Origin of the sequence: Edaphosphingomonas fennica, assembly GCF_003034225.1 — a bacterium.
In the GTDB taxonomy this organism is placed as follows: domain Bacteria; phylum Pseudomonadota; class Alphaproteobacteria; order Sphingomonadales; family Sphingomonadaceae; genus Sphingomonas_E; species Sphingomonas_E fennica.
On record NZ_PHHF01000018.1, the window covers coordinates 1 to 219,741 of the forward strand.

Below are 219,741 nucleotides of genomic sequence, written 5' to 3' on the forward strand. Positions count from 1 at the left end.
CAGGCCGGACATATGAAAGCAACCGATCAAACCCGTCGCGACACAATGCCCTTGCCAAGGGGGCGTCCACATATGAATCAGGCGATAATGCGTCACGGCCCTTTTGCCGCGCCCGTCGCCCACGATCGCCATCTTCTTGCGGTTGGTGGCGGATCGGGCGATCGGCCCGTCCACCGTGCCCGACGTCGGATGGGGCAGGCCGGCGACGATCGCGCGGTAACGGCGATCGATGCTGTGCGCGGCGAACTGCCTGGCCAGCCCCTCATGGGCGAGATCGGTCTTGGCCGCCACCATCAGGCCCGACGTGTCCTTGTCGATCCGGTGGACGATTCCCGGCCGCGCCACGCCGCCAATGCCGGAAAGGCTGCCGCCGCAATGGTGGAGCAGGGCGTTGACGAGCGTGCCGTCCAGATTGCCGGCGGCGGGATGGACGACCAGCCCGGCCGGCTTGTCCACCACGATCAGATGCTCGTCCTCATAGGCGATATCGAGGGGAATATCCTGCGCCTCGTTCTCCAGTGCCACCGGCGGCGGCACGGAGACGTCGTAGGCGCTGCCCGGCGCCACCTTGGTCGCGGGATCGTTCGCCGGCGCGCCATCGGCGCGGCGGACACGCCCGTCGGCGATCAGGCCCTTCAGCCTTTCGCGGGAAAATTCGGGGAGCGCGGCCGCCAGGGCCTTGTCCAGCCGCCATCCCCCGGCTTCCGCCGGCACGATCGCGCGCAATGTCGACACCCCCGCATCCATCGCTTAGCGATGTGGCGATGAAGATCGCGATTGCAAGGCGCCTGCTCGCCCAAATTATCGATCATGCGGCGGCGGACCCGGAAAAGGAGGTGTGCGGCCTGCTGTTCGGCGATGGGACGGAGATAGCGGCCGCCCGCCCTGCGGCGAACGTCCATCCCGATCCGGCTTCCTTCTTCGAGGTCGATCCCGTGGCGCTGTTCGCCGCGCTCCGAGGGGAACGGGCAGGGGGCAAGCGGCTGATCGGCCATTATCATTCGCATCCGCGCGGCCCCGCATTTCCTTCGGTTGAGGATGCCGCCGCCGCCGATCCTTCGGCCGATCGCCTGTGGCTGATCGTCGCCGGGGGCGAGGCCGCCTGTTTCCGCGCGCATCGCGGCGGCGAAATCCACGATTGTTTTGATCGCGTTACGCTATCGGTCCATGACTGATCCGATGCCGGGGCGCGGCCAGACGTGGCTTGCCCGCTTGCGTTCGCTGGCGTCAGCCTCCAAAACGGCCTCCTCATTCGGGGACCATCCTTTTCATGACGAATGCTGTCGATTTTTCGAGCCTGCTCTGTTCCCGCCTGTGCCATGACTTGCTGAGCCCGGTCGGCGCGCTGAACAACGGCATCGAGCTGCTGGCCGACGAGACCGACCCCGAGATGCGCGCCCGCTGCATCGAGCTGCTGGCCGAAAGCGCCCGCGCGTCCGCCAACAAGCTGAAATTCTTCCGCCTCGCTTTCGGCGCCGCCGGCGGCTTCGCCGATCAGGTCGACACGCGCGAGGCGCGGGCCGCGATCGAGGGGCTGTTCGGCCAGGACGGCAAGATTTTGCTGGGCTGGATGGTGGCCGAACCGTCGCTGAACAAGACGGCGATCAAGATCCTGCTGAACCTTGCGCTGATCGCGGGCGACGCGCTGGTGCGCGGCGGCCGGCTGGACGTGGGCGCCGAAGGATCGGAAATCGTGATCCGCGCCGAAGGCCCGCGCCTGGTGCTGGATTCCGAGCTGCGCGATGCGCTGCTGGGCTGGACCAGCGAGGATGCGCTGAGCCCGCGCGCGGCGGCCGCCTGGCTTGTCCACCAGCTTGCCAAGGATGTCGGCGGATCGGTGCAGGTTTCCGAGCCGGAGGAAGGCGTGCTGATGTTCGGGGCGACGCTGCCCCGGCCCTGACCGGCGGGGTGCCGGCCCCGGCCGAAAACGGCCGCAGGGTAAACCCCTTTTTCACCAGTGGCATGGCAGATGGCTGCTTCCGGATTTCGGACGGAAGGGCTCGATGGACGATCTGCTGCAGGAATTCCTGGCCGAAACGCGCGAGATGCTGGCGGCGATATCGGGCGAGATCATCGCCTGGGAGACCGAGCCCGGCGATCGCGCGCGGCTCGATTCGATCTTCCGATTCGTCCACACGGTGAAGGGAAGCTGCGGCTTCCTCGATCTTCCCCGCCTCGAACGGCTGAGCCATGCCGCCGAGGAGGCGCTCGCCTCGGTGCGCGGCGGCGAGCGCCAGGCGGACGTGCCGCTGGTGAACGCCGTGCTGGCGATCATCGACCGCATCGGCGAGCTGACCGACGCGATCGAGGCGGGCGAGAGCCTGCCCGAAGAGGACGACCGCCGGCTGCTCGCGGCGCTGGCGCCCACATTCTCGGCAAGCGGCGCGGCCGAAGCCGCCAGGGCCAGCCAGGCCGCGCCCAGCGTCGCGCAGCCCGGCTCCGGCGCGCCGATCCGCACGGTTTCGCGCAGCATCCGCCTGCCGATCGACCTGCTGGACAGGATGATGGGCGGCGTTTCCGACATGGTGCTCGCCCGTAACGAGCTGGCCCGCAAGCTGCGCGATTCGATGGCGGACGGCGCGGTCGAGGCCGCGTTCGAGCGGCTTTCGCTTTGCGTGGCGGAAATGCGCGACGCGATCACCCGCACGCGCATGCAGCGCATCGACCATATCTTCTCGGCCCTGCCGCGCATGGTCCGCGATCTTTCGGCGGAGCTTGGCAAGGCGGTGGCGCTGGAGATCGACGGCGGCGATGTCGAACTGGATCGCGAGATGATCGAGATGATCCGCGATCCGCTTACCCACATCATCCGCAACGCGATCGACCATGGCATAGAGCCGCCCGAGGATCGGCGCATCGCCGGCAAGCCCGCCGCCGGCCGCCTTTCGGTTTCGGCGCGGCAGGCCGGCAATCAGATATTGATCGAGGTGATGGACGATGGCCGCGGCATCGACGGCGACCGCCTTGTCGCCAGGGCGATCGCGGCGGGCGTGCTGGCGCCGGAACGCGCCGAATCGCTGAACTGGGCGCAGAAGCTGGCGCTGGTGTTCGAACCCGGCCTTTCCACCGCCAACGCGGTCAGCGCGATTTCCGGGCGCGGCGTGGGCATGGATGTGGTGCGGTCCAATGTCGAGCGGATCGGCGGGCTGGTCGATATCGAAAGCCGCCCTTCGCAGGGCCTGCGGCTCACGCTTCGGGTGCCGCTCACCCTCACCATCATCCCTGCGCTCACCGTCAGCGCCGCCGGCCAGACCTTCGCCATCCCGCGTTCCGCGATCGAGGAAATCGTTCGCGCGTCCGGCGACGGCGTCCGGCTGGAGCCGATGGGCGGCGTGCATATCGCCGCCATTCGCGGACGGCGGATGCCGGTGGTGCCGCTGGGCGCGCTGACCCGTGGGCCGGGCCGTCCGGCCGCGTCGCCCACGCTGGTGGTGCTGCGGCCGGCCGGCGGCGCGCTTTTCGCGCTATCCGTCGATGCGGTGCACGATCATGAGGAACTGGTGGTGAAGCCGGCCGCGCCCGCGGTGATGGCGACCGGCATCTATGCGGGCACGACGCTGCCCGATAACGGCCGGCCGATGCTGCTGCTCGATCCCGCCGGCATCGCCGTCGTCTCCGGCGTCGCCAGCCAGCCGATCGCGCAGAGCGAGCCGGAGGCCGCGGCCGAGGAGGAGACGCCCCTGGTCCAGACCCTGCTGTTCCACGACAGCGACGGCGTGGAGCGCGCCATCCGCCTTTCGGTGGTGGAACGGATCGAGGAAGTGCCTGCCAGCGCGGCGCGCTTCAGCGCCGGCCGCCTGCGCATCGCCCATAACGACCAGCTTCTGCCGCTGCTCGGCCACGCCGATCCGGCGGAACGGACGCGGCTGCGCGTGCTGCGGATCAGCGATGGGGAGACCCAGCTCGCTTACATGATCGACGAGGTGATCGATATCGTTGCCCTGCCGCCGCTGGCCGACAGCGCGCTCCGGCCCGGCCCGGTGGCGGGCGTGGTGATGGTGGACGGCCGGCAGGTCGAACTGCTCGATCCGCACTGGCTGCTGGCCGATGCCGCCGGCGGGCTTCCGGCCCCGGCCGCGCGGCCGACCTGCCTGCTCGTGGCCGCCGAGGATCGCTGGACCACGGAAATCTTGCGCCCCCTCGTCGAGGCGGCCGGCTATCGCGTCGTCGTCGGGCGCGGTCCGGCCGATATGCGTCCCGACATCATCATCGACAGCGGCGGGGGCGGGGAGCCGACCGGCGGGGAGGCCAGCGGCGGCGTTCCGGTCGTGCGGCTGCGCGCGGCGCCGGCGCCGGCAAACGGCAATGACGACAGCATCTACCGCTACGACCGCGTCGGCCTGCTCGCCGCGCTGGATGGCGTCGCGGCGGTGAGGAGATAGGGCATGGAGGCGCTTCACCTGATCGTCGGCATTGCCGGCCAGCGCGTGGCGCTGGCGGCAAGGCATGTCGAATCGGTGGTCGAAATCGATTCGGTCACGCCGGTGCCGCTCGTCGTCCCGCACATCGCGGGGCTCGCGGCGCTGCGCAGCCGCGTGCTCACCATCGTCGATACGCTCGCCGCGCTCGACCTTGGCCGGATGGATCTGGATGACGTCATGCAGGCGGTGATCGTCACTATCGACGGCCATCTCTACGGCCTGCTCGTGGAGGAGGTGGAGGACGTGATCTCGCTCGCCGATGCGCCGTCGCCGGTATGCGCGGTGCTGGAGCCGGGCTGGTCGCGTGTCGCCTCCGGCATGGTCGAGATCGACGGCGATGCCCTGCTGCTGATCGATCCCGCCGCCCTGGTGGCGGGGCCGGGGGCGATGGCGGCCTGAAGGAAAGGCGTTAACCCGCCGCTTACCGAAGCGGGATAGGTCGGTTGGGCCATTTCTGGCGCGAGGACGGGAAAACTGATGAAGACATGTCTGGTGGTCGATGACTCGAAGGTCATCCGCAAGGTTGCGCGCCACATCCTCGAAACGCTGGAATTCAACGTCGCCGAAGCGGGCGACGGCCGCGAGGCGCTGGCTTACTGCCAGGAAACGCCCCCGGACGTGGTGCTGCTCGATTGGAACATGCCGGTGATGAGCGGGATGGAATTTCTCCGCGCGCTGGGCACGAGCGGCGTGGCCCGGCGGCCGAAGATCGTGTTCTGCACCACGGAAAACGGCGTCGGCCATATCCGCGCCGCGATCGAGGCGGGGGCCGACGAATATGTGATGAAGCCGTTCGATCGCGAGACGCTGGAAAGCAAGCTCCAGATCGTCGGCCTCGCCTGATCGGCGCCGGCCGTGCTCGCGCACCTGCCATCCAGCAACGGCACGCCAATATCGCCGGGGGACCGGCGGATAAGGCTGATGATCGTCGACGATTCGATCGTCGCGCGCACCGTCATCTCCCGCATCCTCGAAGGGCATGAGGCCTTCGACGTGGTGGCGACGGCGGGCCATGCCGGCGAGGCGCTGGCGCTGCTCGATCAGGTGCGGGTGGATATCATTCTGCTCGATGTCGAAATGCCGGGGATGGACGGGCTGACGGCGCTGCCCGATCTGCTCGCCCGCAGCCACGGCGCGCGCGTGCTGATCGTCTCCTCGGCGGCGGCGGACGGGGCGGCCGCCACCATCCGCGCCCTCACGCTCGGCGCGGCGGATACGCTGCTGAAGCCGGGGGCGGGCAATTTCGCGGGCCGCTTCGCCGCCACCCTGATCGAACGCCTCCTCCGCATCGGCCATGCCCGGCCCGATCCGTTCGGGGCCGTGCCGGCCATGGCTGAGCCGGCGGAGCCGCGGATCGCGGCGGAAACGGCGCCCGGCAACGCGCCCATCGCCTGCCTTGCCATCGGCGCCTCCACCGGCGGGCTCCACGCGCTTGCGGACTTCTTCCAGGAGCTTCCGGCCGATTTCTCCGCGCCGATCCTCATCACCCAGCATCTGCCGCCGGTATTCATGCCCTATTTCGCCTCCCAGCTGACGGAGATGGCGGGGCGCCGCGCGCAGGTGGCCAGGGACGGCATGAAGCTGCGGTCCGGCGAACTGCTGGTGGCGCCGGGCGACGGGCATCTCGGCCTCGTCCGCATCGGCTCCAACGTCCAGGTGTGGATCGATCGCAATCCCGCGCCCAGCGGCTGCCTGCCCTCGGTCGACCCGATGTTCGCCGCGATCGCCGCGATCTACGGATCGGCGGCCGTGGCGGTCGTGCTGACCGGGATGGGCCGCGACGGATTGATCGGCGCGCACAATGTCGCGTCTGCCGGCGGCGAGGTGCTGGCGCAGGATTCGCGCACCTCGGTCGTCTGGGGCATGCCGGGCGCCGTCGCGCGTGCCGGGCTGGCCGCCGCCGTGCTTCCGCCCGCCGCCATCGCGCGGCGGGTCGCCCAGCGCAGCGGCGCCGCGCGATGGAACTGAGCCCCGTCGCCCGGCGCGCCTTCGCCGGCCTGCTCAAGGCACGCACCGGCCAGGAACTTTCCGCCAGCCGCCACTGGCGGATCGAGACGGCGCTGAAGCCGCTGCTCAAGGACCGGGAATTCCCCTCGCTCGATTCGCTGGCGGCGGGCCTCGCCAATCCCGCCGATCGCAATCTGGCCGAAGCCGTGGTGGAAGCCCTGCTCAACCACGAAACCTTCTTCTTCCGCGATCAGGCGGCCTTCACCCAGTTGATGGCCGGCCCGATCGATGCGCTTGCGGCGGCACGCGCGGCGCGGCGGCGGCTCAGCATCTGGTGCGCGGGCTGCTCCAGCGGGCAGGAAGCCTATTCGCTGGCCATGGCCTTTGCCGAACAGGGCGATCGCTGGAACGGCTGGACGATCGACATATTCGGCACCGATATCTCCGCCGGCGTGATCGGCCGCGCATCGGAAGGCTCATTCACCCAGTTCGAAATCCAGCGCGGCCTGCCGATCCGGCAGATGATGCGCTGGTTCGCGCCCGAAGGGGAGAATTGGCGGGCGACGCCGGAACTACGCCGGATGGTGCGCTTCGACCGGCACAATCTGCTCGATGCGCCGCCGGTGGCGAATGTCGATCTCATCCTCTGCCGCAACGTGCTGCTCTATTTCGGGGCGGAGGAGCGGGTGCGCGTGTTCGACGGCCTCGCCGCCGCGATCGCATCCGATGGCTTCCTGATGCTGGGGGCGGGGGAGACGGTGCTGGGCAGCACCATCCGTTTCGATCCGGATTTCGTCCATCGCGGGCTTTATCGCCCGGTGGCGTGATCCATGGCCCGATCGGCGCATGGCAAGGATTCCAAGCGCGGCGAAACCGGCCTAGTGGCAGAGCCATGACGATCGAGAAGACGGCCCGGCTTTCTCCGCGCGACCTGCTGGTGGCGCTGCTCATCAACGTCACCTGGGGACTCAACATCATCGCCGTGAAGATGGCGGTGACGGCCACGGCGCCCTTTACGGCCGGCGCGCTCCGCCAGCTCATCGTGCTGCTGCTCTGCCTTCCCTTCTTCCGCTGGGTGCCGGGGCGGATGGTGCCGCTCGCCTGGCTCGCGGCGCTCAACGGCGCGATCTACCTGATCTTCGTCAATGTCGCGCTGGAGGCAGCCGACAATGTCAGCGCGCTGGCCATCGCCGGCCAGCTCGGCGTGCCTTTCTCCCTGCTGCTGGGTATCGCCTTTCTCGGCGAAAGGATCGCGCTACCCCGCATGTTCGGCATCCTCTTGGCTTTCGGGGGCGTGGTGGTGCTGGTGTTCGATCCGGGCGTGTTCCGCGAGCTGCCCGGCCTCGTGCTGATGGCGACGGGCACCTTCACCTGGTCGGTCGGCGCGCTGCTCCAGCGCAAGCTTGCGGACGTGCCGGCGCTCACCATCTATGCGTGGATCGGGCTGGGCGGCGTGGTGGGCCTGTTGCCGATCGCGCTCTGGGCGGAGCCGGGGGCGATGGCGGCGCTGCCCGACCTGCCGTTGCGCAGCCTCGGCTGGCTGGTCTTTTCCGCCGTCGGCTCCACCCTGATCGGGCAGGGCGGCATGGCCTGGCTGCTCCAGCGCCACCCGATCTCCACCGTGCTGCCGCTTACGCTCGCCGCGCCGGTGATCGCGGTCTGCGCTTCTTCCTATTTCTTCGGCACGGTGCTGACGGCGCCGATGATCGCGGGGGGATTGCTCACCCTCACCGGGGTCGTCATCATTACGCTGCGCAGCGCGCGTGCCGGCCCGGCCCCACGGCCGGCGGATATCAGCAAGGCCCCCTGATGGACGAGATTATCGATTGCCCGTCGCCCAACCATGACGCGCGGGCGCTGCCCGTATCGATCCTGGTGCTGCACTATACCGGCATGGTCGACGCGGCATCGGCGATCGACTGGCTGACGCGCCCCGAATCCAAGGTGTCCTCGCATTATGTGGTCACGGAGGACGGGCAGGTGCTGCGGCTGGTGGATGAAGGCCGCCGCGCCTGGCATGCCGGCCGATCGCACTGGCGGGGCATCACCGACGTGAACTCGGCCAGCATCGGGATCGAGATCGTCAACCCCGGCCATGAATATGGCTACCGACCTTTCCCGGCGGAACAGATGGCGGCGCTGCTGCCGCTGGTCGCCGATATCGTCGGCCGGCATGGCATCCAGCGGCCCAATGTCGTCGGCCATTCGGATATCGCGCCCACCCGCAAGCTCGATCCCGGCGAGCTGTTCGACTGGGAACTGCTCGCCCGCCACCGCCTCGCGCTGCCCCGCCCGCGCGAAGGGCTGGCCGATCCGCACTGGACGCCGGGCGGCTTCCTGCTCGCGCTGGAACGGTTCGGCTATGACGTCAGCGACGGGCCGGCGGCGGTGCGGGCCTTCCAGCGGCGCTTCCGCCCCGAGCTGATCGACGGCATCGCCGATGGCGAGACCCGGGCGATCCTGCTCTCGCTGCTGCTGGATCGCGAGCGCGGCCGCGAATAGGCGTTACTTCGCGGCCTTTTCCACCGTCTTGCCGACGGACTGCACGTCGCGGCCCATGCCTTCCACGGTGTTGCAGGCGGCGAGGCCCAGGCAGGCCAGCAGGATCAGCGCGCGCGTCGTCGTCTTCGACAAGGAAGGTCTCCATATTCGGTCGTGCGGCTTCTTATACCGGCGGCGGCCGGCCGGACAATCTTGCTCTTGGGCCGGTTCCTGCTATCGGTCGCGGCGCCAGAGGGCCGGGCGGCCGCCGGTCTCCGTTCGCGGAGGCGGGAGGAAAGTCCGGGCTCCAAGAAGCAGCGGTGCCGGGTAACGCCCGGCGGCCCCGGCGAAGGTCGGGGTCAGGGAAAGTGCCACAGAAAGCATACCGCCCGGCTGGCCCATCCGTGGGCTCCGGGTAAGGGCGAAAGGGTGCGGTAAGAGCGCACCGCGAGCCGGGCAACCGGAACGGCATGGCAAACCCCACCGGGAGCAAGACCGAATAGGGACGGCATATGGGCTCGCTTCGCCCCGTCGTCCGGGTTGGTTGCTTGAGGCCGCGGGCAACCGCGGTCCTAGAGGAATGGTCGCCCATCCGGCTTCGGCCGGTGGACAGAACCCGGCTTACAGGCTCTCTGGCGATTTCCTGCACTTCGGCCATGGATCGTTCACGCGGCCCGCACTAAATGGAGCGGATGGCGCGTTCCTCCCGATCCTATGACTGGGGCTTTCCCCGCTGGCGTGGCTATGGCAGCGAACGCGGCGCCTCGACCGTGCGCATGTGCGATCGCGAGGGCTGCGACCAGCCCGGCGACAGGCCCGCGCCCAAATCCCCCAACAGCCCGGAGCGCTGGTATTTCTGCGAGCAGCACGCCGCCGAATACAACCGTAACTGGAACTATTTCGAAGGGCTGAACGCGGAGGAGGCGGCCGAGCGCGAGGCGCGCGAGCGGCGCGAGGCATCGGGCTATGCCGATTCGAAGCATTATGGCTGGGGCGGCCCTGGCGACGGCACCCGATCGCGCGACGAGATGCGCGCGCTTGCCGTGCTGGAGCTGGAATCGGATGCCGATTTCGATGAGATCAAGGCCGCCTGGCGCCGGCTGGCCAAGGCCAATCATCCCGATGTGAAGCCCAACGACGCCGCCGCCGCCGCCCGCTTCCAATCGATCCAGGCCGCGTTCGAGGTGCTGCGCAAGGCAGAGGAACGGCGGACGGCGGCATGAGGCCAGGCCTGTGAAAACGCACGTCCGCTCGGATTGGCGGGGCGCGATCCTCGTCTGCCGGAAATGCGGCAAGAAGGCTGGCGGCGGTTTCGGCCCCAAGGGCAAGACCAGCCTCGCCAAGGCGCTGCGCAAGGAAATGCACGGCGGCAAGGGCCGCAAGGCCCGGCTGGGCGTGGTCGAGGTCGGCTGCCTGGGCGTCTGCCCGAAACATGCCGTGACGGTGGTGGATGCCAGCCGCCCCGGCGAATGGCTGATCGTTCCCGCCGGCACGCCGGTTGAGGAGGTGGCCGCCCGGCTGGACGCCGCCACTCCCACTGCCGCCCGGCCGGGATCGGCGGCCGCGGATGGCGCGCGTCAGCCCCCGGCCTGAAGCGACAGGCGGGCGGTCGCCCGAAGTTCGGCCCGCGCCTGCCGGATGATCTGCCATCCTCCGCTGATGCCGAGCCCGGCGAGGACGGCGGCGACGATCAGGTCCGGCCACGCCGTGCCCGTCCCGAACACGCCGAAGGCAGCGGCCACGACGGCGATATTGCCAATCGCATCGTTGCGCGAACATATCCAGACGGAGCGGCGGTTGGCGTCGCCGTCGCGGTGCCGCCACAGCAGGACGGCGCAGACGAGGTTGGCGACGAGGGCGAGGATGCCGATGATGCCCATCGCCTCGGCCCCGGGCAGGGTGCCCGCCAGCGCCATCCACGCCGTGCTGCCCAGCACCCAGAGGCCGAGCAGGAGCAGCGAGGCGCCCTTGAGCAGCGCCGCCCGCGCTCGCCACCCGATCGCCATGCCGGCAACGCCCAGGCTGATCGCGTAATTGGCGCTGTCGCCCAGGAAATCGAGCGCGTCGGCCTTGAGCGAGGCCGAGTGCGCGACGAGGCCGACGCCGATCTCCACCAGGAACATGCCGGCATTGATCGCGAGCGCGATCCAGAGCACCCGCCGCCAGGATTGATCCTGCTTCGGCGACGGCGCCTCGCATCCGCCGCAACATCCGCCCGCCATATGCCACCTCGCTTCCATCGATGTGACGGCCTACATGCACCCTGTAGCAGCTACAGGGTCAAGAGGGTGGATCATGCTGACGATCGGCGAGCTGGGCAGGGCGACCGAGACCGGGGTCGAGACCATCCGCTATTATGAGCGGATCGGATTGCTGCCCCGGCCATCGCGGACCGGCGGCAATTATCGCGCTTATGGAGAGGCTGATCTGGGCCGCCTTTCGTTCATCCGCCGGGCGCGTGCCCTGGGCTTCCCGCTCGATCGGGTGCGCGCCCTGCTGTCGCTGTCGGACGATCGCGGCCGCGACTGCGCGACCATCGACCTGCTGGCGCGGGAACATCTGGCCGAGGTGGAGCGCAAGATCGCGGATCTGGCGGCGCTTCGGCGCGAGCTGGCGGCGATGATCGATTCCTGCGGTGGCGGCACGGTGGCGCAGTGCCGGATCGTCGAGGCGCTGGGGCCGGCCCGGCGCGATTGAGCGCAGGGCGCCCGGCGCCGCCGCCCACGAGCCTCAGTCCACCCAGTCCAGCCCGATTTCCTTGTAAAGGCCGCGATCCTCCTCCCAATCGGGCTTCACCTTGACGTGGAGGAAGAGGTGGACCTTGCGGCCCAGCAGCTCGGCCAGCTCCGCGCGGGCGCGGCTGCCGATTTCCTTGAGGCGGGCGCCGCGCTTGCCCAGCACGATCGCGCGCTGGGTATCGCGGGCGACGAGGATCTGCTGGTGGATCGCGACCGACCCGTCCTTGCGCTCCTCATATTTCTCGGTCTCGACCGCGCTGTCATAGGGCAGCTCGGCATGGAGCTGGAGGTAGAGCTGCTCGCGCGTCACCTCGGCCGCCAGCATGCGATCGGTGGCGTCGGAAACCTGATCCTCCGGGAAATGCCACGGCCCTTCGGGCATGCGCGCGGCGAGCGTGGCCTTGAGATCGGCGATGCCGTCCCCCGTCGCCGCGCTGACCATGAAGATCGCCTCGGGATCGAGCGCCTGCTGGAGCTGGACGGCCAGTTCCAGCAGCTTCTCCTTGGGCGTCACGTCCACCTTGTTGAGGATGACGATCCGGGGTTCGCGCCGGTCCTTCAGCGTTTCGACCAGCGTTTCGATCTTCGCCTTCATGCCGGCCTTGGCATCGATGACGAGCGCGATCAGATCGGCATCGGTGGCGCCGCCCCAGGCGGCCGCGACCATCGCTCGATCGAGCCGGCGGCGGGGATCGAAGATGCCGGGGGTGTCGACGAGGAGGATCTGGCTCGATCCCTCGATCGCAATACCCATCAGCCGCACCCGCGTCGTCTGCGCCTTGGGGCTGACGATCGCGACCTTCTGGCCGACCAGCGCGTTCACCAGCGTGGACTTGCCCGCATTGGGCGCGCCGACGACGGCGACGAGGCCGCAACGTTCGGCGCCGGGCTGTTCGGGGGCGCCGGCTTCGGCGTGCGGGGCGGTCATGACAATTTCTCCAGAAGGGCCTTGGCGGCGGCGGTTTCGGCTTCCTGCTTGGACGCCCCTTCGGCGCTGGCCTGCGCATCGGCGCGGCCGGGAAGTTCGACCGTCACGGTGAAGCGGGGGGCGTGGTGCGGGCCGGAACGCCCGGCCAGCGTGTAGACGGGCGGACGGCAGCGATGGGCGGCCGCCCATTCCTGCAGCGCGGACTTGGGGTGGCGCGGCGCGGCGCGCTGGCCATCGACGAAGGGCGCCCAGGCGCGGCGGACGAAGGCGGTGGCGGCATCGTGCCCGGCTTCCAGATAGAGCGCGCCGATCAGCGCCTCCACCGCATCGCCCACCACATTGTCGCTGCCGGTGGCGCCATCGTCGCGCGCCTGCTTGCCGAGGCGCAGCCAACTGGGCACGTCGAGCGCGCGGCCGACCTCGGCGCAGGTTTCGCGGCTGACGAGCGCGTTGATCCGGCGGGATAGGGCGCCTTCGGGTTCGTCGGGGAAACGTTCGTAGAGCCATGCGGCGGCGATCAGGCCGAGGACGCGATCGCCGAGGAATTCCAGACGCTCATAGCTGGCGCCGCTGTGGCTGCCATGGGTCAGCGCGCGCTGGAACAGGGCGACGTCGCGCGGGGCATGGCCCAGCGTGCGGGTGATCCATTCGGGGAAGGCATCGGCGTTCATCCCGGCCCACTAGCCGATCCCGACGCGCGCGTCATGTGCGGGATCGACAGGCGGCCGGCGCGGCGGCATGGAAGGGCCATGGGCGACGTCATCAACCTCCGCCAGGCGCGCAAGGCCAGGGCACGTGCCGACAAGCAGGCCGAAGCCGCGCGCAACCGCGCCCATTTCGGCCGCACCAAGGGCCAGAAGGCCATGGAGGCTGCCGAGCGGGCGCGGATGGAGGCCGTGCTGGAAGGCGCGCGGCGCGGCGGCGTGGCCGACGGGGACGAGGGCGATCCGCCGAAAGGATAGGATTGCGGCTCGCCATTCGGGCAGGGGCTCTACCGCCGGATTTCCTTCACCGGATCGCTGGGCTTGGGCGGGATCGGGTCCGTGGGCGAGGGCACTGGCGGGTCGGACGGGAATTCGCCCGGCGTTTCGGGAATGGGCGGCTGGCTGGCCATAGCGCGTCTCCATGACGGCAATGTTGGGGTCAGCCGTAAGAACGCGCGGAAGGGGCTGGTTTCTCCCGCGATCCGCCCCGGAAGCGGGGCGACCCGGCCATGAATATCTGCGGCCGATGAAGGGAAGCTATAAACGAAACGCCCGGATTGCCGAAGCAACCCGGGCGCCCGTGACGAATTCTCCCGTCAACCCCCTTGAAGACCTGGGGTCCACACGCAACATCCGTCCCCTAAAACGGCGCTGCGGGACACCTCATGCCCTCCCCGAACCACGGCCATTGCCTGCAATTCGTGAAGCGAGTCCTAAGCCCTGCCCGCGTTCCTGTCACCGGGGCAGAAGGGGCAGGCGCACGAAAGGCGGGGGGCTGTGTTCTATCCGCAACAGCGCAATCCCGCCGCCATGCCGTCGCGATCTGCGTGGCCGGGCCGCCGATGATCGCCCGCCGGCCCGGTTTTGGCCGGGAAATCGCCCGATTTTCTCCATCGCCGCTATTTCCGGCGGGAGGATGTTTCCATCCGGCCCGAAATCGCTCTAGAGCAGAGGCCGCTTTTTCGGATCAGGAAACCCATGCGCCTTTCCCGCCATTTCATCCCCGTCATGAAGGAATCCCCCGCCGACGCGCAGATCATCAGCCACAAGCTGATGCTGCGGGCCGGCCTGATTCGGCAGACCGCTGCCGGCATCTATGCCTGGCTGCCGCTCGGCTATCGCGTGCTGCGCAAGATCGAGCAGATCGTGCGCGAGGAGCAGGACCGGGCGGGCGCGATCGAGCTTCTGATGCCGACCATCCAGTCCGCCGACCTGTGGCGCCAGTCCGGCCGCTATGACGATTACGGGCTGGAGATGCTGCGCATCAAGGACCGGCATGAGCGGGACATGCTCTATGGCCCCACGGCGGAGGAGGTGATCACCGCCATCTTCCGCGATTCCGCCAAAAGCTATCGTGATCTGCCGCGCACGCTCTACAACATCCAGTGGAAGTTCCGCGACGAGGTGCGCCCTCGCTTCGGCGTGATGCGCGGCCGCGAATTCCTGATGAAGGACGCCTACAGCTTCGACATGGACGAGGCCGGCGCGCGCCACAGCTACAACCGGATGTTCGTGGCCTACCTCAACACCTATGCCCGCATGGGCCTGCGCGCGATCCCGATGCAGGCCGATACCGGCCCGATCGGCGGCGACCTTAGCCACGAATTCATCGTGCTGGCGCCGACCGGCGAGAGCGAGGTGTTCTACCACAGCAACTGGGAAAAGCCGGCCGAGCTTTCCTCGGTCGATTTCGACGATGTGGAAGGGCTGCAGGCGATCGTTTCCGGCTACACCGCCGATTATGCCGCGACCGACGAGAAGCGCGACGAGGCGCGCGAGGCGGCGATCGGCGGCGATCTGCGCCAGTCGCGCGGCGTGGAGGTGGGCCACATCTTCTATTTCGGCACCAAATATTCGGCGCCGATGGGCCTGAAGGTGCAGGGGCCGGACGGCGGCGAGGTCGTGCCGCACATGGGCAGCTACGGCATCGGCGTATCCCGGCTGATGGGCGCGATCATCGAGGCGAGCCACGACGACAACGGCATCATCTGGCCGGAGGCGGTGGCCCCCTACAAGGTGGGCATCATCAACATGCGCGCCGACGACGCCAGGTGCACGGCGGCGGCGGACGACCTCTATGCCAGGCTGAACGCGGCCGGTGTGGAAGCGCTCTACGACGACCGCGACGAGCGCGGCGGCGCCAAGTTCGCGACGATGGACCTGATCGGCCTGCCCTGGCAGGTGGTGATCGGCCCCAAGGGGCTGGAACGCGGCGTCGTCGAGCTGAAGAACCGCAAGTCGGGCGAGAAGGTGGAGCTTTCCATCGAGGATGCGCTGGCGAGGCTGGCTGGGTGATCCTTTCCCGCTTCGAGCGCACCATCGCCAAGCGCTACCTCTGGCCCGGCAAGGGCGAGGGGTTCATCTTCCTCGTCGCCGCGATCAGCCTGTTCGCCGTGACGCTGGGGGTGTGGGCGCTGATCACCGTGATGAGCGTGATGAACGGCTTTCGCGCCGAGCTGTTCGACAAGGTGGTGGGGCTGAACGGCCATGCCGTCGTCCAGGGCTATGGCGGGCGGCTGCCGGACTGGCAGGCGATCGTGCGCGAGGCGCAGGCCACCCCCGGCGTGACCAGCGCCACGCCGCTGATCGAGCAGCCGCTGATGGCGAGCTATGACGGGCGGGTCGAAGGCGTGCTGGTGCGCGGCATGCGCGTGGAGGACATCCGCGCCAATCCCACGCTGAAGGGCCATGTGGTGGCCGGCGCCATGGACGCGCTGGTGCCGGGATCGGAGAATGTGGCCATCGGATCGCGGCTGGCCGAGGCGCTGGGCGCGGAGGTGGGCGGGCAGATCAGCCTGATCAGCCCCCAGGGGCAGACGACGCCTTTCGGCACCGTGCCGCGGATCGTGAGCTATCGCGTGGCGGCGATCTTCGAGGTCGGCGTCTATGATTATGACAAGGCGTTCGTGCTGCTGCCGATGGAGGATGCCCAGACCCTGCTGATGCTGGGGGACGCCGTGGGCATGGTGGAGATCGAAACCGCCGATCCCGACAAGGTGGGCGCGATCCTGGCGCCGCTGGCCGCCAAGGTGGGCCGGCAGGGCGTCGTCACCGACTGGCGGCAGATGAACGCATCCCTGTTCGAGGCGCTGGCCGTGGAGCGGGTGGCGATGTTCGTGATCCTGGCCTTCATCGTGCTGGTGGCGGCGTTCAACATCCTGTCGTCCCTCATCATGCTGGTGCGCGCCAAGACGCGCGACATCGCGATCATGCGGACGATGGGGGCGACCAGCCGGTCCATCCTCAAGATATTCATCGCCATCGGCCTTTCGATCAGCATCGCCGGGATCGTGGTGGGGATCGTGTTCGCCGTCGTCACCGCGCTGTTCCGCCAGCAGGTGGTGAATTTCGTGCAGGCGGTGACGGGGCAGAATCTGTGGGACCCCTCCATCCGTTTCCTGACGGAGCTGCCCTACAAGGCCAATCCGTTCGAGATCACGGCGATCATCGGCCTGACCCTGGGCCTGAGCTTTCTGGCGACGCTGATCCCGGCCTGGCGGGCGGCCAAGACCGATCCGGTACAGGTGCTGCGTTATGAGTGAGGTGCTGCGGACCACGGGGCTCAAGCGCAGCTTCCGCCAGGCCGAGGTGGAGATCCACGTGTTGCGCGGCGTCGACCTGCATGTGGACGCGGGCGAGATCGTGGCGCTGCTCGGCCCGTCGGGATCGGGCAAGTCCACCCTGCTGCAGGCGGTGGGGCTGCTGGAAGGCGGGTTCGAGGGATCGATCCGCATCCAGGGGCAGGAGGCATCGCGGCTGGACAATGACGGGCGGACCCGGCTGCGCCGCGAGGCGCTTGGCTTCGTCTATCAGTTCCACCATCTGCTGCCCGATTTCTCGGCGATCGAGAATGTCGAGCTGCCGCAGCTGATCCACGGGGCGACCCCGCTGGAGGCCAATGCGCGGGCACGGGTGCTGCTGGACGCGCTGGGGCTGGCGCACCGGCTGGATCACCGGCCGAGCAAGCTTTCCGGCGGCGAACAGCAGCGCGTGGCGGTGGCCCGCGCGCTCGCCAACCGGCCGGCGCTGGTGCTGGCGGACGAGCCGACCGGCAATCTGGACGAGGCGACCGCCGATGTGGTGCTGGCGGAGTTCCTGCGGCTGGTGCGTGGCGAGGGATCGGCCGCGCTGGTCGCCACCCATAACGAACGGCTGGCGGCCCGGATGGATCGCGTGGTGCGGCTGCACGAGGGCGTGCTGGAGTAGAGGACCTCCGTCATCCTGGCGGAAGCCAGGATCCATTGACGCTACATTCGATCGCGAGCGTAACGATAATGGATGCTGACCTTCGTCAGCATGACGGCAAGATTTTGAGGCGTCAGGGTACCAGCGCGATCCGGCCTTCGACCTTGCCGGCGCGCAGTTCGTCCAGCACGGCGTTCACGTCGTCCAGCGGGCGGGCGGTGACATGGGCCTTCACCTGGCCGCGCACGGCGAAGTCGATCGCCTCGGCCAGATCGCGCCGGGTGCCGACGATCGACCCGCGCACCGTGATGCGTTTCAGCACGACATCGAAGATCGGCGTGGGGAAATCGCCCGGCGGCAGGCCGACGAGGCTGACCGTGCCCTTGCGCCGCGCGCAGGCGATGGCCTGGCCGAAGGCGGCGGGGGACACCGCTGTCACCAGCACGCCCTGCGCCCCGCCGGAGGTGGCCTTGTGGACCTGATCCGCCAGATCGTTGGCGCGGGCATCGAAGGCGAGATCGGCGCCGACCTGCTTCGCCAGCGCCAGCTTGTCCGCCGCGACATCCAGCGCGACGACGTGCAGCCCCATCGCCTTGGCATATTGGATGGCGACATGGCCGAGGCCGCCGATGCCGGAGATCACCACCCATTCGCCGGGCCGCGCCTCGGTTTCCTTGAGGCCCTTATAGACGGTGACGCCGGCGCAGAGGATCGGCGCCATCGCCACGAAATCCGTATCCTTCGGCAGATGGCCGACGAAGGGCGCGCTGGCGACGACATATTCGGCGAAGCCGCCGTTCACGCTGTATCCGGTATTGTGCTGGCGCTCGCACAGCGTTTCCCACCCGGTTTCGCACAATTCGCACGCGCGGCAGGCATCGTGCAGCCAGGGCACGCCCACGGCATCGCCTTCCTTCACATCCGTGACGCCGGCGCCGACGGCGGCGACATAGCCGACGCCTTCGTGGCCGGGGATCAGCGGCAGGGTGGGCTTGGCCGGCCAATCGCCGTCGATGGCGTGGAGATCGGTGTGGCAGACGCCGCTGGCTACGACCTTCACCAAGACCTCGCCGGGGCCGGGGGTGGGGACGTCGACCTCCTCGATGCGGAGCGGTTGCTTGAATGCGTGGGCGACGGCGGCCTTCATCTTCATGGGCATACTCCGTGGCGGTGCGCGGCCGATCGGGCCGGGTGCGAAACTAGCATCTTCTGCCCGGACGACACAGCCCCCGGTGCATGATGCCGGCTGAACGCGGCGATGCGGGAAAGGATGCAGCCGATTGACGGGACGGGGCCGGTGGGGCAGGCGCCGCCCGGTGAGCGATACCGATCGATATGATGTGCTGATCCTGGGCGCCGGCGCCGCGGGCATGATGTGCGCGGCCGTGGCCGGGCAGAGGGGCCGGCGCGTGCTGCTGATCGACCGGGCGGACGAGCCGGGCAAGAAGATCCTGATTTCGGGCGGTGGGCGGTGCAACTTCACCAACATCCACACCGCGCCCGACCGTTATCTTTCCGCCAATCCCCATTTCGCCCGATCCGCGCTGGGGCGATATGCCCCTGACGACTTCATCGCGCTGGTCGATCGCCATGGCATCGCCTGGCATGAAAAGACGCTGGGCCAGCTTTTCTGCGACGGCTCCGCCCGGCAGGTCGTGGCGATGCTGGAGGCGGAATGCCGCGTGGGCGGCGTGGAGACGGCGCTGGGCGAGGCGATCGGCAGCGTCGGCCATGGCGACGGGCTGTTCCGCGTAGAGCTGGCGCGGCGGACGGTGCGGGCGCCGGCACTGGTGATCGCGACCGGCGGGCCTTCCATCCCGAAGATGGGGGCGACGGGCTTTGCCTATGATCTTGCCCGCCAGTTCGGCCTCAAGGTGGTGGAGCCGCGCCCGGCGCTGGTGCCGCTGACGCTGGGCGGCGAGGAGGCGTTGTTCCGGGGCCTTTCCGGCGTGGCGGCCGATGTGGTCGCGCGGTGCGGCAAGGCGGCGTTCCGCGAGGCGGCGCTGTTCACCCATAAGGGGCTTTCTGGCCCGGCCATATTGCAGATTTCCTCTTACTGGCGGCACGGCCAGCCGATCACGATCGATTTCCTGCCCGATCAGGCGGCGCGCTGGCTGGTCGAGGCCAAGCGCGCGCGGCCCAAGGCGGCGTTGCGCACGGTGCTGGCGGCCCTTCTGCCCGATCGGCTGGCGGAGACGCTGGCCGATCGGCTGGGACTGCCCGGCGAACTGGGCGGCATGACCGACCGGGCGCTGGAGGAGGCCGGTCGCAGGCTTTCGGCCTGGGCCTTCCATCCCAACGGCACCGAGGGTTTCGCCAAGGCGGAGGTGACGATCGGCGGCATCGATACCGCCGGCCTCTCCTCCAAGACCATGGAGGCGCGGCGCGTGCCGGGCCTTTATGCCATCGGCGAGGCGGTGGACGTGACCGGCTGGCTTGGCGGATATAATTTCCAATGGGCCTGGGCGAGCGGCTGGGCGGCGGCGCAGGCGCTGTAGCGGCGGCCGAACCGGCATTGCCCCGGCCGCGCCGATCCTGAAATCATGATGCGGGCGCCCCGGCGGGATTGAACGAATCCGTCCGCCGGGAATTGTTCTGCACGAAAGCCCTTGCCAACCCCGCTTTTGCTGCCATCTGCAAGCCTATGCCCTTTTCCCGATTGCCCGCGCTTCTTGGCGAAGCGCTCACCGAACGCGGCTATGCCGCGCCCACGCCCGTCCAGGCCGCCGTGCTGGAAGAGGGCGCGGACCATCGCGACCTGATCGTTTCCGCGCAGACCGGATCGGGCAAGACCGTTGCGTTCGGCCTGGCGATCGCCGCCCAGTTGCTGGACGATCAGGGGCGGATGGGGCCGGCCGGCGCGCCGATCGCGCTGGCCATCGCGCCGACGCGCGAGCTGGCGCTGCAGGTGAGTCGCGAGCTGATGTGGCTTTACGGCAAGGCCGGCGCGCGGATCGTTTCCTGCGTGGGCGGCATGGACCCATCGCGCGAGCGGCGGAACCTGAGCCATGGCGCGCATATCGTGGTCGGCACGCCCGGCCGCCTGCGCGATCATCTGGAGCGCGGGGCGCTCGACCTGTCGGGCCTGGGCGTCGTCGTGCTCGACGAGGCGGACGAGATGCTCGACATGGGCTTCCGCGAGGATCTGGAGGAGATACTCGACGCGACGCCCGAGGGCCGGCGGACCCTGCTGTTTTCCGCGACCATGCCCAAGCCGATCGTGATGCTGGCCAAGCGCTACCAGAAGGATGCGCTGCGCATTTCGACCATGACTGAGGATCGCGGTCATGGCGACATCACCTATCAGGCGGTGACGGTGGCGCCTTCGGACATCGAGGCCGCGGTGGTGAACCTGCTGCGCCTGCACGAGCCGGATACGGCGATCCTGTTCTGCGCGACGCGCGATGCGGTGCGCCACCTCCACGCCAATCTGGTGGAGCGCGGTTTCCAGGCGGTGGCGCTTTCGGGCGAGCATAGCCAGAGCGAGCGCAACCACGCCCTGCAGGCGCTGCGCGATCGCCGGGCGCGGGTGTGCGTGGCGACCGACGTGGCCGCGCGCGGCATCGACCTGCCTTCGCTTTCGCTGGTGGTGCATGTGGAGCTGCCGCGCGACCATGAGGCGCTGCAGCACCGTTCGGGCCGCACCGGCCGCGCCGGCAAGAAGGGCACGGCCGTGCTGATCGTGCCCTATCAGCGGCGCCGGCGGGTGGAATCCATGCTGCGCGGCGCGCGCATCCAAGCGGAATGGGTGCCGGTGCCGACCGCGGACGACATCCGTGCCGCCGATCGCGAGCGGCTGCTTGCCACGCTTTCCGCACCCGTCGAGATCGACGAGGAGGATCGCGCGCTGGGCCAGCGGCTGATGGCGGAACTGAGCGCGGAGGATATCGCCGCGATGCTGGTGCGCAGCCATCGCGCGAAGCTGCCCGCGCCGGAGGATCTGGTGGATCAGGGGCCGAAACCGCGCGAACGGCCGGAAGGGCCGCGCCCCGGCTTCGAGGATACGGTGTGGTTCCACATGAATGTGGGCCGGCGGCACAATGCCGATCCGCGCTGGCTGCTGCCCTTGCTCTGCCGGCGGGGGCACATCACCAAGCAGGATGTGGGCGCGATCCGCATCGCCGCCGACGAGACGATGTTCGAGATACCCCGCCATGTCGCGGCACGCTTCGCATCGGCGCTGAAGCGCACCGCCGGGGCCGACCCGGAAGGCGACGGCGGCATATTGATCGAGCCGATGCACGGCAATCCGCGCGAGACGCAGCGCCAGAACCGGCGCAGCGGGCCGCCGCCTGGCCGGCATCAGGCCCGGCCCACGCCCAGGCCCGGAGGCCCCCGGCGCGGGCGATAGGCCATGGCCACGCCCCTTCGGATATTGGTGGATGCCGATGCCTGCCCGGTGAAGGAGGAGATCTACAAGGTCGCCTTCCGCCGGGAGGTGCCGGTGACGATCGTCAGCAACAGCCACCTGCGCGTGCCGGCGCATCCGCTGGTCGAGCGGGTGGTGGTGGGCGCGGGCTTCGACGAGGCCGATGACTGGATCGCCGAGCGTGCGGGGCCGGGCGCGGTGGTGGTGACGGCGGACATATTGCTGGCCGATCGCTGCCTGAAGGCCGGCGCCGAGGTGATCGCGCCCAACGGCAAGCCCTTCACCGTCAATTCGATCGGCACCGCCATCGCGGCCCGCGCGATCATGGCCGATCTGCGGGCCGGCGCGGTGGGCGACGGGATCGGCGGGCCGCCGCCTTTCTCCAAGACCGATCGATCGCGCTTCCTGTCCGCGCTGGATGAGGCGCTGGTGCGGCTGGCAAGGGCTGGATGAAAACAAGGCCGCCAACCGGATGGGTTGGCGGCCTTTCGTTCGTCCGGTGGCGTGTCCGTTCAGGCGGCCGCCTTTTCCCGTTCCCGCATTTCCTGGTTGAGCATTTCCGCCAGCAGGAAGGCCAGTTCGATCGACTGGCCGGCATTGAGGCGCGGATCGCAATGCGTGTGATAGCGATCGGCCAGGCTCTGCTCGGTCACGTCCACGGCGCCGCCGGTGCATTCGGTGACGTTCTGGCCGGTCATCTCCGCATGGATGCCGCCGCCATGGGTGCCCTCGGCGCGGTGCACGGCGAAGAAGCCGCGAACCTCCGCCAGGATGCGTTCGAACGGCCGTGTCTTGTAGCCGTTGGCAGCCTTTACGACATTGCCGTGCATCGGATCGCACGACCAGACGACCGGCCGGCCTTCGCGCTTCACCGCCCGGACGAGCGACGGCAGATGCTTTTCGATCTTGTCGTGGCCGTAGCGGGTGATGAGCGTGATGCGGCCCGGCGTGCGGGCGGGATCGAGCGTGTCGAGCAGGCGCAGCAGCGCGTCCGGCTCCAGGCTCGGCCCGCATTTCAGGCCGATCGGGTTGCCGATGCCGCGCAGATATTCGACATGCGCCGATCCTTCGAAGCGGGTGCGATCGCCGATCCACAGCATGTGGGCCGACGTGTCATACCAGTCGCCCGTCAGCGAATCGCGGCGGGTGAAGGCCTGTTCGTAGGGCAGCAGCAGCGCTTCGTGGCTGGTGTAGAAATTGGTGCCGTTGAGCTGCGGCACCGTCTGCGGGTTGATGCCGCAGGCGGCCATGAAATCGAGCGCGTCGCCGATCCGTTCCGCCACCGCCTGATATTGCGCGGCCCACGGGCTGCGGCCCATGAAATCCAGCGTCCAGGCGTGGACCTGATGGAGGTTGGCATAGCCGCCCTGCGCGAAGGCGCGCAGCAGGTTGAGCGTGGCCGCCGCCTGGTTGTAGGCGCGGATCATGCGATCGGGATCGGGTTCGCGCGAGGCGGCATCGAAGGCGATGTCGTTGACGATATCGCCGCGATAGCTGGGCAGCGATACGCCGTTCACTTCCTCCATATTGGCCGACCGCGGCTTGGCGAACTGGCCGGCCATGCGGCCCACCTTCACCACCGGCAGCTTGGAGGCATAAGTGAGCACCACCGCCATCTGCAGGATGACGCGGAAGGTATCGCGGATATTGTTCGGATGGAATTCGGCGAAGCTTTCGGCGCAATCCCCGCCCTGGAGCAGAAATGCCTTGCCGTCCGCCACCTGCGCCAGATCCGCCGTAAGCGCGCGCGCCTCGCCGGCAAAGACCAGCGGGGGATAGTGCGCAAGCTCGGCAGTCGCGCGGTCGAGCGCGGCCTTGTCGGCATATTCGGGGAGCTGGCGGGCCTCATATTGCGTCCAGCTGTCGGGCGTCCAGTTCGTCGCCATGTTCGTCATCCTTTCGCGATCCCCTTGGGGGAGCGGCGCCCGGAAGGCAAGCGGGCTGGCCTTGGCGGCGGAGAAGCTAGGCTTGGGACGCAGGCGGCGAACGGCCGGATGCCGGCTGCGACGCGCGGGGGCGGAATGTGGCGGCCCAATCCTCGATCGCGTCCAATATGCGTTCGGCGGCGTCGCCCCGGCCATAGGGATAGGCCGGAACCGCCATGGCGGCATAAGCGGCCGGATTGTCGAGCAGGCGGGTCGCGGCCGCGACGATCCGGTCGGGATCGGTGCCGACGAGCGCGATGTTGCCGGTGGCGAGCGCTTCCGGCCGCTCGCTATTGTCCCTCAGCACCAGCAGGGGGACGCCCAGCGCGGGGGCCTCTTCCTGCAAGCCGCCGGAATCGCTCAGGATCAGGTGGGCGCCGTCCATCATCCGCACCATCGTGGGATAATCGAGCGGATCGAGAAGCTCGATATTGGCGATGCCCGCCAGCGCCTCCCTTATGCCGGCCCGGACGGAAGGATTGGGATGGAGCGGCAGCACGATCCGCACGTCCGGCCGGCGGGCAAGGCGGCGGAGCGCCTCGCAGATCCCCGCAATGCCCGCGCCGATATTCTCGCGCCGGTGGCAGGTGACGAGGACCAGCCGGCGGCCGCCATCATGCAGGCGATGCCCGGCGGCCATCCCGCGCATCCACAACAGGGCATCGATGCCGGTATTGCCGGTGACGTGGATGCGGCCCGTGACGGCGGGCTCCGCTTCCAGATTGGCGCGGGCGGTGGCGGTGGGCGCGAACAGCAGGGTGGAGACGGCGTCGATCTCCACGCGGTTGCGTTCCTCCGGAAACGGCAAGGCGAGGTCGTGGCTGCGCAGCCCCGCCTCGACATGGCCGACGGCCATGCCCAGCCGGTGGGCGGCGAGCGCGGAGCCCCAGGCGCTGGTGGTGTCCCCCTGGACGAGAATCATGTCCGGCCGCAACTCATCGGCCAGGGCGGGCAGGGCGGCGGCGATGCGCTGTTCGAGCGCCTCGATCGTCTGGCCGGTTTCGCCGAGGGCGAGGTTGCGATCCACCGTCAGGCCGAAGGCGGCCGCCATGTCGTCGAACAGTTCGCGATGCTGGCCCGTCGCGACCAGCCGGTGATCGATCGCGGGCCGCGCGGCGGCGGCACGGGCGATGGGAGCGATCTTGATCGCCTCCGGCCGCGTGCCGACGACGGACAGCAGCCGGATCAGGGGGCGCCTATTCCGAGCTGGCGGGCGCCCTCGTCGATCCTGGCGAGCGTGGGCGCATCCCCGGCGAAAGCGGCGCGGGCATCCTTGAGCGCCCCGGCGGCGGCCTTCCTGTCGCCCAGCACCGTGTAGCTGCGGATCAGCCGCAGCCAGCCATCGGCATTCTTCGGATCGGCCTTCAGCTTGGCGGCGAGGCTGTCGACCATGCCGCGCACCATCGCATCCTGCTGGCCAGGCGGCAGCGCCGAGGCGGCGGCGATGTCTTCCCGCGTCGGGCCGGGGATCGCATCGGTCGCGGCCGAGCCGGGCGGGACGGCGGGTGCCGGCATGCGTCCGGCGAGGTCGATATTGTTCTGCGCGGCCGTCTGCTCGATCGTCTGGCGGACATTGCCCTCCCACGGGGCGCCGGCGGGCGTATCCTTGAGAAGGGCGATCCAGTCGTCGATCGCGCCCCTGTGATCGCCGGCCAGATCCTTCTTCACCCCCAGGAAATAACGGGCGCGCGGGTTTGCCGGATCGATCGAAACCGCCTTGCGGAAGGCGGCGTCCGCTTCCGGCGTGATCGCGGCGGGCTGGCCGGATGGAAGGGCGAGCACGATCGCCTCGCCCAGCGCGGACCATCCTTCCGCATTGGCGGGATCGAGCGCGGTCGCCCTGCGATAGGCCTTCACCGCATCGGCGAAGCGGCCGGTGCCGTAATAGGACCAGCCGAGCATCCGCCAGCCTTCGGCATCATCGGGCGTGTCGGCGAGCTTCTTTTCCAGCCGCGCGATCATCGTGCCGACATCGGCCTGCTGGGAAAGGGGCTGATCGGCCGGGGCGGACGCGACCGCCGCGTCACCCGTCGCGCCGCCCTTCGAGAATTGAAGGCCCACGGCGACGAGCGCGATCGCGGCCGCCCCAGCCAGCGCGATTCGCGCGAACGGCAGGCCGTTCTGGTGCCGATCGACCGTGATCGTCCGTCCGGCCTTTGCGCCGTCGGGCTGCCCTTCCTCCGCCACGTCTTCCTGTATCCCCCCGATTGCTTTCGCTTTCCAGTCTAGCGCCGGATCGGCGGATTGGTAGAGTGGATGAAACGCGACCGGCAGGCGACGCTCCGGGGAGGAGCGCCGATCGGAACGGATGCGTCGCGATCGCGGGGGAGGCGATGGGGGATAATCGGATGCGCGCGCAGGCGCGGGCCTTGGCCGCGATCCTCTGGGTTGCGATCACCAGCGTGACGGCGCTGTTGCTGCTGCCCGATGCCGTCGCCGGCCTGCCGGAGGCGTGGGGCGCCGATCTGGGTATGTCGGCCAGCATCCGGTTCGGCGTATCGGCGGCGATGATCCTGGCCGGCGTGCTGGGGGTGGTGCTGTTCCGGCCGGGCTTGCGGCTGGGCGGCGGGCGGATTGCCCTGCTCGCATTGCCGGTCGCGCTCGTCCTGATCCTCGTCCTGCTGGCGATCGCGCTGGCGGCAGGGGTGGCGATCCGCAACCCCGTGGCCGCGGTGCCCGCATCGCTGATGGGCATCGGGCTTGCGGCCATTCTGGCGCAGGTGATCGGCGAGGAGCTGCTGCTGCGCGGGCTGCTGCAGCCCATCCTGGTCGATGCGTGGGGCAAAGGGCCGGGCGTGCTGGCGAGTGCGGGCCTGTTTACCCTGATTCATGTCGCTGGCGGCTGGGATGACCCGGTATCTCTCTTGAACATCACGCTGGCGGGCATATGGTTCGGCCTGCTCGCGCTCCGCACGGGCGGGCTGCTGGCGCCGATCCTGGCGCATTTCGGCTATAATTGGGGGGAGGAGGCGCTGATCGGCGCCTATCCGAACCCCGGCGTCGGCGATTTCGGGGCGGTGTTCGACTTCGATCTCGCCGGCCCCGCCATCCTGGGGGGATCAGTGGACGGTTTCAATGCGAGCCTGGTGCTGAGCGTGCTGCTGGCGCTGGCGGTGCTGCCGCTTGCGTGGCCGCGGCGCGGGGAAGGCGCCGGGGAATGAGCGGCATCTATCTTGCCTATTCGCTGGCCGATGGCGATCGCGCGGCGAAGATCGCGGAAGGCCTGCGCGCCGCCGGCTACAGCCTGTGGTGGGACAGGGACATCCAGCCCGGCCAGGATCGCAAGGCGGCGATCGCCGGGGCGATGGCGGATGCGCGGCTGTGCCTGATTTGCTGGTCCCGCACGTCCGTGGACGACGATACCGGCGCCGACGTGATCGACGAGGCGGAGGCCGCGAAGGAGCGCGGCGCCTATCTGGGCCTGCTGCTGGACAAGGTGGAGCTGCCCTTCGGTTTCGGCGGGCACGAGCCCGTCGATGTCGCGCCGTTTCGCGGCACGGCCGGCGAAGTGGGGGCCGTGGTCGCGGCGGCGCGCGATTTCATGGCGAGCGGGCAGGCGGCGCCGGTGGCGCTGCCCGAACCGCCGCCCCCGCCGGGCAGGCCGATCAATAAGGCATGGGTCGCGGGCGCCATCGGCGCGCTGGTTTTGGCCGGGGCGATCGGCTTCTTCCTGCTCCGTTCCGCCGCGCCGAGCCTTGCGCAGAAGGTGGAGCCGCATCTGGCCCGGATCGATTGCGCCTGGCTGCATGTCGATCCCATCCAGTCCGGCGCGGACGGCCATATCGGCCTGATCGGCGTGGCGGGCGATCCGGCGGCGGCGCGGCAGATGGTGCTGGATGTCGCCGGGGCCGAAAACCTCACGGTGCGATCGGTATCGATCGACAAGGTGGCCACCATCGACCCGCGCGAATGCCCGGCCATCGATGAGCCGCGCCGGCTGCGTAAGTTGCCGGGCGGACGGCTGCGGGTGACGGGCGATCCCTTCTTCCTCGATCCCGCGACGGGGCAATCGCTCGCCCGTGTCGCCATATCGCTGGCTGCCAAGGACAAGTCGGTGGCGCTGTTCGGCGTCGAGCCATCGGGCGTCGTGACCTGGGCCCTGCCCGATGCGAAGGCGATCGATGCGCTCAAGGATGCGGATGTCGGGCTGGTGAAGGCCGGCAACGGCAAGTGGGAGTTCAACATCTATCCCGATCATCTCGGCTGGACCGGCCTGTTCGTGGTGGTGGGCGATCGGCCGCTGGCCAAGGCGATGCCGCAGGGCACGGTGCAGCCGTCGGCGGAGTTCGCGCGGACGCTGCGCGCCGCCACCGCGAGCGGGGAATGGGACGCGGACATGATATGGTTCCGCATCGACAGCCGATAGGTCGCGGAAAAAGCGGCGATCAGCGTGATGCGGATCACTGATCGCCCGGCCGAACCGGCGGATAGAGGATGGTAAGGGGCAGCGATGCCCGGAAACGGGAAGCGGGATGGACGCCCGCCCTTGTGAGGAATGCGAACGATGAAATTGCTTTTCGGCCCGGTGATGCTGGGCGCACTGCTCGCCACCACGCACCCGGCGATGGCGCAGGCCGACCCGGAAGCGGCGCGGCTGCTGTGCGACCTGACGGGCGATTGCGCGGACGGTGATGCCGGCGCCGCGACGGCACAGGAACCGGCGCGCGGCGAGCCGCGGGGCGGGGCTTCGCGCGGGTTCAGCTTCCGTCGCGCGCCGGCGCCGGGGGCCACGCCGCAGGCAGCCCAGGCGGCAGCCGCGCCCGCGCCCAGGACGGTGGCGCCCGCGCAACCGGGGGCGGCCAATCTGGGCGTTTCCTTCCTGCCCAATTCCGCCGAGCTGACCGATGCGGCCAAGGCGCGGCTGGCCCGTTATGCGGCCGTGCTGAACGGGCCGAAGCTCAATGGACGGCGGCTGCGGATCGAAGGGCATACCGATGCCTCGGGATCGGCGGCGGCCAATCGCGATCTTTCCCGCCGCCGGGCGCAGGCGGTGGCGGATTTCCTTGCCGGAGCCGGGGTTTCCGCGGGCCGGCTGGAGGTTGCGGGCTTCGGATCGTCCCGCCCGCTGCCGGGCGTGGCGCCGACCGCGCCGGAAAATCGCCGGGTGATGGCGGTGCTTCTATAGGGACGCGTTTTGCGGGTGGCCTGCGATCGCGACAATTCTGCGGTTGCTCCACCTAATGTTAAGGTGACAAAGGAAAAAGCGTTGGGTGTCGCCTGAAAGGTGATGCACAGGCCGGCTGGTGGGAGCCGGATCGCGGGGGGCTGGGGGAAAAGTGGCGGACGCCTATCGCATTGCGATCATCGGCTCGGGGCCGGCCGGGCTCAGCGCGGCCGCGCGGGCGGCGGCGCTCGGCATTTCCCACATCCTTCTGGAAAAGACGGACCACCTTTCCGATACGATCTTCAAATATCAGAAGGGCAAGCACGTCATGGCGACGCCGAGCCAGCTCGTGCTGCGTTCGGACATGGACTTCGATGCCGGCAAGCGCGAGGCGGTGCTGGGCGCATGGGACCGGCAGGCCGCCGAGCAGGGCGTGAACGTCCGCCTCAATGCCGAGGTGAAGGCGATCGCCGGCGGCAAGGGGGATTTCAGCCTCACCCTTGGCGGGGGCGAGGTGATCCGGGCCGAGGCGGTGATCCTGGCGATCGGCACGCAGGGCAACCCCAATCTGCTGCGCATCCCCGGCGGCGATCTGCCGCATGTGCAATATCAGCTCGACGATCCGGGCGCCTATGTGGACGAGCATATCACCGTGATCGGTGCGGGCGACGCCGGGATCGAGAATGCGGTGGGCCTGGCGCAGGACCCGGCCCAGCGCAACCATGTGACCATCCTCAACCGATCGGCCGATTTCAGCCGGGCCAAGGATGCCAACGTCAAGGGCCTGTTCGCGATGCGCGACGGCGGCCGGCTGGCGGTGATGACCGATACCACGCCCAGCAAGGTGGAGCCGGGCTGGCTGACGCTGGACACGCGCGATGGCGAGGCGCGCATCCGCTGCGACCGGATCATCGCCCGGATGGGATCGGCGCCGCCGCGCAAGTTCATCGAAAGCTGCGGCGTCGAATTCACCAGCGAGGATCGCGAGGCCTTTCCCCGGCTGACGGCGACGTTCGAAAGCGTTTCCGCGCCCGGCATCTACGTGATCGGCGCGCTGGCGGGCTATCCGCTGATCAAGCACTGCATGAACCAGGGCTATGACGTCGTCGAGATCATCAACGGCAACAGCAGCCTGAAGCCGGCCGACGAACCGATCCTGGAAGCCAAGTTCAAGCGTCTGCCGCGCCGCCGCACGGTGGACCAGTGGCTGGAATATCTGCGCGCCAACGTGGAGATACTGAACGATCTTTCGCCGCTGCAGATGCGGGAGTTCATGCTGGATTCCGAGGTGCGGGCCTATCGCATCGGCGAGACGGTGTTCGAGAAGGACGATCCCGGTTCCTCGCTGTTCGGCATCGCATCGGGATCGGTGGACGTGGCCGGGCGGGTGCGGATCGGGCGGGGATCGATCTTCGGCGAGGTGGGGCTGATTTCCGGTCGCCGGCGCGGCGCCACCATCCGCGCGGCGGAGGATTCGATCCTGGTCGAGGTATCGCGCACCGCCGCGCTGAAGCTGATGGCGTCCAACCCGGCCGCCCGGCGCGTGGTGACGCGCATCTCGACCGAGCGGCAGTTGCTCCAGATGTTCGGATCGGGCCTGACGCCGGAGGACCTGGCCGAGGTGACGGCCACCGCCAGGGTGGAATCGGTGAGCGCGGGCAAGGCGATCATCACCGAGGGCGAGGACGGCTGCGACATCTTCGTCATCCGCGTGGGATCGATGGTGGTCGAGAAGTCGATCGGCGGCAAGCCGGTGTTCCTCTCCTACCTGCCGGCCGGTTCCTATGTCGGCGAGATGGCGGTGATCGATGGCGCGCCGCGCACGGCGACGGTGCGCGCGGCGATCAAGTCCGAGGTGATCCGGCTGGACGGCGCGGCGTTCCGCCGCCTGCTCGACCGCAAGCCCGACCTGCTGGAAAAGGCGAAGCGGGACATGGCCCAGCGCCAGGACCTGAATGCCTTCGTCGAGGCGCGGAAGGACAGCTTCTCCTCCGTGGTCGACATGTATTCCTCGGTCGCGAACTTCCTGGTCGAACAGGGCGTGGGCGAGGCGACCGACGTGCTGCTGATCGACGAGAATCTCTGCGTCGGCTGCGACAATTGCGAGAAGGCCTGCGCAGACAGCCATGACGGCCTGTCGCGGCTGGACCGTGAGGCGGGGCGGACCTTCGCCCACCTGCACGTGCCGACTTCCTGCCGGCATTGCGAGCATCCGCACTGCATGGCCGATTGCCCGCCCAACGCCATCCATCGCGGGCCGGACGGCGAGGTGTTCATAAACGATACCTGCATCGGCTGCGGCAATTGCCAGCGCAACTGCCCCTATGGCGTGATCCGCATGGACAAGGTGCCGCCGAAGAAGCCGGGCCTGCTGAGCTGGTTCCTGTTCGGCAAGGGGCCGGGGCCGGGCGAGCCCAGCCACGAATGGTCCGCCACCCATGCCGATCCGGCGATCGAGAAGCCCAAGAAGGCGATCAAGTGCGACATGTGCTCGGGGATCGAGGGCGGCCCCGCCTGCGTGCGCGCCTGCCCCACCGGCGCCGCCATCCGCGTGGCGCCCGAGGCTTTCCTGACCGTGGCCCGGCTGGATCGGGGAGAGGGCTGAGGTGGCGACGAGGGGGGCGAGGCCGCTCGACGCGGGCGGCGCGGCGCAGCATGAAGGCTTCCTGCGCTATCGCGGCTATCGCTGGCTGAAGCTGGCGCTGGCGATATCGCTGGCGGCGATCCTGATCTACGCCTTCCACGATGCGCGGTCCCGGCCCAATGGCGGATCATGGTATGGCTATACGCTGGGCACGATCGGCGCGGGGCTGATCCTGTGGCTGACCCTGCTGGGCGTGCGCAAGCGGGCGATGACCCGGGGGCGCTGGTCGCTGAAGGCGTGGACTTCGGCGCATGTGTATCTCGGCCTTTCGCTGGTGGTGATCGGCACGCTGCACACGGGCTTCCAGTTCGGGTGGAATGTCCACACGCTGGCCTATGCGCTGATGATGATCGTCATCATCTCGGGGATTTACGGCATCGCCGTCTATTCCACCCTGCCGCGCGTGCTGAGCGCCAACCGGGGCGAGACGACGCAGGCGCAGATGCTGGACAATCTCCGCCAGCTCGACCGGCAACTGCATGAGGCGGCCCAGCCGCTGGGCCAGCGCCATGCCGAGATCGTCCGCATGTCGCTGGACGACGATCCTTTCGGCGGCGGGCTGATCGCGCGGCTGACCGGCCGTTATCCGAAATGCGGGACGCGCGCGGCGCAGGAAGCGATCCGGATCGAGACCGGCCCGCGGCCGGCGATCGGCGACGATGCGCTGGAACGGATCGACGTGCTGCTGGAGCGGAAGGAAGCGGCGCTCGCGCGCATCCGCCAGCACCTGAAGCTGAAGGCCCTGCTGGAGATATGGCTCTACGTGCACGTGCCGCTGACCTTCGCGCTGATCGCGGCGCTGTTCGCCCACATCTTCTCCGTTTTCTTCTACTGGTAGGCGCGGCGGCATGACCTTCATCGTCCGCCAGATCGCGCGCACGGCCGACGGCCGCGAGATCGTCCGCCCGCAGACCTTCGCCGCCGGGCCGATCGGCATCGGCCGCGAGGCGGACAGCGACATCCACCTGCCCGACCTCGCCGTGACGCTGCGCCACGCCGAGATCCGCGAGGCCGGCCCCGGCCGGATCGAGATCGCCGCCACGTCCGGCCTGCCGGTGGACGTGAACGGCCGATCGACCATGCGCGAGACGATCGACGTGGCGCGCGGCGCGAATATCCGCATCGGCAGCCACATGCTGACCGTGGCGGCGGGCGAGAGCGACGAGCGCGGCGCGACGATCATCTCGGTCGAGCGGGTCGGCGCGCTTTCCGAGGCATCGGAAGCGCGGGACGAGCAGCGCGCCTTCTCACTGGCCGGCGTGGCGCCGGGCCGGCGCGCGACCGCCTGGGCGCTGGCGATCGCGGTGCTGGCGCTGTTCCTCGCCTGGCCCTTATGGTCCTTCTTCACCAACCACCAGCCGGCCGATGGCGCGCGCCGGGAGGTGGCCTTCCATGCCGACCAGATGTGGTCTTCGGGCAGGCTGAGCCTCGCCCACGCCAATCTGGAGAATGACTGCAAGGCCTGCCATGTGAAGCCGGGCGAGGCGGTGCGCGACGAAGCCTGCGCCGCCTGCCATGGCGGCGTGCACGGCCATGCCGATCCGCTGCGGCTGGCGGTGGCCAAGCCGCAGCCGGGGGCCGGCGCCAAGGCCCAGCGCGCCGTGGCCGGCATGTTCGGCATCCCGGAGGGCCGCTGCGTCGCCTGCCATGTCGAGCATGAGGGCGCGAAGACGATGCCGGTGACGGAGCAACGCTTCTGCAGTGACTGCCATGGCGGCATGGACCAACGGCTGACCGACACCAAGGTGCTGAACGCATCCGATTTCGGCCGCGACCATCCCCAGTTCCGCCCGGCGGTGGCGACCAATCCGGGCGACCGGCCGATCGTGCAGCGGCTTTCGCTGGATGCGCGGCCGCTGGAGGATAATGGCCTGAAATTCCCCCACGACATCCACCTTGCCGCCAATGGCGGCGTTGCGGCGATGGCGCGGACGATGAAGGTGGAGCAGGGCTTCGGCGACAGCCTGGTTTGCGCCGACTGCCATGTGCCCGATTCCACGGGCGCCCGCTTCCAGCCGGTGTCGATGGAGAAGGATTGCCAGATGTGCCACAGCCTGGCCTTCGATCGGGTGGGCGATACCGTCCGCACGCTGCGCCATGGCGATCCCCGGCAGGTGGTGGCCGATCTGCGCGCTTTCTATCGGTCGACCGGGCCGGTGGCGCCGATCAACCTCGACGGGATGGCGCGGCGCCGGCCGGGCGAGGCGATGATGCTGCGGACCAGCGCGGCCTTCAACCAGGCGGCGGCGCTGCGGCCGGCGCGCGCGGACCAGGCGATCCGGGCGGCCTTTTCTGAAGGCGGCGCCTGTTTCGATTGCCATGCGGTGACCCCGCCGACATCGCTTGCGGCGGCCGATTGGGGCGTGGTGCCCGTGCGCCTGCCGCAGCGTTATATGGCGAAGGGCTGGTTCGACCATAAGAGCCATGCCGGCGAGAGCTGCGAGAGCTGCCACGCGGCGCGGAAATCCGCCACGGCGGCGGACGTGCTGCTGCCGGGCATCGCCACCTGCCGGGCCTGCCATGGCGGCGAGGATGCGGCCAAGGCGGTGCCTTCGTCCTGCGCCATGTGCCACGATTATCACATGGACGGGCAGGCGCCGGCGATGGTGCGCAGTATGCGCGGGCGCGAGGCCGGCGCCCGGCCGTGGCGCGGGCCGCAGGCGGCCGGCGGAAGCTGAGGGGGAGCAAGCGGCCGCGTGCGGGCTGTGCCGCCGATCACAGCGGCCGGGTAGGGACATTGGCAGGCTGGCGGGGCTCGCGCTTGACGGGGTGGGGAAAGCGGGCGTCAAGTCCGCCGCGGGCGAGGAACGGGGGAAAGGTGCTGCGCAACCGATGTTGATCGCCCAGATTACCGACATGCATCTGGGCTTCGACCCGGACAATCCGGCGGAGTTCAACCGCAAGCGGCTGGACCGGGTGATCCATCTGCTGGCCCATATGGATCGGCGGCCCGATCTGGTGCTGGCGACGGGTGATCTGGTGGATCGCGGCGACGTGGCCTCTTACCGCCGGCTGCGCGAGGCGCTGGAGGCGCTGCCCGTGCCCGCCTGGCCGTGCCTGGGCAATCATGACGACCGCGCCAATTTCCGCGCCGTCTTTCCCGAAATCCCGGTGGCGGACGGCTTCGTTCAATATGCCATCGACGCCGGGCCGCTGCGCTTGCTGGTGCTGGATACGCTGGAGGAAGGCCGCCACGGCGGCGCCTTCTGCGAGACGCGGGCGCGCTGGCTGGCCGATCGCGTGGCCGAGGCGCCGGACCGGCCGACGATGATCGTGCTTCATCATCCGCCGATCGATACCGGCATCGCCTGGATGACGACGGACCCGGAGGAGGCCTGGATCGGCCGGCTGGATGCGGCGATGGCGGGGCATCGCAACATCGTCGCCATGGTGGGCGGCCATATCCACCGGCCGATGGTGGCGGGCTGGCGCGGCCGGCCGATGATCGTGTGCCCGTCCACCGCGCCGCAGGTGGCGCTGACGCTGGCGCCGATGGACCCGGCGCTGCCCGACGATCGGCCGATGATCGTGGCGGGCGCCCCCGGCTTCGCGCTGCATCAGTGGACGGGCGAAACGCTGGTGACGCATTTCGACGCGGCCGAGGACCATGCCGTGCTGGCGCGCTTCGACGAGCGGATGCAGCCGCTGGTGACGGCGCTGATCGGGGAACGCGGTGCGGGGTAGAGCGTTACGGCTCCGATATGGAGCCCTGGATGTGAAGCCCTGTTCCCTCCCGATCGCGGCCGCGTCGCTGCTGGCCCTGTGCTGGCCGGCGGCGGCTTCGGCCGAGCCTTATTACGGCCTGTGGCGCAACCCCAAGGATAGCGTGCGCGTGCGCACCCACCCGTGCGGGGCGCGGCTGTGCGGCACCGTCGAATGGGCGAACGACAAGGCCAAGGCGGATGCGCGCGAGGGCGGCACCGAAAATCTGGTGGGAACCGAGCTGTTCCGCGATTTCCGCCCCGGCAAGAACGATATCTGGCGCGGCAAGGTGTTCGTGCCGGACATGAACAAGACTTTCTCGGGCACGTTGACCGTCACCGACGGCGGCGGCACCCTGCGCGCCAGGGGATGCCTGTTCGCGGGCGTCGGCTGCAAATCGCAATATTGGACGCGGATCGACGAAGCGGCGCCACGCTGAGCCGGCAGCCGGGAAGGCATCGGAAGGATGATCGTGCTGCTGCTGAAGCTGCTGGGGCTGGCCCTCCTTCTGCTGCTGGCCGCCGGCCTTGTCATCCGCCTGCTCAACCCCTTGCCGCCGCTGGAGCCGCGCGCGCCGTCCCGTGCCTTTGGCGATACCGCCGATACGCCGCTGGGGCGCGGCGCGGCGGCGGCGCGGGAAGGGCGAGGGGAGCTTTCGGGCATCCATGTGCTGGACGACGGGCGCGATGCCTTTGCCGCGCGCATGCTGCTGGCGCGGGCGGCGGTGCGCAGCCTGGATGTGCAATATTATATCTGGCACGCCGACCTTTCCGGCACGCTGATGCTGGAGGAGATGCGCGCCGCCGCCGATCGCGGCGTGCGGGTGCGGATGCTGCTGGACGATAACGGCATCAGCGGGATGGATGCGGGGCTGGCCGCGCTGGACGGCCACCCCGGTATCGAGATCCGGCTGTTCAATCCCTTCGTGCTGCGCCGGCCGAAGATGCTGGGTTATCTGGCCGATTTCCCGCGATTGAACCGGCGGATGCACAATAAGAGCTTCACCGCCGACAATCAGGCGACGATCATCGGCGGCCGCAATATCGGCGACGAATATTTCGGCGCCCGCGACGAGGGGCTGTTCGCCGATCTCGACGTGCTGGCGATCGGGCCGGTGGTGGAGGCGGTGTCGCGCGATTTCGACCGTTATTGGGCCAGCGCATCGGCCTATCCGGCGGCGCGCATCCTGCCCGCGGTCGGGCGCGAACAGGCGGAGACGATCGCGGAGGTGGCCGCCAGGGCCGCGCGGGAGCCTGCCGCGCGCGATTATATGCGCGCGGTGGAAGCGCTGCCGATCATAAACGCCTTCATCCGCAAGGACCTTCCCTTACGCTGGGCCGAGGTGCGGATGGTGAGCGACGATCCCGCCAAGGGCGTGGGCCGCGCCGCGCCGGAGGGGCTGCTGGGCGCGTCGCTGCGCGGGATATTGGGCCACCCGAAGCGGGAGGTGGACCTGGTATCCGGCTATTTCGTGCCGACGGCTGCGGGCGTGGACGCCTTCGCCGCGCTCCGCGCGGGGGGCGTGAAGGTGAATATCCTGACCAACGCCTTCGAGGCGACCGACGTGTGGCTCGTCCATGCCGGCTATGCCGGGCGGCGGCGTGCGCTGCTGGAGGCCGGCGTGCGCCTGTTCGAGATGCGCGGCCCGCCCGCGGGCGGCGACCGGCGCCGGCGAAAGCTGATCGGGACGGGATCGGGCGCGGGCTCCACGCTGGGATCGGGCGGCGGATCGGGCGGATCGGGGCAGGTGCTGCGATCGAGCGCGTCGACGCTGCACGCCAAGACTTTCGCCGTGGATCGCGAGCGGACCTTCATCGGATCGTTCAACTTCGATCCGCGATCGATCCACCTCAATACGGAGCTGGGCTTCGTGATCGAAAGCCCGGAGCTGGCGGGCGAGATGCAGGCGGCCTTCGCCGGCGACATCCCCGAGCGCGCCTATGAGGTGGTGCTGGAGCCGGGCGGCCGGCTGGCCTGGCTGGAACGGCGCGACGGCGGCATCGTGACCCACCGCACCGAGCCCGGCACGCGCGCCTGGCAGCGCGGCGGCATCCGCCTGCTTTCGCTGCTGCCGATCGAATGGCTGCTATGATGCGCCCGGCGACGCCGCGGGAACGGCGCCGCCGGGGCGGAGGCGATCAGGCGATGCGGGCGCGGACGATGCGTTCCAGCACGGTCAGCGGCATCGCGCCAAGCAGCAGCACATCGTGGAACGCCTTGATATCGAAGGCGTCGCCCTGCTTGGCCTTCGCCTCGTCCCGCAGGCGCGTCCATACGGTGTGGCCGATCTTGTAGCTGCACGCCTGGCCGGGCCAGACGGTATAGCGATCGATCTCGCCCTGGCTGCGGCCGCGGGCGATGCCGGTGGTGGCGATGAAATAATCGGTCGCCTGCTCGCGGCTCCAGCGCTTGGCGTGCATCCCCGAATCCACCACGAGGCGGGTGGCGCGGAAGAGGAGCGACTGGAGATAGCCGACGCGGCCCAGCGGATCGCCCTCGAACATGCCCATCTCGTCGGCGAGCTGCTCCGAATAGAGCGCCCAGCCTTCGCTGTAGCCGCTGAAGAAGCTGCGGCGGCGGATCAGCGGGATCTCGGTGGATTCGAGCGCGAGGCTGACCTGCAGGTGATGGCCCGGCACCGCCTCGTGATGGGTGAGGGTGGCCAGGCCGAATTTCGGCCGGTCGAACGTATCGCGCAGGTTGATGAAGTAGATCGCCGGGCGCGAGCCATCGAGCGAGGCGTTCTGATAATAACCGCCCGGCGCGCCCGCCTGGATGTGCGGCGGCACGCGGCGGACCTCGACCGGGGCCTTGGGCAGCGTGGCGAACGCTTCGGGCAGGCGGGCATACATCGCCTTGATCTGGCTGTTGAGCTGATCGAGCAGCGCGGCGCGGCCCTCGTCGGTATTGGCGTAGAGCTGGTCCGGCCGCTGGTTGAGCGCGACCATGCGTTCGCCGACCGTGCCCTGCGTCATCCCCTGCGATTTCAGGATGCCGTCGATCTCGGACGAGATCTGGGCGACCTGCTCCTGCCCGAGGCGATGGATCTCGTCGCCGCTCAGGGGCACCGTGGTCGCGGCCTCGGCGGCGGCGGCATAATAAGCCTCGCCATCGGGGAGCCGCCAGACGCCGGCGTCGTGGGTCGCCTTGGCGCGCAGGTCCGTGACGAGCTGCCGCTGGCGATCGAGCGCGGGGAACACCTCGTTCTGGACGATCTTCTCGGCGCGGGCCGCGTGATCGCCGGAGATGTTGGCAGCCTTCAGCTTCGCGGCGAAGGAGGCGACCAGCACCGTCTGCGCCGCCGGCTGATCGCGAAGCGCGGCGAGCTGCTTCAGCGTGGTATCGAGGATGTAATCGGGCGCGAAGACGCCCTTGGCGGCATCGGCGCGCTGTTGTTCCAGGCTGTCGTCCAGCGCCTTGGGGAAGGCCGACAGGCGGGCGAGGTAGGAATCCGCATCGGCAAGGTCCGCCACGCGATGCTGCGAATCCAGGAAATCGGGAACGTCGCGATAGGGGCCGGTGAGCTGGCTGATCGTGTAGGGCGCGAAGCGGCCGGCCGACTGGCCGTAGCGGAAGCGATCGGTAGCGGCGATATCGCGGCTGAGCTGATATTCGACGACGTCATAGTCGATCCGCGCGGCGGCGCCGAGCTTCGCGGGATCGATCTTGCGGAGCGCTGCGAGATCGTTGCGGCGGTGCGCGGCCTGCCGTTCGCGCGCGGCGGCGGATTCGTCGTCCAGCCGGGAACGGAGCGCGGCGCGATCGCCCTTGTCGAGGCCGAGGCGGGTCGCCTGCTCGGGGCTGTCGTCGATCCGGGTGTAGAACATCTTGTCCAGCAGCGAACGGAGCTGGGCATCGGCGGGGCCGGCGGCGGACTGTCGCGCGCCGGCCGCATTGCCCTGGGCATTGGCCATCGCGGGCAGCGTGGTTGAAAGCGCGAGCACCCCCGCATTGGTCATGAACGAACGGCGATCCAAGATGATCTCTCCTCAACAGGCTGTCCCCATTGGCTAATCGGCCCGTCGCGGCCTGTCCATGCCCGGAAGCGCACCGGAAGGCGGCGGAACCCGCACTGTTCATTCGGCGTTGCCGATGGCGCGTGGTATATCAGAGCCGAGCCGTTCGACGCGGGCGGGCTCGGAGACGGGAGAGCGTAATAGGCGGCATCTTGGGAGGAGTTCATGACCAAGCATTTTTCCCCGACCGAACTGGAATCCGTCGGTTATCGCCTGCTTTATCGTGCCAATGAAGTGAACCACTGCCCGGGCTGCGGGAAGATGCACTGGTTCGTGGGCCGCAGGACGGCGGAATGCGCCTTCTGCGGAACCGCCCTGCCGTTGCTGAACAGCATGCTGCCGGACCTGATGGACCCCGCCTGAAATCCATATGGAAAACCCCGCGCCGGAGGGCCGGCGCGGGGTGGATTTCCGGCGAGGATCGGATCGGCCGACCCAGGCCGCATCAATCGAAGATGCGGCCCCAGGCGCGCTTCGCGCGGGTCTTCCAGTGGCCGCGATGATAGGCGTCCGACGCGAGCAGCGGCATCACCGAGCCGGCCTCGGCGAAGACCATCTGCTCGAGCGCGGTATCGACCTTGCCCCAGCTCGCCGCTTCCTTCAGCGTCGAGGAAGAGCAGGCGCCGTCGCGCACGTCCGCCACGGTGATCTGCACGGCATATTTGTGCATCTCCACATCCTCGTGGCCGAGGATCTCGGCGCAGACCACGGTATCCTGGATGAAGTTCTTCGGCACGCCGCCGCCGATCATCAGCAGGCCGGTGGTGCCCGCCTTGATCTTGATATCCGTCAGCTCGCGGAAATCGGCGATGGCATCCAGCACCATGTAGGGCTTGCCCTCCTTGGCGCGCTCCACCTGGTGCTTGACGAGGCCGAAGCCCGCCGAGCTGTCGACGAAGGCCGGGCAGAAGATCGGCACGTCATGCTCGTAGGCGAGCTTGACGAGGCTGTTCTCCTTCTTGCCGTGCTCGGCCAGATACTTGCCCATCTCGCGGATGAAGGCGCGCGAGGAATAGGCCTTCGGCTCCAGCGAATCCGCGATCTTGCCGATCGTGTGGTCGCAATCCTGAAGCTGCTCCTCGTCGATATAGGTGTCGTAGATGCGGTCGATGTAGAGCGAACGCAGCGTGTTGTCGTCCGGCACCTCGAGCGCCTGATAATGCTTGTGGCCGAGGCCCTCGAAGAAATCCATGTCGACGATCGACGCGCCGGTCGCGACCACGCCGTCCACCATGTTGGAACGGACCAGCTCCGCATAGAGGTCCATGCAGCCGCCGGCCGAGGTGGAGCCCGCGATCACCAGGAAGATCGAGCAATCCGGATCGGCGAGCATCTGATTGTAGATGCCGGTCGCCCGCGCCAGATCGCGGCTGGTGAAGCTCATCTTGCCCATCGCATCGACGATGGGACGCGCGTCGAAGCTCTTGATGTCGATATGCTCGACGACGGTGGAGAGCAGATCCGCCTTGCGCGTATCGTTGGTGGGGGCGTCGTTCATGGTTGTTCCTCGAAATGCAAACTGGCCGTCATCCCGGCAAAGGCTGGGATCCCGGGAAGCGAGCGAACCCGTGCTTCGCGAGATGCCAGCCTTCGCCGGCATGACGGCAAATAGAAGGATGTCGTCTTACAGCGTGATGACGTTGGACGGAACCGCGGGTTCCGTTTCGGTGCGATAGAGGCTGGCCATGGGCTCATCCTCGACGATCACCGATTCCCCGGCGGTGAAGCCGTTGAAGCCGGTGCGCATCGCGCAGCCATAGGCGCCCAGCATGCCGATCTCGATATAATCGCCGGCGGCGATATCGGCGGGCAGCATGAACGGGCCGGCCATATGGTCCAGATCGTCGCAGGTGGGGCCATAGAAGCTGAACGCCATGTCCTTCGCGTCCGATCCGCTTTCGCGGACCAGTTCGGTCGGGAAGCGCCAGCCGACATGCGCCGCATCGAACAGGGCGCCATAGGCGCCGTCGTTGATGTAGAGTTCCTCGCCCCGGCGCTTTTCGACGCGGACCAGCAGGCTCGCATATTCGGCGCACAGCGCGCGGCCCGGCTCGCACCACAATTCGGCCGAATAGCTGACGGGCAGGCTTTCGAACGCTTCGTGGATCGCCGCGAAATAGGCTTCCAGCGACGGCGGCTCCATGCCCGGATAGACGGACGGGAAGCCCCCGCCGACATCGACCACGTCCACCGTGACGCCGGCCTCGACGATCGCGGCGCGCACCAGCTCCATCGCCTGGGTATAGGCGGCGGGCGTCATCGCCTGGCTGCCGACGTGGAAGCACACGCCCAGCGTATCGGCGACCTGGCGGGCGGCCAGCAGCACGGGGGCCGCATCGCGCGCATCGACGCCGAACTTCGACGCGAGGCTGAGCTTGGAATGATCCGACGAGACCCTGAGCCGCACGCAGAGCGTGAGGTCGCGGGCGCTGTTGGTGGCGCGGACGATCTTGGCCAGCTCCTCCTCGGTATCGAGCGAGAAGGTGCGCACGCCATGGACGTGATACGCCTCGGCGATCGCTTCCTCGGCCTTGACCGGGTGCATGAAGCAGAGCGTGGCTTCCGGCACGATGCCCGCGACCAGCCGCACCTCGGCGATCGAGGCGACATCGAAATGCGTGACGCCGCTTTCCCACAGGAGCGCGATCAGCTCGGGCGAGGGATTGGCCTTCACCGCATACATCGGCCGGCCCGGAAACTTCTCTACGAAGAATCGGGCGGCCCGGCGGGCGGCATGCGGACGAAGGAGCGTGACCGGCTGGACCGGGCGCAGCTTCGCGACGACGGCACCGGTGGTGCCGGTAGGGGCGGTCGCTAGCCCCAGCGCGCTATGGTGCTTGTGCAACTCAAGGGACCTCCAGGGGTAGTGTTGGCAAGAAGGCTGCCTTGCGGTGGAAGTCCCATGGGGCAGCGGACGCGCTACATAGGATCGGGGGTCCCCCCTGTAAAGTTGGATTCCGGGGGTGGGGGAGACGCAGCCGGGATTTGCGGCCGGAAGGGGCCGGATTTCGGGCGATCCGGGCGGCTGGAGGGCGAAAAATAAATATGGCCGCGGAGGTTGGACGGCGGTTCGGACGCGGAACGAATCGATTCGAATCCGGCCTTCTTCTAAACTGTGCGCCGGCAAGCTAAGGCGATCGATATGCAGTCGATTCTCGAAGGCGTGGCCGGCATCGCCCCGGCAATCGCGATGCTTGCCGTCTTCGCCCTGGTGGCGGGCGGCCTCTATCTGATGCGCAAGCGCCACAGCCGGGGCAAAGGCGCGCTGATGCTGGTCGCGGCCGCCGTGCTGCTGGCCAATGTGATGCTCTGGACCTTGCCGGTCTGAACGCGTCCGCGTCGACCGGCCTTATTTCGTGAGCACCACGATTGCCCCGGCCCGCATGTTGGGGCGGAAGGCGAGATCCACGATCCGTCTGGCGAATCTGAGGCCCTTCTTGCTCCACAGGGACGGCGGGGGCTTGCCGTAGAAGATCTCGTTCAATTCGTGCGGCATGGGCATCACCCGGAAGCCGGAAAATCCGACCTCCAGCCCCCGGCGGATGATCAGGCTGGGTGGCATATCCCGCTCGTTCACGCCATAGAGCCGCATCGCTTCAATCGAGATCGGGTTCGCGGCATGGCCTTCGCCGGGCTCGTGGGTGATGAGCGTGCCGCCAGGCTTTAATGCCCGGTAGGCGGAACGGATCGCACCCAATTCGTCATCGGCATGATGGAGGGAATCGAAGAAGATCGCATGGTCGAACGCCGCTTCGAAGCCCAATTCTTCATAATCCCCGCAAACGAAGCGAAGTTGCGCGTCGGAAAGGCCGTGGAGGGCTCTGTTCTCGTTGGCGAGGGCGATCATGTCCTCGCTTATGTCCTGGCCCGTGACCCGATAGCCGCGCCGGGCGAGGAACTGGCTTGTCCAGCCGCCGCCGCAGCCTAGATCGAGCACGCCGGCTGGCGGCTGGCGCATGAGCGACATGATCAGCCCGATCGAGACCAGGTTGATGCCGCAAAGCGGATCGGAAAAAGGCTTGCCGAGCGAGTGGACCCGCCCGGCTTCACCGATCTTCTCCAAATAGGAGCGTTCGCCGTCCTTTGACATCGCCGGTCGATCTTCAGCGATCGGTGGCGAGGCGCATGTCCAGATAATCGTCCACCGACTTCATCAGCTCGGGCATCTCGTGCTCGAAGAAGTGGTTGGCGCCGGGGATCACGTCGTGATGGATGGTGATGTGGCGCTGGGTGCGGAGCTTGTCGACCAGCTTCTGCACCGCGCTGGGCGTCACTACCTCATCCGAATCGCCCTGGATGATGATGCCCGAGGAGGGGCAGGGGGCGAGGAAGGTGAAATCATACATGTTCGCCGGCGGGGCGATCGAAATGAAGCCCTTGATCTCCGGCCGGCGCATCAGGAGCTGCATGCCGATCCACGCGCCGAAGCTGAAGCCGGCGATCCAGGTGGTCTGCGCCTCGGGGTGGATGGACTGCACCCAATCGAGCGCGGAGGCGGCGTCCGAAAGCTCGCCGATGCCGTTGTCGAACGTGCCCTGCGACTTGCCGACGCCGCGGAAGTTGAAGCGCAGGGTGGCGAAGCCGCGCTTCACGAACGTCTGGTAGAGCGACTGGACGATGCGGTTGTTCATCGTGCCGCCGCCCTGCGGGTGGGGATGGAGGATCAGCGCCACCGGTGCGCGGGGGCGCGGCCCCGGATTGAAACGGCCTTCGAGACGACCTTCGGGTCCGGGAAAGATGACTTCGGGCATCGGCACCTGCTGACACAATAGGGATCGCGCGCAAGGGTGGATGCGCGCGGAGTTGCAGGCCTATATAGAGGGCGGACTATCGCGCGCAATCTTGTCGGAGCACGAATGCCCCTCGCCCGCATCTATCTCGACCATGCCGCGACCACGCCGCTGCTGCCCCAGGCGCGCGACGCGATGGCCGACGGGCTGGCCCGCTGGGCGAACCCGTCCTCCCCCCATGCCGAGGGACGGGCGGCGCGGGCGGCGCTGGAGGATGCGCGGGCCCGGATCGCCGCCGCGCTGGGCTGGGACGGCGAGCTGATCTTCACCAGCGGGGCGAGCGAGGCGCTGGCGATCGCGCTGCTCCGCGCCAAGGCGGCGGATGTCGCGGTTTCCGCCGTCGAGCATGATGCGGTGCGGCGCGTGGCGGCGGAGCCGGTGGTGCCGGTGGGCGGCGACGGCATCGTGCAGGCATTGCCGGACGCGCCGGGCGCGCTGTTCGCCATCCAGCACGCCAATAACGAGACCGGCATCCTGCAGCCCGAGGACCGCGTGGCCGGGATGGTGCGCGTGCAGGGCGGCCTGTGGCTGGCCGATTGCGCGCAGACGGCGGGGAAGCTGCCCCTGCCGGCGGGCGCGGACTTCATCGCGGTTTCCGCGCATAAGCTGGGCGGGCCGCCGGGGATCGGCGCGCTGCTGGTGCGCGATCTCGCCACGCTGGACGCGCCGGGCGGGCAGGAGAAGGGCTATCGCCCCGGCACCGAGAACCTGCCGGCGGCGCTGGGCTTTGTCGCCGCGCTGGAGGCGCGGCGCGAATGGCTGGGCCGGGCGGCGGAGCTGCGCGAGCATCTGGAGAAGGCGCTGACGGCGGCGGGCGGCGTGGTGGTGGGGGCGGGGAGCCCGCGCATCCCCACGATCGGCGCCTATCGCATGCCCGGCGTGCCGGCGGCCTCGCAACTGATCCGCTTCGACCTTGCCGGCATCGCGGTTTCGGCGGGGAGCGCCTGTTCTTCGGGCAGCGTGAAGCCCAGCCATGTGCTGATGGCGATGGGCTGGCCCGAGGAGGAGGCGCGCGAGGTGATCCGCGTCAGCTTCGGCCCTTCGACCACGCGGGCCGAGATATATGAGTTCATCCGTGTCTGGACGGCGATGGCGGCGGACGCGGGCAAGCGCGCGGCATGAGCCCCATCTATCTGGACTATCAGGCGACCACGCCGCTGGCGCCCGAGGCGCGCGCGGCGATGCTGCGCTGGCTGGACGGACGGGCGGCCAATCCCCATTCGCCCCACCGCGCGGGCCGCGAGGCGGCGGCGGCGGTGGAGGCGGCGCGGGCGCAGGTGGCGGCGCCGTTCCGTGGCGGGCAACTGATCTTCACCGGCGGGGCGACCGAGGCGGTGAACATGGCGCTCCGTGGTGCCATGGGGAGGGCCGACAGCGGGCGCCACCGGCTGGTGACGATCGCGACCGAGCATGCCTGCGTGCTCGATACCGCGGCCGCGCTGACGCGCGAGGGATATGAGGCAATCGTCCTGCCGGTGGATCGCGAGGGGATGGTGGACCTCGATGCGGTGGCCGGCGCGATCGACGATAGCTGCGCGCTGGTTTCCGTGATGCACGTGAATAACGAGATCGGCGTGATCCAGCCGATCGCGGCGCTCGTTGAGATGGCGCGGCGCGCGGGTGCGCTGGTGCATGTCGATGCCGCGCAGGGTTATGGCAAGCTGCCGATCCCGGAGGGGGCGGACTTCGTTTCGATTTCCGCGCACAAGATTTACGGGCCGATCGGCATCGGCGCGCTGTGGATGGCGGAAGGGCGAACGCTGCCGGCGCTGCTCCACGGTGGTGGGCAGGAAGGCGGCATAAGATCGGGCACGGTCAGCCCGGCGCTGGCGGCGGGCTTCGGCGCGGCGTCGGCGACTGCCTTCGGGCGGATGGAGGAGGACCGCATCCATGCCGAGGCGCTGGCGCGGCGATTGCGCGCGGGGCTGGAAGACTGGACGCTGAACGGCGCGGAAAGCCCGCGCTGGCCGGGCAATGCCAATCTCCGCCGCGACGGGCTGGATGCGGCGCGGCTGATATCGGAACTGCGCGGGATCGCCTTTTCGGCGGGATCGGCCTGCGCCAGCGGATCGGGCCGGCCCAGCCATGTGCTGAAGGCGATCGGGCTCAGCGATGCGCAGGCGCGGTCGAGCATCCGGCTGGGTTTCGGCCGATATACGACGGAGGATGAGATCGACAAGGCGGTGGCGCTGATCCGCGAGGCGGCGGAACGGCAGATGGAGTGGGCGGCATGACGACGGTGCGGTTCGTCTCCGCCGACGGCAGCCATATCGACGAGGTGGAGGCGCCGGCGGGCGCGCGGCTGCTGGATGTGGCGCAGGCCAACGGCCAGCCGCTGGAAGGAACCTGCGAAGGGCAGATGGCCTGTTCCACCTGCCATGTCATCGTCGATCGGGAGGATTTCCCGAAGCTCGATGAAGCCACCGAGATGGAGGAGGACCTGCTGGACCTGGCGGCGAGCGTGACCCGATGGTCCCGCCTGGCGTGCCAGGTCTATCTGCCGGAGGGGCTGGAGAGCCTGACGGTGCGGATACCCGGAGAATCCCGCAACATGCAGGGGCGCTGAGCCTTGGGCGGCGCCGGCGGATCGTTCCGCGCGCTGGCCTCGGCCGGGCTGATCGCGGCGCTGGCGGGCTGCACCGGCGCGCCGCCGTTGCGGACCATGGCGTGCAGTGCGGTCAGCGCCCCGGACATCGCGGTTTCGGCCGATGGCAAGACCGCCTCCACCCGCCTCAGCGTGCTGACCTACAATATCGAGGGGCTGGACTGGCCGGCGCGGTCGGGCCGGCCGGTGCAACTGCGCCAGATCGGCGAGCGGCTGGCGGCGATGCGCGCGGCGGGAACCGCGCCGGACGTGGTGCTGGTGCAAGAGATGTTCAGCCGCGCCGCCAAGAAGGCGGTGCGCGACAGCGGCTATCCGGCGATCGCGCCGGGGCCGAGCCGGCTGACCAGGGCGCCGAAGATCAAGCAGGAACCGCTGCCCGGCAAATCCAAGTGGAAGCATGGCGAGGTGGGCCTGCGGCTGAAGGGCAGCGGGCTGGCGATCGCATCCGCCTATCCGCTGATCGAGACGCAGGTGCGCGCCTATAGCCGCAAGGCGTGCGCGGGCTTCGATTGCCTGTCCAACAAGGGGATCATGATGGGGCGGATCGCTATCCCCGGCGTTCCGGGCGCGATCGACATTTATGGCACGCACATGAATTCGCGCGGGGCATCCAAGGCGCCGGCGGTGCGCAACCTGGCCGCGCACAAGCGGCAGTCGCAGGAAGCGGCCGAATTCCTTGCGGAAACGAACGACGATGCCAATCCGCTGATCTTCGGCGGCGATTTCAACATGCGCCATTCGATCGATCGCTTCGCCGCCTTCAGCCATTATCAGCCGCTGGAGCTGGTCCACCGCATCTGCGCGGACCCGAAATCGGGCTGCGACGTGCGGATGAGCTGGGACGGCGACGAGCCGTGGATGGACACGCAGGACCTGCAATTCTTCTGGCCCGGCGATGCGGTGTCGATCCGGCCGATCCGGGTGGAGGCGATGTTCGATGGCGGCCCGAGCGGGCCGGTGCTATCCGACCATGACGGTTTCATGGTGACTTATGAGCTGAGCTGGCCGGCGGATTCCACCCGCCCATCCGCCTGCACAGGAGCCGGCGGAGGGCGGAGTGACGGATAAGGGGACGGGTGCCAAGGGCGATCGGCCGCTGGGCCTGGCGTTGAAACGGGGCCTGCGCGGCCTGTGCCCGGCCTGCGGCGGGGCGCGGCTGTTCCGCCGTTTCCTGAAGCCGGTGGAGGCCTGCCCCGCCTGCGGCGAGCGCTGGGCCGAGCGGCGCGCCGACGATTTTCCCGCCTATCTGGCGATATTGGTGACGGGCCACCTGCTGCTGCCGGTGATCGTGGAAGTGAACATCCAGTTCGATGTCGGCACGCTCACCCAGATGATCGGCTGGCCGCTGGTCGCCGCCGGCATGGCGCTGGCGATGATCCAGCCGCTGAAGGGCGCGGTGCTGGGCCTGCTCTGGGCGCGATAGGAAGCCGGGGGCCGATCAGTCCGTGAAGCGGGGCGCCCGCTTCTGGAGGTTGGCCATGACGGCCTCCATCTGATTGGGCGATCCGAGCAGGCGGAGCTGCTCGTCGCTTTCGGCCTGGAGGATGGCGGCGGCGTCGCCATCGGCGGCGAGGTTGAAGAGGCGCTTGGCGCCGCGCACGGCATCCGGGTTGCGGCCGGCGATTTCCGCCGCCAGCGCCAGCGCGTCTTCCAGCGGCGTATCGGTGGTGCGGGTGAGGAAGCCGAGCGCCTGCGCCTCGACCCCGTCGAATTCCCGCGCGGTATAGGTCAGTTCCCGCAGCACGTCGTCGCGCGCCAGCGTGCGCCACAGCGCGATGCCGGCCATGTCGGGCACCAGCCCCCACCAGCCTTCGCGAATGGCGAAGCGCGCCTGCGGATGGCCGAGGCGGATGTCCGCGCCCGACATGATCTGGAAGCCGCCGCCCAGCGCCACCCCATGCACCGCCGCAATCACCGGGAAGGGCAAGGCGCGCCAGCCCCAGGCCACCTGCTGCACGACATTGGCCGGGCCATGGGATCGCGGCCCGAGCTGGAACGGCAATTCGCCGCCCGCCATCGAGGCCATGTCCAGCCCCGCGCAGAAACCCCGGCCTTCGCCGGACAGCACGGCCGCGCGGACATCGGTGCGGCGGCCGAGATGGTCGATCGCCTCCACCAGCGCATCGAACATCGCCGGATCGATGGCGTTCATCTTCTCGGCCCGGGCCAGCCGGACATCGGCGACATGGTTTTCGACCGTAAGGGTAACGCGATCCTTGAAGTTCATCTGTAGCCTTCCCGTGTTGCCGACCGTTCTGTGCGCCGCCAGGGCCGCGCTTCCAAGCGGAATCCGCTTCGCGTTGTTGCCCGACTCCGCACGCTTGCCCTATCCCCATCGCCCATGAAGAAACTCACCGCCGCGAGCCTCGCCGCGCTCGCCTTCGCCACGGCCGCCGCGCCCGCCGCCGCCCGCCCGCTCACCGCGCTCGACATGGTCGGGCTTTCGCGCGTTTCCGATCCGGTCGTATCGCCCGACGGGCGCTGGGCCGTGTGGCAGCAGCGCGAGACGGACCTCGCCGCCAACAAGGGCCGGACGGACCTGTGGCGGATCGACCTGAAGGCGAAGGGCGCGAAGCCCGAGAAGCTCGTCGCCGATCCCGCCGTGAACGAAAGCGCGCCCGCCTTCGCCGCCGATGGATCGCTGTGGTTCCTGTCCGACAAGTCGGGCGACGGCCAGGCGTGGCGCCTGCCGGTGGGCGCCGCCGCCCCGGTGCAGGTGACGAACATCCGCGAGGGGATTGCCGGCTTCCTGCTGGCGCCGACCGGAGACAAGCTGCTGGTGTGGGCGGACCGGTTGCCCGGCGCGCCTTCGGCCGAGCCGGCGATGGTGAAGAAGGATGCGAACGCCGGGTCCGGCCGCGCCTATGACCGGCTTTTCGTCCGCCATTGGGATATGTGGGCGGATGGCACGCGATCGCAGATCTTCGTGCTGCCGGTGGCGGACGGCAAGGCCGAGGGGCAGGGCCGCTCGCTGATGGGCGGGCTGATCGGCGACACGCCGTCCAAGCCGCAGGGCGGGGCCGAGGAGATCGCCTGGGCACCCGACGGCAAGACCGTCTATTTCGCGCTGCGCGAGGCGGGGCGGATCGAATCGCTTTCCACCAATCTCGATATCTTCGCGGTGCCGGCGGACGGATCGACCGGGCCGGTGAACCTGACCGCCGACAATAAGGGCACGGACAACCTGCCGGCGGTGTCGCCGGACGGGAAGTGGCTGGCCTGGGCGGCGATGGCGCGCGCCGGCTATGAGGCGGATCGCATGGTGATCCACCTGCGGGAGATCGCGACCGGCAAGGTGACGGTGCTGACCGACGGCTGGGATCGTTCGGTGGAATCGATCCAGTGGGCGCCCAATTCGGATAGCCTGATCGTCACCGCGCACGATCATTTCGACCGGCCGATCTTCCAGGTGGATCGCGCCACCGGCAAGATCCGCCGGCTGACCGGTGACGGTTCGGCGGGCGGCATCGCCACCAACGGCAACGGGCTGGTCTATACCTTCGACAGCCTGACCGCGCCGGCCGACCTGTTCGCGCTGGACGAATATGGCAAGCCGACGCGGCTGACGCAGGTGAACGCCGCCAAGCTCGCCGGCGTCGACATGCCGGAAGCCACCCGCTTCAGCTTCGCCGGCGCCAATGGCGATACCGTCTGGGGCTATGCGGTGAAGCCGGCAGGGCTGGGCAAGGGCGCGAAGGTGCCGGTGGCCTTCGTCGTCCATGGCGGCCCGCAATCGACTATGGGCAACGGCTGGTCCTATCGCTGGAACCCGGCGGTGATGGCGTCCGCCGGCTTCGGCGCGGTGATGATCGATTTCCACGGCAGCATCGGCTACGGCCAGGCCTTCACCGATGCGATCAACAAGGATTGGGGCGGCAAGCCGCTGGAGGACCTGCAGAAGGGCCTTGCCGCCGCGACCGCGAAGTTCGGCTGGCTGGATGGGACCAGGGCCTGCGCGCTCGGCGGCTCCTATGGCGGCTATATGATGAACTGGATCGCCGGCAACTGGCCGGACCGGTTCAACTGCCTCGTCACCCATGCCGGCGTGTTCGATGCCCGCGCCATGGCCTATGAGACCGAGGAATTGTGGTTCGACGAATGGGAGCATGGCGGCCCCTATTTCGAGCACCCGGAAGAGTTCGAGAAATGGAACCCGGTGAACCATGTGACGGCGTGGAAGACGCCGATGCTGGTGATCCATGGCGAAAAGGATTTCCGCATCCCTTACACGCAGGGGCTGGCGGCCTTCACCGCGCTCCAGCGGCGCGAGATCCCGTCGCGGCTGGTGGTGTTCCCGGATGAGAACCACTGGGTGCTGAAGCCCAAGAACAGCCTGCAATGGTATGCCGAAACGCTCGGCTGGATGAAGCGGTGGACGGGCAAGGCCGAATAGGTTGCGGCCGGCCGGTGGGGCCCCTATCGTCCCGCCGGCCCGGACGGAGATGGCGAGACGGCGACCCGTGAATCTGCAAAGCCATCCCAATGCGTTCTGCGAGCAGCGGCCGGAAACGGACGCCGCCCTCGGCCGGATTCTCCCGTTCGAAGGGGATGAACCCATGGCTCGCATCCGGGGGGCAGGCCGTGCAGCGCGCCGCGATGCGGAGGGCCGGATCGTCGACGGGCTGGAGCAATCATGACGGAACTCAACGCCAACCCGTTCCGAAGCATGTCCACCGTTGGCGTCGTGGCCACCAACAGCGCCGGCTATGTCCGCCAGATGATCGGCAATCTGGAACGGGGCCGGATTTCCGTGCCCCTGACGCGCGCGGACGACGATTATCGGCTTCAACAGACGTTCACCACCGATATCGCCGAACCGGAAAGCGGCGCGGGCTGGATCGATATGCCCTTTCGTTCCCGCGGGGGCGACGAGCCGGCACAGATTTCCTTTACATCCGGAACGCAGGGCACGCCCAAGGCGGTGTTGCTGAGCCACGGAAATCTCCACGACGTCGTGGTCCGCGTGACCGAGGCGATGGCGATCGACGAGGGAATCCGCGAATATATCGGCATTCCCGTCTATCACTCCTTCGGCTACGCCCGCTGCCGCATCGTCCTCAATGCTGGCGGGCGCGCCTTCATCCCCGAACATGGCTTCGATCTTCAGGAGATCCAGCGGATGCTGCGGGCGGGCGAGATCAACGCGATCTCGGCCGTTCCCACCCTGTGGCGCATCTTCCTGGCGGCGCGCGACCGGTTCGGCGCCGAGCTGGAGCGCGTGCGCTGGGTGGAGATCGGCAGCCAATATATGTCGGGGGAAGAAAAGGCCGCCCTTCGCGCGGCTTTGCCCAATGCCCGGATCGTCCAGCATTACGGCCTGACCGAAGCTTCGCGCACGACGCTCCAGAGCATCGACCGCGAGCCTTTGGAGACGCTGGATTCGGTGGGCGAGGCGCGCGGCGGCGTGGAGATCCGCATCAATGCGCGCGGCCGCATCGAGACCAGGGGGCCGCACGTCGCCCTCGGCATATTGGACGGCGGCAAATGGCAAGCGATCGGCCGGGACGAATGGCTGGAAACGTCCGACATGGGCCGGATCGAGGACGGGCGCCTCTATTTTCTGGGCCGCGGCGATGACGTGATCAACATCGCCGGCATCAAGCTTTCGCCCGATCTGCTCGAAAGCGCGGTGCGCCTGTCGCTGGAGGAGCAGCAGCTCGATTCCGGCGATTTCGCGCTGCTGCGGCGGGCCGATCCCCTGCGCGGGGATGGCATTGGCCTGGTCGTGACGCCCGCGACGTCGATGGTGCGCGACCAGCTTGTCGAGGCGATCGCCAGCCACGCCCAGGCGCTGGGCGTCAATGCGCGCGGCGCCATCACGGTTCATGAGGTCGAAAGCCTGCCGCGCACCGACACCGGAAAGATTCAGCGCACGATGCTGGCGACCCTGCTGAACGGCAAGCCCGCCGCCCATCCCGGCAAAGCCCTGCGCGTGGACGAGCGGGCCGAGCCCGAAAGCTTCGCGCGCCTGCTGGAGACGTGCCTGGGCCGGCCTGTCGATCCGGCGCAGAGCTTTGCCGGGATGGGCGGCGATTCTCTCGGCCATTTGCAGGTCGCGCTTGCGCTCGAGCGTGCGCTCGATGGCGCGCCGGCGGGCTGGGAATGGCTGCCGCTGGGCGATCTGATCGCGCAGGTGGATGCGGCCGGCGATTTCGCCACCCTCATGGCCCAGGGGGAAGGGGGGGCGCCGCCGCTGCCCGATGGCAGCCGCAACATGAACCCGCCGGGCATTTCCTTCTGGTCTCTGGTCGCCGAGGATTATCGCGCCAACGGAAGCAAGCTGTCGAGCCAGGGCTTCCTCATGCTGTTCATCCACCGCTTCGGCAACTGGCGCATGGGCGTGCGGCTGAAGCCGCTGCGCATGCCGCTGACGGTGGCCTACCGTTTCCTCAACAAGCTGGCCCAGATCCTGTTCGGGATGAAGCTGGATTACACGGTCAAGGTCGGGCGCCGCGTCAGGCTCGAACATTTCGGGGGAATGATCCTGGGCGCGCGCGCGATCGGGAATGACGTGGTCATCCGGCAGAACACGACATTCGGCATCCGTTCGATGGAGGATCTGAACGCCAAGCCGATCATCGGCGATGGCGTCGACATCGGCGCCGGGGCGGTCATCGTCGGCAACATCACGATCGGCGAACATTCGGTGATCGGCGCCAATTCCGTCATATTCACCAATATTCCGCCTTACTCCATCGCCATGGGCGTCCCGGCGAAGGTGGTCGGCCAAGCCCGGCGGCCGGCCTAACCCTTATATTCGATCAACTGCGAGGCCGCGCCGGACAGGCGGCGGCGGTGATAGAGCAGGACGCCGGACAGTTCGGCGAACTTGCCGGCGACGATCAGCGCCGCCCAGCGCAAGGCGAAGCCCGGTGGGTCCCCGGCCACCCGCGCGCGGCCGGCGAGGCGAAGGATCTGGAGCGGATAGGCCAGGGCGAGCACCGCCGCGACCGCGAAGCCGGTTGGGGTGCCGAAGATTCCCGCCAGCAGCGCGAGCAGGATCGCCGCTGGCAGCAGCCCGGCCCAGGCGAGGATGCTGCGCACCTGCCGTGCCCATAGCGGATCGGGCGCCCCCCGCCCGCGCCACGCCAGCTCCGCATAGGCATGGCCGCTGCGGCTGGCCCGTCGCCAATATTGCCCGAAGCGGTGCATGGCGGCGTCGTGCAGGGTCATTTCCGCGTCGATGCGGCGGATGCGGTGGCCGGCGGCGCGCAGGCGGGCGCAGAGGTCCGGCTCCTCGCCCGCGATCAGGGTGGGATCATAGCCGCCAGCCGCGATCAGCGGGGGGGCGCGGAACAAGGCATCGCCGCCACAGGCCAGCGCTTCGCCCACCGGCACATTCCATTCACGGTCGCACATGCGGTTGTAGATGCTGGCTTCGGGAAAGCGCTCCCGCCGCCGGCCGAAGACCACGGCAAGGCCCGGCTCCGCATCCATCGCCGCCAGCGCGGCGGGCAGCCAGCCGGGATCGAGCGTGCAATCCCCATCGATCATCTGGACATAGTCCGGCGCTTGGCCGCCTGCCGTTTCGACCAGCGCCTCCAGCCCGGCATTGCGGGCGCGGGCGGCGGTGAAGGGGGTGCCCATGTCCAGCTCCACCACCCGCACGCCCATCGACCGGGCAAAGGCGACGCTGCCGTCGCTGGAGCCGGAATCGACATAGACGGCCGGTGCGCCGGGCGGCAGCGAGCGGAGGCAGGCCTTCAACCTTTCCCCTTCGTTGCGGCCGATGGCGACGATGCCGACGCGGCCGTCCACCGTCATCGCGCGGTTTCCATCCAGGCGGGCGGCTGATCGGGCGGGTCGTTCCAGCGGGCGACGGTGGGCCGGCGATCGCCGGGGCGCGGGGCCAGGCTGAGACGGAGATGATCGGTGGCCTCCGGCGCCGCGGCGGGCTGGCCGCGGGTCAGCCGCAATGCCTCGCGCAGCTTCCATAATGCCCGGCCCGCCATCCAGGCGAGCGTGGCCGCGACCAAAGTGGCGGTGCCTCCGGTCCGCACGAAATAGCGCCGCCGCGAATTGAACCAGTAAGCCGGTCGGCGCGCGACATTGGCCACGTTCACGCCGGTGGCGGCCCCGCCGACATGGAAGACGCGGCTTTGCGGTTCATGCGCGACGCCCCAGCCGGCGGCGCGCAGGCGGCGCATCAGCTCGACCTCCTCGAAATAGAGGAAGAAGCCGTCGTCGAACAGGCCGACCTCGCGCAGCGCTTCGGCGCGCAGCATCACGCTGGCGCCCGTCACCCAATCGGGATCGCCGGCATCCTCCACCAATGTCGGCCGGATGCCGAAGGCGCGGCCTAGCGCGGGAGTGGCGCTGCCGCGCAGGAATTCGCGGCCGATCGAGGGGAAGCGGAAGGCGCTGCCCACCGTGGCGCCGTCCGGCCGGAAAAGCTGGCTGCCGACCGCCGCGTGGCGGGGATGGGCGGCAAGCCATTGCGCGAGCAGGGCGACGGCGCCGGGGGCGATCTCCGTATCGGGGTTGAGCAGGTGGATATAATCCGGCGGATCGTCCTGCTGGAGCAGGCGGAGCATCGCCTGGTTGTTGGCCCAGCCGAAGCCGCCGTTGATCGGCAGCGGCAGCAGCCTGGCCCAGCCCTGAAAACGGGGATCGGCAAGCCCGGCCGCCAGCTTTTCCGCCGATCCGTCCCCCGATCCGCCATCGGCCACCACCACTTCCAGGCCCGGCAGCGCCACGCGCTCCGCGGCCAGCGTCTCCACGCAGCGCAGCGCGAGATCGGGGGTGCGGTAATTGACGATGACGATGGCGACATGCGGGGCGACACGGGCGGCGGCGTGCGGCGGACGTTCAGCTTCTGACATATTTCCCCAACCCGAGAATCGGCGAGAGTTTCCGCCGCCCGGCAAATTCATACAAGCCCAAGGGGCCGAGCAGGCCGACAATCGTGCCGATCGCCAGCAGCCATGCCGGATCGAGGGCGAGGCCCATCTTCTGCACCGCCATCCTGAACCCCGCCGTGAAGAAGGTATGGGCGACATATATCGCCATCGATGCCTGGCCCAGGCGGACCAGCCAGGGCATCCGGCCGCGCAGGATGATGGCGAGCGTGGTCGTCATCGCGATCCCGGCGCCCGCGCCAATATAGAAGAGGATGGTGTGATCGGTGCCGCCGAGCGCCACGACCGTCTGCAGCAGGCGCGTGGCGGCGAAGATCAATGCGCCGCCCAGAAGAATGGTCGCAAGCGTGGGCGTGTCGAGATATTCGCCCCGCATCGCCGGCCACCGGCCCACCGCGATGCCCATGAGGAAGAAGGGGAAGAGCTGGGCGGTCTGCAGGATCATGTTGCCCGAGCCGAAATATGCGTGCGCGGCGATGCCCATGCCGGCGATCACCGTCAGCAGGCGGAACCGGCCCCAGCCCGCCGCCACGACCAGGCAGCAGAGGAACAGGGCATAGAGGAACCAGAATTGCGCCACGGGCCGCACGCCGATGCCGGCAAGATCGTGGAGATCGAGCGGCCTGTTGGCGCTGCCCGTGGCCATCACGGTGAGGACGTGCAGCGTCGACCAGAGCAGATAGGGCCAGGCGATGGCCTTCAGCTTTTCCGTCAGGAAAGCCGGGCGGCCCGCCGCCAGCGCCTGTTCGACATGCAGGCCGGCCAGGAGGAAGAATAAGGGCATGTGAAAGGCATAGATGGCGCCATCGAAATCCCGCACCGCCGGATCAAGCGGCATCATGCCCGCTTCCACGAAGCCGCGTTCGGCATGCGCGAGCACCACGAGGAAGATGCCGATGCCCCTTGTGGCATCGATCCAGGATATACGCCGGCCGCGTTCCACCTCCGCCGGCAGCGCGATCGCCGCGCTGGCCAGCGCCTGTCCCTCTCCCATAACGGCTCCCCCCGTTTGAGATCGAATGGTCCGTTATGGATAGATGTAAAATCGTTACGGAGGAAAGCGATTCGATTCGGATCCGGATCAATCCCGCACGCGCGCGGCACGGCCCTGGATCGCGCGCCACCAGCCTTCATTGGCGAGATACCATTGCAGCGTCGCCTGGAAATGCTCCGCAAAGCCGTGGGCGGCGGCATAGCCCAGCTCGCGCCGGGCCTTGCCCTCGTCGATGGCGTAGCGGCGGTCATGGCCGGGCCGGTCGGTGACGTGGGTCTTGAGCGTGGCGGTCGGCCGGTCCTTCGCGGGCGGCGCATCAGGGAAGCGGCGGGCGAGATCGGGATCGGCGGCGAAGGCGGCGTCCACCGCCGCGCACAGCGTATCGATCACCTGCAGGTTCGCCAGTTCCTGCCCGCCGCCGATGCAATAGGTTTCGCCCGCGCGCCCGCGTTCCAGCGCAAGCTCGATCCCGCGCACATGATCGCCGACATAAAGCCAGTCGCGCACCTGCATGCCATCGCCGTAGATCGGCAGGTTGCGGCCGCTGAGCGCATTCAGGATGAACAGCGGGATCAGCTTTTCGGGAAACTGGTAGGGGCCGTAATTGTTCGAGCAGTTGGTGGTGACGACATCCAGCCCGAAGCTGTGATGATAAGCGCGGACGAGGTGGTCCGACGCCGCCTTGCTGGCGGAATAGGGCGAATTGGGCGCATAGGCCGTGGTTTCACGGAAGGGCGGGTCCTGCGGCCCCAGCGTGCCGAACACCTCGTCGGTGGAGATATGGTGGAAGCGGTGGGGGGTGCCGCTGCCCTTGTCCAGCCAGGCCGCGCGGGCGGCCTCCAGCAGCACCAGCGTGCCGCGGACATTGGTATCGACGAAGGCGGCCGGCCCCGAAAGCGATCGATCGACATGGCTTTCGGCCGCGAAATGGACGATGCGATCGATCGCATGATCGGCCATCAGCCGGTTCACCAGCGCCTCGTCGCGAATATCGCCTTCGACGAAGACGATATCCTCCACGCCGTCCAGGCTGGGGCGGTTGCCGGCATAAGTGAGCGCGTCGAGCACGACGACGCCGTCATCCGGCCGGCTGGCGCGCCAGTGGCGGACGAAGTTCGCGCCGATGAAACCGGCGCCGCCGGTGATGAGCAGGTTGGCCATTTCAGTTCCTTCGGGCGGCGATCGCGGCGCGCAGCTCCTCGCGCCAATGGCGCGCGATGCCGGTGATGCCCCAGGCCGCGCTCTTGTCGAGCAGCGAGAAAGCGGGGCGGGCCGCGGGGGTGGGATAATCGACGGTGGCGATGGGCCGGACGGCGGCGGCGCGGACGGGGAGGCCGGCGGCGATCGCCTCTTCCCGGATGGCGACGGCGAAATCATACCAGCTCGCGACGCCGGCGTCCGTCCAGTGGAGGACGCCGCGCGCGTCCACCATGGCGAGCGCCCACAGGGCATGCGCCAGCGAGGCGGCGTGGGTGGGGGTGCCGACCTGGTCGGCAACGACGGCAAGCTCGTCCCGCTCGGCCATCAGCCGCAGCATGGTTTCCAGGAAGTTGCGGCCATGCGCGGCATAGACCCAGGCGGTGCGGACCACCAGCACATCGGCATGTTCGGCCAGCGCCGCCGCCTCGCCGGCCAGCTTGGTGGCGCCATATACGGAAAGCGGCGCGGTGGAATCCGCCGGGCGATAGGGGCGGGAGGCGGTGCCGTCGAACACGAAATCGGTGGAGACATGGACCAGCCGGGCGCCGACCGAACCCGCCGCGCGGGCGAGATAGCCGGGGCCATCGGCGTTGATGCGGCGGACGGCATCCCGTTCCGTTTCCGCCTTGTCCACGGCGGTATAGGCGGCGGCGTTGACGATCAGCGCCGGGCGGAGGCGATGCACGGCATCCTCGACGGCGGCTTCATCGCCGATATCGAGCGCCGCCCGATCCAGCCCGATCGCCTCCACGCGGGGCGGGGCGGACGCCAGCAGCGCGCGGCCGAGCTGGCCGGCGGCGCCTGTGACCAGCACCCTCATGCGTAGGTGGGGGCGTCCGCCAGCGGCAGGCCGGCGGCATCCTTGGCGGAAAGGGCGGGTTCCATCTCCAGCGGCCAGGCGATGCCGATCGCCGGATCGTTCCACAGCAGGCTATGCTCGTCGGCCGGATCGTAGAAGGTCGTGACCTTATACTGGAACTCCGTCCTGTCCTCGAGCGCCAGGAAGCCGTGGGCGAAGCCGGGCGGTATCCAGAACAAGCGGGGCTCATCCTCCGACAGCGGCACCGCCTGCCAGCGGCCGAAGGTGGGGGAGGATCGGCGCAGATCGACCACCACGTCATAAGCCCGGCCGCGCGTGACGCGGACCAGCTTGCCCTGCGGATTCTTGAACTGATAATGCAGGCCGCGCAGCACGCCCGCGGCCGAGCGGCTGTGATTGTCCTGCACGAAGCTTTCGCTGAAGCCGGCATCGGCGAACCGGCGCTGGTTCCAGCTTTCCAGGAAGAAACCGCGATCGTCGCCGAAGCGATCGAGATCGAACAGCTTGAGCCCCGGCAGATCGAGATCGGTGACGATCATCAGGCACCTTCCTCCAGCAGGCGGAGCAGGTAGCGGCCGTAGCCGCTCTTTTCGAGGGGGCGGGCGATGGCGCGGAGGGCATCGTCGTCGATGAAGCCCTGGCGCCAGGCGATTTCCTCGGGACAGCTGATCTTGAGGCCCTGCCGTTCCTCGACGATCCGCACATAGTTGGCGGCGTCGAGCAGCGCGCCGTGGGTGCCGGTATCGAGCCAGGCGAAGCCACGGCCCAATTGGGTGACGTGGAGCTTGCCGGCTTCAAGATAGAGGCGGTTGAGATCGGTGATCTCCAGCTCGCCACGGGCGGAGGGGCGGAGCGTCGCGGCCAGCGCGGGCGCATCGGCATCGTAGAAATAAAGGCCCGTGACCGCCTGGTTGGACCTGGGCTGGACCGGCTTTTCTTCGATCGTTTCCGCCCGGCCCGTGGCATCGAAGGAAACCACGCCATAGGCCGTGGGATCGCTGACGCTGGTGGAAAAGACGGTGGCGCCTTCCGTTCGCGCATCCGCCGCGCGGAGCAGTTCGGGAAAGCCATGGCCGTAGAACAGGTTATCGCCCAGCACGAGGGCCGACGGCGCATCCCCCACGAAATCCGCGCCGATATGATAGGCCTGGGCCAGCCCTTCCGGCTTCGGCTGGACGGCATATCGGATGGCGAGGCCCCATTGGCCGCCATCGCCCAGCAGGTTGCGGAAGCCCGCCGCCTGATCGGGCGCCGTGATGACCAATATCTCGCGGATGCCGGCGAGCATCAGCACCGTCAGCGGATAATAGATCATCGGCTTGTCATAGACGGGCATCAGCTGCTTGCTGACCGAATGGGTCAGCGGGTGCAGCCTGGTGCCCGATCCTCCTGCGAGGATGATGCCGCGCCGGCCGGTTTCCGCCATGATGTTCCTAGCTGTAATATTCGGCGTACTTCTGGCTCTGGCCGTAGCCATAGCCATAATCGTCGCCCATCAGGCCCCCCTGGTAGCGATTGAGCACCGTGCCCAGGCACGGCGCGGGCGAAAGCAGGGCGAAGGTGTCGCGCACCTGCTTGCGGGTCGTCACCCCTTCCTCGACCACGAGGATGTAGGCATCGATCTTCTGCGCGATGATGACCGCATCGTCATTGGCGAACACGGGCGGCAGATCGCACAGGCACATGCTGTTGTCCGGCAGGCGGCGCATGTCCTCGATCAGCCGGTCCATCGGCGCGCCGGCAAGAAGCTCCGCCGAATGATGCTGGTTTTCGAAGCTGGGGAACAGGCTGAGCCGTTCGCCCGCGACATCGCGCGCGACCGAGGTGAGATCCGGGATGCGGCCGTCGAGATAGTCGGTCACGCCCACTTCGCCTTCCAGCCCGAAATATTCGGCCAGCGAGGAACGACGAAGGTCGAAATCGAACAGATAGGTATGCATCTCCGGCGTGCGGGCCATCGCGGCCGCCAGATTGCAGGCGATGAACGATTTGCCCACGCGCGGGGTGGCCGATGTGATGCCGATCACCCGCCAGTTGCGGCTGCGCGCCAGCTTCAGCACCTGCGAACGCAGCAGGTTGAACGGGCGGGAGCGCTGATCCCGGCTGTTGAAGCCGTAGATATGCTTGTCCAGCAGCCCTTCGATCGGCGTTTCCACCGTCGCCGTGCCCGGCGGCGGGATCACCGACGGAAGCAGCTGGCTGGCCTGGCCTTCGATGCTTTCAACACTCAAGACTGCACTTCCTTCGATTGAGCATCCGCATCCGAAAGGGCGGCATCATGCCGTCTTGGCCGGCTTCTTGCGACGCCAGAACAGATAGCGATGCCATCTGGGCTCGCTGTCGCGGAAGGTGGGCACGACGACAAGCGGCGCCACGCCCAGCAGGTTCTGGAGCGCGGCGACGCCACGGATCGGCCTCAGCAGCAATTCCCACAGCATCGCCAGCACCAGCCCCAGCGCGGCGCCCCCGGCGATTCCGCCGAGGATCAGCATCGGCCGGTTGGGGGAGCTGGGCTTGTCTGGCACCACGGGCGGATCGATCACCGTCAGCCGCTCGCCGCGCTGCTCGCTTTCCATCTTGGCCGATGCCTGGGCGGCCATGAGGTTGGCCGAGACGCGATCATAATTGGCGCGCAGGCCATCGGCCCGGGCCTGGAGCTGGGCGATCTGCTCCATCACCAGCGGGGCCGCCGACTGGGCGGCGATCGCGGCGCTGGAACGGGACTGCTCGGCCCCGCGCGCGGCCTGGAGCTGCGCGATGGTGGCGTTGTTGGCGGCGATCTGCGCGCCGACCGAGGAGCCGCGCATGTTCGTCGCCACCCTCGCGGTCGCCGCCTGGCGCGCTTCGCGCAGGCGTTGCTCGGCAAGCTTCACGTCGGGATGGTTATCCGAATAGACCGCTTTGGCGTTATCCAGCTGCTGGGTGGCGGCGACCACCGCCGGATCAAAATCGACCGAAGCCTGCGTGCGCGCCTGCGCCTGCAACTGGGCGTTCTCGCGCTGGAGCTGGGCGATCTGCGTATCGTAGGACCCGCTGCTCATCACCGGCCCGCCGGCGTTGGAGAGCGCCATGCCGTTGCGGGCCTTGATCTCCTCGATCTGCTTTTCGAGGCCCTGGAGCTGCCCCTGGATGCTGGCCGCCTGATCCTGAAGGAAGGTGACGGTGCCGGCGGCAGCCGCGGCGGAGCCCGCGGAATCGAGCTTCAGCAGCCGTTCGACGAAATCCTGCGCGACCAGCTGGGCGCGCACCGGATCGGAATAGTTGAACGCCAGCGAGAAGGCGATCGTCGACGAGCCCCGGTTGGAGGAACGCTCGATATCCGCGTTCACCGGGGCGATGAACGTCGATGCCCGCATCTTGTCGATGATTTCCGACAAGGGCTGCGAACGCCGTTCGGCGGGGTAGAGATTGTTGTTCTGGATAAGCTCGATCAGGTCGGGCCGGCTGAGGATCTGCTGGCGGATCTTGGCGATGCGCTGATCGATCAGGCTGGTGAGCGGCGATCCCACCAGATTCTGCGGCAGTTCCTGCGATTCGACCAGCAGCATCGCGCTGGAGCGATAGGTGGCCGGCATGAAGATGGCGGCGGCAAGGCCCGCGACCGTGCCCGCCAGCAGCGGCGCCAGCACGAACCAGCGGCGCTGCCAGAGAATGGTGGGCAGATGGCCGAGGAGGTTTTCCGAAACCTCTTCCGCGTCCTGCCCCGGCAGATTGGCGTTCATCGACGATCACCCAACGTATAAGCCAGCCCCAGCCTGCCCGAAATATCCGCGGGAGGCGAGACCGTTGAACGATATATGTCGCGATAGCCCACATAGGCCGTGACCCGGAGGCGTTCGTTGAGGCTGCGCGAATATAAGGTCGATACCGTCAGATAATCGCGCGATCCCGAGGTGGGCAGCGCCGCGTTGCCGTTGCGCGAATAGGATATCCGGCTGGACAGCGAGCTGCGTTCGCTGAGCTTGTAGCTGTGGGTCAGATGGCCCTCGGTCTCGTTGCGCACCCCGCCGAAGCCCGTGGCCGTGGTGCTGCGCGAGCCGCCGATGCAGAGATTGCCCCTCGATCCTTCGCGGCAGACCTCGATATTGCCGGTGAAGGCGGTGCTGTTGTCGTTCCCGGTCAGCAGCTTGCGCTGCGTGAAGGAGACGCCGGCCCCGGCGGCCAGCGTCCAGCCGCCGCCGAAGCGCCGCGAATAAGTGAGCTGCGGGCTGATGATCCGCGAATCCCGGCCGGCGGCTTCATAATCCACCTCGGTATAGGTGACCGACGCGCCCAGCGACGAGGTTTCCGAGATGGCGTGGCTGTAGCCCAGCGTGCCGCCATAGGAGACATAATCCTGCCCGACCTCGATCGGCAGGCGGCTATTGTCCGGATAGTCGCTCTTGGTGGCGCGGAAATCGGCGGACCAGCTGTCGCGGGCGTTGGGCCGGTAGGTGAGGCCGGCCGATCCGTTGAGCATGTGGCGGCGCTGGCGTGCGCCGATCAGGCCGATATCGGGATTTTCGGGCAGTTCCGGATCGACGAGGTCGCCATCCGGATCGTCCGCGCCGACGATCGAGCTGTCGAAGGAGAGCAGGGCGCGCGCATCGATCTTCTCGCTCAGCTGGCGGGTGGCCCGGACCGAGCCGCCATAGGCGTTGGAATCGTTGTAGCGGCGGAAATATTCGGTGCGGCGGTAATAGGTCGTGATGTCGGTGCGCCCCCGCGCGCCGGTGATCGCCAGGCTGGGGCGGATCGCGCCTTCCACGAAGCCGCTATCCTTATCCCCGACATCGTTGAGGAAAGGATTGCTGGCATAGCCGGCGGAGGCCGAGACATCGACCTTACCGGTGATTTCCGCGCGCGCGGCCGCAAGCGGCACGGTTACCGCCAGGCCGGCGGCGGCGATGTGGATGGCGGCTGGACGACGGCGACGCGAACCCTTCAGGCTCATGGGACGATCACCGTATCGCCGCTCTGAAGCTGGGGCAGGCCATCGGCGGCCAGATCGGCGCTGCTGGGCGATCCGCGCAGCGCGCCCGACAGGCGCACCTTCATCGGCACGAGATGGTCGCCCTGCTTGCGCAGGATGGTGACGTTGGAGACATCGGCGAACTCGGTCGGCCCGCCGGCAATGCCGATCGCCTCGAGCACGTTGATATATTTGCCCGGCGTGAAGCTGCCCGGCGACCGGACCTTGCCGATCACCGACACCTGCATGCCGGAGGGCGAGCGCACGGAGACCGTGACCTGCGGCACCTGGCCGCGATACTGCGCCTCCAGCCCCTTGGAGATCACCTGTTCCAGATCGGTCGGCAACTTGTTGAGCGCGTCGATTCGGCCGACGAGCGGGAAGCTGAACGTGCCGTCCGGCAGCACGCGGATGGTGCGCTGCAATCGCTCCTCGCCCCAGACATAGACTTCAAGCTCGTCGCCCGGATTGATGCGATAGGCCTTGAGCTGCTGGGCGGGCGGGGCGGCCGCCGGCTTGTCCTGGGCGACGGCGGGCGCGGCCACCGGAACGACAAGAAGGGCGGCGGCCAATATGTTTTCGCGCAATTTCATGGTCTCGATGTCCCATCCCCGCTGGACTTCGTGAAGCAAGCCCATATCGCATGACGGTTTCGCACCGCCACATAAAAAAGAAAAGGCCGGCACGTTCGCGAGCCCCCAAGACGCGACGAGCCGGATCGATCCGCTTTGTTATCCCGGCCGAAGGTTCGACAACGCGGCCGGCGCCATCTTCTCCGATCGACGGCCGAAAGATGCACGGTAACGCTGAAAGTTCCATTAACGAAACATTCCGCAATGCGCGTTATCCCGGAAGCGGGCGCCTGCGCGCCGGGATCGCCGCTGGCCGATCCGCGCGGGCATCTGTCGCCCCGGCGTGGCCGGGAAGGGATGAATTCACGGAATGGGCGTTTGTAAGGGAAGCATTTGTTAGGTTATTGGGGAAGTGCGCGCGTAGATGCGGATGTTGATCGGAACAACTCGATCGATCATCCGATTTTTCGCGCGGACGGGCAGATCGTCCATCTGCAACACAGCGAAGAGGCCGGCCGGATGCCCGACAGACCTGCGATGGACAGCCTGCGGCCGGAAGGCCGCGCGACCTTCCTCATGTTGCCCCTGGACAGCGCGCGATACGCGTCCGTCATCTGAGCGCAGCATGGGACGGTCGCCGGGATCTATGACGACGTGGCGCCTTGCCGGCGCGCTTGCCCTGGCGCTGGCGCTGGGCGGGTGCGGATCGCCTGGGGAAAGGGCCGCCGCCGCCGCCGCGCGGGCGGACCAGCTTTTCCAGGCGGGCGATACGTGGAGCGCCGTCACCACGATCCGCGAGGCGCTGGCCCTGCGCGACGATGTCGCCAGCTACTGGCTGCTGCTGGCGCGGATCGAGATGGCGCGGCGCAATTATGCCGGCGCCTATGCCGCCTATGTCCGTTCGCTGGAGCTGGAGCATGGCAATCAGGAGGCGCTGCACGCCGCCGCGGAACTGGCCTTCGCGGGCGGGGACACGGTTGCGGCGGACAAATATGCCGACCAGCTTCTCGCGCTGAACGCGCAGAACGGCCGCGCCTTGCTGGTGAAGGCATCGGTGGCGCTGAAGCAGGGGCGACTGGACGATGCCGATGGCTTCATTAGCCAGGTGCAGGCGCTTTCCCCCGACGATCAGGGCGCGCAGCTGCTGCGCGCGCGGCTGCTTTCGGTCCGCAACCAGAATGAGGAGGCGGTGGCCATCCTCGACAAGCTGGCGGCGCGCAACGGTGACAATGCTCCGACATTGGTCGCGCTGCTCGAAATCTATCGCCGCACCGGGGATAGTGCGAATATCGAGGCGGTGCTGGCGCGCATGGCGAAGCTGACCCCGGACAATGTCGATGCCCAGATCGATTATGCCCGGCAGCTTTATCGGAACGGCAAGAATGCGGAAGCCTTCGCCGTCCTCGATCGGGTCCAGCAGACCAAGCCGGCCGATGCCCTGCTGCAGGCGCGCGTCGCCGACCTGTGGCTGGACGCGGGCGGCGACGCCGTGCCCGCCGAGGCCGTCGCGCGCATAGCGGCCAACGGCACCCCGGCGATGAAGGTCGCGCTGGCGCGTTATCTCCAGGCCCGTGGGCGGGCGGCGGAGGCGGAGCGCATCCTGCGCCCGCTGGCGGCCGACGACCGGATAACGCAGGCGAATGCCGAGGCGCACGCCATCTATGCCATGACCCGCGAGGCGATGGGGCAGAGGGAAGATGCGCTGCGGCGGGCGAATGCGGTGCTGGCGTTCGACGCGACCAATTCGCATGCCCTGCTGCTGCGCGCCCGCATCCGCATGGCCGGCAAGGACCTGGACGGTGCGCTGGCCGATGCCCGGCTGCTCCAGCGCGACAATCCCGATCTGGCGAGCACGCCGATCGTGCTGGCCGAAATCTACGGCCTGCGGCAGCAGGACGGCCTCGCCACCGGCACGTTCGAACGCGCGCTGCAGGATTTCCCCGGCAATGTCGATGTGCTGGCGGCCTATGTGAACTATCTGATCTCGTCCAACCGCAGATCGCAGGCGATGCAGGTGGCGGAGACCTTTACGGGGCGCAATCCCGATCTGGTGCCGGGATGGAAGATCCGGGCGGATCTGTGCGCGGGCGCCCACGATGCCGATTGCATCCGCACCGTCGCCGCCGCGCTTTCGAAGCTGAAGGGCGGCGATGCGGTGATGCGGGGGCTGCCCGCCGATCCGGCCCGCGAGAGCGCCGGCGGCGAACCCGCCCGGAGGCGCGCCGCATGACGCCGCCGACCGGCCAGATCGCCGTGCCGCGCGGCGGGGACGTTCCCGCGACGCCGAAGGTGCGCTTCACCTCCAACGTCATCGCATCGATGGCGGTGGTGACGGACTTCATCTGCCTTTTGCTGGCGGTGCCGATCAGCCTGTTCGTCTACGACCTGCTGGTGGGCGACCTGTTCGATGCGTCGATCCACAGCACGGCGGCGATCATCGCGGCGGTGAACTTCTTCCTGATCCGCCTTTCGCGCGATGCCTATAGCAGCCCGATGGCGCGCGGCGGCGAGGCGCATCAGGGCGGCGTGCTGGATTATATGATCGCGTCGATCCTGGTGGTCGCGACGATCTGGCAGCTCGGCATGCTCGACATGTTCTCGCGCGGGGTGATCCTGGCCTACATCGCCAGCGTGCTGATGCTGCTCTACCTCGGCACGTTCGTGCTGCGTGGCGCGATCGCATTGCTGGTGCGGGCCGGCTATATCGGCCAGCGCATCGTGATCTACGGCGCGGACGAGGATGTATCGCAGCGCGCGCTGACCCTGCTGGACGTGGAGCGGCTGCCCTATCTCTCCATCGTCGGGGTGGCGGACGGCCGCAAGACGCGGCTGGGCGAGGGGGCGATGCGCGTGCCTTTCCTGGGCGGGCTGGATGCCGTGGTCGACCTTGCCCGGCGCGGGGAGGTGGATCAGGTGCTGATCGCGCTCCCCAAGATCACCCAGGAACGGCTGGACGAGATATTGGCCGACCTGGCCGAGGTGGCGATCGACATCTGCCTGATCCCACGGGAATCGGTGGAGCTGACCACCCAATATGAGATGAAGTTCATCGGCACCGTGCCGATCCTGGCGCTGTGGCAGCGGCCGATCCGCGACTGGCACGGCATATTGAAGGCGGCCGAGGACCGGGGGCTGGCGCTGATCGGCATCGCCCTGCTTTCGCCCCTGCTGATCGGGACGGCGCTGGCGATCCGCCTGACGAGCCCCGGGCCGATATTGTTCAAGCAGCGGCGCTTCGGCTTCAACAATGTCGAGATCGAGGTGCTGAAGTTCCGGTCCATGTATGTCGACCGGGGCGATGCGACGGGCGCGGCCCGCACCACGCGCAACGACGATCGCGTGACATCGGTGGGGCGCATCATCCGCCGGCTGAGCATCGACGAGCTGCCGCAGCTTTTCAACGTGCTGCGCGGCGACATGTCGATCGTCGGGCCGCGGCCGCACGCCACCCACATGAAGGTGGGCGACGCTTATTATTTCGATGCGGTGAAGGGCTATGCCGCGCGCCACCGGGTGAAGCCGGGGATCACCGGCCTGGCCCAGGTGCGTGGCCTGCGCGGCGAGATCGATACGATCGAGCGGGCGCGCCAGCGCGTGGAATATGACCGTTATTATATCGACAACTGGTCGCTGGCGCTGGATTTCCGCATCATCCTCGAAACCGTGTTCAAGGTGATCTGGGACAAGGATGCCTACTGATCCCGCCGCGGTGCAGCGCTATCTGGACGTGGATTTCGACCGGCGGGGCATGGAGGAACTGGTCTCCGCGCTGGCGGATCGGCCGGCGGACGCGCCCTTTGCCTATGTCGTCACCCCCAATGTCGATCATGTGATCCGCCTGCACGGCGAAGGGCGGGACGAGCGGCTGGCGGAAGCCTATGCCCACGCGCTGGCGCGGCCGTGCGACAGCCGCATCCTCGCGCGGCTGGCGGCGCTGGAGGGCATTCGCCTGGCCGTGGCGCCCGGCAGCGATCTGACCGCGCGGCTGCTGGCGACGGTGCGGCCGGGCGATCGCATCGCCATCATCGGCGGCGATGGCGAGACGGCGGGGCAGGTGGCGCCGCTGGTGCCCGGCGCCGAGATCGTCCAGCATGTGCCGCCGATGGGCCTGCGCACCAACAAGGCGGCGCTTGCGGAGGCCGCCGCTTTCGTGGCGGCCGCGAAGGCGCGTTTCGTCTTCCTGGCCGTCGGCTGCCCGCAGCAGGAATATCTGGCGCTGGAGATCGCCCGGCGCGGCGATGCGACGGGGCTGGGCCTGTGCATCGGCGCGTCGATCGATTTCCTGACGGGCCGTGCCCGCCGCGCGCCGCGCTGGATGCAGCGGGCGGGGCTGGAATGGAGCTATCGCCTGCTTTCCGAGCCGCGCCGGCTGTGGCGCCGCTATCTGGTGGAAGGGCCGCGCATCTTCCGCATCGCCTGGCGCGCGCGGCGGGGCTGACGGAAGGCCGCCCGGCAGAGCCGGATAAGGGGATGGGAAGGCGCGGTGCGGACGGAGCCGGGCTCCATCCGCACCGCGCCCGGCGCGATCAGTTGGCGGCCGGGGCAGGCGCCGGGGCCGCTTCCGGTGCCGGGAGGGCCGGCGCCGCGGCGCCCTCGGCCCCCGGCGCGGCAGCCGGAGCACCGGGCGCGGCCGTGCCCTTGGCGCCCGTCTTGGCCGGCGGCTCGTAGCCGGGCTGATATTGGATCTTCGCGGCGTCACGCGCCTGCTTTAGCGTCTTGGTGCTGATTTCGGCGAGGTCGCGGCGGCGAATCGCCTCGGTCGCGGCGGGACGGGCGACTTCGGACGGCGTCGGCGTAGCCTGCTGGCCGGTGATGACGCTGGCATAGACCTTGCCGTTCATCGGGATGATGAAGGGCTCGCCGGCCGGCAGCTTCAGGATCTGGGCCATCACCGCCGGCGGCGTCGTGGCCGAATCGAGCACGGCCGTGCCGCGGCGATACTTGATGCCCAGCGAATCGAGCGACTGCGCGACGGCATCGAGCGTCTTGTCCTTCTGGAGGACGGAAAGGCGCTGGGGGTTCGCCGGCAGATCGAACTGGATCTGGTTGAGGGAGTAGCGTTCGCGCTGCGCGAACATCTGCGGATTTTCCGCGATGAACTTGTCGATGGTCGGGCCATCGGGAATCTTCACGCTGGCGGCGGCCTTCTTGCCGAGCAGGCCGACCAGCAGGTTTTCATCCAGGCGGCGGCGCTGGGTGAGATATTCGGGATCCTTGTCCAGCCCCTGTTCCTTGGCGCGCTGGACCAGGAGCTTGCGATCGATGACGCGCTGGAGGACTTCCTTCATCAGCACTTTCTTGTCGACCGAATCGGGAATATTCTGGCCGGCAAGTTCCGCGTTCAATTCCTGCAGAGACACTTCCTCGCCATTGACGACAGCGACGACCTGGCCTTCCGCTTTCTTTTCGCAGGCGCTGAGCGTCAGCATCATCATTGCCGCCGCACTTGCGAGGATCATCGATTTGGTCTTCACATCATTCTCCCATGCGCCACCAGACCGCCATATCGTTCCTTCCCGCAAATAGCGGAGCCGGGCCGATTGGGGCTGGACTGCTTCGATCTATACAGGCATTCCATCAACAAAAGGGGAAGCTTTTTGGAAACTGTCTTCGACTGGATCACGGTAGCTATATTCGCCGGCCTGATTGTTCTGTTCATGCAGCGATCGACCGGAGATGAACCGCCGCGGGATTCGATATGGCAATATCTAGGCCCGTCGGTGGGCTGCGCGGTAGCCAATTATCTTGGCAACGAGGGCTATCAGCTGGCCGCCGTCGCCGTGATTGCCGCGACCCTGGGTTACATCCTGTTCGTGCTGCGCCCCTTCAACTTCTGGCCCAAGCCCTGAACCTCCATCCGGGGCGGGAGAGAGGCGGGTTGTCCCCGCTATATCCCGCCCGGCGGCCGCCCCACGCGCACCGGGTGGGCGTGGGGCTTCACGTCCGTCCGATAAGGGCCTGGCGGGCCTTGGCGGGCAGGACGGGAAGCAGCTGATTGGTGAAATCGTCCAGCATCGTGAGCGCGGCGGAACTGTCCTGCGCAATCGTCGATATGCGGACGAGCACGCCGTCGGGAATCCGGCCCTGGAGATTCTCGTCGATCACGGCGCGGCGCTGCCCCAGCCAGCCCGTGGGGAAGCTGGGGCCGACGCGCGTCCAGTAGATGAGCTGTTCGATGCGCGAGCGCCCTTCCGCCACGATGAAGCGCGTGGGCAGGGTGAATTGTGGGCCGACCCGGACGGGGTGCTCCACCGATTCGGTCAGCGCATAGCCGCTGGCCGGATAGCAGACCTCCGGCCGGTGGACCTGGATCATGCCGTCCTGCCGCCCGCTATAGGCGACGAGCAGCATCACGCCGGTGCCGTCCGGCGCCGTATAGACGCGGGTGACGAGCTGGTCGTAGATGCGCTCGCTCAGCTGGTCGCGCGGCGGCAATACGAGGCCCGAGCTGGTCTCGTAGGTCCAGCGGCCGATGCGGTTGGGGATCAGGCTGTCGAGCTTGGTCTTGCCCAGCAGCGACGGGACGGGCTTCGGCTGGCGGGCATAGCATAGCGCCGCCGTGCCCAGCATCACCCCGCCGAGCAGCAGGTTGCGCCGGGAAAGGCCCGAGCCGGGGGCCGCGCGCTCGTCATCGGTGTCGCGCATCGTCGTCATTGCTCGTTCGATCCCGCGATGGCGAGGCGGCGGCGGAGCGGCGAGGCCAGCGCGTCCACCGCGAAGATGCCCAGCACCGATATGGCGAACATCGTGACGCCCGCGAAATTATGGACGAAGCCCTGCGCCATCGCTTCCCCGAAATGATAGGTGATCAGCACCAGGATCAGCACGCGCACGAAATTGGCGAGGATCGCCACGGGCACGATCGCCAGCATTAGCAGCGCCGCATAGCGCCAGTTCGCATTGTGGCGGATGTAGATGTAGAACAGCCCGATCGCGGACAGGCTGATGAGCGAGTTGAGACCCGCGCAGGCGGCCGCGACGAGAAGCTGATACTGGCCGATCTGGATCGTGACGCCCGAGCCCGCGATCGGATAGCCGAGGAAGTAGAGCAGCTCGATCGCCGCCCGCGATATCCATATCTTCAGGGGCTGCGTGACCATCGCCACCACGGTATCGGGCGGCGGAAAGACGAACAGCATGTAGAGCAGCGGGAACCAGAGCAGCCGCATCACCGCGCCGCCGGCCGACATGTAGAGGATGGAGAGCAGCGCGCCATACATGGCGAAGCCCTCGATCTCGACGATGTTGGTGATGCGCGCGAAGATGTAGAGCAGCAGCGTGGGCAGCAGCATCGCCACGCCCAGCCAGGGCGAGCCCGGCCGCGCGATGGCGCAGGCGGCGCGCCACTGGCGCAGGATCAGCCACAGGCCGGTGGCGAGCACGATGGGGCCATGGGCGCCCTGTTCGGTCGACCAGCTGTCGCGCGCGACCGACGCCATCGTCGGCAGGGCGATGGCGGCCATGCCCAGCCACAGCGGCCAATCCTTGCGGACGTGCGCAGCGAGCCATGCCCCGAACGAGGGTGCTCCTGGCGCCGGCTTCTTGCTGGTCTCGGCTATGTCGGCGTGAGCGTTCAGGCGGAAATCCTCCGGGCTCCGATATCCAACAAAAGCTGCTGTCCGTCCAGACGGCAATCGACGGGATCGCGGAATCGACCGACAAAGATGCCGATTCGCAGGCTTGTGTTAAATTTTGTAAATAAATCCGACAGCGATTCGATTGTTGGGATCGCGGGTTGCGCAGAAATCTTTAGTTTATGTCCATATTCGGGACATTTGCGGCTGGAACGGCTGCTCCTATGTTTCCATTTGTTACGAGGGAGCGTTATCACGCCCTGATTCGTGGTTAATCTCTCGCCGCGTCTTGGGTTTTAGCCAAAATTGCCCTAACGAACCCTTAAGCGTACGGGTGGGTGCGCGGGGAGGGTTCGTAAAGTGCTGCAATCCATGGTCGCGTCGAAGGCCGCCAAGCTCATGGCGGCCTGTGTATGTCCCGTCGTCGGTTCGGCGGCGCTAACCTTATCCGTTCCGCAGGTGCGCAACGCGGTGCACAAGGCCACCGCGCCCCGGCAATATGCCCTGCCGAAGACCCGCGTGCGCCAGCCCGCGGCGGAAATGGCGGCGGCAAGCCCGGCTGCGATCGCGCCGTGCCCCACGGCGGTGCCGGTGGTGCTCTCGTCGCTCGATCTGCCGATTCCGCAGGCCGACGTGGAAACGCCGATCAGCCTCGCGTCCTTCGATCCGAAGACCTTCAATCCGCCGCGTTCGATCCTGCCGCCGCCGGTGCGGCCGGGCGGGGGCATCTTCCCGGGCGGCCCGACGACGCCGGAAGGCCCCGGTCCGGGCCCCGGCACCGATCCGGAAACGCCGCTGCTGCCCGATGCCAATATCTGGGTCCAGATGATCCTGGGCTTCGGCCTGATCGGCGGGGCGATCCGCTTCAGCCGCCGGCAGCGCTGGGATAAGCAGGCTTCGGCGAAGGTGGACCTCAGCGTCCGTTTCGCGCCGATCGCGCCCGAATCAGAACGGCCGTTCGCCTAGCACGTTGCCGCCCTCGCTATAGCGGCAGACCAGGAAATCATCGTATCGGCCGCGCACCACCGCGCAGCCGACATCGGTGGAGCTGCGCCACATCACCTGGGTGTAATGGGCGATATCCTCCAGCCGCGCGGTGCGGCTGTTGTCGGGGAAGATGCCTGCCTTGAAGAAGCGCTTTTCCGACACCCACAGCCCGACCATGTTTTCCGGCGTGTAATAGCCGCGCGTTCCCGCCCACAGATTCTCCCCCTGCGGATCGGGATCGCTCGGATTGTCGGGCGAGTGCTTGAGGTAGCCGAGGCGCGACAGATAGCGGCCCCACGCCGCCGCATCCCGCGCCAGCCCTTCGTTCCACGTAAGCGGCTGGATGCCCAGCGAGGCGCGTTCGCGATTATGGGCGGCGAGCAGGCGGGAATCGAGGTTGGAGGCGAAATCGGTGCCGCCCTGCAGGAGCGGGCTGGACAGGGCAAGCGCGGCGATCGCGCCCGCGCGCCACATCTTCCGTATTTCGCCGGCGATTCCGCCCATGGCTCCTGTCCCGAACAACTGATGGCAAAAGCATGCGATGGAAATGATTGTTCCCTGGTTGGCGGAAATGGTTAACGATTTGGTTAACATTCGCGGCGGGCTTCGCGGTTAACCATGTTTCTGCTAGGCCTGCCTGGCACCGCATCGCGGGGGACGCCTTTTGGACATGCTTTCCCGAGCCAGCAGCCTGTTGCCATGGAAACGGCGGAGTGCCGTTCCGACGGCCCTTCCCGCCGGGCAGCGGGTCTGCGCGATCGGCGATATCCATGGCTGCCTCGACATGTTCGGCCACCTGCTGGAGCGGATCGACGAGGATCTGGCGATGCGCGGCGGCGGCGCGACCGAGGTGGTGATCCTGGGCGATTTCATCGATCGCGGGCCGGACAGCGCTGCGCTGGTCGAGCTGCTGCGCGCCTTCGACGCCGATTCGGGCGTCACGGTGCTGATGGGCAATCACGAGGCGATGGCCGTGGACGCACTGCGCGGGGGCGATGAGGCCATGGCCCTGTGGCTGGGCAATGGCGGCGGTGAGACGCTGGAAAGCTGGGGCGTGCCGCCGGCGGTGCTCGATGCGGGCGACGTGGAGGCGATTGCCGCCGCCGCGCGGGATATCGTGCCCCAAGATGCGATCGCCTGGCTGGAGGCGCTGCCGCACTACAAGATCGTCGGCGACTATCTGTTCGTGCATGCGGGCGTGCGCCCCGGCGTCCCGATCGCGGACCAGGACCCGCGCGACCTGCTATGGATCCGCGACGAGTTCCTCGACAGCAAGGCCGACCACGGCCATTTCGTGATCCACGGCCATAGCGCGACCGAGCAGGTGCAGGAACGCCGCAACCGCATCGGCATCGATACCGGCGCCTACTGGACGGGCCGGCTGACCGCGCTCTGTCTGGAGGGCACGGATCGCTGGCTGATTTCGACCTGAGGGGAAGCCTTCAGGCCGTCGCCAGATCGGCCAGGTGGCGCTGCCAGCGCAGGGCATCGGCCACGATGACGTCCAGATCGTCGCGCTTCGGCCGCCAGGGCAGGCGGGCGAGGATGGCGGCATTGTCCGCGACCAGCGCGTCGGGATCGCCCGGCCGGCGGGGCAGCATGCGGCGTTCGATCGGGCGGTTGGTGGCGCGATCCACGGCATCCAGCACTTCCAGCACCGAATAGCCCCGGCCATAGCCGCAATTGAGCGTGAAGCTTTCCGTGGGCGCGGCGATCAAGGCTTCCAGCGCGTGGACATGGGCGTCGGCCAGGTCGCTGACATGGATATAGTCGCGCACGCCGGTGCCGTCCGGCGTGGCATAATCGGTGCCGAACACCGCGACATGATCGCGCTGGCCGGTGACGGCTTCGGCTGCGACCTTGATGAGATGGGTGGCGCCCGTGGTCGACTGGCCCGAACGGCCGCCGGGATCGGCGCCCGCCACGTTGAAATAGCGCAGCGCGCCATAGTTCATGGGGTGCGCGGCGGCGACGTCCGCCAGCATCCGTTCCGTCATCAGCTTGGACGCGCCGTAGGGATTGATCGGCGCCTTGGGGGCGTCCTCCCGGATCGGGATGCTTTCGGGGATGCCGTAGGTGGCGGCGGTGGAGGAGAAGATGAAGTGGCGCACCCCGCCCGCGACCGCGCTTTCCAGCAGCGATCGCGTGGCGGCGGTGTTGTTGCGATAATATTTGAGCGGATCGGCGACCGATTCCGGCACCACCACCGATCCGGCGAAATGGAGGATCGCGCCCACGCCATGATCGGCGACGATGCGGCCGACGAGCGCCATATCCTCGATCGCGCCTTCGACGAAGGCGGCGCGGGGATCGACCGCCCAGCGGAAGCCGGTGACGAGATTGTCCAGCACCACCACGCGCCAGCCCGCATCCGCGAGCGCCAGCACGGCGTGGCTGCCGATATAGCCGGCCCCGCCCGTCACCATCACCACCGGTCGATCATTTCCGTTCATGCGCACCGCCTGCCATCTGCCTGAAGGGCTTATGCCCAACCATTCGGAAAAGCGTTAGCGCCTGTTTCATCATGCGGAAACGGCTGCGCGGCGGCACGAACAGGCGTATACGGACGAGGCGTGATGAAGTTTCTACCGTTCCGATCGCGAAAAGCGCCTCGCCAGGAGGACAGGCCGGCGCCGCGCGGTGCCGCCGATGCGCGCTGCTATGCGATCGGCGACGTGCATGGCTGCCTGGACCAGCTTGCCGAGCTGCTGGGGCTGATCGCGCGCGACAATGCGCTGCGCGGCCCGGCGGCCAAGGCCTATCTGGTGATGCTGGGCGACCTGATCGATCGCGGCCCCGATTCGCGCGGGGTCGTCGATCTGGTGCGGTCGGTGCCGCTGACCGGCATGACCGTGGTTTCGCTGCTGGGCAATCACGAGGAACTGTTCCTGCGCATCCTGGACGGCGAAAGCGGGCTGATGCCGCGCTGGCTGCAATATGGCGGCCTGGAATGCGCGCTGAGCTACGGCGTCGAGCGGGAGGCGCTGCTGGCGGCGGCCGGCGATGACGAGGCGATGGCCGCGCTGCTGCGCGCCAGCGTGCCGGAAGAGCATATCGCTTTCCTGAAGAGCTGCGGCGACGGCTTCCGCTTCGGCGATTATCTGTTCGTCCATGCCGGGATACGGCCCGGCGTGGCGATCGATGCGCAGGATGTCGCGGACCTCCGCTGGATACGCGAGCAGTTCCTCGATTCGGATGCGGATCATGGCGTGGTGGTGGTCCACGGGCACACGATCAGCGACGAGCCGGACGAGCAGGCCAACCGCATCGGCATCGATACCGGCGCCTATGCCACCGGCCGGCTGACCGCGATCGCCATCGAGGGCGAGGATCGCTGGTATCTTTCGGCGGAAGGCGAGCCGAGCTGGTTCGGCTGAGACGATCCGGGCGCCCGCCTGGATGAGGCGGGCGCCCGGATGCCGGTTACCGGCCCTGGAGCCCGCGCCCGATCAGGCTGCGCGCGCGGCCGTAGAGGAAATAGACCACCAGGCCGAAACCGTTCCACAGGAAGAACCAGACCTGCGTCTGGGTCGGCAGGCTGAGGAACAGATAGAGGCAGCCGATGATCGCACCCGCGCCCACCAGCGTGGCGGCGGGCGTGCGGAACGGCCGGCGGGCGTCGGGGGCGCGGCGGCGCATCACCAGCATGCAGACCGACACGGCGATGAAGGCGACGAGCGTGCCCGAATTGGCCAGCGCGGCGATCTTGTCGAGCGGCACGAAGCCCGCGATCACCGATACGAAGGCGGCGGTGATCAGGGTGATGCGCACCGGCGCGCCGCGTTTCGACAGATGGGCGAGCGGCTTCGGCAGGAAGCCGTCCCGCGCCATCACCAGGAAGATGCGGCTCTGGCCGAAGAGGAAGGCCAGCAGCACCGTGGGAAGCGCGATCACCGCCGCGGCGGCGACGACGGTCGCCACCTTGCCCTGGCCGATCTCGCGCAGGATCAGCGCCAGCGGCTCCGGGCTGTCGGCGAAGCGGGTGAAGGGCAGCGCGCCCACGGCGGCGGCGGCGACCAGAACATAGATCAGCGTGCAGGCCAGCATCGATCCGATGATGCCGATCGGCAGGTCGCGTTCGGGCTTCTTCGTTTCTTCCGCCGCCGTGGAAATCGCATCGAAGCCGTAGAAGGCGAAGAAGATGATCGCGGCGGCCGCCATCACCCCGCGCTCGACGCCGTCCGGGCTCACCCCCTTGGCGAAGCCGAAGGGCATGAAGGGGTGGAGGTTGGCGGTATCGAAATAGGGCAGCGCCACCGCGACGAACAGGGTGAGCGTCGCGATCTTCACCAGCACGAGGATGGCGTTGAGCGTCGCGCTTTCCCGCGTGCCGACGATCAGCAGCCCGGCGACCACGGCGATGATGAAGATCGCCGGCAGGTTGACGATGCCGCCCAGTTCCGGCCCCTGCATCAGCGCCATCGGGAAGCCGGTGGAGGCGTGGAGCAGCGGCGCGGCATAGCCCGACCAGCCGACCGCGACGGTGGATACGACCAGCGAATATTCGAGGATGAGGCTCCACCCCACCACCCAGGCGATGATTTCGCCGAGCACCGTGTAGCTGTAGGAATAGGCGCTGCCGGCGGCCGGCATCATCGTCGCCATTTCGGCATAGGCCAGCGCCGCGCAGGCGCAGATCGCGCCGGCGATGGCGAAGGACAGCAGCACGGCCGGGCCCGCGCGATCGGCACCCACGCCGATCAGGGTGAGGATGCCCGTGCCGACGATAGCACCCACGCCCAGCGCGACGAGGTGCGGCCAGGACAGGGTCGGCGCCAGCCGTTCCCCGGAGGGATCTGCGGCCTCCTCCAGCGGTTTGCGGCGGTCGAACAGGCCCATAATGCGATACCCCCTTGAATCTTGTCTTCTATTCTTGTTGCGCGGACCCTGTGCCTGCTGGGACGCAAAGGTCAAGCGCTTGCCGCGTGGGAACCGTCTGCCTGCTGCCGGCGCTATACAGCCATGTTCCGGCGGAGGCCCGGCCCCGCCCAGCCAATTTGAGGATGAAGGTGCAATGAGTGTCGCGTTCCGTCGTGATTCGGACGAGGAGCATAAGGAGCCCCGGCCCGAATTGCCGATCCCGGTGGGGCCCAATCTGGTGACGCCGCGCGGCCTCGCCCTGATCGAGGCCAAGGCGGCCGAGCGGGAGGCGGCGCTGGCCGATCTCGTGGCGGCAGGCGGAGGGGAGGAGGCGATCGAGGCGATCCGCCGGGAACTGCGCTACTGGCATGTCCGCCGCGCGACCGCGCAGGTTACGGCGCCGCCCGCCGATCCCGAGGAAGCGGGATTCGGTTCGCGCGTCACCTACAAGCAGGCGGGCGAGACGCGGACCGTGGATATCGTGGGCGATGACGAGGCCGATCCCGCCGCCGGCCGCATCGCCTTCACCGCGCCGCTCGCCCGCGCGCTGATCGGCGCGGGCGTGGGCGACAAGGTGGATTTCGCCGGCCGGCCCGAGGCGCTGAAGCTGGTCGCGGTCGCCCCTATACCGGAAGACTGACGCCGGCCGGCGCGGCGCGCATCCGGGCGATATAGCCCCGGATCTCGCGCCGCACCTCCGGCGCGAAGAGGTAGAGGGCGACGACGTTGGGCGCCGCCATCAGGAAGAAGGCGCTGTCTACCAGGTTGATGACGCGGCTGATATCCAGCACCGCGCCCACCGGCAGCGCCACGCAATAGAGGATGCGATAGCTGACGGTGGCGAAGCGCGACGGTCCGAACAGATAGGCCCAGGCCTGCCCGCCATAATAGCCCCAGGCGATCAGCGTGGCATAAGCGAACAGCACCACCGCGACGGCCAGCACATAGGGAAACCAGGAAAAGACGCCGGCAAAGGCGGCGGACGCCATGGCGATATCGTTGAAGCCGTCGTCCCACACGCCCGACACCACGATCATCAGCGCGGTGAGCGAGCACATGATGACGGTATCGAACAGCGGTTCCAGCAGGGCGACCATGCCTTCGGACGCGGGTTCCTTCGTGCGGGCGGCGGCGTGCGCCATCACCGCCGAACCCACGCCCGCCTCGCACGAATAGACCGCGCGCCGCATGCCGACGACGAAGGTGCCGACCGCGCCGCCCGCCACCGCCCGGCCGGTGAAGGCATCGGAGACGATGGTGGCGAAGGCGGCGGGAATATCCATCCAGTGATAGAGGACGACGGCGAGCGCCGCCGCCATGTAGAGGATGCTCATCCCCGGCACGAGTAGCACCGTGACCCGGCCCAGCCAGCGCGCGCCGCCCACCACCACCAGCGAGACGGCGAGCGCCATGCCGATGCCATAGGCCAACGAGAAATCGGCGCCGGCGACCGCGCTGACCTGCGCATAGCTCTGGTTCACCTGCACCAGCGGGATCGCCCCGCCCAGCGCGAACACGGCATAAAGGCCACCCAGGATCAGGCCGATCTTCGGCCAGCCGCGCGCGCCCAGGCCGTTCTTCAGCACATACATCGGCCCGCCGCGCATCGTGCCGCGGGCATCGACCTCGCGATATTTGAGGCCCAGCGTCACCTCCGCCGCCTTCAGCGCCATGGCGAAGATGCCGATCACGAACTGCCAGAAGGCGGCGCCCGGCCCGCCGATGGCGATGGCGATGGCGACGCCGGCGATATTGCCCAGGCCCAGCGTGCCGGACAGCGCCGTGGAAAGGGCGGCGAACTGGCTCATCTCGCCGGGATGGTCGGGATCGGCATAATGGCCGCGCATCGCCTTCCAGCCCAGCCTGATGCCGCTGATCTGCGGCACGCCCAGCCAGAAGGTGAAGAACAGCATCGGGATCGCCAGCCAGAGCACGATGGCTTCGATCTGCGTGCCGAAGAAGGGGATTTTCCAGAAGACGATGGCAGCCAGCGCATCGATGGCGCGGGACAGGGTTTCGATCAAGGCTCGCTCCGGCCGGGGGTTCGGACTATCCTTGCGCCATAGACGCGAAGGCAACCCCAGCGACAGGCAGGAACAAGACGGGGCATGGCAAGGAAATATTTCGGCACGGACGGGATCCGCGGGCGCACCAACGAGGCGCCGATGACGGCGGCGACCGCGATGAAGGTGGGGCAGGCGGCCGGTGCGCACTTCATGCGCGGCGACCACCGGCATCGCGTGGTGATCGGCAAGGATACCCGGCTTTCCGGCTATATGATGGAATCCGCGCTGGTGGCGGGCTTCACCAGCGTGGGCATGGATGTGGTGCTGGTGGGGCCGATGCCCACGCCGGCGGTGGCGATGCTCACCCGATCGATGCGGGCCGACATCGGCGTGATGATCTCCGCCAGCCACAACCCCTTTTACGACAACGGCATCAAGTTGTTCGGGCCAGACGGCTACAAGCTTTCCGACGCGGACGAAGATGCCATCGAGGCGCTGCTGGATGCCGAACCGCTGCTGGTGGCATCCGATGCGATCGGCCGGGCAAGGCGGGTGGAGGATGCGCGCGGGCGTTACATCCACGCCGCCAAATCGACCTTCCCGGACAAGCTGACGCTGGATGGGCTGCGCATCGTGATCGACTGCGCCAACGGCGCCGCCTATCAGGTCGCGCCAGCCGCCCTGTGGGAATTGGGAGCGGAGGTGATCCCGCTCGGCGTTTCGCCCGATGGCATCAACATCAACGACAAATGCGGATCGACCGACCCGGCGGCGCTGGTCGCCAAGGTGGTGGAAACGCGCGCGGATATCGGCATCGCGCTGGACGGCGACGCCGATCGGCTGATCGTGGTGGACGACAAGGGCAATGTCGTCGACGGGGATCAGCTGATGGCGCTGATCGGCGTATCGTGGGCGCGCAAGGGGCTGTTGCGGGGCGGCGGGATCGTCGCCACGGTGATGTCCAACCTCGGGCTGGAACGCTTCCTGGGCGGGCATGGCCTCGCGCTGCATCGCGCGGCGGTGGGGGATCGCTACGTGCTGGAGGCGATGCGATCGCAGGGCTTCAACGTCGGCGGCGAGCAATCCGGGCACATCATTCTTTCCGATCACGCCACCACCGGCGACGGGCTGGTGGCGGCGCTGCAGGTGCTGGCGGAGCTGGTGGAATCGGGCCGGCCGGCGCATGAGCTGCTGCGCCAGTTCGATCCCCTGCCGCAGTTGCTGAAGAATGTCCGCTTCAAGGGCGGCGCGCCGCTGGAGCAGGATGGCGTGAAGCAGGCGATCGCCGCCGCCGAGGCGCGGCTGAACGGCACCGGGCGCATCCTTATCCGCAAATCCGGCACCGAACCGCTGATCCGGGTGATGGCGGAGGGCGAGGACGAGGCGCTCGTCGCCGAGGTGGTGGACAGCATTTGCGAGGCTGTTAAGGCCGCCGCGTGACCATCGCCCGCATCCTCATCATCGCCGGTTCCGATTCCGGGGGCGGCGCCGGCATCCAGGCGGATATCCGCACCGTGACCATGCTGGGCGGCCATCCGATGACGGCCATCGCCGCGATCACCGCCCAGAATACGCTGGGGGTGACGGCCGTGCATCCCGTGCCGGCCGATATGGTGATCGCGCAGATCGATGCCGTGGCCGCCGATATCGGCGTGGACGCGGTGAAGATCGGCATGATCGGATCGGCGGCGACGGCCGATGCGGTGGCGGAACGGCTCGCCGCGATGGGCGAGGTGCCGATCGTGTTCGATCCGGTGATGGTGGCATCCAGCGGATCGGTGCTGGCCGATGCCGATACCGTGGCCGCCTTCGGCCGGCTGATGCGGATCGCGACGGTGGTGACGCCCAATGCGCCGGAGCTGGCGGCGCTGACCGGCCTGCCGGTGGCGGATTTCGCCCAGGCCGGGCGGGCGGGCCTCAAGCTGTTCGAAACTTTCGGCTGCGCGGTGCTGGCGAAGGGCGGGCATCTGCCGCCGATGATCCGCAATGGCCGGCCGATGCTGGGGGACATATTGATCCACGACGGCGCGGCCGTGGAATATTGGAACGACCGGATCGAAACCCGCAACAGCCACGGCACGGGCTGCACGCTGGCAAGCGGCATCGCCACCAGCCTGGGGCAGGGGATGGCGCTGCAGCTCGCCGTCGATCGCGCGCGGGATTATCTGCGCGCGGCGCTGGCGGCGGCGCCGGGCCTGGGCGCCGGGCACGGCCCGATGGGGCATGCGCTGGGCGGCGTGCCCTTCGATGCGATGACGGGGCTGGCGTGAAGACGGAGCGTCTCATTGCCGCCGGGCCGAGCTTCGAGCTGGAGCGCGAGCATCCCGGCCCCGTGGTGGGCGTGGACGAAGCCGGGCGCGGGCCGCTGGCCGGGCCGGTGGTGGCCGCCGCCGTGGTGCTGGACCATGGCCGCGTGCCCAAGGGCATCGACGATTCCAAGAAGCTTTCGGAGAAGGTGCGCGCGCGTATCTGCGAGGAACTGCGCGCGGTGGCGCTGGTCGGCGTCGGCATCGCCACGGTCGAGGAGATCGACGAGATCAACATCCTGTGGGCCTCGATGCTGGCGATGGAGCGTGCCGTCGCCGCATTGGGCGTGGCGCCGGGCATGGTGCTGGTGGACGGCAATCGCTGCCCGCGCTGGACGCATCCCTCGCGCCCCGTGATCGGCGGCGACGCCCTGTGCCTTTCGATCGCGGCGGCATCGATCATCGCCAAGCAGGAACGCGATCGGATGATGATCGAATATGATCGCCTGCATCCCGGCTATGGCTGGGCATCCAACAAGGGCTATGGATCGCGCGCGCATATGGACGCGCTCGTCCGGCTCGGCCCCACGCCGCTCCACCGCCGCAGCTTCGCGCCCGTCGCCCAGCAGGTGCTGGCGCTGTAGTTTCCGGGTAGTTCCCGGCCGGATCGGCCGTATTCGGGCGCCCCGCAAAAAAATTCGCGGGGGTGAGTCTTCAAGGGCACACCACAATGGATTGAGTCGGTGGTTAACGGCCGACTCAACATAAGGTGGCAGACTCCTTTCGTTCCGCCATGATAAGATCGCGTCCGAGCTAGCCGGTCCAAGGCCCTGATCTTGACCGCGGAGTCCGGCTGACTCATCCCGCTGCTTCAAGGAACAGGGGATTTTATCGATGGCGGTTGTGCAACGCATTCAGCGGAAGGGGACGGCTGTCGCCTCGGTCAAGCGGCCGAAGCTGACGATGCTGCCGTTCGAAACGATCATCCAGGGCGACTGCATCGAGGCGATGAAGGGCCTGCCCGATCGTTCGATCGACATGATCTTCGCCGATCCGCCCTACAACCTCCAGCTCGGCGGCGATCTGCACCGGCCCGACGGCAGCCAGGTGGATGCCGTGGACGACGATTGGGACAAGTTCGACAGCCTCGCCACCTATGATGCCTTCACCAAGGCCTGGCTGCGCGAGGCGCGGCGCGTGCTGAAGGATGACGGCACCATCTGGGTGATCGGCAGCTATCACAACATTTTCCGCGTCGGCGCCGCGCTTCAGGATGAGGGCTTCTGGATCCTGAACGACATCGTCTGGCGCAAGGCGAACCCGATGCCCAACTTCAAGGGCACGCGCTTCACCAATGCGCATGAGACGATGATCTGGTGCTCCAAGAGCGAGAAGGCGCGCTACACCTTCAATTATCGCACGATGAAGGCGTTGAACGACGACCTGCAGATGCGGTCCGACTGGTCGCTGCCGATCTGTTCCGGCGGCGAGCGGCTGAAGGACGATGACGGCCACAAGGCCCATCCCACCCAGAAGCCGGAGGCGCTGCTCTATCGCGTGATGCTGGCCTGCACCGAGCCGGGCGATATCGTGCTCGATCCCTTCTTCGGCACCGGCACCACCGGCGCCGTCGCCCGCCGCCTGAAGCGCCGCTGGATCGGCATCGAGCGCGAGACAAAATATGTGAAGGTCGCCCGCCAGCGCATCGATTCCACGTTGCCGCTGGACGAAAGCGCGATGATGCTGATCCCCGAGAAGAAGGCGCAGCCGCGCGTCGCCTTCGGCCTGCTGGTGGAGTTGGGCCTGATCGAGCCGGGCACGATGCTGACGGACGCCAAGCGCCGCTGGAAGGCGGAGGTGAAGGCCGATGGCACGCTGGCGCTGGTGGAAGGCACGGGCGCGGGATCGATCCACAAGCTGGGCGCCACGGTGCAGGGCGCGCCTTCGTGCAACGGCTGGAGCTTCTGGCATTATGAGGAAGCCGGCAAGCTGGTCGAGATTGATGCGCTGCGCCAGCGGCACCTGGCGGCGACCGGGGAGTGATATCCCCCACCCGCGCCTGAAAAGCCGACGATCCCGCTGACATGGCCGATATCCCGCCTTCCGCCCGCCTCTATTTCCGTCCGACGGGGTTCGTCGGCGCGCCGTTCGATCGCGACGGGCAGGCGCTGCGGCTGGCGGGCGGGATGACATGGTTTTCCGCCTTCGACGTGATCGCGGTGGATGGCGGACGCCGGGTGGCCGACCGGCTGGTGCCGGTGGAGCGGATCGATCCCTTCATCGACGGGCTTTCCCCCGCACAGGCGGAGGCCGCGCGCGCGACGATCGCCCGGATCGTCGCGCCCCGTGCCCCGCTGAAGCTGGGCGAGCGCGTCGTGCGGCTGGACCAGCCGCAGGTGATGGCGATCCTGAACGTCACGCCGGACAGCTTCTCCGATGGCGGGCGGCATGAAGGCGACGCCGCGCGTGCGGCCGATCTGGGCGTCGCGCTGGCGGCGGAAGGGGCGGCGATCATCGACGTGGGCGGGGAATCGACCCGGCCGGGTGCCGCGACGGTGTGGGAAGGGGACGAGATCGCCCGGACCGCGCCGGTGATCGAGCGGCTGGCGCGCGCCGGCACCGCCATCTCGATCGACACGCGCAAGGCGGCGGTGATGGAAGCCGCGATCGCCGCCGGCGCGCATATCGTGAACGATGTGTCCGCATTGCTGTGGGACGGGCGCGCGGCCGAAGTTGCGGCGCGCGCCGGCTGCCCCGTGGTGCTGATGCACCATCGCGGCGATCCGCAGACGATGCAGGACGATCCCCGTTACGGCGACGTGCTGATCGAGGTCTATGACTGGCTGGAGGATCGGATCGCGGCGGCCGAGGCGGCCGGCATCCGGCGCGATGCGATCATCGTCGATCCGGGCATCGGCTTCGGCAAGACGGTGCGCCACAATCTGGCGATCATGAACGGCCTCGCGCTGTTCCACGGGCTTGGCTGCCCGGTGCTGCTGGGCGCCAGCCGCAAGCGGCTGATCGGCGCGCTGGCGGACGAGGCCCCGGCGGACCGCAGGCTGGGCGGATCGATCGCGCTGGCGCTGGCCGGGGCCAATGCCGGCGTGCAGCTGATCCGGGTGCACGACGTGTTCGAAACGGTGCAGGCGCTGAAGATATGGCGCGGCATGCGCGACGAGGCGCTGAGCCCGCTATAACCAGCAAAGGAAAGGCGAGGAGAGGCACGTCCACGCCCCTCCTCGCGAACCGGTCAGGCCAGCTTGAGCATGTTTTCCCGGCGGCGGCGCATCACGCCGCCCACCATGCCGAAGCCGCCGATCATCATCGCCCAGGTTGCGGGTTCGGGCACGGCGGCAACAGCCGCATCGCCGAGCCGGATATTATCGAACTGGGCGGCGGCGCTCTGGTTGCGGAAGGTGAACCTGGTGATGTCGCCAAGCCCTTCGAAGATCGCGGTGTGGGCCACGATCGGCGAATTGCGGTTGTGATCGAAGGTGAAATAGCGGGTGACGACCGTCTCGTCCGCATCCGCCAGCGTGAACTTGAACTCATAGGTGGAAGAGGCGGTGAAGACCGGGCCGGTTTCCACCTTGGTCTTGCCGAAATCCATCGACACGAACTGGAAGGCGCCGCCATCCTCGCGCGCGACGGTGAAGGTAGTCGCGGCCCCGCTGGCCTTCACGACCGAGGTGCCGCTGCCATCGATGCTGAGCGCGGGATCGACGGCGTTGATGCAATTGCCCGAGATGCTGTTGCAGAAATTGCCGGTGAGGACGAAACCGTCCTCATGATAGGCGCCGCCGCCGTAGCTGGTGGCGAGATTGTCGAAATCGATGACGGCCGAGGCGTGGGCCGAGGCGGCGGCGGATGTGGCCGCGAGCATGACGGCCACGGACGAGACGAGCTTGCGCATTTGCTGACCCCTGTTTGCTGATCGGTTGCGGCGGCGCCCGATGGCGGCGCGCATCCCATCAGGTGGCGGCCGAACAAGTCAGATCGATTACCTTGATGTTCAAAGCGGGTTACGCCGCCATGACGTTCCGGAATGGGACAGGGGCGGTCGATCAGGCGGCGTGGTCGATGCCGAGCTCGCCGAGCTTGCGGTAAAGGGTCGAGCGGCCGATGCCGAGGCGGCGGGCCACTTCCGTCATCCGGCCGTGATAATGGCCGATCGCGAGCCGGATGATATCCGCCTCGATCGCTTCCAGCGTGCGCATATGGCCGTTGGGTTCGAACAAGGTGACGCCGGCGGCGTTGGCGAGCGGCGGCGCGCTCCGGGACGCGGGGGCGGTGGCCTCGTGCGCGATCTGCGGGAAATCGGCGGGGGTTAGGGCGTGCCCCTCGCACAGCACGGCTGCGCGGAACAGCGCGTTCTGGAGCTGGCGGACATTGCCGGGCCAGCCATAGCCGGCCAGCAGGCGCAGCGCCTCGTCGGTGATGCCCAGCCCGCGCAGGCCGGGCTGGCGGGCGATGCGGGAGAGCAGGTGGCGGGTGAGGGCGGGGATATCGCCCGGCCGGTCGCGCAGCGGTGGTATGGTGAGCTGGACGACGTTCAGGCGGTAATAGAGATCCTCGCGGAAGCGGCCGGCGGCCACTTCGTCGGCGAGCGTGCGGTTGGTGGCGGCGATGACGCGCACATCCACCTGGCGGGGTGCGCGGGCGCCGATCGGCTGGATCTCGCCGGTCTGGAGGACGCGGAGCAGCTTCACCTGCGCATCGAACGGCAGCTCGCCCACCTCGTCGAGGAAAAGCGTGCCGCCATCGGCATCCTGAAACTTGCCGATATGCCGGTCGAACGCGCCGGTGAAGGCGCCGCGTTCGTGGCCGAACAGCTCGGATTCGACGAGATTGGCGGAAATCGCCCCGCAATTGATGGCGATGAGCGGGCGGCGTTCGCGCGGGCTGGCGGCGTGGATGGCGTGGGCGATGACTTCCTTGCCGACGCCGCTTTCGCCTTCGATCAGCACGGGCACGCGGGCGCGGGCGGCCTTAGCGGCGATGGCGAGCGCGGCGCGGAATTCGGGCGCGGAGCCGACGATCTCGTCGAAGGCGAGCCTTTCGCCGATCTTCTCGGCCATCGGGCGAAGCTCGCCCACGCGGCCGGCCAGGGCGGCGTCGAGCGCCGCGAGCAGGCGATCGGCCGCGATCGGCTTCACCAGGAAATCGGTGGCGCCGGCCCGCATCGCCGTGACGGCGGCGGCAACCGAGGTCCGCGCGGTGATCATCACCAGCGGCAGATCGGGATGATGCCGGCGGATCGCGGCGATGATCCCTTCTCCATCCGTTTCGGGCGCCCAGCAATCGAACAGGACGAGATCGATCGGCTGCGCGGCGAGCGCGATCGCCTGGAGCGCGGCCTTGCCGTCCGGCGCCGTGATCGTTCGCCAGCCGGCGCGTGACGCCATGGCGGCGATCAGCCGGCTCTGCGCCGGCTCATCGTCGATCAGCAGCAACGTGCGGGTCGCATCCCGGCCCATCGATTCTCCCCAAGGCTTGCGCCACGGCGCGAGGCCCGGATAGCGGCTTGGGGTAAAGCTAGGATTAAGCACGGCTAAGAGTTTGCTGGCCCGATTGCCGCCTTCCGCACTTGAGGCGCCGGGCATGTGCCGTTATTGCGCGCTCGGTTCACGCACCCTGTGGGGGAAAATAAAATGGCGGAAACGAACGGCGCTTCGAACGACCTGAAGGCGCATGAGGGGACTTACGAGGGTTTTCTTTCCCTGATGAAGATCGGCACGATCGCTTGTGTCGTGGCGGCTGCGCTTGTCGTCTATCTGATCGCAAACTGAGCGGTGGCGGGCGTCAGAATCGCGGTCCTTGGGGAGACCGCAGCGGGGGAACCCCGCGTCGCCGCCACGCCGGAAACGGTGAAAAAGTTCGCGGGCCTGGGCGCCACGCTGGCCGTTGAGGCCGGCGCGGGGGCAGGGGCTGCGATCGCGGATGCGGATTATGCGGCTGCCGGCGCCACGATCGGCGACCGGGCGAGCGTGCTGAAGGATGCGGATATCCTGCTGGGCGTGCAGGGGCCGGACCCCGCTTCGCTGGCGGGTGCCAAGCCCGGCGCGTGGCTGGTGGCGGGCCTCAATCCCTTCGGCGAGCGCGCACGGGTGGATGCCTATGCCGCCGCCGGGATCGAGGCGCTGGCGATGGAATTCATGCCGCGCATCACGCGCGCGCAATCCATGGATATCCTGTCGTCCCAGTCCAACCTCGCCGGCTACAAGGCGGTGGTGGACGCGGCCTCCATCTATGGCCGCGCCTTTCCGATGATGATGACGGCGGCGGGCACGGTTTCGGCCGCACGCGCCTTCATCATGGGCGTCGGCGTGGCGGGCCTGCAGGCGATCGCGACCGCGCGCCGGCTAGGTGCGCAGGTTTCGGCCACCGACGTGCGCTCGGCGACGAAGGAGCAGATCCAGTCGCTGGGCGCCAAGCCGATCTTCGTGGAGAATGTCTCCGGCATCGAAGGCGAAGGTTCCGGCGGCTATGCGACCGAGATGTCCGAGGAATATAAGAAGGCGCAGGCCGATCTCGTTTCCAGCCATCTCGCCAAGCAGGATATCGTGATCACCACCGCGCTGATCCCGGGGCGGCCGGCGCCGCGCCTGATTTCGGACGCGCAGATCGCGACGATGCGGCCGGGCAGCGTGATCGTCGACCTTGCCGTCGAACAGGGCGGCAATGTCGAGGGCGCGGTCGCGGGCGAGATCGTCGAGAAGCATGGCGTGAAGATCGTCGGCTTCCGCAACGTGCCGGGCCGGCTGGCGTCCGACGCATCGGCGCTGTTCGCGCGGAACCTCTACAACTTCCTGTCCGCCTTCTGGGACAAGGAGAAGGGCGGCCCGGTGCTGCCCGATGAGGACGAGATCACCCAGGCGATCCGGCTGACCAAGGACGGCAAGGTCGTGAACCAGCGGCTGCTGGGCTGAAGATCCCATGTCGCCCCGGCGCGAGCCGGGGTCTCGCCAAAGCGGGTGCGCCCCGCCTGCATGAGCTGCCGGCCCCGGCCGGCAGGACGACAACGGGGCGAAGGGGATAGTCAATGGACTTCATATCGATCCTGTCGATCTTCGTGCTGGCCTGCTTCGTCGGCTATTATGTCGTCTGGTCGGTGACGCCGGCGCTGCACACGCCGCTGATGGCGGTCACCAACGCGATTTCCTCCGTCATCATCGTCGGCGCGCTGATCGCGGCGGCGGCCACGGAGGCGCCGGGCGCCAAATGGCTCGGGCTGATCGCGGTGGCGCTGGCCAGCGTCAACATCTTCGGGGGCTTCGCCGTCACCGAACGGATGCTGGCGATGTACAAGAAGAAGGAAAAGAAGGGCTGAGCCCGCAAGGCTCAGGCCCGGACATCATCGTCGCCCCGCTGAGGCGGGGATCGGGATGCCTGCGGGCATCACATCCGTCGGCGAACGGGCAATCCATGCCCGGACGCGCGGGAATGACGGGTCGGGGGACTAGAGGATGACTTACGAAACCGCCGCCACCAGCGTGGCGCACGCCGCGGCCGAACATATCGCCGTGCCCGGCTGGGCCGCGCTCGCCTATCTCGTTTCGGGCGTGCTCTTCATCCTGGCGCTGCGCGGGCTTTCCAGCCCGACCAGCTCGCGCCGGGGCAATCGTTTCGGCATGATCGGCATGCTGATCGCCATCGCGACCACGCTGATCCTGCACGGCACCGGCCTGGTCGAGATCGCCATCGCCATCGCCATCGGCGGCGGGATCGGCTTCGTCGTCGCCCGGCGGATCGCGATGACGGCGATGCCGCAGCTCGTCGCCGCCTTCCACTCGCTCGTCGGCCTGGCCGCCGTGCTGGTGGCCGCGGCCGCCTATCTGAACCCGGCCGCCTTCGGCATCGTCGATGTGGCGACCGGCGAGATCCTGCGCGTCAGCCGGATCGAGATGGGGCTGGGCATCGCCATCGGCGCCATCACCTTCTCCGGATCGGTGATCGCCTTCCTCAAGCTCAACGGCAATATGAGCGGCAAGCCGATCATGCTGCCGGGCCGCCATGTCATCAACCTCGGCACGCTGGCGGCGATCCTCGGCCTGGTAGCCTATTTCCTCACCGATCAGAGCCCGTGGGTGTTCTGGACGGTGACGGGGCTGTCCTTCGTGATCGGCTTCCTGCTCATCATCCCGATCGGCGGCGCGGACATGCCGGTCGTCGTCTCGATGCTGAACAGCTATTCGGGCTGGGCGGCCGCCGCTATGGGCTTCACCCTCCACAATACGGCGATGATCGTCACCGGCGCGCTGGTCGGCAGCTCGGGCGCGATCCTGAGCTACATCATGTGCAAGGCGATGAACCGCAGCTTCATCTCCGTGATCGCGGGCGGCTTCGGCGCGGAAGCCGCATCCTCGGGCGGGGGCGAGAAGGTCGATCGGCCGTGGAAGCGCGGATCGGCCGAAGACGCCGCCTTCCTGATGAAGCAGGCCGAGCAGGTCATCATCGTGCCCGGCTACGGCATGGCCGTCGCCCAGGCGCAGCATGCGCTGCGCGAAATGGCGGACCAGCTGAAGGCCGAGGGCGTGAAGGTGAAATATGCCATCCACCCCGTCGCCGGCCGCATGCCCGGCCATATGAACGTGCTGCTGGCCGAAGCGAACGTGCCCTATGACGAGGTGTTCGAGCTGGAGGACATCAACAGCGAGTTCGCGCAGACCGACGTGGCCTTCGTGATCGGCGCCAACGACGTCACCAATCCGGCGGCCAAGACGGACAAGTCCTCGCCCATCTACGGCATGCCCGTGCTGGACGTGGAGAAGGCCAAGACCGTGCTGTTCGTGAAGCGGTCGATGGGCGGTGTGGGCTATGCCGGCGTCGACAACGACGTCTTCTACATGGACAACACCATGATGCTGCTGGCCGATGCCAAGAAGATGGTCGAGGATATCGTGAAGGCGATGGCCCACTGATTTCGGATGGTGGGGCCGGCTTCTCCGAAGCGGCCTCGCTGTTGAATTATCGGGCCTGATGCGGAAGGTTCCGGCCATGGGGGATGATCCGAATCAGGATTGGCCGGTGTCGGCCGATGGCGGCCCGGCCTCGGTCTTCGTCTGCGGGGCCGATGCGCTGGCCCGGGCGGAGATCGCCGAGGTGGCCCGCGCGATCGGCCTGCCGGCGGAAGCCGTGGGGCTGGATGCGGACGGCATTGCCCGGTTCGGCCGGGCGGGGCCGGGCGATATCCTGGTCGCCGAGCTGGGCGGCTGTCCGGCCGGGCTGTTCGACGACGCCTTGAGCGCGCTGCGCCGGCGGGCGGATCGCGGGCTTCCCGTGATCGTGGCGGTGCCGCTCGACCGGATCGATGCCGTGATGGGGGAATTCGGGGGCGGGGATGTCCCGATTCTCTGCCAGCCGACGCCCGGCGATATTGCCGCGGCGCTGGTGGGCGCGCGCGGGCGCCCGTTCCCGGCCGTTGCCGAAGGGAAGGCGGACGAACTTTATCCGCAGCTCCAGAATCTTGCCGAGCAGATGGCGCAGGTCGCCCGTGCGCTGGCGCAGCTTTCGCAGGGAGGCCAGCCGGGCGCGGACGGGGTCTCGGCCCATGCCCTGGCTTTCCGGGCGGCGCCCCGGACGGAGCCCGATGTCGATGCCGCTTATGTCCGCGCCATCATTCGCGGCCGGCGGCTGCGCGACAATTATTTCCCGGCCGAGCTGTTCGCCGATCCGGCGTGGGACATGCTGCTCGATCTGATGGCGGCCCGGCTGGAAGGCAGCGATGTCGCCGTTTCCAGCCTGTGCATCGCCGCCGCCGTTCCGCCGACGACAGCGCTGCGCTGGATCAAGACGCTGACCGATTCGGGCCTGTTCGTGCGGATCGCCGATCCCCATGACGGGCGCCGCGTGTTCATCACGCTTTCGGATGCGGCGGCGGCGGGGATGCTTAATTATCTTGCGGCGGCGCGGCGGATTGCGAGCCCCGTGGCATAGAAGCTGTGATCGGCGTTCATGATCTTGAGCTGTTCGCCGAACACTTCGGCGAGTTTGGAATGGGCGAGGCGCAGTTCGGGGCATTCCGCCTCGCGCGCCCGCGCGATTTCCTCCCGATAGCGACGCCGCACATATTCCCTTTCGTACCGCATTCCGACCTTATCCCGAGGTGAGGCCGCACCCCGGTGGCGGGGAACGACCAAAGCAGATCGCCCCCACGGCTGGCGCGCCTATTGCACTGCAGGATGGCCTTGCGAATTACGTAATGTCCCTTATGGGAGGGGCCATGGCAGGCATGCTTCGGCATGGCTCCCGATATATCGGCGGGCGGTTAGCTCAGCGGTAGAGCGCCTCGTTTACACCGAGGATGTCGGGGGTTCGAAACCCTCACCGCCCACCATTTCCTTGATTGTCAGCCGATAAGCGGCGTCACGGTGCAGGCCCGTAATCCGGCCGTGCGGGTTCGGGTTGCCTGCTTGCGGAATCTGCGGTGCGGGATTTGCGGGCGGGGCCGGTCCCGGCTCAGTCCTCGAACTCCTCCGGCACCGGGTCCTTGCCCGATATCCGCTTCGCCAGCGCCTCGGCCTCGGGCAGGGTGAAGCTGCCGGTCAGGGTCAGCGTGCCGGTGGTGATCGGCTCGGCGACGGTCGGGCTCGCGATGGTCCTGCCGTCCAGCGTCACCGCCAGCGGCTTGCCGATATTGGCGGCGCTCAGCTTCTCCAGCCTTGGCGCGGCCTTGGGATCGAAGGTCAGCAGGATGCTGGTCGATCCGTCGATCTCCGGCATCGCGCGGGCATCGAGGATTTCCGCCTGCTGGAAGGGCGCGCCGCCGATCGCGAAGCCCGTGGCGTTGGCGGCGGCCAGCAGCAGGCCGCCCAGCAGGATCGCCAGCCTCTTCATCCTTCCGCTCCATAGCGTTCGGCCGTCGCGCGGATGAGGGCGATCATATTGGGTATCCCCTGGGTGCGGTTGGAACTGAGCTGGTTCTTGAGATCGAAGGGCGCCAGCGCATCGGCGATGTCGGTGGCGACGATTTCGGCCGGAGTCCTGTCCTGCACCGTCAGCAGCACCAGCGCGATGATGCCCTTGGTGATCGCCGCGTTGGAATCGGCCAGGAAGTGGAGCCGGCCATCGTCGCGGCGGGTGGGATAGACCCATACCGAGGCCGAACAGCCCCGTACCAGCGTCGCATCGGTCTTGAGGGGATCGGGCATCGGCTCCAGCGCGCGGCCCAGATCGATCAGCAGGCGATAGCGGTCGTCGGCATCGAGGAATTCATATTCCTCCAGCGTTTCGGCAAGCGTGGTCGGCGCGGTCATGGCGCGCCGCTACCACAAGCGGGCGGCTGCCGGAAGCGGATGCGGCCGGCATCACAGATCGACGCCGGCGGCGATCGCTTCCAGCTTGCGGACACGTTCCTTCAGATCGGCAAGCTCGATCCGCGAGGCGGGCGAGGGGGCGGAGGCGTGGGCCTGTTCCTCGCGGCGATTGTCGATTTCCAGCCGCCGCAGGTCGAGCCAGCCGCGCCAGCCCTTGAGCGCCGCCTGGGTGAGGATGAGGAGGCCGGCAAGGCCGGTGAAGGCGATGGCGAGCCAGAAGGTGGGTTCGGTCATGACCGTCATTCCCTGGTCAGTCGCGGTGGCGCAGCGCCTCGATCTCGCGATCGAGGGTGACGCCCCGGTTGTTTTCGGTTGCGATGCGCTCGAGCACGGCGACGCGTTCCTTCAGCGCCTTCAGCTCGTCGCGCAGGCGATCCGCATCGGGATCGCGGATCGGCAGCTCGTTGCCGTGGCGATCCCGCCGGATGCCGTATTTGGCGCGCATGATGCCGGCGATCGATACGATCAGCACGATCGCCACCACCATCGAGAAAGGATTGTCGAACATTGGATGAAGCCTCCCTCGGCTCGAAAGTCAGTTGGCGGGGCCGCGCAGCCCCTCGATCTCGCGATCGAGGCGGTAGCTGGCGTCGGTGACGATGCGTTCGACGGTGGCGAGCCGGTCCTTCACCGATCCCAGCTCGGCGCGCAGCTGCGCATTCTCGCTGGAAAGCAGCCGCAGCCGTTCCACCATCTCCTCGTCCTTCTTGGGATAGACCGCCTGGCCCCAGGCGCCGTCGAGCGGATAGCCGTTCTTGATGCGGAGCCAGGTGGTCAGCACCCATCCGCCGACACCGAAGGCCACGGCGAACATCGCCAACGGCGCCATGTGCTGGATGAATACGATATGTTCGGGGTCCATTTCAGCTTTCCCTCATTCTCCGCGCGACGGGGCATCGATCTTTCGACGAACCGCGCATTATGTTCGATCAATGGACGGAACGGCGGTCAGCGCAGGCTGTCTATCTCGTCGCCCAGCCGGACGGCCTTGTCCGTGACGATGCGTTCCAGCACCGCGATCCGCTCCTCCAGCCGGCTGATCTGGCCTTTCAACTGGCCGTTCTCGCTGGCGAGAAGCTCGATCTTGCGATCGGTGCCGGGGCCGTCCGTCTTGTGGACGATGCCGCCGAACTCACCTTCCACCGGATAGCCGTGCCTTGCCCGGATCCAGGTGCCGATCAGCCAGCCCGCGTAGCAGAGCGCGATGATGGCGATGACGGAGACGGGTGATCCCCAGGTCATGATGCTCTCCCTTGATGCCGGGCCTCAGCCCCGCCGAACCTCAGCGCAGGCTTTCGATCTCGTCGGCCAGGCGGCGGTTCTGGCTGGTGATGTGGATCTCCACATCGGCCAGGCGGCGGTCGATGTCGCGGAAGCGGCTGCGCACGTCGCGCACCGAGGTGGAAGGCTTGGCGCGCACGCCCTGCCAGAATTTCGCTTCCTCGGGATCGTCATAGAATTCGCGCGGCTTGTCGCTGGCGACCCAGCCGATCACGAGGTAGACGAGCGGCGCGATCGGCCCCATCGCGAAGATGGTGAGCAACACCATGCCGATGCGGACCAGCGTGGCATCGATCCCGGTATAGTCGGCGATGCCGGAGCATACGCCCATCAGCTTGCCGTTGCGCTTGTCGAGATAGAATTTGGTGCGGCGAGCGGACATTGTTCTTCCCTCCTTGAGGCTGCCTGTCAGCGATGTTCGCCGCGGCGCCAGTTTTCGATGCGCTCGGGCTCGTCGGCCCGGCGATATTCGGGGTTCTCGCTCCGGTCGGAAATCTGGCCGGGGCGGAAATCCGGGTTGTCGGCCGCGATGATCCGTTCGATCGAGCGAAGCCGGTCATCCAGCCTGCGGGCGGTGTCGTGCAACTCGTCGAGGAGGTTCTCATCCTCGACCGTGAGGCTGCTGGAGCGCTTCCATTGGGTCACATAATGGAAGATCAGCCAGGGCAGCCCGATGAAGAGCATGCCGACGATGATGATGGGGAGAAATACATCTTCCATCGCATCAGCCCTCCTGCTTGCCGGCGGCCCTTGCCTTCAGCGCGGCGAGTTCCGCCTCCACCTTCTCGGACGAGCGCAGCTCGGCGATTTCTTCCTCCAGGCTCTTCACCGCACCCATGCCGGCGGCATCCGCGCGGCCTTCGGCCCAGTCGACCCGGCGTTCGAGCATGTCGAAGCGGCTGAACGCCTCGTCGATCTTCGGGCCGGCATAGATTTCGCGCATCCGCAGGCGGTTGTTGGCGCTTTCCATGCGGGCGACGATCGAATTCTGGCGCGCGCGCGCCTCGCGCAGCTTGGCCTGCAGCTTGGCGATGTCGGCTTCCGAGGCCTTCAGGCTCTCGTCCAGGACGCCGATCTCCGCGGCAAGCTGCTCGGCGAGGTCGGCGGCCTTCTGCTTTTCGACCAGCGCAGCCTTGGCCAGGTCCTCGCGGCCCTTGGAAAGGGCGAGCTCGGCCTTTTCCACCCAGCCGGACTGGACATTCTCCAGCTTGGCGATCTGGCGGCGCATCTCCTTCTGGTCGGCGATGCTGCGGGCGGCCGAGGCGCGGACCTCGACCAGCGTCTCCTCCATCTCGAGGATGATCATGCGGATCATCTTCGCCGGGTCTTCCGCCTTGTCGAGCAGGTCGGTGACGTTGGCGGCGATGATGTCCCTGGTGCGGGAGAAGATTCCCATCTTGCGATACTCCTTCACGAAACCCGTTTGTTGCGGCCGGGGCGGTTTAAGGGAAGCCGCCCCGGCCGGTCACGCCGCTCAGGCCTTGGGCAGGGCGGCGATATCGAAATACTGGGCCGAGGGGGGCTGGCAGTCCGCCTCGACCGCGATCACCATGCGGCCATCGGCCGCGCGGGCCGGGCCGACCGCGCCGACGATGCAGGCGGCGGAAAGGACGAGCGCACCGATCGACGAAACCGCGATGCGCTGGAAGTCGATGGCGTCGAAGCGGAACATGATAACCTCCCTTGGTTCAGCATGTGGTGCGATGCACCGTAGACGCTTCGATCATTGCAGGGGGCGTGCCAACTCGCGGGATCGGCGGAAATCAGCCATTCTTGATGGATTGGCGGGAATATTCGCTAGGATAGATATTGCCAATGGTTGGCAAAATACGCCAAAGATGGGCGGCGGATGGCGATGGGCGCCAGGCCGGCTACGGATGGCAACATGGAACGCGACAATCAGTTCATCGGCCAGTCGGGCGCCTTCCTCGATTCGGTGGAGCGCGCCAGCCGGGCGGCGGGCCTCAACCGCCCGGTTCTGGTGATCGGCGAGCGCGGCACCGGCAAGGAGCTGGTCGCCGAGCGCCTCCACCGCCTGAGCCCGCGATGGAGCGGCCCGCTGGTCACGCTCAACTGCGCGGCGCTGCCCGAAACCCTGATCGAGGCCGAGCTGTTCGGCCACGAGGCCGGCGCCTTCACCGGCGCGACCAAGGCGCGCCAGGGGCGGTTCGAGGAAGCGGACGGCGGAACCCTGTTCCTGGACGAGCTGGCGACGCTTTCGGCCGGCGCGCAGGAACGGCTGCTGCGCGCGGTCGAATATGGCGAGGTGACGCGCATCGGCTCCAGCCGGCCGATCCGGGTCGACGTCCGCATCGTTGCCGCCACCAACGAGCATCTTCCCGATCTCGTCGCCGCCGGCCGCTTCCGCGCCGACCTGCTCGACCGCCTGAGCTTCGAGGTGGTGACGCTGCCGCCGCTGCGCGTGCGCGAGGGCGATGTCGTGGTGCTGGCGGATCATTTCGGCCGGCGCATGGCGGCGGAGCTCGATTGGCCGCACTGGCCGGGCTTCGGCGAGGCGGCGATGGAGGTGCTGCAGACCCACGACTGGCCGGGCAACATCCGCGAGCTGCGCAACGTCGTCGAGCGCGCCGTCTATCGCTGGGACGATCCCGAACGGCCGGTGGATGCCATCCAGTTCGATCCGTTCGATTCCCCCTGGCGCCCCAAGGGCGAGGGCGCGCGCCGCCAGGGCGAGGCGGTGGCAGCCGCGCCCGCCACGGCCGGGCAGGGGGCTCCCGCCGCTCCGCCGGCGACGCCTGCCGCATTGTCGCTGGAATGCGATGATTTCCGCGCGGCCTGCGATGCGCATGAAAAGGCGCTGCTCGAGGCCGCCCTGCGCCGCTGCCGCTACAACCAGCGGGCGACGGCCGCCGCGCTCAAGCTCAGCTACGATCAGCTTCGCCACGCGCTGCGCCGCCACAACATGCTCGACAAGGCGTCCGCTTGATGGGATTCAGGGGCTGATTTCAGCGGATATCGGGGGCGGGCGGCTATGGCGATCGGTGAGCGTCTGGTGCGGGAAATCGGCCCGATCCGCGTGATCAACCTGCCCCGCCGCACCGATCGCCGGGCGGAGGTCCAGGCCGAGCTGGCCGGCCTGGGGCTGGCGCTGGGGCCGGCCACGGCCAACGTTCCCGCCGCGATCTTCCCCGCCGTCCGCCCGGATGATGCCGCGGGCTTCCCCACCATCGGCACGCGCGGCTGTTTCCTCAGCCATCTGGGCGTCCTACGCCAGGCGCTGGCCGAGGATGCGGAATCCGTGCTGATCCTGGAGGATGACGTGACCTTCCCGCGCGATGCGGTGGCGCGGCTGCCGGCGGTGCTCGATGCGCTGGCGGCGGCGGACTGGACGATCTTCTACGGCGGCTATCGCATGCCCGCCGCGCCGGATGCCGCCGCTACCGGCATCGCCGCCATCCCGCCCGCAACGGCCGTGGTGACGGCGCATTGCATCGCCTTCCGCCGCCCGGCGATCAAGCTGCTGGTCCCCTATCTGGAAGCGATGCTGGCCCGCCCGCCCGGCAGCCCGGAAGGCGGGCCGATGCATGTGGACGGCGCCTATAGCTGGTTCCGCGCCGCCCACCCCCAGTTCAGGACGATCGCGACCGTGCCGGAGATCGCGCATCAGCGCGCCTCGCGCACCGACATTCACGATCTAAAGCTCTACGATCGGCTGCCGATCGTCCGCGATGTGGTGCAGGGGCTGCGCCGGTTGCGGCGGGGGTGAGCCGGGCCGGGGGAAAGCCGTGCCGCGCCGGGCGGATACCCCCATATTCTCCGATGGTTTCGAGAAGCAAAAATTGGTCCCAATCGGCTTCCCGTTGGTTTAGGTCGCCAGCATCAACGCCCGAGAAAGAGGATTCGCGTCATGGCATTCATCCTTCCCCCGCTGCCGTACGACAAGGGCGCGCTCGCCCCGCACATGTCGGCCGAGACGTTCGATTATCACCATGGCAAGCACCACCAGGCCTATGTCGACAAGGTCAACGGCTGGATCGATGAGAAGGGGCTGGCCGGCCTGTCGCTGATCGACGTGACGAAGAAGGCCAAGGATACCGGCGACAAGGGCCTGTTCAACAACGCCGCGCAGGTGTGGAACCACAGCTTCTTCTGGCAGGGCCTGGCGCCCGCCGGATCGACCAAGCCGTCCGCCAAGCTGCAGGGCCTGATCGACGCGGGCTTCGGATCGACCGACGCGCTGATCGAAAAGCTCGCGGCCGAGGCCGTCGGCCACTTCGCCAGCGGCTGGGCGTGGCTGCTGCTGCAGGGCGACAAGCTGGTCGTCACCTCCTACCACGATGCCGATACGCCGATCGTCCACGATGCCGGCGCGCCGCTGCTCACCCTCGATGTGTGGGAACATGCCTATTACATCGATTATCGCAACGCCCGGCCGAAGTTCGCCGATACGGTGCTGAAGAACATCGTGAACTGGGATTTCGTCTCCCAGAATCTCGACGGGCAGGGCGCCTCGCGCGCCGATCAGCAGCAATAAGAAATCGTCCGGGAATGGGCTTTCGCCCATTCGGCGGCGCCGGCTCGCTCCCCCGCCCGGCCACCCATAGATACTGCCGTTGGGTGGCCGGGCGGGGGAGCGGGCCGGTGCCGAACCAAAATGCGCTCTTCCGCGCATTTTCAAATGATTTCAGAGCTTCTGCCTGAACCCATTATAAGCAGGCGATAAATCGCGCGTTCACTCTCCCCGGCCCAGCTTTCGTCCGGGCAAGAGGAGAGTGAACATGCGTATATGGGTGATGATGCTGGCGGCCGCGATCCCGGCCGCCGTGGCGATGGCTCCGGCCTCCGCCGAAGCGCGCGGCTGGAACGATCGCCGCGAGGCGCGTGCCGATTACCGGCGCGACGTGCGCGAGGCCGAACGGGATTACCGCCGCGATCTCCGCCGGGCGGACAGCCGCCGCGACGTGATCGAGGCCCGGCGCGACTATCGCCGCAACCTGGCCGAAGCCCGCCACGATTATTATCGAGACCTCAACCGCGATCGCTATCGCGGCGGCCATGGCTATCGATCCGGCTATCGTTGGTAGGACGCTGAAAAGGGCCGGCGGTTGTGGCTGCCGGCCCTTATGCGTCGCCGCGCAAGCTTGAGCGGTCCGTCAATTCGCACGGGCCTGCTGCGGGCGCCTCCTATTCAGAGGCCTGGCCGATGCTTGTGGGAGCGCGGCAGCAGGATCGTCGCGAGGCCCAGAAGCGGCAGGTAGGCGCAGAACTTATACACCCAGACGATGCCGTGGATGTCCGCGAGCTGGCCAAGCCCTGCCGCCCCGATCCCGCTGATCCCGAACATCAGGCCGAACATCAGCCCAGACACCAGCCCGACGCGGCCCGGGACGAGTTCCTGAGCATATACGACGAGCGCGGCGAACGCCGACGACATGATCAGGCCGATCGAGATGGCAAAGAGCGTCGTCCAGAAAAGATTGGCGTGCGGCAGGACCATCGCGAAGGGCGCCACGCCAAGGAAGGATGCCCAGATGACGGCTTTCCGGCCGATGCGATCGCCGACCGGCCCGCCGGCGAAGGTCCCGACCGCGACCGCGGCGAGGAAGCAGAACAGATAGAATTGGGATTCGCGCGCCGTCAGGCCGAACCGTTCGATGAGGTAGAAGGTGAAATAGTTGGTGAAGGCGCCGATGTAGATGAATTTCGCGAACATCAGGATGCCGATCGCGGCGAGCGCGCGGACGATTTCGGCGCGGCTGTGCGGCGAGGCATGGGATGCGGCAGGCGCGCCGGTCTGCGCGGCGCTGTGCCGCACCCTCCACCGCGTGACGCCGAAGAGCACCCAGATCGCCGCGATGGCGACGAAGGCGAGCCAGCCGACCGCGGTCTGCCCGAACGGCAGGATGATCGCCGACGCGACGATGGGGCCGAGGGCCGAGCCCGTGTTCCCGCCGACCTGGAAGGCCGACTGGGCCGTTCCGAAGCGGCCGCCCGACGCCATCCTGGCGACGCGCGATGCCTCCGGGTGGAAGGTCGCCGATCCGATGCCGATGACGGCGGAGGCGAGGATCAGGGCCGGATAACTGTCGGCCATCGCCAGTCCGCCGACGCCCACCAGCGTGACGATCATGCCGAGCGGCAGCAGATAGGGCAGGGGACGCTTGTCGGTATAGAGGCCGATCCACGGCTGGAGCAGCGAGGCCGTGACCTGATACACAAGCGCGATCCACCCGATCTGGCCGAAGCTCAGCCGATATTTGTCCTTGAGCAGCGGGTATATGGCCGGAAGCACCGCCTGGATCAGGTCGTTCAGGAGATGGGCGAAAGCGACGGCGCCGACGATCTGCACCACGAGCTTCGGCCCATCCTGACGCGGCATGGCGGGAGGGGGGATGTTGGGGGATGCGGTCAGGCTGGCGGTATCGGTCACGATCAGGTCTTTCGCTTTTCGGGAGGCGCCTCTCTAGCAACGGCATTTCTTTCCCGCTTGGTTGCATGAGCCAATCTTTTTTGCGAGTGGGACATCATGCACTTTCGTCCCGACGAGAATGATCAGGTGGATCGCCCCGTCATCGCGATCGGCCACGACTATCCGGATTCGTTCGAGCTGGCGGAGCATCGCCACCGCCGCAGCCAGTTTCTCTATGCGGCGACCGGCGTGATGGCGGTCAGCACGCCTTCGGGGGCATGGGTGGCGCCGCCCGAGCGGGCGGTCTGGATTCCCGGCGGCACGCCGCATTCGGTCCGCATGGTGGGCGCGGTGCAGACCCGCAGCGTTCTCGTCGAGCGCGGGGAGTGCGCCGCGCGGGGAACCGAATGTCAGGTCGTCGGCGTATCGCCGCTGCTCCGCCAGCTGCTGGGTGCCGCCGCCCATGTGCCGCCTGAATATGACGTCGCCGGCCGCGATGGGCTGGTCATGCGTCTCCTCATGGCGGAAATCGATCGTGCGCCGCTGATCCCGCTGGCGGTTCCCTTTCCGTCGCATCCCGCGCTCGCAAGGCGATGCCATGCCTTCCTCGAGCGGCCGAATGCCGCCGCGACGATCGACGAATGGGCGGATGCCATGGGGATCAACCGCCGCAGCTTCACGCGGCTCTTCCGGCGCGAGACGGGGATGAGCTTCGCCGAATGGCGCCAGCAGGCCTGCCTGTCGGCCGCGCTTCCGAAACTGGCGGCGGGAGAGCCGGTGACGTCGATCGCCTATGATCTCGGCTATGACGGCCCCGGCAATTTTTCGACAATGTTCAAGCGCATGCTCGGAGTTCCGCCGAGCCGCTACCGCCTGTCCTGATATATTCGACGCCGAGGCGCGGCATCCGGAGGGAGGCGCCGCGCCGATAAATCATCCCTGCGGGGGCACGGGCGGCGCCTCGGTCTCCACCGACAGGCCGTTCTTCATCAGCATGGGCAGCTGGGCGATACCGAACAGGATCGAGACCACCGTCACGCCCCAGGTCTTGATCGTCAGCCACTGATCGAAATCGAACTGCCAGCGCAGCAGCTCGTTCGCCACCGCCATCGCCAGGAAGAACCAGGCCCAGTTGCGCGAAAGCTTGCGCCAGCCCACGTCGCTCAGGCCGTCATAGGCGGCTTCCAGCACATATTTCAGCATCGGCTTGCCCATCAGCAGCCCGCCGAACAGCAGGCCCGCCAGCAGCAGATAGATGATCGTCGGCTTGATCTGGATGAACTTGGGATCGTGGAGGTAGATGGTGAGCCCGCCGAAGCCGACCACCAGGATCGCCGTAAGCCACAGCATCGGCGAGACATGGCCGAGCTTGATCTTGGAGATGAGCAGCGACGCCACGATCGCGACCATGAACACGGCGGTGCCGATGAACACGCCATAGACCTTGTAGGCGAGGAAGAAGATCAGCAGTGGGCCGAAATCCAGCAGCAGGCCGAGGCCGCCGGCATTCTTCCTTTTTCCCGCCTTGTCGTTTGACGTCTTGTCGTTCGGCGTTGCCGTCACGTCGGTCATTCCTTCACACCGGCAATCGCCCGCGCGACTTCGATCGCATCGAACGGCCTCAGGTCATCCATCCCCTCGCCCACGCCGATGGCATGGACGGGAAGCCCGTATTTCTCCGCCGCCGCCACCAGCACGCCGCCGCGCGCGGTGCCGTCCAGCTTGGTCATCACGAGGCCGGTCACGCCGGCCGTGTCGCGGAACACCTCGATCTGGTTCAGCGCATTCTGCCCCGTGGTGGCATCCAGCACGAGCACAACGTCGTGCGGCGCCTCCGGGTTCAGCCGGCCCAGCACCCGCCTGATCTTGGAAAGCTCGTCCATCAGGCCGGCCTTGTTCTGCAGGCGGCCCGCCGTATCGACGATCAGCACGTCGATGCCCGTCGCCGTGCCCTGCTTCACCCCTTCATAGACCAGGCTGGCCGCATCGCCGCCCTCCTTGCCGGAAATGATCGGCACGCCCACGCGATCGGCCCAGACCTGCAATTGCCCGATGGCGGCGGCGCGGAAGGTATCGCCCGCCACCAGCATCACCGAATAATCCTGTTCCTTCAGATAATGGGCGAGCTTGGCGATCGTCGTGGTCTTGCCCGATCCGTTGACGCCGATCACCAGGATCACCTGCGGGCGGGGGAAGGCCTCGATCTCCAGCGGCCTGGCCACGGGCGCCAGGATCTTCGCCACCTCCTGCGCGACGATCTCGCGCACCTCCTCCTCGGTCAGGCCCTTGTCGTAGCGGGCATCGCCCAGCCGTTCGCGCACGCGGGCAGCGGTCGCGGGGCCGAGGTCGGATGCGATCAACGCTTCCTCGATCTCGTCCAGCGTCGCCTTGTCGAGCTGCGCCTTGGTGAACAGGCCGGTCAGGTTCTCGCCCAACCGGTCGGATGTGCGGCGGAAGCCGCCCAATATCTTCTGGTGCCAGGGTGTGTCGGTCATGCGGGTTCCGCGATCAGCGTGTCATGCTCGCGCGCGAGGGCGCGGACGGGAAGGATGGCGCCGGGCTCGGCCGGGTTGGCGAGCTTCATGCGCGCGAAATTCTCGGCATGGCCGGTCCGGCCGTCGCGCTCCACCAGCAGGCGCTGCCGCGTGCCGACCAGGCCTTGCAGCCACCCCGCGCGCCGCCGGTCGGCCGCCTCGCGCAGCCGGGCCGCCCGCGTGCGGATCGTGGCGCGGTCGATCTGGGGCATGCGCGCGGCGGGCGTCCCCTCGCGCGGGGAGAAGGGGAAGATGTGGCCGAACACCACGTCGCAATCGTCGATCATCGCCAGCGTGTTGGCGGCCATCGCCTCGTCCTCGGTAGGGAAGCCGGCGATCAGGTCCGCGCCGATCGCGATTTCCGGCCGCTTCGCCTTCAGCCGGTCGATGATGGCGATCGCCTGCGCGCGGCTGTGGCGGCGCTTCATCCGCTTCAGGATCATGTCGTCGCCGGCCTGGAGCGAAAGGTGGAGGTGCGGCATGATCCGCGCCTCGCCGGTCAGCAGGTCGAACAGGCGGTCGTCGATCTCCACCGAATCGAGCGAGGAGAGCCGCAGCCGCTCGAGCGCGGGCACATGGGCGAGGATGCGCTCGACAAGCATGCCCAGGGTCGGTGCGCCGGGCAGGTCGGGGCCGTAGCTGGTGAGGTCGACGCCGGTCAGCACCACCTCGCGATGGCCGGCATCGACCAGTGCCTTCACCCTGTCTATCACCAGCCCGGCGGGCAGGGATCGGCTGTTTCCGCGGCCAAAGGGAATGATGCAGAAGGTGCAGCGATGGTCGCAGCCATTCTGCACCTCGACGAAGGCGCGGGCGTGCTCGGCGAAGGCGGCGGCCATGTGCGGGGCGGTCTGCCGCACGGCGAAGATGTCGGAGACGATCGTGTCACCGCCGGCGGCCGATGGCGCGAAACTCGCGGGGTTCAGCTTGTCCGCATTGCCGACCACGCGGGCGACTTCCGGCATGGCGGCGAAGCTCGCGGGATCGATCTGGGCGGCGCAGCCGGTAACGATGATCCGCGCCTCGGGCCGGGCACGGCTGGCGCGGCGGATGGCCTTGCGGGTCTCGCGCACCGCCTCCGCCGTCACCGCGCAGCTATTGACGATCACCACATCCTCGCCGTCGCCGGCCAGCGCGCGCATCGCCTCGCTCTCGGCGATGTTCAGCCGGCAGCCGAGGGTGATGAGCTCCGGTCCGCTCAAAGGCTGGCCTCGCCGGTGAAGACGTGGGTGGCCGGCCCGCTCATCAGCAGATGGCCGTCCCCGCTTTCGGCCAGCCGCAGGCTGCCGCCCGGCAGGTCGAGCCGTGCGGACGGGGCCAGCAGATCGAGCAGCCGCCCGGCCGCGAAGGTGGCGCAGGCCCCGGTGCCGCAGGCGCGCGTCAGCCCGGCGCCGCGTTCCCATGTCCGCATCACGAGATGATCGGGCGCGAGGACGTGGGCGATGTTGACGTTGATCCGTTCGGGAAAGACGAGATCATATTCGATGTCCGGCCCCAGCGTCTCCAGCGGCACGGCATGCACGTCCGGCACGAAGAACACGACATGCGGGTTGCCGACATTGACGGCGACGGGATTGGCCAGTTCCCCCCAGGCCAGTGGCAGGGCGCGGGTGTCCATGGCATAAGCGAGCGGGATCGCGTTCCAGTCGAAGCTGGGCTTGCCCATGTCCACGGTCGCGCCATCGCCTTCCAGCGCGGCGTGAAGGATGCCGGCGGCGGTGCGGATCGAAACGTCGCGGCCCACCAGCACGGGCACGCAGCGGGTGGCGTTGCCGCAGGCGGCCACTTCCGACCCGTCGGCGTTCCAGATGCGCATCGAGACATCGGTATCGCTGCCGGGGCCGATCAGGATGATCTGATCGCAGCCGATGCCGGTATGGCGATCGGCGATGGCGCGGGCGCGATCCGCATCGATGGCGACGGGATCGGTGCGCGCATCGACGACGACAAAATCATTGCCGAGGCCATGCATCTTGTGGAAGCGAAGGGACATGGCGCGCGATCTAGGGCCGCAGGCGGCGGAAGTCCATAAAGAGGCGATCTGGGAGCAGGCGGATGCCGTGCTCGCCTTCTGGCTGGCGGATACGCCGCCGGACAAGCGTTTCGCCAGAGATGACGCGCTGGATGCAGAGATTGCCGGCCGGTTCGGCGCGCTGATCGATGCGGTGGCGGCCTGCCATGGCGCGGGCTGGCGCGCCCATCCGCGCACGCTGCTGGCGGCGGTGATCCTGCTGGATCAGTTTTCGCGCAACATAAGGCGGGGGAGGGCGGATGCCTTCGCCAACGATCCGCTGGCCCGCGCGCTGACCGGCGAGGCGATCGCCAAGGGCTGGGACAAGGCGATGTCGGACGACGAGCGCCATTTCCTCTATATGCCGCTGATGCATTGCGAGCGGCTGGACGATCAGCTGCGCGGCCTGCCGCTGTTCGACCGGCTGGGCGATAATACCGCCGATTTCGCCCGCCGCCATTGCGCGCAGATCGCCCGCTTCGGCCGTTTTCCCGGCCGCAACGCCGCGCTGGGGCGGACATCGACGCCGGAGGAGGTGGAACTGCTTCGCCAGCCGGGGGCGGGGTTCTGAAGCGGGTTCCGCAGGGTTTGCGAAGCTAACGGATTTCGGATGGCGTGCCGGGCTGCGCCGATCGGTGTCGAGCCCACCGCTCCGTGCCCACCCCGGCCCCTCCCCTGGCGGGGAGGGGAGGGTGGCCCCGCGCCTTCGTGCGTGGGCCTTCGTGCGTGGTCAGTCCCGCGTCAGGAAGGCCATCACGACATTTTCGAATTCGGCCTTGCGCTCGATCATCGCCCAATGGCCGCAATTCGGGAAGACATGCAGTTCGGCGTTGGGGATCAGGCGCATCGGCACGAGCGCGCCGTCCAGCGGGTTCACCCGGTCGTCGCGGCCCCAGGCGATCAGCGTCGGCGCCTTGATCTTCGGCAGATAGGCGAAGCCCTGCGCCGCATCCGGGCCGCGGTTGAAGGCCGCGATCGCCTCCAGCGCCTGGCGGGTATACATCTTCTTGCTGGTTTCCATCGTCACCGGATCGGTGGCCGATTTCCAGCGCATCTCCATCAGTTCCTCGGTCAGGATCGACTTGTCGAACACCATCGATTCCAGCCACTGCACCAGCCGTTCGCGCGAGGGCTGCTCCACGAAGTCCACGAGCCGGGTCAGCCCTTCCGCGGGGAAGGTGCTGAGGATCCATACGCCGATGCCGCCGATGGTGACGAAGCGCCGCACGCGATCGGGATAGGCGGCGGCGAACTGCCCGCCGACGATCCCGCCATAGCTGTTGCCGAGGATATGGGCTTTCTCGATTCCCATGCCGTCGAGGAAGCGGCGCACCGCATCCACCGCCGCCGGCACCGGCAGGCCATCCACCGGCGCGCTCTTGCCGTAGCCCGGCAGGTCGAGGATGATGGTGCGGAAACGTTCGGCGAAGAAGGGCAGGTTGCGGCCGAAATTGGCCCAGCCTGTCACGCCCGGCCCCGAACCGTGGAGCAGCAGCAGCACCTCGCCCGAACCCGCTTCATGATAATGGAGCGCGCCGCCCGCATCGTCCAATATCCGGCTGGTTTCGTCAAAGCTCATTGCCGACATGCGCATCCTCCGATCATTGTTGGGGCGCATCTCGCACAAGAATGGGCTTATCGGCAAGCGTTCGCGTTGGGTTTTGCCTTGGGGTTGGCGGCGCGGCGGGGGTGCTCGCATCGGTGTTCGGGGAGGGAGATGACGACGCTTTCCGGGCGCAAGCTGCGCCCATGTTCCGCCGTCAGCCGCCGACCTGCACCAGCGGCAGATCCGCGCGCTCGCCCTCGGCCGGTAGCGGGATAAAGGTGTCGGTGATCCACAGCAGCTTGCCGGCGCCGTCCTCGATCCGGCCGTGCACGGCGATGCGATGGCCCGGCAGGATGCGGGCGGGATCATATTGCACCTCATAGGGCAGCGGCACCTGCCGGCCTTCGGTGGGCAGCCGCGCCTCCGCGATCAGCGTGGACGGAGCATCGGCGAGGGAGACGTCCTCGATGCGGACGACCAGCACGGCATCGGGCGGCAGCGCTATGCGCTGGCGATAGACGGCGATCCCTTCCAGCAGCACCAGCCTGCTCGGCTCCACCCTGGCGCCCGCGTGGCCGGGCGCGGTGTTGAACGGAACCGTCATCTGGCACGCCCCGGCGGCGAGCGGCAACGCCGCCACCAGCAGGAGGGACCGGACAGGCAGGGCGGATTTCATCCCTCTCTCCTCGAAAACGCGCCAAGTTACGGCGATCATGCCCGTTTTGCGGATGGCCGTCACGCTTCTGTTGCGCATGCCCGCGTGTTATAATCGGCTATTACACCATCGGAGGCCGTGGGGATGCTTCTCGATACCATATTCGCGGGCGTGATCGCCTCGGTCGCGGCCGGTGCGGCGGTGCAGCCGCCCGTGGCGTCGGTGCCGTCCGTCGTCAGCTCGGCGCCTGCCCTGGATTCGCAGGAGGTGCAGACGCTGGTGACGGCGCTCGATACCGCAGAGCGGATGACGGTGGGCGTCTATATCAACGGCAGTGGGCCCTATCATTTCGCGGTCGATACCGGTTCCGATCGCACCGTGGTGGCGCGCAGCCTGTCCGACCGGCTCGATTTGCCCAAGGGCGCCGGCGCCCTGATGCACAGCATGGGCGGCGAGAACCGGATCGGCACGGCGAAGATATCCACCCTCCAGGTCGGCGAACTGGAAGTGAAGGGGGTAACGGCGCCGGTGCTGGCCGATCAGCATCTCGGCGTGTCGGGCCTGCTGGGCGTCGACGGCCTCGTCAACCAACGGGTGGAGATGGATTTCATCGCCGGCAACATGAAGATCTACCCCTCGCGCGTGGTGCGGGAGGAGCCGGCGGACCCCGACACGATCGTCGTCAAGGCGCGGCGCAAATATGGCCAGCTGATCCTGGTCGATGCCGATATCGACGGGGAGAAGGTGAGCGTCATCCTCGATTCCGGCGCGCAGGTTTCGATCGGCAACAATGCGCTGCGCCGGAAGCTGGCGAGCAAGGGCAAGCAGGGTTCGGTGCAGGTGGTGACTTTGGTGGATGTCGCCGGCCGTTCGCTGCAGGCGGAGATGGGCCAGCTGCCCAAGATGCGGATCGGCGGCCTGCGCGTGGAGAATCTCTCGATCGCCTGGACGGAGGCCCATCCCTTCAAGATGTTCGGCCTGTCCAACAAGCCGGCGATGCTGCTGGGGATGGACCTGCTTCGTTCGTTCGAGCGGGTGTCGGTGGATTTCGGCAACAAGCGCGTGCGTTTCCTGCCGCGCGAAATGGGCAGGCGGGGCCTTGCCAGCCGCGAAACGGCGGGCGCCGCCGCACCGGCGCTTTAGCGGGACGGCTTGGCGGGGCGGCCGCGCGACCGGCTCAGAGCCGGGGCAGGGTGACGCCGCGCTGGCCCATATATTTGCCGGCGCGGTCGGCATAGCTCGTCTCGCACGGCTCGTTGCCCTGCAGGAACAGGAACTGGCACGCGCCTTCATTGGCATAGACCTTGGCGGGCAGCGGCGTGGTGTTGGAAAATTCCAGCGTCACATGGCCTTCCCAGCCGGGTTCCAGCGGCGTCACGTTCACGATGATGCCGCAGCGGGCATAGGTCGACTTGCCGAGGCAGATCACCAGCACGTCGCGCGGCACGCGGAAATATTCCACGGTGCGGGCCAGCGCGAAGCTGTTGGGCGGGATGATGCAGCAGTCCGTCTTGCGATCGACGAAGCTGTTGGCGGCGAAATCCTTGGGGTCCACCGTCGCCGAATCGACGTTGGTGAAGATCTTGAACTCGTCCGCCACGCGCGCGTCATAGCCGTAGGAGGACAGGCCGTAGCTGATGCAGCCGTCGCGCCGCTGCGCCTCGACGAAGGGTTCGATCATCCCGTCCGCCAGCGCGCGCTCGCGGATCCACTTGTCGGACATGATGGACATCAGCTCAATCCCAGATCGTCGGGCCCGAAGGCGAAGGGCAGGAGTTCGGACAGGAGGTGGCGCTCCACCGCGCCGCCATCGCCCGAAGCGCAATGGATCACGATGTCGCGGCCGCCCAGCTGCGCGGCCTCGTTCAATATCTGGCGGCAGCGGCCGCAGGGGCGCACCGGATCGGCCCCTGCGAGCCCGCCGGGCGTGATCCGCCCGCCGACGATGCCGATCGCCACCACGTCGCGCAGCCGCCCGGCGACGTTGGCGGCCGCCAGCGCCACCGTTTCCGCGCAGAGCGAGAGGCCATAGCTGGCATTTTCGAAATTGGTGCCGGGGATGATCGCGCCATCCTCCAGCAGCAGCGCCGCGCCCACGCCGAAGCGCGAATAAGGCGCGTGCGCGTTGCGGGCCGCCTCGCGCGCGGCATCGATCAGCACGGCGCCGGCGACGTCGCCCAGGTCCACTTCAGCCACGTTTCGTCCTCAACCCCGGATATGCAGCACGCAGATCAGCGTGAACAGGCGCCGCGCCGTATCGAAATCCACGTCGATCTTCCCCCGCAAACGTTCCATCAGCAGATCCGCCGCCTCGTTGTGGATGCCGCGCCGCGCCATGTCCACCGTCTCGATCTGCTGGGGCGTGGCCTGGCGGATCGCCTGGTAATAACTGTCGCAGATCGCGAAATAATCCTTGATGGGCCGGCGGAACCGCGCAAGCCCCAGGATCAGCGTTTCCAGGAGCTGGCCGTCCGCGCTCGAAATGTCGATCGCCAGCCGCCCTTCCTCCACCCGCAGGCGAATGCGGTAGGGGCCGGCATAGCCTTGCGGATAATCCCGCTGGGGATGGAAATGATTGCCCTCCAGCAGATCGAAGATCGCGATCCGCCGTTCCTGCTCGACATCGGCATTGCGCCAGATGATCGTCTTGTCGTCGAGATCGACGGCGATGATGCGCGGATCGGCCATAGGTGTCCCGCCCGCTGTTATCCGAGCGGCCGGCGAATCGCAAAGGGCGGAGGAGGGGAGGCGGGCCTCCCCGCCCCTCAGCTCCGCACGTGGACGGTGACGTCCGCGCTCGATCCCGCCACCAGCGGGCGATCGGGGGTGCAGTCCAGCTTCAGCCGCACGGGCACGCGCTGGGTGACCTTCACCCAATTGCCAGTGGCATTCTGGGCCGGCAGCATCGAGAATTGCGATCCCGTGCCCGATCCGATGCTGGCGACATGGGCGGCGCACGCCTTGCCGTCCATCGCGTCGAAGGCGATCTCCGCCTTCTGGCCGACGCGGACATGGGCGAGCTGGGTTTCCTTGAAATTGGCGTCCACCCAGTAATTGCCGCCCGCCACCAGCGTCGCGCTGGTCAGCGACGCGATCGCCATCGAGCCGGGCTGTAGCTTGTCCACCTGCACGATCACGCCGTCGGCCGGCGCGCGGATCTCGGTGCGGGCGAGGTCCAGCGCGGCCTTGTCGCGCGCGGCGATGGCGGCGGCGATCTGCGGATGCAGGCCGGCGCCGGCGGTGCCCAGCTTGGCGCGGGCGGCATTGGCGTCGGCGGACGCCACCGCGCGCTTCGCCTCGGCCGATGCCAGCGCCGCGCGTGCCGCGTCATAGGCGGCGCGGGTGGTGAAGCCCTTGTCCAGCAGGTCCTTCTGCCGCGCGAAATTCTCCTGGGCGAGCTGCACGTCCGATGCCATCGCCCCGATATCCGCCTCTTTGGAAACGAAGGTGCTCGACATCTCGTTCACCTGGATGCGGGCATTGCCCACGTCCGCCTCCGCCTGGGCCAGCGCGATGCGATAGGGTTCGGGATCGATGCGGAACAGCAGGTCGCCTTTCTTCACCCGCTGATTCTCGCGCACCGCTACCTCGACGATCCGGCCGCCCACCTCCGGCGATATGCTGATGATGTCGGCGCCCACCTGGGCGTTGTCGGTCGAAACGCTCCGCCCGCTCGTCGCCCACAGCCAGCCGCCGCCGGCCAGGATCACGGCCGGAACGGAAAGCATCAGCGGCCACCGCCAGCGCGACCGGGCCTTGCCCGCCACCTCGGCCGCGCCGTCCGCCTTGATCGATGTCATGTCGTTCATGCTACCTGCTTTCGCGCGTCGCCGGGGCGCCCGTCTTTCTCGCGCAGCGCCTCGCGGAGCCGTTCCAGGCTGTCAACCAGCTGGTTTCGCTCATCCTTCGTCAATGTGGCCAGAACCTCGCCTTCCACTTCCTTGCCCAGCGCCTCCAGCCGATCGACGATGGCATGGGCGGCGGGCAGCAGATGGAGCCGCCATACCCGCCGGTCGCGCGGATCGGCGCGGCGTTCGACCAGCCCGGCCTCGGCCAGCCGGTCGACCATGCGGCAGAGCGTGATCCGCTCCACCTCCAGCCGGTCGGCCAGTTCGGCCTGGTTCAGCCCTTCGTTGCGGGAGATGTGGAACAAGGCGCGCCATTGCTGGCGCGTCACCCCCAGCCCGCGCGCCCGCGCGTCGAAGCGGTAGCGGAAGGCGCGCGCCGTATCGTGCAGCAGCAATCCGATGCTTTCCGGGACATTGGCCGGCATGTCGGGGCTATTCGTAGTCATGCTTATATTATCCTGCCATGCCATAGGCATTGCAAGGTTGAGGTTCGTCTGCATTTCGCGGGAGGGACTCGCCTTTCCGATTGTCGCGGCGGCCCGCATCGGCGATGATGCGCGCCATGGCCGAACCTGTCCGATTGATGCCCGCGGCTTCCGCGGATGCCGCCGAATTGCCGCGCAACGTGGAGGCGGAAGCCGCCCTCCTCGGCGCGCTGATGATCGATAACCGCCTGTGCGAGGACGTGCAGGTCCGCCTGCGTTCGGATCATTTCTTCGAACCCGTCCATGGCCGCGTCTATGATGCGATCCTCAAGCTGGTCGATCGCAACATGGTCGCCAACCCCGTCACGCTCCGTCCGATGTTCGAAGGGGACGAGGCGATGCGCGAGCTGGGCGGCCCCGGCTATCTCGCGCAATTGACCGGCAGCGGCGCCGCGCTGATCGGCGCGCGCGATTTCGCGACCCAGATCTACGATCTCGCGCTGCTGCGCGAACTGATCGGCGTCGGCCGCAACATGGTGGAAAACGCGCTCGACACCAGCGAGTCGGTCGATCCCAAGAGCCAGATCGAGGCGGCAGAGGTCGCGCTCTACCGCGTGGCGGAGGAAGGCGGCGAGCAGGGCAGCGTCAAGAGCTTCGGCCAGGCCACCAAGCTGGCGGTCGAAAATGCCGAGCGCGCGCTCAATTCGGGCGGCCATGTCTCCGGCATCACCACCGGCCTCGATAGCGTGAACAGCCGGATCGGCGGCCTCCACCGTTCGGACCTCATCATCCTCGCCGGCCGCCCCGGCATGGGCAAGACCTCGCTCGCCACCAACATCGCCTTCAGCGCCGCGATACGCCGCGTGCGCGACCGGGAGGACGGCATTCCCGATGCCAGGTCGGTGGGCGCCGGCGTCGCCTTCTTCAGCCTCGAAATGTCGGCGGACCAGCTCGCCACCCGTATCCTGTCCGAACAGGCGGAGATCAGCTCGCAGAAGCTGCGCATGGGCGACATCAGCCACCAGGATTTCCGCAACCTCGCCCGCGCGGCGGCGGAGCTGGAGAATCTGCCGCTCTATATCGACGACACGCCCGGTCTCACCATCGCGGCGCTGCGCACCCGCGCCCGCCGGCTGAAGCGCCAGCGCGGCATCGACCTGATCGTGGTCGACTATCTCCAGCTCCTCCAGGGCTCCGGCAATTCGCGCGACGGCAACCGCGTGCAGGAAATTTCGGAAATCAGCCGCGGCCTCAAGCAGCTCGCCAAGGAACTGCACGTTCCGGTGATCGCGCTCTCCCAGCTCAGCCGCGCGGTCGAAAGCCGCGAGAACAAGCGGCCGCAGCTTTCGGACCTGCGCGAATCCGGATCGATCGAGCAGGACGCCGATATCGTCTGGTTCGTCTATCGCGAGGAATATTACATCAATTTCGAGAAACCGAAGGAAGCGTCGGTTGATGCCGGCGACGATGCCGGCGCGGTTTCCGCCTTCGATACCTGGCAGAAGCGGATGGCCGATGCCCACGGCCTGGCCGAGCTTGTCATCGCCAAGAACCGCCACGGCGCCACCGCGACCGTGACGCTGAAGTTCGAGAGCAAGTTCACCAAGTTCAGCGACCTGGCCGACGATCGCCTGCGCCCGGAACGGTAGGGGCGGAGACGCTCCGTTCTCTTTCTTCGTCATGCCAGCGCAGGCTGGCATCTCATGAGGTTGCCGCTAGATTCCGATCATGGAGCGCGGCGGCTGGACCTATATCATGACCAACAAGCCGCGCGGCGTGCTGTATATCGGTGTAACCGCGCATCTGGCGGCACGAGTGGCGCAGCATCGCGAAGGCCTGGGATCGGCCTTTTGCCGGCGCTACAATCTGCAGAGGCTCGTGCTTGTCGAGCCGCATTCCTCGATCGAGGAAGCGATCGCGCGTGAGAAGGCGCTCAAGGCATGGAAGCGTGCCTGGAAGGTGGCGCTTATCGAGATGGTCAATCCATGCTGGCACGATCTGGCGGATGACATCGGACTTGCATCCTGAGACCCCAGCTTGCGCTGGGGTGACGGAAAGGACGCACGCCAACTTCGGCCCGCAAAGCTTTGAAACAGAAACCGGCGCGGATGGCCTCTACAGGGTGTCCATCCCGTCAACCATGTTTCCAAGGACCGATGGCCAGTCTTCCCGATCCCACGCCCCCGATCGAAACCCCCGCGCGGCTCCGGCCGCTGCCGTTGCTGATCTTCTCGTCGCGCTGGCTGCAGCTTCCGCTCTATGTCGGGCTGATCGTCGCGCAATGCGTCTATGTCTTCCTGTTCCTCAAGGAGTTGTGGCACCTCGTCACCCACGCCGCCGATTTCGGGGAGCAGCAGATCATGCTCGTCGTGCTCGGCCTGATCGACGTGGTGATGATATCCAACCTGCTGGTGATGGTGATCGTCGGCGGTTATGAAACCTTCGTCTCGCGGCTGCGGCTGGAACGGCACCCGGACAACCCCGAATGGCTGAGCCACGTCAATTCGGGCGTGCTGAAGGTCAAGCTCGCTATGGCGATCATCGGCATCTCCTCCATCCATCTGCTGCGGACCTTCATCGAGGCGAGCGCCATTGGCATGCCCGGCGCGCGCGTCACGGAGACGGGCGTGATGTGGCAGGCGATCATCCACATGGCCTTCATCCTCTCCGCGCTGGGCATCGCCTGGGTCGATCGGATGACGCAGACGCGGCACTGAGGCGGGCGGGGGAGGGCGCCGCCGCCTTCCCCGCACCAAGACGCTGCGACACAAGGAGATTATCGCCGCGGAAGGATTTTGTTTCAGACCCGATATGAAGAGGATTCCGTGCGCCCGTTGATGCGGGACGGCGCCGCGCCCATATATATAACAGATAAGTGACCAAGGAATCACGCGGGCGGCCTCGACCTTTCCGCCCCGCATCGGAGTTTGCATGACCGAAATCCTCCCCGTCCTGCCGCTGCGCGACATCGTCGTGTTCCCGCAGATGATCGTTCCGCTCTTCGTGGGGCGCGACAAATCGGTGGCCGCGCTGGAAAGCGCGATGGCGGCGGACAAGGCGATCTTCCTGGTCGCCCAGCTCGATCCGTCCGAGGATGATCCCGATCGCGACGCGCTCTATGATATCGGCGTCGTCGCCACCGTTCTCCAGCTCCTGAAGCTGCCCGACGGCACCGTGCGCGTGCTGGTGGAGGGACGCCAGCGCGCGGCGCTCGCCACGCTCGATGCCGACGGCGATCATCTGACCGCCTCGGTGGACCTGATCGACGATCAGCCGGCCGAGGGTGACGAGATCGCGGCGCTGATGCGCTCGGTGGTCGAGCAGTTCGAAAATTACGCGAAGCTCAACAAGAAGATGCCGGCCGAAACCGCCGTCCAGCTCAGCCAGATCGAGGATCCGGCGCGGCTGGCCGATGCGGTGTCGTCCAACATCAACATCAAGGTCGCCGACAAGCAGACCCTGCTCGTCGAGCTCGATCCCGCCAAGCGGCTCGAAATGGCCTTCGCCTTCATGGAAGGCGAGCTGGGCGTCCTCCAGGTGGAAAAGAAGATCCGCAGCCGCGTGAAGCGGCAGATGGAGAAGACCCAGCGCGAATATTATCTGAACGAGCAGCTCAAGGCGATCCAGCGCGAGCTGGGCAATGCCGAGGAAGGCGAGGGCGGCGACGAGCTGGCCGAGCTGGCGCAGAAGATCACCAAGCTCAAGCTTTCGAAGGAGGCCCGCGCAAAGGCGAATGCGGAGCTGAAGAAGCTGCGCACCATGGCGCCGATGTCGGCCGAAGCGACCGTCGTCCGCAATTATCTGGACGTGCTGCTCGGCCTGCCCTGGGGTAAGAAGTCGAAGCTCAAGAAGGATATCGCCGTCGCCCAGGCCGTGCTCGATGCCGATCATTACGGGCTGGAGAAGGTGAAGGAGCGGATCGTCGAATATCTCGCGGTCCAGGCGCGCACCAACAAGCTGAAGGGGCCGATCCTGTGCCTCGTCGGCCCGCCCGGCGTGGGCAAGACCTCGCTCGGCCGCTCGATCGCCAAGGCGACGGGGCGCGAATTCGTGCGCCAGTCGCTGGGCGGTGTGCGCGACGAGGCCGAGATCCGCGGCCATCGCCGCACCTATATCGGCTCGCTGCCGGGCAAGGTCGTCACCAACCTCAAGAAGGCGGGCACGTCCAACCCGCTCTTCCTGCTCGACGAGATCGACAAGCTCGGCCAGGATTTCCGGGGCGATCCCGCGTCCGCGCTGCTGGAGGTGCTCGACCCGGAACAGAACAGCAAGTTCCAGGATCATTATCTGGAGGTCGATGTCGACCTGTCGGACGTGATGTTCGTCACCACCGCCAACTCGCTGAACCTGCCGCAGCCGCTGCTCGACCGCATGGAGATCATCCGGCTCGAAGGCTATACCGAGGACGAGAAGGTCGAGATCGCGAAGGCGCACCTGATCGCCAAGCAGATCGAGGCGCATGGGCTGAAGGCCGGTGAGTTCATCCTCACCGACGCCGGCCTGCGCGACCTGATCCGCTATTATACCCGCGAAGCCGGCGTCCGCACGCTGGAGCGGGAGATCGCGAAGCTCGCCCGCAAGGCGCTGCGCCGCATCCTCGAAGGCAAGGCCGAAACGGTCGAGATCACGCCCGAAAATCTTTCCGAGTTCGCCGGCGTCCGCAAGTTCCGCTTCGGCGTGGGCGAGGAGGAGGACCAGATCGGCGCCGTCACCGGCCTCGCCTGGACGGAAGTCGGTGGCGAGCTGCTGACGATCGAGGCCGTCACCGTGCCGGGCAAGGGCGCCATCGCCACCACCGGCAAGCTGGGCGACGTGATGAAGGAATCGGTGCAGGCCGCCTTCTCCTTCGTGAAGGCCCGCGCGCCGGCTTATGGCATCAAGCCCAGCCTGTTCGGCCGCAAGGACGTGCATATCCACCTGCCCGAGGGCGCGGTGCCCAAGGACGGCCCTTCCGCCGGCATCGGCATCGTCACCGCGATCGTCTCCACGCTCACCGGCATTCCGGTACGGCGCGAGGTGGCGATGACGGGCGAAGTCACGCTGCGCGGCCGGGTGCTGCCGATCGGCGGCCTCAAGGAAAAGCTGCTGGCGGCGCTGCGCGGCGGTATCACCCACGTGATGATCCCGCAGGAGAATGAGAAGGATCTGGCGGAAATCCCCGCCAATATCCGCGAAGGGCTGAAGATCACGCCGGTCAAGCATGTCGATGAGGTGCTGGCCCTGGCGCTGGCCCAGCCGGTTTCGCCGATCGACTGGACGGAAGCGGACGATCTGGCCGCGCCGCCCGTGCCGCATCTTGCCGGCGAGGCCGGGGCTGCGATTCACCACTGATTCGCCAAGGCGAACGAGGGGCGGCGATCCGGTTTTTACCGGGTCGCCGCCTTTCTTTTTTCGCTCCGGCACCGAATCGAGCCGCGCCAAATCGGCCCGAACCTCGAAAAACCCGCTATTTAGGCGCGCTTTCCTTTTGACACGCCTATCGGCGCTGTTCTTAGATGCGCGCCCGGCCTTGGCCGCGACTCAAATAATCGCACCTTATTCAAGGGGGTTCCTCGGGCATGAACAAGCAAGAACTGATCGCGTCGGTCGCCGAGGCGACAGGCCTCAGCAAGAACGACGCTTCGAAGGCCGTGGAAGGGGTTTTCGATACGATCAGCGGCGCGCTCAAGAAGGGGGATGAGGTTCGCCTCGTCGGCTTCGGCACCTTCTCGGTCTCCAAGCGCAAGGCATCCACCGGCCGCAACCCGCGCACCGGCGAGCCGATGAAGATCAAGGCTTCCAGCCAGCCGAAGTTCAAGGCGGGCAAGGGCCTGAAGGACGCGGTCAACTAAGGATCGGGGCCGGCCCGGTGGGGATCGGGCCGGCCGCTTCTCCGCGATCGCGCGCGATGTCGCGATGATCTGGGGATATCTCGCCGATGGGGCTGGACAAGTCCGCGGCGACCGCCTAAGCGCCTCCCCGCAACGCCGATCGCCAGCCCCGCTGGCCCCGATGATCGGCCCCAAGCGAAGCGTGGGCGCGTAGCTCAGCGGTAGAGCACACCCTTCACACGGGTGGGGTCACAGGTTCAATCCCTGTCGCGCCCACCACGCTTCTTTCCTCCTTCCAGCGATGTTTTCCGGCCGGCGCCCGAGCCAGCCTTTCCGGGCCGCGAGAATTTCCATTCCTTGCGGTGTGGCCCCCCCACGCCCTATCTCGGGCGCGAGATATTGAGATTCACGAGCAAAGGCGATCCATGACCGCGACCCATTCCACCCGCATGCTCATCCTCGGTTCGGGGCCGGCTGGCCTTTCGGCGGCGATCTATGCCGCACGCGCCGGGATGGCGCCGATCGTGCTGCAGGGCATCCAGCCGGGCGGCCAGCTGACCATCACCACCGATGTGGAGAATTATCCGGGCTTCGCGGACGTCATCCAGGGCCCGTGGCTGATGGAGCAGATGCAGCGCCAGGCCGAGCATGTCGGCGCGCGGATGATGTGGGACACGATCGTCGAGGTCGATTTCTCGAAGCGCCCCTTCCGCCTCATCGGCGACAGCGGCACCGTCTATGAAGGCGATACGGTGGTGATCGCCACCGGCGCCCAGGCGCGCTGGCTGGGCCTGCCCAGCGAGCTGAAGCTGCAGGGCAAGGGCGTTTCCGCCTGCGCCACCTGCGACGGCTTCTTCTATCGCGGCAAGAAGGTCGCGGTGATCGGCGGCGGCAACACCGCGGTCGAGGAAGCGATCTACATGACCAACCACAGCCCGGACGTGACGCTGATCCACCGCCGCGATTCGCTGCGCGCGGAAAAGATTCTCCAGGACCGCCTTTTCGCCCATCCGCGCATCAAGGTGCTGTGGAACAAGGAAGTCGCGGAGTTCGTGGGCGGCGGCGATCCCGAGGGCCTCGTCGCGCTCTCGCTGCGCGATACGGTGACGGGTGAGGTTAGCAGCCTCGATGTCGACGGCGGCTTCGTCGCGATCGGCCATTCGCCGGCCACCGATCTCTTCCGCGGCCATATCGCGCTCGACAGCGACGGCTATATCGCGGTGGAGCCGGGCAGCACGCGGACCAGCGTGGCCGGGGTGTTCGCCTGCGGCGACGTGATGGACAAGGTCTATCGCCAGGCGGTGACGGCGGCGGGCACGGGCTGCATGGCGGCGCTGGATGCGGAACGCTTCCTGGCCCATGCCGATTTCGAGGCGAAGGCCACGGTCGCGGCCTGAGGATATGGGGGGAGGCGGCCTCAGGCCGCCTTCGCCACCTTGGCCTTGGCGAAGGCCACCAGCGCGCCGAAGCTTTCCAGCAGCTCGCCGTCCACCTCGTCATCGTCGATGATGATGCCCAGCCGGTCCTCCAGCTCCGTCAGCAGGCCGGCCACCGCCATCGAATCGAGTTCCGGCATGGCGCCGAACAGCGGCGTTCCGGGTTCGAGCGCGGCCGTGCGCGCATCGCCCAGCCCGAGCAGGTCGCCCAGCACGCCGCGAACCGCCGTTTCGACATCGATCCCATCGCCGACCATCTAATCCCTCGTCTTCTGGCGAACCCGAACGGCGGTCGCCTAGCCGCTTCGCACGCGCGGGACAAGCATCGGCCGGGTTTCCACCGGGCCGTGGGCGCGCTATCGCCTCCGGCCCAGCATCAGCGCGAAGGAGCATGAGGGGTGCCCGCGACCGATCCCAATCCCGATCCCCGCCCGCTCGATCATCTGCCGCTGATGGGCGCGGCCGATGCGCTGGCGCTGGTCGATCGGGCTGGCGCGCTGGATTATACGGGGCTCGATCGCGCGGTGGGCGCGCTGGCCCGCGCGCTGGCCGATCGCGGCCTCGCCCCCGGCGCGCGCGTCGCCTCATGGCTGGCCAAGACGCGGCTGGCGAGCCTGCTGCCGCTGGCCTGCGCGCGGGCCGGCTTCGTCCACGTTCCCGTCAACCCGCTGCTGAAGCGCGCCCAGCTTGCCCACATCCTCGCCGATAGCGGGGCCGCGCTACTGATCGCCGGCCCCAGCCGCGTCGCGACGCTGGAGGCGGGGGACCGCCCCGCCGATTGCGCGCTGCTGATCGAGGACGAGGCCGGCGCCGCCACGCTCGCCGCCCAGTCCGGCCTGCCGCCGTCCTCGGCCGATCCGGCCGGTCTGGCCGCCATCCTCTATACCTCCGGCTCCACCGGCCGGCCCAAGGGGGTGATGCTGAGCCACGCCAATCTCTGGCTGGGTGCCGTTTCCGTCGCGCATTATCTGCGGCTTAGGCCGGATGACCGCACGCTCGCCGTGCTGCCCTTCAGCTTCGATTACGGCCAGAACCAGCTGCTTTCCACCTGGGCGGCGGGGGGCTGCGTCCACCCGCTCGATTACCTCACCGCGCGCGACGTGATCCGCGCGGTGGAACGCCACGCCATCACCACGCTGGCCGGCGTGCCGCCCTTGTGGGTGCAGCTTGCCGAGGCGGACTGGCCGGCCGAAACCGCCGCCCGCCTGCGCCGCCTGACCAATTCGGGCGGCCGCCTGCCGGTGCCGCTGATCCGCCGTCTGCGCGCGCTCTTCCCCAATGCTGATCTCTATTCGATGTATGGGCTGACGGAGGCGTTCCGTTCCACCTATCTCGATCCCGCCCTGGTCGATGCCCACCCGGAATCGATCGGCCGCGCCATTCCCTTCGCCGAGGTGATGGTGGTCCGCGCCGACGGCAGCCCCACCGAAGCCGGCGAGCCGGGCGAGCTGGTCCATGCCGGCCCGCTGGTGGCGCAAGGCTATTGGCGCGATGAGGAGCGGACCGCGCACCGCTTCCGCCCCGCGCCCTCCCATTCGCGCCATGGCGGCACCGCCGTCTGGTCCGGCGATACGGTGGCGGTGGACGGGGAGGGGCTGCTCCACTTCGTCGGCCGCGATGACGAGATGATCAAGACGTCCGGCAACCGCGTCAGCCCGACGGAGGTGGAGGAAGCCGCCATCGCCACCGGGCTTGCGGCGGAAGCCGTCGCCATCGGCGTGGCGGACGATCGGCTGGGCGAGGCGATCCTCCTCGTCCTCAGGGGCGATCCCGCGCAGGAGGCGGCGCTGCGCGATGCGCTGAAGCGCGATCTCCCCAATTTCATGCAGCCGCGCGCGATCGTCTGGCGGGCGGATCTTCCCCGCAACGCCAATGGCAAGGTCGATCGCGCCGGCCTGAAGGCGGAGCTTGCGGCATGAAGCCGATGGGAACCATCCCGGTCGATTACCGGGCGATCGGCGGCGAGCTTGCCGTGGGCGGCCATCCCGTCTCCGCGCTGGTCGCCGAGGCCGGGGATACGCCGCTCTTCGTCTATGACCGCGCGATCATGGCCGCGCGCGTTGCCGCGCTTCGGGCCGCGCTGCCCGCTGAGGTCGCGATCCATTATGCGATGAAGGCCAATCCGCACCCGGATGTCGTCGCCGCCTTCGTGGGGCTGGTGGACGGCCTCGACGTCGCTTCGGCGGGCGAGATGGGCGTCGCGCTCGCCAGCGGCATGGCTGCCGATCACGTCTCCTTTGCCGGCCCCGGCAAGCGCGATCGGGAACTCGAGGCCGCGATCGCCGCCGGCGTCACCCTGAACCTGGAATCCGCTGCCGAAGGCTGGCGCGCCATCGCCATTGCCGGGCGGCTCGGCATCCGGCCCAGGCTCGCCGTGCGGGTGAACCCCGATTTCGAGATCAAGGGATCGGGCATGCGCATGGGCGGCGGTGCGCGGCCCTTCGGCGTGGACGAGGCGGAGGCGGCCGCGCTCTGCCGCGATATGATCGCCGCCGGGGCGGACTGGCGCGGCTTCCACATCTTTGCCGGATCGCAGGCGCTGGATGCCGCCGCGATCATCGAGGCGCAGGCCGCCACGCTCGCGCTCGCCGCAAGGCTGGCAGGGGAGGTCGGCGCGCTACCGCCGCTCGTCAATCTCGGCGGCGGTTTCGGCATTCCCTATTTCCCCACGGAAAAGCCGCTCGATATCGCCGCCATCGGTGCGGCGCTGGGCGAAAGGCTGGCCGATCGCCCGGCGGCGCTTGCCCAAAGCGCGTTCGCGATCGAGCTTGGCCGCTGGCTGGTGGGAGAGGCGGGCGTCTACCTGACCCGCATCGTCGACCGGAAGATCAGCCATGGCGAGGTCTTCCTCGTCACCGATGGCGGGCTGCATCACCAGCTCGCGGCGTCGGGCAATTTCGGCACGGTCGTCCGCCGCAACTATCCGGTGGCCATCGCCAGCCGCTTTACGGAGGAAGCGGCCGAGGTGGCGAGCATCGTCGGCTGCCTCTGCACCCCGCTGGATCGGCTTGCCGAAAAGGTGCTGCTGCCCCGCGCGGAGGTGGGCGATATCGTCGCCGTGTTCATGGCCGGCGCCTACGGGGCCACTGCCAGCCCCTCGGCCTTCCTGGGCCACCCGCCGGCCATTGAAATGATGGTCGGCTAGGGCGGCATCCGCTGGATTGAGCGAAGGCGCGTCAGGAAAGGGGCGGCCCGGCCGCGCGCTTCACGCCACCCACTGGCCGGCGAGCGCAAGGGGAACGCGCTTCACATTGCCCTTGATGACCTTGCTGCCGAAGGATTTGGTGATGATGGCGGCGGCATCGCCATTCGCCAGCACGACCCTGGTGCCGCCGGAAAGCAGGCTTTCGATGGCGGTAACGCGCGCATGGTGGCGGTCGCACATGGCTTGGACTTCCGCCGGGGAGGCGTTGAGATTGATGGCGCGCGACATGATGTTCTCCTGCGCGACTGGCGCGCGTGCCGGAATAGGCCCGCTTGCGGTAGCAGGTGCGCGGCCGGGTGTCGCCTTAATACGGGCCATGCAGTCTGCGGCCTTCGCCTATTCCTGATATTTCGCCTCGATGAAGAACAGGCCGTCCGGCGGCGCGTTCAGGCCGAGCGCGTTGCGGTCACGGGCTTCCAGCGCGTCGCTCAGATCGTCGGCGGTCCATTTGCCCCGGCCCACCAGCATCAGGCAGCCGACCATCGATCGCACCTGATGATGGAGGAAGGATCGGGCGGCGGCGTCGATCTCGATATCGTCGCCATATCGGGAAACGTTCAGCCGATCCAAGGTCTTGACCGGGCTGTCCGACTGGCAGTGCACCGATCGGAAGGTGGTGAAATCGTGCCGGCCGACCAGCCGTTGCGCGGCGGCGTGCATCGCCTCCGCGTCCAGCGGCACCGCCACATGCCAGGCGCGGCCCGCATCCAGCGCCAGCGGCGCGCGGCGGTTGACGATGCGGTAGGAATAGCGCCGGCCGATGCAGGAAAAGCGCGCATGCCAATCGTCCGCCACCGTTTCGGCCGCCAGGATCGCGATCGGATTGGGGCGGAGATGGGCGTTCAGCGCCTCCATCAGGCGGAAGGGCTGGAAGGGGCGGCCGATATCGACATGGGCAGCCATCGCCTCCGCATGCACGCCGGCGTCGGTGCGGCCGGCGGCGTGGACGCCCGTAACCTCGCCGGTGATGCGCTCCACCGCCTCCTCGATCGCCTGCTGCACGCTCGGCCCGTGCGACTGGCGCTGCCAGCCCATGAAGGGGCGGCCGTCAAATTCCACCGTCAGGCGAAACCGCGTCATGCCAGCACCGTGCCGGCCGGGATGGCAAAGCCGCGCAGCAGTTCCGCCGCCGCCATCGCTCCGCGCCCGGCGCGCTGCACCTGCGTGGGGCGGATCGCGCCACCGCCACAGGCGATCAGCAGCGTATCGTCCAGCACGGTGCCGGGCGTGCCCGCGCGATCGATGGTTTCGGCGGCCAGCACGCGGATGCGCTCGCCCTGATGCTCGAAGAAGGCGCCGGGCGCCGGGTTGAAGGCGCGCACCTGCCGTTCGATCGCGGCGGCATCCTGCGCGAAATCGATCCGTGCTTCGGCTTTGTCGATCTTGGCTGCGTAGGTCACCCCCTCTTCAGGCTGCGGGACGGGCGGGTAACGGCCGATATCGGCGAGCACCGCCACCATCAGCGCCGCGCCCTTTTCCGCCAGTTCCGCCGTCAGGCCGCCGCCGGTCTTGCCGTTTACCTCCGTCTCCACGGTCGCCAGCATCGGCCCGGTATCGAGCCCGCGTTCCATCTGCATGATCGTCACGCCGGTCCGCGCATCCCCGGCCAGGATCGCGCGGTGGATCGGCGCGGCACCCCGCCAGCGCGGCAGCAGCGAGGCATGCACGTTGAGGCAGCCCAGCTTCGGCGCGGCGAGGATGGCCTGCGGCAGGATCAGCCCATAGGCCGCGACCACGGCGGCATCGAGGTCCAGCGCCGCGAAGGCCGCCTGCTCCTCCTCGCCTTTCAGGCTGGCGGGGTGGCGCACCGCGATCCCCATCTTCTCCGCTCGCCTGTGCACGGGGGAGGGGGACAGGGCCTTGCCCCGGCCCGCACGGCGCGGCGGCTGGCAATAGACGGCGGCGATGTCGTGCCCGGCGGCGGCCAGCGCGTCCAGCGTCGGCACGGCAAAGTCGGGGGTTCCCATGAAGGCGATACGCATGGCTCCGCGCTTTGGGCATAGCGGGCCGCCAAGGCAAGTTTCCATGATGGAGGGCGTTGCGAAGTTCGGGGTGACGCGGCGATCCGAATTCCCTATCTGTTCCGCATGGCATCTCCCGAAATCGAGGCATTGACGCAGGCTTTGGCGCGGTTGCCGGGCCTTGGGCCGCGGTCCGCGCGCCGTGCCGTCCTCCACCTCATCAAGAAGCGCGAGGTGACGCTCGCCCCGTTGCTGCGCGCGCTGGAGCAGGTGAACGATCGGCTGGCGACCTGCGGCACATGCGGCAATGTCGACACCACCGATCCTTGCGCCATCTGCGCGGACCCGCGCCGCGATGCGCGCCTGCTCTGCGTGGTGGAGGAGGTGGCGGACCTGTGGGCGCTGGAACGCTCGCGCCTCTTCCCCGGCCGCTTCCACGTGCTCGGCGGCCGGCTTTCGGCGCTGGAGGGCGTGCGGCCGGAGGATCTCGCCATCGATCGCCTCGTCAGCCGCATCGCCGCCGGCGGGGTGGACGAGGTGGTGCTGGCGATGAACGCCACGCTGGAAGGCCAGACGACCGCGCATTATATCGCGGATCGGTTGGAAAATTATCCCATCCGCCTCACCCAGTTGGCCCATGGCCTGCCGGTGGGGGGCGAGCTGGACTATCTCGACGAAGGCACGCTTGCCCAGGCGTTGCGCGCCCGGCGCCCGGTGGGTTGAGGTGAGGGATATCCCGCCTCCGGCACCAGCCGCCCTTGAAAGCGGCGCCGATTCTCACTAGCTGGCCTCCATGGCCATTCTTCCGATCCTGGAGGCGCCCGATCCGCGCCTGCGCACCATTTCCACGCCCGTCGAAACGGTGGACGATGATCTGCGCGCGCTGATCGCGGACATGTTCGAGACGATGTATGACGCCCCCGGCATCGGCCTGGCGGCGATCCAGGTAGGCGTGCCCAAGCGCGTGCTGGTGATCGACCTGCAGGAGGAACAGGATGCGGAAGGCAAGCCGATCCGCAATCCGCGCGTCTTCATCAATCCCGAGCTGTTCGATCCTTCGGAGGAACATTCGGTCTATCAGGAAGGGTGCCTGTCGGTGCCCGATCAATATGCCGATGTCGAGCGTCCGGCCGTGATCCACGCCCGCTGGCTGGACGAGAAGGGCGAACGCCACGAGGAGCGGCTGGAAGGCCTGCTCGCCACCTGCCTCCAGCACGAGATGGACCATCTGGAGGGCATCCTGTTCATCGACCACCTCTCGCGCCTGAAGCGGGAAATGGTGATGAAGAAGCTGGAAAAGGCCCGCCGCGCCCGCCGCGCGGCCTGATCTTCCCGCCTATCCGCCAGGCCTAATGCACCGTCGGCAGCGCCCGGCGGCAATCGTCCGCGCATTCGCGGCACATTTCCGCGCAGCGCCAGCAATGCGGATGGTCATGCCGCTCGCATTCCGCCGCGCACACGTCGCACGCCGCGATGCAGCTTTCCAGCATCGCCTGCACGATCAGGATGCTGCGCCCCGTCTGTCGCACGGCGACCTTTGCAGTCGTCTCGCAGATGTCGGCGCAGTCCAGGCAGGTGCGGATGCACTGGCGCATGTCCATCGCCTCGGCCGTGCAGGCATCCGCGCAGGACGTGCAGATCACCGCGCAGAACATCGCATGGCGCACGGCGACGGCCAATGGCTCGTTGACTTCGGTCACGTCGGGATGGGCGGCGATCATCTTCGAGATGGACATGGGCATGCCACTCCTGGCCTGAAACTGGCCGAACGACCGGCATCGCCCGTCGTTCCGCAGCGGGGCCTTGCAAAATGCGGGCGGGGCGGGCAGGGTTCGCTATCTGTTCCAATGAAAGGCCGTGATGGAAGCTCTGCTGATCGCCGCGATCCCGATGATGCTCGCGCTGGGGCTCGGCGTCGGCTGGGTGCTGCGCGGATCGGCGCTGGCCGATCTTAGGCGCGAGCGTGATTCCCTTGCCCAGCGCGCCGCCGCCGCAGAATCCGCGCGCGCCGTGGCCGAGGCGCGGGGCGAGGAGCTGCCGCCGCTCCGCCAGATGCTGGATGCCGTGCGCGAGGAGCGGGACGCCGCCCAGCGCGGCCTGGCCGCCGCCGCCAAGGAGGCGGAGCGGGTCGCCAGCCTCGAACGGGCGCTGGCGGACGAACGCACCCGCGCGGCCGAGCTTGCCGCCGCCAACGCCGCTTATGTGCGCGGCGAAAGCGAACGCCAGCGCGCGCATGAGGAGCAGGTCGCCCAGCTCAAGGAGATGGAGGCCAAGCTGGAGGCGCGCTTCGGCGATCTCGCCGGCAAGGCGCTGGATGCCGCGCAGGCCAATTTCCTGAAGCGCGCCGAGGAACGCTTCGCCCAGGCCGGGCAGGAGGGCGAGGCCAAGCTCAAGCTGCTGCTCACCCCCGTGGAATCCACCCTCAAGCGCTATGACGAGAAGCTGGAGAAGATCGAGAAGGATCGCGTCGGCAGCTATGGCGAGCTGCGCGAGGCGGTCGCCCAGCTCGCCCAGGGCAATGATGTGGTCCGGCGCGAGACCGCGCGGCTCACCAATGTGCTGCGCTCCAGCCCCAAGGCGCGGGGGCGCTGGGGCGAGGAGCAGCTCCGCAACATATTGGAAGCGGCCCAGCTTTCCGAGAATGTCGATTTCACGCTGCAATCCTCCGTCACCGATGGCGAAAAGCAGCTCCGCCCCGATTGCGTCATCAACCTGCCGGGCGGGCGCTGCATCGTCGTCGACGTCAAATGCCCGCTCGTTCATTTCGAGCAGGCGTTCGACGAGGAGGATGAGGAGCGGCGCGCGGCCCTGCTGCTCCAGCATGCGGCGGCGATGAAGAGCTATGCCGCCGATCTCGGCCGCAAGGGCTATTGGCGGCAGTTCGATCTCTCGCCCGATTTCGTCATCATGTTCATCCCCGGCGAGCATTTCCTCTCGGCCGCCGCCGAACGCGCGCCGGACCTGATCGAAACCGCCTTCCGCAACGGCGTGATCGTGGCGTCGACCATCAACATGCTGGCATTGGCCAAGGTGATGGCGGGCATGTGGAGGCAGGAGCATCTGGCCGAACAGGCGAAGGACATCGCCGAAGCCGGCAAGGAGCTTTACAAGCGGCTCGCCACCATGGGCGCGCATGTCGCCAAGCTCGGGCGCAACCTCTCCCAGGCCACGGGCGCCTACAATGATTTCGTCGGCAGCCTCGAAGGCCAGGTGATGACGCAGGCGCGCCGGTTCGAGGCGCTGAAGGTCGATACGTCGGGCAAGTCGATCGATCTGCTGCCGGTCGTCGAAACCGGCGTGCGCCCGCTGCGCAAGCTTTCGGCCGGCGAGGGCGATGTGCCGGAGGCGGCGGAGTAGGGCCGGGTTGCTGGTTCGCCTTCACTGACGGGTTCTGGGCCGGGGCTGCGTTCGATATCCCGCTTATTGCCCTCGTTTCCGCTATCCCCCCGCTTCCGGCTCGCCCGTTTTCGGGGCCGGGCAGAGACACCGTTCTAGCCAGCCATCCCATGTCGACGTGGCTTCCCCGCCCCCGTCATTCCCGCGAAGGCGGGAACCCATTGTGTCGGGTGTTGGCGGGCCCATCGGGTCCGGCTGCCGATCATGGATTGGCTGCGTTGGCTGCGCGGCCTTCAGCCTAGCGCCCACCGCAGGTGAACCCCGGACCGGGTTTGGGGCGACGGGGTTTGGGGCAGGTGGCATGCCTGCATCCCGCCGCTGCCCCGAATGTCGTTCCCGCCATGTGGCTGGAAAGAGCCGGTACCTAGCCCTCCCGCGCCCTCTCGCGCACCATCAGCACGTCGCAGGGCATGGATTCCAGGAGATCGGATGCCCGGCTGCCAAGGGCGGCGTGGACGATCGGGCTGCGGCCGTGGGTGCCGAGGACCAGAAGGTCGATGGGCTGGGCGCGCAGGCGCGCGAGGATGACGGATGCGAGCGGGCCGACCTCGAGCTGCGTGTGCAGGCGGGGCCGGGCGGCGGCAAGCTCCGGCGAGGAAACGAAATCGCCCAGTTCGCGCTCCGCCTCGGCATGGGCCTCGGCGCGCACCTCATCGGGGTTGAGGCGGGATTCATAGGCGCCGCGATAGGCGTGGACCAGGTTCAGCCGGGCGTGGGGGAAGATTTCGGCCGCCACCCGCGTCGCCTCCAGCGCGCAGGCCGAGAAATCGGTGGCGATCAATATGTCGCGATAGGCGTGGGCCGCGCGGCGCTTCACCACCAGCACCGGCACATGCGCATGGCGGACGAGATAGTCCACCGCCGTGCCCAGGAAGAAATCGGTGATGTTGTTATAGCGGGCTGCGCCCACCACGATCAGGTCGCTGCCCTCGCGGTCCGCCGCCTCGGCGATCAGCGAGGGGGCCGATCCTCGCTCGATCAGCAGATGGATGGGAACCCCGGCATCGGGCAGGTCCTCCAGGATCGTCGCGCGCAGCTCGTCCATGCCCGCGGGACCGCGCGGCGCGGCGCCGGGTTCCAGCACATGGACCAGCGTGATCGATCCGCCCAATTCCCTTGCCAGTGATGCGGCGCGGTCGAACGGACGGTCGCTGCGGGCGCTGAGGTCGGTCGCGAGGAGGATGTTGGGATGATCGTGCAAGCGAATTCTCCCTGTCGTGCCGGGCCCATAGCCGGCGGCGGCATCCTAGCGCGACGGGGGGCGGGGGCCAACCTCGCGGGTGGCGGGCGTTTCGCTCAGCCGATATGCCGGCGCTGGTTCAGCACCTCATAGGCCATCACCGCGGTCGCGACGGCGGCGTTCAGGCTGTCCGCCTTGCCCAGCATCGGCATCTTCACCAGCAGATCGCACTCCGCCGCATAATCGGCGGGCAGGCCCTGCGCCTCGTTGCCGACGAGCAGGAAGGTGGGCGCAGCATAGCGCGGCGCCTGATAGTCGATATCCGTATCCAGGCTCATGCCGACGAGTTCGCCCGGCCCGCTCCGCAGCCATTGCAGGAATTCGGGCCAGCGGGCCTGGGCGATGCGCTGGGTGAAGAGCGCCCCCATCGATGCACGCACCGCCTCGACCGAGAAGGGATCGACGCAATCGTCGACCAGGATCAGCCCGCCCGCGCCCACGGCGTCGCCCGTGCGCAGGATCGTGCCGAGATTGCCGGGATCGCGCATCGATTGGGCGACGATCCAGATGCTGGCCGCCGTCCGGTCGATCCGGTCGAGCGCGGTGTCGAACTCGTCATAGACGCCGATCACCGTCTGCGGATTATCCTTGCCGGATAGCTTGTGCAGGATGTCGCGATCGGTCTCGATCGCCTCGCCGCCCTTGGCCTCCACCACTCGCACCAGCTCGCGGACCAGCCGGTGATCGGCCGAATCGGCGGCGTAGAAGATGTAGCGCGGGATATGCCCGGTCTCGCGCGCTTCGGTCAGGATGCGCAGGCCTTCCGCCAGGAACATGCGTTCCTCGCGGCGATGGCGCTTCTCGCGCAGGCCGCGGATGCGCTTCACGAGCGGATTGGAAAAGGCGGTGATCTGTCGGGGCATGGCGTGTCGTTTGTCGTCCGGGCCTGTGGCTTTTGTCCGCTTTCCCCGCAGGGGAAGGGATCAGTCCTCGCCGAACTTCGCTTCCACCAGCTCGCACAGCGCGGCCAGCGCGCGTTCGGCATCCTTGCCGGCGGCGGTGATGACGATGCTGTCGCCCATCGCGGCGCCCAGCATCATCAGCCCCATGATCGAGGTGCCGGCCACGCGCGATCCGTCCTTCTCCACCTCGATCGTCGCGGCCTGGCCGCTGGCGAGGGTGACGAACTTGGCGCTGGCGCGGGCGTGCAGCCCCCGCTTGTTGGTGATCTGGACGGCGCGTTGGAGCAGCGCTTCGCCGTTCATGCGGCCTCGCCCAAAACTTCGGACGCGACGGAGATATATTTGCGTCCCGCCTCGCGCGCGGCGGCGACGGCGGCCTTCACCTTCATCATCTTGCGGGCTCCCTCCAGGCGGATCAGCATCGGCAGGTTGATGCCGGCGATCACCTCGATCCGCCCCGGCTCCATCAGCGATATGGCCAGGTTGGACGGCGTGCCGCCGAACAGATCGGTGAGGAGGATGACGCCCGAGCCGCGGTCGACCCGCTTGACGGCACCGGCAATGTCCGCGCGGCGGACCTCCATGTCGTCGTCGGGACCGATGCAGATCGCCTCGATCGCATCCTGCGGCCCCACCACATGCTCCATCGCGACGATGAATTCGGCGGCAAGCCGACCATGCGTCACAAGCACCAATCCAATCATTCAGCCACCCGAACCATGTTTTGCCGAGCCATTATTTGGCTTCCCCTCCATCGAGTCGTGCGGCGCTGTAGCGAGGTCACGATGGGCCACATTCGGAGAAAATCCCGCGGCGCGCAACCGTGCCGCGACCCGCTCGGCGACATGGACCGAGCGATGTCTCCCCCCGGTACAGCCGAAAGCGACCGTGACATAGGATTTTCCTTCCGCCGAATAACGCGGCAGCAGCAGCAGCAGCAGGTCCTCGATCCGGGATATCGCGGGCTCGTAGGCGGGATCTTCGGCGATATGATCGCCCACCGCCGCGTCGACGCCGGTTAGCGGGCGCAATTGCGGGTCCCAGTGGGGATTGCGCAGGAAGCGCATGTCGAACACCAGGTCCGCATCGCGCGGGATGCCGCGGGAAAAGCCGAAGGACATCACCGCGAGCGTGGGCTTGGCCGGCTCGTCCTGGCCGAAGCGCTGGCGCAGCTCGCGCTGCAGCGCGTTGCTGTTGCGGTCGGTGGTGTCGATCAGATGATCGGCCGATCGGCGGAGGTCAGCCAGCAACTCGCGCTCGCGCACGATGCCGTCGGCGGCCGGCCGGTCCTGGGCCAGCGGGTGGCGGCGGCGGGTCTCGGAATAACGCCGCTGCAATTCGGCGCCGCCGCAGTCCAGGAACAATATCTCGATGTCGTGGCCATGCTCCTCGCGAAGCTGGCCGATGCGCCGTGCGATCGCGGCGGCATCGAAGCCGCGCGTCCGGCTGTCGATCCCCAGCGCCAGCGGCCGTCCCTGATCGTCCGATCCCTTGGGCAGCGGCGTGCCGAGCAGCCGTTCGAGCAGCGAGAGCGGGAGGTTGTCCACCACCTCCCAGCCCATATCCTCGAACGTGTCCAGCGCGGTGGACTTGCCCGCGCCGGACATGCCGGTGACCAGCAATATGCGCCGTGGGCGGCTGGTTGTGGTCATGATCGGGCCGGCAGGCCGAAGCGGGCGAGCGCCAGTTCCAGCTTGATCGGCGCCGATGCCTCAAGCGCCGCCAACGCGATCACCGGCACCCGCAGTCCCGCCACCGGGCGGGTCGCCGGCTGGTCGTCCGGCATGCGCTCGACCAGTTCGTCCAGCAGCGCCATCAGCGCCACCGGCGCGCTTTCGATCGCCTCCATCGGCACGATGCCGATGCCGCGCACCTCGATCCGGCCGGATATGTTGGGCGGCGCGCTGGCCACCAGCCCGTCGCCGGCGCGGCGCACGACGGTATAGTCGTCGCTCACCAGCTTCGCGCCCCGGTCGATCAGCCGCAGCGCGAGATCGGATTTGCCCGATCCCGATCGGCCGTGCAGCAGCACCGCCCGGCCGCCGATCGCAACGCAGGAGGCGTGGAGGGTTTCGGAGGAAAGGGGCGGCACGCTCATCGTTCGGCCACCGGCAGGCGGATGATGAAGCGGGCGCCGGTCGGCGCATCGTCGCGGTCTTTTACCATGATCGTCCCATTATGCGCCTCGACGATCGCCTTTGCGATGGCAAGGCCGAGGCCGCTATGTTGGCCAAAGGCCTCACCTTCGGGCCGAATGCTGTGGAAACGCTTAAAGATCGCCTCGCGCACGTCGGGCGCGACGCCGGGGCCTTCATCGTCGACGCGCAGCACCACCTCGTCCCCGTCGCGCGTGGCGGCGATTTTCACGAGGCCGCCGGGGGGCGAGAAGCTGATGGCATTGTCCACCAGATTTTCGATCAGCCGGGTCAGCCGCGATCCGTCGCCCAGCACCACGGCGGTGCCGGCATGGGGGCGGGCGAAGGCCAGCCGCACGTCCGCATCGATGCCGCGCTTCTCTCGCTGGGCGATCAGGCCCTCGATCATCTGCCCCAGATCTATCGTCTCGAAGCGCGCGCGCGAAAGCTCGGCATCGAGGCGGGAGGCGTCGGCGATGTCGGTTATCAGCCGGTCGAGCCGGTGGACGTCATCGCGCACCACGTCGAGAAGCTGGTCCTGAAGCGCGGGGTCCTTCACCTTTTCCAGCGTCTCCACGGCGGATCGCAGCGATGCTAGCGGGTTCTTCAGTTCGTGCGTCACATCGGCGGCGAAGGCTTCGGTCGCGTCGATCCGCTGGCGGAGCGCCAGGCTCATGTCCGAAAGCGCGCGGGCCAAAAGGCCGATCTCGTCGCGGCGGGAGGGGAGGCGCGGCACCTGCACCTCGCGCGCGCGGCCCAGCCGCACGCGATGCGCCGCGCGCGCCAGCCGGCGCAGCGGCCGCACGATGGTGCGCGCCAGGAACAGCGACAGCAGCACGGAAAGCGTGATGACCATCGCCAGCACGATGCCCAGCCGCAGCCGTTCGGCCCGGACGATGCGGACGATGTCGCGTGCGTTGGTGGTGGCGAGCAGGGTCATCCCCGTATCCGGCATGGCGACCGCCGCCGATATCACCGGCGTCCGGTCCGGCGCGCGGCGCAGCCGGGTTTCGGGAATGCCTTCCTTTTTCGCCGCCAGCGCTTCCGGCCAGGCGGAAAGCGTGTCGCGCGCGGGTTCGTTGAAGCGTTCGGGCCTGTCCGCGCCGACGACGATGTCGATGGCCCGGTCCAGCGCGCGCGCCGCCTTGCGCTGCCAGGCTTCCTCGTCGGGATCGCGCAGCACATAAGTGGGCGGGCCGACGAGCCAGCTGTCGAGCACCCGTGCGCCGCCGGCATCATAGACGCGCAATCGCAGGTCGCTCGCCTGCTCCAGCTGCTCGAGCAGGACGTGCTGCCGATCAGGCTGGGCGGCATCCAGCGCCTCGGCGATCAGCCGCGCCTGCACCGCCACCTCGTCCAGCCGCGCGTCGATCAGCTGCGACCGATAGCTGTCCAGATAGAAGAAGCCGCCCGCCAGCATCGCCAGCGCGAAGATGTTCACCGCCAGGATGCGGGTGGTGAGCGACCAGCGGGCCGACCACATCAGCGCGAGCTCGCGCTCCTCACTCCTCCGCAAAGCGATACCCCACGCCATAAAGGGTCTCGATCGCCTTGAAATCGGGATCGACCTGGCGGAACTTCCGGCGGAGGCGCTTGATGTGGCTGTCGATGGTGCGGTCGTCGACATAGACGTCGTCCTGATAGGCCGCATCCATCAGCTGGTCGCGCGATTTCACGAAGCCGGGCCTTTGGGCCAGCGCCTCCAGGATCAGGAATTCCGTCACGGTCAAGGTCACGTCCTTACCTGCCCACTGCACGCGATGGCGCGCCGGGTCCATGGACAGGCGCCCGCGCACGATCCGCTCGGCCGGCGTTTCCGCCGTCTCCTCCTGCTCCGGCTGGGCGCGGGCATCGGTGCGGCGCAGGATGGCGCGGATGCGGGCGATCAGCAGCCGCTGGGAGAAAGGCTTGGTGATATAATCGTCCGCCCCCATGGCGAGGCCCAGCGCCTCGTCCAGCTCGTCATCCTTGCTCGTCAGGAAGATGGCGGGGACCGCGCTTTTCTCGCGCAGGCGGCGCAGCAGCTCCATCCCGTCCAGCTTGGGCATCTTGATGTCCAGCACGGCCAGGTCGGGCGGATTGTCGATCAGCGCCTTCAGCGCCGCCTCGCCATCGGAATAGACGCGGACGGTGAACCCTTCGGACTGGAGCGCGATCGAAACCGAGGTCAGGATGTTGCGATCGTCGTCAACGAGCGCGATCGTAGCCGTCATCGACCCTTAACCCCACTATCTGCACGGCCCGTCCGATCATGTTCGAGCCGGCCGGATCCGGCTGGAGGGCCGGAAAATGCGGGCAGCGAAGGATCGTAACGGTTCCGCCTGAGCGAAACCCGCTCTAGCCCAAGCCATTGTCCCCGGCAACAAAGCTGCAACGCGGTTCAGGCATCACCCATTCGGCACTTTGACCCGGAATGTCTTGTCCTATATGCGCGCCGGGGACAGGGGGCGCATGCCTCCGAGACAGAAATTGTCCTGTGAAGGAGATATTACGTGTCCAGCCCGATTCCCGCCCACGACCTTGCCGCCCAGGGCATCAAAGTCGATGCGGCCCTTCACTGGAACCTGCCGACCGCGCCGCTGGTCGAGGAAGCGGTCCGTCGGGGCGAGGGCGTGCTCGCCAAGGACGGCCCGCTGGTGGTGAAGACCGGCAAGCACACCGGCCGTTCCGCCAACGACAAGTTCATCGTCCGCGATGCCGAAACCGAAAACACGGTGTGGTGGGGCAAGACGAACAAGGGCATGACGCCCGAGCATTTCGCCGCGCTGAAGGAGGATTTCCTCAAGCATCTCGGCACCAAGGAAACGCTGTTCGTCCAGGACCTCTATGGCGGATCGCAGCCGGAATATCGCGTGAACGTGCGCGTTATCAACGAATTGGCCTGGCATAACCTGTTCATCAAGACGCTGCTGGTGCGCCCCGGCGCGGAGGAGCTGCCGGGCTTCGTCCCCGAATATACCATCATCGATCTGCCCAGCTTCCGCGCCGATCCCGAACGGCACGGCGTGCGCTCGGAAACGGTCATCGCGGTCAACCTCACCGAAAAGCTGATCCTGATCGGCGGCACCGCTTATGCCGGCGAGATGAAGAAATCGGTGTTCGGCATCCTCAACTACAAGCTGCCGGTCGAAGGCGTCATGCCGATGCACTGTTCGGCCAATATCGGTCCCAAGGGAGACACGGCGGTATTCTTCGGCTTGTCCGGTACGGGCAAGACCACCTTGTCCGCCGATGCCAGCCGCACGCTGATCGGCGATGACGAGCATGGCTGGTCGGACACGGCGGTCTTCAACTTCGAAGGCGGCTGCTACGCCAAGATGATCCGCCTCTCGCCGGAAGCCGAGCCGGAGATCTACGCCACCACCAAGCGTTTCGGCACGGTGCTGGAAAATGTCGTAATCGACATGGACACGCGCGAGATCGACCTGGACGACGACAGCCTGGCCGAGAACAGCCGCGGCTCCTATCCGATCGATTTCATCCCGAACGCGTCGGAAAAGAATCTCGGCCCCGTGCCGAAGAACATCATCTTCCTGACGGCCGATGCCTATGGCGTGTTGCCGCCGATCGCGAAGCTGACGCCGGATCAGGCCATGTATCACTTCCTGTCGGGCTACACCGCGCGCGTCGCCGGCACGGAAATCGGCGTCACCGAGCCGACGGCAACCTTCTCCACCTGCTTCGGCGCGCCGTTCATGCCGCGCCATCCCTCGGTCTACGGCAATCTGCTGAAGGAACGCATCGCCAAGGGCGGGGTGGATTGCTGGCTGGTCAATACCGGCTGGACGGGCGGCTCCTACGGCGTCGGCCACCGCATGCCGATCAAGGCGACCCGCGCGCTGCTGAACGCCGCGCTGGACGGTTCGCTGAACGCGGCCACGTTCGAGATCGATCCGAACTTCGGCTTCCAGGTGCCGCAGGCGGTGCCGGGTGTCGATTCCGCGATCCTCAATCCGCGCGAAACCTGGGCCGATAAGGCCGCCTATGACGCCACCGCGCGCAAGCTGGTCGATCAGTTCATCGAGAACTTCTCCCAGTTCGCGGATCATGTGGACGAAGGCGTGCGGCAGGCGGCGCCCAAGGCCGCCTGAACCTGTTTCGGGGCCTCGCCCCCGGAAAGATTAGGAGAGCGGGGGCGCGTCTGGCGACGGACGCGCCCCTTTTTCTTGGCCGGGATATCCCGGAAGGGAGATCAGGTGCTGGGGCCGTTCATGATGGCGGCATAGCGGGCGCGGGCCGGCGGATAGCCACCATCCGCCGCCTGCTTCAGAAGCTTCAGGCCCTTGCGGTATGACGGCCGGGCAGCACGCCCTTCGATATGCATCAGAGCGCGGCGATAGGCGGCCTCGGGCAGACCGGGCTCGCCGGGGCCGATGGTATGGGGCATGACCCGGCCGGGCTGGCCGCCGACGCCGGGCACATAGATCCAGAGTGTGCCCGGCTTGGGCGTGGCGGCGATCTTGTAGAGATCCTCGGCCCGTTCGGGATCGCGGGCGATGCCGTCGCCGGCTTCCAGGCGGCGGGCCAGTTCCGTCATCATCCGGCGATCGCCGGTGGCTGCCCAGCAGCGAACCTGCTCGGTCGTCATCCGGCCGCGAATGGTGGCAAGGATCAGGTGCATGTCGCCGGCGGCGTCGCGGATCAGCGCGGTTACGCGTTCCACCTGCGCGGGCGCGCAGGCAGGTTTTGCGGCCGCGGGCAGGGGCGCAAGCCACAGCGCGGCGGCCAGCGCCGCGCGCCGGCGGTGCTTCATAATGGCCCCACGATCAGCGTATTGCCCTGCGCGCCGACGACGCGCACCGTCGTCCCGCTCGGCGCCTCCGGGCCGGAGGCGTTCCATACGCCGTCGCCCACGCGCACCCGTCCGTGGCCCTCGCCGATCGGTTCCACCACCGTCACGATCTCGCCGATCAGGCGGGCGGTGCGATCGTTGAGCATCGGATCGGGCGACTCGGCCGGATAGACCTTCATGTAGCGCCGGCCGGCATAGACCGCCGCCAGCGCGGCGATGGCGAAGACCAGCGCCTGCAACGGCACCGAAAGCGCGAAGAAGAAGGCGATCGCGCCGGTGATGGCCGCGGCCGCCGCCAGCCAGATCAGGAAGAAGCCGGGCAGCACGATTTCCGCGATCGCCAGCACGATCGCGGCGATCAGCCACAGCCAGTGGGGATCGAGATCGAACGGCATCGCCGTCACCCCTGCTGCTCGAACGGGCCGGGCCGGCGCGGGGCGGCCGGCCGGGATGGGGCGGGCGGCGGTCCATCCCGGCCCGATCCGTCCTTGCCCAGCGCTTCCCTGGCCAGTTCGCCGATACCGCCCAGCGTGCCGATCAGCTGGGTCGCCTCGACCGGGAACAGGATCGTCTTGGCATTGGGCGATGTCGCGAATTGCTGCACGGCATCGACATATTTCTGCGCGACGAAATAGTTGATCGCCTGCACATTGCCTTCGGCGATGGCATCGGAAACCAGGCGGGTCGCCTTGGCCTCCGCCTCGGCGGAACGCTCGCGCGCCTCGGCATCGCGGAACGCCGCCTCGCGCCGGCCCTCGGCCTGCAGGATCTGGCCCTGCTTCTCGCCTTCGGCGCGCAGGATCTCGGACGCGCGCATGCCTTCGGCTTCCAGGATCGACGCGCGTTTCTCGCGTTCGGCCTTCATCTGCCGTGCCATGGAATTCACGATGTCCTGCGGCGGCCGGATGTCCTTCACCTCGACGCGGGTGATCTTCACGCCCCAGGCGGTGGTGGCGTGATCGACCACGTTCAGCAGCCGGGCGTTGATCTCGTCGCGCTTGGACAGCGTCTCGTCCAGGTCCATCGATCCCATTACCGTGCGCAGGTTGGTGGTGGTGAGCTGGAGCAACGCGAAGTTGAGGTCGGAAACCTCATAGGCCGCCTTGGCCGCGTCCAGCACCTGGAAGAACACCACGCCGTCCACCGAGACCATGGCATTGTCGCGGGTGATGATCTCCTGCCCCGGAATGTCGACAACCTGCTCCATCATGTTGATCTTGCGGCCGACGCGGTAGAAGAAGGGGATGTAGAAATTGAAGCCCGGCTGCGCCACGGCGACGAACTTGCCGAAATATTCGATGGTATACTGATAGCCCTGGCGCACCACCGTCACGCCGGCCGCGACGAACATGATCGCGAGTATCAGCAGAACCAGTGCCAGCGTGCCCATCGGCCAAATCCCTCCATGCCCTTGTCGTTTGCGGGAGTGTGCATCGGCGGGGGCCGCCATCCAAATGGAATCGTCAGGATGGAATCGGCCGTGGCGTCTTGTGCTGCGCGCCCGATGCTGTCATTGCGCGCCATGGGCCGTTTACCCTTGGCGATTCCGCCGCTCCTGTTTCTAGCCGCCATTCCCTTGCAACCGCTCGGCGCGCGTCCGGCGGCCGAGGCGGACGTAGAAGCGCGGCTGCGCGGCCATATCGAAACGCTTGCCGCCGATGCGATGGAAGGCCGCAAGCCCGGCACGCCGGGGGGCGACCTCGCGGCCGGCTATATCGCCAGCCAGTTCGCGGGGCTTGGCCTCGTTCCCGGCGGCGGCGATGGCGGCTTCTACCAGCCTGTGAAGCTGGTGGAGCGGCGATCGGGCACGATCGCGGCCGATTGGCGGATCGCCGGCACCGTTGTTTCGATCGCGCCCACGGAAATGGCGCTGCGCGGCGGGGACGGCGCCGTCCGCACCGCCGCGCTGCCGATCGTCTTCGGCGGCTATGGCGTGGAGGATGCCAGGGCCGGCCTCCATCCTTTCGAAGGCGTGGACGTAAAAGGTGCCGCCGTCCTCATCCTCTCCGGCCAGCCGGAAGGCGTGGCCCATGCGCCCGGCTATGCGGCCCGGCGCGAGGCGCTGCTGAAGGCCGGGGCCGCCGCCGTGCTCCGCATCGAGACGGACGAGCAGGGCTGGCCGCAGCTTCGCGACACGCTGAACGAACCACGCAACGAGCTTGCGGATGATGCGCCGGCGCCGATCACGGGCGCGCTTTCGCCGGCAGCGTGGCAGCGTATCGCCGAGGCGGCCGGGCTTTCGGCCCTGACGCCGGCCGATATGGTGAAGCGCGATTTCCGCGCCCGCCGGATCGACGGCACCGCCGCCTTCTCGATCGACAATGTCAGCCGGCCCTATACCAGCTGGAACATCGTCGGCCGGCTGCCCGGCAACGATCCCGCGGCCGGCGCGCTCCTCTATCTCGCCCATTGGGACCATCTCGGCCTCTGCCGGCCCGAAGGCGTGCCCGATCGGATCTGCAACGGCACGGTGGACAATGCCAGCGGCGTCGCGATGATGCTGGAGGTGGCGCGCGGCCTGATCCAGTCCGGCAAGCGGCCGGTTCGCGATATCTGGTTCGTCGCGACGACGGCGGAGGAAATGGGCCTGCTCGGCGCCCATGCGCTGGCCAAGGCGCCGCCCGTAGATGCCGCGAAGATCGCCGCCGTCCTCAATTTCGATACGGTCGCCATCGCCCCGCGCGGGGCGCCGGTGGCGATGCTCGGCCGTGGCCAGCCCGCGCTCGACGCCGCCGTCGACGCGGTTTCGCGCCGCATGGGCCGGCGGATCAACCCGTCCGATGCCGCCAACGCGCTTGCACAGCGTCAGGACGGCTGGGCCTTCGCCCAGCAGGGCATTCCCGCCGCGATGGTGGGCGGATCGCTCAACATGGACTTGCTCCAGGCCTATCTGGGCCAGGAATATCACAAGCCGGGCGACGATCTTTCCCAGCCTCTGCCGCTCGATGGCGTCGCGCAGGATGTGGAATTGCACGTCGCCCTCGGCCTGATGCTCGCCGATCCCAAACGCTATCGACCGCCGCCCCGGTAGAAATTTCGCTCCGCCATCCCCATAAACCTGCCTCGACCACCTGGATCTTGCCCCATGGAAATCAGCCTCGGCCTCACCTTCGACGACGTTCTCCTCATCCCCGGCGCTTCGGAAGTGCTGCCCAGCCAGGCCGATACGCGCACGATGGTGACGCGGGAGATCGGGCTCAACATCCCGATCCTCTCCTCCGCCATGGATACCGTGACGGAAGCGGACATGGCGATCGTCATGGCCCAGCTCGGCGGGCTCGGTGTGCTCCACCGCAACCTGACGGTCGAGGAACAGGCCGCCGCCGTCCGCCAGGTGAAGCGCTTCGAAAGCGGCATGGTGGTGAACCCCATCACCATCACCCCCGATGCCACGCTCGGCGACGCGCAGGCGCTGATGGCGCGGCACAAGATTTCGGGCATCCCGGTCGTCGAGGCGTCGGGCAAGCTCGTCGGCATCCTCACCAACCGTGACGTCCGCTTCGCTGAAAAGCCGGGCCAGCCGGTGGCCGAGCTGATGACCAGCCAGAACCTCGCCACCGTCCGCCCCGGCGTCAACCAGGAGGAGGCGCGCCGCCTGCTCCACCAGCGCCGCATCGAAAAGCTGCTGGTGGTGGACGACAATTATCGCTGCATCGGCCTGATCACCGTGAAGGACATCGAGAAGGCCGTCACCTACCCGGATGCCACCAAGGACGCGAACGGCCGCCTGCGCGTCGCCGCAGCCACCACGGTGGGCGATAAGGGCTTCGAGCGGACCGAGGCGCTGGTCGATGCCGAATGCGACCTGATCGTCATCGATACCGCCCACGGCCACAATGCCGATGTCGCCCGCGCGGTGGAGCGGGTGAAGCGCCTGTCCAACTCCGTCCAGGTCGTTGCCGGCAACGTCGCGACGGCGGAGGCGACCCGCGCCCTGATCGATGCGGGCGCGGACGGCATCAAGGTCGGCATCGGGCCGGGCTCGATCTGCACCACCCGCGTCGTCGCCGGCGTCGGCGTGCCACAGCTCACCGCCGTCATGGAATCGGCGGAAGAGGCGATGAAGGCCGGCGTGCCGGTGATCGCCGATGGCGGCCTGCGCACCTCGGGCGATCTCGCCAAGGCGCTGGCGGCCGGCGCGTCGACCGTGATGGTCGGGTCGCTGCTGGCAGGCACCGAGGAAGCGCCCGGCGAAACCTTCATCTACCAGGGCCGCGCCTATAAGAGCTATCGCGGCATGGGTTCGGTGGGCGCGATGGCGCGCGGATCGGCCGACCGCTATTTCCAGCAGGACATCAAGGACCAGATGAAGCTGGTGCCGGAAGGGATCGAAGGGCAGGTGCCCTTCAAGGGGCCGGCCAAGGATATCATCCACCAGCTCGTCGGCGGCGTGAAGGCGGCGATGGGCTATACCGGCGCGCCCTCCATCCCAGAATTGCAGAAGCGCGCGCGCTTCGTGCGCATCACCAATGCCGGCCTGCGCGAAAGCCACGTCCATGACGTGACGATCACGCGCGAGGCGCCCAATTATCCGACGCGCTGAGCGGCGGGCATGAAAGGCAAAGCCCGGCCGGTGCGGAACCGGCCGGGCTTCCTCGTTTCAGTCGCGGTGCGGCGGCCTCGTTTCAGTCGCGGTGCGGCGGCTTCAGGCGAAGCTGACCGAGACGCTGGCGCGGCGACGGCGGATGGCGCCGCCCACCATGCCGAAGCCGGTGATCATCATCGCCCAGGTCGCCGGTTCGGGAACGGCCGGCAGATGTTCGTTGAAGCCGGTCACGAGGCCCTGGTTCCAGTCATAGGGATAGGCCGAGAAGCGGCTGTTGGTGAGGCCGCTATTCTTGTCGGTATCGAGGAAGAGCCGGCCGCTGCCGAGATCGAACGAACGGATCGTCAGCAGCAGGTTGCCCTGGGTGGGATCATAATCGAACGCCTGCGACAGATCGATGTCGAGCCGGCCATCGGCCAGCACCGGCAGCGCGCCGTCGAACACCTGGATGAAGGACGCGTCTAGCCACGCGCCGGCGCTGGTATCGAACGTGTCGATCGCGGCGGACGTGGTGGACAGGTAGATCTGGAAGCTCCCGGTGCGCGGGGTGCCGCCCGGCGTCTGCGAATTGTAGAAGCTGAGCTGGCTGATGTTGATCCCCGAACCGAAGCTCGAGGCATTATAGACCTGCTGGTAATAATAGCCGAAGCCCGGATCGCCGAACGGAATCCCGTTGCTCGAATCGGCGCTACCGATCACCACGGCCTGCGCTGGCGAAAGCGCCGCTGCGGCGCAGAACGCGGCCGCGGCCGCCTGGAACAGAAATTTGCTCACCCCAATGCTCCTCTTGAACGAGTGTTCGCTCAATGCCTTATGAAGATATCGGGCAGGCGGTTGGCAGCGCCGGCCACGGGACCGTGGCTATGGGGCGTTTGCGACATGCCGGTGACAATGATTAATGAAAATTAAGACAGTTCAGTGAATTAAGGGCGGATTGTCGCAGAATGACACAATGAAGGGCCACAACCGATGACGCCTGCCGGCCGCGCGCAGGCGGCGATCGACCTGCTCGACGAGATCATTGCCGCCGCCGCACGGGGCGGGGCGGCTGCTGACACGCTGATCGCGCGCTATTTCAAGGCGCGCCGCTATGCCGGGTCGAAGGACAGGCGGGCGGTGCGCGACCTCGTCTATCGCGCGATCCGCCGCGCGGGCGAGGTGCCGGCAAGCGGCCGCGCGGCGCTGATCGGCCTCGCCGTCGACGATCCCGCGCTCGCCGCCGCCTTCGACGGATCGGCCGTGGGCCCCGCCCCGATCGCGGCCGGGGAGGCGGCGGCGCCCGGCGGCATCGCGCCTGCCTGGCTGATGGAGCGGCTCGGCCGCTCGCTGGACGAGGCCCAGCTTTCGGCGCTGCTCGATCGCGCGCCGCTCGATATCCGCGTCAATGCGCTCAAGGCGAGCCGGGCGGAGGTTCAGGCGCTGATTCCGGGCGCCGAGCCCACGCCCCATGCGGCGATGGGCCTGCGCCTGCCGGAAGGCACGCAGGTGGAGGCGCTGCCCGCCTTCGCCCAGGGCCTGTTCGAGGTGCAGGACGAAGGCAGCCAGATCGTCACCGCCGCAGCCGATGCCCGGCCGGGGATGACGGTGGTGGATCTCTGCGCCGGCGCCGGGGGAAAGACGCTGGCGCTCGCCGCCGCCATGGAGAATCGGGGCCGGCTGATCGCCTGCGATGCCGATCGCGCGCGCCTGTCCCGCCTCGCCCCGCGCGCCGAACGTGCCGGCGTCGGTCCGGTCGAGACTCGGCTGCTGGACGGCGGGCGGGAGGCGGATGCACTGGCCGCCCTGCGCGATGCCGTGGACGTCGTGCTGGTGGATGCGCCCTGTTCCGGCACCGGCACCTGGCGCCGCAACCCGGAGGCGCGCTGGCGGCTCACGCCTGAACGGCTCGACCGGCTGGTGGCGTTGCAGGCACGGCTGATCCGGGTGGCCGCCGCGCTTGTCCGGCCGGGCGGATATCTGGTCTATATCGTTTGTTCTCTGGTGGATGAGGAAGGGGCCGGGCAGGTGGCGGCATTCCTGGCGGATCATGCCGGATGGTCGGCGGCGGAACCGCTGCCCGTTCAGACTGGGCTCATCGCCGGCAGCCCATATGGGGCCGGATTGCGGCTGACACCGGCGACAGACGGGACGGACGGCTTTTTCGTCGCTAGACTGCACCGGCCATGGTAGAAGCCCGCCAAGAGACCCTCACGGAGTTGTTCATGCGTTTGTCTCCGATCGCCCTTGTCATCTCCCTGGCCTTCGCCACGGTTTCCAGCGTCGGCTACGGCCAGAAGCCGGACGATCAGATCAATCCCCGCTCGCTGGCGCTGATGCAGCAGGGCGAAGCCGCGCGTCGCGCGGGCAATCTTGTCGCCGCCAACGATTATCTCGAAACCGCGCTCGCGGTCGATCCGCGCAACCGCGCCGCCTTCGTGGCGCTGGGCCGTGTCGCCCAGGCGCAGGAACTGCCGGGCAAGGCGATCCGCTTCTATCGCGAGGCGCTGGCGCTGGAACCCAATGATCTCGCCGCGCTGACCGCGCAGGGCGAGGCATTGGTGCAGAAGGGCGCGGTCGATCGCGCCAAGGCCAACCTCGCGCGCATCCGCACGCTGTGCAAGGCGGAATGCGGCCAGGCGACCGAGCTTGCCGCCGCCATCGCCAAGGGCCCGCCGCCCGCCGTCGTCACCGCCCAGGCGGGAACCACGGTCGCGCCCAAGAGCCAGGAACCGGCGGCCAAGCAGTAAGAAGCAGGGGAGGGGGCGTTCGGCCCCCTTCTTCTTTTCGGACCTGTCCTCTCTTTCGGGACAGGGCATCCGCGAGCTGGCGTTATCGCCCCATGATGCGGGCGATCGCCACGAATTCATCGACCGACAGGGTTTCCGCCCGCCGCTGCGGATCGATACCGATCCGGTCCAGCGCGTCCAGCGCGCCGGGAACGCCCTTCAGGCTCTGGCGCAGCATCTTGCGGCGCTGGCCGAAGGCGGCGGCCGTGATCCGTTCCAGGTTGGCGAGCTTCACGCCCTCCGGCTGGGCGGCCGGCACGATATGGACGACGGCGGACATCACCTTGGGCGGCGGCACGAAGGCGGATCTATGGACGGTGAAGGCCAGCCGCGCGGTCGCGCGCCACTGCGCCAGCACCGCCAGCCGCCCATAAGCGGAGGTGCCGGGCGCCGCGACGATGCGTTCGGCGACTTCCTTCTGGAACATCAGGGTCAGCGATCGCCACCAGGGTGGCCACGCCTCGCTGCCCAGCCAGTTCACCAGCAGGGCGGTGCCGACATTATAGGGCAGGTTGGCGACGATATGGGCGCCCCGGCCGGCCTCGGCTTCGGCATCCACCTCCAGCGCGTCGCCGGAAATTACCCGCAGCCGGCCGCCCGATGCCTCGTCCAGTTCCGCAAGCGCCGGCAGGCAGCGGCGATCGCGCTCCACCGCAACCACATTCGCCCCGGCGCCCAGCAGCGCGCGGGTCAGGCCGCCGGGGCCGGGGCCGACCTCGAACACGGTCTCGCTCTCCAGCGATCCCGGCACGCGGGCGATGCGATCGAGCAGCTGGCCGTCGAACAGGAAGTTCTGGCCCAGCGCCTTGGATGCGGAAAGCCCGTGGCGCGCGATCACGTCGCGCAGCGGCGGCAGCGCCTTCAGGCCGTCCATCCTCGCGTCGTCCACCGTCACGCCATGCAGCGGAAGCCGGCGGCCTCGCCGGCCATGCGGATCGCGGAGATCATCGCGCCGGGGTTGGCCTTGTCGCGGCCGGCAATCTCGAAGGCGGTGCCGTGATCGGGTGCGGTGCGCACGATCGGCAGGCCCAGTGTCATGTTGACGCCTTCGTCGAAATGCAGCGTCTTCAGGGGGATCAGGGCCTGATCGTGATAGAGGCAGATCGCCGCGTCATATTGCGCGCGGGCGCGGGCATGGAACATCGTGTCGGCCGCCAGCGGCCCCATCACGTCCACGCCTTCGCTGCGCAATATCTCGATCGCGGGGATGATGAAGTCGATCTCCTCGCGGCCCAGCGCGCCGCCCTCGCCGGCATGGGGGTTGAAGCCGGCGATCACCAGGCGGGGCTTCTCGATGCCGAAATTGCGGATCAGCCCCCGCTCGGTGGCCCTGGCCTTGGCCACGATCAGGTCGATGCTCAGCAATGCCTGCACTTCGGCCAACGGCACATGCGTCGTCACCGGCACGGTGCGCAGGCTGGGGCCGGCGAGCATCATAACCGCATTGGCGCCGGAAATGCCGCAGCGTTCGGCCACGAACTCGGTCTGGCCGGGATGGACGAAGCCGATCGAATAAAGCTGGGCCTTGGAAACGGGCCCCGTCACCAGCGCGCCGGCCGCGCCCGATCGGGTGAGGCCCACCGCCAGCTCCAGCGAATCGAGCGAGCAGCGCGCGCCGGCCATATTGGGTTCGCCGGGAATGATCTCGCCGGCATCCTCCATCTGGATCAGCGGCAGCGCGTGCGCGAAGGTGCGCAGCGCCTCGTCGGGCGATCCGATGCGCTGGAGGGGGCCATCCCATACCGCGACGATCGAGCGGGCGTCGCCCACCGCGAAGAAGGGCGGCACGCAGGCGTCGTGGCGCGCCTCCCAGGCCTTGGCGACGATTTCGGGGCCGATCCCGGCGGGATCGCCAAGCGCGACCGCCAGAGGCGGGATCGGGGGCGAATCAGCGATAATCGACAACCGCGTCTCGCCTGAGGTCGCGCAGATAGCGGCGGGCGCGGCGGTTGACGCGCTCTTCCTCCATCTGGGCAAGGATCTGGTCGAAGGACGGGCCGGAACCGACCTGGCTTTCGTCGCGGCCGCACAGCACCAGCACGCGCACGCCATCGCCCAGCGATCCGAAGGGCGCGGTGGCCTGGCCGATCTGCAGGTCGATCATCATCTTCTGCAGCGGGGCCGGCAGATCGCGGATGCGGACCTGATCGTTGTCGATAACTTCCGCGCCGATATCCTTGGCCACCTTCTCCACCGTGCCGCAGCCGGTGATATGCTTCATCGCCGTGGCGAACTGCTCCACCTTGGGCGTCGCTTCGGCCTGCGTCATCCCCTTGGGGAAGCTGATCGATACCTGCTTGAGCGCCAGCTGCGCATCGGCGGGATCGGCCATCAGCACCTGGCGCTTGTCCACCAGCGCGATGATCGAATAGCCGCCGGGAACGGGCACGGGATCGCTGATCTGGCCGCGCTCCAGCGAGGCCGCGGCGGCCGCCAGCGAATCCGGCAGCTGTTCGCCGCGCACCCAGCCAAGGTCGCCGCCCACGGCCGCCGTCGATGCTTCGGAGAATTGCCGTGCATAAGCGACGAAGGATGCGCCCTGGCGGATCTGGTTCACGATCCGATGGGCGTTCTGCACCACCTCGTCATTGCTGTCGGGCGTGGCGGACAGGAAGATTTCGGCGATATGCAGCTCTGTCGCGCCCTTGGAGGCGTTGAGCCGCTGGATCACCGCGTTCACTTCTTCCTCGCCGACATTGACGAAGGGCTCGACGCGGCGGCCCAGCAGGCGGCGCCAGGCAAGCTCGCCCTCGATCTGGCGGCGGAGCGACGCGGCGGAGGCGCCCTGTTCGCGCAGATAGGCGGCGAACTGATCGGGCGTGCGCTTGAAGTTGCCGGCCACGCGGGCGAAGGTCTGGTCGATCTCGGCCGACGTGATCGTGATCTCGTTGGCCTTGGCCTCCTGGATCTGCAGCGTCTCGTCGATCAGGTTGCGCAGCACCTGCAGCTTCAGCCGCTCGCGCTCATCGTCGCTCACCTTGCCGCCATTGGCCGCCACCACAAGCGCCAGCCGCTGATCCACGTCCGTGTCGGTGATGATCGTGCCGTTGACGATCGCGGTCGCCTTGCGGACCGATGGATCGGACGGGCCGAAGATGGTCAGGTCCTTCGGCAGGTTGAGCGCGGAAGCCGGGGCCGCGGCATCATCTTCCACCGTTTGCGCCGGCAGCGCCGACATCGACAGGCCTGCAAGAACCGCGGCGGCAACGCCCAATCCGGGCCGGAAACGCAGCAACGCCTTGCGATTGTTCCTGAACTGCGCCTTCACTCTCACCCCATCGAATACTGGTATCGGAAAACAGGTCGCTTCAAACGCATATTTTGCGCAGCGGCGGCTGAACGCAGGCTTAGCGGCCCAAATTCTTCAGCGCTACCCGCAACAGGAAGGTATTGCCGCGGCGGGCATCGCCGGTGGCGTCATAGTCGCGCCGCCACGTCACGCCAAGCTCAATGCACTCGTCGTCGTAAAGGAAGCCCAGCCGGTGGCGGACGGGCTCGAACCCGTCGGCCTGCGACAGGGGATCCTCCTGCCGGCCGGTGAGGTCGATCACCGTCGATCCGAAGACCGACCAGTAACGCGCCAGCTGCAGCCGCGCGCCCAGCCGCACTTCCTCGCGGTCGCGCAAATCCTCGATCGAGGGATCGATGTCGCGGTTGAGGCGCAGATAGGCGGCCGTCACATAGGTGCGGCTGCTGCCCAGCGTCAGGTCCATCTCGTTACGGCGGATGGCGAGATTGTCCTTGTCCAGCCGATAACGGTGCGTGAACTCAACAAAATTGCTGTATTTCAATGTGGTGCGGCCGACGATGTCGGAATGGCGATCCGAAAGACCGGTGCCTTCGGGCAGGATCGACGGGCGGCTGTTCAGCCGATAGCTCTGCCCCACCACGCTGCGCAGCGAGAAGCGCGGCAGGTCCACCGCCCATTCCACGCCATAGGTGACGCGGCTGCCATCCTCCCACCGGTCGTAGCCGGGGAAGCGGTTGAGCGCGAACAGGTTCGAATCCTCGAGGTCGACGGCGCGGGCATCCTCGTTGGGGATGTCCAGATTCTTGGTGCGCGGCGTCGCCACCATCTGCACGCGCGGCGTGATCTGCTGCGTCCCGCCCAGGAACTCGCCCACGAACGGCCAGCGCATGTCGGCGGCGAGCGCGCCGATCGCGCGGCCTTCCCAGCCGGCCTTGCCGCGATAGCTGGGCGTCAGCGTCGATAGGACATCGTCCGTATGGTAGATGTCGGCGCGGCTATAGGCGGTCAGCGTCAATTCCTGGCCCAGCCCGGTATATTGGCGCAGGTCCCAGCGCGCGCCGGCGAAGGCGCGCTGCGTATCCTGGCCCGCCGTGCGCAATATGGCGAGGCTGTTGGCCTGGATCTGCACCTTGCCGCCCAGCAGCGGATCGTCCAGCCGCAGGCGATAGTCGATCGCCGGCAGCGCGATCGGCTGGTTGCCGCCCTTGTCCTCGGCGCGCAGGCTCTGCACCGCCCAGCCCGCGATCGACAGATAGCTGTCGGCGTCGATCCGCTCGAGGTTGAAGGTCGAACGCAGCCGATCGTCGCGCGATATGTCGTAGCGGCGCAGGAAGGTCTTGTCGGTAGTGACGCGGGTGGAGGCGCTCAGGCTCCATTGCGGATCGAACTGGAAGCGACCGTTCGCCTCGAAATAGCCGCGTATGTCGCGGCTGCTGTCCGCCGTCGGATCGTCGACGATGCTGGGCGACTGCCGCCGGCTATATGTCAGGAACCCGCCGACGCTATAGGCGCCGAGGGAGGTCAGCTCGCGATATTGCGCCTCGATCCCCGGCAGCACGCTGGAATAGATGTGCGGCGTCAGCGTCACGTCCCGGTTGGGGGCGAGCTGGATGTAATAGGGCGTCGCGATCTCGAAGCCGTTGGTGCGGCTGTAGTTGACGTTCGGCATCAGCAGGCCCGAGCCGCCACCCTCGCTGCCGTCGGGGTGGGAGAGGCCCGGCAGCCAGATCAAGGGCTGGCCGAACAGGGTGAGCTTCGCATCGTCGTAGGATATGCGCCGCTTGACCGGATCGTGGACGACGCGGACGGCGGTGATCTTCCAGCTCGGATTCTTGGGGCATCCATCCGGGTTGGTGACGTGGCAGGGCGTGTAGGCGGCGTGATCCAGCGTCGATACGCCGTTCACCCGCGTGCCCATGTCCGCCGCCAGCCGGCCGCCATCGTCCAGCACCAGCAGCAGATTTTCGATCACGCCGTCCTTCAGCGTGTCGGTCAGCCGCACATTGTCGCCATAAGCGGTGTCGCCGGCGGGATTGACGACGGCGACATTGCCCTCGGCCGTCACCTCGCCCGTCTTGCGGTTCCACGACACCTTCTCCGCGCGCAGCCGGCTGCCGGCGCGCAGCATGCGCACGTCGCCGGTGGCGGTGACGATATCGGCGTCATCGTCATATTCGATCTGGGCGGCGCTGAACGTCACCTCCTGATCGTTCGCGGGAAGCGGCGTGCCGCCGGCGGGCGGCGGGCCTTGTTCGCGATCCTGCAAATCCTGCGCGAGCAGCGGCTGGGCCCACATCAGGGCCAGCGGCAGGGCTGTCAGGCATATCGGCTTGAACTGGATCACGATCCCCCACGCGAAAGCCGGAACGAACGGCTGAGCGCCCGCCTATCGCACCCTCCATCGCCCGCTGCAACACACCCTTTGCGTGCCCCGTCGCAGCCCGGCGTTCGGCGGGCGAAAATCGGCGATCGCCGTCGCCATCTTCAATCTGCGGCGATCAGCCTCTAGATGGGGCAAGACTCAACAGAAGGATGCATGTTCCGATGCAGGTGCGTTTTGCCGCCGTCCGCCCCGAGGGCGATCATGTGCTCGCCCTCATTGTGGCCGGCGGGGCCGATCCCGCGGCGCGCGCCGGGCTGGAGGGCGCGGCCCTCGCGCTTGCCCGCCGCGCGGCGGAAGGCGCGCGCTTCGAAGGGGATGCCGGCGGCCTGGCCGAGGCGGTCCTGCCGGAAGGCGACGGCGTTCGCCGCGTGATCCTGGCCGGCGCCGGCAAGGGCGGCGATGCCGATCCGTCGGGCTTCGAAAAGGCGGGCAGCGCGCTCGTCGCCCGCCTGCTCACCTCGGGCGAAACCCGCCTCGTGATCGATCTTTCGCCGCTTGGCGATGCGGAGGCCGGCAAGGCGGCCGCGCAGGTGGCCTTCGGCGCGTTGCTGCGCGGCTGGCGCCACGACGTCTATCGCACCAAGCTTCCGGCCAAATCGCGCCCGAGCCTGGAGGAAATCGTGATCGTCGGCGCGGGCGAGGGCTTCGCGGCGCAGGCGGAGGCCGCCTGGGCGCCGCTGAAGGCGCTGGCGGACGGCATCGCCTTCAGCCGCGAGCTGGTGAGCGAGCCCGCCAACATCATCTACCCCGAAAGCTTCGTCGCCCGCTGCCAGCCGCTCAAGGACCTCGGCGTGGAGATCGAGGTGCTCGATGCCGATCAGATGGCGAAGCTGGGCATGGGCGCGCTGCTGGGCGTGGCGCAGGGCTCCGTCCGCCAGCCGCGCCTGCTGGTGATGAAGTGGGACGGCACCGGCGGCACCCGTGAACCGGTGGCCTTCGTCGGCAAGGGCGTGACCTTCGACACCGGCGGCATTTCGATCAAGCCGGCCGGCGGCATGGAGGATATGAAGTGGGACATGGGCGGCGCCGGCGCCGTCGCCGGCGTGATGAAGGCGCTGGCCGGGCGCAAGGCCAAGGCCCATGTCATCGGCGTCTGCGGGCTGGTTGAGAACATGCCGGACGGCAATGCCCAGCGCCCCGGCGATGTCGTCACCAGCATGTCCGGCCAGACGATCGAGGTCATCAACACCGATGCCGAGGGGCGTCTGGTGCTCTGCGACGCGATCACCTGGGTGCAGAAGACGCACAAGGTGAAGACGGTGATCGATCTCGCCACGCTGACCGGCGCGATGATCATCGCGCTGGGCCATGAGCATGGCGGCCTGTTCAGCAACAGCGACGAGCTGGCCGACCAGCTTCTCGCCGCCGGCCGCGCGACGGCCGAGAAGCTGTGGCGCTTCCCGCTGTCGGACGCCTATGACAAGCTGATCGAAAGCCCGATCGCGGACATGAAGAATGTCGGCCCGCGCGATGCCGGCTCCATCTCGGCCGCGCAATTCCTCCAGCGTTATGTGGAAGATGGCGTGCGCTGGGCGCATCTCGACATCGCCGGCATGGTCTGGGCCGCGAAGCCTGGCACTTTGTGGGACAAGGGCGCCACCGGCTATGGCGTGCGCCTGCTCGACCGGCTCGTCGCCGATCGCTTCGAAGGCTGACCGGGATAGCGGGGGGAGGCTGCGTGCAGGTTGATTTCTACCACCTGGCCTCCAGCCCGATCGAACGGGTGCTGCCGCGCATCGCCGAACGCCTGCTGGCGGATGGCGCGCGGCTGCTGGTGGTCTGCGCCGACGATGGGCAGGCCGCCCGGCTGGACCAGCAGCTCTGGACCTATGCGGCGGACAGCTTCCTCCCCCACGGCCGCGCCGGTGATGGGGGGGAGGCGCTGCAACCCGTGCTGATCGCCGCCACGGCCGATGCCGCCAATGGCGCGCGCAACATCGCGCTGGCGGACGGCATCTGGCGCGACGAGGCGCTCGCCTTCGACCGCGCCTTCCATCTTTTCGACGACGGCTCGATCGATGCCGCGCGCGCCGCCTGGAAGGCGCTGGCCGGACGCGAGGATGTCGTCCGCAATTTCTGGAAGCAGGACGAAAGCGGGCGCTGGGCGAAGGCCGCCTGATCGTTCGCGGCGGCCCCGGCTTGCTTAACGACGCCTCAAAGACTAGAGAGCCGCCACTTTCCACACCCCAAATATCATGGAGCACGCTCGGCCATGGCGACCGAACGCACCTTTTCGATCATCAAGCCCGACGCCACCCGTCGCAACCTGACCGGCGCGATCACCGCCAAGCTGGAGGAAGCCGGCCTGCGCGTCGTCGCTTCGCGCCGCATCCAGATGACGAAGGAACAGGCTGAAGGCTTCTACGGCGTCCACAAGGAACGCCCCTTCTTCAACGATCTCGTCAGCTTCATGATCTCCGGCCCCGTGGTCGTGCAGGTTCTGGAAGGCGAGAACGCCGTCGCCCGCAACCGCGAAGTGATGGGCGCCACCAACCCGGCCAATGCCGAACCGGGCACCATCCGCAAGGAATTCGCGGAATCGATCGAGGCCAATTCGGTCCACGGTTCCGACAGCCTGGAAAATGCCGCGATCGAAATCGCCTTCTTCTTCAAGCCGGAAGAAATCGTCGGCTGAACCGGATGGGCCGGGTGATGGCGCCCGGCCTGGCCTTGCCGCCTTCCCGCGGGGGCGCAGCAAAGGCGATCCGAACGAAAAACGGCCGGCCCGGCACGCGTCGGGCCGGCCGTTTTCGTATTCCGCGAAGCCCGCCGGAAAGGATCGCCTTTTCGATCGGTTAACCCTCCCTTGCTAGCTTTCCCGCCGCCGGCCGTGACGGGGCCGGTGCGATAGGCGCCTTGGAGGGGCATGAGGCATATCGAACTTCCGCCGGTGATGGACGGGCAGGCCGTGGCTCGGCTGGCGCCGTTGCTGCGCGCGGCGATGGATGCAGGCGAAGCCGTCACGCTGCACGGCAGCGGGGTCGTCCAGATCGGCCAGGCCGGCCTCCAGATGCTGCTCGCAGCCGCCCGCTCGGTAGAAGCCCGTCTCGAGGCCCCGTCCGAATCGCTGGCCGGCATGGCGGCGCTCGCCGGCCTGCAATCCCTGCCGCCCTTCGTTCCGGCCCAGGGCGTGGCGGCATGACGAACGAAGAGATACAGGGCCTCTTCTTCCAGGAATGCGACGAAGGGCTGGCCGCTGCCGAAGCGGCGCTGATGGCCTGCCGGACGGGCGGCCACGACGGTGAAACCATCAATCAGATCTTCCGCGCCGTCCATTCGATCAAGGGCGGGGCGGGGGCTTTCGGGTTTTCCGCGCTCCAATCCTTCACCCATCATTTCGAAACCGTGCTCGATCTGGTGCGCGGCGGCGATCTTGCTCTGTCGGATGATGTGCTCACGCTCATGTTCCGCGCCTTCGACAGGCTGGCGGATCATGTCGCCGCCACCCGCGCGCGGCTGGCCCCGCCGGACGACGGCGAAATCCTGGCGCTGCTCCGCGCCGCTGGATCGCCCGCGCCGTCGCAGCCCGTGCTGGCGGTTTCCGCGGCGCCCTGCGGAGCGGCCGACGTCACCGGCCTCAGCTTCGATCTCGATGCCCTGCTCGGCGATCTGGAGCGGGATTCGCCGACCAATACGCCTTCGCAGCCATGGCTGGTCCGCTTCCGCCCCGGTCCCGGCGCGCTGCGCCATGGCCATGAACCGCTGCTTCTGCTGCGCGAGCTGGCGGCGCTCGGCGGGGAGCTTCTGTCGGTCGATCATGCGGATATCCCGGCGCTCGACGCGCTCGATCCGCGCGGTGCCTATCTGGGCTGGACCTTCCGGCTGCCCGCCGACGTGCCGCGCGCCGCGATCGCGGAGATATTCGAGTTCGTCGCGGGCGAATGCGATCTCGCGATCGAGCGGGCGGACGCTGCGGCCCTTCCGGCTCCTGCGCCGGCAGCCCACGTCGTTTCCCTGCCGCCCGTGCGTCCGAAAGCCGCCGCTTCGTTCGCCGCGCCGCAGACGATCCGGGTCGATCTCGACAAGCTCGACCGCCTCGTCGATCTGATCGGGGCGCTCGGCCTGGCCCAGACGCGGCTGGGGCTGCGGCTTGGGGGCGAGGGACTGGCCGGCATCGCCGAAATGGCCGATCTCGATCGGCTGGCCCGCGATCTCCAGCACAGCGCGCAGGCGATCCGCACCCAGCCGGTCGAGGCGGTGTTCAGCCGCGTCCACCGCATCGTCCGCGAGCTGGAGGCGCAGACCGGCAAGCGCATCAGGCTGGAGGTGGAAGGCGAAGATATCGAGCTTGATCGCACCGTCATCGAACGGATCGGCGAGCCGCTGACCCATCTGATCCGCAACTCCGTCGATCATGGTATTGAGCTGCCGGCCGATCGCGTCGCCGTGGGCAAGCCGGCCGAAGGCGTCGTCCGCCTCGCCGCCGTGCACGGCGAGGGCGAGGTGCTCATCACCGTCGAGGATGACGGGCGCGGCATCGATCGCGATCATGTCCGCGCGCTCGCCGTCGATCGCGGCCTCGTGCCCGCCGACGCGCGGCTGAGCGAGGAGGAGGTGGACGAGCTGATCTTCGTCCCCGGCTTCTCCACCGCGCGGGCGCTGTCCAGCATTTCCGGGCGCGGCGTCGGCATGGATGTCGTCCGCCAGAATGTGCGGGCGCTGGGCGGCCGGGTCGTCATCCGATCCCGGCCGGGGCAGGGCACCGCCTTCACCCTCGCGCTGCCGTTGCCGCGCGCCGTAGCGCCGCCATTTCAAGGCTTGATGGCGCCGCCGCCGATCCTGCACAGGGCGCACGGGTGATCGCGGATATGGAAAGGCGGGGCAGGGTGGCGTTGTTGGTGGATAGCATTGGCGATCGGCGGCGGTCGGCGGCCCGGCTTGTCGATCGGTCCGCCCGCCGGCGGGCCTGATCGCGATGTTCCGGAAGTCATCCGGTGGCGGCCCGGCGCTTTCCCCCGCCGATTTCGCGGCGATCGCGACGCTTGCCCACAGCCATGCCGGCATCGTCCTCGGCCCGGAAAAGGCCGCGTCGGTCGCCGTCCGCCTTTCCGCCCGGCTGCGTGCGCGGGGGTGCGAAGTCTTCGCCGATTATGTCGCCCTGATCCGCACCGACAGCGAGGAACGCGCGCTGGCGATCGAGACGCTGGCCGATACGGGAACCGCCTTCTTCCGGGATGACGGCCATTTCCGTCATGTCGCCGAGCATCTCCGCCCGGCCATCCTCGATCGGGTGGCGCGGGGCGATCGGGTGCGCTTGTGGTCGGCCGGCTGCGCCACGGGCGAGGAAGCCTATTCGCTCGCCCTGGCGCTCCTCGGCCCCGCATCCGCCGACGCCCGCGCGATCCTGGACGGCGATGTCCTGATCCTCGCCACCGATCTCAGCCGTCAGGCGCTCGATGCCGCCCGCCGCGGCCTTTATCCGGCCGCCGCCAATATCCCGCCACCCCTTCGCGCTGCCTGGACGGCCGCCGTCCCCGCCGGGATCGAGATCCGCGAAGCCGTGCGCAACCTCATCCGCTTCCGCCAGCTCAACCTGCTCAACGCCTGGCCCGTCAGCGGCCTGTTCGATGCGATCCTCTGCCGCAACGTGATGCCCGATTTCGACGAGCCGACCCGCCACCGCCTGATCGGCCGCCTGGCGGACCAGATCGTTCCGGGCGGCCATCTCTACATCGGCGTGGACGAACCCCTCGCCAGTCCCGCCGCCGATCGTTTCGCGCCCGCCGGCCAGGGCATCTTCCGCAAGCGCGCCTAGGGCTTTCTTAACCACGCCCGGCCGAAAAGGGTGCGAAGGCGGAAGGGTGCAGCGCATGTCCAGGAAGATTCTCGCGGTAGACGATTCGCCGAGCATGCGGCTCCTGCTTCGCGCCACGCTCAGCCAGCGCGGCTATGGGGTGGCGGAGGCGGAGGACGGCCTGGCCGCGCTCGCCTGGCTGGAAGGCAATATGCCGAGCCTCGTCATCACCGACATCAACATGCCCCGCCTCGACGGCTTCGGCCTGATCGAGCGGCTGCGCGCCCGCGCCGATTTCGTCGATACGCCGATCCTCGTCCTCACCACCGAAAGCGGGGAGGACAAGCAGGCCCGCGCGCGGGCGGCCGGCGCCACGGGATGGATCGTGAAGCCCTTCGATCCCGAACGGCTGGCCGCTGCCGTCCGCCGCGTCGTGCACTGAAAAGGGGGGAGCCGATGTCGCAGGCCCGCGTCCTGGTGGTGGATGATTCGGTGACGATGCGCGCGCTCTTCGCCAGCGTGCTGGACAAGGCCGAGGGCGTCGAGGTGGTCGGCCATGCCGGCGATGCAGACGAGGCCCGCCGCCAGATCGAGGCGCTCGCCCCCGACGTCATGACGCTGGATGTCGAGATGCCGGGCATGAGCGGCCTTGATTTCCTGGAAGAGGTGATGCGCGAGCGGCCGATGCCGGTGGTGATGCTTTCCTCCGTCACGCAGAAGGGCGCCGCCGCCTCGCTCCGCGCGCTGGAGCTGGGGGCGGTGGAATGCTTTCCCAAGCCGCAGCAATCCTCGCTGGAGGAGTTTACCCGCCTCGCGCCCAAGCTGATCGCACTGGTCCGCGCCGCGGCCGCCGGCCGCGTGCCGACCGGCGAGCGCCGTCCCTATGTCCGCGCGACCGAGGAGCCATTCGACTGGAACGGCCGCATCGTCGCGATCAGCGCCGGCACCGGCGGGGTCGATGCGCTGCTCCGCATCCTGCCGGAGCTTCCGTCCAACTGCCCGCCCACCATCATCCTGATGCCGCTCGATCCCGATTTCGTCGATCCGCTGGTGGCCCGCCTCGCGCTGGCCACGAAAGCGGAAGTCTGCCTCGCGCAGGACGGCCTCACGCTCCGGCAGGGTCATATCTATCTGGCAGCCGATCCGCGCTTCCACATCGTCGTCGATCGCTGGCCCGATGCCTCGATGCGGCTGATCTCATCCGATCCGGTGGCGGGGGCCCGGCCATCGGCCAGCCTGCTTTTCGCGACGCTCGCCAAGACGGCGAAGGCCGATTCGATCGGGGTGATGCTCACCGCGCTCGGCACCGACGGGGCGGCGGGGCTGAAGGCGCTGAAGGCGGCCGGCGGCACCACCATCGTCCAGGACCCCGCCACCGCCATGGTGCGCGAGGCGCCGTCCGCCGCCATCGCGGCAGGTGCCGCGGCCGCGGTCGCTGCCCTCGACGATATCGGCCTGCTGCTCCGGTCCGAATCGCAGCGTGCGCAGGCGGCCGCCTGATGGAGGGGGAGGAGGATCGCCGCATCCTGCGGCTGCTCGCCGACGAGCTGGATGCCGTCTGCGGCCGGCTGGAAAGGCTGGGCGGCGTGCTGTGCGACAACATCACGCTCAACGCCGAACTCATCGTCGAACTTCAGGCACTTGACGATATCGGCCAGCGCCAGGCCGCCATCGCCCGCATCCTGCGTGCCGCCGATCTTCCGCAGGCGGCGCAAGGCATTACGCTGGAAAGCATTCGTCGGCGCCTGGGCACGGCCTGCCCCGGAAACGGAAATTCCCCTTAACCCCCGTTTAACCTTTTGCGTTCATCAAGCGTGTGGTTAATCATCTATCGCGGGCCGGAAAGGGCGTTTCCGGCAGCGAGGGGGACGGATCGCTATGCGCGTGCTGCTGATCGAGGACGAACCGACGACCGCGAAGAGCATCGAACTGATGCTCAACGCTGAAGGCTTCAATGTCTACACCACGGATCTGGGCGAGGAAGGCCTCGATCTTGGCAAGCTCTATGATTACGATCTGATCGCTCTCGATCTGAACCTGCCGGACATGCACGGCTATGACGTGCTGAAGAAGCTCCGCGCTTCGCGGGTGCAGACGCCGGTGCTGATCCTGTCCGGCATTTCGGAGATGGATTCGAAGGTGCGGGCGCTGGGCTTCGGCGCGGACGATTACGTCACCAAGCCCTTCCATCGCGAGGAACTGATCGCCCGCATCCATGCGGTCGTCCGCCGGTCCAAGGGCCATTCGCAGTCGGTGATCCGCACCGGCAAGCTGGCGGTGAACCTCGATGCCAAGACCGTGGAGGTCGATGGCGCGCGCGTCCACCTGACGGGCAAGGAATATGCGATGCTGGAGCTGCTTTCGCTCCGCAAGGGCACCACGCTCACCAAGGAAATGTTCCTGAACCATCTCTATGGCGGGATGGACGAGCCGGAACTGAAGATCATCGACGTGTTCATCTGCAAGCTGCGCAAGAAGCTGAGCCTCGCTTGCGGTGGCGAGAATTATATCGAGACCGTCTGGGGCCGCGGCTATGTGCTGCGCGATCCCGACGAAGCGAGCATCGCCCAGGTCGCCTGATCCGGGCCGGATGGGGGGCGGCTTTTCCGCTCCCTTCGCTCCCGCGCCTCTCCTTGGAAAAGCTTTCCGCCGTCGGCCTTTGGCTGGCGGCGTCGTGCTGCTGCACGCTCCCGCAATCCGCGTCCGCTTCGCGCATCACATGCCATCCCGGCAGCTTGGCGGCATCGGCCGGCTCATTTAGTGAATGAACGAAACTAAATGAGGAGAGGCGAATCATGGACATGGACCGGGCGAAGGATTTCTGCCGCAGCTATGGCGATGCGATGGCCAGTGGAAAGGCGGGTGCGCTCGCCGATCATTATGGCTTCCCTTATGTTTCCTTCACGGGCGGCTATATTTCCCGGTTCGAGGATCGGGCCGATGCCGATGCCATGGTGCAGGCCCATCTCGATCGCTTCCAGCGCAGCGGCCTCGGCCTCGACATCCGGCTTGCCGATTACCGGGTGGAGCCGGTTTCTGGCACCGGTGCGCTCTGCCACCTGCGTTGGGAGATCCATCCCGAAAAGGGCGAGGGCTGGGCGTGGGACAATGTCTATGGCCTGCGCCAGACGGCCGATGGCCAGCATTTCGAATTCAATGTGTCGGACAATGAATTCGGCGAGCTGCTCGCCCGCTACCCGGATTTCATGAGCGTCTGACCGGATTTGCGGCACTGCTCCCTTGCGGGTGGTGCCGCCCCATGCGCGCGCGTTCCAAACAGGCTCTTGTGCAATGCAGCAAAGCGTTGCAGTCTTCCTGTAACAGAAAGGACGCGCAAAGCAGCCTATGGGGAAGAGAGCCGCTTTCGACGAGATCAGAGGGCATGAGGGCGGGGACGCCGCACGGCCCGAATTCGCCGCGCTGGGGAGCTGGATCAGGGATACGCCCCCCGCCGAGCTGAACCGGCGGCAGCAGGCGGCCGAAGCGGCCTTCCGCCAGCTGGGCATCACCTTCGCCGTCTATGGCGAGGCGGAAGCCGCCGAACGGATCATCCCCTTCGATATCGTGCCGCGCGTCTTCACGGCCCCTGAATGGGCCAGGCTTTCCGAAGGGCTGGTGCAGCGGGTGGTGGCAATCAACGCCTTCCTCGACGATGTCTATGGCGCGCGGCGGATCATCGCCGATGGCGTTGTGCCGCCCGAGCTGATCCTTGCCAACCCGCAGTTCCGGCCGGTCCTCGCCGGCGCCCGCCCGCCGCACGGCATCTTCGCCCATATCTGCGGCATCGATCTCGTCCGCACCGGGCCGGAGGAATTCTTCGTGCTCGAGGATAATGCCCGCACGCCCTCGGGCGTCTCCTACATGCTCGAAAACAGGGAGGCGATGCTCCGCCTCTGCCCGGAATTGTTCGAGCTGTTTCCTGTGGCGCCGGTCGACGATTATCCCGATGCGCTGCACGGAACGCTGCGCTCGGTGGCGCCCAGGGGGCGGTCGAGCAACCCGGTCTGCGTGCTGCTGACCCCCGGCCATTTCAACTCGGCCTTCTACGAACACAGCTTCCTCGCCGATTCCATGGGGATCGAGCTGGTCGAGGCGGCCGATCTGGTGGTGGACGACGATATCGTCTGGATGAAGACGATCGAGGGGCTGGTGCGGGTGGACGTGATCTATCGCCGCCTCGACGACGATTATCTCGATCCGCTCGTCTTCCTGCCCGAATCCGTGCTCGGCGTGCCGGGGCTGGTATCCGCTTATATGGCGGGCAACGTCACGCTGGTGAACGCGCCGGGCACCGGCATCGCCGATGACAAGGCGATCTACAGCTACATGCCGGAAATCGTGAAATATTATACCGGCAGCGAGGCGAAGCTGCCCAATGTCGAAACCTGGCGCTGCCGCGAGCCCGATTGCCTGCGCTACGTGCTCGACAATCTTTCCGATCTGGTGGTGAAGCTGGTCGACGGATCGGGCGGCTACGGCATGCTGGTCGGCCCCACCGCCACCCGGCACGAGATCGAATGCTTCCGCGCCGCCCTGGTGGCGGAGCCGCATCGCTACATCGCCCAGCCGACGCTGGCGCTTTCCACCGTGCCGACGCTGACCGAGCAGGGCGTGGCGCCGCGCCATGTCGATTTCCGGCCCTTCGTCCTGTCGGGCGCCGACGGCGTCACCATCGTTCCCGGCGGCCTTACCCGCGTGGCGCTCCGCGAAGGATCGCTCGTCGTCAATTCCAGCCAGGGCGGGGGCACCAAGGACAGCCTGATCCTGCTCGATCGGCCGCAACGGGGAGGGCGCTGATGCTCAGCCGCACCGCCGCCTCGCTCTACTGGCTGGGCCGTTATGTCGAACGCGCCGAATTCACCGCGCGGCTGATCGAAGCGACGATCCGCCTCGATGCGCTGTCCCCCCGCCCCGCGGGCATGGGGGCCTGGGAAAGCGCGCTCGCCGTCGCGGCGGCGGACCATGGCTTCGCCGCGACCGGGGAGGGGCTGAACCCCGCCAACGTCGCCCGCTATCTCACACTTTCCAACGATAATCCCAGCTCGATCCGGTCCTGCCTCGATAGCGCGCGGGGCAATGCGCGCGCCGTCCGCACCGCGCTCTCGCGGGAGGCGTGGGAAGCCATCAACCGCGCCTGGCTGGGTCTGCGCGATCGTTCATCCACCGGCGGCACCCATGCGACGCTGGCGCTGGTCGATGCGGTGAAGGCGGAAACGCGCGGTTTCGAAGGGGCGCTGCACCGTATGCTGCGCAACGAGCCTTCGTGGTTCATCAGCCTTGGCGCCGCGGTCGAGCGGGCGGACAACACGGCGCGCCTGATCGACGTCAAATATCACCTGCTTCTGCCCGAGGGCGAAATGGTCGGCGGCGTGATGGATCGCGACCAGTGGACCACCATTCTCCACACGGTATCGGCGGTCACCGCCTATCGCTGGCTCTATCGCGATGGCCTGCGCCCGGTGCAGGTGGCGGAGCTGCTGATCCACCGGCGGGAACTGCCGCGTTCGCTGGCGGCTTCGGTGGACGAGGTCGTTTCCCACCTCAACCTGCTGGGCAAGCGCACGGGGTTGCAGGGCGAGGCCGATCGCATGGCGCGGGCGCGCCAGGCGACGATGGCGCGCGACAGCATCGATCGGGTCATCGCCGGCGGGCTCCACGAATATCTCTCCGCCTTCATCGTGGAGAATTCCGCGCTTGACCGTGCGATCGGAAAGCAGTTCCGCTTCGCCTGACATGCGGCTCTTCGTCCATCATCGCACGGATTACCGCTTCAGCGAGCCGCAGGATCGCGTCGTCCAGCTGCTGCGGCTCGTGCCGGGCAGCCATATCGGCCAGAATGTCGTCGATTGGCGGATCGACGTGGATTGCAACGCGCGGCTCCGCCCCGGCCGGGACGGTTTCGGCAATGAAACGGCGATGCTCTATATCGACGGGCCGGTCCATGCGGTCAGCCTCGCGGTGATGGGGGAGGTGCTGACGCAGGATCAGGCCGGCATGGTGGCGGGGGCCGCCGAAACCCTGCCGCCCGTCCTCTATATCCGCGCGACGCCGCTGACCGCCGCGTCGGAATCGATCCGCGCGCTCGCGGCCGAGGTGGAGGGCGCCGACGGCACGGCCCTCGATCGCGCGCACCGGCTGATGGCGCTGGTCCATCGCCGGATGCGCTTCGTCCCCGGCCGGCGGATCGATGGGCGCAATGCCGCCACCGCTTATGCGGAAGGGGAGGGCAATGCCGCCGATCTGGCCCACGTGCTGATCGCGGCCGCCCGCCGGCTCGGGCTGCCGGCGCGCTATGTTTCCGGCCATGTGCTGCGCCCCGCCCACCAGCATGAATGGCATGAGGCGGCACATGCCTGGGCGGAGCTGCACATCGCCGATTTCGGCTGGATCGGCTTCGATCCCACTGCCGATCGCTGCCCGGACGACCATTATGTCCGCGTCGCCATCGGCCTCGATCACCGCGATGCCGCCCCCGTTTCCGGCACCCGCACCGGCGGCGGCAGCGAGGTGCTGGATGTCGGCGTTCGGGTTGGAATCGAGGGCTGACGATCCTCGACGGGAGGAAATGGCGTGACCTACTGCCTCGGCATCCTGCTCCGTGACGGGCTTGTCCTGATCTCCGACACCCGGACCAATGCCGGGATCGACAACATATCGATCTATCGCAAGATGCACGGGCTGGCGGACACGCCCGACCGGTTGATCCTGTGCATGAGCGCGGGCAACCTCTCCGTCACCCAGAACGTCCTCGGCCAGCTCGCCGAAGGGCTGCCGCCCCTGATGGCGGACGACCCGCCGCGCCGCATCGAAGACATGCCGAGCATGTTCCGCGCCGCCCAGCTGGTCGGCGAAGCGGTGATGATCGCCGGTCGCGAGCTGAAGCCGGCGCTTGCCGCAGCGGGCGTCCCCTCGGGCATCTCGCTGCTGGTGGGCGGGCGGATCGGCGGCGGCCCGCTGGCGCTCTTCCTGGTCTATGACGCCGGCAATTTCATCGAATGCGGCCAGGATACGCCCTTCCTCCAAATTGGGGCCACCGCCTACGGCAAGCCCATCCTGGATCGCGCGCTCGCTTATGATTCGCCGCTGGACGAAGCGGTGAAGGTCGGGCTGCTCTCCTTCGACAGCACGATCCGATCCGACCTTTCGGTAGGCTTGCCGTTCGACATGGTGGTGATGCCCGCCGATCCGGCCCTGCCGGTGGTGCGCCGCCGGCTGGAAAGCGACGACGCCTATTTCCAGGAGCTGTCGGCCCGCTGGTCGCAGCTTCTCAACGAAAGCCGCACGGCGGTTCCCGATCCGCCCTTCCTGGCCGAAGCCGGCATTTCACCGCGCGCATAAGAAGGGCCCGGCCTCGCGAACGAGACCGGGCCTTTCTTTCCGTCGAGCGGCGCCGGGATCAGCGCTGGGCGAGCGGCACGTAATCGCGCTGCGCGGCGCCCGTGTAGAGCTGGCGCGGGCGGCCGATCTTCTGCTCGGGATCGGCGATCATCTCGTTCCACTGCGCGACCCAGCCGACGGTGCGGGCCAGGGCGAACAGCACGGTGAACATCGTCGTCGGGAAGCCGATCGCCGACAGGATCACGCCCGAATAGAAGTCCACGTTCGGGTAGAGCTTCTTCTCGATGAAATAGGGATCGGTGAGCGCGATCTCCTCGAGCTTGCGGGCCACGTCGAGGATCGGATCCTGCTTGCCCAGCTTGTTGAGCACCTCGGTCGCCGCCTTGCCGAGCACCTTCGCGCGCGGATCGTAATTCTTGTAGACGCGGTGGCCGAAGCCCATCAGGCGGAACGGATCGTCCTTGTTCTTGGCGCGGGCGATATATTCCGGAATGCGATCGATATGGCCGATCTCGCGCAGCATGTTGAGCGCGGCCTCGTTCGCGCCGCCATGGGCGGGGCCCCACAGGCAGGCGATGCCGGCGGCGATGCAGGCGAACGGATTGGCGCCCGAGGAACCGGCGAGGCGGACCGTCGAGGTCGAGGCGTTCTGTTCGTGATCGGCATGCAGGATGAAGATCTTGTCCATCGCCGCTTCCACGACCGGATCGATCTCATATTCCTCGGCCGGGACCGAGAAGGTCATGTTCAGGAAGTTGCCGGTGTAGGACAGGTTGTTCTTCGGATAGACGAAGGGCTGGCCGACCGAATATTTATAGGCCATCGCCGCGATCGTCGGGATCTTGGCGATCAGGCGGTGGCTGGCCACGAGCCGCTGGTGCGGATCGGAGATGTCCGTGGAATCGTGGTAGAAGGCCGAGAGCGCGCCAACCACGCCGCACATCACCGCCATCGGGTGGGCATCGCGACGGAAGCCGCGATAGAATTGGGCGAGCTGCTCATGCACCATGGTGTGGCGCGTGATGTGGTTGGAGAACTGCTCCAGCTCCGACTTGGACGGCAGTTCGCCGTTCAGCAGGAGGTAGCTCACCTCCATGAAGTTGGACTGTTCGGCAAGCTGATCGATCGGGTAGCCGCGGTGGAGCAGCACGCCCTGGTCGCCATCGATGAAGGTGATCTTGGATTCGCAGCTTGCGGTGGAGGTGAAGCCGGGATCGTAGGTGAAGGCGCCGGTGTTGGCGTAGAGCTTTCGGATGTCGATCACATCGGGACCGACACTGCCGGACAGGACCTTATATTCGGAGTCCTTGCCGCCGATTTCGAGTTTGGCGCTATCGCCCATGGGTCTTTCTCCTACTAATCCAGTCAGACGCCCGTCTGGGCCAGCCTGTCGGCCAGGCGGCCGAGGCTCTCTTCGCGACCGAGGAGGGCCAGAACGTCGAAAATCCCCGGCGATGTCGCCCGGCCGGTGAGCGCCGCGCGAAGCGGTTGCGCCACCTTGCCCAGCTTCAGGCCGGCCGCCTCCGCAACCTCGCGAACCGCCGCTTCAAGTGCAGGGGCGTTCCACTCCGCGACCGAGGCTATCGCTTGCTCGGCCGAAGCCAGGACCGCGATTGCGGCGGTGTCTAGCAGGCTCGCGGCGGCTTCGTCCACGTCTATGGGGCGTGTGCGAAACAGGAAGGTCGAAGCCTCAGCCAACTCCGCCAAATCCTTGGCCCTTGGCTGAAGAACGGGCATGGCGCGGCGCAGCAAATCCATGTCCGCATCGCCAAGCGGACGGCCGATCAGCGCATCGACTCGGGGACGGATCAGCTCCGCCAGACGGGCCGGATCGGCCTCGCGGATATAGTGGCCGTTCAGATTTTCGAGCTTCTTGAGATCGAAGCGCGAGGGCGATCGGCCGACGCCGGCAAGATCGAACCATTCGATCGCCTGGTCGCGGCTGATGATCTCCGCATCGCCGTGGCCCCAGCCGAGCCGCAGCAGATAATTGTTGAGCGCTTCGGGCAGGATGCCGAGATCGTCGCGATAGGCATCCACGCCCAGCGCGCCATGCCGCTTGGAAAGCTTCGCCCCATCCGCGCCGTGGATCAGCGGGACATGGGCGTAGACCGGCTCCGGCCAGCCCATCGCCCGGATGATACCGAGCTGGCGGAAGGCGTTGTTGAGATGGTCGTCGCCGCGGATCACATGGGTGACGCCCATGTCGTGATCGTCCACCACCACGGCGAGCATATAGGTGGGCGTGCCGTCCGAACGGAGCAGGATCATGTCGTCCAGCTCGGCATTCTTCACGGTCACCGCGCCCTGGACGCGATCGTGGATCGTCGTCTCGCCCTCCCGCTCGGCCTTCAGGCGGATGACGAAGGGGGCGCCTTCCGGCGCCTCGGCCGGATCGCGATCGCGCCAGCGGCCGTCATAGCGCAGCGGCTGCTTGGCGGCGCGCTGCTGTTCGCGCAGCTCGGCCAGTTCCTCGGCGGTCGCGTAGCATTTATAGGCATGGCCCGCCGCCAGCATCTGGTGCGCGACCTCGGCGTGGCGCGCGGCGCGGGCGAACTGGAACACGGGCGGCTCATCGCCTTCCAGCCCCAGCCAGGCGAGGCCGTCCAGGATCGCATCGATGGCGGGCTGGGTGGAGCGCGCGCGATCCGTGTCCTCGATCCGCAGCAGGAAGCGGCCGCCATGGTGGCGGGCGAAGAGATAGTTGAACAATGCGGTGCGGGCACCGCCGATGTGCAGGAAACCGGTCGGCGAAGGCGCGAATCGGGTGACGACGGGACGGGTCTCGACGGGTGCTTCGGTGCTTGCGCCCACGCGCGCTTTCTCCAAGGATGGCGGCCGATGGCCAGCGAATTCGGCACCGCCCCTAGCATGGCTTCCCCCGCGCTACAAACCGGGCGGGGGCGATTGTGGAGCATGGGGATCGGCCGCGCTTTCCCGGCGCTGGAAGTGGGCCTGGACAGGGAGCGGGACCAGCTTTTCCTGTGGCTTCCGGTGGCGCTGGGTGCGGGAATCACGGCCTGGTTCCTGTCGCCGGGGAGCAGGCAATGGATCGCCTTCGTGCTGGCGGCGCTGGGAGGCGGCCTCGCCTGCGCGCTCCTGCCGGGCGGCACCCGCGCCCGGCGGATCGGCATCATCGGCGGCCTTGCCCTCGCCGCGGGATGCGCGCTGATCTGGTGGCGGGCGGAACATGTGGCCGCGCCCCGGCTCGAAAGGCCGGTGGTCGCGGCGTTCACGGCGCGGGTCATTGCGATCGATCAGCTGGCGGCGCGCGATATCGTGCGGCTGACGCTCGCATCGCCGAGCGACCGGGAGCTGCCGCCCCGGATTCGCGTCAATGTCGCCGCCGCCGATCTGGCCGGGGACGTCCTTCCGGGAAGCCGTGTCGCCTTGCGGGCCAGGCTGATGCCGCCGCCGCCGCCGGCAGTGCCCGGCGCCTATGATTTCGCGCGGGTCGCGTGGTTTCAGGGGCTGGGGGCGACGGGGCGGGCGCTGGGGCCGGTGGAACGGGTGGGCGATACGGTGCCGCGAGGCTTCTGGCAGACGTTGATGGCGTGGCGCGGGGGGCTTTCCGCCCATGTTCAGGCCCAAGTGGCGGGAAGCGCGGGCGGCATTGCCGCGGCGCTCGCCACCGGCGACCAGGGCGGCATCGCCGAGGCGGATGCCGATGCCATGCGCCGATCGGGCCTTGCGCACCTGCTTTCGATCAGCGGCCTGCATGTGACGGCGATGATCGGCGCGACCATGTGGATCATGCTGCGGCTGCTGGCGTTGAGCCCCGCGCTGGCGCTGCGCGCGCCCTTGCCGCTGATCGCGGCCGGCGGCGGCGCGCTGGCGGGCATCGCCTATACGCTGCTGGCCGGGGCCGAGGTGCCCACCGTCCGTTCCTGCGTGGCGGCGCTGCTGGTGCTGGTGGGGATCGCGATGGGGCGCGATGCCATCACGCTGCGGCTGGTGGCCGCCGGCGCGATCACCGTCCTGCTCCTCTGGCCGGAGGCGCTGGCGGGGCCGAGCTTCCAGCTGAGCTTCGCCGCCGTCACCGCCATCATCGCCCTCCACGAACATCCCCGGGTGCGCGCCTTCCTGTCGCGGCGGGACGAGGGGATATTGGCGGGGTGGGGACGATCGCTGGCGGGGCTGCTGCTGACCGGCCTCGTGGTCGAGGCGGCGCTCGCGCCGATCGCGCTCTTCCATTTCCATCAGGCGGGCCTCTACGGCGCCTTCGCCAATATCATCGCGATCCCGCTCACCACCTTCATCGTCATGCCGCTGGAGGCGTTGGCGCTGATCGCCGATCTGGGCGGGCTGGGCGCGCCCTTATGGTGGCTGGCGGGCAAGGCGCTGGCATTGCTGCTGGCCATCGCCCATGCCGCCGGATCGGCGCCGGGGGCCGTGAAGATGCTGCCGTCCATGCCGGGCGGCGCCTTTGCGCTGATGATCGCGGGCGGCCTGTGGATCGCGCTGTGGCGCACGCGCATGCGGTGGATCGGCCTCGCGCCGCTGGCGGCCGGCGCGGCCTGGGCGCTGGCCACGCCCGCGCCCGACCTCATCGTCACGGGAGACGGGCGGCATCTGGCGCTGCGCGATCCGGATGGCGGCCGGCTGGCGCTGCTGCGCCCCCGCGCGGGGGATTATGTCCGCGATCTGCTGGGGGAGGCGGCCGGCGTGGACGAAGCCGGGATTGCCATCGACGATTGGCCGGGTGCCCGCTGCGGACCCGATCTGTGCGCCGTCACGATCGACCGCAACGGCCGGCGATGGGCCTTGCTCGCCACCCGATCACCCAATTTCGTCGACATCGCGGCGATGAACCGGGCCTGCGCCACGGCGGATATCGTCGTCAGCGACCGGCGCCTGCCCCGAAGCTGCCGTCCGCGCTGGCTGAAGATCGATCGGCCCTTCCTCTCCCGGACCGGCGGTGTCGCCATCGACCTCGCGCGCGGCCATATCCGTTCGGTCGAGGCCGGGCGGCGGGGCAAGCCATGGGCCGAATCCGCCGCGGCCCCTTATCGAAACCCAATACCGGCCGAGCGCCGAGCGAGCGGCCCCGCAGCCGTGGCTTCGGGCAATCAGTAGCGACGGATCAGCCCGGCCAGCCGGCCCTGCACGCGGACCTGGTTGGGGCGATAGCGCATCGGATCATAAGCGCGGTTCGCCGGATCGAGGCGGACCATCGCGCCTTCGCGGCGGAAATATTTGAGCGTCGCCTCGCTGTCGTCGATCAGCGCCACGACGATCTCCCCGTCGCGGGCCACATCGGTGCGGCGGATCAGCGCGAAGTCGCCGTCCAATATGCCGGCCTCGACCATCGAATCCCCGGAAACCTCGAGCGCATAATGCTCGCCCGGCCCCAGCAGGGCGGCCGGCACCGAAAGCGACGTCTGCCCTTCCAGCGCCTCGATCGGCAGGCCGGCGGCGATGCGCCCGTGTAGCGGCAGCTCGATCACGTCGTTCGCCGCTTCCGGCAAGATCTGCGCGGCGGGCTTCAGCATCGCCGGCCGCGAGGGCGCGGCCTGCGGCGCGGGCTTCGCGTTCGGCGCCCGTTCCGGCATGCGCAGCACCTCCAGCGCGCGCGCGCGATTGGGCAGGCGGCGGATGAAGCTCCGTTCCTCGAGCGCGCTGATCAGGCGATGCACGCCGGATTTGGACTTCAGGTCCAGCGCGTCCTTCATCTCCTCGAACGAAGGCGAAACCCCCGTTTCGGCCAGCCGATCATGAATGAAGCAGAGCAGTTCATGTTGCTTGCGCGTCAGCATGGCGGACCCCGATAAGGAACGAACGGGGAACGTGTAGGAAACGTAACGCTTCCTGTCAAGCGATGGTAAGTATCCTGGCAATATCGCCGACATGCGCGGGCGGCGCATAAGCGGGGCGGACGATCAGCAGGTCCGCATCGGCCAGCCCCGACAGGCCGGCGCTGTCCTGCACGGGCAGCGCCCTTGCCCGCGCGCCCGCACGGCATCCGCGCAGGAATTCCATGCGATTGCCGGTGGCGGGCAGGGGGCCGGCGAGGCGCATGGCCACGGCGCGATCGAACGGATCGGCCGCCCCGCCGAGGTGCCGGATCAGCGGCAGCAGGAACAGCCGCGCCGTCACATAAGCGGAAACCGGATTGCCGGGCAGGCCCAGCACGATGCCGTCGCCCAGGCGGCCGGCCATCAGCGGCTTGCCCGGCTTTACCGCGATCCGCCAGAAATCGATCGCGGCCCCCGCGGCGATAAGCGCGGGCCGCACGAAATCGCGATCGCCCACCGATGCGCCGCCGGTGGTGACGATGATATCGGCATGGCGGGCGGCGGCGATGGCGGCGGCCGTGGCATCGGGATCGTCGGGGACGATGCCATGATCTTCCACCTCGGCCGGCACGCTGGCGGCGATCAAGGCGGCCAGCATCGGCGCGTTGGAGGAGGGCAATTGCGATCCCGATGTGGGCGCGCCCGGCGGAACAAGCTCGTCCCCGGTGGATATCAGCGCCACGCGCGGCCGGCGGCGGACGGGAAGCGCGCCATGGCCGGCGGCGGCGGCGAGCCCGATGGCGGCCGGGGACGCCCGCCCGCCGCGATGGAGGAGGATGGCGCCTTCGCCGAAATCGGCGCCTTTCCGGCGTATATGGGCACCGGCATGCGGCGGGCCTTCGCCGTTCAGCGCCATCCGGTCGCCCTCGCGCGCGGCCTCTTCCTGCACGAGGACGGTATCGGCGCCCGTGGGGATCGGCGCGCCGGTGAAGATGCGCGCCGCCTCGCCGGCCTGGATCGCGAAGCCGGGCAGCGATCCCGCCGCGCTTTCCCCGACCACGCGCCAGGGGCCGGGCATGTCGGCGAAGCGGATCGCATATCCGTCCATGATCGAAAGATCGGCGGCGGGCTGGGTGCGCCGCGCCGCCACGTCCCGCGCGATCCAGCGGCCGGCGGCCTGATCGAGCGGCGCCAGTTCCCCGGCGAGCGGGGCCGCCAGCGCCAGCAGCCGCCTTTGGGCCTCGGCAAGGGGGATGAGGCCGGCCGCCATCGCTATTTCGCGGCCCAGTCCCCGGATCGCCCGCCCGATTTGGCGAGCAGCCGGACGCCTTCGATCCGCATCTCGCGATCGAGCGCCTTGGCCATGTCGTAGATGGTGAGGAGCGAGACGGAGACGGCGGTCAGCGCCTCCATCTCCACGCCGGTCCGGTCGGTGGTGCGGGTGGTGGCGGTGGCGGTCACGCCGTCGTCATGCACCTCAAGCTCCACAACCACGCCGCTGATCGGCAGGGGGTGGCACAGGGGAATGAGATCGCTGGTGCGCTTGGCCGCCATGATGCCGGCGATACGGGCGACGGCCAGCACATCGCCCTTGGCGACGGCGCCGTCGCGGATCGCGCGCGCGGCCTCGGCGGTCATCACGATCCGGCCGGTGGCGGTGGCCACGCGCCCCGTCACCGCCTTGGCGGAGACATCCACCATGCGAGCGGCGCCGGCCGCATCGATATGGGTGAGGCGCGTATCGCTCATTGCCCGGTCAGGAGCTTGCGCGTCGCGGCTTCCACGTCCGGCTGCCGCATCAGCGATTCCCCGACGAGGAAGCAGCCGACGCCATGTTCGGCCATCGCGTCCAGATCGGCCTTCGTGCCGAGCCCGCTTTCCGCGACGAAAGTGCAGCCGGCGGGCGCGCGGGCCGCCAGTTCATAGGTCCGCGCGAAATCCACGGTGAAATCCCGGAGATCGCGGTTGTTCACCCCGATCAGCCGCGATTCCAGCCGCAGTGCCCGATCGAGTTCGGCGGCATCGTGCACCTCGACCAGCGCGTCCATGCCATGATCGATGGCGGCGGCCTCGATCTCGGCCATCTGGCCGTCATCGAGGGCGGCGACGATGATCAGGATCGCATCCGCGCCCAGCGCGCGCGCTTCCGCCACCTGCCAGGGATCGACCATGAAATCCTTGCGCAGCACCGGCAGCCCGCAGGCCGCCCGCGCGGCCACCAGATAGCTGTCATGCCCCTGGAAATAGGGCTCGTCGGTCAGCACGGAGAGGCAGGCAGCCCCGCCTGCCTCATAGGCACGCGCATGGGCCGGCGGATCGAAATCGGCGCGGATCAGGCCCTTGGACGGGCTTGCTTTCTTGATCTCCGCGATCAGCCCGAAGCCGCCTGCGGCAACCCTGGCGTCCAGCGCCTTGCGGAAACCGCGCGGGGCCGGCTGTGCGGCGGCGCGGGCCTCGATGTCCGCCAGCGGGGTGGCGGCCTTGCGACGGGCGACTTCGGCCCGCTTGGTATCGCAGATTTCGATCAGCTTGTTGGTCATGACAGGCATTCCCTAACGGCATTCGGCCGGGATCGGGAACGCCTTTTTCCGGGGAGGCGGAAAAGCCCTGCTTTAGAAAGCGATCCAGCGATCCAGCAGGGCCGCCGCCCGGCCGCGATCGATCGCCTCGGCAGCGATCGCCACGCCGTCCCGAAGGTCGCTGGCCTGGCCGGCGACGATCAGCGCGGCCGCCGCGTTCAGCAGCACCGCATCGCGATAGGCGCCGGGCTCGCCTGCCAGCAGGCGGCGGAGCGCGGCGGCATTGTAGGCGGCGTCGCCGCCGCGCAGCGCCTCCAGCGGATGGCGGGCGAGCCCGGCATCCTCGGGCGCCAGCCGCAGCGTCTCGTCCCCGCAGGCGCCGATGCGGATCGCGCTGCTGGGTCCGGCGATCGAAAGCTCGTCCAGCGGCTCGTCGCCCGCCACCATCATCGCCGATTCGGTGCCGATCAGGCGCAGCGCCTCGGCATAGACCGGCAGATAATCCGGCCGCGCCACGCCGATCAGCTGGCGGCCCACCCGCGCGGGATTGGCGATGGGGCCGATCAGGTTGAAGATGGTCCGCCGGCCGATCGCGCGCCGCACGGCGGCCAGATGGCGCAGCGCGGGATGGTGGATCTGGGCGAAAAGGAAGGCGATGCCCAGTTCCGCAAGGCTCGCTTCGGCGGCGGCGGATGCGCGATCGAGATCGAGGCCCAGCGCCTCAAGCGTATCGGACGATCCGGCCTTGGACGATGCCGCCCGGTTGCCGTGCTTGGCCACCGGCACGCCGCAGGCCGCGACGACGATGGCGACGGCGGTGGACACGTTCAGGCTGTGCGAGCCATCGCCGCCGGTGCCGCATACGTCGATGGCGCCGGCGGGCGCGGCGACCGGGATCATCCGTTCGCGCAGCGCCATGGCGGCGGCCGCGATCTCGACGCTGGTTTCGTCGCGCTCGGCCATCACGGTCAGGAAAGTGCGGGCGGCATCGTCGGAAATTTTGCCGTCCAGCATGTCCGAAAAGGCGGCGAAGGCGGTCGCGTGGTCGAGCGGCCGGTCCGCCTCCGGCAGCAGGATCGTCGTCGTCATGCCGGCAGCCGGGCGTCGATGCCGGCAAGGCGCAGGAAATTGGCGATCAGATCATGGCCATGTTCGGTGGCGATGCTCTCGGGGTGGAACTGCACCCCATGGATCGGCAGCTCGCGATGGCGGAAGCCCATCACCGTGCCGTCCGCCGTGCGGGCGTTCACCACCAGATCGGCGGGAATATCCTCCACCACCAGCGAATGATAGCGGGTGGCGGTGAAGGGGGATGGAAGGCCGGCGAAGACGCCGCTGCCATCATGTTCCACCGCGCTCGTCTTGCCGTGCATCAGCTCCGGCGCGCGCGTTACCCTGCCGCCGAAATGCTGGCCGATCGACTGGTGGCCCAGGCACACGCCGAGCAGCGGCTTGCCGGCCGCGGCGCAGGCCCCGACCAGCTCCAGCGATATGCCGGCTTCGTTGGGCGTGCACGGGCCGGGCGAGATCAGGAAGCCGGTCGCGCCGCTTGACATCGCCTGGCCGACGCCGATGGCGTCGTTGCGGACGACCTCCACCTCGGCCCCAAGTTCGCGCAGATAATGCACGAGGTTCCAGGTGAAGCTGTCATAATTGTCGATGACGAGGATCATGGCCCCGCCGCTTTAGGCAGGCCGGCGCGGTTGGGGAAGGGCTTTGTGCCCGCCCTCGCGCTTCAGGCCGCGGTGGCCTGCATCAGCGCATAGCCGCCGAGCGCGATGGCGCTGCCGGTGGAGACGCCCACCAGCAGCCATCCGCAGAGCTGCACCATGCGGGGATTGGGGCGATCGGCCTTGCGGTTGCGGCTCGCGCTCGACAGCACGAAGCTCGTCAGCAATCCATAGGTCAACGCCGCAACTTCCACCATTACTCTTACCCGCCCAGCTCTTCGCACCTGCAAAATCGCGGGCCTCCGGCTAAGGAATGGTTAACGTCGAGGCAAGCGGACTATTGGCCGAACCCCGCATCTCCGGCACGGCTCATCGCCTCGCGCGCGGCGGCGATCAGCGCGCCGGATTTCGCCTCGCACTCGCGCTGCTCATAAGCGGGGTCGCTGTCGGCGACGATGCCGGCGCCGGCCTGCACGTGCATCACGCCATCCTTCACCACGGCGGTGCGCAGCACGATGCAGCTGTCCATCGATCCATCGGGCGAGAAATAGCCGACGCCGCCGGCATAGGCGCCGCGCGTCTCCGGCTCCAGCTCGGCGATGATCTCGCACGCGCGGACCTTGGGCGCGCCGGATACGGTGCCGGCCGGGAAGCCCGCGAACAGCGCGTCCAGCGCATCCTTGTCGGGCGCGAGCCGGCCGACGACGTTGGAGACGATGTGCATGACGTGGCTGTATTTTTCGATGGTGTAGCTGTCCGTCACCGTCACGCTGCCGGCTTCGGCCACCCGGCCGACATCGTTGCGGCCAAGGTCCAGCAGCATCAGATGCTCGGCGCGTTCCTTGGGATCGGCCAGCAGCGAATCGCGGTTGGCGGCATCTTCCGCCGCCGTTCGCCCGCGTGGACGGGTGCCGGCGATCGGCCGGATCGTGACCTCGCCGGCGCGGGCGCGCACCAGTATCTCCGGGCTGGAGCCGATGATAGCGAAGCCCGGCATGTCGAGGAAATAGAGGAAAGGCGAAGGGTTGATCCGCCGCAGCGCGCGGTAGAGATCGAAGGGCGGCAGCGGGAAGGGCGTGGAGAAACGCTGCGCCAGCACCACCTGAAAGATGTCGCCGGCGGCGATATAGTCCTTCGCGCGCAGCACCATGTCGCGATAGCGCTCGGGCGCGACGGCCGGCTGCGGCGCGACTTCGGGCAGATCGGCGGGCACGGCCGCGCGCGGCGGCAGCGCGGCGGCGAGGCGCGCGGCGGCGGTTTCGATCCGTTCGACCGCGCCGGCGACGGCGGCATCGCCGTCCAGCCCCGAATCGGGCCAGAGCGGCGCGATCAGGAACAGTTCGTCCGCCAGCCGATCGAACACCAGCACCAGCGTCGGCCGCACGAACAGCATGTCCGGCAGATCGAGCGGGTTGGCCGGCGGGCGGGGCAGCTTTTCCACCAGCCCGACCGTTTCATAGGCGAAATAGCCGACAAGGCAGGCGAGGGCGGAAGGCAGGCCTTCGGGCACGTCCATCCGGCAGGCGGCGACCAGCGCGCGCATCGCGGTGAGCGTGTCCTCTGCGCAGGGCTCGAAGGCGTCGCGGTCCGCCAGCCACCGCCGGTTGATCGCGGCCCTGGTGCCTTCGGCGCGGAACACCAGGTCGGGCGCGAGGCCGAGCAGCGTATAGCGCCCCCGCGCCGCGCCGCCTTCCACGGATTCCAGCAGGAAATCGCCCCGGCCCGGCTCGATCAGCTTGAGCGCGGCGGCGATCGGCGTGTCGACGTCGGCGATCTGCCGCCGCCAGACCAGCGCGGGCCGCCCCGCGCGAAGGCTGGCCGCGGCGGCCCGGTCGGCGGCCTGATGGTCGCCGGCTCCCCTGTCGCCCGCCGGGTTCACTGGCCCTGGCCGCCCAGTTCAGCCTTGAGGGTGGCGATCGCCTGATCGTTGCGCTTCACGCCCACGTCGCGCGAGGCGGCGGCGATGAACTGCCGGGCATATTCCTCGCTGGCGATGCGGCGGAACTGATCGCGCAGCGAATTGACGAGCGCGGGCTCGTTGCGCGCGTCGCCGGGCACGATCTCGCCGAGCTGGACCAGGAACCAGCCCGCATCGTTGGGGGCCGCGATCAGCCGGATCTCGCCTTTCTTCATGCCGAACATCAGCTTGAGCGGGGGCGGAGCGGGGCGGTCGTTGCGCAGCAGCTCGATCTGCCGCGCACCGGCCTTGGCGGGGGCGGGCAGCTTGATCGGGGCCTGCGCGATGGCGTCCGCCAGCGGCGTGCCGGCCTTGGCCTTGGCGAGGATCGCATCGGCGATGGCGCGGGCCTGCTTGGCGGTGCGATCGGCGCGCACGGCGGCGGCGACCTCGTCGCGCACCTTGTCCAGCGGGGCCGGCGCGGCGGGCACGACCTGCGAAACCGCGACGAGCGCATAACGCTGGCCGGCGCCGATCGTCTCGACGACGGGATCGTCGTCCGTGCCCATCTGGTTGGCGGAACGCAGCAGCAGCGGCAGCTCGGGCGGCGCCTTCCATTCGGGCTGGTCGGGCGCGCGGCCGTCGGAGAGGAGGGCCGGCGTGGTGACGATGGCGAGCTTCCGCTCCTTCGCCAGATCGTCGAAGCTCGCGCCGTCGGCGATCGCATCCTCGATCGCGCCCACCATCGTGCTCAGCGCCTCGTCGCGCTTCTGCCTGGCGAGCGATTCGGCGATCTCGCCGCGCACGGCGGCGAGCGGCCGTTCGGCCTTGGCGTTCACCGCATCGACCTTGACGACATACCAGCCGAGATCCGCCTTGATCGGGCCGACCACGCCGCCCTGCGCGGCCGCGAACACGGCGTCGGCCACGGCGGCGGACGCATTTTCGGCCAGCTTCGCCCTGGCGATGTCGGTCGTGATCGCCTCGCCCCCGGCCTGGCGGGCGGCATCGGCGATGGCGGTGCCGGCCTTCACCTTGGCAACGAGATCCGCGGCGGCCTTCTGGTCGGGCAGGATCACCTGCGCGATCGATCGCGTCTCGCTGGCGCCGTAGGTCGCGGCATTGGCCTTGTAGAAGGCGTCGATCTCCGCATCGGTCGGCGCGGCGGGCGCCGCCACGTCATTCTCGCCGAACAGGGCGTAACGGATCACGCGGCGCTCGGGCACGGTGAAGCGGCCGATATTCGCCTTGTAGAAAGCCTCGATCTCGGCGGGCGTCGGCGCCGGGCCGGCCGGGATCGCGGCGGAAGGCACGATGCCGATCAGGCCGGAACGCTGTTCCAGCAGCAGCGAGGCGTTGGGCAGGATCAGCCCTTCGGGCATGCGGATGCCGCTGTCGATGGGCGAGAGCAGCTGGTTGCGGATCAACTGCCCGGCGATATCCGCGCGCAACTGGCGCTCGCTGATCTTCGCCTGGGCCAGCGCCGCCTGCATGGCGCCGCGATCGAACCGGCCGGTAAGGCCGAAGAAGGCCGGCGTGCTGGCGATCTCGCCATCGATCAGGCGATCGCTGGCGGAAATGCCCTGCTTGCGGCCCCAGGCTTCCAGCGCGGTGAAGGAAATCAGCTGGTCGATCACCTGATCCACTCCGCCCTGCGCGGTGAAGGCGGCCATGCTGAGTTCGGGATTTTCGCGCTGCGCCTGCTTCAGCGCCAGATCGGTGCGCTGGCGGGCCTCGTTCGCGCTCAGCTTCCGGCCGCTGATCGTCGCGATCTGGGTGCCGCCGGAACTGCGGCCGTTGATCCAGCTCGGATCGATGCTCGTCACCGCAAAGGCGATCAGCACCAGCGCGAACAGCGCCAGTGCGGGCCAGGAAGTCAGTGCGCGACGGAAGAAGGAAATCATCTCTGGTCCCGGGGCCATTGCCGAAGATGCCCGCCATAGAGGCGCGGGCTTGCGCCATCAAGCGGCGGGGCGCTACGGGCAGCGCGGTTTATGTGGATGAGAGGGGATGGCGATGGCGCTGCGCAAGCTGGTGGCGGGCAACTGGAAGATGAACGGATCGCTGGCCGCGCTGGCGGAGCTTGATGCGATCGCGGCCGCCGCTGCCGCCCATCCGGGGCTGGACGTGGCGATCTGCCCGCCTTTCCCGCTGATCCAGGCCGCCGTCCAGCGCCAGCCCGCGCTCGCGATCGGCGCGCAGGATTGCCACACCGGCACCAGCGGCGCGCATACCGGCGATGTCGCCGCCGCGCTGATCGCCGATGTCGGCGGCCGATATGCGATCGTCGGCCATAGCGAGCGCCGCGCCGACCATGGCGAGGATGACGCGCTGGTCCGCGCCAAGGCCGAGGCCGCGATCGCCGCCGGGCTCGTCGCCATCGTCTGCGTGGGCGAAACGGAGGCCGAGCGCGATGCCGGCCGGGCCGTCGCCGTCGTCGAAGGCCAGCTCGACGGGTCCGTGCCCCCGGCCGGCACGGGGGCCACGCTGGTCGTGGCCTATGAGCCGGTCTGGGCGATCGGCACCGGCCGCACGCCTTCGGCCGGCGATGTCGGCGAGATGCACGGCGCCATCCGCGCCCGCCTGCAGACGCTGCTGGGCGGGGAGGGGGCGAAGGTCCGCATCCTTTATGGCGGTTCGGTGAAGCCCGCCAATGCGGCCGAGCTGATGGCGGTCGCCGATGTCGACGGCGCGCTGGTGGGCGGCGCCAGCCTGACCGCCGAGCAGTTCGTGCCGATCATCGCCGGGGCCGCCGGCTGATCGGGCCTCGGCTCTCGGGCTTCGACATCGCCTCGACATTGGCCGGAATATCGGCCTGAACATTGGCGGCCCATGGGCGTTGTCGTCGGGGTCGTCATCAGGAAGGTCGGCGCCCATGTTCCATAATGGAACAAATTTGGCGCAGACTCCCAATGGCTTATGTGGCCACCTGCGGGCACTGTCACCCGCAGGCGGCTCGTTTTCGTAAAATTCCGGCGCCTGGCATCCTGTATCGTCGCGTTTCGTAACATAATGGGAAGAGTTACGGCGAGGGGAGCCGATGCTCGATCTGTTTCGACCGTTCTTCGATGGCAGCTACGCACCGCACGGCTATTGCCTCCTCTGGCAGCCGGAGCTGATCTGGACGCATGTGATCGCCGATGCGCTGATCGCGCTGGCCTATTTCTCCATCCCCCTCGTCCTCATATCTTTCGTGCGGCGGCGTAACGACATCGTCTTCGGCAAGGTATTCTGGCTGTTCGCGCTGTTCATCACGGCTTGCGGCCTCACCCATGTGATGGCGATCTGGACGCTCTGGGACAGCGTCTACGGGCTGGAGGCGATCGTGAAGGTGGTGACGGCGGGCGCCTCCGTCGCCACGGCGGCGACATTGTGGCCGCTATTGCCCAAGGCGCTGGCCCTGCCTTCGCCGGCCGCGCTCCGGGCCGCCAATGCGGAGCTTGCGGCCACCATATCGGAACGCGACGCGGCCCTCGCCCGGATGCGGGAGGAGATGGCCCAGCGCGAGCAGGCCGAGGCCGCGCTGCTCCAGTCCCGCAAGCTGGAGGCGCTGGGCATGTTGAGCGGCGGCATAGCGCATGATTTCAACAACCTGCTCCAGGCGGTGGGCGGGAATCTCGAACTGATCGAGCGACGCTCCACCGAGCCGGATCGCGTCCAGCGCTGGAGCCGCAACGCGCACAAGGCGGTGCAGCACGGCAAGGCGCTCACCAGCCAGATGCTGGCCTTTTCGCGGGTGCAGAAGCTGGTGATGGCCACCGTGTCCGTGGCCGCCGTGCTCGATAATGTGTCCGAGCTGCTGAAAGGCTCGATCGGCCCGTCCAACCGGCTGGAGATCGTGCCGATCGACGAGGACCTCGCAGTCGCCACGGACAAGGCCCAGCTCGAGCTGGCGATCCTCAACCTCGTCATCAACGCGCGCGACGCCATGCCGAAGGGCGGCACCATCGCCATATCGGCGGAAGGCCGCACAGGCGATGTCCATGCCGATCTGCCGGTCGGCGACTATGTCGAGATCAGCGTCCGCGACAACGGCGTCGGCATGTTGCCGGAGGTGCTGGAACGCGCGCTGGAGCCCTTCTTCACCACCAAGGTCGTGGGCGAGGGGGCGGGCCTCGGCCTCAGCATGGTCTTCGGCGTCGCCCGCCAATCGGGCGGGACCGTCCAGCTCGATTCGACGCCGGGCGCGGGCACCACCGTCAGCCTGATCCTGCCGCGCGTGCCGATGCGCGCGGTCGGGGAGGAGGAGGGGAATGTGGCCGAAACGGTGGCGGAGGGCGGACGCTCGCTCGCCGGCCGCAGCATCCTGCTGATCGACGACGATGACGGCGTTCGCGAAACGCTTGTCGAGGCGCTGTCCGAAGCCGAGGCGAAGGTTGTCAGCGCATCATCGGGCGATGTCGGGCTGCAGCATCTCCGCCGGATGCGGCCCGATCTCCTGGTCGTCGATTTCGCCATGCCCGGCCTCAGCGGCGCGGAGGTGGCGTCCCTGGCGCGGGCGACCCATGCGGGATTGCCGGTGCTGATCGTCACCGGCCACGCCCGCACGGCGGAAGTGGATGCCATTGCCGGCCCGCGGGTGACGGTGCTGCAAAAGCCGTTCAGTGCGGACACGCTGATCCGCACGGCCAACAGCATGATCGCGGAAAGCCGGCGGGACTGATCCCGCCCGCTCGGCCCTCAACCCGATATGGTGAAGCCGCCGTCCACGGGCAGCGTCTGCCCCGTGATCCAGGATGCGCCGGCGCTCGTGAGGAACAGCACGGCCGCGGCGATATCCTCCGGCTTGCCGAGCCGGCCGGCCGGCGTGCGCGCCAGGGTGGGTTCGGCCCATTCGGGATTGGCGAAGGTGCTGGCCGTCATCCGGCTTTCGGTGAGGCCGGCGGCCACCGCGTTCACGCGGATGTTGCGCTTGGCCCATTCCAGCGCCAGCACCCGCGTCAGCCCCAGCAGCCCGGTCTTCGCCGCGCCATAGCCGGGCACGATGCCGATCCCGAAATAGGAGCTCATCGAAGCGATGCCGATGATCGAGGCGCCGCCTTCCAGCCTGCTTTGCGCCAGCGCGTCGGCGCAGCCATGGGCCATGCGGAAGGCGGATGTCAGGTGCATCTCGATCGCGCGGGCGAAGATATCGGGCTGATATTCGTCCAGCCCCAGCGAAGGCAGCGCCATGCCGGCATTGTTGACGAGGATGTCGAGCCCGCTTTCCCGCGCCGCCGCCGCGACTTCCGCCACGCTCGCGGGGTTTTCCACGTCCAGCCGGTGGTAGCGATAGCCGGAAAGGTCGTCCCCATAATCGTCCACGCTGGCGCGGGTGCCGGTGATCGTCACGTCGGCGCCGGCGGCGCGGTAGCCGGCGGCGATCGCCGCGCCGATGCCGCTGGTGCCGCCCGTCACCAGCACCCTGGCGCCGGAATAATCATATCGTGCCGTGTTGGGCATCCGTCCCTCCTCATCCAATGCCGCTTTCCTAAGCCCCTGCCGGCGGGCTGGCGAGGCGGGCGGGCGGCGGGCGCAAGCCATTGCCGCAATCCGCAAACGAAAACCCCCGCCGGTCGCCCGGCGGGGGTCTGTCGTCGATCGGCCCGGTCCGGGGACCGGACCAGGCCCGAAGGCTCCGGCGATTAGGCCGAATAATACATGTCGTATTCGACGGGGCTGGGGGTCATCTCCCAGCGATAGACCTCGGCCCACTTCAGCTCGATATAGGCCGCGATCTGATCCTCGCTGAACACGCCGCCCTTCAGCAGGAAGGCGTTGTCGGCTTCCAGGCTCTCCAGCGCCTCGCGCAGCGAAGCGCAGACGGTGGGGACTTCCTTCAGCTCTTCCGGCGGCAGGTCATAGAGATTCTTGTCCATCGCCTCGCCGGGATGGATCTTGTTCTCGATGCCGTCGAGGCCCGCCATCAGCAGCGCCGAATAGCAGAGATAGGGGTTGGCCATCGCATCCGGGAAGCGGAACTCGACGCGCTTCGCCTTGGCGCCCGTGCCGTAGGGAATACGGCAGGAAGCCGAACGGTTGCGCGACGAATAGGCCAGCAGAACCGGCGCCTCATAGCCCGGCACCAGCCGCTTGTAGCTGTTGGTGGTCGGGTTGGTGAAGGCGTTGAGCGCCTTGGCGTGCTTGATGACGCCGCCGATGAAATAGAGGCACATGTCCGACAGGCCCGCATAGCCGTTGCCGGCGAACAGCGGCTCCTTGCCGTTCCAGATCGACATGTGGGTGTGCATGCCCGAGCCGTTATCTTCCTTGATCGGCTTGGGCATGAAGGTGGCCGTCTTGCCATAGGCCTGGGCGACCTGGTGGACGACATATTTGTAGATCTGCATGCGGTCCGCGGTCGTCACCAGCGTGCCGAAGGTCAGGCCCAGCTCGTGCTGGGCGGCGGCCACCTCATGGTGGTGCTTGTCGCAGGGCAGGCCCATTTCGAGCATGGTCGAAACCATCTCGCCACGGATGTCGACGGCGGAATCGACCGGCGCGACGGGGAAATAGCCGCCCTTGGCGCGCGGGCGGTGGCCCAGATTGCCGCCTTCATATTCGCGGCCGGTGTTGCCCGGCAACTCGATATCGTCGATCTTGTAATAGCTGGTCGAGTAGCTGTTCTCGAACCGCACGTCATCGAACATGAAGAATTCGGCTTCCGGGCCGACATAGACGGTGTCGCCGATGCCGGTGGACTTGAGGAACGCCTCGGCGCGCTTCGCGGTGGAGCGCGGGTCGCGGGCGTAGAGCTCGCCGGTCGAAGGCTCGACGATGTCGCAGACCAGGATCAGCATCGGCGTGGCCGAGAAGGGATCGATCCACACCGCGTCCAGATCCGGCTTCAGGATCATGTCGGATTCGTTGATCGCCTTCCAGCCTTCGATGGAAGAGCCGTCGAACATGAAGCCGTCGGTCAGTTCGTCCTCGCCGACAACGCTCGAAACCATGGTCAGGTGCTGCCACTTGCCCTTGGGATCGGTGAAGCGGAGGTCGACCCATTCGATCTCCTTGTCCTTGATAAGCTGCAGAACGTCAGAAGCCTTATTGGCCATGTCTCGTCGCCTTCTGATTAAATCCCTAGGAAATTCGGCGGGCCCCACGCCCGCATGCCCCTGGCTCGCCGCGTGCCGATCCTGCCGATCAGATCGCGTCTACGCCCTTCTCGCCCGTGCGGATGCGCAGCGCGCTCTCCACCGGGATGACGAAGATCTTGCCGTCGCCGATCCGCCCCGTCTGGGCGGCGCTGGCGATGGCTTCCACCACGCGTTCGGCGAGGTCGTCGTCCACCACGACCTCCAGCTTCACCTTGGGAAGGAAATCGACCACATATTCCGCGCCACGATAGAGCTCGGTATGCCCCTTCTGCCGGCCGAACCCCTTCGCCTCGGTCACGGTGATGCCGGACACGCCCACTTCATGCAGCGCTTCCTTCACCTCATCGAGCTTGAACGGTTTTATGATCGCTTCGATTTTCTTCATTGGGCGTTCCCTCCCGCTCGAACGCTGCCGCGCGTTCTTCAATAAGCGTGCCAAATGGTGCGGCGCAAGAATGCGTCGCGAATCCGCCCCAGACTTTCGCTGCGTTGCCGCAAGAAGTGGCAGAGTGAGACATTATGCCCGAATCTTGGGCAGGCTTCGCCTGAAAAATCGGCGATGATGATCGCGCCGGACGCGATGGCTTCGATTCGGCCGGGAGGATGATGTGAGTCGGGATTGGCTGTCCGTCGCGACGTTGAAGGAGGCCACGATCGTGCAGCGCATGATCGGGGAACGGATCGAGACGGCGGACCGCCTGCCGCCCGCGCCGCGCGTCGCGGGGGCCGATGTTTCGATGAAGTGGCGGGACTCGATGGGCCCCGTCCACGCCGCCATCGCGCCGGTCGACGGGCCGGCCGCCACCGCGACGGCGATCCCGCCCTTTCCCTATGTGCCGGGATATCTCGGGTTCCGCGAGGTGCCGGTGCTGGCGATGGCCTGGGACCGGATGGCGGCATCGGGCGGGCCGGTGCCGGACCTGCTGATCGTGGACGGCCATGGCCGCGCCCATCCCCGCCGGGCGGGCGTGGCCAGCCATCTGGGCGTCGCGCTGGACGTGCCGACCATCGGCTGCGCCAAGACCCTGCTCTGCGGCGTGGTGGAAGGCGAGGTCGGCCCCGATCCGGGCGACCGCGCGCCGGTGGTGCATGGCGGCGAGGTGGTGGCGATGGCGCTGCGCATGCGGGCGCGGGCCGCGCCGGTCTATGTCGGCATCGGCCATCGCGTGTCGCTGGAGACGGCGGTGGACTGGGTGCTGCGCCTGGGAGGAGGGCGCCGGCTGCCCCTGCCGGTGCGCCTGGCGCACGACGCCGCCAATGCCGCGCGACGGCTTGCCGAGGCGGAGCGAAGTTGAGGAAGTTGAGGATTGCGGAGCATATTCCACGGCCCCCTGAAGCGGCGATAAATATATTTATTCGCAACTGCTTGTGCAGATAACTTCATGCACGATACCAGGTTGCTGCCGTTGGATAGTCCCAACGGCCGGACGGGATGGCGGAGGCGGAAGGCATGCCCGCAGGATAATCTCCGGCGGCGGTGTAGGACAGCGCCTGCTATCCCGTGGGAATGGTGACGAGGGGCGCGCTGGCGCCGCCGCTGGTGTCGTTCAGCGACAATAATATCTGGGCGAGCAGGAACATGCGCTTCGATGCCGCATCCTTGCCGTCGATCCAGAACCAGCGGCCGCGATAGCGGACGGCGACATGGGCGTCGGCGGGCTTGCGGCTGCCGCTGTGGATCGCGACCAGGGCGGAAGGAGCGCCGGCATCCGCGACCGGCGTGCCCGCCCGCCCGTCATCATCCCCGGCCGGCACCTCCACGCCCTGCGCCATTTCGGCGAATATCTCGAACATGGAGCGGGTGCCGATGGTCAACTGATCGGGGGCGATCTGGGCCGCGCCGAAGGCGATGCCGAATTCGCCCCTGCGATCGCCCGGCAGCTTCAGGGTGCGGACCAGATAGTCGATATCGGCTTTCTCATCATCGCTGAGCGTGGGCGATATCCGCGCGGAGGCGCTGAATTTCCTGCCATCCTCATGTTCGACATGAAGCTGGAGCGCGCGGTTGCGCTGGAGCCGGCCCATGACGGCGATGACCCGATCGAAATCGCTGTCGGCGGTATGCGCGAACAGCGGATCGCGGCCGCCATTGCTGATGCCGTTGATCGACCGGGTCGCGAGCTTGAACAGGATATCGGCCGACCAGCCGGATTCGATCATGCCCAGCAGCGCGGCCGGCGGGATCGGCGAAAGCAGGCTGCGGGCGAAGCGATCGCCCGCCAGCGGTGTATAGGTGATCGTGGGCGTTTCGCGCAGCAGCACCGATCCGCCGATCCCGCCATCCGCCTCGTCCACCGGCGGCCCCAGCGCGATATCGGCGTGCAGCGATCCTTCGCGGGTATATTGGCTGATGACGGAGCTGACCTCCAGGAACAGCGGCGCATCGCCATAGCGCATGGCGACGATGTTGAGGAGGAGCTGTTCCTTGTTGGTCTCGCGCAGGTGGGTCGCATAATCCGACCGGTCTATGCCCATGCGCTGCGGGCCGATGCTGGCGCAGCCGCCCAGCGCGGCCGCGACGGCGACCAGCAATGCCGCGCCCGCCATCCGCCGTGCCGCCCATGAAGCCGGCTGCGTCACCATCCCGCCTTTCGCCAAGCGGCGCCAAGCGCCATCGCCGGCTGCGATCGTCCCGCAGGCGGGGGTGGGCGGCTATCGGGATAAACCCGGAGTCAGGCTCCGGGCATTCCATGGGCGGCGGTGGCCGGGGGCGTCAGGCCGCGTAGGGCGGCGCGTTCAGGCCCCTGGGGCTGAGCGTGAAGATCTCGCACCCATCCTCGGTGATGCCGATCGAATGTTCGAACTGGGCGGAGAGCGAGCGATCGCGCGTCACCGCCGTCCAGCCATCGTCCAGCACCTTCACGTCGGGCCGGCCGATATTGATCATCGGTTCGATGGTGAAGAACATGCCCGGCCGCAATTCCGGCCCGGTGCCGGGGCGGCCGGCATGCACCACTTCCGGCGCATCGTGGAACACGCGGCCAAGGCCGTGGCCGCAGAAATCGCGGACGACGCCGTAGCGGTGCTTTTCCGCGAAGCTCTGGATGGCATGCGCGATATCGCCCAGCCGGTTGCCGGGCTTCGCCTGCGCGATGCCGAGCATCAGCGCCTCATAGGTCACGTCCACCAGCCGGCGCGCCTTGATCGGCACGTCGCCGACCAGATACATGCGGCTGGTGTCGCCATGCCAGCCGTCGAGCATCGGCGTGACATCGATATTGACGATATCGCCGTCCTTCAGCGTCTTCGGGCCGGGGATGCCGTGGCAGACGACATGGTTGATGCTGATGCAGCAGCTGTGCGTGTAGCCGCGATAGCCGAGCGTCGCGGGCACGCCGCCGCCATCCAGCGTCATCTTGCGGACGATATCGTCCAGTTCCTGCGTGGTGACGCCGGGGCGGACGTGCGGCACAAGCGCATCGAGGATCTCGGCGGCCAGCCGGCCGGCCTTGCGCATGCCCTCGAACCCCTCGGGCCCATAGAGCTTGATCGCGCCGTTGCGGGTGACGGTATCGCCGTCCTTCACGTTCACATAGCTGTCCATGCCGGCCATATAGCAAGCGAGGGCCGCTTTTGCGAGGCTGGGCACGGAAAGCATTTCCCCAGCGCCTGTTACTTGCATTATGCCACGGCCGATGAACGAGGATCGTATCTGGACCGCCGCGCTGATCGTGATCGGCGACGAGATTCTGTCGGGCCGCACCCAGGACAAGAATATTTCCCAGGTCGCCTTGTGGCTGAACCTGCAGGGCATCCGCCTGGCCGAGGTGCGGGTGGTGCCGGACGTGGAGGCCGCGATCGTGGCCGCCGTGAACGAGCTGCGGGCCCGCAACGATTATCTGTTCACCACCGGCGGCATCGGCCCCACCCATGACGACATCACCGTGGATGCGATCGCCGCGGCGCTCGGCCGGCCGGTGATCGTCCATCCCAAGGCGAAGGCCGTGCTGGAGGGATATTATGCCACGCGCGGCGGCCTTACCGAGGCGCGGCTGCGCATGGCGCGGGTGCCCGAGGGGGCCGAGCTGATCGAAAACCGCATGTCCGGCGCGCCGGGGATCAGGATCGGCAACGTCATCATCATGGCGGGCGTGCCGCATATCGCCGGGCTGATGCTGGAGGCGCTTTCCGGCAAGCTGGAAGGCGGGCGGCCGCTGATTTCCCGCACGCTGGGCTGCTGGGTGGCGGAAAGCGAGGTGGCGGACATGCTGGGCGCCACCGAGGCCGCGCATCCCGGCTGCCAGATCGGCAGCTACCCCTTCTTCCGCGACGGCACGGTGGGCGCGAATTTCGTGATCCGATCGACCGACGAGGCGCGGCTCGACGCCTGCGCGGACGATCTGGCCGCGCGGCTGCGCGAGGCCGGGCATGACGTGTTCGCCGGCGGCATCTGAGGGGCGATGGCCCGCATCCTGATCGGGTGGGAGCTGGGCTCCGGCCGGGGCCATGCCGAAAATCTGATCGATCTCGCCACGGAAATGCGCGCGCGCGGGCATGATCCGGTGCTGGCGGTGCAGCAGACGGCGGCGATGCCGGCGGGGTTCGAAATCTGGCAGGCGCCTTTATGGCCGGCTCTCATCACATCGCGGGCGCGGCCTTCGCGATCGGCGCCCGCCACCTTCGGGGACATATTGAGCGCGGTGGGGCTGGGCGAGGCTGGCGTGCTTTCCGGCCTGATCCGGGCGTGGGACAGGATATTGGCCGCGGTCAGGCCGGATGCGGTGGCGGCGGAGTTCGCGCCCGCGCTGCTGCCGGCGGCGCGCGGGCGGGTGCCCCTGCTTTCGTTCGGCACCGGATTCGCCCAGCCGCCGGCCGGGCTGGCCGCATTTCCCAGCCTGACCGGCGATCCGGCGGCGCGGGACGAGGCGGCGCTGCTCGCGGCCGCCAATCGCGAGATCGGGCTGGCCGGCGCCGCGCCGCTGCCCGCCTTGCCGGCGCTGTTCGCGGCGGATCGGGTGCTGGTGCAGGCCTTTCCCCTGCTCGATCCCTATCGCCGCTGGCGGCGGGAGGGCGAATATGCGCCGCCGCCCGTTTCGGCCGCGACGGGCAGCCTGCCGCCGCTGGCGGACGGGCGCGGGGAGGAGATATTCGTCTATCTCAACGGGGCGCAGACGGTGCGCGCGCCGCTGCTGGCCGGGATGGTGGATGCCGGCCTGCCGATCCGCCTCCACATGCCCAGCATCGCCGATGCCGACGCGGCGGTGCTGGAACAGGCGGGCATCACGGTCGAACGGCAGCCGGTGCCGATCGCCCGGATCGTCGAGCGATCGCGCCTGATCGTGAGCCATGGCGGCATCGGCCTTGCCGCCGCCGCGCTCTGCGCCGGGCTGCCGCACATCGTCCCCTCCTTCGATCTGGAAAAACGGCTGACGGGGCTGGCGCTCGCCGAAGCGGGGCTGGGGCGGCAGGCGGAATTCCGCGCGCTGGATCGGCCGGGCATGGCGCGGCTGCTGGCCGAAGGCTTTGCCGACAGGGCGATGGCGGCGCGCTGCCGCGATGCCGCGCCCGCTTTCCGCGCGGCGGCGGTGCCGGGCGGCGCCAGGGCCGTGGCCGATGCCGTGGAAGCGCTGATCGCCGCATAAAAAAGGACCCGGCCGTCGCAACGGTCGGGTCCAGTCCTAGGGATTCGATCGGAGAGGAGGATCGGTCCCCTTGCCCGGGGTGGGAAGGGGGTTCCCACCGGGCAGAAAGCATCTCTGTCAGCGTGGCGCGGCGTCGATCCGCGCCCAGAATTCCTCGGCGGTCAGGGTGGCCGGCGTGGGCGCGGCGTACCTGGGGGCCGCATCTTCGCGGCGGCGGGTTTCGCGCTGGCCGGCGGCATCCGGGCGGCGCGGAATGATGGCGGTATCGATCATGGCGGCCTCCTTTCCTACAAACACTACTAAAACGATAGAGAAAAAGGCGCAACCCAAAATACATTATCAAGGGGTGATAGATGGCCTTTGGCCGATCGATCCGATGCGCCCTTCCGGCGCGGCCGCCCGATGGGCTAGTCTGCCGGCCATGAACCCGATCTATGCCGAGATGCCGACGACGATCTTCGAAGCGATGTCGGCACTCGCGCGCGAGCTGGGCGCGATCAACCTCGGCCAGGGCTTTCCCGATGCGCGGGGGCCGGAAAGCGTGATCGAGGCGGCCGTCACGGCGCTGCGCGAGGGATCGAACCAGTATCCGCCGATGCCCGGCCTGCCGGAGCTGCGCCGCGCCGTCGCCGATCATTATCGCCGCCACCAGGATATCGACCTGGACTGGACGAGCGAGGTGACGATCACCTCGGGCGCGACCGAGGCGCTGGCCGCCGCGATTCTCGCCCTCGTCCGGCCGGGGGACGAGGTGCTGCTGATCCAGCCGATGTATGACGCCTATCTGCCGCTGGTGCTGCGGGCCGGCGGGGTGCCGCGCTTCGCCCGGCTCGCGCCGCCGGACTGGCGGATCGACGCGGCGATGCTGGACGCGGCCTTCACGCCGGCGACGCGGCTGGTGATCCTGAACAACCCGGTGAACCCGTCCGCCAGCCTGTTCGACGCGGCATCGCTGGCGCTGCTGGCGGAGCGCGCCGTCGCCCACGACGCCGTCGTCATCAGCGACGAGGTGTGGGAGCATCTGGTGTTCGACGGCCGCCGCCATCTGCCGATCATGGCGCTGCCCGGCATGCGCGACCGCACGGTGAAGATCGGATCGGCGGGCAAGATATTCTCGCTCACCGGCTGGAAGGTCGGCTGGATGTGCGCGTCGCCCGCGCTGAGCCGGGTGCTGGCCAAGGCGCACCAGTTCCTCACCTTCACCACGCCGCCCAACCTGCAGGCCGCCGCCGCCCATGGCCTCGCCCTGCCGGACGATTATTTCCACGAGATGCGGGCCGGCTATGCGCGGTCGCGGGATCGGCTGGCGGCGGGGCTGGCCGATGCCGGCTATCGCGTGCTGCCGTCCGCCGGCACCTATTTCCTGTCGGTCGACCTGCCGGGATCGGGCATCGCCGCCGACGACGTGACCTTCGCCGAGATCGCCGTGCGGGAGGCCGGCGTCGCCACCATCCCGGTTTCGGCCTTCTATGCCGAGGATGCGGTGCGCGGCGTGGTGCGGCTGTGCTTCGCCAAGCAGGACGAGACGATCGATGCCGGCATCGCCCGCATGGCCATCGCGCGCGGGCTGTTCGAAAGCTGAGGCGCGCGATCTACCGCGCCGCCAGCATTCGCACCGCGCTCACCTGATCGGCGCTGAAGCCAAGCTCCATCAGCCGCGCGGCCAGCGTTTCCGCGCCGCTGCGGCCGGCGCGCGCGGCGCAGACGAAGCCGCGCAGCGCCTCCAGCCGGGGATCGGCCAGCGGGCGAGGGGCCTCGATTCCGGTCAGCAGGCTGAACATGCGCCGCCAGCGCGAGGCGATGCCGCTGCCGGCGGCCCGGCGCGCCTCGTTGATGGCGAGGCCGATCACCTGCCATTCGCGCGCCGAAAGCGCGAGCAGGGGGGCATCGGTTTCGCGGGCCCCGGCAAAGCTGTCGAGGGATGATATCCAGCTCATCTTACGCTCCTGTCACACGCTGCGGGCGAATCGCGCGTCGGCCGGCTGTTTCGGCCTTGATGCGCCTTCCCCGGGCCGGAGGCTGTGACGCTTGCCACAGGGATCGCCCGCAACGCCGCATGCATGTCCGTTTGGAGGGCGCGCGTCGCGCCGCCGTCGACTAAATCGACCGAAATATCGACGGGAAAGGATCAATATGGCGTTCGAGGGCAAGGTTGCGGTCATCACCGGGGCGGCGAGCGGGATCGGCCGGGGGCTGGCGGAACGCGGGCACGCGCTTGGGCTGAAGCTGGTGCTGGCCGATCGCGACGCCGCCGCCGCCGAGGCGCTGGCGGCATCGCTGGAGGGCGCGATCGCGGTGCCCACCGACGTGGCCGATCCGGCGGCGCTGGCGGCGCTGGCCGACGCCGCCTGGGCGGCCTTCGGCGGGGTCGACTATCTGTTCAACAATGCCGGGATCATGGCGACGGGCTATAGCTGGGAGATCGATCCCGCCCGCTGGGACGCATCGATCGACGTGAACCTGAAGGGCATCCTCCACGGCATCCGCGCCTTCGTGCCGCGCATGATCGATCAGGGGCGCGGCCATATCGTCAACACCGCATCGGTCGGCGGCTTCGGCGCGAGCCCGCTGATGGCGCCTTATAGCGTCACCAAGTTCGCCGCCGTGGCGCTGACCGAATCGCTCCATGCGGAGCTGGCGATGCTGGGCGCGCCGGTGCGGGTGAGCCTGCTGGCACCCGGCCCGGTGAAGACCGCGATCTTCGAAAACCCGTTCGGCGGCGCGGTGAACCCGGCCACCCAGCGCTTCGTGGACGAACTGCGTCACATGCTGGACAGCTATGGGCTGGAGCCGGGGCCGTTCGCCGACAAGGTGTATGAGGCGATCGCGGCCGGCGAATTCTGGATCGTGCCCCAGCCCGAGGCGCTCGATCCGATGCTGAAGGCGCGGACGGAAACCATCCTGGCCCGCCGCACCCCCGAATTTTCCTGGAACGGCGGCGAACCCGCCGACGCCTGAGGCGGGAACCCCAATGCGGGTGGCGGCATTGATTCCGCATGGCCGCCACCCGCCTGTTCCATGCATCGGACCTCCATTTCGGCCGCGAGGACGTCGCGGCCGTCGCCTGGTTCGCCGATCGCGTGCGGGTGGAGCGGCCGCATGCCGTGGTCATCACCGGCGATCTGACGATGCGGGCGCGATCCAGCGAATATGAAGCGGCGACCCTGTGGCTGCAGCGGCTGGACGTGCCGGTATCGATCGAGCCGGGCAATCACGACCTGCCTTATTTCAACCCGATCGCCCGGATCGCCGCGCCCTATCGCCGCTATGAGCGGTTGCGGCGCGCGCTGGAGCTGCCGCTGGACCTGCCGGGCATCTGGCTGGTGCCGCTGCGCACCACGACGCGGGCGCAATGGCGGTTCAACTGGTCATGGGGCGTGGTGCGCAGGCGTGCGATCGTCGAGGCGGTGGAGCGGCTCCGCGCCTGCCCGCCCGATCATATGGCGATCATTGCCTGCCATCATCCGCTGATCGGCAACGACATGCCCGACGGCCATGGCGAAACCCTGCGCGGCGAGAAGGCGCTGGAGGCGGTGGCGGCCGCCGGCGCCGAGGCGGTGCTGAGCGGCCATGTCCACCAGCCGTTCGACGCGCGGGTCGATACCGCCGCCGGGCCGGTCAGGCTGATCGGCGCCGGCACGCTTTCCGAACGCCTGCGCGACGCGCCGCCATCCTTCAACGAACTGCGCGTGGAGGACGGCCGGCTCGACGTATCGCTGCGGACGATGATGTAGCGGCTATTTGCCGGCCACGGCCGCCTTGAGCTGCGGTTCCAGCGCCTGCCAGTTGAAGGTCTTTTCCAGCGCCTTGCCGTTCAGCACGAAGCTGGGCGTGCCCTGGATGTCATAGCTTTCGATCGCCTTGCCGCGGATGGCGACGATGCGGTCGCGCAGGCTGAGATCGGCGAGGCAGGCCTTCACGCGCGGCGCGGGCAGGCCGTTCTTCGTCGCCCATTCGTCCAGCTTCATCGCCTGGGCGAGCGCGGTGTGGAGCTGGGCCGGGGGCGTGGCGCTCAATCTCTCGCCCGTCGCCTCGTCCGGCGCGCGATCGAGGATGGCCTGCTGATCGGCGAACATCTTCTCGCCCAGCGCCACGGCGGCGGCGGGCGTGGCGGTGCAGCGCACCAGCATCCCTTCGGTAAGATCGATCGGGTTGAGCGCGAACTGGCGGAATTCCAGGCTCACCTTGCCGGTGGCGATATAATCGCGGCGGACGATGGGCATGCCTTCCGCCATGAAATGCGCGCAATGCGGACAGGTGTAGGATGCATATTCGATCAGCTTCACGGGCGCCGCCGGATTGCCGATCAGCCAGCCGCCCTCGGGCGTGGCGGCGATGCGGCGGTTCCAGTCCGGCGCCTTGGCCGGGGCCGCCACGGCGGTGGCGGGCGGCAGGGCGGCGGACGCGCCGATGGCGGCGAGCGAGGCGAACGCCGTCAGCACGGCGCGAAACTGGATCATCTATTTGTTTCCATCATCGATAACAGGCGGGCCTTTGGTGGCGGTGATCGCGTCGGCCAGCGATTCGAGCACGGCGCGCAGTTCCGGATCGGCGATCGTCCGCAGGCTGTCGCCCAGCTCCACGGGCATCAGATCGGCCGGCAGCGGCTTCAGCGAAGGCGGGGCGCGGCGGGGCTGGGGCCTGGCGGTGATTCCCTGCCGGATCGCGACGCGGGCGACGGCCGGATAGCCGAAGAAACGGTTCACCCGCTCCACGATCTCGGGCGCGACATGCTGCATCATCGCCGCATGCGCGCCTTCCACCGTCAGCGTCAGCACCCCTTCGGCGCGCTTGCCCTGCGGGAAGCGGATCGATTCGGGAGCGGAAACGCCGGCATAGCGCGGGCCGACAATCTCCCCCCAGCGGCTGACGACCGCGGACTGGACGAAGCCGAAACGGCGGAAGGAGGCGCGGCCCACATCGGGCACCATATCCGCCACGGCGCGCGCGCGGTTCTGGCGCGGCGGCGCTTCCTCGGCGGATCGCGTGCGGCGCGTGCTGGGCGTTCTGGTCTTCCGTTCCGTCATCGGCTTTCCCATGCCATAGCGCGGCCATGCCCGTCGACAGCGCCGTCGCGAATCCGATCGCTTATTCCACCGCACCCCCGATCGCCGCCGGCCTGCTGGCCTGGTATGACCGGGCGGCGCGGCGCTTGCCATGGCGCGCGCCGCCGGGCGATCCGCCTGCCGATCCCTATCGCGTCTGGCTTTCCGAAGTGATGCTGCAGCAGACGACGGTGGCGGCGGTCGGCCGATACTTCGCCGAATTCACCCGGCGCTGGCCGACCGTGGAGGCGCTGGCGGCGGCCGACGATGCCGAGGTGATGGGCGCGTGGGCGGGGCTCGGCTATTATGCCCGCGCCCGCAACCTGATCGCCTGCGCGCGCGCGGTCGCGGCGGCGGGCGGGCGCTTTCCCGACGAGGAGGCCGGCCTGCGGGCCTTGCCGGGCATCGGCGATTATACCGCCGCCGCCATAGCCGCGATCGCCTTCGGCCGGCGGGCGGTGGTGGTGGACGCCAATGTCGAGCGCGTCGTTGCCCGGCTGTTCCGCATCGAAACGCCGCTACCGGCCGCCAAGCCCGCGATTCGCGCGGCGGCGGACGGCATCACCCCCGACATGCGCGCCGGCGATTTCGCGCAGGCGATGATGGATCTGGGCGCCACCATCTGCACGCCCAAGCGGCCGGCCTGCGCGATCTGCCCGCTGATCGATCATTGCGCGGCCTTCCGCGCAGGCGATCCCGAACGGTTCCCGGCCAAGGCCCCCAAGGCGGCGCGGCCGGAGCGCAAGGGCACCGCCTTCTGGCTGGAGGCGGAGGGCGCGGTGCTGCTGGTCCGCCGGCCGGACAAGGGGATGCTGGGCGGCATGCGCGCGCTTCCGACCGGGCCGTGGACCGATGCCGATCCGGGCCTTGCCGGCGCGCCCCGATCGGCTGCGTGGCGATCGGCGGGGAAGGTGGCGCATGTCTTCACCCATTTCGCGCTGGAGCTGGATGTCGTCACCGCCGTCGCGCCCGGCCGCGATGCGGGGGAGGGGGAATGGTGGCCGGTCGCCCGCATCGGCGAGGCCGGCCTTCCCACCCTGTTTGCAAAGGCGGCGAGGCTCGCCCAGAAAGCGCGCGGAAAAGACGGAGAGTGACGGGCATGCACATGGCACCGGGTTTCACGGGATCGCCCCTCGAACGGATCGACAACGAACGCGATCATCCCGGCCTGCTGGCGGCGCGGGCCGGGGACCCGGCGGCGCTGCTGCTCCGCATGGAGGGGCTCGATCCCGTCGCCGCGCCGGATGGGCGGCTCGAATGGGCGCCGCTTGCCGAGGCGCCGGCCGGGGTGGAGCTGGCGCTGCTCGGCCTGATCGACGGGCGGCCACGCTTCGTGGCGCTCGATCCGGCGGCGACGGGCAGCGGCCACAACCTGATCTGGCGGCTGCTGGATGGCCTGCCCGATGGCGAGGCCGGCACCTATGCCGCCGCGCGCAGCCTGGTGGACTGGCACGCCCGCCATCGTTTCTGCGCGCGCTGCGGCAATGAGACGCAGACGATGCGCGCCGGCTGGGCGCGGCGCTGCGGCGCGTGCGGGGCGGAACATTTCCCCCGCACCGATCCGGTTGTCATCATGCTTGCCGAATATCGGGGCCGGGTGTTGATCGGCCGCCAGCCGCGCTTTCCCGCCGGGCGCTATTCGGCGCTGGCCGGCTTCGTCGAAGTGGGCGAATCGATGGAGGAGGCGGTCGCCCGCGAGCTGTTCGAGGAAGCGGGCGTGCGGGCGACGCGGGTGCGCTATGTCGCCAGCCAGCCCTGGCCCTTTCCCTCATCGCTGATGATGGCCTGCATCGCCGATGTCGAATCGGATGCGGTGACGCTGGACGCCAACGAGCTGGAACATGCCATGTGGGTGGGGCGGGACGAGGTGGCCGCGGCGCTGGCGGGGGACCCTTCGGCGCCCTTCATCGCCCCGCCGCCTTATGCCATCGCCCACACGCTGTTCGCGCGCTGGCTGGACGGGGCCGGAGCCTGACGGCCCCGGATCAGGCTTCCCCGCCGCGCGCCCGCGCCCTCGGATAGGTGCCGAGGATGCGGACCCATTTTGAATGGAAGGCCAGTTCCTCGAGCGCGCGGGCCACGGCCGGGTCCTCGGGATGGCCTTCGATATCGGCGTAGAATTCCGTCGCGGCGAAGCTGCCGCCCCGCTGGTAGCTTTCCAGCTTGGTCATGTTCACGCCGTTGGTCGCGAAGCCGCCCATCGCCTTGTAGAGCGCGGCGGGGATGTTCTTCACCTCGAAGATGAAGGTGGTCATCACCGGCCCGGCTTCCCGCACCGGCTGCCCGTCCAGAGCCAGGATCACGAAGCGGGTCATATTGTGTTCGGCATCTTCCAGCCCGTCGGCCAGGATATCGAGGCCGTAGAGCTGGGCGGCGGCCGGCGGCGCGATGGCGGCGGTGCGCTTCGCGCCGATCTCCGCCACCATGGCGGCGGCGCCGGCGGTGTCGGCATAGCTGATGGGGCGGAGGCCCCGCGCGCGCAGCCAGTTGCGGCACTGGCCCAGCGCCTGCGGATGGCTCATCACCTCGGCCACGTCCTCCATCGCGCCGGTGCCCATCAGCGCGTAGCGGATCGGCAGGAAATGCTCGCCGGTGATGACGAGGCCCGATTCCGGCAGCAGGAAGTGGATGTCGGCCACCCGGCCGTGCAGCGAATTTTCGATCGGGATCATCGCGCGATCGGCGCGGCCCTCGCGCACGGCGTCGATCGCGTCCTCGAAGCTGAAGCAGGGGAGCGCCAGCCCCTCGGGAAAAGCCTGCTCCACCGCGATGTGCGAATTGGCGCCCGGCGCGCCCTGGAAGGCGACGGCGCGGGCGGGATCGGCCGCAGCGGCGGCCATCATCTGCGCGACGAGCGCGCGCGCGGGGGCAGGATAGCTTTCCATGTCGGCGGCGCGCTTAGGCCGGCCCACGCCCCGCCGCAACCCGATCCTTGGCGCGGGGACGGATAATGTCGCCGCCGCCGGCTTTTTGAGAATGATTCGCACAGATAAGCCGCGCTTGCGGTGCGAGACTCTCGAAACTAAAGGAAACCCGCTTTTGACCGCGCAGGGGAAGCGCGGCCCCCGAGGAGGTTTCGAAAAGGCATGGACAACCGTTTCAACACCATTGCTGGCTGGGCGCTGGCCGGCGGTATCGCGGCGCTCGGGCTCTCGATCCTTACGGGTGAATATTTCAAGGCCGAACGCCCCGAAAAGATGGGCTATGTGGTCGAAGGCGTCGAGGATGAAGGCGGCGAGGCGGCCGAGGCCGAAAAGCCGATCGCCTTCTATCTCGCCAGCGCCGACCCGGCCAAGGGCGCGGACGTGTTCAAGAAGTGCGCCGCCTGCCACAATGCCGACAAGGGCGGCAGCAACGCGCTCGGCCCCAACCTCTGGGGCGTGCTGGGCGAGCCGGTGGGCCAGGGCGCCCATGGCTTCGCCTTCTCCGAGGCGCTGAAGGGCAAGGGCGGCACCTGGGACTGGCAGAATCTGAGCGACTGGCTGCACAATCCGAAGAAGTTCGCGCCGGGCACGAAGATGACCTTCGCGGGCCTTTCCAAGCCCGAGGATCGCGCCAACATCATCGCCTATCTCAACCAGCAGAGCGACCATCCGAAGCCGCTTCCCGCCGTGCCGGCCGAAGCGGCGGCGGCACCCGCCGAAGGGGCGGCGCCCGCGGAAGGCAATGCTTCGGCCGAAGCCCCGGCCGCCGGCAACGAAGCGGCCCCCGCCGCCGCGCCCGCCACGCATTGATGCCGCGCGGAGGGGCCTGCCGCCCCTCCGTCCGCATGCCGCCGCCTCAACATGGTTGGGGCGGCGTTTTCATTTTCTGCCATCCCGCGATCGATCGGGCCGCAAAGTCCGCGTGCCCGCCGGTGCGTCCGCCGTCGCGGCCGATGGCGCCTTTGCGCGATAAGCCGTTGAAGCCGGCCGCGCGCCGCGCCATGATCGCGCAACAGGGCCACCAGGAGTTTCCCCAAGTCATGAAGATCGATTTTCGCTGGGCCGTCGCCGCGCTCGCGCTCACGGCTGCCGGTTGCGGCAAGCAGGACGCCACCGACAATGCGGCCGCGGCCGGCAACGCATCGGCCGCCGCCACCGCGCCCGCCGGCAAGGACTGGACCGAAACGGTGGTGAAGACGCCCGAGGGCGGATTCCGCATGGGGAATCCCGATGCGCCGGTGAAGCTCGTCGAATATGCCTCGCTCACCTGCCCGCACTGCGCCGACTTCTCCGAGCATGGCGTGCCGAAGCTGCGCGAGGATTATGTCCGCACCGGCAAGGTGAGCTGGGAATTCCGCACGTTCGTGCTGAACCCGGTCGATGTCTCGATCTCGCTGCTGGCGCGCTGCCAGGGCGAGGGGCCTTTCTTCAAGCTGGTCGAGCAGACCTATGCCGAGCAGAAGAACTGGGCGCCGAACATCAGCAAGATCAGCAATGCGGAAATCACCCGCATCCAGGGCCTGCCCGAAAGCCAGCAGTTCGGCGCGCTGGCGACGGCGGCGGGCATGGACGAATTCTTCCGGGCGCGCGGCCTTTCCAAGGAAAAGGCGGATCAGTGCCTGGCGGACAAGGCCGGCCTCGATCAGATCCTGGCGATTCGCGAACGCGGGGCCAATCAGGACAAGATCACCGGCACGCCTTCCTTCCTGATCAACGGCAAGCTCGCCGAAGGCGTGTATGACTTCAACTCGCTTTCGGCCGCGCTGAACACCGCGCTGGGCGGCTGAGGCCTCGGGGCCGGGGGGGCATAGACCGCCATGCGGATCAGGCGGCTCAAGCTTTCGGGCTTCAAGAGCTTCGTCGAACCCTCCGAACTCCGCATCGAGCCGGGGCTGACGGGAATCGTCGGCCCCAACGGCTGCGGCAAATCCAACCTGCTGGAGGCGATCCGCTGGGCCATGGGCGAAAGCTCGGCCAAGTCGATGCGCGGCGGCGGCATGGAAGACGTGATCTTCGCCGGCACCACCCAGCGGCCGGCGCGCGATTTCGCCGAGGTTTCCATCCTGGTCGATCGCGCCGCCACGGGTGACGGGCAGGAAGGCGAGGTGGAGATCGTCCGCCGCATCGAACGCGGCGCCGGTTCCGCCTATCGCATCAACGGCCGGGATGTCCGCGCCAAGGATGTGGCGCTGCTGTTCGCCGACGCGGCGACCGGCGCCCATTCGCCCGCGCTGGTCAGCCAGGGGCGCATCGCCGCCGTGATCGCGGCCAAGCCCACCGAGCGGAGGCAGATGCTGGAGGAGGCCGCCGGCATCGCCGGCCTCCACGTCCGCCGCAAGGATGCCGAACAGAAGCTCCGCGCCACCGAGGCCAATCTCGTCCGGCTGGACGAGCTGCTGGCCGACATGGACGTCCGCGCCAATGCGCTGCGGCGGCAGGCGCGCGCGGCCGAGCGCTATCGCCAGCTTTCCGATCAGATCCGGCTGGCCGAGGCGCGGCTGATCTATGCCCGCTGGCGGGAGGCGGCGGCCGCCGCCGATGCCGCGAAGGCCGAGGCGGCCGCCGCCGAAGCCGCCGTCCATGCCGCTGCCGAGGCCCAGCGCGCCGCCGCCGCCCATCTGGCCGAGGCGGTGCGTGCGGTGGGCGATGCGCGGGCCAGGGCGCAGGCGACGCGGGAGGCGGCGGCGGAGGCCGGCCACCAGCTCACCACGTTGCGGGCCGAGCGCACGACGCTGGAAAGCCGCCTTGCCGAGCTTGCCCGCCAGGGCGAGACCCTGGAGCGGGATCGGGCGCGCGAGGATACGCTGGCGGTGGATGCCTCCGCCGCGCTCGCCCGGCTGGCCGAGGAGGACAAGGCGCTCGCCGCCGCGCGGGCCGGCGCCGATGCCGAGCAGGCGGGCTTCGCCGCGCGGGTAAGCGAGGCCGAGGGCGCCGCGCGCGACGCGGAAGTTGCGCTCGCCCACGCGGTTGCCGAGCAGGCGGCGGAGCAGGCCGAGGTCCGCGTCGCCCAGGCCGCGCTGGCCGCCGCCCGCCAGCGGCTCCAGCGCGCCGAGGCCGAGCGCGCGCGGGCCGAGGCCGATGTCGCGGCGCTGCCGGATGCGGAGCCGCTTCTCGCCCGGCAGCAGGAGGCGCTGGCCCGGCGCGATGCGGCGCAATCCACCGCCGCCGACGCCACGGCCGCCATCGCGACAGCCGAGGCGGAGCGGGATGCCGCCGCCGCCCGGCGCGATGGCGCGGAAAGCGAAGCCGCCGCCGCCCGCGCGGCGCTGGCGGCGCTTGAAAGCGAATTCCAGGCGCTGACGCGGGGGCTGGCTTCCGATGCCGGCGGCGATCAGGCGCTGGGCAAGGTGCGTGCCGCCCCCGGCTATGAGCGGGCGCTGGCGGCGGCGCTTGGCGACGAGCTTTCCGCGACCGTCGGGCCTGCCGGCAAGCGCCGCTGGGCGGGGGCGGATCGCCATCCCTCCGATCCTGCCCTGCCGGCCGGCGCGGAGGCGCTGGCGGCCTGGGTGGAGGCGCCGGCCGAACTGGCGCGGCGGCTGGCGCAGGTGGGCGTGGTGGATGCGGATGACGGCGCGATCCGCCTTGCCGCCGGCCAGCGCCTCGTCACCCGCGACGGGCGCATGCGGCGCTGGGACGGCTTCGTCGCCGAGGATGTCGGCGCGGCGGCCGCCGAGCGGCTGATCCGGGTCAATCGCCTCGCCGCGATCGAGCAGGCGCTGCCGCCGGCGCGCGCGGCGGTGGAGCAGGCTGGCGTGGCGGTGGCGGCGGCGCAGGCGGCGTTCGCCGCCGCCCGTGCCGCGATCGATGACGGCCGCCGCCGGCTCGCCGATGCCGAGAATGCGATGCGGGCCGCGGTGCGCGATGCCGATCAGGCGGGCACCGCGATCGAGCGGCTGGCCGGCCAGCGGGCGACGCTGGAGCAGCGCGCCGAGCGGGCGGCCGCCGAGCGCACGGAGGCGGCGGATGCGGCCGCCCAGGCCGAGGCGGGCGTGGCGGCCCTGCCGGATGGGCTGGCGACGGCCCGCAAGGTCGATCAGCTCCGCCAGGCCAATGATGCCGCCCGTTCCAGCCTGGCCGATCTGCGCGCCGCGCTGGCCACGCTCCGCCAGCGGATCGAGGCGGATGCCCGCCGGCTGGAGGCGGTGCGTGCCGAATCGAAGAGCTGGCGATCGCGCGCGGGCGATGCCGCCCGCCGGATCGACGAGATGGCGAAGCGGGCCGATGCGGTGGCGAAGGAGCAGGCGGCGCTGGCCGAGGCGCCCGCCCGGCTGGATGCCCGCATCGCCGCGCTGGAAGAGGAAGCGGCCGGGGCGGAAGCCGCCGCTGCCGAAGCCCGCGAGGCCGAGCGCGTGGCCGAGGATCGGCTCCGCCAGGCCGAACGGGCGGCGGCGGAGAGCGGCGAGGCGCTGGCCGCCGCGCGCGAGGGGCGGGCAGGGGCGGCCGCCCGGCACGAGAATCAGGAATTGCGCCGCGTGGAGATGGGCCGCATCTCCGGCGAGCGCTTCGGCTGCCCGGCGCCGGTGCTGCCCGAGAAGATCGGCTTCGCCAGCGGGGAGGTGGGGGATGCCGCCGCCCAGTCGGCCACGCTGGACCGCCTGACCGCCGATCGCGAACGGCTGGGCCCCGTCAACCTCGTCGCCGAAACCGAGCTGGCGGAGCTGGAGGAAGCGCGCGCCACCGGCCAGGCCGAGCGCGATGAGCTGGGCGAGGCGATCCACCGCCTGCGCGGATCGATCGGCAGCCTCAACCGGGAGGGGCGGGTGCGCCTGCTGGCGGCGTTCGAGGCGGTGGACCAGCATTTCCGCCGGCTGTTCACCACGCTGTTCGCGGGCGGGGAGGCGCATCTCGCGCTCACCGAATCGGATGATCCGCTGGAGGCGGGGCTGGAGATCATGGCCCAGCCGCCGGGCAAGAAGCTGGCGGCGCTCACCCTGCTTTCCGGCGGGGAACAGGCGCTGACGGCGGTGGCGCTGATCTTCGCCCTGTTCCTCACCAATCCCGCGCCGATCTGCGTGCTGGACGAGGTGGACGCGCCGCTGGACGACGCGAATATCGAACGTTTCTGCGACCTGCTCGATCGGATGACGCAGGAAACCGAGACGCGCTACCTGATCGTCACCCACAATGCGGTGACGATGGCGCGGATGCATCGGCTGTTCGGCGTCACCATGGTGGAACGTGGGGTCAGCCGGCTGGTATCGGTGGATCTGGGCGGGGCGGAAAGGCTGCTGGCGGCGGAATAGGCCGCCCTTGTCTGGCCGCCGCAAGCGCCCATCTGCCCCTTTGGAAACAGCCTTGGAGCATCGGCATGAGCGACCAGCCCACCATCGCCCTGAACGACGGCCGCGATATTCCGCAATTCGGCCTGGGCGTGTTCCAGATGCCGCCGGCCGATACCGAGCCGCTGGTCGCGGCGGCGATCCGGCTGGGCTACCGATCGGTCGATACCGCCGCTTATTATCGCAACGAGGCGGAGGTGAGCGCCGCCGTCCGCGCTTCGGGCAAGCCGGTTTTCGTCACCACCAAGCTGTGGATGGCGGACATGGGCTTCGATACGGCGCTGGCCGCGCTCGACCGCAGCCTCGCCAATCTCGGCACGGAGAGCGTGGACCTCTATCTCATCCACTGGCCGGTGCCGTCGCGCGACCTCTATGTCGAAAGCTGGAAGGCGCTGATCCGCGCGCGGGACGAGGGCAAGGCGAAGTCGATCGGCGTCTCCAACTTCGCCATCCCCCATCTCGAACGGATCATCGGCGAAACCGGCGTGGTGCCGGCGGTCAACCAGGTGGAGCTGAACCCCGGCTTCCAGCAGCGCGAGCTGCGCGCCTTCCACGCCGCGCACGGCATCGCGACCGAAAGCTGGGCGCCGCTGGGGCGGGGCCGGCTGCTGGACGATGCCGTCATCGCCCGGATCGCCGCGCGGCACGGCCGCACGCCCGCGCAGGTGCTGACCCGCTGGCATATCGAAAAGGGGCTGATCGTTTTCCCCAAGACATCCAGCGAGGCGCGGCTGCGGGAAAATCTGGGCGCGCTCGATTTCCGGCTGGATGCGGAGGACATGGCCGCGATCGATGCCCTGGACAGCCCGGATGGGCGGCACGGCCCCGATCCCATGTCGATGTAGCTCACCCTTCCGCCAGCGCCAGCGCGGCGCCCAGATCGGCCACGAACCTTTCATATTCGGCGCGCGCATCGGCCTTGTCGGCGATCCGCAGCAGGAAGCTCGGATGGATCGTCACCCGGCCGAGGCCGCCGTCCGCCAGCTCGATCGTCCGGCCGCGTGTGCCGCCGATCGTTACTATCTTGCCGATCAGCGCGCGGGCGGCCGTGGCCCCCAGCGCCAGCGTGACGCGGGGGCGGACCAGCGCCCGTTCGCGATCGAGCCACCAGCGGCAGGCCGCGATCTCGCCCCCGTCCGGCTTCTGGTGCAGCCGCCGCTTGCCACGCGGCACGAACTTGAAATGCTTGACCGCGTTGGAAAGGTAGACGCGATCCCGGTCGATGCCGGCTTCCGCCAGCGCGCGATCCAGCATCCGCCCCGCCGGCCGACGAAGGGGCGGCCCTGCCGATCTTCCTGATCGCCCGGCTGCTCGCCCACCAGCATCAGCGCGGCATCGGCCGGGCCTTCGCCGAACACCGTCTGCGTGGCGTTGCGCCAGAGGTCGCAGCGGCGGCAGCCGGCCGCCGCCTCGCGCAGGCTTCGCCATTCCTTTTCGGGCCGATCGGCCATGCCCTTTCCCGTGCTTCCAGGGGCGTTCCATGCATCCAACGCGGGGCGGAGCGCTATTCTCCCCCATCGGCGCGGTTGAACCCGGCGGGTTGAATCTGTAGAGGCGACGTCCATATCCGGCCGCGAAGCCGCAAGCCTTGCCGAAAGATCGATCGCCGATGCTGTTCACCTTCCTTCTCGTTGTCCACGCGATCATCGCGGCGGCGCTCGTCACCGTGATCCTGATGCAGCGTTCGGAAGGCGGCGGCCTGGGCGTCGGCGGCAGCCCCACCGGGCTGATGAGCGCGCGCGGCGCGGCCGATTTCCTCACGCGGGCGACGACGATCCTCGCCACCTTGTTCATCGTCATGTCGATCGGCCTGGCCGCGATGGCGACGATGCAGCGCGCCCCGCGCGAGATCGATCAGTCGCTCGCCCGCCAGCCCGCGCCGCAGGGCGAGGCTCCGGCCGCCGCTCCCACGGCGCCGGCGGTGCCCGCCAATGACGCGGCGGCGCCTGCCAACAGCGCGGTTCCGCTCGCGCAATGATCCCGGCGCCCGGATGACCGGGCGTCCGTCCATCGCATAACCGGCCTTCACGCGTCGGCGGCTTCGCTGGCGCGCTCGGTCGTTTTTTTGGAGTTCCTGCCTTGCTCCCTACCTCCACTCGCGGCTAAGCCATTTCTCCCATGGCGCGGTACATATTCATCACCGGCGGCGTGGTCTCCTCGCTCGGCAAGGGTCTCATGGCGGCAAGTCTTGCTGCCCTCCTGCAGGCGCGTGGCTATCGGGTCCGCATTCGGAAATTCGATCCCTATCTCAACGTCGATCCGGGCACGATGAGCCCGTATCAGCACGGCGAGGTCTACGTGACGGACGACGGGGCCGAGACGGACCTCGATCTCGGGCATTATGAACGCTTTACCGGCGTTCCTTCCCGCCAGTCCGACAACATCACCACGGGCCGGATCTATCAGAACATCATCGCCAAGGAACGGCGCGGCGACTATCTGGGCGCCACCGTCCAGGTGATCCCGCACGTGACGGACGCGATCAAGGAATTCGCCCGCGCGGAGACGGACGACCTGGATTTCGTGCTGTGCGAGATCGGCGGCACGGTGGGCGACATCGAATCGCTGCCCTTCATGGAGGCGATCCGCCAGCTCCGGAACGATCTGGGCCGGGGCAATTCGGTGTTCGTGCACCTGACGCTGGTGCCCTATATCGCGGCGGCGGGCGAGCTGAAGACCAAGCCGACCCAGCATTCGGTGCGCGACCTCACCTCGCTGGGCATCCAGCCCGACGTGTTGGTCTGCCGTTCGGATCGGCCGCTGCCCGCCAGCGAGCGCGCCAAGATCGCCCTGTTCTGCAACGTGCCGGCCGATGCGGTGATCCCCGCGCTCGATGCCAGCACCATCTACGGCGTGCCGCTGCAATATCATGCCGAGGGGCTGGACCGCGCGGTGCTGGCCGCCTTCGGCATCGAGGCGGCGGGATCGCCCGATCTTTCGCGCTGGGACGATATCGTCGATCGCATCGTCAACCCGGAAGGGGAGGTGACGATCGGCGTCGTCGGCAAATATACCGGCCTGCTCGACGCCTATAAGTCGCTGCACGAGGCGCTCGTCCACGGCGGCATCGCCAACCGGGTCAAGGTGAACATCCGCTGGATCGATTCGGAGCTGTTCGAGGCGCCGGAATCGGACATCGCCGCCAGCCTGGAACCGTGCCACGCCATCCTCGTGCCCGGCGGCTTCGGCGAGCGCGGATCGGAAGGCAAGATTTCCGCCGTCCGCTTCGCCCGCGAACGCAACGTGCCCTTCTTCGGCATTTGCCTGGGCATGCAGATGGCCTGCATCGAAGGCGCGCGGAACCTGGTGGGCATCGCCGATGCCTCCACCACGGAATTCGGGCCTACCGAGAATCCGGTTGTCGGCCTCATCACCGAATGGAAATCGGCGCGCGGCATGGAAGTGCGCACGGCCGACGGCGATCTGGGCGGCACGATGCGGCTGGGCGCCTATCCGGCGCGGCTTTCCGGCAACAGCCGGGTCGCCTCGATCTACAATGCCACCGACATTTCGGAACGGCATCGCCATCGCTACGAAGTGAACATCAACTATCGCGAGCCGCTGGAAGCCAAGGGGCTGATCTTCTCCGGCATGTCGCCCGACGGCGCCCTGCCCGAGATCGTCGAGCGGCCGGACCATCCCTGGTTCATCGGCGTGCAGTTCCACCCGGAGCTGAAGTCCAAGCCGTTCGATCCGCACCCGCTGTTCGCCAGCTTCGTGGCGGCGGCGCTGGAGCAGAGCCGGCTCGTCTGACGCCGGGCGCGGGGGCCGGCCGGAAAGGACGGTTCCCGCGCTTTCTCAAAAACGCCGCGTAATTCCCAGATAAAGCTCGATATCCGGCGTCGCGTGGTTCAGCCCCGCATTGGCGCCGGCATCGAACTGCATATCCTCGCCCGATTGCAGGGCGAAGGAGAGCCCCGCCAGCAGCTGCGTCGAATGGCCGGCGGGATCGCGATCGCGATAGGCGGCCATCTCGATCGTTGCTGAAACCGCCTCGCTCATCGCCACGCCCAGGCCGGCGGCGGTGCCGTAGGAAAGGTGACGGCCGTCGCGGTCCTCGTCCACGGCGGCGTCGATTTCCGGCGTCAGCGCGATCTGGAAACGATCGGAAAGGTCGTAGCTGAGCGGCACCAGGAGGCCCGCGCCCCAATCGCCTGCGCCGATGGCATGGCCGCCGGCCGGCAGCGTCGCATAAGGCTGCACCGCGATCGCGAAGCCGCCGCCGTCCGGCCGGGCGAGGTTGCGGCGGATGGCCAGGGTGACGTCGCCGGCACCAGAAGCCTTGTCCACCGCGCCGGTCGCCCTGTCGCGCGTGCGGACGTGGCCGAAGGCCGTCCAGCCCAGTTGCGCCTCGATATGTTCGCCAAGGCCCACGCGCAGCAGGAAATCGCCCGCGCTTATCGTATCGGTGCGGCTGTCCGCCTGGCGATCCATCGTCCAGTCGCCGATCCCGGCCTCGATCTGCACCCGGCCCGGATCGAGCGTGCAGGCCGGGGTGCCGATTCCCGGCCGGTCGGGGCAGAGATCGCGGCCTTCCCCGGCGACGGCGGGGCTGGCGGCGATCGCCCCGAGCAGCAGAACGGCCAAAGCGGGGCGGTGCATCATGCGGAAGGCCTGTTTCCGGTTGGGTGTCACCCCATCATAGAGGAAGCTTGTCGGCGGCGGCGGCCGACGCGGTCTTTCGGGCGGCCTTCGCGGCCTCGCCATAGCTGTGCCAGGTGAAGATCGCCGCCGCGCCGCGATGCGGCCGCCATTTTTCCGCGATCTCGCGCGTCAGCTTTTCCGAAGGGCGATCGGCGAGGCCCATCAGCCTTCCCACCTCGATCTGGACGGCAAGATCGCCCGCCGGCCACATGTCCGTCCGCCCTTCCGCGAACAGCAGATAGATCTCGGCGGACCAGCGGCCGATGCCCTTGATGTCGACCAGCTGGGCGATCGCCTCCTCATCGTCGTCGGGCAGGGATTCGAGGTTCAGCCGGCCGGAGGTGACATGATCGGCAAGGCTGCGCGCATAGCCGCTTTTCTGCCGCGAAAGCCCCGCCGCGCGCAGCGTCTCGTCCGATGCCGCGGCCAGCGCCGCCGGGTCCGCCGCCGATCCCAGCGCGGCCTCCAGCCGGTTCCACACGGCGTTCGCGGCATGCACGCTCACCTGCTGGCCGATGATCGTGCGCAGCAGCGTCTCATAGCCGCGCGCCCGGATGCGCGGCTCGGGATAGCCGATCTCGCCCAGCCGCACCGCGAAGGCATTTTCGAAGCCTGCCAGTGCATCCAGCCCCGCCTTCAGCTGTTCCGCCGTCAATCCCATGTCGCGTCCGCCCTTGATTTCGCTGGCTTGGACAGACATAGCCGCCCGTAAACAGGCTCGCATGAGCGAGGGGAGAAGCCATAATGCCGAAGCTGTTCGTCGTCACGCGCGAAGGGGAAGAGAAGGTCGTCGATGGCCAGGTTGGCCTGACGGTGATGGAAAATATCCGCGACAACGGCTTTGACGAGCTTCTGGCGCTGTGCGGGGGCTGCTGTTCCTGCGCGACCTGCCATGTCCATGTCGACGCGGCCGATTTCGACAAGCTCAAGCCCATGGGCGACGACGAGAACGACCTGCTCGACAGTTCCGACCATCGCGTCGCGACTTCGCGCCTGTCCTGCCAGATCCCGTTCACCGAAGAGCTGGACGGGCTGCGCGTCACCATCGCACCGGAGGATTGATCCTATGCCTGCCGCCCGCATCTACCAGCGGTCGAAGAACGCCATGCAGTCCGGCCGCGCCCGCGCCGGCCAGTGGGTGCTGGAATATGAACCGCGCGAGGCGAAGCGCCCCGATCCGCTCACCGGCTGGGCCGGATCGGGCGACACGCGCGAGCAGGTGAGGCTGGTCTTCCCGTCGCTGGACAAGGCGCGGGCCTATGCGGAGGCCGAGGGCCTTACCGCGTCGGTCGTGCCGGCCGCGCCCAAGACGCTGCGCATCCGCACCTATGCGGAGAATTTCCTTTAAGTGATCGGGCCGTGGCGGGCGCTTCGCGAGCCTCGCCCGGCCGGATGCACCGGAAACTTCCGTTCGTGTCGAGCCGGGTCGAAAGGCCCGGCCCGAGCGGGCAGGGGCGGCTGCCGGCGTCATGGGATGCCGGCGGGTGCGGCATTTCATCCGATTCCGGCGGAACAATCCCGAGATTGCAACCGCTTTTCCCACATGCCCGGTTCCCGTTCGCTGCAACCGACCTTATGGTCGAGCGTTACGCCACCGGATCGATACGGGCGAATAGGGAGAAGATGATGCGCTACCTCACGATATTGCCGCTCGCCATGGCGGGGATGCTGGGTGCCTGCGCCACCAGCGGCGCGGGCGGCGGCGCGGAGCCGCCGGCGCCGGCCGCCACCACCGCCAGCGTCGCGCTGGCCGGGCCGGACGGGGCGTCGCTGGGCAGCGCCACGCTCACCCAGCTTGACGGCGGCGTCCGCGTCGCGGTGGAGGGCCAGGGGCTGCCGCCGGGCGCCCACGGCCTGCACCTCCACATGGTGGGCCTGTGCGAGGGGCCGGGCTTCGTCAGCGCCGGCACCCATTGGAACCCCACCCACATGGTCCACGGCAAGGATGCGCAGGGTGGCCCGCATTGGGGCGACCTGCCGAACCTGATCGTCGGCACCGACGGCGCCGGCCGCGTCGAGGCGACCATTCCCGGCGCGCGGCTGACGGGCGGCGACAATCCGCTGATCGATGCGGACGGCGCGGCGCTGGTCGTCCACGCATCGCCGGATGATTATCGCACCGATCCCACCGGCAATAGCGGTGGCCGCATCGCCTGCGGGGTGGTCGTTCCCAACTGATCTTCCGTTCACGGGCGGCCCTGGGCTCCGGGCGGCTTCTCCGCGAAGCCGCTTTGGCCTAAGGCCGCCCGGTTCGTTTCCGGGAGATCGCCCTTGTCCATCGATGCTTCGTCCAGGCCCGCCGTGCTGTTCGTCTGCCTCGGCAATATCTGCCGTTCGCCGCTGGCGGAGGCCGCCTTTCGCGAGGAAGCGGCGCGGATCGGCCTGGATGCGGAGATCGATTCGGCCGGCACGGGCGACTGGCATCTCGGCCACGCGCCGGACAAGCGCGCCCAGGCGGTGGCCCGGCGCAACGGCATCGACATTTCCGGCTATCGCGCCCGCCAGGTGACGCCCGACGATTTCAGGCGGTTCAGCCATATCGTCGCGCTCGATGCCAACAACTTCGCCGATCTGCGCGCGCTGAGCCCGGCCGACGCGACGGCGGAGCTTTCGCTGCTCCTCGATCATGTGCCGGGCCGGGAAGGGCAGGCGGTGGCCGATCCCTATTATGGCGACGAGGCGGGTTTCGACATCACCTGGGCGGATGTCGTGGCCGGCGCGCGCGGGCTGGCGGACCGGCTGAAGGGCTGAGACAGGGTTTCAGCGGCTTTCAATCCAACGGGTAGCGGGCCGCGATCTCGTAGGTCGCGCCCTCGCTGCCCAGCCGGCTTTCGTAGAGGCAGAAATTGTCGATCTCCTCGGCCGGCCCGGAAAGCCCGGCGGCCTGCGACAGCATCGCTTCCACCGGCCCCGCATGCCGGCCGAAGCGGGCGATGGTGATGTGGGGCAGGAAGGCCCGCGTGTCGGGCGCGATGCCGACGCGGGTGAGCGCCTGATCCACCTTGTTGTGGAGCGCCGTCACCTCATCATGCGGGGTCACGCCCGCCCACAGGCTGTCGATCCGGTCGCGCCGGTCGAACTGGCCGAGCCCGTCCAGCGCCAGCAGGAAGCGCGGATGGTGGATCGCGCCCAGCGCCGCGGCCACGTCCTCCGCCACATGCCGGTCCACCTCGCCGATGAAACGAAGGGTCAGGTGGAGCTGCGCATCATCCTGCCAGCGCGCGCCGGCGATGCCGCCCATGATGCCGCGCAGCGCCTGCCGCATCGCGCGCGGCGGCCGGATGGCTACGAACAGCCGGTGCATGGGCTTCTCCGCAATATCATGTTACAGGTGTCTCCGTTGAAAAGGCGCGGCAATCCGCCGATATTGGCCCTGAGCGGCGCGAATTGCGACCGCGGATATGGAGTTTGATGGCGATGGCAAACTGGTCCGACCCCCGGACGACCGCAGCGGCGAGGCCGACGGCCGCCGGCACGCGCGACGCCGCGATCGACGCGGGTCTGCGCTCCTACATGCTTTCGGTCTATAATTACATGGCGTCGGGCGTGCTGCTCACGGGCATCGTCGCCTATCTGTTCGCGCGTTCGGGCATGGCGGAAGCCGTGTTCTCGGGCGGGCCGCTGCGCTGGGTGATCATCCTCGCGCCGCTGGCCTTCGTGATGGTGCTGAGCTTCGGCATCAACCGGCTGTCGACCTTCGCGGCGCAGGCGCTGTTCTGGGCCTTCGCGACGGTGATGGGCCTTTCGATGTCCACGATCTTCCTGATCTATGGCGGCGTCGACATCGCCCAGGCCTTCTTCGCGACCGCGGCCGCCTTCGCCGGTCTCAGCCTCTACGGCTACACCACGAAGCGCGACCTTTCGGCCTTCGGCACCTTCCTGATCATGGGCGTCGTCGGCCTGATCGTGGCGAGCCTCATCAACCTGTTCGTGCAGTCGAGCGGGATGGCGCTGGTGATCAGCTTCCTCGGCGTGCTGATCTTCGCGGGCCTCACCGCCTATGACACGCAGAAGATCAAGAGCATGTATTTCTACGTGGCCGGCACCGACATGGTCGGCAAGACGGTCATCATGGGCGCGCTGTCGCTGTATCTCGACTTCGTGAACATGTTCACCTTCCTGCTCCAGCTCATGGGCAATCGCGACTGATCTTGGCCGCGAGGCGCATGGAAAAGGCCCGGTGGAGCGATCCGCCGGGCCTTTTTCTTGTGCGGGGGAGGGCCGAGGTTCAGGCCGCGGCGGCCGCCGCATCGTCCAGTTCGGCGGCGCGGGCATAGGCCGGGCGCGCCTGGATGCGATCGACATAGCGGCGGAAGGACGGGCGCTCCTCGATCGATTTGAACATCAGGCCGAAGGCGATCTGCGATCCGGCATAGACGTCCGCCGCCGTGAAGCTTTCCCCGCAGAAATAGGGCCGTTCGGAGAGCAGGACATCGAGCACGTCGACGACATTCTCGTAGCAGCCATAGCCCACGAAGGCGCGCTGCTCGGGCGTGGGCACCGCCTTCAGCGTCTTGTCCGTCACCGCCGCCTCGATCGGGCCGGCCGCGAAGAACAGCCAGCGATAATAATCCGCCCGCTCCGTGGTGGGCGGCGCCAGGCCGGCGGCGGGGAAGGCATCGGCCAGATAGGCGCAGATCGCCGCCGCCTCGGTGACGACGGCGCCGCCATGGCGGATCGCGGGCACCTTGCCCATCGGGTTGATCGCCAGATAATCCGGCCCCTTCATCGCGGGGCCGTAGCCGACGACCTCGGTGCGATAGGGGGCGCCGACCTCCTCCAGCATCCAGCGGACGATGCGTCCGCGTGATTGCGGGTTGGTGTAGAATATCAGCTCGCTCATCCCAGCCTCTCCTTCAGGAACCGGATCGTCCGGTCCCAGGCAAGATCGGCCGCCGCCTTGTTGTAGCGTTCGGCCGAGGTGTCGTTGTTGAAGGCGTGGAAGGTGCCTTCGTAGAAATAGGATTGCACCGGCATGCCGGCCGCCTTCAGCGCCTCGATCCAGGGCTTGGCGGTGGCGTTCACCCGCTCATCCGTGCCGGCATAATGGAGCAGCATCGCCGCCTTCACCCTGGCGGCTTCGGCCGGATCGGGGGCGGGGCCGTAATAGGGCACGGCCGCGCTCAGCGCCGATCCCGCCGCAACGGCGATCCGGTTGGCCATGGCGCCGCCCCAGCAGAAGCCGACCGCGCCGACCTTGCCGTTGCCGGCCTTGTCGGTCTTCAGCCAGCGCACCGTGGCGGCGCCATCCTGCACGGCGGCCGCGAGATCGAGCGCGCCGATCATCTCGCGCGCCTTCGCCTCGTCCGCCGGCGTGCCGCCCGCGGGCGAAAGGAAATCGGGCGCCACCGCCAGGAAGCCTTCCAGCGCCACCCGGCGCGTCACGTCGCGGATATGATCGTTGAGGCCGCGATTCTCGTGGATCACCAGCACGGCGGGCAGGGGGCCTTTGGCATTGGCGGGGCTGGCGCGGTAGCCCGTCATCGTCCGGTCAGTGCCGGTCTTCCAGCTCGCCTCGCCGGTCTTCAGCCTCTTGTCGTCGGCGGGCACGATCGCGGCGGCGGCGGGATCGGCGGCGATGGCGGCCGCCAGCGCGTTGGCGGCGGCGGCGCTCCCGGCCAGCGTGGTCAGTTCCGCCAGGAAGGCGCGGCGGTTGTGATGATCGTGGGTGAAACGGTCGTAGAGCGCGATCGCGCGGGCACGGAGATCCTTGTCGGTCATCGCCTCTCCCTCCATCCCATCCGGGGCGGCATGGTGTAACCCGCCCCGGGGGATGAAGGCCAGCGCTTCCGAATGTCGGGGGGCGGACTCGCCGAATCCCCCCGAACGCGCCCTTATTGCGGCTTGGCCCGATATTTATCGAACCAGGCGAGGATCGCCGATGCCTTGGAGGCCGATTGCGACGGGCGGGCGGCGATGCCGCCATGCGACGCTTCCGGCACCTTCACCAGCGCGGTGGGGATGCCGCGGAGCTGGAGCGCCGAATAATATTGCTCGGCCTCGCTCACCGGCGTCCGATAATCCTCGCTGCCGACGACGACGAGGGTCGGCGTCTTGACGTTGCCGACCAGCGAGAGGGGCGAGCGGTTCCAATAGGCCTGCGGGTCCTCCCACGGGAACTTGCCGAACCAATATTTGGCGAAGAAGGGCGTCATGTCCGCCGTCAGCACGAAGCTGGCCCAGTCGATCACCGGCTTCTGGGTGGCGGCCGCCTTGAACCGGTCGGTCTTGCCGACGATCCAGGCGGTCAGCACGCCGCCGCCCGATCCGCCGGTGACGAACAGATTGTCGGCATCGATCGATCCGGTGGCGATGGCGGCATCCACGGCGGCCATCAGGTCGCCATAGTCGTCGCCGGGATAGGCGTGGTGGATCAGGTTGGCGAATTCGGCGCCATAGGATGTCGATCCGCGCGGGTTGACGTAGAGCACCGCATAGCCCGCCGCCGCATAAAGCTGGTTGTCGCTGGCGAAGGCCGGGCCGTAGGCGGCGAAGGGGCCGCCATGGATTTCCAGGATCATCGGATATTTCTTCGCCGGATCGAAATCGGGCGGCGTCACCAGCCAGGCATCGATCGCGCGGCCGTCCGCCGCCTTCACCGGGATCTGGCGCACCTGGCCCAGCGCCTTGGCGCCCAGCAGCTCCTCGTTGAGCCGGGTCAGGCGCCGGCTCTTGCCGCCGGATGCGATGGAAACGTCCGCCGGGCGCTGCGGATCGCCGCTGGTGAAGGCGACCGCGCCGTTGCGGGCGACGCTGAACGATCCGCCGGAATAGGGGCGGTCGATCTGGCTGCTGGTCATGCCGGTGGCGACGGTGGTGAGCTTGCCGTCCAGCGTCACGCGGGCGACGCGGGTCGATCCGTGATCGTCATATTGCACATAGAGCGAGCGCCCGTCCGCCGCCCATTCGGCATCGTCGATGCTGCGGTCCAGCGCGGTGGTGATCGCGCGCGCATTGCCGCCGTCGCGATCCATCACATAGAGGAGCGCGTTCTCATAACCGCGATATTTGTCGTCATAGCCCAGATAGGCGATGCGCTTGCCGTCCGGCGACACCACCGGCCGCGCATCAGGGCCGAGGCGGTCGGTGAGCGCGGTCAGCTTCGCCGTCGCCACGTCCAGCGCGTAGATTTCGGGATTGTTGGGCTCGCGCTGCCAGTTCTTGCTGCGATCGGCGCTCAGCAGGATGGTCCGGCCGTCCGGCGTCCAGGACAGCGGGCCATCATGGTTGAAGGCGCCGAAGGTGAGCTGGCGCGGCGCGCCGCCATCGGCGGGAACGACGAAGACATGATCGTAGCCCGGCTTCAGATAGCCGGCGCCGTCCGCGCGATAGACGATGGAGGAGATCACCTCCAGCGGCGGCGCCCATTTCGCGCCTTCGGGCTTGGCGGGCGGCGTGCCAAGCTTCATCCCTTCGTCCGGCACGGACATGATGAAGGCGATCCGCGTTCCATCCGGCGACCAGGAAATGGCGCTCGGGCCATCGGGCAGGGTGGCGACGCGGGCGGTGGCGCCGGTATCCATCCAGCGGACGAAAAGCTGGGCAGCGCCGCCTTCGGCCGTGGAGACATAGGCGATGCGCTTGCCGTCCGGCGACCAGCGCGGCTGGCTGTGCGATCCGGTGCCGGCCACCAGCGGGGTCTGCGCGCCCGTCTTCGCATCCACCAGCCAGATCGTCGCGCGGGCGCGATCGGTCATCACGTCGTTGGACCGGCGGACATAGGCGATCATCGCGCCGTCCGGGCGGATCTGCGGATCGGTGGCGACCTCCAGCGAGAAAAGGTCGCTGCCCTGCAGCAGGCGCGACGGCCCTTCGGCGGGCGCGGAGATGGCGGGCACGGAAACGAGGGCGAGCGCCGTCGCGGCGGCCAGGCGTAAGATCATGATATTCTAGCCCCTTAAGCTGATCGCCTTGCCTCGCGCTTTTTGCGGCCGGCCGCAAGGGGGCAGGGTGGCCGCCGCCCGTGATAATGCCGATTCGTCTGATCGGGGCGGACGCGCTATAGGCGCCGCCAAGAATCACCCTTCATCTCCATTCTGCTCGGGAAAATCGCCCCATGAAGTTCTTCGTCGATACCGCCGACACCCAGGAAATCGCCGATCTCGCCGCCACCGGCCTGCTGGACGGCGTCACCACCAATCCCTCGCTGATCGCCAAGTCGGGCCGCAAGTTCCTCGAGGTGGTCGAGGAGATTTGCGGTCTGGTGGACGGCCCGGTCTCGGCCGAGGTCGTGGCGCTCGACTATGACACGATGATGAAGGAAGCGGCGATCCTGCGGAAGATCGCGCCCAACGTCTGCATCAAGGTTCCGCTGACGGTCGACGGCCTCAAGACCTGCAAGAAGCTGTCGGACGACGGCTGCATGGTCAACGTTACGCTCTGCTTCTCGGCCAACCAGGCGCTGCTGGCGGCCAAGGCGGGCGCGACCTTCATCTCGCCCTTCGTCGGCCGGCATGACGATATCGGCTTCGATGGCATGCAGCTCATCTCCGATATCCGGATCATCTACGACAATTATGATTTCGCGACCGAAATCCTCGTCGCCAGCGTCCGCCACCCGATCCACATCCTCGAAGCCGCCAAGATCGGCGCGGACGTGATGACCGCCCCACCGGCGGTGATCCGCGCGCTGTTCAACCACCCGCTGACCGACAAGGGCATCCAGGGCTTCCTGGCCGATTGGGCCAAGACCGGCCAGACCATCGGCTAAGGTTTCTGTCGCTGCCCACAGCCCCGCAAGGCATGGTTGTGGGCAGTAGCTTTTTAACCAAGTCTCTGTAAGTTTGGCTCTCATGGGCCAGCTTCTCGATTTCGAAGGGCATGCGGTCGCGTCGCTCCGGCGGCGCGTGGCGGAGGTGGAAGAGGCCAATCAGGACCTCATCGCCTTCGCGCGCGGCCATTCGGGCGCCGTCGCCGCGATCCATCAGGCGGTGATCGATGCGCTGGAAGCCGACGGGCTCGATCATCTCATCCACGTCATCACCCAGGCCTGGCCGCACACGCTGGGCCTCGATGCGGTATCGCTCGCCTTGTTCGTCGAGGATGGGGCGATGCGCGCCGATGCGTCCGGGCTCCAGATCGTCGATCGCAGGCTGCTCGAACGCGCCGTCGGCGATGGCGAAGGGGTGGTGCTGCGCGGCGTGGAGCGGGGCCATCCGCTGTTCGGCCCGGCTTCCGATCTCATCCGTGCCGAGGCGCTGATCCGGCTGGATGGCGCGCCGCCGCAGCCCTCCGGCCTGCTGGCGCTCGGCCAGCGCCGCCCGCAAGGCTTCGAGACGCGGCACGGATCGGAATTGCTGCTCTTCCTTGGCCAGGCGGTTTCGCGCATGATCGGGCGGTGGTTGCCCTAAGCCTTCAGGATCATCCCGCCCGCATGCTCGCGGCCGATTGGGGAAAGCATCTCGCGCTGGATCGCCGCCGGTCGGCGCATACCGTGCGCGCTTATGTGGCGACGGCGCACCGGCTGATCGCCTTTCTGGGCCAGCATCGCGGGCAGGCGGTGGATGCGGCGCTGCTCGCGGCACTGGAACCGGCCGATCTGCGCGCCTTCCTCGCGGCGCGGCGGGGGGATGGCATCGGGAATCTCTCCGCCGCGCGGGAGCTTTCGGCCGTGCGCGGCTTCCTGCGCCATGTCGCCGGCGATGCGCCCCGCCTGCGCGGCCCCCGCGTCAAGCGCGGCGTGCCGCGTCCCGTCGCGCCCGCCGATGCGGTGGCGCTGGCGGAGGAGGCGGCCGAGGATGCGAGCCAGCCCTGGATCGCGGCGCGCGATCTCGCCGTGCTGCTGCTGCTCTACGGCTCCGGCCTGCGCGTGGGCGAGGCGGTGGGCCTGACCGGGGCGGTGCTGCCGCTGGGCGATGCGATCCGCGTTACCGGCAAGCGCGGCAAGACGCGCATCGTGCCCCTGCTGCCGCGCGTGCGCGAGGCGATCGAGGATTATCTGGCGCAATCCCCGTGGGGCGCCGCGCGGGACATGCCGCTGTTCCGGGGCGCGCGGGGCGGGCCGCTTTCCGCCGATATCGTCCGCCGCGCGGTGCGGGGAGCGAGGGGGCGGCTGGGGCTTTCCGGCAGCGCGACGCCGCATGCGCTGCGCCACAGCTTCGCCACGCATCTGCTGGGGCGCGGCGTGGACCTGCGTTCGCTACAGGAATTGCTGGGCCATGCCAGCCTGTCCTCGACCCAGGTCTATACGTCCGTCGATGCCGCGCATCTGATGGACGTCTATCGCAACGCCCATCCCCGCGCCTGAAAGCCGGCCGCTATCGGCTGGGCCGCCAGGTCAGCACCCGCCAGAAATACCAGAGCACCAGCAGCACGATGATCGCGGTGGAAAGCGGCCCGATATATTCATCGACCATCGCGTAGCGCTGGCCCAGCACATAGCCGGCGGAGGCGAGCAGCGACGTCCAGCCCAGCGTGCCGAGCGTGGACCAGAACAGGAAGCGGCTGAGGCTCATCTTCAGCAGGCCCGCCGGGATCGACACCAGCGACCGGATCGTCGGCAGCAGCCGGCCAAAGAAGACGAAGGCCGCGCCGTGGCTGCGAAACCATTTCTCGCCGCGCTGCACCTCGGCCCAGTCCATCGTCAGCCAACGGCCGAAGCGGTCGATCAGCGGCTTGAAGCGCTGGAGGCCGAGCGCGCGCGCCAGCAGATACCAGAAGGTGTTGCCCAGCATCGCGCCCGCCGTGCCGCAGGCGATCACGCCGGGCAGGGTCAGCGCGCCCTTGGCCGCCTGCAGCCCCGCCAGCGACATGATCACTTCCGAAGGGATGGGCGGGAACACCGTCTCCGCGAACATCAGGAAGGCGACGCCCAGATAGCCCGATTGCTCGATGAGCTCGCGGACCCAATCACCCACGGGTGACGCCCCGGGCCGCGAGCTTCGCCTCGATCGCGTCCCAGATGACGGCCGGGGTATCGGTGCCGTTGAACCGGTCGATGGCGACGATGCCGGTGGGGGAGGTGACGTTGATCTCGGTCAGGTGCCCGGCGATCACGTCGATGCCGACGAACAGCAGCCCGCGCCGCGCCAGTTCCGGCCCGATCGCGGCGCAGATCTCCTGCTCGCGCGCCGTGAGGTCGGTCGCGTCCGCGCGGCCGCCGGCGGCGAGGTTGGAGCGGATCTCCCCATCCTTGGGCAGGCGGTTGATCGCGCCGGTGGGCTTGCCGTCCACCAGCACGATGCGCTTGTCGCCCTTGGCCACGTCCGGCAGGAAGGCCTGCACCATGAACGGCTCGCGCCACACCTGCCCGAACAATTCGGTCAGCGCGGCCAGGTTGGCGTCGTTGCGGCCGACATGGAACACCGCCGATCCCGCATTGCCGTAGAGCGGCTTCACCACGACCTCGCCATGTTCGGCGTGGAAGGCGCGGGCGTCCTCCAGCCGGCGGGTGATGAGGGTGGGCGGCATGAACTCGGCATAATCGAGCACGAACAGCTTTTCGGGCGCGTTGCGCACCGATTCCGGGTCGTTCACCACCAACGTCCGGTGGCGGATGCGCTCCAGCAGATGGGTGGCGGTGATGTAGGCGAGGTCGAAGGGCGGGTCCTGCCGCATCAGCACCACGTCCACATCCTCGGCAAGGTCCAGCACCACCGGATCGCCGGCGGAAAAATGGTCGCCTACCACGCGCTGCACCGTCACCGGCCGCGCGGGCGCCGTGACGCGGCCGTCGCGATAGCTGAGGTCGCCCGCATTGTAATGGAACAGCCGATGGCCGCGCGCCTGCGCGCCCAGCATGATCGCGAAGGTGGAATCGCCGGCGATATTGATGGTTTCGAGCGGGTCCATCTGGACCGCGACTTTAAGCGACATGGGGCTGCCTCGCGCTGGTTCGGCCGGTCAAGTAAGCGAGCGCGCGGCGAAAGTCACCCATGCCATGCATTCTCGATGTGTCGCGGCCATGCGCGGGGGCGGAGCAGGATCACGTCGATGCGGATGGCGTCGTCCGGCCGGGCGTGGCGGGGGGCGAGCATCTCCGCGGCGCGGGCCACGCGGGTCAGGCGGCGGTGGTCGATCGCCAGCGCCAGATCGGCCTCGCTGGCGCGCGTCTTCACCTCGATGAAGGCCAGCGTGCGGCCGCGCCGGGCGATCAGGTCCACCTCGCCCACCGGGGTGCGGGCACGGGCCGCGATTATCCGCCAGCCGCGCAGCCGCAACCACCAGGCGGCGATCAGCTCGCCGCGCCTGCCGCGCCGTTCCGCCGCCTGCCGGCTCATCCGCCGTCCTTGAGTTCCATGGCGCGGGCATAAAGCTCGCGCCGGGGCAGGCCGGTGGCCCTGGCCACCTCGCCGGCCGCCTTGGCGACGGGCAGGCGGGCCATCGCATCGATCAGCGCGGCATCCACATCGCCGGCCTCGGGCGCCGGCGCCTCGCCCGGCGGGCCGACGACGATCACGATCTCGCCCTTGGGCGGGGCATCGGCATAGCGCGCCGCCAGCGTGGAGAGCGTGCCCGTCACGCATTCCTCGAAAGCCTTGCTGATCTCGCGCGCCACCGCCGCCTCGCGGTCGCCGAGCCCGTCCGCCAGCGCCGCCAGCGCCGCGCCCAGCCGGGGGCCGGATTCGTAGAGGATGAGCGTCGCGCGGACGCCCGCCACCTCGGCGATCGCATCGGCGCGCGCTTTCTCCTTCGACGGCAGGAAGCCGAGGAAGAAGAAGCGGTCGGTGGGCAGCCCCGCCAGCGTCAGCGCCGCGATCGCCGCGCAGGGGCCGGGGATGGTCGTCACCATATGCCCCGCCGCCCGCGCGTCGCGCACCAGCTTGAAGCCGGGATCGGAGATCAGCGGCGTGCCGGCGTCGGACACCAGCGCGATCGCCTCGCTGCCCATCCGGTCGATCAGGCCGGGGCGCACCTGATCGGCATTATGATCGTGATAGGGCGTCATCGGCCGCTTCGTGCCGATGCGCTGGAGCAGCTTCGCGGTGACGCGGCTGTCCTCCACCGCGATCAGATCGGCCCGCGCCAGCACCGATGCGGCGCGGGGGGAGAGATCGGATAAGTTGCCGATGGGCGTGGCGACGATGTAGAGGCCGGGTGTCAGGGCCTCGTCAGGGGGCTGTTGCATGGGATGATGTCATGGCAGAGGCCGGGTCGAGGTCGCAACCACGCCGAAATTTTCTTCGTCTGGCGGGAATGGGCCTCGCGCTGTTCCTGGCGGGGTGCCAGGCCATGGTGCCCAAGACGACGCCGCCCGCCACGCCGGCCCCTCCCAAGGAGGAAACCCGCCCCGTCGGCCCCGGCCTGCCCACCGATCAGGAACGGCATCGCGTGGCGCTGCTGGTGCCGATGACGGGGCCGAACGCCGCCGTCGGCCAGTCGATCGCCAATGCCGCGAACCTCGCGCTGCTCGATACCGGCGGGGCGAAGGTGCGCATCACCACCTATGATACCGCCACCGGGGCGGCTGTCGCCGCGCAGAAGGCGCTGGCCGATGGCAACCGCCTGTTCCTGGGGCCGTTGCTTGCCGATGACGTGCGGGCGATTTCCGCCCCGGCGCGCGCGGCCGGCGTGCCGGTCATCAGCTTTTCCAACGACGCCACCGTCGCGGGCAACGGCGTCTACCTCATGGGATTTTCGCCGGCCCAGTCGATCGATCGCGCCGTCCGCTTCGCGCGGACCAAGGGGATCAGCAAGTTCGCCGGCCTGATGCCCACCGGGCTTTACGGCCGCAATGCCTCCAACGCGCTGATTCATGCGGCGGAAGGGGCGGGCGGCAGCGTGGTTTCGCTGCAGACCTTCGATCGCAGCCCCAAATCGCTTTCGGCCGCGATCGCCAAGCTCGGCCAGTCGGGCGACTATGAAGCCGTGCTGATCGCCGATGGCGGCCGCATCGCCATCCAGGCGGTGCCGCTGATCCGCAAGGCGGGATCGGGCGGGGCGGAAGCCCAGGTGATCGGCACGGAATTGTGGGCGACCGAAAGCACCCTCACCGCCAATCCGGCGATGGGCGGCGCCTGGTTCGCCAGCGTGCAGGAGAATATGTATCGCCAGCTCGCCACCAAATATCGCACCCGCTTCGGCAAGCCGCCCTACCGGCTGGCGAGCCTGGGCTATGATGCGGTGCTGCTCACCGTCCGCATCGCCGGGCAGTGGAAGGTGGGGGATCGTTTCCCGGTGAAGGCGCTGGCCGACAAGGACGGCTTTGCCGGCGTCGACGGCGCCTTCCGCTTCGGCGCGGACGGCATCGCCCAGCGCGCGCTGGCGGTGCACCAGATCGGCAGCGGCGGCATCACCACCGTTTCCCCGGCGCCGCGCAGCTTCGCGGAATAAGCCTCGGGGATTGGGGGGGGGGCGGCCGGGTTCAGCCCGCCGCCACCACCTCGCCCAGGATCGCATCCAGCAGGGGCATGCCCTGGGGCGTCACCGTCAGGCGCTGCGCATCGCGGCGGATGAAGCCCAGCTTCGCCAGCCGTCCGATCGCGGCCTCGTCCACCAGCGCGTCCGCACCCAGCCCGCTCCGCCGGGCGATGCGGTCGAGGTCCACGCCCTCGGCCAGCCGCAGCCCCATCAGCAGCGCCTCCATCGCGCGGTCGGCGGCGGGAAGCGCCTCCTCGCTCTCGATGCCGTGGCCGTTGCGGGCGACCGCCGCCAGCCAGTTTTCCGGCTTCTTGCGGCGGAAGGTGGCATGGCCATCCCGCCGCCCGTGCGCGCCGGGGCCGACGCCCAGATAGTCGCCATAGCGCCAGTAGGTCAGGTTATGCCGGCTTTCCTGCCCCGGCCGGGCATGGTTGGAAATCTCATAGGCCGGGATGCCCGCCGCCGCGGTAACGTCGCGCGTAAGCTCGAACAGGGTGGCGCCGTGATCGGGATCGGCCGGCTCCAGCTCGCCCTTCTCCACCAAGGTGGCGAAGCGCGTGCCCG

The 219,741-nt window shown here is 68.3% G+C and carries 233 protein-coding genes, 2 tRNA genes, 1 other RNA gene and 1 pseudogene (1 of these 237 only partly in view); 124 read left to right on the plus strand and 113 right to left on the minus strand.

The genetic code is table 11. The features are described from left to right. On the minus strand, nt 1-747 hold a 747-nt coding region (locus tag CV103_RS03350), incomplete at its 3' end, for an RluA family pseudouridine synthase (protein WP_245896635.1). Nucleotides 748-764: 17 nt separating this feature from the next. Between CV103_RS03350 and CV103_RS03355 the strand changes: the two genes are divergently transcribed. The 9 genes from CV103_RS03355 to CV103_RS03395 all read left to right on the plus strand — a co-directional run bounded on the left by CV103_RS03355 (nt 765) and on the right by CV103_RS03395 (nt 8,870). After that, on the plus strand, nt 765-1,175 hold the full coding sequence (locus CV103_RS03355; protein ID WP_107393980.1) for a M67 family metallopeptidase: 411 nt from the start codon (nt 765-767) through the stop codon (nt 1,173-1,175). 95 nt (nt 1,176-1,270) lie between these two features. After that, nucleotides 1,271-1,900, plus strand: coding sequence for a histidine phosphotransferase family protein (locus CV103_RS03360; RefSeq protein ID WP_015457469.1), 630 nt, complete (start codon nt 1,271-1,273; stop codon nt 1,898-1,900). Between the two features lie 103 nt (nt 1,901-2,003). Next, a complete protein-coding gene (locus CV103_RS03365; protein WP_107393981.1) occupies nt 2,004-4,382 on the plus strand; it encodes a chemotaxis protein CheA in 2,379 nt (792 codons plus the stop codon). 3 nt (nt 4,383-4,385) lie between these two features. After that, entirely contained in the window at nt 4,386-4,820 is a 435-nt protein-coding gene (locus CV103_RS03370; RefSeq protein WP_015457467.1) for a chemotaxis protein CheW, read from the plus strand. Between the two features lie 78 nt (nt 4,821-4,898). Continuing rightward, entirely contained in the window at nt 4,899-5,264 is a 366-nt protein-coding gene (locus CV103_RS03375) for a response regulator (RefSeq protein ID WP_015457466.1), read from the plus strand. 78 nt (nt 5,265-5,342) lie between these two features. Beyond that, nucleotides 5,343-6,389: a chemotaxis-specific protein-glutamate methyltransferase CheB gene (gene cheB / locus CV103_RS03380; RefSeq protein ID WP_107393982.1), complete on the plus strand. Its 1,047-nt coding sequence runs from the start codon at nt 5,343-5,345 to the stop codon at nt 6,387-6,389. Beyond that, nucleotides 6,380-7,195, plus strand: coding sequence for a CheR family methyltransferase (locus CV103_RS03385; RefSeq protein ID WP_070934290.1), 816 nt, complete (start codon nt 6,380-6,382; stop codon nt 7,193-7,195). The genes cheB and CV103_RS03385 overlap by 10 nt, the downstream gene beginning before the upstream one ends. Nucleotides 7,196-7,260: 65 nt before the next feature. After that, entirely contained in the window at nt 7,261-8,178 is a 918-nt protein-coding gene (locus CV103_RS03390) for a DMT family transporter (RefSeq protein WP_015457463.1), read from the plus strand. Beyond that, nucleotides 8,178-8,870 (plus strand): N-acetylmuramoyl-L-alanine amidase, encoded by a 693-nt coding sequence (locus CV103_RS03395; RefSeq protein ID WP_107393983.1) that lies wholly within the window; start codon nt 8,178-8,180, stop codon nt 8,868-8,870. Before CV103_RS03390 ends, CV103_RS03395 begins: the two co-directional genes overlap by 1 nt. Nucleotides 8,871-8,873: 3 nt before the next feature. Here CV103_RS03395 and CV103_RS03400 read toward each other — a convergent pair whose 3' ends face one another. Beyond that, nucleotides 8,874-9,002 (minus strand): entericidin A/B family lipoprotein, encoded by a 129-nt coding sequence (locus CV103_RS03400; protein WP_015457461.1) that lies wholly within the window; start codon nt 9,000-9,002, stop codon nt 8,874-8,876. A gap of 96 nt (nt 9,003-9,098) precedes the next feature. Between CV103_RS03400 and rnpB the strand changes: the two genes are divergently transcribed. The 3 genes from rnpB (at nt 9,099) to CV103_RS03415 (ending at nt 10,442) form a co-directional block, all read left to right on the plus strand. After that, an RNA gene (rnpB, locus tag CV103_RS03405) (RNase P RNA component class A) lies at nt 9,099-9,489 on the plus strand. Between the two features lie 52 nt (nt 9,490-9,541). Next, nucleotides 9,542-10,072, plus strand: a complete 531-nt coding sequence (locus CV103_RS03410) for a J domain-containing protein (protein ID WP_015457460.1) — start codon at nt 9,542-9,544, stop codon at nt 10,070-10,072. Between the two features lie 10 nt (nt 10,073-10,082). Next, the gene (locus tag CV103_RS03415) at nt 10,083-10,442 is read left to right on the plus strand and encodes a hypothetical protein (RefSeq protein WP_107393984.1); all 360 of its coding nucleotides are present in this window, start codon (nt 10,083-10,085) and stop codon (nt 10,440-10,442) included. Here the strand turns inward: CV103_RS03415 and CV103_RS03420 are convergent. Further along, nucleotides 10,427-11,071 (minus strand): cation efflux transmembrane domain-containing protein, encoded by a 645-nt coding sequence (locus CV103_RS03420; RefSeq protein WP_015457458.1) that lies wholly within the window; start codon nt 11,069-11,071, stop codon nt 10,427-10,429. The two genes, CV103_RS03415 and CV103_RS03420, sit on opposite strands and share 16 nt — an antisense overlap. Before the next feature lie 73 nt (nt 11,072-11,144). Here CV103_RS03420 and CV103_RS03425 point away from each other — a divergent pair, with 73 nt between their 5' ends. Next, nucleotides 11,145-11,546, plus strand: a complete 402-nt coding sequence (locus CV103_RS03425) for a MerR family transcriptional regulator (RefSeq protein ID WP_015457457.1) — start codon at nt 11,145-11,147, stop codon at nt 11,544-11,546. A gap of 33 nt (nt 11,547-11,579) precedes the next feature. Here CV103_RS03425 and era read toward each other — a convergent pair whose 3' ends face one another. Next, complete coding sequence (gene era / locus CV103_RS03430; RefSeq protein WP_015457456.1) at nt 11,580-12,515, minus strand: GTPase Era; 936 nt, start codon at nt 12,513-12,515, stop codon at nt 11,580-11,582. Next, nucleotides 12,512-13,186: a ribonuclease III gene (gene rnc / locus CV103_RS03435; protein ID WP_015457455.1), complete on the minus strand. Its 675-nt coding sequence runs from the start codon at nt 13,184-13,186 to the stop codon at nt 12,512-12,514. Before rnc ends, era begins: the two co-directional genes overlap by 4 nt. 78 nt (nt 13,187-13,264) lie before the next feature. Between rnc and CV103_RS03440 the strand changes: the two genes are divergently transcribed. Further along, nucleotides 13,265-13,477 carry a DUF4169 family protein gene (locus tag CV103_RS03440; protein ID WP_107393985.1) on the plus strand — a complete coding sequence of 71 codons (213 nt, stop codon included), beginning with the start codon at nt 13,265-13,267 and terminating at the stop codon, nt 13,475-13,477. A gap of 29 nt (nt 13,478-13,506) precedes the next feature. Here the strand turns inward: CV103_RS03440 and CV103_RS23050 are convergent, their stop codons facing one another. Then, nucleotides 13,507-13,629, minus strand: coding sequence for a hypothetical protein (locus CV103_RS23050; protein ID WP_269078699.1), 123 nt, complete (start codon nt 13,627-13,629; stop codon nt 13,507-13,509). A gap of 568 nt (nt 13,630-14,197) precedes the next feature. On the opposite strand from CV103_RS23050, the gene proS reads away from it, so the two are divergent. From proS to CV103_RS03455, 3 genes are read left to right on the plus strand one after another with little or no spacing between them, the layout of a single operon-like run. After that, the gene (gene proS / locus CV103_RS03445; RefSeq protein WP_015457453.1) at nt 14,198-15,514 is read left to right on the plus strand and encodes a proline--tRNA ligase; all 1,317 of its coding nucleotides are present in this window, start codon (nt 14,198-14,200) and stop codon (nt 15,512-15,514) included. Continuing rightward, entirely contained in the window at nt 15,511-16,761 is a 1,251-nt protein-coding gene (locus tag CV103_RS03450) for a lipoprotein-releasing ABC transporter permease subunit (protein ID WP_107393986.1), read from the plus strand. The genes proS and CV103_RS03450 overlap by 4 nt, the downstream gene beginning before the upstream one ends. Then, nucleotides 16,754-17,425: an ABC transporter ATP-binding protein gene (locus tag CV103_RS03455; protein WP_070934282.1), complete on the plus strand. Its 672-nt coding sequence runs from the start codon at nt 16,754-16,756 to the stop codon at nt 17,423-17,425. Before CV103_RS03450 ends, CV103_RS03455 begins: the two co-directional genes overlap by 8 nt. A 112-nt stretch (nt 17,426-17,537) precedes the next feature. On the opposite strand, the gene CV103_RS03460 is transcribed toward CV103_RS03455, so the two are convergent. Continuing rightward, nucleotides 17,538-18,563, minus strand: coding sequence for a zinc-dependent alcohol dehydrogenase (locus tag CV103_RS03460; RefSeq protein ID WP_107393987.1), 1,026 nt, complete (start codon nt 18,561-18,563; stop codon nt 17,538-17,540). A gap of 157 nt (nt 18,564-18,720) precedes the next feature. On the opposite strand from CV103_RS03460, the gene CV103_RS03465 reads away from it, so the two are divergent. The 3 genes from CV103_RS03465 to CV103_RS03475 all read left to right on the plus strand — a co-directional run bounded on the left by CV103_RS03465 (nt 18,721) and on the right by CV103_RS03475 (nt 22,226). Continuing rightward, entirely contained in the window at nt 18,721-19,902 is a 1,182-nt protein-coding gene (locus tag CV103_RS03465; protein WP_281258457.1) for a BaiN/RdsA family NAD(P)/FAD-dependent oxidoreductase, read from the plus strand. A gap of 146 nt (nt 19,903-20,048) precedes the next feature. Beyond that, nucleotides 20,049-21,755, plus strand: coding sequence for a DEAD/DEAH box helicase (locus tag CV103_RS03470; protein ID WP_015457448.1), 1,707 nt, complete (start codon nt 20,049-20,051; stop codon nt 21,753-21,755). 3 nt (nt 21,756-21,758) lie between these two features. Then, nucleotides 21,759-22,226: a YaiI/YqxD family protein gene (locus tag CV103_RS03475; RefSeq protein WP_015457447.1), complete on the plus strand. Its 468-nt coding sequence runs from the start codon at nt 21,759-21,761 to the stop codon at nt 22,224-22,226. Nucleotides 22,227-22,285: 59 nt separating this feature from the next. On the opposite strand, the gene CV103_RS03480 is transcribed toward CV103_RS03475, so the two are convergent. The 3 genes from CV103_RS03480 to CV103_RS03490 form a co-directional block, all read right to left on the minus strand. Next, the gene (locus CV103_RS03480; protein ID WP_107394125.1) at nt 22,286-23,659 is read right to left on the minus strand and encodes a class II 3-deoxy-7-phosphoheptulonate synthase; all 1,374 of its coding nucleotides are present in this window, start codon (nt 23,657-23,659) and stop codon (nt 22,286-22,288) included. Nucleotides 23,660-23,735: 76 nt separating this feature from the next. Further along, nucleotides 23,736-24,887 carry a non-hydrolyzing UDP-N-acetylglucosamine 2-epimerase gene (gene wecB, locus CV103_RS03485; RefSeq protein ID WP_342749151.1) on the minus strand — a complete coding sequence of 384 codons (1,152 nt, stop codon included), beginning with the start codon at nt 24,885-24,887 and terminating at the stop codon, nt 23,736-23,738. Continuing rightward, the gene (locus CV103_RS03490; RefSeq protein ID WP_211314343.1) at nt 24,884-25,885 is read right to left on the minus strand and encodes a tetratricopeptide repeat protein; all 1,002 of its coding nucleotides are present in this window, start codon (nt 25,883-25,885) and stop codon (nt 24,884-24,886) included. Before CV103_RS03490 ends, wecB begins: the two co-directional genes overlap by 4 nt. 161 nt (nt 25,886-26,046) lie before the next feature. Here CV103_RS03490 and CV103_RS03495 point away from each other — a divergent pair, with 161 nt between their 5' ends. The 9 genes from CV103_RS03495 to CV103_RS03535 all read left to right on the plus strand — a co-directional run bounded on the left by CV103_RS03495 (nt 26,047) and on the right by CV103_RS03535 (nt 37,240). After that, a complete protein-coding gene (locus CV103_RS03495; protein WP_245896636.1) occupies nt 26,047-26,859 on the plus strand; it encodes a CPBP family intramembrane glutamic endopeptidase in 813 nt (270 codons plus the stop codon). Beyond that, complete coding sequence (locus tag CV103_RS03500; protein ID WP_107393989.1) at nt 26,856-28,064, plus strand: toll/interleukin-1 receptor domain-containing protein; 1,209 nt, start codon at nt 26,856-26,858, stop codon at nt 28,062-28,064. Before CV103_RS03495 ends, CV103_RS03500 begins: the two co-directional genes overlap by 4 nt. Before the next feature lie 138 nt (nt 28,065-28,202). After that, nucleotides 28,203-28,823, plus strand: a complete 621-nt coding sequence (locus CV103_RS03505) for an OmpA family protein (protein WP_015457441.1) — start codon at nt 28,203-28,205, stop codon at nt 28,821-28,823. A 151-nt stretch (nt 28,824-28,974) separates the two neighbouring features. Then, entirely contained in the window at nt 28,975-31,407 is a 2,433-nt protein-coding gene (locus CV103_RS03510) for a cyclic nucleotide-binding domain-containing protein (protein ID WP_070934277.1), read from the plus strand. A gap of 1 nt (nt 31,408) precedes the next feature. Then, on the plus strand, nt 31,409-32,284 hold the full coding sequence (locus CV103_RS03515) for a hypothetical protein (protein ID WP_107393990.1): 876 nt from the start codon (nt 31,409-31,411) through the stop codon (nt 32,282-32,284). A 10-nt stretch (nt 32,285-32,294) separates the two neighbouring features. Beyond that, nucleotides 32,295-34,124 (plus strand): cytochrome c3 family protein, encoded by a 1,830-nt coding sequence (locus tag CV103_RS03520; RefSeq protein ID WP_107393991.1) that lies wholly within the window; start codon nt 32,295-32,297, stop codon nt 34,122-34,124. A gap of 154 nt (nt 34,125-34,278) precedes the next feature. Beyond that, entirely contained in the window at nt 34,279-35,130 is an 852-nt protein-coding gene (locus tag CV103_RS03525; RefSeq protein WP_107393992.1) for a phosphodiesterase, read from the plus strand. A gap of 31 nt (nt 35,131-35,161) precedes the next feature. Beyond that, nucleotides 35,162-35,587, plus strand: a complete 426-nt coding sequence (locus tag CV103_RS03530; protein ID WP_015457436.1) for a DUF2147 domain-containing protein — start codon at nt 35,162-35,164, stop codon at nt 35,585-35,587. A 27-nt stretch (nt 35,588-35,614) separates the two neighbouring features. Then, nucleotides 35,615-37,240: a phospholipase D family protein gene (locus CV103_RS03535; protein ID WP_107393993.1), complete on the plus strand. Its 1,626-nt coding sequence runs from the start codon at nt 35,615-35,617 to the stop codon at nt 37,238-37,240. A 46-nt stretch (nt 37,241-37,286) separates the two neighbouring features. Here CV103_RS03535 and CV103_RS03540 read toward each other — a convergent pair whose 3' ends face one another. Next, nucleotides 37,287-39,125 (minus strand): DUF885 domain-containing protein, encoded by a 1,839-nt coding sequence (locus tag CV103_RS03540; RefSeq protein WP_107393994.1) that lies wholly within the window; start codon nt 39,123-39,125, stop codon nt 37,287-37,289. A gap of 204 nt (nt 39,126-39,329) precedes the next feature. Here CV103_RS03540 and CV103_RS03545 point away from each other — a divergent pair, with 204 nt between their 5' ends. Further along, the gene (locus CV103_RS03545; protein WP_015457433.1) at nt 39,330-39,527 is read left to right on the plus strand and encodes a hypothetical protein; all 198 of its coding nucleotides are present in this window, start codon (nt 39,330-39,332) and stop codon (nt 39,525-39,527) included. A gap of 82 nt (nt 39,528-39,609) precedes the next feature. Here the strand turns inward: CV103_RS03545 and CV103_RS03550 are convergent, their stop codons facing one another. Next, the gene (locus CV103_RS03550; RefSeq protein WP_015457432.1) at nt 39,610-40,662 is read right to left on the minus strand and encodes a 1,9-bis(guanidino)-5-aza-nonane synthase; all 1,053 of its coding nucleotides are present in this window, start codon (nt 40,660-40,662) and stop codon (nt 39,610-39,612) included. Nucleotides 40,663-40,788: 126 nt separating this feature from the next. After that, entirely contained in the window at nt 40,789-42,009 is a 1,221-nt protein-coding gene (locus tag CV103_RS03555) for a type III PLP-dependent enzyme domain-containing protein (RefSeq protein WP_107393995.1), read from the minus strand. A 297-nt stretch (nt 42,010-42,306) separates the two neighbouring features. Between CV103_RS03555 and CV103_RS03560 the strand changes: the two genes are divergently transcribed. Then, a complete protein-coding gene (locus tag CV103_RS03560; protein ID WP_015457430.1) occupies nt 42,307-42,492 on the plus strand; it encodes a hypothetical protein in 186 nt (61 codons plus the stop codon). A 21-nt stretch (nt 42,493-42,513) separates the two neighbouring features. On the opposite strand, the gene CV103_RS03565 is transcribed toward CV103_RS03560, so the two are convergent. Both CV103_RS03565 and CV103_RS03570 read right to left on the minus strand, forming a co-directional pair. Beyond that, nucleotides 42,514-43,254 (minus strand): class I SAM-dependent methyltransferase, encoded by a 741-nt coding sequence (locus CV103_RS03565; RefSeq protein ID WP_107393996.1) that lies wholly within the window; start codon nt 43,252-43,254, stop codon nt 42,514-42,516. A 13-nt stretch (nt 43,255-43,267) separates the two neighbouring features. After that, a complete protein-coding gene (locus CV103_RS03570) occupies nt 43,268-43,915 on the minus strand; it encodes an alpha/beta hydrolase (RefSeq protein ID WP_015457429.1) in 648 nt (215 codons plus the stop codon). A gap of 105 nt (nt 43,916-44,020) precedes the next feature. On the opposite strand from CV103_RS03570, the gene CV103_RS03575 reads away from it, so the two are divergent. The 5 genes from CV103_RS03575 to CV103_RS03595 are packed head-to-tail and all read left to right on the plus strand — an operon-like array spanning nt 44,021 to nt 47,982. Then, complete coding sequence (locus CV103_RS03575; protein ID WP_107393997.1) at nt 44,021-45,076, plus strand: cysteine desulfurase family protein; 1,056 nt, start codon at nt 44,021-44,023, stop codon at nt 45,074-45,076. Continuing rightward, on the plus strand, nt 45,073-46,188 hold the full coding sequence (locus tag CV103_RS03580; RefSeq protein WP_107393998.1) for a cysteine desulfurase family protein: 1,116 nt from the start codon (nt 45,073-45,075) through the stop codon (nt 46,186-46,188). The genes CV103_RS03575 and CV103_RS03580 overlap by 4 nt, the downstream gene beginning before the upstream one ends. Beyond that, the gene (locus tag CV103_RS03585; protein WP_041865122.1) at nt 46,185-46,520 is read left to right on the plus strand and encodes a 2Fe-2S iron-sulfur cluster-binding protein; all 336 of its coding nucleotides are present in this window, start codon (nt 46,185-46,187) and stop codon (nt 46,518-46,520) included. Before CV103_RS03580 ends, CV103_RS03585 begins: the two co-directional genes overlap by 4 nt. A gap of 3 nt (nt 46,521-46,523) precedes the next feature. Beyond that, nucleotides 46,524-47,627: an endonuclease/exonuclease/phosphatase family protein gene (locus CV103_RS03590; protein WP_107393999.1), complete on the plus strand. Its 1,104-nt coding sequence runs from the start codon at nt 46,524-46,526 to the stop codon at nt 47,625-47,627. Then, nucleotides 47,617-47,982: a DUF983 domain-containing protein gene (locus CV103_RS03595; RefSeq protein ID WP_015457424.1), complete on the plus strand. Its 366-nt coding sequence runs from the start codon at nt 47,617-47,619 to the stop codon at nt 47,980-47,982. The genes CV103_RS03590 and CV103_RS03595 overlap by 11 nt, the downstream gene beginning before the upstream one ends. 15 nt (nt 47,983-47,997) lie before the next feature. On the opposite strand, the gene CV103_RS03600 is transcribed toward CV103_RS03595, so the two are convergent. Further along, the gene (locus CV103_RS03600) at nt 47,998-48,786 is read right to left on the minus strand and encodes a crotonase/enoyl-CoA hydratase family protein (RefSeq protein WP_107394000.1); all 789 of its coding nucleotides are present in this window, start codon (nt 48,784-48,786) and stop codon (nt 47,998-48,000) included. A gap of 114 nt (nt 48,787-48,900) precedes the next feature. Here CV103_RS03600 and CV103_RS03605 point away from each other — a divergent pair, with 114 nt between their 5' ends. The 3 genes from CV103_RS03605 (at nt 48,901) to CV103_RS03610 (ending at nt 53,307) form a co-directional block, all read left to right on the plus strand. Continuing rightward, nucleotides 48,901-50,952 carry a S9 family peptidase gene (locus CV103_RS03605; RefSeq protein ID WP_107394001.1) on the plus strand — a complete coding sequence of 684 codons (2,052 nt, stop codon included), beginning with the start codon at nt 48,901-48,903 and terminating at the stop codon, nt 50,950-50,952. A gap of 67 nt (nt 50,953-51,019) precedes the next feature. After that, nucleotides 51,020-51,196, plus strand: a complete 177-nt coding sequence (locus CV103_RS22305; RefSeq protein ID WP_170112541.1) for a hypothetical protein — start codon at nt 51,020-51,022, stop codon at nt 51,194-51,196. Further along, complete coding sequence (locus CV103_RS03610) at nt 51,193-53,307, plus strand: AMP-binding protein (protein ID WP_107394002.1); 2,115 nt, start codon at nt 51,193-51,195, stop codon at nt 53,305-53,307. The genes CV103_RS22305 and CV103_RS03610 overlap by 4 nt, the downstream gene beginning before the upstream one ends. On the opposite strand, the gene CV103_RS03615 is transcribed toward CV103_RS03610, so the two are convergent. The 11 genes from CV103_RS03615 to CV103_RS03665 form a co-directional block, all read right to left on the minus strand. Continuing rightward, on the minus strand, nt 53,304-54,323 hold the full coding sequence (locus tag CV103_RS03615) for a glycosyltransferase family 2 protein (RefSeq protein WP_107394003.1): 1,020 nt from the start codon (nt 54,321-54,323) through the stop codon (nt 53,304-53,306). The two genes, CV103_RS03610 and CV103_RS03615, sit on opposite strands and share 4 nt — an antisense overlap. After that, complete coding sequence (locus CV103_RS03620) at nt 54,320-55,381, minus strand: glycosyltransferase family 2 protein (protein ID WP_107394004.1); 1,062 nt, start codon at nt 55,379-55,381, stop codon at nt 54,320-54,322. The genes CV103_RS03615 and CV103_RS03620 overlap by 4 nt, the downstream gene beginning before the upstream one ends. Further along, the gene (locus tag CV103_RS03625) at nt 55,368-56,411 is read right to left on the minus strand and encodes an acyltransferase family protein (protein ID WP_107394005.1); all 1,044 of its coding nucleotides are present in this window, start codon (nt 56,409-56,411) and stop codon (nt 55,368-55,370) included. The genes CV103_RS03620 and CV103_RS03625 overlap by 14 nt, the downstream gene beginning before the upstream one ends. 87 nt (nt 56,412-56,498) lie before the next feature. Next, on the minus strand, nt 56,499-57,572 hold the full coding sequence (gene rfbB, locus CV103_RS03630) for a dTDP-glucose 4,6-dehydratase (protein ID WP_107394006.1): 1,074 nt from the start codon (nt 57,570-57,572) through the stop codon (nt 56,499-56,501). Between the two features lies 1 nt (nt 57,573). After that, nucleotides 57,574-58,431 (minus strand): dTDP-4-dehydrorhamnose reductase, encoded by an 858-nt coding sequence (gene rfbD, locus CV103_RS03635; RefSeq protein WP_107394007.1) that lies wholly within the window; start codon nt 58,429-58,431, stop codon nt 57,574-57,576. Beyond that, a complete protein-coding gene (gene rfbC / locus CV103_RS03640) occupies nt 58,428-58,970 on the minus strand; it encodes a dTDP-4-dehydrorhamnose 3,5-epimerase (RefSeq protein WP_107394008.1) in 543 nt (180 codons plus the stop codon). The genes rfbD and rfbC overlap by 4 nt, the downstream gene beginning before the upstream one ends. Next, nucleotides 58,970-59,857, minus strand: coding sequence for a glucose-1-phosphate thymidylyltransferase RfbA (gene rfbA, locus CV103_RS03645; RefSeq protein ID WP_015457414.1), 888 nt, complete (start codon nt 59,855-59,857; stop codon nt 58,970-58,972). Before rfbA ends, rfbC begins: the two co-directional genes overlap by 1 nt. Before the next feature lie 7 nt (nt 59,858-59,864). After that, a complete protein-coding gene (locus CV103_RS03650) occupies nt 59,865-60,662 on the minus strand; it encodes a CpsD/CapB family tyrosine-protein kinase (protein WP_015457413.1) in 798 nt (265 codons plus the stop codon). Between the two features lie 45 nt (nt 60,663-60,707). Beyond that, complete coding sequence (locus tag CV103_RS03655; protein WP_015457412.1) at nt 60,708-62,153, minus strand: GumC family protein; 1,446 nt, start codon at nt 62,151-62,153, stop codon at nt 60,708-60,710. Continuing rightward, nucleotides 62,150-63,364: a hypothetical protein gene (locus CV103_RS03660; RefSeq protein ID WP_107394009.1), complete on the minus strand. Its 1,215-nt coding sequence runs from the start codon at nt 63,362-63,364 to the stop codon at nt 62,150-62,152. Before CV103_RS03660 ends, CV103_RS03655 begins: the two co-directional genes overlap by 4 nt. Further along, nucleotides 63,361-63,975, minus strand: a complete 615-nt coding sequence (locus CV103_RS03665; protein ID WP_051128791.1) for a polysaccharide biosynthesis/export family protein — start codon at nt 63,973-63,975, stop codon at nt 63,361-63,363. The genes CV103_RS03660 and CV103_RS03665 overlap by 4 nt, the downstream gene beginning before the upstream one ends. A gap of 372 nt (nt 63,976-64,347) precedes the next feature. Between CV103_RS03665 and CV103_RS22310 the strand changes: the two genes are divergently transcribed. From CV103_RS22310 to CV103_RS03680, 4 genes are read left to right on the plus strand one after another with little or no spacing between them, the layout of a single operon-like run. After that, nucleotides 64,348-64,572 carry a hypothetical protein gene (locus CV103_RS22310; protein ID WP_015457409.1) on the plus strand — a complete coding sequence of 75 codons (225 nt, stop codon included), beginning with the start codon at nt 64,348-64,350 and terminating at the stop codon, nt 64,570-64,572. A 28-nt stretch (nt 64,573-64,600) separates the two neighbouring features. Continuing rightward, nucleotides 64,601-66,184 carry a tetratricopeptide repeat protein gene (locus tag CV103_RS03670; protein ID WP_170112542.1) on the plus strand — a complete coding sequence of 528 codons (1,584 nt, stop codon included), beginning with the start codon at nt 64,601-64,603 and terminating at the stop codon, nt 66,182-66,184. Then, nucleotides 66,181-67,653 carry an undecaprenyl-phosphate glucose phosphotransferase gene (locus CV103_RS03675; protein ID WP_015457407.1) on the plus strand — a complete coding sequence of 491 codons (1,473 nt, stop codon included), beginning with the start codon at nt 66,181-66,183 and terminating at the stop codon, nt 67,651-67,653. The genes CV103_RS03670 and CV103_RS03675 overlap by 4 nt, the downstream gene beginning before the upstream one ends. After that, on the plus strand, nt 67,643-68,392 hold the full coding sequence (locus tag CV103_RS03680) for a WecB/TagA/CpsF family glycosyltransferase (RefSeq protein WP_170112543.1): 750 nt from the start codon (nt 67,643-67,645) through the stop codon (nt 68,390-68,392). The genes CV103_RS03675 and CV103_RS03680 overlap by 11 nt, the downstream gene beginning before the upstream one ends. 88 nt (nt 68,393-68,480) lie before the next feature. Here CV103_RS03680 and CV103_RS03685 read toward each other — a convergent pair whose 3' ends face one another. Beyond that, complete coding sequence (locus CV103_RS03685) at nt 68,481-69,428, minus strand: EpsD family peptidyl-prolyl cis-trans isomerase (protein WP_015457405.1); 948 nt, start codon at nt 69,426-69,428, stop codon at nt 68,481-68,483. 123 nt (nt 69,429-69,551) lie between these two features. Between CV103_RS03685 and CV103_RS03690 the strand changes: the two genes are divergently transcribed. Continuing rightward, nucleotides 69,552-69,803, plus strand: a complete 252-nt coding sequence (locus CV103_RS03690; RefSeq protein ID WP_015457404.1) for an XrtV sorting system accessory protein — start codon at nt 69,552-69,554, stop codon at nt 69,801-69,803. Nucleotides 69,804-69,891: 88 nt separating this feature from the next. Here CV103_RS03690 and epsI read toward each other — a convergent pair whose 3' ends face one another. Both epsI and xrtV read right to left on the minus strand, forming a co-directional pair. Next, nucleotides 69,892-70,608, minus strand: a complete 717-nt coding sequence (epsI, locus tag CV103_RS03695) for an exosortase-associated protein EpsI, V-type (RefSeq protein WP_015457403.1) — start codon at nt 70,606-70,608, stop codon at nt 69,892-69,894. Then, nucleotides 70,605-71,588 carry an exosortase V gene (xrtV, locus tag CV103_RS03700; protein WP_342749148.1) on the minus strand — a complete coding sequence of 328 codons (984 nt, stop codon included), beginning with the start codon at nt 71,586-71,588 and terminating at the stop codon, nt 70,605-70,607. The genes epsI and xrtV overlap by 4 nt, the downstream gene beginning before the upstream one ends. A 300-nt stretch (nt 71,589-71,888) precedes the next feature. Here xrtV and CV103_RS03705 point away from each other — a divergent pair, with 300 nt between their 5' ends. Further along, nucleotides 71,889-72,494, plus strand: coding sequence for a hypothetical protein (locus CV103_RS03705; protein WP_236626843.1), 606 nt, complete (start codon nt 71,889-71,891; stop codon nt 72,492-72,494). On the opposite strand, the gene CV103_RS03710 is transcribed toward CV103_RS03705, so the two are convergent. After that, nucleotides 72,474-73,019 (minus strand): CAP domain-containing protein, encoded by a 546-nt coding sequence (locus CV103_RS03710; protein ID WP_015457400.1) that lies wholly within the window; start codon nt 73,017-73,019, stop codon nt 72,474-72,476. The two genes, CV103_RS03705 and CV103_RS03710, sit on opposite strands and share 21 nt — an antisense overlap. A gap of 166 nt (nt 73,020-73,185) precedes the next feature. Here CV103_RS03710 and CV103_RS03715 point away from each other — a divergent pair, with 166 nt between their 5' ends. Further along, a complete protein-coding gene (locus CV103_RS03715; RefSeq protein ID WP_070934258.1) occupies nt 73,186-73,947 on the plus strand; it encodes a metallophosphoesterase family protein in 762 nt (253 codons plus the stop codon). Nucleotides 73,948-73,957: 10 nt separating this feature from the next. On the opposite strand, the gene galE is transcribed toward CV103_RS03715, so the two are convergent. After that, nucleotides 73,958-74,968, minus strand: a complete 1,011-nt coding sequence (galE, locus tag CV103_RS03720; RefSeq protein ID WP_107394011.1) for a UDP-glucose 4-epimerase GalE — start codon at nt 74,966-74,968, stop codon at nt 73,958-73,960. A 123-nt stretch (nt 74,969-75,091) separates the two neighbouring features. On the opposite strand from galE, the gene CV103_RS03725 reads away from it, so the two are divergent. Further along, nucleotides 75,092-75,892, plus strand: a complete 801-nt coding sequence (locus CV103_RS03725; RefSeq protein ID WP_107394012.1) for a metallophosphoesterase family protein — start codon at nt 75,092-75,094, stop codon at nt 75,890-75,892. A gap of 46 nt (nt 75,893-75,938) precedes the next feature. On the opposite strand, the gene CV103_RS03730 is transcribed toward CV103_RS03725, so the two are convergent. Further along, the gene (locus CV103_RS03730) at nt 75,939-77,354 is read right to left on the minus strand and encodes an amino acid permease (protein WP_015457396.1); all 1,416 of its coding nucleotides are present in this window, start codon (nt 77,352-77,354) and stop codon (nt 75,939-75,941) included. A 175-nt stretch (nt 77,355-77,529) separates the two neighbouring features. Here CV103_RS03730 and CV103_RS03735 point away from each other — a divergent pair, with 175 nt between their 5' ends. Further along, the gene (locus CV103_RS03735) at nt 77,530-78,015 is read left to right on the plus strand and encodes a GreA/GreB family elongation factor (protein WP_015457395.1); all 486 of its coding nucleotides are present in this window, start codon (nt 77,530-77,532) and stop codon (nt 78,013-78,015) included. Here the strand turns inward: CV103_RS03735 and CV103_RS03740 are convergent. After that, complete coding sequence (locus CV103_RS03740; protein WP_211314344.1) at nt 77,999-79,399, minus strand: alanine/glycine:cation symporter family protein; 1,401 nt, start codon at nt 79,397-79,399, stop codon at nt 77,999-78,001. The two genes, CV103_RS03735 and CV103_RS03740, sit on opposite strands and share 17 nt — an antisense overlap. Nucleotides 79,400-79,483: 84 nt before the next feature. Here CV103_RS03740 and glmM point away from each other — a divergent pair, with 84 nt between their 5' ends. The 5 genes from glmM (at nt 79,484) to folP (ending at nt 84,824) form a co-directional block, all read left to right on the plus strand. Continuing rightward, complete coding sequence (glmM, locus tag CV103_RS03745; protein WP_107394013.1) at nt 79,484-80,821, plus strand: phosphoglucosamine mutase; 1,338 nt, start codon at nt 79,484-79,486, stop codon at nt 80,819-80,821. After that, a complete protein-coding gene (gene thiD, locus CV103_RS03750) occupies nt 80,818-81,651 on the plus strand; it encodes a bifunctional hydroxymethylpyrimidine kinase/phosphomethylpyrimidine kinase (RefSeq protein ID WP_107394014.1) in 834 nt (277 codons plus the stop codon). Before glmM ends, thiD begins: the two co-directional genes overlap by 4 nt. Then, nucleotides 81,648-82,271, plus strand: a complete 624-nt coding sequence (locus CV103_RS03755) for a ribonuclease HII (protein ID WP_191225198.1) — start codon at nt 81,648-81,650, stop codon at nt 82,269-82,271. Before thiD ends, CV103_RS03755 begins: the two co-directional genes overlap by 4 nt. Nucleotides 82,272-82,521: 250 nt before the next feature. Further along, nucleotides 82,522-83,670: a site-specific DNA-methyltransferase gene (locus CV103_RS03760; RefSeq protein ID WP_107394015.1), complete on the plus strand. Its 1,149-nt coding sequence runs from the start codon at nt 82,522-82,524 to the stop codon at nt 83,668-83,670. Between the two features lie 41 nt (nt 83,671-83,711). Beyond that, a complete protein-coding gene (gene folP / locus CV103_RS03765; protein WP_107394016.1) occupies nt 83,712-84,824 on the plus strand; it encodes a dihydropteroate synthase in 1,113 nt (370 codons plus the stop codon). Between the two features lie 53 nt (nt 84,825-84,877). Here the strand turns inward: folP and CV103_RS22770 are convergent, their stop codons facing one another. Continuing rightward, nucleotides 84,878-85,540, minus strand: a complete 663-nt coding sequence (locus CV103_RS22770) for a PEPxxWA-CTERM sorting domain-containing protein (RefSeq protein WP_170112544.1) — start codon at nt 85,538-85,540, stop codon at nt 84,878-84,880. Between the two features lie 151 nt (nt 85,541-85,691). Beyond that, entirely contained in the window at nt 85,692-87,104 is a 1,413-nt protein-coding gene (locus tag CV103_RS03775) for a sigma-54-dependent transcriptional regulator (protein ID WP_107394018.1), read from the minus strand. 174 nt (nt 87,105-87,278) lie between these two features. Here CV103_RS03775 and CV103_RS03780 point away from each other — a divergent pair, with 174 nt between their 5' ends. The 5 genes from CV103_RS03780 (at nt 87,279) to CV103_RS03800 (ending at nt 91,563) form a co-directional block, all read left to right on the plus strand. After that, complete coding sequence (locus CV103_RS03780) at nt 87,279-87,416, plus strand: aa3-type cytochrome c oxidase subunit IV (protein WP_015457386.1); 138 nt, start codon at nt 87,279-87,281, stop codon at nt 87,414-87,416. Between the two features lie 3 nt (nt 87,417-87,419). Further along, a complete protein-coding gene (locus tag CV103_RS03785; protein ID WP_015457385.1) occupies nt 87,420-88,556 on the plus strand; it encodes an NAD(P) transhydrogenase subunit alpha in 1,137 nt (378 codons plus the stop codon). Nucleotides 88,557-88,669: 113 nt separating this feature from the next. Continuing rightward, on the plus strand, nt 88,670-88,957 hold the full coding sequence (locus CV103_RS03790) for an NAD(P) transhydrogenase subunit alpha part 2 (RefSeq protein ID WP_010125866.1): 288 nt from the start codon (nt 88,670-88,672) through the stop codon (nt 88,955-88,957). Nucleotides 88,958-89,093: 136 nt separating this feature from the next. Continuing rightward, a complete protein-coding gene (locus CV103_RS03795) occupies nt 89,094-90,548 on the plus strand; it encodes an NAD(P)(+) transhydrogenase (Re/Si-specific) subunit beta (protein ID WP_070934250.1) in 1,455 nt (484 codons plus the stop codon). A gap of 76 nt (nt 90,549-90,624) precedes the next feature. Further along, nucleotides 90,625-91,563 (plus strand): helix-turn-helix domain-containing protein, encoded by a 939-nt coding sequence (locus CV103_RS03800; RefSeq protein WP_146163374.1) that lies wholly within the window; start codon nt 90,625-90,627, stop codon nt 91,561-91,563. Here CV103_RS03800 and CV103_RS03805 read toward each other — a convergent pair. Beyond that, nucleotides 91,521-91,715: a hypothetical protein gene (locus tag CV103_RS03805; RefSeq protein WP_041864772.1), complete on the minus strand. Its 195-nt coding sequence runs from the start codon at nt 91,713-91,715 to the stop codon at nt 91,521-91,523. The two genes, CV103_RS03800 and CV103_RS03805, sit on opposite strands and share 43 nt — an antisense overlap. 173 nt (nt 91,716-91,888) lie before the next feature. Between CV103_RS03805 and CV103_RS03810 the strand changes: the two genes are divergently transcribed. Beyond that, a tRNA-Val gene (locus tag CV103_RS03810) sits at nt 91,889-91,963 on the plus strand. A 122-nt stretch (nt 91,964-92,085) separates the two neighbouring features. Here the strand turns inward: CV103_RS03810 and CV103_RS03815 are convergent. From CV103_RS03815 to CV103_RS03860, 10 genes are all read right to left on the minus strand, one after another. Beyond that, entirely contained in the window at nt 92,086-92,463 is a 378-nt protein-coding gene (locus CV103_RS03815; protein ID WP_107394020.1) for a SecDF P1 head subdomain-containing protein, read from the minus strand. Further along, nucleotides 92,460-92,882, minus strand: a complete 423-nt coding sequence (locus tag CV103_RS03820; protein WP_015457381.1) for a SufE family protein — start codon at nt 92,880-92,882, stop codon at nt 92,460-92,462. Before CV103_RS03820 ends, CV103_RS03815 begins: the two co-directional genes overlap by 4 nt. A 51-nt stretch (nt 92,883-92,933) precedes the next feature. Then, entirely contained in the window at nt 92,934-93,176 is a 243-nt protein-coding gene (locus tag CV103_RS03825; protein WP_015457380.1) for a hypothetical protein, read from the minus strand. Nucleotides 93,177-93,192: 16 nt separating this feature from the next. Beyond that, the gene (locus CV103_RS03830) at nt 93,193-93,450 is read right to left on the minus strand and encodes a hypothetical protein (protein ID WP_015457379.1); all 258 of its coding nucleotides are present in this window, start codon (nt 93,448-93,450) and stop codon (nt 93,193-93,195) included. A gap of 27 nt (nt 93,451-93,477) precedes the next feature. Further along, complete coding sequence (locus tag CV103_RS03835) at nt 93,478-93,804, minus strand: hypothetical protein (protein ID WP_015457378.1); 327 nt, start codon at nt 93,802-93,804, stop codon at nt 93,478-93,480. 86 nt (nt 93,805-93,890) lie between these two features. Then, the gene (locus tag CV103_RS03840; protein ID WP_015457377.1) at nt 93,891-94,184 is read right to left on the minus strand and encodes a hypothetical protein; all 294 of its coding nucleotides are present in this window, start codon (nt 94,182-94,184) and stop codon (nt 93,891-93,893) included. 40 nt (nt 94,185-94,224) lie between these two features. After that, nucleotides 94,225-94,605 (minus strand): envelope stress response membrane protein PspC, encoded by a 381-nt coding sequence (gene pspC, locus CV103_RS03845; RefSeq protein ID WP_015457376.1) that lies wholly within the window; start codon nt 94,603-94,605, stop codon nt 94,225-94,227. Between the two features lie 26 nt (nt 94,606-94,631). Beyond that, entirely contained in the window at nt 94,632-94,943 is a 312-nt protein-coding gene (gene pspB / locus CV103_RS03850; RefSeq protein ID WP_015457375.1) for an envelope stress response membrane protein PspB, read from the minus strand. Between the two features lie 4 nt (nt 94,944-94,947). Further along, nucleotides 94,948-95,619 (minus strand): phage shock protein PspA, encoded by a 672-nt coding sequence (gene pspA / locus CV103_RS03855; protein WP_041865107.1) that lies wholly within the window; start codon nt 95,617-95,619, stop codon nt 94,948-94,950. 78 nt (nt 95,620-95,697) lie between these two features. Next, on the minus strand, nt 95,698-95,895 hold the full coding sequence (locus CV103_RS03860) for a hypothetical protein (protein ID WP_015457373.1): 198 nt from the start codon (nt 95,893-95,895) through the stop codon (nt 95,698-95,700). Nucleotides 95,896-96,108: 213 nt separating this feature from the next. On the opposite strand from CV103_RS03860, the gene pspF reads away from it, so the two are divergent. From pspF to CV103_RS03880, 4 genes are all read left to right on the plus strand, one after another. After that, complete coding sequence (gene pspF / locus CV103_RS03865; RefSeq protein WP_015457372.1) at nt 96,109-97,170, plus strand: phage shock protein operon transcriptional activator; 1,062 nt, start codon at nt 96,109-96,111, stop codon at nt 97,168-97,170. Nucleotides 97,171-97,215: 45 nt separating this feature from the next. Continuing rightward, the gene (locus tag CV103_RS03870) at nt 97,216-97,950 is read left to right on the plus strand and encodes a glycosyltransferase family 25 protein (RefSeq protein WP_015457371.1); all 735 of its coding nucleotides are present in this window, start codon (nt 97,216-97,218) and stop codon (nt 97,948-97,950) included. 141 nt (nt 97,951-98,091) lie between these two features. Next, nucleotides 98,092-98,718 (plus strand): superoxide dismutase, encoded by a 627-nt coding sequence (locus CV103_RS03875; RefSeq protein WP_015457370.1) that lies wholly within the window; start codon nt 98,092-98,094, stop codon nt 98,716-98,718. Nucleotides 98,719-98,962: 244 nt separating this feature from the next. Further along, the gene (locus tag CV103_RS03880) at nt 98,963-99,268 is read left to right on the plus strand and encodes a hypothetical protein (RefSeq protein WP_107394021.1); all 306 of its coding nucleotides are present in this window, start codon (nt 98,963-98,965) and stop codon (nt 99,266-99,268) included. A gap of 104 nt (nt 99,269-99,372) precedes the next feature. Here CV103_RS03880 and CV103_RS03885 read toward each other — a convergent pair whose 3' ends face one another. After that, on the minus strand, nt 99,373-100,614 hold the full coding sequence (locus CV103_RS03885) for an MFS transporter (protein ID WP_245896637.1): 1,242 nt from the start codon (nt 100,612-100,614) through the stop codon (nt 99,373-99,375). A gap of 96 nt (nt 100,615-100,710) precedes the next feature. Here CV103_RS03885 and CV103_RS03890 point away from each other — a divergent pair, with 96 nt between their 5' ends. Beyond that, entirely contained in the window at nt 100,711-101,475 is a 765-nt protein-coding gene (locus CV103_RS03890) for an AraC family transcriptional regulator (RefSeq protein ID WP_015457367.1), read from the plus strand. Nucleotides 101,476-101,526: 51 nt separating this feature from the next. On the opposite strand, the gene ispZ is transcribed toward CV103_RS03890, so the two are convergent. Genes ispZ through dapF form a run of 4 tightly spaced genes read right to left on the minus strand, consistent with a single transcriptional unit; the run spans nt 101,527 to nt 105,120 of the window. Further along, nucleotides 101,527-102,165, minus strand: coding sequence for a septation protein IspZ (gene ispZ / locus CV103_RS03895; RefSeq protein ID WP_015457366.1), 639 nt, complete (start codon nt 102,163-102,165; stop codon nt 101,527-101,529). Further along, nucleotides 102,162-103,088 (minus strand): signal recognition particle-docking protein FtsY, encoded by a 927-nt coding sequence (ftsY, locus tag CV103_RS03900; RefSeq protein WP_015457365.1) that lies wholly within the window; start codon nt 103,086-103,088, stop codon nt 102,162-102,164. The genes ispZ and ftsY overlap by 4 nt, the downstream gene beginning before the upstream one ends. Beyond that, nucleotides 103,085-104,329: a tRNA (N(6)-L-threonylcarbamoyladenosine(37)-C(2))-methylthiotransferase MtaB gene (gene mtaB / locus CV103_RS03905; RefSeq protein ID WP_107394023.1), complete on the minus strand. Its 1,245-nt coding sequence runs from the start codon at nt 104,327-104,329 to the stop codon at nt 103,085-103,087. Before mtaB ends, ftsY begins: the two co-directional genes overlap by 4 nt. After that, nucleotides 104,326-105,120: a diaminopimelate epimerase gene (gene dapF / locus CV103_RS03910; RefSeq protein WP_015457363.1), complete on the minus strand. Its 795-nt coding sequence runs from the start codon at nt 105,118-105,120 to the stop codon at nt 104,326-104,328. The genes mtaB and dapF overlap by 4 nt, the downstream gene beginning before the upstream one ends. Between dapF and CV103_RS03915 the strand changes: the two genes are divergently transcribed. Further along, nucleotides 105,119-105,709: a DUF924 family protein gene (locus CV103_RS03915; RefSeq protein WP_070934241.1), complete on the plus strand. Its 591-nt coding sequence runs from the start codon at nt 105,119-105,121 to the stop codon at nt 105,707-105,709. The genes dapF and CV103_RS03915 overlap by 2 nt on opposite strands. A gap of 159 nt (nt 105,710-105,868) precedes the next feature. Here the strand turns inward: CV103_RS03915 and CV103_RS03920 are convergent, their stop codons facing one another. Continuing rightward, entirely contained in the window at nt 105,869-106,717 is an 849-nt protein-coding gene (locus tag CV103_RS03920; RefSeq protein ID WP_015457361.1) for an alpha/beta fold hydrolase, read from the minus strand. A 181-nt stretch (nt 106,718-106,898) separates the two neighbouring features. Beyond that, the gene (locus CV103_RS03925) at nt 106,899-107,360 is read right to left on the minus strand and encodes a YbaY family lipoprotein (protein WP_107394133.1); all 462 of its coding nucleotides are present in this window, start codon (nt 107,358-107,360) and stop codon (nt 106,899-106,901) included. Between the two features lie 123 nt (nt 107,361-107,483). On the opposite strand from CV103_RS03925, the gene CV103_RS03930 reads away from it, so the two are divergent. Beyond that, nucleotides 107,484-108,482, plus strand: a complete 999-nt coding sequence (locus CV103_RS03930; protein WP_107394025.1) for a retroviral-like aspartic protease family protein — start codon at nt 107,484-107,486, stop codon at nt 108,480-108,482. Nucleotides 108,483-108,516: 34 nt separating this feature from the next. Here CV103_RS03930 and dcd read toward each other — a convergent pair whose 3' ends face one another. From dcd to CV103_RS03955, 5 genes are all read right to left on the minus strand, one after another. After that, nucleotides 108,517-109,071: a dCTP deaminase gene (dcd, locus tag CV103_RS03935; RefSeq protein ID WP_015457358.1), complete on the minus strand. Its 555-nt coding sequence runs from the start codon at nt 109,069-109,071 to the stop codon at nt 108,517-108,519. Next, nucleotides 109,071-109,535, minus strand: coding sequence for a cytidine deaminase (locus CV103_RS03940; RefSeq protein ID WP_211314345.1), 465 nt, complete (start codon nt 109,533-109,535; stop codon nt 109,071-109,073). Before CV103_RS03940 ends, dcd begins: the two co-directional genes overlap by 1 nt. Before the next feature lie 9 nt (nt 109,536-109,544). Then, complete coding sequence (locus tag CV103_RS03945) at nt 109,545-110,027, minus strand: UPF0262 family protein (RefSeq protein ID WP_015457356.1); 483 nt, start codon at nt 110,025-110,027, stop codon at nt 109,545-109,547. Nucleotides 110,028-110,104: 77 nt separating this feature from the next. Beyond that, nucleotides 110,105-111,148 carry an HlyD family secretion protein gene (locus CV103_RS03950; protein WP_015457355.1) on the minus strand — a complete coding sequence of 348 codons (1,044 nt, stop codon included), beginning with the start codon at nt 111,146-111,148 and terminating at the stop codon, nt 110,105-110,107. After that, nucleotides 111,145-111,633, minus strand: a complete 489-nt coding sequence (locus CV103_RS03955; RefSeq protein WP_236626840.1) for a MarR family winged helix-turn-helix transcriptional regulator — start codon at nt 111,631-111,633, stop codon at nt 111,145-111,147. The genes CV103_RS03950 and CV103_RS03955 overlap by 4 nt, the downstream gene beginning before the upstream one ends. A gap of 116 nt (nt 111,634-111,749) precedes the next feature. On the opposite strand from CV103_RS03955, the gene CV103_RS03960 reads away from it, so the two are divergent. The 7 genes from CV103_RS03960 to trxB all read left to right on the plus strand — a co-directional run bounded on the left by CV103_RS03960 (nt 111,750) and on the right by trxB (nt 118,819). Further along, complete coding sequence (locus CV103_RS03960; protein WP_015457353.1) at nt 111,750-113,261, plus strand: replicative DNA helicase; 1,512 nt, start codon at nt 111,750-111,752, stop codon at nt 113,259-113,261. A 79-nt stretch (nt 113,262-113,340) separates the two neighbouring features. Beyond that, a complete protein-coding gene (locus CV103_RS03965; protein WP_107394026.1) occupies nt 113,341-113,640 on the plus strand; it encodes a GIY-YIG nuclease family protein in 300 nt (99 codons plus the stop codon). Nucleotides 113,641-113,768: 128 nt separating this feature from the next. Beyond that, the gene (locus CV103_RS03970) at nt 113,769-114,329 is read left to right on the plus strand and encodes a TIGR00645 family protein (protein WP_107394027.1); all 561 of its coding nucleotides are present in this window, start codon (nt 113,769-113,771) and stop codon (nt 114,327-114,329) included. 214 nt (nt 114,330-114,543) lie between these two features. Continuing rightward, entirely contained in the window at nt 114,544-116,943 is a 2,400-nt protein-coding gene (gene lon, locus CV103_RS03975; RefSeq protein WP_015457350.1) for an endopeptidase La, read from the plus strand. Between the two features lie 227 nt (nt 116,944-117,170). Further along, on the plus strand, nt 117,171-117,443 hold the full coding sequence (locus tag CV103_RS03980) for an HU family DNA-binding protein (protein ID WP_015457349.1): 273 nt from the start codon (nt 117,171-117,173) through the stop codon (nt 117,441-117,443). Between the two features lie 183 nt (nt 117,444-117,626). Next, a tRNA-Val gene (locus CV103_RS03985) sits at nt 117,627-117,701 on the plus strand. 146 nt (nt 117,702-117,847) lie between these two features. After that, nucleotides 117,848-118,819: a thioredoxin-disulfide reductase gene (trxB, locus tag CV103_RS03990; protein WP_107394028.1), complete on the plus strand. Its 972-nt coding sequence runs from the start codon at nt 117,848-117,850 to the stop codon at nt 118,817-118,819. 20 nt (nt 118,820-118,839) lie between these two features. Here the strand turns inward: trxB and CV103_RS03995 are convergent, their stop codons facing one another. After that, a complete protein-coding gene (locus tag CV103_RS03995) occupies nt 118,840-119,115 on the minus strand; it encodes a phosphopantetheine-binding protein (RefSeq protein WP_107394029.1) in 276 nt (91 codons plus the stop codon). A gap of 195 nt (nt 119,116-119,310) precedes the next feature. Between CV103_RS03995 and CV103_RS04000 the strand changes: the two genes are divergently transcribed. Next, complete coding sequence (locus tag CV103_RS04000) at nt 119,311-120,777, plus strand: acyl-CoA ligase (AMP-forming), exosortase A system-associated (RefSeq protein WP_107394135.1); 1,467 nt, start codon at nt 119,311-119,313, stop codon at nt 120,775-120,777. After that, the gene (locus CV103_RS04005; protein ID WP_107394030.1) at nt 120,774-122,003 is read left to right on the plus strand and encodes a pyridoxal-dependent decarboxylase, exosortase A system-associated; all 1,230 of its coding nucleotides are present in this window, start codon (nt 120,774-120,776) and stop codon (nt 122,001-122,003) included. Before CV103_RS04000 ends, CV103_RS04005 begins: the two co-directional genes overlap by 4 nt. Nucleotides 122,004-122,063: 60 nt before the next feature. Here CV103_RS04005 and CV103_RS04010 read toward each other — a convergent pair whose 3' ends face one another. From CV103_RS04010 to fmt, 3 genes are all read right to left on the minus strand, one after another. Then, the gene (locus CV103_RS04010; protein WP_015457344.1) at nt 122,064-122,291 is read right to left on the minus strand and encodes a hypothetical protein; all 228 of its coding nucleotides are present in this window, start codon (nt 122,289-122,291) and stop codon (nt 122,064-122,066) included. Nucleotides 122,292-122,399: 108 nt separating this feature from the next. Next, nucleotides 122,400-123,143 carry a tRNA pseudouridine(38-40) synthase TruA gene (gene truA / locus CV103_RS04015; RefSeq protein ID WP_107394031.1) on the minus strand — a complete coding sequence of 248 codons (744 nt, stop codon included), beginning with the start codon at nt 123,141-123,143 and terminating at the stop codon, nt 122,400-122,402. Continuing rightward, complete coding sequence (fmt, locus tag CV103_RS04020) at nt 123,140-124,045, minus strand: methionyl-tRNA formyltransferase (RefSeq protein WP_107394032.1); 906 nt, start codon at nt 124,043-124,045, stop codon at nt 123,140-123,142. The genes truA and fmt overlap by 4 nt, the downstream gene beginning before the upstream one ends. A gap of 105 nt (nt 124,046-124,150) precedes the next feature. Between fmt and recR the strand changes: the two genes are divergently transcribed. Beyond that, nucleotides 124,151-124,747 (plus strand): recombination mediator RecR, encoded by a 597-nt coding sequence (gene recR / locus CV103_RS04025; protein WP_015457341.1) that lies wholly within the window; start codon nt 124,151-124,153, stop codon nt 124,745-124,747. A 70-nt stretch (nt 124,748-124,817) separates the two neighbouring features. Beyond that, on the plus strand, nt 124,818-125,351 hold the full coding sequence (def, locus tag CV103_RS04030; protein WP_015457340.1) for a peptide deformylase: 534 nt from the start codon (nt 124,818-124,820) through the stop codon (nt 125,349-125,351). A 22-nt stretch (nt 125,352-125,373) separates the two neighbouring features. Here def and CV103_RS04035 read toward each other — a convergent pair whose 3' ends face one another. Next, complete coding sequence (locus CV103_RS04035) at nt 125,374-125,766, minus strand: four-helix bundle copper-binding protein (RefSeq protein WP_245896638.1); 393 nt, start codon at nt 125,764-125,766, stop codon at nt 125,374-125,376. Between the two features lie 118 nt (nt 125,767-125,884). Here CV103_RS04035 and CV103_RS04040 point away from each other — a divergent pair, with 118 nt between their 5' ends. Next, complete coding sequence (locus CV103_RS04040; protein WP_015457338.1) at nt 125,885-127,381, plus strand: DNA recombination protein RmuC; 1,497 nt, start codon at nt 125,885-125,887, stop codon at nt 127,379-127,381. Between the two features lie 403 nt (nt 127,382-127,784). On the opposite strand, the gene CV103_RS04045 is transcribed toward CV103_RS04040, so the two are convergent. From CV103_RS04045 to CV103_RS04080, 8 genes are all read right to left on the minus strand, one after another. Continuing rightward, complete coding sequence (locus CV103_RS04045; protein WP_107394033.1) at nt 127,785-128,621, minus strand: universal stress protein; 837 nt, start codon at nt 128,619-128,621, stop codon at nt 127,785-127,787. 95 nt (nt 128,622-128,716) lie between these two features. Next, nucleotides 128,717-129,523 (minus strand): TrmH family RNA methyltransferase, encoded by an 807-nt coding sequence (locus CV103_RS04050; RefSeq protein ID WP_015457336.1) that lies wholly within the window; start codon nt 129,521-129,523, stop codon nt 128,717-128,719. Nucleotides 129,524-129,583: 60 nt separating this feature from the next. Next, nucleotides 129,584-129,865, minus strand: coding sequence for an HPr family phosphocarrier protein (locus CV103_RS04055; RefSeq protein ID WP_015457335.1), 282 nt, complete (start codon nt 129,863-129,865; stop codon nt 129,584-129,586). Further along, nucleotides 129,862-130,266: a PTS sugar transporter subunit IIA gene (locus CV103_RS04060; protein ID WP_015457334.1), complete on the minus strand. Its 405-nt coding sequence runs from the start codon at nt 130,264-130,266 to the stop codon at nt 129,862-129,864. The genes CV103_RS04055 and CV103_RS04060 overlap by 4 nt, the downstream gene beginning before the upstream one ends. Further along, on the minus strand, nt 130,267-131,214 hold the full coding sequence (gene rapZ / locus CV103_RS04065) for an RNase adapter RapZ (RefSeq protein ID WP_107394034.1): 948 nt from the start codon (nt 131,212-131,214) through the stop codon (nt 130,267-130,269). It lies immediately after the preceding gene. Further along, a complete protein-coding gene (locus tag CV103_RS04070; protein WP_015457332.1) occupies nt 131,211-131,660 on the minus strand; it encodes an HPr kinase/phosphorylase in 450 nt (149 codons plus the stop codon). The genes rapZ and CV103_RS04070 overlap by 4 nt, the downstream gene beginning before the upstream one ends. Further along, complete coding sequence (locus tag CV103_RS04075; protein ID WP_107394035.1) at nt 131,657-133,231, minus strand: sensor histidine kinase; 1,575 nt, start codon at nt 133,229-133,231, stop codon at nt 131,657-131,659. The genes CV103_RS04070 and CV103_RS04075 overlap by 4 nt, the downstream gene beginning before the upstream one ends. Continuing rightward, nucleotides 133,200-133,910, minus strand: coding sequence for a response regulator transcription factor (locus CV103_RS04080; RefSeq protein WP_015457330.1), 711 nt, complete (start codon nt 133,908-133,910; stop codon nt 133,200-133,202). The genes CV103_RS04075 and CV103_RS04080 overlap by 32 nt, the downstream gene beginning before the upstream one ends. A 279-nt stretch (nt 133,911-134,189) precedes the next feature. Here CV103_RS04080 and CV103_RS04085 point away from each other — a divergent pair, with 279 nt between their 5' ends. Continuing rightward, entirely contained in the window at nt 134,190-135,788 is a 1,599-nt protein-coding gene (locus tag CV103_RS04085) for a phosphoenolpyruvate carboxykinase (protein ID WP_015457329.1), read from the plus strand. A gap of 101 nt (nt 135,789-135,889) precedes the next feature. Here the strand turns inward: CV103_RS04085 and CV103_RS04090 are convergent, their stop codons facing one another. From CV103_RS04090 to CV103_RS04100, 3 genes are read right to left on the minus strand one after another with little or no spacing between them, the layout of a single operon-like run. After that, a complete protein-coding gene (locus CV103_RS04090) occupies nt 135,890-136,450 on the minus strand; it encodes an SEL1-like repeat protein (RefSeq protein ID WP_107394036.1) in 561 nt (186 codons plus the stop codon). Continuing rightward, nucleotides 136,447-136,884: an NfeD family protein gene (locus CV103_RS04095; protein ID WP_015457327.1), complete on the minus strand. Its 438-nt coding sequence runs from the start codon at nt 136,882-136,884 to the stop codon at nt 136,447-136,449. Before CV103_RS04095 ends, CV103_RS04090 begins: the two co-directional genes overlap by 4 nt. Nucleotides 136,885-136,889: 5 nt before the next feature. Beyond that, nucleotides 136,890-137,879, minus strand: a complete 990-nt coding sequence (locus tag CV103_RS04100; protein ID WP_107394037.1) for an SPFH domain-containing protein — start codon at nt 137,877-137,879, stop codon at nt 136,890-136,892. 186 nt (nt 137,880-138,065) lie between these two features. Here CV103_RS04100 and CV103_RS04105 point away from each other — a divergent pair, with 186 nt between their 5' ends. Continuing rightward, the gene (locus CV103_RS04105; RefSeq protein ID WP_245896639.1) at nt 138,066-139,520 is read left to right on the plus strand and encodes a M20/M25/M40 family metallo-hydrolase; all 1,455 of its coding nucleotides are present in this window, start codon (nt 138,066-138,068) and stop codon (nt 139,518-139,520) included. Nucleotides 139,521-139,574: 54 nt separating this feature from the next. Then, nucleotides 139,575-141,032: an IMP dehydrogenase gene (gene guaB / locus CV103_RS04110; protein WP_015457324.1), complete on the plus strand. Its 1,458-nt coding sequence runs from the start codon at nt 139,575-139,577 to the stop codon at nt 141,030-141,032. A 102-nt stretch (nt 141,033-141,134) separates the two neighbouring features. Here guaB and CV103_RS04115 read toward each other — a convergent pair whose 3' ends face one another. After that, nucleotides 141,135-141,809: a PEPxxWA-CTERM sorting domain-containing protein gene (locus CV103_RS04115; protein WP_245896640.1), complete on the minus strand. Its 675-nt coding sequence runs from the start codon at nt 141,807-141,809 to the stop codon at nt 141,135-141,137. 195 nt (nt 141,810-142,004) lie between these two features. Between CV103_RS04115 and CV103_RS04120 the strand changes: the two genes are divergently transcribed. Together CV103_RS04120 and CV103_RS04125 are read left to right on the plus strand one after the other, a co-directional pair. After that, nucleotides 142,005-143,204: an RsmB/NOP family class I SAM-dependent RNA methyltransferase gene (locus CV103_RS04120; RefSeq protein WP_107394039.1), complete on the plus strand. Its 1,200-nt coding sequence runs from the start codon at nt 142,005-142,007 to the stop codon at nt 143,202-143,204. A 32-nt stretch (nt 143,205-143,236) separates the two neighbouring features. Next, on the plus strand, nt 143,237-143,761 hold the full coding sequence (locus CV103_RS04125) for a hypothetical protein (RefSeq protein WP_015457321.1): 525 nt from the start codon (nt 143,237-143,239) through the stop codon (nt 143,759-143,761). Between the two features lie 82 nt (nt 143,762-143,843). Here CV103_RS04125 and rsmA read toward each other — a convergent pair whose 3' ends face one another. The 4 genes from rsmA to CV103_RS04145 form a co-directional block, all read right to left on the minus strand. Continuing rightward, nucleotides 143,844-144,674: a 16S rRNA (adenine(1518)-N(6)/adenine(1519)-N(6))-dimethyltransferase RsmA gene (gene rsmA, locus CV103_RS04130; protein WP_107394040.1), complete on the minus strand. Its 831-nt coding sequence runs from the start codon at nt 144,672-144,674 to the stop codon at nt 143,844-143,846. Between the two features lie 17 nt (nt 144,675-144,691). Beyond that, nucleotides 144,692-145,705: a 4-hydroxythreonine-4-phosphate dehydrogenase PdxA gene (gene pdxA, locus CV103_RS04135; RefSeq protein ID WP_015457319.1), complete on the minus strand. Its 1,014-nt coding sequence runs from the start codon at nt 145,703-145,705 to the stop codon at nt 144,692-144,694. Then, entirely contained in the window at nt 145,689-147,068 is a 1,380-nt protein-coding gene (locus tag CV103_RS04140) for a peptidylprolyl isomerase (protein WP_107394042.1), read from the minus strand. Before CV103_RS04140 ends, pdxA begins: the two co-directional genes overlap by 17 nt. A 79-nt stretch (nt 147,069-147,147) precedes the next feature. Further along, complete coding sequence (locus tag CV103_RS04145) at nt 147,148-149,346, minus strand: LPS-assembly protein LptD (protein ID WP_425443825.1); 2,199 nt, start codon at nt 149,344-149,346, stop codon at nt 147,148-147,150. Nucleotides 149,347-149,594: 248 nt separating this feature from the next. Between CV103_RS04145 and CV103_RS04150 the strand changes: the two genes are divergently transcribed. The 15 genes from CV103_RS04150 to CV103_RS04220 all read left to right on the plus strand — a co-directional run bounded on the left by CV103_RS04150 (nt 149,595) and on the right by CV103_RS04220 (nt 162,505). After that, nucleotides 149,595-151,088: a leucyl aminopeptidase gene (locus CV103_RS04150; protein WP_107394137.1), complete on the plus strand. Its 1,494-nt coding sequence runs from the start codon at nt 149,595-149,597 to the stop codon at nt 151,086-151,088. Nucleotides 151,089-151,111: 23 nt separating this feature from the next. After that, on the plus strand, nt 151,112-151,552 hold the full coding sequence (locus tag CV103_RS04155; protein WP_070934213.1) for a DNA polymerase III subunit chi: 441 nt from the start codon (nt 151,112-151,114) through the stop codon (nt 151,550-151,552). Nucleotides 151,553-151,645: 93 nt separating this feature from the next. Then, nucleotides 151,646-152,068: a nucleoside-diphosphate kinase gene (gene ndk / locus CV103_RS04160; protein ID WP_015457314.1), complete on the plus strand. Its 423-nt coding sequence runs from the start codon at nt 151,646-151,648 to the stop codon at nt 152,066-152,068. 231 nt (nt 152,069-152,299) lie between these two features. Beyond that, nucleotides 152,300-152,575 carry an STAS domain-containing protein gene (locus CV103_RS04165; RefSeq protein ID WP_107394044.1) on the plus strand — a complete coding sequence of 92 codons (276 nt, stop codon included), beginning with the start codon at nt 152,300-152,302 and terminating at the stop codon, nt 152,573-152,575. Continuing rightward, nucleotides 152,572-154,233 (plus strand): chemotaxis protein CheA, encoded by a 1,662-nt coding sequence (locus CV103_RS04170; protein ID WP_107394045.1) that lies wholly within the window; start codon nt 152,572-152,574, stop codon nt 154,231-154,233. The genes CV103_RS04165 and CV103_RS04170 overlap by 4 nt, the downstream gene beginning before the upstream one ends. 115 nt (nt 154,234-154,348) lie before the next feature. Next, nucleotides 154,349-155,188: a CheR family methyltransferase gene (locus CV103_RS04175; protein WP_107394046.1), complete on the plus strand. Its 840-nt coding sequence runs from the start codon at nt 154,349-154,351 to the stop codon at nt 155,186-155,188. A gap of 55 nt (nt 155,189-155,243) precedes the next feature. After that, the gene (locus tag CV103_RS04180) at nt 155,244-155,609 is read left to right on the plus strand and encodes a response regulator (protein ID WP_041865098.1); all 366 of its coding nucleotides are present in this window, start codon (nt 155,244-155,246) and stop codon (nt 155,607-155,609) included. Nucleotides 155,610-155,623: 14 nt separating this feature from the next. Then, nucleotides 155,624-156,667 carry a chemotaxis protein CheB gene (locus CV103_RS04185; protein WP_107394047.1) on the plus strand — a complete coding sequence of 348 codons (1,044 nt, stop codon included), beginning with the start codon at nt 155,624-155,626 and terminating at the stop codon, nt 156,665-156,667. Continuing rightward, a complete protein-coding gene (locus CV103_RS04190; RefSeq protein WP_015457308.1) occupies nt 156,667-156,951 on the plus strand; it encodes a hypothetical protein in 285 nt (94 codons plus the stop codon). Before CV103_RS04185 ends, CV103_RS04190 begins: the two co-directional genes overlap by 1 nt. A gap of 94 nt (nt 156,952-157,045) precedes the next feature. Next, nucleotides 157,046-157,747, plus strand: a complete 702-nt coding sequence (gene ctrA / locus CV103_RS04195; protein WP_015457307.1) for a response regulator transcription factor CtrA — start codon at nt 157,046-157,048, stop codon at nt 157,745-157,747. 215 nt (nt 157,748-157,962) lie between these two features. Then, on the plus strand, nt 157,963-158,385 hold the full coding sequence (locus CV103_RS04200; protein ID WP_107394048.1) for a hypothetical protein: 423 nt from the start codon (nt 157,963-157,965) through the stop codon (nt 158,383-158,385). Between the two features lie 127 nt (nt 158,386-158,512). Further along, on the plus strand, nt 158,513-159,964 hold the full coding sequence (locus CV103_RS04205) for a circularly permuted type 2 ATP-grasp protein (protein WP_107394049.1): 1,452 nt from the start codon (nt 158,513-158,515) through the stop codon (nt 159,962-159,964). Then, entirely contained in the window at nt 159,964-160,899 is a 936-nt protein-coding gene (locus CV103_RS04210) for an alpha-E domain-containing protein (RefSeq protein WP_015457304.1), read from the plus strand. The genes CV103_RS04205 and CV103_RS04210 overlap by 1 nt, the downstream gene beginning before the upstream one ends. After that, the gene (locus tag CV103_RS04215; protein WP_245896649.1) at nt 160,868-161,713 is read left to right on the plus strand and encodes a transglutaminase family protein; all 846 of its coding nucleotides are present in this window, start codon (nt 160,868-160,870) and stop codon (nt 161,711-161,713) included. The genes CV103_RS04210 and CV103_RS04215 overlap by 32 nt, the downstream gene beginning before the upstream one ends. A gap of 24 nt (nt 161,714-161,737) precedes the next feature. After that, nucleotides 161,738-162,505, plus strand: coding sequence for a proteasome-type protease (locus CV103_RS04220; RefSeq protein ID WP_107394051.1), 768 nt, complete (start codon nt 161,738-161,740; stop codon nt 162,503-162,505). 58 nt (nt 162,506-162,563) lie between these two features. Here CV103_RS04220 and gltA read toward each other — a convergent pair whose 3' ends face one another. Next, on the minus strand, nt 162,564-163,847 hold the full coding sequence (gene gltA, locus CV103_RS04225) for a citrate synthase (protein WP_015457301.1): 1,284 nt from the start codon (nt 163,845-163,847) through the stop codon (nt 162,564-162,566). Between the two features lie 23 nt (nt 163,848-163,870). Next, nucleotides 163,871-165,319, minus strand: a complete 1,449-nt coding sequence (gene gltX / locus CV103_RS04230) for a glutamate--tRNA ligase (RefSeq protein WP_015457300.1) — start codon at nt 165,317-165,319, stop codon at nt 163,871-163,873. Nucleotides 165,320-165,421: 102 nt separating this feature from the next. Between gltX and CV103_RS04235 the strand changes: the two genes are divergently transcribed. Then, a complete protein-coding gene (locus tag CV103_RS04235; RefSeq protein WP_107394053.1) occupies nt 165,422-167,581 on the plus strand; it encodes a ComEC/Rec2 family competence protein in 2,160 nt (719 codons plus the stop codon). On the opposite strand, the gene lexA is transcribed toward CV103_RS04235, so the two are convergent. The 9 genes from lexA to CV103_RS04280 form a co-directional block, all read right to left on the minus strand. Beyond that, nucleotides 167,575-168,261: a transcriptional repressor LexA gene (gene lexA / locus CV103_RS04240; RefSeq protein WP_015457298.1), complete on the minus strand. Its 687-nt coding sequence runs from the start codon at nt 168,259-168,261 to the stop codon at nt 167,575-167,577. The genes CV103_RS04235 and lexA overlap by 7 nt on opposite strands. A gap of 55 nt (nt 168,262-168,316) precedes the next feature. Continuing rightward, nucleotides 168,317-169,510, minus strand: coding sequence for a molybdopterin molybdotransferase MoeA (locus tag CV103_RS04245; protein ID WP_107394054.1), 1,194 nt, complete (start codon nt 169,508-169,510; stop codon nt 168,317-168,319). Nucleotides 169,511-169,512: 2 nt separating this feature from the next. Further along, nucleotides 169,513-169,989 (minus strand): cyclic pyranopterin monophosphate synthase MoaC, encoded by a 477-nt coding sequence (gene moaC, locus CV103_RS04250; protein WP_107394055.1) that lies wholly within the window; start codon nt 169,987-169,989, stop codon nt 169,513-169,515. After that, nucleotides 169,986-170,780, minus strand: a complete 795-nt coding sequence (gene trpC / locus CV103_RS04255) for an indole-3-glycerol phosphate synthase TrpC (RefSeq protein ID WP_070934195.1) — start codon at nt 170,778-170,780, stop codon at nt 169,986-169,988. The genes moaC and trpC overlap by 4 nt, the downstream gene beginning before the upstream one ends. 72 nt (nt 170,781-170,852) lie before the next feature. Then, entirely contained in the window at nt 170,853-171,848 is a 996-nt protein-coding gene (gene trpD / locus CV103_RS04260) for an anthranilate phosphoribosyltransferase (RefSeq protein ID WP_107394056.1), read from the minus strand. Beyond that, on the minus strand, nt 171,845-172,432 hold the full coding sequence (locus CV103_RS04265; RefSeq protein WP_015457293.1) for an anthranilate synthase component II: 588 nt from the start codon (nt 172,430-172,432) through the stop codon (nt 171,845-171,847). The genes trpD and CV103_RS04265 overlap by 4 nt, the downstream gene beginning before the upstream one ends. A 62-nt stretch (nt 172,433-172,494) precedes the next feature. Beyond that, nucleotides 172,495-172,686, minus strand: coding sequence for a hypothetical protein (locus CV103_RS04270; protein WP_107394057.1), 192 nt, complete (start codon nt 172,684-172,686; stop codon nt 172,495-172,497). Between the two features lie 80 nt (nt 172,687-172,766). Beyond that, nucleotides 172,767-174,308, minus strand: coding sequence for an anthranilate synthase component I (trpE, locus tag CV103_RS04275; RefSeq protein ID WP_107394058.1), 1,542 nt, complete (start codon nt 174,306-174,308; stop codon nt 172,767-172,769). Next, complete coding sequence (locus CV103_RS04280; RefSeq protein WP_107394059.1) at nt 174,305-176,230, minus strand: peptidyl-prolyl cis-trans isomerase; 1,926 nt, start codon at nt 176,228-176,230, stop codon at nt 174,305-174,307. Before CV103_RS04280 ends, trpE begins: the two co-directional genes overlap by 4 nt. Before the next feature lie 112 nt (nt 176,231-176,342). Here CV103_RS04280 and tpiA point away from each other — a divergent pair, with 112 nt between their 5' ends. Continuing rightward, nucleotides 176,343-177,086, plus strand: coding sequence for a triose-phosphate isomerase (gene tpiA, locus CV103_RS04285; protein WP_070935880.1), 744 nt, complete (start codon nt 176,343-176,345; stop codon nt 177,084-177,086). Between the two features lie 280 nt (nt 177,087-177,366). Next, nucleotides 177,367-178,989, plus strand: a complete 1,623-nt coding sequence (locus tag CV103_RS04290; protein ID WP_070934190.1) for an ATP-binding protein — start codon at nt 177,367-177,369, stop codon at nt 178,987-178,989. Nucleotides 178,990-179,006: 17 nt separating this feature from the next. Here CV103_RS04290 and CV103_RS04295 read toward each other — a convergent pair whose 3' ends face one another. The 3 genes from CV103_RS04295 to CV103_RS04305 form a co-directional block, all read right to left on the minus strand. Further along, nucleotides 179,007-179,768 carry an SDR family NAD(P)-dependent oxidoreductase gene (locus tag CV103_RS04295; protein WP_107394060.1) on the minus strand — a complete coding sequence of 254 codons (762 nt, stop codon included), beginning with the start codon at nt 179,766-179,768 and terminating at the stop codon, nt 179,007-179,009. A 182-nt stretch (nt 179,769-179,950) separates the two neighbouring features. Beyond that, nucleotides 179,951-181,363, minus strand: a complete 1,413-nt coding sequence (gene glnA / locus CV103_RS04300) for a type I glutamate--ammonia ligase (protein WP_015457286.1) — start codon at nt 181,361-181,363, stop codon at nt 179,951-179,953. Nucleotides 181,364-181,451: 88 nt separating this feature from the next. Next, nucleotides 181,452-181,790, minus strand: a complete 339-nt coding sequence (locus tag CV103_RS04305) for a P-II family nitrogen regulator (protein WP_015457285.1) — start codon at nt 181,788-181,790, stop codon at nt 181,452-181,454. A gap of 223 nt (nt 181,791-182,013) precedes the next feature. Here CV103_RS04305 and CV103_RS04310 point away from each other — a divergent pair, with 223 nt between their 5' ends. After that, nucleotides 182,014-182,700 (plus strand): endonuclease V, encoded by a 687-nt coding sequence (locus CV103_RS04310; protein ID WP_015457284.1) that lies wholly within the window; start codon nt 182,014-182,016, stop codon nt 182,698-182,700. Nucleotides 182,701-182,899: 199 nt separating this feature from the next. On the opposite strand, the gene CV103_RS04315 is transcribed toward CV103_RS04310, so the two are convergent. Further along, a complete protein-coding gene (locus CV103_RS04315) occupies nt 182,900-183,985 on the minus strand; it encodes a hypothetical protein (RefSeq protein ID WP_144061978.1) in 1,086 nt (361 codons plus the stop codon). Between the two features lie 133 nt (nt 183,986-184,118). Then, on the minus strand, nt 184,119-184,949 hold the full coding sequence (gene map / locus CV103_RS04320) for a type I methionyl aminopeptidase (protein ID WP_191225248.1): 831 nt from the start codon (nt 184,947-184,949) through the stop codon (nt 184,119-184,121). Between the two features lie 91 nt (nt 184,950-185,040). On the opposite strand from map, the gene CV103_RS04325 reads away from it, so the two are divergent. Together CV103_RS04325 and CV103_RS04330 are read left to right on the plus strand one after the other, a co-directional pair. Continuing rightward, nucleotides 185,041-185,799, plus strand: a complete 759-nt coding sequence (locus tag CV103_RS04325; RefSeq protein ID WP_015457281.1) for a competence/damage-inducible protein A — start codon at nt 185,041-185,043, stop codon at nt 185,797-185,799. Nucleotides 185,800-185,805: 6 nt separating this feature from the next. Further along, entirely contained in the window at nt 185,806-186,987 is a 1,182-nt protein-coding gene (locus tag CV103_RS04330) for a glycosyl transferase-like UDP-glucuronosyltransferase (protein WP_107394062.1), read from the plus strand. Between the two features lie 117 nt (nt 186,988-187,104). Here the strand turns inward: CV103_RS04330 and CV103_RS22315 are convergent, their stop codons facing one another. After that, a complete protein-coding gene (locus CV103_RS22315) occupies nt 187,105-187,260 on the minus strand; it encodes a hypothetical protein (RefSeq protein WP_170112545.1) in 156 nt (51 codons plus the stop codon). A gap of 148 nt (nt 187,261-187,408) precedes the next feature. Between CV103_RS22315 and CV103_RS04335 the strand changes: the two genes are divergently transcribed. After that, nucleotides 187,409-188,569 (plus strand): aminotransferase, encoded by a 1,161-nt coding sequence (locus CV103_RS04335; RefSeq protein ID WP_070934184.1) that lies wholly within the window; start codon nt 187,409-187,411, stop codon nt 188,567-188,569. 10 nt (nt 188,570-188,579) lie between these two features. Here the strand turns inward: CV103_RS04335 and CV103_RS04340 are convergent, their stop codons facing one another. After that, nucleotides 188,580-188,924 (minus strand): hypothetical protein, encoded by a 345-nt coding sequence (locus CV103_RS04340; protein WP_084653211.1) that lies wholly within the window; start codon nt 188,922-188,924, stop codon nt 188,580-188,582. A 196-nt stretch (nt 188,925-189,120) separates the two neighbouring features. Between CV103_RS04340 and CV103_RS04345 the strand changes: the two genes are divergently transcribed. Both CV103_RS04345 and CV103_RS04350 read left to right on the plus strand, forming a co-directional pair. Continuing rightward, nucleotides 189,121-189,945, plus strand: coding sequence for an SDR family NAD(P)-dependent oxidoreductase (locus CV103_RS04345; protein WP_070934183.1), 825 nt, complete (start codon nt 189,121-189,123; stop codon nt 189,943-189,945). A 38-nt stretch (nt 189,946-189,983) separates the two neighbouring features. After that, the gene (locus CV103_RS04350; protein ID WP_015457276.1) at nt 189,984-190,721 is read left to right on the plus strand and encodes a metallophosphoesterase family protein; all 738 of its coding nucleotides are present in this window, start codon (nt 189,984-189,986) and stop codon (nt 190,719-190,721) included. 3 nt (nt 190,722-190,724) lie between these two features. On the opposite strand, the gene CV103_RS04355 is transcribed toward CV103_RS04350, so the two are convergent. After that, nucleotides 190,725-191,447, minus strand: a complete 723-nt coding sequence (locus tag CV103_RS04355) for a DsbA family protein (protein ID WP_107394063.1) — start codon at nt 191,445-191,447, stop codon at nt 190,725-190,727. Beyond that, nucleotides 191,448-192,014, minus strand: coding sequence for a DUF721 domain-containing protein (locus CV103_RS04360; RefSeq protein ID WP_245896641.1), 567 nt, complete (start codon nt 192,012-192,014; stop codon nt 191,448-191,450). A gap of 26 nt (nt 192,015-192,040) precedes the next feature. Between CV103_RS04360 and CV103_RS04365 the strand changes: the two genes are divergently transcribed. Together CV103_RS04365 and nudC are read left to right on the plus strand one after the other, a co-directional pair. Beyond that, nucleotides 192,041-193,126: an A/G-specific adenine glycosylase gene (locus CV103_RS04365; protein WP_107394065.1), complete on the plus strand. Its 1,086-nt coding sequence runs from the start codon at nt 192,041-192,043 to the stop codon at nt 193,124-193,126. Between the two features lie 5 nt (nt 193,127-193,131). Further along, nucleotides 193,132-194,007: an NAD(+) diphosphatase gene (nudC, locus tag CV103_RS04370; RefSeq protein ID WP_015457272.1), complete on the plus strand. Its 876-nt coding sequence runs from the start codon at nt 193,132-193,134 to the stop codon at nt 194,005-194,007. A gap of 10 nt (nt 194,008-194,017) precedes the next feature. On the opposite strand, the gene CV103_RS04375 is transcribed toward nudC, so the two are convergent. Continuing rightward, nucleotides 194,018-194,917 (minus strand): prephenate dehydratase, encoded by a 900-nt coding sequence (locus CV103_RS04375; RefSeq protein ID WP_041865092.1) that lies wholly within the window; start codon nt 194,915-194,917, stop codon nt 194,018-194,020. Between the two features lie 201 nt (nt 194,918-195,118). Here CV103_RS04375 and CV103_RS04380 point away from each other — a divergent pair, with 201 nt between their 5' ends. The 4 genes from CV103_RS04380 (at nt 195,119) to CV103_RS04395 (ending at nt 201,080) form a co-directional block, all read left to right on the plus strand. Continuing rightward, entirely contained in the window at nt 195,119-195,766 is a 648-nt protein-coding gene (locus tag CV103_RS04380) for a c-type cytochrome (protein WP_015457270.1), read from the plus strand. A gap of 230 nt (nt 195,767-195,996) precedes the next feature. Next, nucleotides 195,997-196,743 carry a thioredoxin domain-containing protein gene (locus CV103_RS04385; protein ID WP_015457269.1) on the plus strand — a complete coding sequence of 249 codons (747 nt, stop codon included), beginning with the start codon at nt 195,997-195,999 and terminating at the stop codon, nt 196,741-196,743. Between the two features lie 30 nt (nt 196,744-196,773). Further along, nucleotides 196,774-200,199, plus strand: a complete 3,426-nt coding sequence (smc, locus tag CV103_RS04390) for a chromosome segregation protein SMC (RefSeq protein WP_107394066.1) — start codon at nt 196,774-196,776, stop codon at nt 200,197-200,199. A gap of 65 nt (nt 200,200-200,264) precedes the next feature. Next, on the plus strand, nt 200,265-201,080 hold the full coding sequence (locus tag CV103_RS04395; protein ID WP_107394067.1) for an aldo/keto reductase: 816 nt from the start codon (nt 200,265-200,267) through the stop codon (nt 201,078-201,080). A 1-nt stretch (nt 201,081) separates the two neighbouring features. Here the strand turns inward: CV103_RS04395 and CV103_RS04400 are convergent. Next, nucleotides 201,082-201,662: pseudogene (locus CV103_RS04400) on the minus strand (UdgX family uracil-DNA binding protein); the annotation flags it as partial. A 182-nt stretch (nt 201,663-201,844) separates the two neighbouring features. Here CV103_RS04400 and secG point away from each other — a divergent pair. Both secG and CV103_RS04410 read left to right on the plus strand, forming a co-directional pair. After that, nucleotides 201,845-202,213: a preprotein translocase subunit SecG gene (secG, locus tag CV103_RS04405; RefSeq protein WP_015457265.1), complete on the plus strand. Its 369-nt coding sequence runs from the start codon at nt 201,845-201,847 to the stop codon at nt 202,211-202,213. 140 nt (nt 202,214-202,353) lie between these two features. Continuing rightward, nucleotides 202,354-203,988, plus strand: coding sequence for a CTP synthase (locus tag CV103_RS04410; RefSeq protein WP_015457264.1), 1,635 nt, complete (start codon nt 202,354-202,356; stop codon nt 203,986-203,988). A gap of 45 nt (nt 203,989-204,033) precedes the next feature. Here CV103_RS04410 and CV103_RS04415 read toward each other — a convergent pair whose 3' ends face one another. Together CV103_RS04415 and CV103_RS04420 are read right to left on the minus strand one after the other, a co-directional pair. After that, nucleotides 204,034-204,837 carry a transporter gene (locus tag CV103_RS04415; RefSeq protein ID WP_107394138.1) on the minus strand — a complete coding sequence of 268 codons (804 nt, stop codon included), beginning with the start codon at nt 204,835-204,837 and terminating at the stop codon, nt 204,034-204,036. A gap of 37 nt (nt 204,838-204,874) precedes the next feature. Beyond that, nucleotides 204,875-205,540, minus strand: a complete 666-nt coding sequence (locus tag CV103_RS04420) for a DNA-3-methyladenine glycosylase family protein (RefSeq protein ID WP_107394139.1) — start codon at nt 205,538-205,540, stop codon at nt 204,875-204,877. An 83-nt stretch (nt 205,541-205,623) separates the two neighbouring features. Between CV103_RS04420 and CV103_RS04425 the strand changes: the two genes are divergently transcribed. From CV103_RS04425 to CV103_RS04440, 4 genes are all read left to right on the plus strand, one after another. After that, entirely contained in the window at nt 205,624-205,941 is a 318-nt protein-coding gene (locus tag CV103_RS04425; protein WP_070934170.1) for a 2Fe-2S iron-sulfur cluster-binding protein, read from the plus strand. A gap of 4 nt (nt 205,942-205,945) precedes the next feature. Then, nucleotides 205,946-206,227, plus strand: coding sequence for an ETC complex I subunit (locus CV103_RS04430; RefSeq protein ID WP_015457260.1), 282 nt, complete (start codon nt 205,946-205,948; stop codon nt 206,225-206,227). Nucleotides 206,228-206,505: 278 nt separating this feature from the next. Continuing rightward, nucleotides 206,506-207,057: a superoxide dismutase family protein gene (locus tag CV103_RS04435; RefSeq protein ID WP_015457259.1), complete on the plus strand. Its 552-nt coding sequence runs from the start codon at nt 206,506-206,508 to the stop codon at nt 207,055-207,057. Nucleotides 207,058-207,150: 93 nt separating this feature from the next. Beyond that, a complete protein-coding gene (locus CV103_RS04440; RefSeq protein ID WP_107394068.1) occupies nt 207,151-207,630 on the plus strand; it encodes a low molecular weight protein-tyrosine-phosphatase in 480 nt (159 codons plus the stop codon). 19 nt (nt 207,631-207,649) lie between these two features. On the opposite strand, the gene thpR is transcribed toward CV103_RS04440, so the two are convergent. Beyond that, nucleotides 207,650-208,183 carry an RNA 2',3'-cyclic phosphodiesterase gene (thpR, locus tag CV103_RS04445; protein WP_015457257.1) on the minus strand — a complete coding sequence of 178 codons (534 nt, stop codon included), beginning with the start codon at nt 208,181-208,183 and terminating at the stop codon, nt 207,650-207,652. Between the two features lie 113 nt (nt 208,184-208,296). Between thpR and CV103_RS04450 the strand changes: the two genes are divergently transcribed. Beyond that, complete coding sequence (locus CV103_RS04450; RefSeq protein WP_015457256.1) at nt 208,297-209,028, plus strand: Bax inhibitor-1/YccA family protein; 732 nt, start codon at nt 208,297-208,299, stop codon at nt 209,026-209,028. A 79-nt stretch (nt 209,029-209,107) separates the two neighbouring features. On the opposite strand, the gene CV103_RS04455 is transcribed toward CV103_RS04450, so the two are convergent. From CV103_RS04455 to CV103_RS04465, 3 genes are all read right to left on the minus strand, one after another. Beyond that, nucleotides 209,108-209,722 (minus strand): glutathione S-transferase family protein, encoded by a 615-nt coding sequence (locus CV103_RS04455; protein WP_070934168.1) that lies wholly within the window; start codon nt 209,720-209,722, stop codon nt 209,108-209,110. Further along, nucleotides 209,719-210,600 carry a dienelactone hydrolase family protein gene (locus tag CV103_RS04460; protein ID WP_170112546.1) on the minus strand — a complete coding sequence of 294 codons (882 nt, stop codon included), beginning with the start codon at nt 210,598-210,600 and terminating at the stop codon, nt 209,719-209,721. The genes CV103_RS04455 and CV103_RS04460 overlap by 4 nt, the downstream gene beginning before the upstream one ends. A 113-nt stretch (nt 210,601-210,713) precedes the next feature. Further along, nucleotides 210,714-212,762 carry an alpha/beta hydrolase family protein gene (locus tag CV103_RS04465; protein ID WP_015457253.1) on the minus strand — a complete coding sequence of 683 codons (2,049 nt, stop codon included), beginning with the start codon at nt 212,760-212,762 and terminating at the stop codon, nt 210,714-210,716. A gap of 173 nt (nt 212,763-212,935) precedes the next feature. Between CV103_RS04465 and fsa the strand changes: the two genes are divergently transcribed. From fsa to CV103_RS04480, 3 genes are all read left to right on the plus strand, one after another. After that, nucleotides 212,936-213,589 (plus strand): fructose-6-phosphate aldolase, encoded by a 654-nt coding sequence (gene fsa, locus CV103_RS04470; RefSeq protein ID WP_107394070.1) that lies wholly within the window; start codon nt 212,936-212,938, stop codon nt 213,587-213,589. Between the two features lie 82 nt (nt 213,590-213,671). Then, a complete protein-coding gene (locus tag CV103_RS04475; protein WP_107394071.1) occupies nt 213,672-214,229 on the plus strand; it encodes a DUF484 family protein in 558 nt (185 codons plus the stop codon). Nucleotides 214,230-214,252: 23 nt separating this feature from the next. Further along, nucleotides 214,253-215,125: a tyrosine-type recombinase/integrase gene (locus CV103_RS04480; protein ID WP_107394072.1), complete on the plus strand. Its 873-nt coding sequence runs from the start codon at nt 214,253-214,255 to the stop codon at nt 215,123-215,125. A gap of 10 nt (nt 215,126-215,135) precedes the next feature. On the opposite strand, the gene CV103_RS04485 is transcribed toward CV103_RS04480, so the two are convergent. The 4 genes from CV103_RS04485 to rsmI are packed head-to-tail and all read right to left on the minus strand — an operon-like array spanning nt 215,136 to nt 217,945. Then, the gene (locus tag CV103_RS04485) at nt 215,136-215,735 is read right to left on the minus strand and encodes a DedA family protein (RefSeq protein WP_015457249.1); all 600 of its coding nucleotides are present in this window, start codon (nt 215,733-215,735) and stop codon (nt 215,136-215,138) included. Then, nucleotides 215,728-216,693: a glutathione synthase gene (gene gshB, locus CV103_RS04490; RefSeq protein ID WP_107394073.1), complete on the minus strand. Its 966-nt coding sequence runs from the start codon at nt 216,691-216,693 to the stop codon at nt 215,728-215,730. The genes CV103_RS04485 and gshB overlap by 8 nt, the downstream gene beginning before the upstream one ends. Before the next feature lie 53 nt (nt 216,694-216,746). Further along, nucleotides 216,747-217,097, minus strand: a complete 351-nt coding sequence (locus tag CV103_RS04495) for a YraN family protein (protein WP_107394074.1) — start codon at nt 217,095-217,097, stop codon at nt 216,747-216,749. Continuing rightward, nucleotides 217,094-217,945, minus strand: coding sequence for a 16S rRNA (cytidine(1402)-2'-O)-methyltransferase (rsmI, locus tag CV103_RS04500; protein WP_107394075.1), 852 nt, complete (start codon nt 217,943-217,945; stop codon nt 217,094-217,096). Before rsmI ends, CV103_RS04495 begins: the two co-directional genes overlap by 4 nt. Before the next feature lie 11 nt (nt 217,946-217,956). Here rsmI and CV103_RS04505 point away from each other — a divergent pair, with 11 nt between their 5' ends. Next, nucleotides 217,957-219,150 carry a penicillin-binding protein activator gene (locus CV103_RS04505; RefSeq protein WP_107394076.1) on the plus strand — a complete coding sequence of 398 codons (1,194 nt, stop codon included), beginning with the start codon at nt 217,957-217,959 and terminating at the stop codon, nt 219,148-219,150. A 31-nt stretch (nt 219,151-219,181) separates the two neighbouring features. Here CV103_RS04505 and hemW read toward each other — a convergent pair whose 3' ends face one another. Next, nucleotides 219,182-219,741: the 3' end of a radical SAM family heme chaperone HemW gene (gene hemW, locus CV103_RS04510; protein WP_107394140.1), read on the minus strand. It continues 574 nt past the right edge of the window; the window shows 560 of its 1,134 coding nt (coding positions 575-1,134); its start codon lies beyond the right edge, outside the window — the gene reads right to left on this strand; it ends in the stop codon at nt 219,182-219,184.

Excerpts from the sequence above, each read along its gene's own strand:
- CV103_RS03355 (WP_107393980.1), top strand. The coding sequence starts at position 765 with ATGAAGATCGCGATTGCAAGGCGCCTGCTCGCCCAAATTATCGATCAT.
- CV103_RS03360 (WP_015457469.1), top strand. The coding sequence starts at position 1,271 with ATGACGAATGCTGTCGATTTTTCGAGCCTGCTCTGTTCCCGCCTGTGC.
- CV103_RS03365 (WP_107393981.1), top strand. The coding sequence starts at position 2,004 with ATGGACGATCTGCTGCAGGAATTCCTGGCCGAAACGCGCGAGATGCTG.
- CV103_RS03370 (WP_015457467.1), top strand. The coding sequence starts at position 4,386 with ATGGAGGCGCTTCACCTGATCGTCGGCATTGCCGGCCAGCGCGTGGCG.
- CV103_RS03375 (WP_015457466.1), top strand. The coding sequence starts at position 4,899 with ATGAAGACATGTCTGGTGGTCGATGACTCGAAGGTCATCCGCAAGGTT.
- cheB (WP_107393982.1), top strand. The coding sequence starts at position 5,343 with ATGATCGTCGACGATTCGATCGTCGCGCGCACCGTCATCTCCCGCATC.
- CV103_RS03385 (WP_070934290.1), top strand. The coding sequence starts at position 6,380 with ATGGAACTGAGCCCCGTCGCCCGGCGCGCCTTCGCCGGCCTGCTCAAG.
- CV103_RS03390 (WP_015457463.1), top strand. The coding sequence starts at position 7,261 with ATGACGATCGAGAAGACGGCCCGGCTTTCTCCGCGCGACCTGCTGGTG.
- CV103_RS03395 (WP_107393983.1), top strand. The coding sequence starts at position 8,178 with ATGGACGAGATTATCGATTGCCCGTCGCCCAACCATGACGCGCGGGCG.
- CV103_RS03410 (WP_015457460.1), top strand. The coding sequence starts at position 9,542 with ATGGCGCGTTCCTCCCGATCCTATGACTGGGGCTTTCCCCGCTGGCGT.
- CV103_RS03420 (WP_015457458.1), bottom strand. The coding sequence starts at position 11,071 with ATGGCGGGCGGATGTTGCGGCGGATGCGAGGCGCCGTCGCCGAAGCAG.
- CV103_RS03425 (WP_015457457.1), top strand. The coding sequence starts at position 11,145 with ATGCTGACGATCGGCGAGCTGGGCAGGGCGACCGAGACCGGGGTCGAG.
- era (WP_015457456.1), bottom strand. The coding sequence starts at position 12,515 with ATGACCGCCCCGCACGCCGAAGCCGGCGCCCCCGAACAGCCCGGCGCC.
- rnc (WP_015457455.1), bottom strand. The coding sequence starts at position 13,186 with ATGAACGCCGATGCCTTCCCCGAATGGATCACCCGCACGCTGGGCCAT.
- CV103_RS03440 (WP_107393985.1), top strand. The coding sequence starts at position 13,265 with ATGGGCGACGTCATCAACCTCCGCCAGGCGCGCAAGGCCAGGGCACGT.
- CV103_RS23050 (WP_269078699.1), bottom strand. The coding sequence starts at position 13,629 with ATGGCCAGCCAGCCGCCCATTCCCGAAACGCCGGGCGAATTCCCGTCC.
- proS (WP_015457453.1), top strand. The coding sequence starts at position 14,198 with ATGCGCCTTTCCCGCCATTTCATCCCCGTCATGAAGGAATCCCCCGCC.
- CV103_RS03455 (WP_070934282.1), top strand. The coding sequence starts at position 16,754 with ATGAGTGAGGTGCTGCGGACCACGGGGCTCAAGCGCAGCTTCCGCCAG.
- CV103_RS03460 (WP_107393987.1), bottom strand. The coding sequence starts at position 18,563 with ATGCCCATGAAGATGAAGGCCGCCGTCGCCCACGCATTCAAGCAACCG.
- CV103_RS03470 (WP_015457448.1), top strand. The coding sequence starts at position 20,049 with ATGCCCTTTTCCCGATTGCCCGCGCTTCTTGGCGAAGCGCTCACCGAA.
- CV103_RS03475 (WP_015457447.1), top strand. The coding sequence starts at position 21,759 with ATGGCCACGCCCCTTCGGATATTGGTGGATGCCGATGCCTGCCCGGTG.
- CV103_RS03480 (WP_107394125.1), bottom strand. The coding sequence starts at position 23,659 with ATGGCGACGAACTGGACGCCCGACAGCTGGACGCAATATGAGGCCCGC.
- CV103_RS03495 (WP_245896636.1), top strand. The coding sequence starts at position 26,047 with ATGCGCGCGCAGGCGCGGGCCTTGGCCGCGATCCTCTGGGTTGCGATC.
- CV103_RS03500 (WP_107393989.1), top strand. The coding sequence starts at position 26,856 with ATGAGCGGCATCTATCTTGCCTATTCGCTGGCCGATGGCGATCGCGCG.
- CV103_RS03505 (WP_015457441.1), top strand. The coding sequence starts at position 28,203 with ATGAAATTGCTTTTCGGCCCGGTGATGCTGGGCGCACTGCTCGCCACC.
- CV103_RS03520 (WP_107393991.1), top strand. The coding sequence starts at position 32,295 with ATGACCTTCATCGTCCGCCAGATCGCGCGCACGGCCGACGGCCGCGAG.
- CV103_RS03525 (WP_107393992.1), top strand. The coding sequence starts at position 34,279 with ATGTTGATCGCCCAGATTACCGACATGCATCTGGGCTTCGACCCGGAC.
- CV103_RS03535 (WP_107393993.1), top strand. The coding sequence starts at position 35,615 with ATGATCGTGCTGCTGCTGAAGCTGCTGGGGCTGGCCCTCCTTCTGCTG.
- CV103_RS03545 (WP_015457433.1), top strand. The coding sequence starts at position 39,330 with ATGACCAAGCATTTTTCCCCGACCGAACTGGAATCCGTCGGTTATCGC.
- CV103_RS03550 (WP_015457432.1), bottom strand. The coding sequence starts at position 40,662 with ATGAACGACGCCCCCACCAACGATACGCGCAAGGCGGATCTGCTCTCC.
- CV103_RS03560 (WP_015457430.1), top strand. The coding sequence starts at position 42,307 with ATGCAGTCGATTCTCGAAGGCGTGGCCGGCATCGCCCCGGCAATCGCG.
- CV103_RS03565 (WP_107393996.1), bottom strand. The coding sequence starts at position 43,254 with ATGTCAAAGGACGGCGAACGCTCCTATTTGGAGAAGATCGGTGAAGCC.
- CV103_RS03570 (WP_015457429.1), bottom strand. The coding sequence starts at position 43,915 with ATGCCCGAAGTCATCTTTCCCGGACCCGAAGGTCGTCTCGAAGGCCGT.
- CV103_RS03575 (WP_107393997.1), top strand. The coding sequence starts at position 44,021 with ATGCCCCTCGCCCGCATCTATCTCGACCATGCCGCGACCACGCCGCTG.
- CV103_RS03580 (WP_107393998.1), top strand. The coding sequence starts at position 45,073 with ATGAGCCCCATCTATCTGGACTATCAGGCGACCACGCCGCTGGCGCCC.
- CV103_RS03585 (WP_041865122.1), top strand. The coding sequence starts at position 46,185 with ATGACGACGGTGCGGTTCGTCTCCGCCGACGGCAGCCATATCGACGAG.
- CV103_RS03600 (WP_107394000.1), bottom strand. The coding sequence starts at position 48,786 with ATGAACTTCAAGGATCGCGTTACCCTTACGGTCGAAAACCATGTCGCC.
- CV103_RS03605 (WP_107394001.1), top strand. The coding sequence starts at position 48,901 with ATGAAGAAACTCACCGCCGCGAGCCTCGCCGCGCTCGCCTTCGCCACG.
- CV103_RS03610 (WP_107394002.1), top strand. The coding sequence starts at position 51,193 with ATGACGGAACTCAACGCCAACCCGTTCCGAAGCATGTCCACCGTTGGC.
- CV103_RS03615 (WP_107394003.1), bottom strand. The coding sequence starts at position 54,323 with ATGACGGTGGACGGCCGCGTCGGCATCGTCGCCATCGGCCGCAACGAA.
- CV103_RS03620 (WP_107394004.1), bottom strand. The coding sequence starts at position 55,381 with ATGTCAGAAGCTGAACGTCCGCCGCACGCCGCCGCCCGTGTCGCCCCG.
- CV103_RS03625 (WP_107394005.1), bottom strand. The coding sequence starts at position 56,411 with ATGGGAGAGGGACAGGCGCTGGCCAGCGCGGCGATCGCGCTGCCGGCG.
- rfbB (WP_107394006.1), bottom strand. The coding sequence starts at position 57,572 with ATGGCCAACCTGCTCATCACCGGCGGCGCCGGTTTCATCGGCGCGAAC.
- rfbD (WP_107394007.1), bottom strand. The coding sequence starts at position 58,431 with ATGAGGGTGCTGGTCACAGGCGCCGCCGGCCAGCTCGGCCGCGCGCTG.
- rfbC (WP_107394008.1), bottom strand. The coding sequence starts at position 58,970 with ATGATCGTCACCGATCTCGATCTGCCGGGGCTCAAGCTGTTCGATCTC.
- rfbA (WP_015457414.1), bottom strand. The coding sequence starts at position 59,857 with ATGGCGGAAACCGGCCGGCGCGGCATCATCCTCGCAGGAGGATCGGGC.
- CV103_RS03655 (WP_015457412.1), bottom strand. The coding sequence starts at position 62,153 with ATGAACGCCAATCTGCCGGGGCAGGACGCGGAAGAGGTTTCGGAAAAC.
- CV103_RS03660 (WP_107394009.1), bottom strand. The coding sequence starts at position 63,364 with ATGAGCCTGAAGGGTTCGCGTCGCCGTCGTCCAGCCGCCATCCACATC.
- CV103_RS03665 (WP_051128791.1), bottom strand. The coding sequence starts at position 63,975 with ATGAAATTGCGCGAAAACATATTGGCCGCCGCCCTTCTTGTCGTTCCG.
- CV103_RS03670 (WP_170112542.1), top strand. The coding sequence starts at position 64,601 with ATGACGACGTGGCGCCTTGCCGGCGCGCTTGCCCTGGCGCTGGCGCTG.
- CV103_RS03675 (WP_015457407.1), top strand. The coding sequence starts at position 66,181 with ATGACGCCGCCGACCGGCCAGATCGCCGTGCCGCGCGGCGGGGACGTT.
- CV103_RS03680 (WP_170112543.1), top strand. The coding sequence starts at position 67,643 with ATGCCTACTGATCCCGCCGCGGTGCAGCGCTATCTGGACGTGGATTTC.
- epsI (WP_015457403.1), bottom strand. The coding sequence starts at position 70,608 with ATGACGACGATGCGCGACACCGATGACGAGCGCGCGGCCCCCGGCTCG.
- CV103_RS03710 (WP_015457400.1), bottom strand. The coding sequence starts at position 73,019 with ATGGGCGGAATCGCCGGCGAAATACGGAAGATGTGGCGCGCGGGCGCG.
- CV103_RS03715 (WP_070934258.1), top strand. The coding sequence starts at position 73,186 with ATGCTTTCCCGAGCCAGCAGCCTGTTGCCATGGAAACGGCGGAGTGCC.
- galE (WP_107394011.1), bottom strand. The coding sequence starts at position 74,968 with ATGAACGGAAATGATCGACCGGTGGTGATGGTGACGGGCGGGGCCGGC.
- CV103_RS03725 (WP_107394012.1), top strand. The coding sequence starts at position 75,092 with ATGAAGTTTCTACCGTTCCGATCGCGAAAAGCGCCTCGCCAGGAGGAC.
- CV103_RS03730 (WP_015457396.1), bottom strand. The coding sequence starts at position 77,354 with ATGGGCCTGTTCGACCGCCGCAAACCGCTGGAGGAGGCCGCAGATCCC.
- CV103_RS03735 (WP_015457395.1), top strand. The coding sequence starts at position 77,530 with ATGAGTGTCGCGTTCCGTCGTGATTCGGACGAGGAGCATAAGGAGCCC.
- glmM (WP_107394013.1), top strand. The coding sequence starts at position 79,484 with ATGGCAAGGAAATATTTCGGCACGGACGGGATCCGCGGGCGCACCAAC.
- CV103_RS03760 (WP_107394015.1), top strand. The coding sequence starts at position 82,522 with ATGGCGGTTGTGCAACGCATTCAGCGGAAGGGGACGGCTGTCGCCTCG.
- folP (WP_107394016.1), top strand. The coding sequence starts at position 83,712 with ATGGCCGATATCCCGCCTTCCGCCCGCCTCTATTTCCGTCCGACGGGG.
- CV103_RS22770 (WP_170112544.1), bottom strand. The coding sequence starts at position 85,540 with ATGCGCAAGCTCGTCTCGTCCGTGGCCGTCATGCTCGCGGCCACATCC.
- CV103_RS03775 (WP_107394018.1), bottom strand. The coding sequence starts at position 87,104 with ATGGGCCGGGATGCGACCCGCACGTTGCTGCTGATCGACGATGAGCCG.
- CV103_RS03780 (WP_015457386.1), top strand. The coding sequence starts at position 87,279 with ATGGCGGAAACGAACGGCGCTTCGAACGACCTGAAGGCGCATGAGGGG.
- CV103_RS03790 (WP_010125866.1), top strand. The coding sequence starts at position 88,670 with ATGGACTTCATATCGATCCTGTCGATCTTCGTGCTGGCCTGCTTCGTC.
- CV103_RS03795 (WP_070934250.1), top strand. The coding sequence starts at position 89,094 with ATGACTTACGAAACCGCCGCCACCAGCGTGGCGCACGCCGCGGCCGAA.
- CV103_RS03800 (WP_146163374.1), top strand. The coding sequence starts at position 90,625 with ATGGGGGATGATCCGAATCAGGATTGGCCGGTGTCGGCCGATGGCGGC.
- CV103_RS03805 (WP_041864772.1), bottom strand. The coding sequence starts at position 91,715 with ATGCGGTACGAAAGGGAATATGTGCGGCGTCGCTATCGGGAGGAAATC.
- CV103_RS03815 (WP_107394020.1), bottom strand. The coding sequence starts at position 92,463 with ATGAAGAGGCTGGCGATCCTGCTGGGCGGCCTGCTGCTGGCCGCCGCC.
- CV103_RS03820 (WP_015457381.1), bottom strand. The coding sequence starts at position 92,882 with ATGACCGCGCCGACCACGCTTGCCGAAACGCTGGAGGAATATGAATTC.
- CV103_RS03825 (WP_015457380.1), bottom strand. The coding sequence starts at position 93,176 with ATGACCGAACCCACCTTCTGGCTCGCCATCGCCTTCACCGGCCTTGCC.
- CV103_RS03830 (WP_015457379.1), bottom strand. The coding sequence starts at position 93,450 with ATGTTCGACAATCCTTTCTCGATGGTGGTGGCGATCGTGCTGATCGTA.
- CV103_RS03835 (WP_015457378.1), bottom strand. The coding sequence starts at position 93,804 with ATGGACCCCGAACATATCGTATTCATCCAGCACATGGCGCCGTTGGCG.
- CV103_RS03840 (WP_015457377.1), bottom strand. The coding sequence starts at position 94,184 with ATGACCTGGGGATCACCCGTCTCCGTCATCGCCATCATCGCGCTCTGC.
- pspC (WP_015457376.1), bottom strand. The coding sequence starts at position 94,605 with ATGTCCGCTCGCCGCACCAAATTCTATCTCGACAAGCGCAACGGCAAG.
- pspB (WP_015457375.1), bottom strand. The coding sequence starts at position 94,943 with ATGGAAGATGTATTTCTCCCCATCATCATCGTCGGCATGCTCTTCATC.
- pspA (WP_041865107.1), bottom strand. The coding sequence starts at position 95,619 with ATGGGAATCTTCTCCCGCACCAGGGACATCATCGCCGCCAACGTCACC.
- CV103_RS03860 (WP_015457373.1), bottom strand. The coding sequence starts at position 95,895 with ATGTTCCGCTTCGACGCCATCGACTTCCAGCGCATCGCGGTTTCGTCG.
- pspF (WP_015457372.1), top strand. The coding sequence starts at position 96,109 with ATGGAACGCGACAATCAGTTCATCGGCCAGTCGGGCGCCTTCCTCGAT.
- CV103_RS03870 (WP_015457371.1), top strand. The coding sequence starts at position 97,216 with ATGGCGATCGGTGAGCGTCTGGTGCGGGAAATCGGCCCGATCCGCGTG.
- CV103_RS03875 (WP_015457370.1), top strand. The coding sequence starts at position 98,092 with ATGGCATTCATCCTTCCCCCGCTGCCGTACGACAAGGGCGCGCTCGCC.
- CV103_RS03880 (WP_107394021.1), top strand. The coding sequence starts at position 98,963 with ATGCGTATATGGGTGATGATGCTGGCGGCCGCGATCCCGGCCGCCGTG.
- CV103_RS03890 (WP_015457367.1), top strand. The coding sequence starts at position 100,711 with ATGCACTTTCGTCCCGACGAGAATGATCAGGTGGATCGCCCCGTCATC.
- ispZ (WP_015457366.1), bottom strand. The coding sequence starts at position 102,165 with ATGACCGACGTGACGGCAACGCCGAACGACAAGACGTCAAACGACAAG.
- ftsY (WP_015457365.1), bottom strand. The coding sequence starts at position 103,088 with ATGACCGACACACCCTGGCACCAGAAGATATTGGGCGGCTTCCGCCGC.
- CV103_RS03915 (WP_070934241.1), top strand. The coding sequence starts at position 105,119 with ATGGCGCGCGATCTAGGGCCGCAGGCGGCGGAAGTCCATAAAGAGGCG.
- dapF (WP_015457363.1), bottom strand. The coding sequence starts at position 105,120 with ATGTCCCTTCGCTTCCACAAGATGCATGGCCTCGGCAATGATTTTGTC.
- CV103_RS03920 (WP_015457361.1), bottom strand. The coding sequence starts at position 106,717 with ATGAGCTTTGACGAAACCAGCCGGATATTGGACGATGCGGGCGGCGCG.
- CV103_RS03925 (WP_107394133.1), bottom strand. The coding sequence starts at position 107,360 with ATGAAATCCGCCCTGCCTGTCCGGTCCCTCCTGCTGGTGGCGGCGTTG.
- CV103_RS03930 (WP_107394025.1), top strand. The coding sequence starts at position 107,484 with ATGCTTCTCGATACCATATTCGCGGGCGTGATCGCCTCGGTCGCGGCC.
- dcd (WP_015457358.1), bottom strand. The coding sequence starts at position 109,071 with ATGTCCATCATGTCCGACAAGTGGATCCGCGAGCGCGCGCTGGCGGAC.
- CV103_RS03945 (WP_015457356.1), bottom strand. The coding sequence starts at position 110,027 with ATGGCCGATCCGCGCATCATCGCCGTCGATCTCGACGACAAGACGATC.
- CV103_RS03950 (WP_015457355.1), bottom strand. The coding sequence starts at position 111,148 with ATGAACGACATGACATCGATCAAGGCGGACGGCGCGGCCGAGGTGGCG.
- CV103_RS03955 (WP_236626840.1), bottom strand. The coding sequence starts at position 111,633 with ATGACTACGAATAGCCCCGACATGCCGGCCAATGTCCCGGAAAGCATC.
- CV103_RS03960 (WP_015457353.1), top strand. The coding sequence starts at position 111,750 with ATGGCCGAACCTGTCCGATTGATGCCCGCGGCTTCCGCGGATGCCGCC.
- CV103_RS03965 (WP_107394026.1), top strand. The coding sequence starts at position 113,341 with ATGGAGCGCGGCGGCTGGACCTATATCATGACCAACAAGCCGCGCGGC.
- CV103_RS03970 (WP_107394027.1), top strand. The coding sequence starts at position 113,769 with ATGGCCAGTCTTCCCGATCCCACGCCCCCGATCGAAACCCCCGCGCGG.
- lon (WP_015457350.1), top strand. The coding sequence starts at position 114,544 with ATGACCGAAATCCTCCCCGTCCTGCCGCTGCGCGACATCGTCGTGTTC.
- CV103_RS03980 (WP_015457349.1), top strand. The coding sequence starts at position 117,171 with ATGAACAAGCAAGAACTGATCGCGTCGGTCGCCGAGGCGACAGGCCTC.
- trxB (WP_107394028.1), top strand. The coding sequence starts at position 117,848 with ATGACCGCGACCCATTCCACCCGCATGCTCATCCTCGGTTCGGGGCCG.
- CV103_RS03995 (WP_107394029.1), bottom strand. The coding sequence starts at position 119,115 with ATGGTCGGCGATGGGATCGATGTCGAAACGGCGGTTCGCGGCGTGCTG.
- CV103_RS04000 (WP_107394135.1), top strand. The coding sequence starts at position 119,311 with ATGGGCGCGGCCGATGCGCTGGCGCTGGTCGATCGGGCTGGCGCGCTG.
- CV103_RS04005 (WP_107394030.1), top strand. The coding sequence starts at position 120,774 with ATGAAGCCGATGGGAACCATCCCGGTCGATTACCGGGCGATCGGCGGC.
- CV103_RS04010 (WP_015457344.1), bottom strand. The coding sequence starts at position 122,291 with ATGTCGCGCGCCATCAATCTCAACGCCTCCCCGGCGGAAGTCCAAGCC.
- truA (WP_107394031.1), bottom strand. The coding sequence starts at position 123,143 with ATGACGCGGTTTCGCCTGACGGTGGAATTTGACGGCCGCCCCTTCATG.
- fmt (WP_107394032.1), bottom strand. The coding sequence starts at position 124,045 with ATGCGTATCGCCTTCATGGGAACCCCCGACTTTGCCGTGCCGACGCTG.
- recR (WP_015457341.1), top strand. The coding sequence starts at position 124,151 with ATGGCATCTCCCGAAATCGAGGCATTGACGCAGGCTTTGGCGCGGTTG.
- def (WP_015457340.1), top strand. The coding sequence starts at position 124,818 with ATGGCCATTCTTCCGATCCTGGAGGCGCCCGATCCGCGCCTGCGCACC.
- CV103_RS04035 (WP_245896638.1), bottom strand. The coding sequence starts at position 125,766 with ATGCCCATGTCCATCTCGAAGATGATCGCCGCCCATCCCGACGTGACC.
- CV103_RS04040 (WP_015457338.1), top strand. The coding sequence starts at position 125,885 with ATGGAAGCTCTGCTGATCGCCGCGATCCCGATGATGCTCGCGCTGGGG.
- CV103_RS04050 (WP_015457336.1), bottom strand. The coding sequence starts at position 129,523 with ATGCCCCGACAGATCACCGCCTTTTCCAATCCGCTCGTGAAGCGCATC.
- CV103_RS04055 (WP_015457335.1), bottom strand. The coding sequence starts at position 129,865 with ATGAACGGCGAAGCGCTGCTCCAACGCGCCGTCCAGATCACCAACAAG.
- CV103_RS04060 (WP_015457334.1), bottom strand. The coding sequence starts at position 130,266 with ATGATTGGATTGGTGCTTGTGACGCATGGTCGGCTTGCCGCCGAATTC.
- rapZ (WP_107394034.1), bottom strand. The coding sequence starts at position 131,214 with ATGACCACAACCAGCCGCCCACGGCGCATATTGCTGGTCACCGGCATG.
- CV103_RS04070 (WP_015457332.1), bottom strand. The coding sequence starts at position 131,660 with ATGAGCGTGCCGCCCCTTTCCTCCGAAACCCTCCACGCCTCCTGCGTT.
- CV103_RS04075 (WP_107394035.1), bottom strand. The coding sequence starts at position 133,231 with ATGGCGTGGGGTATCGCTTTGCGGAGGAGTGAGGAGCGCGAGCTCGCG.
- CV103_RS04080 (WP_015457330.1), bottom strand. The coding sequence starts at position 133,910 with ATGACGGCTACGATCGCGCTCGTTGACGACGATCGCAACATCCTGACC.
- CV103_RS04090 (WP_107394036.1), bottom strand. The coding sequence starts at position 136,450 with ATGAAGCACCGCCGGCGCGCGGCGCTGGCCGCCGCGCTGTGGCTTGCG.
- CV103_RS04095 (WP_015457327.1), bottom strand. The coding sequence starts at position 136,884 with ATGCCGTTCGATCTCGATCCCCACTGGCTGTGGCTGATCGCCGCGATC.
- CV103_RS04100 (WP_107394037.1), bottom strand. The coding sequence starts at position 137,879 with ATGGGCACGCTGGCACTGGTTCTGCTGATACTCGCGATCATGTTCGTC.
- guaB (WP_015457324.1), top strand. The coding sequence starts at position 139,575 with ATGGAAATCAGCCTCGGCCTCACCTTCGACGACGTTCTCCTCATCCCC.
- CV103_RS04120 (WP_107394039.1), top strand. The coding sequence starts at position 142,005 with ATGACGCCTGCCGGCCGCGCGCAGGCGGCGATCGACCTGCTCGACGAG.
- CV103_RS04125 (WP_015457321.1), top strand. The coding sequence starts at position 143,237 with ATGCGTTTGTCTCCGATCGCCCTTGTCATCTCCCTGGCCTTCGCCACG.
- rsmA (WP_107394040.1), bottom strand. The coding sequence starts at position 144,674 with ATGGACGGCCTGAAGGCGCTGCCGCCGCTGCGCGACGTGATCGCGCGC.
- CV103_RS04145 (WP_425443825.1), bottom strand. The coding sequence starts at position 149,346 with ATGTGGGCCCAGCCGCTGCTCGCGCAGGATTTGCAGGATCGCGAACAA.
- CV103_RS04150 (WP_107394137.1), top strand. The coding sequence starts at position 149,595 with ATGCAGGTGCGTTTTGCCGCCGTCCGCCCCGAGGGCGATCATGTGCTC.
- ndk (WP_015457314.1), top strand. The coding sequence starts at position 151,646 with ATGGCGACCGAACGCACCTTTTCGATCATCAAGCCCGACGCCACCCGT.
- CV103_RS04165 (WP_107394044.1), top strand. The coding sequence starts at position 152,300 with ATGAGGCATATCGAACTTCCGCCGGTGATGGACGGGCAGGCCGTGGCT.
- CV103_RS04170 (WP_107394045.1), top strand. The coding sequence starts at position 152,572 with ATGACGAACGAAGAGATACAGGGCCTCTTCTTCCAGGAATGCGACGAA.
- CV103_RS04175 (WP_107394046.1), top strand. The coding sequence starts at position 154,349 with ATGTTCCGGAAGTCATCCGGTGGCGGCCCGGCGCTTTCCCCCGCCGAT.
- CV103_RS04180 (WP_041865098.1), top strand. The coding sequence starts at position 155,244 with ATGTCCAGGAAGATTCTCGCGGTAGACGATTCGCCGAGCATGCGGCTC.
- CV103_RS04185 (WP_107394047.1), top strand. The coding sequence starts at position 155,624 with ATGTCGCAGGCCCGCGTCCTGGTGGTGGATGATTCGGTGACGATGCGC.
- CV103_RS04190 (WP_015457308.1), top strand. The coding sequence starts at position 156,667 with ATGGAGGGGGAGGAGGATCGCCGCATCCTGCGGCTGCTCGCCGACGAG.
- ctrA (WP_015457307.1), top strand. The coding sequence starts at position 157,046 with ATGCGCGTGCTGCTGATCGAGGACGAACCGACGACCGCGAAGAGCATC.
- CV103_RS04200 (WP_107394048.1), top strand. The coding sequence starts at position 157,963 with ATGGACATGGACCGGGCGAAGGATTTCTGCCGCAGCTATGGCGATGCG.
- CV103_RS04205 (WP_107394049.1), top strand. The coding sequence starts at position 158,513 with ATGGGGAAGAGAGCCGCTTTCGACGAGATCAGAGGGCATGAGGGCGGG.
- CV103_RS04210 (WP_015457304.1), top strand. The coding sequence starts at position 159,964 with ATGCTCAGCCGCACCGCCGCCTCGCTCTACTGGCTGGGCCGTTATGTC.
- gltA (WP_015457301.1), bottom strand. The coding sequence starts at position 163,847 with ATGGGCGATAGCGCCAAACTCGAAATCGGCGGCAAGGACTCCGAATAT.
- CV103_RS04235 (WP_107394053.1), top strand. The coding sequence starts at position 165,422 with ATGGGGATCGGCCGCGCTTTCCCGGCGCTGGAAGTGGGCCTGGACAGG.
- lexA (WP_015457298.1), bottom strand. The coding sequence starts at position 168,261 with ATGCTGACGCGCAAGCAACATGAACTGCTCTGCTTCATTCATGATCGG.
- CV103_RS04245 (WP_107394054.1), bottom strand. The coding sequence starts at position 169,510 with ATGGCGGCCGGCCTCATCCCCCTTGCCGAGGCCCAAAGGCGGCTGCTG.
- moaC (WP_107394055.1), bottom strand. The coding sequence starts at position 169,989 with ATGAGCGATACGCGCCTCACCCATATCGATGCGGCCGGCGCCGCTCGC.
- trpC (WP_070934195.1), bottom strand. The coding sequence starts at position 170,780 with ATGACCAACAAGCTGATCGAAATCTGCGATACCAAGCGGGCCGAAGTC.
- trpD (WP_107394056.1), bottom strand. The coding sequence starts at position 171,848 with ATGACGACGACGATCCTGCTGCCGGAGGCGGACCGGCCGCTCGACCAC.
- CV103_RS04265 (WP_015457293.1), bottom strand. The coding sequence starts at position 172,432 with ATGATCCTCGTCATCGACAATTATGACAGCTTCACCTGGAACCTCGTG.
- CV103_RS04270 (WP_107394057.1), bottom strand. The coding sequence starts at position 172,686 with ATGGTGGAAGTTGCGGCGTTGACCTATGGATTGCTGACGAGCTTCGTG.
- CV103_RS04280 (WP_107394059.1), bottom strand. The coding sequence starts at position 176,230 with ATGATTTCCTTCTTCCGTCGCGCACTGACTTCCTGGCCCGCACTGGCG.
- tpiA (WP_070935880.1), top strand. The coding sequence starts at position 176,343 with ATGGCGCTGCGCAAGCTGGTGGCGGGCAACTGGAAGATGAACGGATCG.
- CV103_RS04290 (WP_070934190.1), top strand. The coding sequence starts at position 177,367 with ATGCTCGATCTGTTTCGACCGTTCTTCGATGGCAGCTACGCACCGCAC.
- CV103_RS04295 (WP_107394060.1), bottom strand. The coding sequence starts at position 179,768 with ATGCCCAACACGGCACGATATGATTATTCCGGCGCCAGGGTGCTGGTG.
- glnA (WP_015457286.1), bottom strand. The coding sequence starts at position 181,363 with ATGGCCAATAAGGCTTCTGACGTTCTGCAGCTTATCAAGGACAAGGAG.
- CV103_RS04305 (WP_015457285.1), bottom strand. The coding sequence starts at position 181,790 with ATGAAGAAAATCGAAGCGATCATAAAACCGTTCAAGCTCGATGAGGTG.
- map (WP_191225248.1), bottom strand. The coding sequence starts at position 184,949 with ATGGACAGCTATGTGAACGTGAAGGACGGCGATACCGTCACCCGCAAC.
- CV103_RS04325 (WP_015457281.1), top strand. The coding sequence starts at position 185,041 with ATGAACGAGGATCGTATCTGGACCGCCGCGCTGATCGTGATCGGCGAC.
- CV103_RS04330 (WP_107394062.1), top strand. The coding sequence starts at position 185,806 with ATGGCCCGCATCCTGATCGGGTGGGAGCTGGGCTCCGGCCGGGGCCAT.
- CV103_RS22315 (WP_170112545.1), bottom strand. The coding sequence starts at position 187,260 with ATGATCGATACCGCCATCATTCCGCGCCGCCCGGATGCCGCCGGCCAG.
- CV103_RS04335 (WP_070934184.1), top strand. The coding sequence starts at position 187,409 with ATGAACCCGATCTATGCCGAGATGCCGACGACGATCTTCGAAGCGATG.
- CV103_RS04340 (WP_084653211.1), bottom strand. The coding sequence starts at position 188,924 with ATGAGCTGGATATCATCCCTCGACAGCTTTGCCGGGGCCCGCGAAACC.
- CV103_RS04345 (WP_070934183.1), top strand. The coding sequence starts at position 189,121 with ATGGCGTTCGAGGGCAAGGTTGCGGTCATCACCGGGGCGGCGAGCGGG.
- CV103_RS04350 (WP_015457276.1), top strand. The coding sequence starts at position 189,984 with ATGGCCGCCACCCGCCTGTTCCATGCATCGGACCTCCATTTCGGCCGC.
- CV103_RS04355 (WP_107394063.1), bottom strand. The coding sequence starts at position 191,447 with ATGATCCAGTTTCGCGCCGTGCTGACGGCGTTCGCCTCGCTCGCCGCC.
- CV103_RS04360 (WP_245896641.1), bottom strand. The coding sequence starts at position 192,014 with ATGACGGAACGGAAGACCAGAACGCCCAGCACGCGCCGCACGCGATCC.
- CV103_RS04365 (WP_107394065.1), top strand. The coding sequence starts at position 192,041 with ATGCCCGTCGACAGCGCCGTCGCGAATCCGATCGCTTATTCCACCGCA.
- nudC (WP_015457272.1), top strand. The coding sequence starts at position 193,132 with ATGCACATGGCACCGGGTTTCACGGGATCGCCCCTCGAACGGATCGAC.
- CV103_RS04375 (WP_041865092.1), bottom strand. The coding sequence starts at position 194,917 with ATGGAAAGCTATCCTGCCCCCGCGCGCGCGCTCGTCGCGCAGATGATG.
- CV103_RS04380 (WP_015457270.1), top strand. The coding sequence starts at position 195,119 with ATGGACAACCGTTTCAACACCATTGCTGGCTGGGCGCTGGCCGGCGGT.
- CV103_RS04385 (WP_015457269.1), top strand. The coding sequence starts at position 195,997 with ATGAAGATCGATTTTCGCTGGGCCGTCGCCGCGCTCGCGCTCACGGCT.
- smc (WP_107394066.1), top strand. The coding sequence starts at position 196,774 with ATGCGGATCAGGCGGCTCAAGCTTTCGGGCTTCAAGAGCTTCGTCGAA.
- CV103_RS04395 (WP_107394067.1), top strand. The coding sequence starts at position 200,265 with ATGAGCGACCAGCCCACCATCGCCCTGAACGACGGCCGCGATATTCCG.
- secG (WP_015457265.1), top strand. The coding sequence starts at position 201,845 with ATGCTGTTCACCTTCCTTCTCGTTGTCCACGCGATCATCGCGGCGGCG.
- CV103_RS04410 (WP_015457264.1), top strand. The coding sequence starts at position 202,354 with ATGGCGCGGTACATATTCATCACCGGCGGCGTGGTCTCCTCGCTCGGC.
- CV103_RS04415 (WP_107394138.1), bottom strand. The coding sequence starts at position 204,837 with ATGCACCGCCCCGCTTTGGCCGTTCTGCTGCTCGGGGCGATCGCCGCC.
- CV103_RS04420 (WP_107394139.1), bottom strand. The coding sequence starts at position 205,540 with ATGGGATTGACGGCGGAACAGCTGAAGGCGGGGCTGGATGCACTGGCA.
- CV103_RS04425 (WP_070934170.1), top strand. The coding sequence starts at position 205,624 with ATGCCGAAGCTGTTCGTCGTCACGCGCGAAGGGGAAGAGAAGGTCGTC.
- CV103_RS04430 (WP_015457260.1), top strand. The coding sequence starts at position 205,946 with ATGCCTGCCGCCCGCATCTACCAGCGGTCGAAGAACGCCATGCAGTCC.
- CV103_RS04435 (WP_015457259.1), top strand. The coding sequence starts at position 206,506 with ATGCGCTACCTCACGATATTGCCGCTCGCCATGGCGGGGATGCTGGGT.
- thpR (WP_015457257.1), bottom strand. The coding sequence starts at position 208,183 with ATGCACCGGCTGTTCGTAGCCATCCGGCCGCCGCGCGCGATGCGGCAG.
- CV103_RS04450 (WP_015457256.1), top strand. The coding sequence starts at position 208,297 with ATGGCAAACTGGTCCGACCCCCGGACGACCGCAGCGGCGAGGCCGACG.
- CV103_RS04455 (WP_070934168.1), bottom strand. The coding sequence starts at position 209,722 with ATGAGCGAGCTGATATTCTACACCAACCCGCAATCACGCGGACGCATC.
- CV103_RS04460 (WP_170112546.1), bottom strand. The coding sequence starts at position 210,600 with ATGACCGACAAGGATCTCCGTGCCCGCGCGATCGCGCTCTACGACCGT.
- CV103_RS04465 (WP_015457253.1), bottom strand. The coding sequence starts at position 212,762 with ATGATCTTACGCCTGGCCGCCGCGACGGCGCTCGCCCTCGTTTCCGTG.
- fsa (WP_107394070.1), top strand. The coding sequence starts at position 212,936 with ATGAAGTTCTTCGTCGATACCGCCGACACCCAGGAAATCGCCGATCTC.
- CV103_RS04475 (WP_107394071.1), top strand. The coding sequence starts at position 213,672 with ATGGGCCAGCTTCTCGATTTCGAAGGGCATGCGGTCGCGTCGCTCCGG.
- CV103_RS04480 (WP_107394072.1), top strand. The coding sequence starts at position 214,253 with ATGCTCGCGGCCGATTGGGGAAAGCATCTCGCGCTGGATCGCCGCCGG.
- gshB (WP_107394073.1), bottom strand. The coding sequence starts at position 216,693 with ATGTCGCTTAAAGTCGCGGTCCAGATGGACCCGCTCGAAACCATCAAT.
- CV103_RS04495 (WP_107394074.1), bottom strand. The coding sequence starts at position 217,097 with ATGAGCCGGCAGGCGGCGGAACGGCGCGGCAGGCGCGGCGAGCTGATC.
- rsmI (WP_107394075.1), bottom strand. The coding sequence starts at position 217,945 with ATGCAACAGCCCCCTGACGAGGCCCTGACACCCGGCCTCTACATCGTC.
- CV103_RS04505 (WP_107394076.1), top strand. The coding sequence starts at position 217,957 with ATGGCAGAGGCCGGGTCGAGGTCGCAACCACGCCGAAATTTTCTTCGT.